The organism is endosymbiont GvMRE of Glomus versiforme (assembly GCF_003546845.1).
Window position 1 is genome coordinate 288,356 of the sequence record NZ_NWVA01000002.1, and the last position, 230,686, is coordinate 519,041.

Annotated in this window: 245 protein-coding genes and 13 tRNA genes (1 of these 258 only partly in view); 104 read left to right on the forward strand and 154 right to left on the reverse strand. The window is 31.8% G+C overall.

The window, feature by feature from the left end; all coding sequences use genetic code 4:
• Positions 1-126 precede the first annotated feature (126 nt).
• The 6 genes from GvMRE_RS05100 to rpmG all read right to left on the reverse strand — a co-directional run bounded on the left by GvMRE_RS05100 (position 127) and on the right by rpmG (position 2,373).
• Positions 127-378 carry a hypothetical protein gene (locus tag GvMRE_RS05100; RefSeq protein ID WP_147410183.1) on the reverse strand — a complete coding sequence of 84 codons (252 nt, stop codon included), beginning with the start codon at positions 376-378 and terminating at the stop codon, positions 127-129.
• 184 nt (positions 379-562) lie between these two features.
• Positions 563-1,159 carry a hypothetical protein gene (locus tag GvMRE_RS05105; protein WP_147410184.1) on the reverse strand — a complete coding sequence of 199 codons (597 nt, stop codon included), beginning with the start codon at positions 1,157-1,159 and terminating at the stop codon, positions 563-565.
• Position 1,160: 1 nt separating this feature from the next.
• Positions 1,161-1,778, reverse strand: a complete 618-nt coding sequence (locus GvMRE_RS05110; protein WP_147410185.1) for an aldo/keto reductase — start codon at positions 1,776-1,778, stop codon at positions 1,161-1,163.
• On the reverse strand, positions 1,763-1,912 hold the full coding sequence (locus GvMRE_RS13555; RefSeq protein ID WP_172575273.1) for a hypothetical protein: 150 nt from the start codon (positions 1,910-1,912) through the stop codon (positions 1,763-1,765). The genes GvMRE_RS05110 and GvMRE_RS13555 overlap by 16 nt, the downstream gene beginning before the upstream one ends.
• Positions 1,913-1,924: 12 nt before the next feature.
• Positions 1,925-2,179, reverse strand: coding sequence for a 30S ribosomal protein S16 (rpsP, locus tag GvMRE_RS05115; protein WP_147410186.1), 255 nt, complete (start codon positions 2,177-2,179; stop codon positions 1,925-1,927).
• On the reverse strand, positions 2,179-2,373 hold the full coding sequence (rpmG, locus tag GvMRE_RS05120) for a 50S ribosomal protein L33 (protein ID WP_147410187.1): 195 nt from the start codon (positions 2,371-2,373) through the stop codon (positions 2,179-2,181). Before rpmG ends, rpsP begins: the two co-directional genes overlap by 1 nt.
• 68 nt (positions 2,374-2,441) lie before the next feature.
• Between rpmG and GvMRE_RS05125 the strand changes: the two genes are divergently transcribed.
• Positions 2,442-3,065 (forward strand): DNA-3-methyladenine glycosylase, encoded by a 624-nt coding sequence (locus tag GvMRE_RS05125; protein ID WP_216361620.1) that lies wholly within the window; start codon positions 2,442-2,444, stop codon positions 3,063-3,065.
• Positions 3,066-3,114: 49 nt separating this feature from the next.
• Here GvMRE_RS05125 and maeA read toward each other — a convergent pair whose 3' ends face one another.
• Together maeA and GvMRE_RS05135 are read right to left on the reverse strand one after the other, a co-directional pair.
• Positions 3,115-4,602 carry an oxaloacetate-decarboxylating malate dehydrogenase gene (gene maeA / locus GvMRE_RS05130; RefSeq protein ID WP_172575274.1) on the reverse strand — a complete coding sequence of 496 codons (1,488 nt, stop codon included), beginning with the start codon at positions 4,600-4,602 and terminating at the stop codon, positions 3,115-3,117.
• Positions 4,603-4,838: 236 nt separating this feature from the next.
• On the reverse strand, positions 4,839-5,201 hold the full coding sequence (locus tag GvMRE_RS05135; protein WP_147410189.1) for a hypothetical protein: 363 nt from the start codon (positions 5,199-5,201) through the stop codon (positions 4,839-4,841).
• A 308-nt stretch (positions 5,202-5,509) separates the two neighbouring features.
• On the opposite strand from GvMRE_RS05135, the gene GvMRE_RS05140 reads away from it, so the two are divergent.
• From GvMRE_RS05140 to GvMRE_RS05150, 3 genes are all read left to right on the forward strand, one after another.
• Entirely contained in the window at positions 5,510-5,719 is a 210-nt protein-coding gene (locus GvMRE_RS05140; RefSeq protein ID WP_147410190.1) for a hypothetical protein, read from the forward strand.
• A gap of 196 nt (positions 5,720-5,915) precedes the next feature.
• Positions 5,916-6,623, forward strand: coding sequence for a nitroreductase family protein (locus tag GvMRE_RS05145; RefSeq protein WP_147410191.1), 708 nt, complete (start codon positions 5,916-5,918; stop codon positions 6,621-6,623).
• A 165-nt stretch (positions 6,624-6,788) separates the two neighbouring features.
• Positions 6,789-7,190, forward strand: a complete 402-nt coding sequence (locus tag GvMRE_RS05150) for a transcription antitermination factor NusB (RefSeq protein ID WP_147410192.1) — start codon at positions 6,789-6,791, stop codon at positions 7,188-7,190.
• Between the two features lie 2 nt (positions 7,191-7,192).
• On the opposite strand, the gene GvMRE_RS05155 is transcribed toward GvMRE_RS05150, so the two are convergent.
• From GvMRE_RS05155 to GvMRE_RS05170, 4 genes are all read right to left on the reverse strand, one after another.
• Entirely contained in the window at positions 7,193-7,735 is a 543-nt protein-coding gene (locus tag GvMRE_RS05155) for a hypothetical protein (RefSeq protein WP_147410193.1), read from the reverse strand.
• 11 nt (positions 7,736-7,746) lie between these two features.
• The gene (locus GvMRE_RS05160) at positions 7,747-8,370 is read right to left on the reverse strand and encodes a CPBP family intramembrane glutamic endopeptidase (protein WP_147410194.1); all 624 of its coding nucleotides are present in this window, start codon (positions 8,368-8,370) and stop codon (positions 7,747-7,749) included.
• A gap of 50 nt (positions 8,371-8,420) precedes the next feature.
• Positions 8,421-8,801, reverse strand: a complete 381-nt coding sequence (locus GvMRE_RS05165; RefSeq protein ID WP_147410195.1) for an uL11 family ribosomal protein — start codon at positions 8,799-8,801, stop codon at positions 8,421-8,423.
• Positions 8,802-8,977: 176 nt separating this feature from the next.
• The gene (locus GvMRE_RS05170; protein WP_147410196.1) at positions 8,978-9,448 is read right to left on the reverse strand and encodes a zinc ribbon domain-containing protein; all 471 of its coding nucleotides are present in this window, start codon (positions 9,446-9,448) and stop codon (positions 8,978-8,980) included.
• A gap of 37 nt (positions 9,449-9,485) precedes the next feature.
• Between GvMRE_RS05170 and rpsB the strand changes: the two genes are divergently transcribed.
• A complete protein-coding gene (gene rpsB, locus GvMRE_RS05175) occupies positions 9,486-10,316 on the forward strand; it encodes a 30S ribosomal protein S2 (RefSeq protein WP_147410197.1) in 831 nt (276 codons plus the stop codon).
• Between the two features lie 256 nt (positions 10,317-10,572).
• Here the strand turns inward: rpsB and nusG are convergent, their stop codons facing one another.
• The 13 genes from nusG to GvMRE_RS05235 form a co-directional block, all read right to left on the reverse strand.
• The gene (nusG, locus tag GvMRE_RS05180; protein ID WP_172575275.1) at positions 10,573-11,049 is read right to left on the reverse strand and encodes a transcription termination/antitermination protein NusG; all 477 of its coding nucleotides are present in this window, start codon (positions 11,047-11,049) and stop codon (positions 10,573-10,575) included.
• 365 nt (positions 11,050-11,414) lie between these two features.
• Positions 11,415-11,807: a zinc ribbon domain-containing protein gene (locus tag GvMRE_RS05185; RefSeq protein ID WP_172575276.1), complete on the reverse strand. Its 393-nt coding sequence runs from the start codon at positions 11,805-11,807 to the stop codon at positions 11,415-11,417.
• A 610-nt stretch (positions 11,808-12,417) separates the two neighbouring features.
• Positions 12,418-12,660 carry a hypothetical protein gene (locus GvMRE_RS05190; protein ID WP_147410200.1) on the reverse strand — a complete coding sequence of 81 codons (243 nt, stop codon included), beginning with the start codon at positions 12,658-12,660 and terminating at the stop codon, positions 12,418-12,420.
• A gap of 210 nt (positions 12,661-12,870) precedes the next feature.
• On the reverse strand, positions 12,871-13,212 hold the full coding sequence (locus GvMRE_RS05195; protein WP_147410201.1) for a LapA family protein: 342 nt from the start codon (positions 13,210-13,212) through the stop codon (positions 12,871-12,873).
• 12 nt (positions 13,213-13,224) lie between these two features.
• Positions 13,225-13,298, reverse strand: a tRNA-Pro gene (locus tag GvMRE_RS05200).
• On the reverse strand, positions 13,289-13,879 hold the full coding sequence (locus tag GvMRE_RS05205; RefSeq protein WP_147410202.1) for a non-canonical purine NTP pyrophosphatase: 591 nt from the start codon (positions 13,877-13,879) through the stop codon (positions 13,289-13,291). The genes GvMRE_RS05200 and GvMRE_RS05205 overlap by 10 nt, the downstream gene beginning before the upstream one ends.
• 43 nt (positions 13,880-13,922) lie before the next feature.
• Positions 13,923-14,114 carry a hypothetical protein gene (locus GvMRE_RS05210; RefSeq protein WP_147410203.1) on the reverse strand — a complete coding sequence of 64 codons (192 nt, stop codon included), beginning with the start codon at positions 14,112-14,114 and terminating at the stop codon, positions 13,923-13,925.
• Positions 14,115-14,125: 11 nt separating this feature from the next.
• A tRNA-Thr gene (locus GvMRE_RS05215) sits at positions 14,126-14,200 on the reverse strand.
• Positions 14,201-14,232: 32 nt separating this feature from the next.
• Positions 14,233-15,186: a hypothetical protein gene (locus GvMRE_RS05220; RefSeq protein ID WP_147410204.1), complete on the reverse strand. Its 954-nt coding sequence runs from the start codon at positions 15,184-15,186 to the stop codon at positions 14,233-14,235.
• A 21-nt stretch (positions 15,187-15,207) separates the two neighbouring features.
• Positions 15,208-15,792 carry a GTP-binding protein gene (locus GvMRE_RS05225; protein ID WP_147410205.1) on the reverse strand — a complete coding sequence of 195 codons (585 nt, stop codon included), beginning with the start codon at positions 15,790-15,792 and terminating at the stop codon, positions 15,208-15,210.
• Positions 15,793-15,927: 135 nt separating this feature from the next.
• Complete coding sequence (locus GvMRE_RS05230; RefSeq protein WP_147410206.1) at positions 15,928-16,347, reverse strand: HVO_A0114 family putative DNA-binding protein; 420 nt, start codon at positions 16,345-16,347, stop codon at positions 15,928-15,930.
• Positions 16,348-16,776: 429 nt separating this feature from the next.
• Positions 16,777-17,211, reverse strand: coding sequence for a CPBP family intramembrane glutamic endopeptidase (locus GvMRE_RS14515; protein ID WP_216361621.1), 435 nt, complete (start codon positions 17,209-17,211; stop codon positions 16,777-16,779).
• A gap of 720 nt (positions 17,212-17,931) precedes the next feature.
• Complete coding sequence (locus tag GvMRE_RS05235; protein ID WP_147410207.1) at positions 17,932-18,204, reverse strand: hypothetical protein; 273 nt, start codon at positions 18,202-18,204, stop codon at positions 17,932-17,934.
• A gap of 935 nt (positions 18,205-19,139) precedes the next feature.
• Here GvMRE_RS05235 and GvMRE_RS05240 point away from each other — a divergent pair.
• Together GvMRE_RS05240 and GvMRE_RS05245 are read left to right on the forward strand one after the other, a co-directional pair.
• Positions 19,140-19,436, forward strand: a complete 297-nt coding sequence (locus tag GvMRE_RS05240; RefSeq protein ID WP_147410208.1) for a hypothetical protein — start codon at positions 19,140-19,142, stop codon at positions 19,434-19,436.
• 647 nt (positions 19,437-20,083) lie between these two features.
• On the forward strand, positions 20,084-20,980 hold the full coding sequence (locus tag GvMRE_RS05245; RefSeq protein ID WP_147410209.1) for a hypothetical protein: 897 nt from the start codon (positions 20,084-20,086) through the stop codon (positions 20,978-20,980).
• 56 nt (positions 20,981-21,036) lie between these two features.
• On the opposite strand, the gene GvMRE_RS05250 is transcribed toward GvMRE_RS05245, so the two are convergent.
• From GvMRE_RS05250 to GvMRE_RS05270, 5 genes are all read right to left on the reverse strand, one after another.
• Entirely contained in the window at positions 21,037-21,480 is a 444-nt protein-coding gene (locus GvMRE_RS05250; protein WP_147410210.1) for a GatB/YqeY domain-containing protein, read from the reverse strand.
• A gap of 5 nt (positions 21,481-21,485) precedes the next feature.
• Positions 21,486-22,361 (reverse strand): AAA family ATPase, encoded by an 876-nt coding sequence (locus GvMRE_RS05255; RefSeq protein ID WP_147410211.1) that lies wholly within the window; start codon positions 22,359-22,361, stop codon positions 21,486-21,488.
• A 115-nt stretch (positions 22,362-22,476) separates the two neighbouring features.
• Positions 22,477-24,756: a S16 family serine protease gene (locus GvMRE_RS05260; protein ID WP_147410212.1), complete on the reverse strand. Its 2,280-nt coding sequence runs from the start codon at positions 24,754-24,756 to the stop codon at positions 22,477-22,479.
• A 21-nt stretch (positions 24,757-24,777) separates the two neighbouring features.
• The gene (locus GvMRE_RS05265; RefSeq protein ID WP_147410213.1) at positions 24,778-25,395 is read right to left on the reverse strand and encodes a protein-L-isoaspartate(D-aspartate) O-methyltransferase; all 618 of its coding nucleotides are present in this window, start codon (positions 25,393-25,395) and stop codon (positions 24,778-24,780) included.
• 72 nt (positions 25,396-25,467) lie between these two features.
• On the reverse strand, positions 25,468-26,127 hold the full coding sequence (locus GvMRE_RS05270) for a ribonuclease HII (protein ID WP_147410214.1): 660 nt from the start codon (positions 26,125-26,127) through the stop codon (positions 25,468-25,470).
• 107 nt (positions 26,128-26,234) lie between these two features.
• On the opposite strand from GvMRE_RS05270, the gene GvMRE_RS05275 reads away from it, so the two are divergent.
• The 8 genes from GvMRE_RS05275 to GvMRE_RS05305 all read left to right on the forward strand — a co-directional run bounded on the left by GvMRE_RS05275 (position 26,235) and on the right by GvMRE_RS05305 (position 31,436).
• Complete coding sequence (locus tag GvMRE_RS05275; RefSeq protein ID WP_147410215.1) at positions 26,235-27,242, forward strand: hypothetical protein; 1,008 nt, start codon at positions 26,235-26,237, stop codon at positions 27,240-27,242.
• A 6-nt stretch (positions 27,243-27,248) separates the two neighbouring features.
• Positions 27,249-27,692 carry a nucleoside-diphosphate kinase gene (gene ndk, locus GvMRE_RS05280; RefSeq protein WP_147410216.1) on the forward strand — a complete coding sequence of 148 codons (444 nt, stop codon included), beginning with the start codon at positions 27,249-27,251 and terminating at the stop codon, positions 27,690-27,692.
• A 214-nt stretch (positions 27,693-27,906) separates the two neighbouring features.
• Positions 27,907-27,982 (forward strand) — tRNA-Asn (locus tag GvMRE_RS05285).
• Between the two features lie 15 nt (positions 27,983-27,997).
• A complete protein-coding gene (locus GvMRE_RS13560; RefSeq protein WP_172575277.1) occupies positions 27,998-28,156 on the forward strand; it encodes a hypothetical protein in 159 nt (52 codons plus the stop codon).
• A gap of 480 nt (positions 28,157-28,636) precedes the next feature.
• The gene (gene pth, locus GvMRE_RS05290; RefSeq protein ID WP_147410217.1) at positions 28,637-29,188 is read left to right on the forward strand and encodes an aminoacyl-tRNA hydrolase; all 552 of its coding nucleotides are present in this window, start codon (positions 28,637-28,639) and stop codon (positions 29,186-29,188) included.
• Between the two features lie 264 nt (positions 29,189-29,452).
• Positions 29,453-29,947 carry a hypothetical protein gene (locus GvMRE_RS05295; RefSeq protein ID WP_147410218.1) on the forward strand — a complete coding sequence of 165 codons (495 nt, stop codon included), beginning with the start codon at positions 29,453-29,455 and terminating at the stop codon, positions 29,945-29,947.
• 12 nt (positions 29,948-29,959) lie between these two features.
• Complete coding sequence (gene rplE, locus GvMRE_RS05300; protein ID WP_147410219.1) at positions 29,960-30,574, forward strand: 50S ribosomal protein L5; 615 nt, start codon at positions 29,960-29,962, stop codon at positions 30,572-30,574.
• Entirely contained in the window at positions 30,549-31,436 is an 888-nt protein-coding gene (locus GvMRE_RS05305) for a hypothetical protein (RefSeq protein ID WP_147410220.1), read from the forward strand. Before rplE ends, GvMRE_RS05305 begins: the two co-directional genes overlap by 26 nt.
• On the opposite strand, the gene GvMRE_RS05310 is transcribed toward GvMRE_RS05305, so the two are convergent.
• The 12 genes from GvMRE_RS05310 to GvMRE_RS05365 all read right to left on the reverse strand — a co-directional run bounded on the left by GvMRE_RS05310 (position 31,429) and on the right by GvMRE_RS05365 (position 40,867).
• The gene (locus GvMRE_RS05310; RefSeq protein ID WP_147410221.1) at positions 31,429-32,442 is read right to left on the reverse strand and encodes a macro domain-containing protein; all 1,014 of its coding nucleotides are present in this window, start codon (positions 32,440-32,442) and stop codon (positions 31,429-31,431) included. The two genes, GvMRE_RS05305 and GvMRE_RS05310, sit on opposite strands and share 8 nt — an antisense overlap.
• 38 nt (positions 32,443-32,480) lie before the next feature.
• A tRNA-Ala gene (locus GvMRE_RS05315) sits at positions 32,481-32,556 on the reverse strand.
• 34 nt (positions 32,557-32,590) lie between these two features.
• Complete coding sequence (locus GvMRE_RS05320; protein WP_147410222.1) at positions 32,591-32,857, reverse strand: DUF805 domain-containing protein; 267 nt, start codon at positions 32,855-32,857, stop codon at positions 32,591-32,593.
• Between the two features lie 13 nt (positions 32,858-32,870).
• Positions 32,871-32,946, reverse strand: a tRNA-His gene (locus GvMRE_RS05325).
• Between the two features lie 2 nt (positions 32,947-32,948).
• Positions 32,949-33,023: transfer RNA gene (locus GvMRE_RS05330), tRNA-Gly, on the reverse strand.
• A 17-nt stretch (positions 33,024-33,040) separates the two neighbouring features.
• Positions 33,041-34,399 carry a prolyl oligopeptidase family serine peptidase gene (locus GvMRE_RS05335; protein WP_172575278.1) on the reverse strand — a complete coding sequence of 453 codons (1,359 nt, stop codon included), beginning with the start codon at positions 34,397-34,399 and terminating at the stop codon, positions 33,041-33,043.
• Between the two features lie 4 nt (positions 34,400-34,403).
• Positions 34,404-35,141, reverse strand: a complete 738-nt coding sequence (trmD, locus tag GvMRE_RS05340; RefSeq protein ID WP_216361622.1) for a tRNA (guanosine(37)-N1)-methyltransferase TrmD — start codon at positions 35,139-35,141, stop codon at positions 34,404-34,406.
• 397 nt (positions 35,142-35,538) lie between these two features.
• Positions 35,539-37,326 carry an excinuclease ABC subunit UvrC gene (uvrC, locus tag GvMRE_RS05345; protein ID WP_147410224.1) on the reverse strand — a complete coding sequence of 596 codons (1,788 nt, stop codon included), beginning with the start codon at positions 37,324-37,326 and terminating at the stop codon, positions 35,539-35,541.
• Between the two features lie 16 nt (positions 37,327-37,342).
• Positions 37,343-38,326, reverse strand: a complete 984-nt coding sequence (locus tag GvMRE_RS05350) for a hypothetical protein (protein ID WP_147410225.1) — start codon at positions 38,324-38,326, stop codon at positions 37,343-37,345.
• Position 38,327: 1 nt separating this feature from the next.
• Positions 38,328-39,827 (reverse strand): lysine--tRNA ligase, encoded by a 1,500-nt coding sequence (gene lysS, locus GvMRE_RS05355; RefSeq protein ID WP_147410226.1) that lies wholly within the window; start codon positions 39,825-39,827, stop codon positions 38,328-38,330.
• 148 nt (positions 39,828-39,975) lie between these two features.
• Positions 39,976-40,314, reverse strand: coding sequence for a hypothetical protein (locus GvMRE_RS05360; RefSeq protein WP_147410227.1), 339 nt, complete (start codon positions 40,312-40,314; stop codon positions 39,976-39,978).
• A gap of 52 nt (positions 40,315-40,366) precedes the next feature.
• Complete coding sequence (locus GvMRE_RS05365; protein WP_147410228.1) at positions 40,367-40,867, reverse strand: hypothetical protein; 501 nt, start codon at positions 40,865-40,867, stop codon at positions 40,367-40,369.
• A 401-nt stretch (positions 40,868-41,268) separates the two neighbouring features.
• On the opposite strand from GvMRE_RS05365, the gene GvMRE_RS05370 reads away from it, so the two are divergent.
• The 3 genes from GvMRE_RS05370 (at position 41,269) to GvMRE_RS05380 (ending at position 44,545) form a co-directional block, all read left to right on the forward strand.
• The gene (locus tag GvMRE_RS05370) at positions 41,269-41,829 is read left to right on the forward strand and encodes an L-threonylcarbamoyladenylate synthase (protein ID WP_147410229.1); all 561 of its coding nucleotides are present in this window, start codon (positions 41,269-41,271) and stop codon (positions 41,827-41,829) included.
• Between the two features lie 144 nt (positions 41,830-41,973).
• Positions 41,974-43,443 (forward strand): DUF4381 domain-containing protein, encoded by a 1,470-nt coding sequence (locus GvMRE_RS05375; RefSeq protein WP_147410230.1) that lies wholly within the window; start codon positions 41,974-41,976, stop codon positions 43,441-43,443.
• 37 nt (positions 43,444-43,480) lie between these two features.
• On the forward strand, positions 43,481-44,545 hold the full coding sequence (locus GvMRE_RS05380; protein WP_147410469.1) for a phenylalanine--tRNA ligase subunit beta-related protein: 1,065 nt from the start codon (positions 43,481-43,483) through the stop codon (positions 44,543-44,545).
• Between the two features lie 45 nt (positions 44,546-44,590).
• On the opposite strand, the gene GvMRE_RS05385 is transcribed toward GvMRE_RS05380, so the two are convergent.
• Positions 44,591-45,058 carry an iron-sulfur cluster assembly scaffold protein gene (locus GvMRE_RS05385; protein WP_147410231.1) on the reverse strand — a complete coding sequence of 156 codons (468 nt, stop codon included), beginning with the start codon at positions 45,056-45,058 and terminating at the stop codon, positions 44,591-44,593.
• A gap of 46 nt (positions 45,059-45,104) precedes the next feature.
• Here GvMRE_RS05385 and GvMRE_RS05390 point away from each other — a divergent pair, with 46 nt between their 5' ends.
• Positions 45,105-45,797: a hypothetical protein gene (locus GvMRE_RS05390; RefSeq protein WP_147410232.1), complete on the forward strand. Its 693-nt coding sequence runs from the start codon at positions 45,105-45,107 to the stop codon at positions 45,795-45,797.
• 2 nt (positions 45,798-45,799) lie between these two features.
• Here the strand turns inward: GvMRE_RS05390 and mutM are convergent, their stop codons facing one another.
• The 3 genes from mutM to GvMRE_RS14520 all read right to left on the reverse strand — a co-directional run bounded on the left by mutM (position 45,800) and on the right by GvMRE_RS14520 (position 47,253).
• A complete protein-coding gene (mutM, locus tag GvMRE_RS05395; protein ID WP_147410233.1) occupies positions 45,800-46,765 on the reverse strand; it encodes a bifunctional DNA-formamidopyrimidine glycosylase/DNA-(apurinic or apyrimidinic site) lyase in 966 nt (321 codons plus the stop codon).
• A gap of 83 nt (positions 46,766-46,848) precedes the next feature.
• Positions 46,849-46,924 (reverse strand) — tRNA-Met (locus GvMRE_RS05400).
• 77 nt (positions 46,925-47,001) lie between these two features.
• Positions 47,002-47,253, reverse strand: a complete 252-nt coding sequence (locus GvMRE_RS14520; RefSeq protein WP_216361628.1) for a zinc ribbon domain-containing protein — start codon at positions 47,251-47,253, stop codon at positions 47,002-47,004.
• Positions 47,254-47,829: 576 nt separating this feature from the next.
• On the opposite strand from GvMRE_RS14520, the gene rplC reads away from it, so the two are divergent.
• The gene (gene rplC / locus GvMRE_RS05415; RefSeq protein WP_147410235.1) at positions 47,830-48,456 is read left to right on the forward strand and encodes a 50S ribosomal protein L3; all 627 of its coding nucleotides are present in this window, start codon (positions 47,830-47,832) and stop codon (positions 48,454-48,456) included.
• Positions 48,457-48,505: 49 nt separating this feature from the next.
• Positions 48,506-48,589, forward strand: a tRNA-Leu gene (locus GvMRE_RS05420).
• Positions 48,590-48,620: 31 nt separating this feature from the next.
• On the opposite strand, the gene GvMRE_RS05425 is transcribed toward GvMRE_RS05420, so the two are convergent.
• Positions 48,621-49,118, reverse strand: a complete 498-nt coding sequence (locus GvMRE_RS05425; RefSeq protein ID WP_147410236.1) for a deoxycytidylate deaminase — start codon at positions 49,116-49,118, stop codon at positions 48,621-48,623.
• A gap of 133 nt (positions 49,119-49,251) precedes the next feature.
• On the opposite strand from GvMRE_RS05425, the gene GvMRE_RS05430 reads away from it, so the two are divergent.
• Both GvMRE_RS05430 and GvMRE_RS05435 read left to right on the forward strand, forming a co-directional pair.
• A tRNA-Ser gene (locus GvMRE_RS05430) sits at positions 49,252-49,342 on the forward strand.
• 264 nt (positions 49,343-49,606) lie between these two features.
• On the forward strand, positions 49,607-51,247 hold the full coding sequence (locus tag GvMRE_RS05435) for an MBL fold metallo-hydrolase (protein ID WP_147410237.1): 1,641 nt from the start codon (positions 49,607-49,609) through the stop codon (positions 51,245-51,247).
• Between the two features lie 135 nt (positions 51,248-51,382).
• Here GvMRE_RS05435 and GvMRE_RS05440 read toward each other — a convergent pair whose 3' ends face one another.
• Genes GvMRE_RS05440 through GvMRE_RS05460 form a run of 5 tightly spaced genes read right to left on the reverse strand, consistent with a single transcriptional unit; the run spans position 51,383 to position 56,545 of the window.
• Positions 51,383-52,663 (reverse strand): EF-Tu/IF-2/RF-3 family GTPase, encoded by a 1,281-nt coding sequence (locus GvMRE_RS05440; RefSeq protein WP_147410238.1) that lies wholly within the window; start codon positions 52,661-52,663, stop codon positions 51,383-51,385.
• A 6-nt stretch (positions 52,664-52,669) separates the two neighbouring features.
• Positions 52,670-53,737 (reverse strand): hypothetical protein, encoded by a 1,068-nt coding sequence (locus tag GvMRE_RS05445; RefSeq protein ID WP_147410239.1) that lies wholly within the window; start codon positions 53,735-53,737, stop codon positions 52,670-52,672.
• 32 nt (positions 53,738-53,769) lie between these two features.
• Positions 53,770-54,552 carry a hypothetical protein gene (locus GvMRE_RS05450; RefSeq protein ID WP_147410240.1) on the reverse strand — a complete coding sequence of 261 codons (783 nt, stop codon included), beginning with the start codon at positions 54,550-54,552 and terminating at the stop codon, positions 53,770-53,772.
• 27 nt (positions 54,553-54,579) lie between these two features.
• On the reverse strand, positions 54,580-55,506 hold the full coding sequence (locus GvMRE_RS05455) for a hypothetical protein (RefSeq protein ID WP_147410241.1): 927 nt from the start codon (positions 55,504-55,506) through the stop codon (positions 54,580-54,582).
• A 16-nt stretch (positions 55,507-55,522) separates the two neighbouring features.
• Positions 55,523-56,545 (reverse strand): hypothetical protein, encoded by a 1,023-nt coding sequence (locus GvMRE_RS05460; RefSeq protein ID WP_147410242.1) that lies wholly within the window; start codon positions 56,543-56,545, stop codon positions 55,523-55,525.
• 46 nt (positions 56,546-56,591) lie between these two features.
• Between GvMRE_RS05460 and GvMRE_RS05465 the strand changes: the two genes are divergently transcribed.
• The 7 genes from GvMRE_RS05465 to GvMRE_RS05495 all read left to right on the forward strand — a co-directional run bounded on the left by GvMRE_RS05465 (position 56,592) and on the right by GvMRE_RS05495 (position 62,588).
• Positions 56,592-56,668: transfer RNA gene (locus GvMRE_RS05465), tRNA-Met, on the forward strand.
• Between the two features lie 13 nt (positions 56,669-56,681).
• Positions 56,682-57,113: a hypothetical protein gene (locus GvMRE_RS05470; RefSeq protein ID WP_147410243.1), complete on the forward strand. Its 432-nt coding sequence runs from the start codon at positions 56,682-56,684 to the stop codon at positions 57,111-57,113.
• 84 nt (positions 57,114-57,197) lie between these two features.
• Entirely contained in the window at positions 57,198-57,815 is a 618-nt protein-coding gene (locus GvMRE_RS05475; protein ID WP_147410244.1) for a nucleotide exchange factor GrpE, read from the forward strand.
• A gap of 10 nt (positions 57,816-57,825) precedes the next feature.
• Positions 57,826-59,745 (forward strand): molecular chaperone DnaK, encoded by a 1,920-nt coding sequence (dnaK, locus tag GvMRE_RS05480; RefSeq protein WP_147410245.1) that lies wholly within the window; start codon positions 57,826-57,828, stop codon positions 59,743-59,745.
• 51 nt (positions 59,746-59,796) lie between these two features.
• Positions 59,797-61,548 (forward strand): AAA family ATPase, encoded by a 1,752-nt coding sequence (locus tag GvMRE_RS05485; RefSeq protein WP_147410246.1) that lies wholly within the window; start codon positions 59,797-59,799, stop codon positions 61,546-61,548.
• Between the two features lie 19 nt (positions 61,549-61,567).
• Positions 61,568-62,512 carry a hypothetical protein gene (locus GvMRE_RS05490; RefSeq protein ID WP_147410247.1) on the forward strand — a complete coding sequence of 315 codons (945 nt, stop codon included), beginning with the start codon at positions 61,568-61,570 and terminating at the stop codon, positions 62,510-62,512.
• Positions 62,513-62,588: transfer RNA gene (locus GvMRE_RS05495), tRNA-Tyr, on the forward strand. It begins immediately after the preceding gene.
• An 11-nt stretch (positions 62,589-62,599) separates the two neighbouring features.
• On the opposite strand, the gene GvMRE_RS05500 is transcribed toward GvMRE_RS05495, so the two are convergent.
• Entirely contained in the window at positions 62,600-62,824 is a 225-nt protein-coding gene (locus GvMRE_RS05500) for a hypothetical protein (protein ID WP_147410248.1), read from the reverse strand.
• A 103-nt stretch (positions 62,825-62,927) separates the two neighbouring features.
• On the opposite strand from GvMRE_RS05500, the gene GvMRE_RS13565 reads away from it, so the two are divergent.
• Both GvMRE_RS13565 and GvMRE_RS05505 read left to right on the forward strand, forming a co-directional pair.
• Positions 62,928-63,038 (forward strand): phage integrase SAM-like domain-containing protein, encoded by a 111-nt coding sequence (locus GvMRE_RS13565; RefSeq protein ID WP_172575279.1) that lies wholly within the window; start codon positions 62,928-62,930, stop codon positions 63,036-63,038.
• Positions 63,039-63,098: 60 nt separating this feature from the next.
• Positions 63,099-63,854: a hypothetical protein gene (locus GvMRE_RS05505; protein ID WP_147410249.1), complete on the forward strand. Its 756-nt coding sequence runs from the start codon at positions 63,099-63,101 to the stop codon at positions 63,852-63,854.
• A gap of 15 nt (positions 63,855-63,869) precedes the next feature.
• Here the strand turns inward: GvMRE_RS05505 and tsaD are convergent, their stop codons facing one another.
• Positions 63,870-64,844, reverse strand: a complete 975-nt coding sequence (gene tsaD / locus GvMRE_RS05510) for a tRNA (adenosine(37)-N6)-threonylcarbamoyltransferase complex transferase subunit TsaD (protein WP_147410250.1) — start codon at positions 64,842-64,844, stop codon at positions 63,870-63,872.
• 76 nt (positions 64,845-64,920) lie between these two features.
• Between tsaD and rpsD the strand changes: the two genes are divergently transcribed.
• The 5 genes from rpsD (at position 64,921) to GvMRE_RS05535 (ending at position 69,093) form a co-directional block, all read left to right on the forward strand.
• Positions 64,921-65,547, forward strand: a complete 627-nt coding sequence (gene rpsD / locus GvMRE_RS05515; protein WP_147410251.1) for a 30S ribosomal protein S4 — start codon at positions 64,921-64,923, stop codon at positions 65,545-65,547.
• A 67-nt stretch (positions 65,548-65,614) separates the two neighbouring features.
• Positions 65,615-66,154, forward strand: a complete 540-nt coding sequence (locus GvMRE_RS05520) for a dUTP diphosphatase (protein ID WP_147410252.1) — start codon at positions 65,615-65,617, stop codon at positions 66,152-66,154.
• Positions 66,155-66,272: 118 nt separating this feature from the next.
• Positions 66,273-66,464: a hypothetical protein gene (locus GvMRE_RS05525; RefSeq protein WP_147410253.1), complete on the forward strand. Its 192-nt coding sequence runs from the start codon at positions 66,273-66,275 to the stop codon at positions 66,462-66,464.
• 1 nt (position 66,465) lies between these two features.
• Positions 66,466-68,346 carry a J domain-containing protein gene (locus GvMRE_RS05530; RefSeq protein WP_147410254.1) on the forward strand — a complete coding sequence of 627 codons (1,881 nt, stop codon included), beginning with the start codon at positions 66,466-66,468 and terminating at the stop codon, positions 68,344-68,346.
• A 513-nt stretch (positions 68,347-68,859) separates the two neighbouring features.
• A complete protein-coding gene (locus GvMRE_RS05535) occupies positions 68,860-69,093 on the forward strand; it encodes a 50S ribosomal protein L31 (protein WP_147410255.1) in 234 nt (77 codons plus the stop codon).
• A 49-nt stretch (positions 69,094-69,142) separates the two neighbouring features.
• Here the strand turns inward: GvMRE_RS05535 and GvMRE_RS05540 are convergent, their stop codons facing one another.
• Positions 69,143-69,901: a hypothetical protein gene (locus GvMRE_RS05540; RefSeq protein ID WP_147410256.1), complete on the reverse strand. Its 759-nt coding sequence runs from the start codon at positions 69,899-69,901 to the stop codon at positions 69,143-69,145.
• Positions 69,902-69,932: 31 nt separating this feature from the next.
• Positions 69,933-70,427: a hypothetical protein gene (locus GvMRE_RS05545; RefSeq protein WP_147410257.1), complete on the reverse strand. Its 495-nt coding sequence runs from the start codon at positions 70,425-70,427 to the stop codon at positions 69,933-69,935.
• Positions 70,428-70,598: 171 nt separating this feature from the next.
• Here GvMRE_RS05545 and GvMRE_RS05550 point away from each other — a divergent pair, with 171 nt between their 5' ends.
• Complete coding sequence (locus tag GvMRE_RS05550) at positions 70,599-71,417, forward strand: alanine--tRNA ligase-related protein (protein ID WP_147410258.1); 819 nt, start codon at positions 70,599-70,601, stop codon at positions 71,415-71,417.
• Positions 71,418-71,645: 228 nt separating this feature from the next.
• On the opposite strand, the gene GvMRE_RS05555 is transcribed toward GvMRE_RS05550, so the two are convergent.
• Entirely contained in the window at positions 71,646-72,398 is a 753-nt protein-coding gene (locus GvMRE_RS05555) for a DNA-methyltransferase (protein ID WP_147410259.1), read from the reverse strand.
• 79 nt (positions 72,399-72,477) lie between these two features.
• Here GvMRE_RS05555 and GvMRE_RS05560 point away from each other — a divergent pair, with 79 nt between their 5' ends.
• Both GvMRE_RS05560 and GvMRE_RS05565 read left to right on the forward strand, forming a co-directional pair.
• Complete coding sequence (locus GvMRE_RS05560) at positions 72,478-77,433, forward strand: protein kinase domain-containing protein (RefSeq protein ID WP_172575280.1); 4,956 nt, start codon at positions 72,478-72,480, stop codon at positions 77,431-77,433.
• A 40-nt stretch (positions 77,434-77,473) separates the two neighbouring features.
• Positions 77,474-77,812, forward strand: coding sequence for a hypothetical protein (locus GvMRE_RS05565; RefSeq protein WP_147410261.1), 339 nt, complete (start codon positions 77,474-77,476; stop codon positions 77,810-77,812).
• 122 nt (positions 77,813-77,934) lie between these two features.
• On the opposite strand, the gene GvMRE_RS05570 is transcribed toward GvMRE_RS05565, so the two are convergent.
• The 40 genes from GvMRE_RS05570 to GvMRE_RS05735 form a co-directional block, all read right to left on the reverse strand.
• A complete protein-coding gene (locus GvMRE_RS05570; protein WP_147410262.1) occupies positions 77,935-83,718 on the reverse strand; it encodes a coiled-coil domain-containing protein in 5,784 nt (1,927 codons plus the stop codon).
• A gap of 207 nt (positions 83,719-83,925) precedes the next feature.
• Positions 83,926-84,504, reverse strand: a complete 579-nt coding sequence (locus GvMRE_RS05575; protein ID WP_147410263.1) for a hypothetical protein — start codon at positions 84,502-84,504, stop codon at positions 83,926-83,928.
• Between the two features lie 49 nt (positions 84,505-84,553).
• The gene (locus GvMRE_RS05580; RefSeq protein ID WP_147410264.1) at positions 84,554-84,952 is read right to left on the reverse strand and encodes a helix-turn-helix domain-containing protein; all 399 of its coding nucleotides are present in this window, start codon (positions 84,950-84,952) and stop codon (positions 84,554-84,556) included.
• Complete coding sequence (locus GvMRE_RS05585) at positions 84,939-85,295, reverse strand: hypothetical protein (RefSeq protein WP_147410265.1); 357 nt, start codon at positions 85,293-85,295, stop codon at positions 84,939-84,941. Before GvMRE_RS05585 ends, GvMRE_RS05580 begins: the two co-directional genes overlap by 14 nt.
• A gap of 33 nt (positions 85,296-85,328) precedes the next feature.
• Complete coding sequence (locus GvMRE_RS05590) at positions 85,329-85,601, reverse strand: hypothetical protein (protein WP_147410266.1); 273 nt, start codon at positions 85,599-85,601, stop codon at positions 85,329-85,331.
• Positions 85,602-85,603: 2 nt separating this feature from the next.
• Positions 85,604-87,166 (reverse strand): coiled-coil domain-containing protein, encoded by a 1,563-nt coding sequence (locus tag GvMRE_RS05595; protein WP_147410267.1) that lies wholly within the window; start codon positions 87,164-87,166, stop codon positions 85,604-85,606.
• 1 nt (position 87,167) lies between these two features.
• Positions 87,168-87,461, reverse strand: a complete 294-nt coding sequence (locus GvMRE_RS05600) for a hypothetical protein (RefSeq protein ID WP_147410268.1) — start codon at positions 87,459-87,461, stop codon at positions 87,168-87,170.
• Positions 87,422-88,108 carry a hypothetical protein gene (locus tag GvMRE_RS05605; protein WP_147410269.1) on the reverse strand — a complete coding sequence of 229 codons (687 nt, stop codon included), beginning with the start codon at positions 88,106-88,108 and terminating at the stop codon, positions 87,422-87,424. Before GvMRE_RS05605 ends, GvMRE_RS05600 begins: the two co-directional genes overlap by 40 nt.
• The gene (locus GvMRE_RS13570; RefSeq protein ID WP_172575281.1) at positions 88,098-88,259 is read right to left on the reverse strand and encodes a hypothetical protein; all 162 of its coding nucleotides are present in this window, start codon (positions 88,257-88,259) and stop codon (positions 88,098-88,100) included. The genes GvMRE_RS05605 and GvMRE_RS13570 overlap by 11 nt, the downstream gene beginning before the upstream one ends.
• Positions 88,260-88,351: 92 nt before the next feature.
• Positions 88,352-88,582, reverse strand: coding sequence for a hypothetical protein (locus GvMRE_RS05610; RefSeq protein ID WP_147410270.1), 231 nt, complete (start codon positions 88,580-88,582; stop codon positions 88,352-88,354).
• Position 88,583: 1 nt separating this feature from the next.
• Entirely contained in the window at positions 88,584-88,769 is a 186-nt protein-coding gene (locus tag GvMRE_RS05615; protein ID WP_147410271.1) for a hypothetical protein, read from the reverse strand.
• Between the two features lie 4 nt (positions 88,770-88,773).
• On the reverse strand, positions 88,774-89,088 hold the full coding sequence (locus GvMRE_RS05620; RefSeq protein WP_147410272.1) for a hypothetical protein: 315 nt from the start codon (positions 89,086-89,088) through the stop codon (positions 88,774-88,776).
• A gap of 4 nt (positions 89,089-89,092) precedes the next feature.
• Complete coding sequence (locus tag GvMRE_RS05625; RefSeq protein ID WP_147410273.1) at positions 89,093-89,566, reverse strand: hypothetical protein; 474 nt, start codon at positions 89,564-89,566, stop codon at positions 89,093-89,095.
• A 134-nt stretch (positions 89,567-89,700) separates the two neighbouring features.
• Positions 89,701-90,249: a tyrosine-type recombinase/integrase gene (locus GvMRE_RS05630; RefSeq protein ID WP_147410274.1), complete on the reverse strand. Its 549-nt coding sequence runs from the start codon at positions 90,247-90,249 to the stop codon at positions 89,701-89,703.
• 471 nt (positions 90,250-90,720) lie between these two features.
• A complete protein-coding gene (locus tag GvMRE_RS14340) occupies positions 90,721-90,846 on the reverse strand; it encodes a hypothetical protein (RefSeq protein WP_281267950.1) in 126 nt (41 codons plus the stop codon).
• A gap of 86 nt (positions 90,847-90,932) precedes the next feature.
• A complete protein-coding gene (locus GvMRE_RS13575; protein WP_172575282.1) occupies positions 90,933-91,076 on the reverse strand; it encodes a hypothetical protein in 144 nt (47 codons plus the stop codon).
• 12 nt (positions 91,077-91,088) lie between these two features.
• Positions 91,089-91,355 (reverse strand): hypothetical protein, encoded by a 267-nt coding sequence (locus tag GvMRE_RS05635; protein ID WP_147410275.1) that lies wholly within the window; start codon positions 91,353-91,355, stop codon positions 91,089-91,091.
• Between the two features lie 7 nt (positions 91,356-91,362).
• The gene (locus tag GvMRE_RS05640) at positions 91,363-91,569 is read right to left on the reverse strand and encodes a hypothetical protein (protein WP_147410276.1); all 207 of its coding nucleotides are present in this window, start codon (positions 91,567-91,569) and stop codon (positions 91,363-91,365) included.
• Between the two features lie 2 nt (positions 91,570-91,571).
• The gene (locus tag GvMRE_RS05645; RefSeq protein ID WP_147410277.1) at positions 91,572-91,889 is read right to left on the reverse strand and encodes a nucleotidyltransferase family protein; all 318 of its coding nucleotides are present in this window, start codon (positions 91,887-91,889) and stop codon (positions 91,572-91,574) included.
• Positions 91,890-91,892: 3 nt separating this feature from the next.
• On the reverse strand, positions 91,893-92,282 hold the full coding sequence (locus tag GvMRE_RS05650) for an HI0074 family nucleotidyltransferase substrate-binding subunit (protein WP_147410278.1): 390 nt from the start codon (positions 92,280-92,282) through the stop codon (positions 91,893-91,895).
• A 3-nt stretch (positions 92,283-92,285) separates the two neighbouring features.
• Positions 92,286-92,612, reverse strand: coding sequence for a hypothetical protein (locus GvMRE_RS05655; RefSeq protein WP_147410279.1), 327 nt, complete (start codon positions 92,610-92,612; stop codon positions 92,286-92,288).
• Complete coding sequence (locus GvMRE_RS05660) at positions 92,612-92,767, reverse strand: hypothetical protein (protein WP_216361623.1); 156 nt, start codon at positions 92,765-92,767, stop codon at positions 92,612-92,614. The genes GvMRE_RS05655 and GvMRE_RS05660 overlap by 1 nt, the downstream gene beginning before the upstream one ends.
• Positions 92,760-93,314, reverse strand: a complete 555-nt coding sequence (locus GvMRE_RS05665) for a hypothetical protein (RefSeq protein WP_147410281.1) — start codon at positions 93,312-93,314, stop codon at positions 92,760-92,762. Before GvMRE_RS05665 ends, GvMRE_RS05660 begins: the two co-directional genes overlap by 8 nt.
• A 47-nt stretch (positions 93,315-93,361) precedes the next feature.
• Positions 93,362-93,508 carry a hypothetical protein gene (locus tag GvMRE_RS13580; protein WP_172575237.1) on the reverse strand — a complete coding sequence of 49 codons (147 nt, stop codon included), beginning with the start codon at positions 93,506-93,508 and terminating at the stop codon, positions 93,362-93,364.
• Positions 93,509-93,514: 6 nt separating this feature from the next.
• Positions 93,515-93,691 (reverse strand): hypothetical protein, encoded by a 177-nt coding sequence (locus GvMRE_RS13585; protein ID WP_172575236.1) that lies wholly within the window; start codon positions 93,689-93,691, stop codon positions 93,515-93,517.
• Position 93,692: 1 nt separating this feature from the next.
• Positions 93,693-93,836, reverse strand: coding sequence for a hypothetical protein (locus GvMRE_RS13590; RefSeq protein ID WP_172575283.1), 144 nt, complete (start codon positions 93,834-93,836; stop codon positions 93,693-93,695).
• 1 nt (position 93,837) lies between these two features.
• Positions 93,838-94,326 (reverse strand): hypothetical protein, encoded by a 489-nt coding sequence (locus tag GvMRE_RS05670; protein ID WP_147410282.1) that lies wholly within the window; start codon positions 94,324-94,326, stop codon positions 93,838-93,840.
• Between the two features lies 1 nt (position 94,327).
• Positions 94,328-94,558, reverse strand: a complete 231-nt coding sequence (locus GvMRE_RS05675) for a hypothetical protein (RefSeq protein WP_147410283.1) — start codon at positions 94,556-94,558, stop codon at positions 94,328-94,330.
• A 2-nt stretch (positions 94,559-94,560) separates the two neighbouring features.
• Positions 94,561-94,842: a hypothetical protein gene (locus tag GvMRE_RS05680; RefSeq protein ID WP_147409897.1), complete on the reverse strand. Its 282-nt coding sequence runs from the start codon at positions 94,840-94,842 to the stop codon at positions 94,561-94,563.
• An 839-nt stretch (positions 94,843-95,681) separates the two neighbouring features.
• The gene (locus GvMRE_RS05685) at positions 95,682-95,894 is read right to left on the reverse strand and encodes a hypothetical protein (RefSeq protein WP_147409896.1); all 213 of its coding nucleotides are present in this window, start codon (positions 95,892-95,894) and stop codon (positions 95,682-95,684) included.
• Positions 95,894-96,118, reverse strand: a complete 225-nt coding sequence (locus GvMRE_RS05690; RefSeq protein ID WP_147409895.1) for a hypothetical protein — start codon at positions 96,116-96,118, stop codon at positions 95,894-95,896. The genes GvMRE_RS05685 and GvMRE_RS05690 overlap by 1 nt, the downstream gene beginning before the upstream one ends.
• On the reverse strand, positions 96,111-96,467 hold the full coding sequence (locus GvMRE_RS05695) for a hypothetical protein (protein ID WP_147409894.1): 357 nt from the start codon (positions 96,465-96,467) through the stop codon (positions 96,111-96,113). The genes GvMRE_RS05690 and GvMRE_RS05695 overlap by 8 nt, the downstream gene beginning before the upstream one ends.
• Positions 96,460-96,768, reverse strand: a complete 309-nt coding sequence (locus GvMRE_RS05700; RefSeq protein ID WP_147409893.1) for a hypothetical protein — start codon at positions 96,766-96,768, stop codon at positions 96,460-96,462. The genes GvMRE_RS05695 and GvMRE_RS05700 overlap by 8 nt, the downstream gene beginning before the upstream one ends.
• The gene (locus GvMRE_RS05705; protein WP_147409892.1) at positions 96,761-97,051 is read right to left on the reverse strand and encodes a hypothetical protein; all 291 of its coding nucleotides are present in this window, start codon (positions 97,049-97,051) and stop codon (positions 96,761-96,763) included. Before GvMRE_RS05705 ends, GvMRE_RS05700 begins: the two co-directional genes overlap by 8 nt.
• Before the next feature lie 105 nt (positions 97,052-97,156).
• Positions 97,157-97,579, reverse strand: a complete 423-nt coding sequence (locus tag GvMRE_RS05710; RefSeq protein WP_147410284.1) for a hypothetical protein — start codon at positions 97,577-97,579, stop codon at positions 97,157-97,159.
• The gene (locus tag GvMRE_RS05715) at positions 97,572-97,784 is read right to left on the reverse strand and encodes a hypothetical protein (RefSeq protein ID WP_147410285.1); all 213 of its coding nucleotides are present in this window, start codon (positions 97,782-97,784) and stop codon (positions 97,572-97,574) included. The genes GvMRE_RS05710 and GvMRE_RS05715 overlap by 8 nt, the downstream gene beginning before the upstream one ends.
• Positions 97,784-97,993 carry a hypothetical protein gene (locus GvMRE_RS05720; RefSeq protein WP_147410286.1) on the reverse strand — a complete coding sequence of 70 codons (210 nt, stop codon included), beginning with the start codon at positions 97,991-97,993 and terminating at the stop codon, positions 97,784-97,786. The genes GvMRE_RS05715 and GvMRE_RS05720 overlap by 1 nt, the downstream gene beginning before the upstream one ends.
• Complete coding sequence (locus GvMRE_RS05725) at positions 97,986-98,540, reverse strand: hypothetical protein (protein ID WP_147410287.1); 555 nt, start codon at positions 98,538-98,540, stop codon at positions 97,986-97,988. Before GvMRE_RS05725 ends, GvMRE_RS05720 begins: the two co-directional genes overlap by 8 nt.
• Positions 98,533-98,853, reverse strand: coding sequence for a hypothetical protein (locus tag GvMRE_RS05730; protein WP_172575284.1), 321 nt, complete (start codon positions 98,851-98,853; stop codon positions 98,533-98,535). Before GvMRE_RS05730 ends, GvMRE_RS05725 begins: the two co-directional genes overlap by 8 nt.
• Positions 98,854-99,097: 244 nt before the next feature.
• Positions 99,098-100,687, reverse strand: coding sequence for a rolling circle replication-associated protein (locus GvMRE_RS05735; protein ID WP_147410289.1), 1,590 nt, complete (start codon positions 100,685-100,687; stop codon positions 99,098-99,100).
• Positions 100,688-100,755: 68 nt separating this feature from the next.
• On the opposite strand from GvMRE_RS05735, the gene GvMRE_RS05740 reads away from it, so the two are divergent.
• The 5 genes from GvMRE_RS05740 to GvMRE_RS05760 all read left to right on the forward strand — a co-directional run bounded on the left by GvMRE_RS05740 (position 100,756) and on the right by GvMRE_RS05760 (position 111,800).
• Entirely contained in the window at positions 100,756-101,115 is a 360-nt protein-coding gene (locus GvMRE_RS05740) for a hypothetical protein (protein ID WP_147410290.1), read from the forward strand.
• A 189-nt stretch (positions 101,116-101,304) separates the two neighbouring features.
• Positions 101,305-107,514: a DNA gyrase subunit A gene (locus GvMRE_RS05745; RefSeq protein ID WP_147410291.1), complete on the forward strand. Its 6,210-nt coding sequence runs from the start codon at positions 101,305-101,307 to the stop codon at positions 107,512-107,514.
• Positions 107,515-107,567: 53 nt separating this feature from the next.
• Positions 107,568-109,580 (forward strand): UvrD-helicase domain-containing protein, encoded by a 2,013-nt coding sequence (locus GvMRE_RS05750; RefSeq protein ID WP_147410292.1) that lies wholly within the window; start codon positions 107,568-107,570, stop codon positions 109,578-109,580.
• A gap of 149 nt (positions 109,581-109,729) precedes the next feature.
• Complete coding sequence (locus tag GvMRE_RS05755; RefSeq protein WP_147410293.1) at positions 109,730-110,203, forward strand: HU family DNA-binding protein; 474 nt, start codon at positions 109,730-109,732, stop codon at positions 110,201-110,203.
• Positions 110,204-110,423: 220 nt separating this feature from the next.
• A complete protein-coding gene (locus tag GvMRE_RS05760; RefSeq protein WP_216361624.1) occupies positions 110,424-111,800 on the forward strand; it encodes a sigma-70 family RNA polymerase sigma factor in 1,377 nt (458 codons plus the stop codon).
• A gap of 57 nt (positions 111,801-111,857) precedes the next feature.
• On the opposite strand, the gene mnmA is transcribed toward GvMRE_RS05760, so the two are convergent.
• The 3 genes from mnmA to GvMRE_RS05775 form a co-directional block, all read right to left on the reverse strand.
• The gene (mnmA, locus tag GvMRE_RS05765) at positions 111,858-113,063 is read right to left on the reverse strand and encodes a tRNA 2-thiouridine(34) synthase MnmA (RefSeq protein ID WP_147410294.1); all 1,206 of its coding nucleotides are present in this window, start codon (positions 113,061-113,063) and stop codon (positions 111,858-111,860) included.
• Positions 113,064-113,132: 69 nt separating this feature from the next.
• Positions 113,133-114,329, reverse strand: coding sequence for an RNA-guided endonuclease InsQ/TnpB family protein (locus GvMRE_RS05770; protein WP_147410295.1), 1,197 nt, complete (start codon positions 114,327-114,329; stop codon positions 113,133-113,135).
• A gap of 95 nt (positions 114,330-114,424) precedes the next feature.
• Positions 114,425-115,474 carry a M24 family metallopeptidase gene (locus tag GvMRE_RS05775; protein WP_147410296.1) on the reverse strand — a complete coding sequence of 350 codons (1,050 nt, stop codon included), beginning with the start codon at positions 115,472-115,474 and terminating at the stop codon, positions 114,425-114,427.
• A 411-nt stretch (positions 115,475-115,885) separates the two neighbouring features.
• Here GvMRE_RS05775 and GvMRE_RS05780 point away from each other — a divergent pair, with 411 nt between their 5' ends.
• The 4 genes from GvMRE_RS05780 to GvMRE_RS05795 are packed head-to-tail and all read left to right on the forward strand — an operon-like array spanning position 115,886 to position 119,528.
• Positions 115,886-117,430 (forward strand): hypothetical protein, encoded by a 1,545-nt coding sequence (locus GvMRE_RS05780; RefSeq protein ID WP_147410297.1) that lies wholly within the window; start codon positions 115,886-115,888, stop codon positions 117,428-117,430.
• Between the two features lie 30 nt (positions 117,431-117,460).
• A complete protein-coding gene (locus GvMRE_RS05785) occupies positions 117,461-118,477 on the forward strand; it encodes an AAA family ATPase (protein ID WP_147410298.1) in 1,017 nt (338 codons plus the stop codon).
• A complete protein-coding gene (locus tag GvMRE_RS05790) occupies positions 118,470-119,066 on the forward strand; it encodes a P-loop NTPase family protein (protein WP_147410299.1) in 597 nt (198 codons plus the stop codon). Before GvMRE_RS05785 ends, GvMRE_RS05790 begins: the two co-directional genes overlap by 8 nt.
• Positions 119,067-119,099: 33 nt before the next feature.
• A complete protein-coding gene (locus GvMRE_RS05795) occupies positions 119,100-119,528 on the forward strand; it encodes a L17 family ribosomal protein (RefSeq protein WP_147410300.1) in 429 nt (142 codons plus the stop codon).
• A gap of 124 nt (positions 119,529-119,652) precedes the next feature.
• Here the strand turns inward: GvMRE_RS05795 and GvMRE_RS05800 are convergent, their stop codons facing one another.
• The gene (locus GvMRE_RS05800) at positions 119,653-122,259 is read right to left on the reverse strand and encodes a DEAD/DEAH box helicase family protein (RefSeq protein ID WP_147410301.1); all 2,607 of its coding nucleotides are present in this window, start codon (positions 122,257-122,259) and stop codon (positions 119,653-119,655) included.
• A 215-nt stretch (positions 122,260-122,474) separates the two neighbouring features.
• Here GvMRE_RS05800 and GvMRE_RS05805 point away from each other — a divergent pair, with 215 nt between their 5' ends.
• The 3 genes from GvMRE_RS05805 to GvMRE_RS05815 are packed head-to-tail and all read left to right on the forward strand — an operon-like array spanning position 122,475 to position 123,351.
• Complete coding sequence (locus GvMRE_RS05805) at positions 122,475-122,696, forward strand: hypothetical protein (protein WP_147410302.1); 222 nt, start codon at positions 122,475-122,477, stop codon at positions 122,694-122,696.
• Between the two features lie 46 nt (positions 122,697-122,742).
• Positions 122,743-123,033 carry a DUF2442 domain-containing protein gene (locus GvMRE_RS05810; RefSeq protein WP_147410303.1) on the forward strand — a complete coding sequence of 97 codons (291 nt, stop codon included), beginning with the start codon at positions 122,743-122,745 and terminating at the stop codon, positions 123,031-123,033.
• Positions 123,034-123,042: 9 nt separating this feature from the next.
• A complete protein-coding gene (locus tag GvMRE_RS05815; protein ID WP_147410304.1) occupies positions 123,043-123,351 on the forward strand; it encodes a DUF2442 domain-containing protein in 309 nt (102 codons plus the stop codon).
• Here GvMRE_RS05815 and GvMRE_RS05820 read toward each other — a convergent pair.
• Genes GvMRE_RS05820 through GvMRE_RS05830 form a run of 3 tightly spaced genes read right to left on the reverse strand, consistent with a single transcriptional unit; the run spans position 123,348 to position 125,730 of the window.
• Positions 123,348-123,833: a hypothetical protein gene (locus GvMRE_RS05820; protein WP_147410305.1), complete on the reverse strand. Its 486-nt coding sequence runs from the start codon at positions 123,831-123,833 to the stop codon at positions 123,348-123,350. The two genes, GvMRE_RS05815 and GvMRE_RS05820, sit on opposite strands and share 4 nt — an antisense overlap.
• A gap of 12 nt (positions 123,834-123,845) precedes the next feature.
• Positions 123,846-125,258 carry a site-specific DNA-methyltransferase gene (locus tag GvMRE_RS05825; RefSeq protein ID WP_216361625.1) on the reverse strand — a complete coding sequence of 471 codons (1,413 nt, stop codon included), beginning with the start codon at positions 125,256-125,258 and terminating at the stop codon, positions 123,846-123,848.
• Positions 125,215-125,730: a site-specific DNA-methyltransferase gene (locus GvMRE_RS05830; protein WP_216361626.1), complete on the reverse strand. Its 516-nt coding sequence runs from the start codon at positions 125,728-125,730 to the stop codon at positions 125,215-125,217. Before GvMRE_RS05830 ends, GvMRE_RS05825 begins: the two co-directional genes overlap by 44 nt.
• Before the next feature lie 49 nt (positions 125,731-125,779).
• Here GvMRE_RS05830 and GvMRE_RS05835 point away from each other — a divergent pair, with 49 nt between their 5' ends.
• The 6 genes from GvMRE_RS05835 to GvMRE_RS05860 are packed head-to-tail and all read left to right on the forward strand — an operon-like array spanning position 125,780 to position 132,815.
• The gene (locus GvMRE_RS05835) at positions 125,780-127,867 is read left to right on the forward strand and encodes an OLD family protein (RefSeq protein ID WP_147410306.1); all 2,088 of its coding nucleotides are present in this window, start codon (positions 125,780-125,782) and stop codon (positions 127,865-127,867) included.
• Positions 127,860-128,105 carry a hypothetical protein gene (locus GvMRE_RS05840; RefSeq protein WP_147410307.1) on the forward strand — a complete coding sequence of 82 codons (246 nt, stop codon included), beginning with the start codon at positions 127,860-127,862 and terminating at the stop codon, positions 128,103-128,105. The genes GvMRE_RS05835 and GvMRE_RS05840 overlap by 8 nt, the downstream gene beginning before the upstream one ends.
• A gap of 53 nt (positions 128,106-128,158) precedes the next feature.
• Positions 128,159-128,707 carry a hypothetical protein gene (locus GvMRE_RS05845; protein WP_147410308.1) on the forward strand — a complete coding sequence of 183 codons (549 nt, stop codon included), beginning with the start codon at positions 128,159-128,161 and terminating at the stop codon, positions 128,705-128,707.
• A 4-nt stretch (positions 128,708-128,711) separates the two neighbouring features.
• Entirely contained in the window at positions 128,712-129,317 is a 606-nt protein-coding gene (locus tag GvMRE_RS05850; protein WP_147410309.1) for a DNA methyltransferase, read from the forward strand.
• Positions 129,277-130,482, forward strand: a complete 1,206-nt coding sequence (locus GvMRE_RS05855; RefSeq protein ID WP_172575286.1) for a DNA methyltransferase — start codon at positions 129,277-129,279, stop codon at positions 130,480-130,482. Before GvMRE_RS05850 ends, GvMRE_RS05855 begins: the two co-directional genes overlap by 41 nt.
• Positions 130,470-132,815, forward strand: coding sequence for a DEAD/DEAH box helicase (locus tag GvMRE_RS05860; protein WP_147410311.1), 2,346 nt, complete (start codon positions 130,470-130,472; stop codon positions 132,813-132,815). The genes GvMRE_RS05855 and GvMRE_RS05860 overlap by 13 nt, the downstream gene beginning before the upstream one ends.
• Before the next feature lie 46 nt (positions 132,816-132,861).
• Here GvMRE_RS05860 and GvMRE_RS05865 read toward each other — a convergent pair whose 3' ends face one another.
• The 6 genes from GvMRE_RS05865 to GvMRE_RS05890 form a co-directional block, all read right to left on the reverse strand.
• The gene (locus GvMRE_RS05865; RefSeq protein ID WP_147410312.1) at positions 132,862-134,718 is read right to left on the reverse strand and encodes an ATP-dependent nuclease; all 1,857 of its coding nucleotides are present in this window, start codon (positions 134,716-134,718) and stop codon (positions 132,862-132,864) included.
• A gap of 129 nt (positions 134,719-134,847) precedes the next feature.
• Positions 134,848-136,062: a serine--tRNA ligase gene (serS, locus tag GvMRE_RS05870; protein WP_147410313.1), complete on the reverse strand. Its 1,215-nt coding sequence runs from the start codon at positions 136,060-136,062 to the stop codon at positions 134,848-134,850.
• Positions 136,062-136,367 carry a hypothetical protein gene (locus GvMRE_RS05875; RefSeq protein ID WP_147410314.1) on the reverse strand — a complete coding sequence of 102 codons (306 nt, stop codon included), beginning with the start codon at positions 136,365-136,367 and terminating at the stop codon, positions 136,062-136,064. Before GvMRE_RS05875 ends, serS begins: the two co-directional genes overlap by 1 nt.
• On the reverse strand, positions 136,340-137,668 hold the full coding sequence (locus GvMRE_RS05880) for a hypothetical protein (RefSeq protein WP_147410315.1): 1,329 nt from the start codon (positions 137,666-137,668) through the stop codon (positions 136,340-136,342). The genes GvMRE_RS05875 and GvMRE_RS05880 overlap by 28 nt, the downstream gene beginning before the upstream one ends.
• A complete protein-coding gene (gene rnpA / locus GvMRE_RS05885) occupies positions 137,661-138,065 on the reverse strand; it encodes a ribonuclease P protein component (protein ID WP_172575287.1) in 405 nt (134 codons plus the stop codon). Before rnpA ends, GvMRE_RS05880 begins: the two co-directional genes overlap by 8 nt.
• Positions 138,066-138,156: 91 nt before the next feature.
• On the reverse strand, positions 138,157-140,790 hold the full coding sequence (locus GvMRE_RS05890) for a hypothetical protein (RefSeq protein ID WP_147410317.1): 2,634 nt from the start codon (positions 140,788-140,790) through the stop codon (positions 138,157-138,159).
• A gap of 239 nt (positions 140,791-141,029) precedes the next feature.
• On the opposite strand from GvMRE_RS05890, the gene GvMRE_RS05895 reads away from it, so the two are divergent.
• The 10 genes from GvMRE_RS05895 (at position 141,030) to thyA (ending at position 153,938) form a co-directional block, all read left to right on the forward strand.
• On the forward strand, positions 141,030-141,635 hold the full coding sequence (locus tag GvMRE_RS05895) for a PPC domain-containing DNA-binding protein (RefSeq protein ID WP_172575288.1): 606 nt from the start codon (positions 141,030-141,032) through the stop codon (positions 141,633-141,635).
• Positions 141,636-141,792: 157 nt separating this feature from the next.
• Entirely contained in the window at positions 141,793-144,489 is a 2,697-nt protein-coding gene (locus GvMRE_RS05900) for a leucine-rich repeat domain-containing protein (protein ID WP_147410319.1), read from the forward strand.
• 36 nt (positions 144,490-144,525) lie between these two features.
• The gene (locus GvMRE_RS05905; protein ID WP_147410320.1) at positions 144,526-145,641 is read left to right on the forward strand and encodes a hypothetical protein; all 1,116 of its coding nucleotides are present in this window, start codon (positions 144,526-144,528) and stop codon (positions 145,639-145,641) included.
• Positions 145,642-145,647: 6 nt separating this feature from the next.
• Positions 145,648-148,911: a hypothetical protein gene (locus GvMRE_RS05910; protein WP_147410321.1), complete on the forward strand. Its 3,264-nt coding sequence runs from the start codon at positions 145,648-145,650 to the stop codon at positions 148,909-148,911.
• A gap of 27 nt (positions 148,912-148,938) precedes the next feature.
• Positions 148,939-149,328 carry a hypothetical protein gene (locus tag GvMRE_RS05915; protein ID WP_147410322.1) on the forward strand — a complete coding sequence of 130 codons (390 nt, stop codon included), beginning with the start codon at positions 148,939-148,941 and terminating at the stop codon, positions 149,326-149,328.
• Between the two features lie 585 nt (positions 149,329-149,913).
• The gene (gene rplD / locus GvMRE_RS05920; protein ID WP_147410323.1) at positions 149,914-150,555 is read left to right on the forward strand and encodes a 50S ribosomal protein L4; all 642 of its coding nucleotides are present in this window, start codon (positions 149,914-149,916) and stop codon (positions 150,553-150,555) included.
• 13 nt (positions 150,556-150,568) lie between these two features.
• Positions 150,569-151,711, forward strand: coding sequence for a tyrosine--tRNA ligase (tyrS, locus tag GvMRE_RS05925; RefSeq protein WP_147410324.1), 1,143 nt, complete (start codon positions 150,569-150,571; stop codon positions 151,709-151,711).
• A gap of 210 nt (positions 151,712-151,921) precedes the next feature.
• Positions 151,922-152,638: a YebC/PmpR family DNA-binding transcriptional regulator gene (locus GvMRE_RS05930; protein ID WP_147410325.1), complete on the forward strand. Its 717-nt coding sequence runs from the start codon at positions 151,922-151,924 to the stop codon at positions 152,636-152,638.
• Between the two features lie 2 nt (positions 152,639-152,640).
• Positions 152,641-152,715 (forward strand) — tRNA-Ile (locus GvMRE_RS05935).
• Positions 152,716-152,903: 188 nt separating this feature from the next.
• Entirely contained in the window at positions 152,904-153,938 is a 1,035-nt protein-coding gene (gene thyA, locus GvMRE_RS05945; RefSeq protein ID WP_216361627.1) for a thymidylate synthase, read from the forward strand.
• Positions 153,939-154,157: 219 nt separating this feature from the next.
• On the opposite strand, the gene GvMRE_RS05950 is transcribed toward thyA, so the two are convergent.
• The 6 genes from GvMRE_RS05950 to GvMRE_RS05975 form a co-directional block, all read right to left on the reverse strand.
• A complete protein-coding gene (locus tag GvMRE_RS05950) occupies positions 154,158-154,373 on the reverse strand; it encodes a hypothetical protein (RefSeq protein ID WP_147410326.1) in 216 nt (71 codons plus the stop codon).
• A 188-nt stretch (positions 154,374-154,561) separates the two neighbouring features.
• Positions 154,562-155,050, reverse strand: a complete 489-nt coding sequence (locus tag GvMRE_RS05955; RefSeq protein WP_147410327.1) for a hypothetical protein — start codon at positions 155,048-155,050, stop codon at positions 154,562-154,564.
• Between the two features lie 22 nt (positions 155,051-155,072).
• Entirely contained in the window at positions 155,073-155,339 is a 267-nt protein-coding gene (locus tag GvMRE_RS05960; RefSeq protein WP_147410328.1) for a hypothetical protein, read from the reverse strand.
• A gap of 99 nt (positions 155,340-155,438) precedes the next feature.
• The gene (locus tag GvMRE_RS05965) at positions 155,439-155,648 is read right to left on the reverse strand and encodes a hypothetical protein (protein ID WP_147410329.1); all 210 of its coding nucleotides are present in this window, start codon (positions 155,646-155,648) and stop codon (positions 155,439-155,441) included.
• A 474-nt stretch (positions 155,649-156,122) separates the two neighbouring features.
• Positions 156,123-157,490, reverse strand: coding sequence for a transposase (locus tag GvMRE_RS05970; RefSeq protein ID WP_147410330.1), 1,368 nt, complete (start codon positions 157,488-157,490; stop codon positions 156,123-156,125).
• Between the two features lie 46 nt (positions 157,491-157,536).
• Positions 157,537-160,437 carry an N-6 DNA methylase gene (locus tag GvMRE_RS05975; protein WP_147410331.1) on the reverse strand — a complete coding sequence of 967 codons (2,901 nt, stop codon included), beginning with the start codon at positions 160,435-160,437 and terminating at the stop codon, positions 157,537-157,539.
• An 84-nt stretch (positions 160,438-160,521) separates the two neighbouring features.
• Here GvMRE_RS05975 and GvMRE_RS05980 point away from each other — a divergent pair, with 84 nt between their 5' ends.
• On the forward strand, positions 160,522-160,836 hold the full coding sequence (locus GvMRE_RS05980) for a hypothetical protein (RefSeq protein ID WP_147410332.1): 315 nt from the start codon (positions 160,522-160,524) through the stop codon (positions 160,834-160,836).
• Positions 160,837-161,148: 312 nt separating this feature from the next.
• Here the strand turns inward: GvMRE_RS05980 and GvMRE_RS05985 are convergent, their stop codons facing one another.
• The 5 genes from GvMRE_RS05985 to GvMRE_RS06000 all read right to left on the reverse strand — a co-directional run bounded on the left by GvMRE_RS05985 (position 161,149) and on the right by GvMRE_RS06000 (position 164,183).
• Positions 161,149-162,663 carry a hypothetical protein gene (locus GvMRE_RS05985; RefSeq protein ID WP_147410333.1) on the reverse strand — a complete coding sequence of 505 codons (1,515 nt, stop codon included), beginning with the start codon at positions 162,661-162,663 and terminating at the stop codon, positions 161,149-161,151.
• Between the two features lie 193 nt (positions 162,664-162,856).
• Positions 162,857-163,129, reverse strand: coding sequence for a hypothetical protein (locus GvMRE_RS14200; protein WP_245939633.1), 273 nt, complete (start codon positions 163,127-163,129; stop codon positions 162,857-162,859).
• Between the two features lie 274 nt (positions 163,130-163,403).
• The gene (locus GvMRE_RS14345; protein ID WP_281267951.1) at positions 163,404-163,529 is read right to left on the reverse strand and encodes a hypothetical protein; all 126 of its coding nucleotides are present in this window, start codon (positions 163,527-163,529) and stop codon (positions 163,404-163,406) included.
• Between the two features lie 14 nt (positions 163,530-163,543).
• Entirely contained in the window at positions 163,544-163,954 is a 411-nt protein-coding gene (locus GvMRE_RS05995) for a type II toxin-antitoxin system PemK/MazF family toxin (RefSeq protein ID WP_147410334.1), read from the reverse strand.
• Entirely contained in the window at positions 163,935-164,183 is a 249-nt protein-coding gene (locus tag GvMRE_RS06000; RefSeq protein WP_147410335.1) for a hypothetical protein, read from the reverse strand. The genes GvMRE_RS05995 and GvMRE_RS06000 overlap by 20 nt, the downstream gene beginning before the upstream one ends.
• 219 nt (positions 164,184-164,402) lie before the next feature.
• Between GvMRE_RS06000 and GvMRE_RS06005 the strand changes: the two genes are divergently transcribed.
• Positions 164,403-165,158 carry a tyrosine-type recombinase/integrase gene (locus tag GvMRE_RS06005; RefSeq protein WP_147410336.1) on the forward strand — a complete coding sequence of 252 codons (756 nt, stop codon included), beginning with the start codon at positions 164,403-164,405 and terminating at the stop codon, positions 165,156-165,158.
• 650 nt (positions 165,159-165,808) lie between these two features.
• Here GvMRE_RS06005 and GvMRE_RS06010 read toward each other — a convergent pair.
• The 4 genes from GvMRE_RS06010 to GvMRE_RS13595 form a co-directional block, all read right to left on the reverse strand.
• Complete coding sequence (locus GvMRE_RS06010; RefSeq protein WP_147410337.1) at positions 165,809-166,585, reverse strand: hypothetical protein; 777 nt, start codon at positions 166,583-166,585, stop codon at positions 165,809-165,811.
• A 2-nt stretch (positions 166,586-166,587) separates the two neighbouring features.
• Positions 166,588-167,976 carry a lecithin retinol acyltransferase family protein gene (locus GvMRE_RS06015; RefSeq protein ID WP_147410338.1) on the reverse strand — a complete coding sequence of 463 codons (1,389 nt, stop codon included), beginning with the start codon at positions 167,974-167,976 and terminating at the stop codon, positions 166,588-166,590.
• A gap of 247 nt (positions 167,977-168,223) precedes the next feature.
• Positions 168,224-168,484 carry a hypothetical protein gene (locus tag GvMRE_RS06020; RefSeq protein ID WP_147410339.1) on the reverse strand — a complete coding sequence of 87 codons (261 nt, stop codon included), beginning with the start codon at positions 168,482-168,484 and terminating at the stop codon, positions 168,224-168,226.
• A gap of 46 nt (positions 168,485-168,530) precedes the next feature.
• Positions 168,531-168,692, reverse strand: coding sequence for a hypothetical protein (locus GvMRE_RS13595; protein WP_172575289.1), 162 nt, complete (start codon positions 168,690-168,692; stop codon positions 168,531-168,533).
• Positions 168,693-169,124: 432 nt separating this feature from the next.
• On the opposite strand from GvMRE_RS13595, the gene GvMRE_RS06025 reads away from it, so the two are divergent.
• A complete protein-coding gene (locus tag GvMRE_RS06025) occupies positions 169,125-169,892 on the forward strand; it encodes a hypothetical protein (RefSeq protein WP_147410340.1) in 768 nt (255 codons plus the stop codon).
• An 11-nt stretch (positions 169,893-169,903) separates the two neighbouring features.
• Entirely contained in the window at positions 169,904-170,674 is a 771-nt protein-coding gene (gene rlmB / locus GvMRE_RS06030) for a 23S rRNA (guanosine(2251)-2'-O)-methyltransferase RlmB (RefSeq protein WP_147410341.1), read from the forward strand.
• A gap of 80 nt (positions 170,675-170,754) precedes the next feature.
• On the opposite strand, the gene rpsT is transcribed toward rlmB, so the two are convergent.
• Positions 170,755-171,129 (reverse strand): 30S ribosomal protein S20, encoded by a 375-nt coding sequence (gene rpsT, locus GvMRE_RS06035; RefSeq protein ID WP_147410342.1) that lies wholly within the window; start codon positions 171,127-171,129, stop codon positions 170,755-170,757.
• A 183-nt stretch (positions 171,130-171,312) separates the two neighbouring features.
• Between rpsT and GvMRE_RS06040 the strand changes: the two genes are divergently transcribed.
• Entirely contained in the window at positions 171,313-172,053 is a 741-nt protein-coding gene (locus GvMRE_RS06040) for a uracil-DNA glycosylase (protein WP_147410343.1), read from the forward strand.
• 3 nt (positions 172,054-172,056) lie between these two features.
• Here GvMRE_RS06040 and GvMRE_RS06045 read toward each other — a convergent pair whose 3' ends face one another.
• The 8 genes from GvMRE_RS06045 to GvMRE_RS06080 form a co-directional block, all read right to left on the reverse strand.
• Positions 172,057-172,857: a hypothetical protein gene (locus GvMRE_RS06045; protein WP_147410344.1), complete on the reverse strand. Its 801-nt coding sequence runs from the start codon at positions 172,855-172,857 to the stop codon at positions 172,057-172,059.
• A 107-nt stretch (positions 172,858-172,964) separates the two neighbouring features.
• Positions 172,965-175,055: a hypothetical protein gene (locus GvMRE_RS06050; protein WP_147410345.1), complete on the reverse strand. Its 2,091-nt coding sequence runs from the start codon at positions 175,053-175,055 to the stop codon at positions 172,965-172,967.
• Positions 175,056-175,090: 35 nt separating this feature from the next.
• The gene (locus GvMRE_RS06055) at positions 175,091-180,643 is read right to left on the reverse strand and encodes an NADAR family protein (RefSeq protein ID WP_147410346.1); all 5,553 of its coding nucleotides are present in this window, start codon (positions 180,641-180,643) and stop codon (positions 175,091-175,093) included.
• A 33-nt stretch (positions 180,644-180,676) separates the two neighbouring features.
• On the reverse strand, positions 180,677-182,224 hold the full coding sequence (locus tag GvMRE_RS06060) for an ABC transporter ATP-binding protein/permease (RefSeq protein WP_147410347.1): 1,548 nt from the start codon (positions 182,222-182,224) through the stop codon (positions 180,677-180,679).
• A 23-nt stretch (positions 182,225-182,247) separates the two neighbouring features.
• Positions 182,248-184,047, reverse strand: coding sequence for a DUF262 domain-containing protein (locus GvMRE_RS06065; RefSeq protein WP_147410348.1), 1,800 nt, complete (start codon positions 184,045-184,047; stop codon positions 182,248-182,250).
• 9 nt (positions 184,048-184,056) lie between these two features.
• A complete protein-coding gene (locus GvMRE_RS06070) occupies positions 184,057-184,485 on the reverse strand; it encodes a hypothetical protein (protein WP_147410349.1) in 429 nt (142 codons plus the stop codon).
• A 32-nt stretch (positions 184,486-184,517) separates the two neighbouring features.
• Positions 184,518-185,543 (reverse strand): recombinase RecA, encoded by a 1,026-nt coding sequence (locus GvMRE_RS06075; RefSeq protein WP_147410350.1) that lies wholly within the window; start codon positions 185,541-185,543, stop codon positions 184,518-184,520.
• A 400-nt stretch (positions 185,544-185,943) separates the two neighbouring features.
• Positions 185,944-187,101 carry an IS630 family transposase gene (locus GvMRE_RS06080; protein WP_245939634.1) on the reverse strand — a complete coding sequence of 386 codons (1,158 nt, stop codon included), beginning with the start codon at positions 187,099-187,101 and terminating at the stop codon, positions 185,944-185,946.
• A gap of 220 nt (positions 187,102-187,321) precedes the next feature.
• Between GvMRE_RS06080 and GvMRE_RS06085 the strand changes: the two genes are divergently transcribed.
• The 7 genes from GvMRE_RS06085 to GvMRE_RS06115 all read left to right on the forward strand — a co-directional run bounded on the left by GvMRE_RS06085 (position 187,322) and on the right by GvMRE_RS06115 (position 193,771).
• The gene (locus GvMRE_RS06085) at positions 187,322-187,627 is read left to right on the forward strand and encodes a hypothetical protein (protein WP_147410352.1); all 306 of its coding nucleotides are present in this window, start codon (positions 187,322-187,324) and stop codon (positions 187,625-187,627) included.
• Complete coding sequence (locus tag GvMRE_RS06090) at positions 187,627-190,512, forward strand: N-6 DNA methylase (RefSeq protein ID WP_147410353.1); 2,886 nt, start codon at positions 187,627-187,629, stop codon at positions 190,510-190,512. Before GvMRE_RS06085 ends, GvMRE_RS06090 begins: the two co-directional genes overlap by 1 nt.
• Positions 190,513-190,532: 20 nt before the next feature.
• Positions 190,533-191,051: a restriction endonuclease subunit S gene (locus GvMRE_RS06095; RefSeq protein WP_245939635.1), complete on the forward strand. Its 519-nt coding sequence runs from the start codon at positions 190,533-190,535 to the stop codon at positions 191,049-191,051.
• Between the two features lie 21 nt (positions 191,052-191,072).
• Entirely contained in the window at positions 191,073-191,336 is a 264-nt protein-coding gene (locus GvMRE_RS06100; protein ID WP_147410355.1) for a hypothetical protein, read from the forward strand.
• 9 nt (positions 191,337-191,345) lie between these two features.
• A complete protein-coding gene (locus GvMRE_RS06105) occupies positions 191,346-191,636 on the forward strand; it encodes a hypothetical protein (RefSeq protein WP_147410356.1) in 291 nt (96 codons plus the stop codon).
• A gap of 111 nt (positions 191,637-191,747) precedes the next feature.
• A complete protein-coding gene (cysS, locus tag GvMRE_RS06110; protein ID WP_147410357.1) occupies positions 191,748-193,106 on the forward strand; it encodes a cysteine--tRNA ligase in 1,359 nt (452 codons plus the stop codon).
• 110 nt (positions 193,107-193,216) lie between these two features.
• Positions 193,217-193,771: a type I restriction enzyme HsdR N-terminal domain-containing protein gene (locus GvMRE_RS06115; protein ID WP_147410358.1), complete on the forward strand. Its 555-nt coding sequence runs from the start codon at positions 193,217-193,219 to the stop codon at positions 193,769-193,771.
• 105 nt (positions 193,772-193,876) lie between these two features.
• Here GvMRE_RS06115 and GvMRE_RS06120 read toward each other — a convergent pair.
• From GvMRE_RS06120 to asnS, 4 genes are all read right to left on the reverse strand, one after another.
• Positions 193,877-193,952 (reverse strand) — tRNA-Glu (locus GvMRE_RS06120).
• 3 nt (positions 193,953-193,955) lie between these two features.
• The gene (locus GvMRE_RS06125) at positions 193,956-194,291 is read right to left on the reverse strand and encodes a thioredoxin family protein (RefSeq protein ID WP_147410359.1); all 336 of its coding nucleotides are present in this window, start codon (positions 194,289-194,291) and stop codon (positions 193,956-193,958) included.
• An 88-nt stretch (positions 194,292-194,379) separates the two neighbouring features.
• The gene (locus tag GvMRE_RS06130; RefSeq protein ID WP_147410360.1) at positions 194,380-194,715 is read right to left on the reverse strand and encodes a hypothetical protein; all 336 of its coding nucleotides are present in this window, start codon (positions 194,713-194,715) and stop codon (positions 194,380-194,382) included.
• Between the two features lie 299 nt (positions 194,716-195,014).
• Entirely contained in the window at positions 195,015-196,439 is a 1,425-nt protein-coding gene (gene asnS / locus GvMRE_RS06135; protein WP_147410361.1) for an asparagine--tRNA ligase, read from the reverse strand.
• Between the two features lie 71 nt (positions 196,440-196,510).
• On the opposite strand from asnS, the gene GvMRE_RS06140 reads away from it, so the two are divergent.
• A complete protein-coding gene (locus GvMRE_RS06140; RefSeq protein WP_147410362.1) occupies positions 196,511-197,278 on the forward strand; it encodes a hypothetical protein in 768 nt (255 codons plus the stop codon).
• A 166-nt stretch (positions 197,279-197,444) separates the two neighbouring features.
• Here the strand turns inward: GvMRE_RS06140 and GvMRE_RS06145 are convergent, their stop codons facing one another.
• Positions 197,445-198,698, reverse strand: coding sequence for a hypothetical protein (locus tag GvMRE_RS06145; protein WP_147410363.1), 1,254 nt, complete (start codon positions 198,696-198,698; stop codon positions 197,445-197,447).
• A gap of 72 nt (positions 198,699-198,770) precedes the next feature.
• Here GvMRE_RS06145 and tilS point away from each other — a divergent pair, with 72 nt between their 5' ends.
• The 4 genes from tilS to rnc are packed head-to-tail and all read left to right on the forward strand — an operon-like array spanning position 198,771 to position 204,018.
• The gene (gene tilS / locus GvMRE_RS06150) at positions 198,771-199,712 is read left to right on the forward strand and encodes a tRNA lysidine(34) synthetase TilS (protein ID WP_147410364.1); all 942 of its coding nucleotides are present in this window, start codon (positions 198,771-198,773) and stop codon (positions 199,710-199,712) included.
• Positions 199,713-199,750: 38 nt separating this feature from the next.
• Positions 199,751-201,730: an AAA family ATPase gene (locus GvMRE_RS06155; protein WP_147410365.1), complete on the forward strand. Its 1,980-nt coding sequence runs from the start codon at positions 199,751-199,753 to the stop codon at positions 201,728-201,730.
• Positions 201,731-201,750: 20 nt separating this feature from the next.
• On the forward strand, positions 201,751-203,364 hold the full coding sequence (locus tag GvMRE_RS06160) for a YitT family protein (protein ID WP_147410366.1): 1,614 nt from the start codon (positions 201,751-201,753) through the stop codon (positions 203,362-203,364).
• 9 nt (positions 203,365-203,373) lie between these two features.
• Entirely contained in the window at positions 203,374-204,018 is a 645-nt protein-coding gene (rnc, locus tag GvMRE_RS06165; protein ID WP_147410367.1) for a ribonuclease III, read from the forward strand.
• A 75-nt stretch (positions 204,019-204,093) separates the two neighbouring features.
• Here the strand turns inward: rnc and GvMRE_RS13600 are convergent, their stop codons facing one another.
• Positions 204,094-204,339, reverse strand: a complete 246-nt coding sequence (locus GvMRE_RS13600; protein ID WP_172575290.1) for a hypothetical protein — start codon at positions 204,337-204,339, stop codon at positions 204,094-204,096.
• A 120-nt stretch (positions 204,340-204,459) separates the two neighbouring features.
• Between GvMRE_RS13600 and GvMRE_RS14350 the strand changes: the two genes are divergently transcribed.
• The 16 genes from GvMRE_RS14350 to GvMRE_RS06240 all read left to right on the forward strand — a co-directional run bounded on the left by GvMRE_RS14350 (position 204,460) and on the right by GvMRE_RS06240 (position 216,111).
• The gene (locus tag GvMRE_RS14350; RefSeq protein WP_147410368.1) at positions 204,460-207,036 is read left to right on the forward strand and encodes a class I tRNA ligase family protein; all 2,577 of its coding nucleotides are present in this window, start codon (positions 204,460-204,462) and stop codon (positions 207,034-207,036) included.
• Between the two features lie 65 nt (positions 207,037-207,101).
• Positions 207,102-208,388, forward strand: a complete 1,287-nt coding sequence (locus GvMRE_RS06175) for a coiled-coil domain-containing protein (protein ID WP_147410369.1) — start codon at positions 207,102-207,104, stop codon at positions 208,386-208,388.
• Positions 208,389-208,550: 162 nt separating this feature from the next.
• The gene (locus GvMRE_RS06180; RefSeq protein ID WP_147410370.1) at positions 208,551-208,895 is read left to right on the forward strand and encodes a hypothetical protein; all 345 of its coding nucleotides are present in this window, start codon (positions 208,551-208,553) and stop codon (positions 208,893-208,895) included.
• A complete protein-coding gene (locus GvMRE_RS06185; RefSeq protein WP_147410371.1) occupies positions 208,879-209,226 on the forward strand; it encodes a hypothetical protein in 348 nt (115 codons plus the stop codon). Before GvMRE_RS06180 ends, GvMRE_RS06185 begins: the two co-directional genes overlap by 17 nt.
• Before the next feature lie 91 nt (positions 209,227-209,317).
• Positions 209,318-209,746 (forward strand): hypothetical protein, encoded by a 429-nt coding sequence (locus GvMRE_RS06190; protein ID WP_147410372.1) that lies wholly within the window; start codon positions 209,318-209,320, stop codon positions 209,744-209,746.
• Positions 209,724-210,236 (forward strand): hypothetical protein, encoded by a 513-nt coding sequence (locus tag GvMRE_RS06195; protein ID WP_147410373.1) that lies wholly within the window; start codon positions 209,724-209,726, stop codon positions 210,234-210,236. Before GvMRE_RS06190 ends, GvMRE_RS06195 begins: the two co-directional genes overlap by 23 nt.
• A gap of 117 nt (positions 210,237-210,353) precedes the next feature.
• Complete coding sequence (locus tag GvMRE_RS06200; protein WP_147410374.1) at positions 210,354-211,121, forward strand: hypothetical protein; 768 nt, start codon at positions 210,354-210,356, stop codon at positions 211,119-211,121.
• A gap of 133 nt (positions 211,122-211,254) precedes the next feature.
• On the forward strand, positions 211,255-211,833 hold the full coding sequence (locus tag GvMRE_RS06205) for a hypothetical protein (RefSeq protein WP_147410375.1): 579 nt from the start codon (positions 211,255-211,257) through the stop codon (positions 211,831-211,833).
• Positions 211,834-212,215: 382 nt separating this feature from the next.
• Positions 212,216-212,398, forward strand: a complete 183-nt coding sequence (locus tag GvMRE_RS06210) for a hypothetical protein (protein ID WP_147410376.1) — start codon at positions 212,216-212,218, stop codon at positions 212,396-212,398.
• Between the two features lie 15 nt (positions 212,399-212,413).
• On the forward strand, positions 212,414-212,725 hold the full coding sequence (locus GvMRE_RS06215) for a hypothetical protein (protein WP_147410377.1): 312 nt from the start codon (positions 212,414-212,416) through the stop codon (positions 212,723-212,725).
• 66 nt (positions 212,726-212,791) lie between these two features.
• Positions 212,792-213,598, forward strand: coding sequence for a hypothetical protein (locus GvMRE_RS06220; RefSeq protein WP_147410378.1), 807 nt, complete (start codon positions 212,792-212,794; stop codon positions 213,596-213,598).
• Positions 213,534-214,355: a hypothetical protein gene (locus GvMRE_RS06225; RefSeq protein WP_147410379.1), complete on the forward strand. Its 822-nt coding sequence runs from the start codon at positions 213,534-213,536 to the stop codon at positions 214,353-214,355. Before GvMRE_RS06220 ends, GvMRE_RS06225 begins: the two co-directional genes overlap by 65 nt.
• A gap of 25 nt (positions 214,356-214,380) precedes the next feature.
• Entirely contained in the window at positions 214,381-214,593 is a 213-nt protein-coding gene (locus GvMRE_RS06230; protein ID WP_147410380.1) for a hypothetical protein, read from the forward strand.
• Complete coding sequence (locus GvMRE_RS06235) at positions 214,545-215,264, forward strand: hypothetical protein (RefSeq protein WP_147410381.1); 720 nt, start codon at positions 214,545-214,547, stop codon at positions 215,262-215,264. Before GvMRE_RS06230 ends, GvMRE_RS06235 begins: the two co-directional genes overlap by 49 nt.
• A gap of 128 nt (positions 215,265-215,392) precedes the next feature.
• Positions 215,393-215,557, forward strand: coding sequence for a hypothetical protein (locus GvMRE_RS13605; protein WP_172575291.1), 165 nt, complete (start codon positions 215,393-215,395; stop codon positions 215,555-215,557).
• Between the two features lie 239 nt (positions 215,558-215,796).
• Entirely contained in the window at positions 215,797-216,111 is a 315-nt protein-coding gene (locus tag GvMRE_RS06240) for a hypothetical protein (protein ID WP_147410382.1), read from the forward strand.
• A 26-nt stretch (positions 216,112-216,137) separates the two neighbouring features.
• On the opposite strand, the gene GvMRE_RS06245 is transcribed toward GvMRE_RS06240, so the two are convergent.
• Entirely contained in the window at positions 216,138-216,620 is a 483-nt protein-coding gene (locus GvMRE_RS06245; protein WP_147410383.1) for a DNA methyltransferase, read from the reverse strand.
• A gap of 19 nt (positions 216,621-216,639) precedes the next feature.
• Entirely contained in the window at positions 216,640-216,789 is a 150-nt protein-coding gene (locus GvMRE_RS13610) for a hypothetical protein (RefSeq protein ID WP_172575292.1), read from the reverse strand.
• 157 nt (positions 216,790-216,946) lie between these two features.
• Here GvMRE_RS13610 and GvMRE_RS06250 point away from each other — a divergent pair, with 157 nt between their 5' ends.
• Positions 216,947-217,900 (forward strand): hypothetical protein, encoded by a 954-nt coding sequence (locus GvMRE_RS06250; protein WP_147410384.1) that lies wholly within the window; start codon positions 216,947-216,949, stop codon positions 217,898-217,900.
• A gap of 90 nt (positions 217,901-217,990) precedes the next feature.
• Entirely contained in the window at positions 217,991-218,680 is a 690-nt protein-coding gene (locus GvMRE_RS06255; protein ID WP_147410385.1) for a hypothetical protein, read from the forward strand.
• 2 nt (positions 218,681-218,682) lie between these two features.
• Here GvMRE_RS06255 and GvMRE_RS06260 read toward each other — a convergent pair whose 3' ends face one another.
• Genes GvMRE_RS06260 through GvMRE_RS06265 form a run of 3 tightly spaced genes read right to left on the reverse strand, consistent with a single transcriptional unit; the run spans position 218,683 to position 225,229 of the window.
• Complete coding sequence (locus tag GvMRE_RS06260; RefSeq protein ID WP_147410386.1) at positions 218,683-218,868, reverse strand: hypothetical protein; 186 nt, start codon at positions 218,866-218,868, stop codon at positions 218,683-218,685.
• Positions 218,868-219,044 carry a hypothetical protein gene (locus GvMRE_RS13615; RefSeq protein ID WP_172575293.1) on the reverse strand — a complete coding sequence of 59 codons (177 nt, stop codon included), beginning with the start codon at positions 219,042-219,044 and terminating at the stop codon, positions 218,868-218,870. The genes GvMRE_RS06260 and GvMRE_RS13615 overlap by 1 nt, the downstream gene beginning before the upstream one ends.
• A 2-nt stretch (positions 219,045-219,046) precedes the next feature.
• Positions 219,047-225,229 carry an LPP leucine zipper domain-containing protein gene (locus tag GvMRE_RS06265; protein WP_147410387.1) on the reverse strand — a complete coding sequence of 2,061 codons (6,183 nt, stop codon included), beginning with the start codon at positions 225,227-225,229 and terminating at the stop codon, positions 219,047-219,049.
• A gap of 101 nt (positions 225,230-225,330) precedes the next feature.
• On the opposite strand from GvMRE_RS06265, the gene GvMRE_RS06270 reads away from it, so the two are divergent.
• Positions 225,331-225,732 carry a hypothetical protein gene (locus tag GvMRE_RS06270; protein ID WP_147410388.1) on the forward strand — a complete coding sequence of 134 codons (402 nt, stop codon included), beginning with the start codon at positions 225,331-225,333 and terminating at the stop codon, positions 225,730-225,732.
• Between the two features lie 37 nt (positions 225,733-225,769).
• On the opposite strand, the gene GvMRE_RS06275 is transcribed toward GvMRE_RS06270, so the two are convergent.
• The 9 genes in view from GvMRE_RS06275 to GvMRE_RS06315 are tightly spaced (at most 12 nt apart) and all read right to left on the reverse strand, a layout consistent with a single transcriptional unit that may run on beyond the window.
• Positions 225,770-226,180 (reverse strand): hypothetical protein, encoded by a 411-nt coding sequence (locus GvMRE_RS06275; RefSeq protein ID WP_147410389.1) that lies wholly within the window; start codon positions 226,178-226,180, stop codon positions 225,770-225,772.
• Positions 226,146-226,517, reverse strand: coding sequence for a hypothetical protein (locus GvMRE_RS06280; RefSeq protein WP_147410390.1), 372 nt, complete (start codon positions 226,515-226,517; stop codon positions 226,146-226,148). Before GvMRE_RS06280 ends, GvMRE_RS06275 begins: the two co-directional genes overlap by 35 nt.
• A gap of 12 nt (positions 226,518-226,529) precedes the next feature.
• On the reverse strand, positions 226,530-226,805 hold the full coding sequence (locus GvMRE_RS06285) for a hypothetical protein (protein ID WP_147410391.1): 276 nt from the start codon (positions 226,803-226,805) through the stop codon (positions 226,530-226,532).
• 6 nt (positions 226,806-226,811) lie between these two features.
• A complete protein-coding gene (locus GvMRE_RS06290) occupies positions 226,812-227,159 on the reverse strand; it encodes a hypothetical protein (RefSeq protein ID WP_147410392.1) in 348 nt (115 codons plus the stop codon).
• On the reverse strand, positions 227,159-227,341 hold the full coding sequence (locus tag GvMRE_RS06295; protein WP_147410393.1) for a hypothetical protein: 183 nt from the start codon (positions 227,339-227,341) through the stop codon (positions 227,159-227,161). Before GvMRE_RS06295 ends, GvMRE_RS06290 begins: the two co-directional genes overlap by 1 nt.
• 3 nt (positions 227,342-227,344) lie before the next feature.
• Positions 227,345-227,596 (reverse strand): hypothetical protein, encoded by a 252-nt coding sequence (locus GvMRE_RS06300; protein WP_147410394.1) that lies wholly within the window; start codon positions 227,594-227,596, stop codon positions 227,345-227,347.
• Positions 227,586-229,832, reverse strand: a complete 2,247-nt coding sequence (locus GvMRE_RS06305; RefSeq protein WP_147410395.1) for a hypothetical protein — start codon at positions 229,830-229,832, stop codon at positions 227,586-227,588. The genes GvMRE_RS06300 and GvMRE_RS06305 overlap by 11 nt, the downstream gene beginning before the upstream one ends.
• Positions 229,816-230,088 carry a hypothetical protein gene (locus tag GvMRE_RS06310; RefSeq protein ID WP_147410396.1) on the reverse strand — a complete coding sequence of 91 codons (273 nt, stop codon included), beginning with the start codon at positions 230,086-230,088 and terminating at the stop codon, positions 229,816-229,818. Before GvMRE_RS06310 ends, GvMRE_RS06305 begins: the two co-directional genes overlap by 17 nt.
• Positions 230,081-230,686, reverse strand: partial view of a hypothetical protein gene (locus GvMRE_RS06315; RefSeq protein ID WP_147410397.1) — the 3' portion only. The gene runs 54 nt beyond the window's last position; 606 of the gene's 660 nt are visible here — the last part of the coding sequence; its start codon lies off the right edge, out of view — the gene reads right to left on this strand; its stop codon occupies positions 230,081-230,083. Before GvMRE_RS06315 ends, GvMRE_RS06310 begins: the two co-directional genes overlap by 8 nt.

Consider the following 230,686-nt stretch of genomic DNA (forward strand, 5'->3'; position numbering starts at 1 on the left):
TCACATTTATAATAAACGATGAAATGATTAAACTTGCTTAAAAATTCTTTGTCGTTCCAAGTTTTCATTATTTCTTATGATAAACTCTTTGTAAAGAATCCGTGGTTTTTTCAGTTAACCATATTATTATTTTTTTGTTTTTTGACAATTTTGACAAATAAATCGTGGTTCTCTCCAAGGAGTTCACATATATTTCATTACTCTCTTAAATTTGTTATCTAGTTTTTTGTCGCAAACTTTACACTTGCTTTTCATTACTGTTTTATAAGCATAATTATAAGAGTAAACAATGAAAAATAATGCAACAAGAATAACAATAACTACTAAAATAAAAAAGCCTTTTTTTAGTGAAATGTTTGTCGGTATTTTGGTTGGCATGGCATGACTAATTTATTTTTAGTTATTCCTATGACAAAACATTTATCATAGGTAAAAATTTGTTGTTTTTGTTTAATTGACTTTTTAATTTGCCAGCGAAAGCAGGAAAAAGTGGAAGCAAGAATGAAGCGAGTGCAAAAAGGAAAGAAAAGTAGGATTTCAGTTTTGGAGGAAATGGGAGATATTAAAAAAGACCAAAAAAGCCAATAGTAGCAAATAAGCAAATCATTACTAAAGATAAAATTAGTGAAAATAATAATTTGGACCCGTTTACTCCCCATCATGAAATTTCTTTAATATACTCTTTTTCCTTAACTAGTTTTAACCCTTTCAAAAACACAGAAAAATTAACCTCAAAATCTTCTTCACAAACGGATAATTTTCCTGATAGTCTTTTCTTTTTTTGGTTATTTATTAAAACAACTTCTTTTATTCGATAGTTTTCTCCATTCAAAGAAAAGTTTCTATTTACAACTATTTGCAAAAATTCTTTGCTAGAAATATTTATTTTGCTTAGTTTAGCAAACAAGCATTCTAAAAAAAACACCAAACAAAAAAAAATCATTATTTTCACTAATAAAAAAAGTATTATTTTGACAATTCCTTTATTTGGGAGTAACTTATTAATTATGCCTAAAATACGGACATTTCAATTAGTATCAACAGTAGTATTTAGAGTATAAGTAAAACCTAAAACCAAGTAAACAGATAAATAAATAATTGCCCTTGGTCAAATAGTTAGTTTTTTAATAAGAAATAATTTTCAGCAAGGGAGTTTCATTTTAAAAATTATTGAATTTTACATAAGGAAGTAAATGATTTTGGCGAAAAGCGGGATGAAGTTCTATTTGGTTAACCATAGGCTTAATTTCACAATTAGCCAATAATTCGTCTAAATGTTTCGGTTCAAAGTTGCTGACCCCAATCGCTTTTAATTTGCCTTCCCGATAAGCCTCCTCCAAAGCCTTTCAAGCCTCTAATCTTTTTTGTGGCACGGGTCAGTGAATTAAGCATAAATCCAAATAATCAGTTTGAAAGTTTGCTAGCATTTGGTCGATAGTTTTTTTAGCGGTATTATATTCGCATTGGTGAGTATTCAGTTTAGAAACTAAAAATACTTCTTGGCGAGGAACACCACTATCTTTGACCGCTTGCCCTATCATTTTTTCGTTGTTATACATTTGAGCACTATCAATTAAACGATATTCTTGTTGTAAAGCATATTGAACGGCTTGCTTGTCTCGCTGATAATTAGTCAGATTTCAACTTCCTAAACCAAATAGCGGGATTATTATTCCATTGCTTAAAGCAATTTTTTTTTTGGAGAATATTCATATTTTTATCTTTTGGTGGTTCTTTATTATTATTTTTTGGATTATTAGAGTTATCGGTTGGCTCATTTGGCTTTGTTGGAGATGAGGAAGTTGGTTTTTTCTGACGATAATTTACCAAAATGATAATTACTAATATTCCTATTACCAGCAAACAAGTCAACAAAATTATTTTTTTGGTTCTTTTCACAATTACTCCTCAAAACTTTTATGTGTTATAAATATTTCTTAATTAATTCTTCTGTTGCTTCGGTAGGTTGTGCTCCTCTTTTTAATCATTTTTTAATATTTTCCTTATCTTTGTCTTTTAAATTGAACTCTATTTTTTTGGTTCTTGGATTATAATGACAACTGCCTAATTCTTCTAAATATTTTCCTGTATCTCGTGGTTTACGACTGTCTACGGCAATAATTCGATAAGAACGCTGGTGTTTTTTCCCCCTTTGAGTCAGGCGAATTTTAACAACCATTATTTAACCGCTCCCTCCTTATGAGATTGAGTTTTTTGGCAAAATTTACAATATTTTCGCAAATTTAACTTTAAGTTTTGTGTTTGTATTCCTTTAGTCTTAGTCGTGCGGTAATTTCGGTGGGTAATTTTTTTTTTAGTTAAGCACTCTTGGCAAACCAAGGAAATATCGCTCTTAGATTTTTTTTTCGCCATTTAATAATATTTTTACTAACTTTTTTCAAAACTTAATTTTGCTGGTAAAAAATACAAAAATTCGATTTTTGGATAAAAACAAAATAATCATGCGTATCACTGACCCTAACTTTTTCACCATTAACGCGGTTGAATTAGCCCAAAAATTGCTTGGAAAAATATTGGTAAGAAATATTAATGGTAAACTTATCAAAGTTAAAATTGTCGAAACTGAAGCTTATATCGGAAAAATTGACCGGGCTTGCCATGCTCACCAAGAAAATAAGTCAAAATGAAAAGCTGCTGCCTTATATAATCATGGTGGTTGTGCTTATATTTACCTTATCTACAATACTTATTATTGTTTTAATATTGCTTCTTCAGTAAAAGGAGACCCGCAAGGAGTATTAATCCGAGCAGCTGAACCACTGGACCATCACACTATTCCAGTTCACTCTCTTCATGATGAAAGAAAAAAATTCCACTATTACACCAATGGCCCTGGTAAATTATGCCGAGCATTAAATATTGATATAAGTCTTAATCATATTGACTTAACTGCTAGTGATTTAATTTATTTAGAAGACGGATCAGAACTCAGTGAAGAGGAGATTATTACCACCAAGCGGGTCAATATTGATTACGCAGGAACCGATAAAGACCGTTTATGAAGATTTTATATAAAAAATAATCCATTTGTTTCCCGAAAATAATTTTAGTAAATATTCGTAAAGAATTATTCCAGTTCCTTTTTATGATAAGTTATTTAGTTTGTTTGATTATAATAGCAATTTGTTTACTAATTATTTGAATTCTAGTTAAATTAGGATAAAGACAATTTTCTTTTTTTTCTGTCTCGTTTAAACTTTCGGCTAAACTTTTGGCAGCAACATAAATTAAGGAATCAGTGATTGTTTTTGTTTTGGATAGTAAAACACCTAATTCTAAACCAGGAAAAATGTACATATTATTTGCTTGATTATTTTTATGAACTTTGCTGCTAGAAGGAAAAATATAATCGGGAAAATCTGTCCCTGAAGCAAAAATTGCTTGACCATTAGTGTGTTTTGTGGCTTCAGCAAAGGTACATTCTGCATTAGTTTGAGGGTTAGAAAGAGCAAAAATGATGGGTTTTTGGTTATATTTTGCCATTAATTGTAAAACTTTTGGCGTAAAAATTCCTTTTCTTCCGCTTAATCCAATGAGAATAGTAGGCTTAACATAATCAATTATTTTGCTGAGTTTTTGGTATTGCTTACCCTCATTATCTTTCCGAGCAAAAAAAATTTTGTGTTTGGCCAGTTTGTCTCCGCGACCTTCAGTAATTAGTCCTTTGCTGTCTACCATTCAAATTAACTTTTTCACCTCCTTTGATGTTAAATTGTATTCGTTTTGGAAGTAAATCAATAACATTCTTGCTACCCCTATACTTGCACTGCCTGCTCCTACCAATAATACTCGATGTTGCGTGGGTAAAATTTTAGTTTTTTTTAGGGCATTAATCAGTCCTGCTAAAACCACAGCACTGGTTCCCTGAATATCATCGTTAAAGCAAAGATATTTATCTCGATAACGTTCTAGCATTCCCAAAGCATGTTTAGTCTGAAAATCTTCAAAATGAATTAATATTTGAGGGAAGCTTTTGGTTAATGCTTTTAATAAATTATCTATGGCTTGGTAAAAATTTTTTTCATTTGGTCTTTTTTGTTTTAATCCTGGATAAAAGGGGTCTTGTAAATTCTTTGGATTATCAGTTCCACAGTCAAACATAATTGGCAAAATTTTCTCTGGGGCAATTTTAGAAAAAATACTTAGTAATTGGGATTTTCCTCAACAAATAGGAAAACCACTAATTCCTAAATCCCCTAAGCCTAAGACTCGCGAACCGTCAGTTAAAATAGCAATTTGCGGTACACCGAACTTTTTTTTGTAATCAGTGAAAATTTTGTCAAGATTAGGCATATCTTCCGAGTTAACAATTAATCCTTCTTGTGGCAAAAAAGGAACCAGGGAAGAATAATTTAAGCAAATTTCCCCAATAGTAGGAGTATAAATTAAAGGCAATAATTTTTTGGGATTGTCGAGCACTAATTGTGAAAATAAATTAAAATCGTTTTTTTTTAATCAGGCTAAGAGGAGATATTTATCAACAACATTTTTTCTTTTTTCTAATTGTTCAGTAATTTGTCTTGGAAGACTGCTAACCGAATTGATAGTTTTTTTAGTTTTAACATTGCTTTTTTTTTTCATTATTTTGTGCGTATTAATCAGCGTCATTATTTTCTCCTATTTATTTTGAAATTTTACCAATCTCTCGATAATTTGTCGCTCGATTTGCACGATTTTCCGAGAACATTTTTGAATTTCATTTCAAGACCACGTAGCCAAATCCTCACGAGAACGTAAAGACGACTGAAATTCAACCAAAAGTTCTCTCAGCAGGCAATTTAAACATACCACATTTATATCTTCTTTTGCAATTTTTATTATTCTTCTCTATTAATAACTTTTTCTTCTTTGCTGGAAATATTTTCCTGAGAAGTGTCTGGTCTATTAGGTTTTTTGATTTTTAATTTCTTTTCCCTGTCTGTATTAATTAGTAAATATTGAGCAGACGATTGTTGAAGAATTTTTTCCACTTGCCGAACATTTTCAGAACCAATTGCTAGATGAAGCAATAAGTAGTTTTTTACCTCAACAGGTCAAACAAATTTCTCAGTTTCTAAACTTTTTACTTCTAATTTTTGTGGTTCCAAATTTTGAATTTTCTTTACCAAATTTGTTTTTGTTTGCTCTTCTGGACCCGAAAATAAACACAATAATTCGTAATTATGAACATTTTTTTTCATAAGTTATTTTTAACGGAATTTAGCCTGTTTTATTATTGTCCACATGAGAAAAGTATGAGCGAATGCAAAAAAGTCGGAAAGAATTCTGCTAATGATTGGCTAAGCCTCAGAATATTTAACTTGCCAACAGAACTAGCCAAAAAATTGAGGTAATCAGTGAATTGTCAAGAAATTCTCAAAAAAGAAAACATTCTTCGTTTACTTTTCCATTAAAAAAACCTAAAACTTCTCATAATCTGAAAAATTGCCGGAATTTTTTTGCTTCTGGTAAAAAATTTTTCTGGAGACAAAAAAGATTAATATAAAGTATGAAAAAAAAAATTTACCAAAAAAATATTCGCAAACATTTAAGGTGAAAAAACTTCGATTTTGACTTGTATTTTTTTCAATGTTGTTACTTAGTTTGCTTGATTTTTCTTAGTGCTTTACTTTTTAGTCTCATTTTTGCTAAACTAGAAAAAAAGTTTGATTTGCGTGACAGCCCTGCTTCTGTGTTTGAAGAAATTAGTAAGCCTTAAAGGATTAAATTAAGGAAAGCACGATACTAATCTTTTGTTTTTTTACTTTAAATGATTTGTCAAAAATTATTGTTTCATTACTAAATTTCACGTTAGTATTATTTCTAAAGAGGAAAAAAATAAGAATTTATAAAAACTTAAAAATTATACCTAGTAAGCATAATAACTACTACTCTCCTTAAATAAAAACTTCTTAATGAATAAAAACAGTGAACTTAAAAAAAACCGACTAAACCTACAAGAATCACCTGACAGTTTTCAAATTCTCACTAATATTATTTCCCAAAGAAAAGCCATTCGTGAATATAATTCCCAAAAAATCCCTGCTGAATTAGTAGAAAAAGTGATTAAAATTGCCTGCCGAGCTCCTTCTTGGTATGGCTTAGAACCCTGATTTATTTTAGTAGTTAGCAAACAAAAAATCAAGCAGGAGTTATACCCATTTTTTCACCAACAAAAACAAGTTATTGATTGCTCCCATCTTTTTCTAATTTTAAGTTATCGCGGAGAAGCATTTAATTGAGAAACTGATTTGTTTAAAAAGAAAGTGTTTTGTAAATATAATCGCTTAACTGAAGAAACTTACTCAGAATTTTGTCAAAAGTCTTTATCTCTATTTAATCCTGATAAGCCAAAAAAAATTAGTATTTGAGCGAAACAGCAATGTTTTATTTTGCTGCAAAATTTTCTCTTACTTTGAACCAGTTTAAATATCGCTACTTCTCCTATGGGAGGATTTCAGGAAAAAGAAGTAATTAATTATTTAGAAAAAAAAAATTTAATCCCTGCTGGGTATTATAACTTGGCAATGAGCTTTGCAGCTGGCTTTCCTTTGGATGTTGAGTTATGAAAAAAAGAAGTTCAAGAAAAAGATTGAAAGAAGAGATTCAAGGTTCTTGAATAATAATTTTCACGAGGATACAGGTTTAGCACCAAACTCTACCGGATTATGTCCTTATTTTTAATAAAATGAATTTTCGTCTGAACGGTCTCAAAAAAGAATCTTCGTTTTGTGATTTTTGTTAATATTTTTAGCATTTGTTTTAAAAAATGAAAATAAAGTCTTTTAATGTCTTCATATGCTTCTTTCTTTCTTGATAAACAAAAAATTGCCCTGCTTTATAAATACTACCTTCTGGGTGATTTAAGTTGATTAGAATTAGCCAAAGACCAAGCCCAAACTGAAAAACAAAAAACTAAAATTGCTTGGTTTTTATCTTGCCAAGAAAAAGAAAAATATCTAATCACACAAATAGAAAGTAAATTAAAAGCAAATTGAAGTTTTTCTCGTTTGCTTCCTCTGGAAAAGGCAGTGCTAGTTTATGCTACTTATGAAATATTTTTTACCGAAGAGATTTTTATCCCTGCTTTTATTAACCAAATTATTGATTTTAGCAAAAGATATTTAGAGGAAGACAAATACAAATATATTAATAAAGTATTAGATTTAATATACAAGTCCAAGCAATAAATTTACTTTCAGCCAAAAGGAAAATACCAACCAACACAAGTATTACAGTAAAGAAGCCAAAATCACAAGCAAAAAAAACCAGTACCAACTAATTTTATTTTAACTAAATCTTTTTCAATAATTGCCATATTAGTTTCTCCACTTTGAGACTGTAATAATTCTTTTTTACGATACTTTCCAGCCTGCCACTTACAAAGAAAATATAAAAGAAAAAGAAAATAAGTTAGCCAAGGGACACGATTGTAGGAAATAGAGTCATAAATTTTGGGAGAAATTTCTCTTAGCCAGTAGTGGTATCCTTTCGGAAATTTATCAATATTATGAAAAGGAAAATACAAAAATCCTACAGTTAAAAAAATATAACTCAATAAAGTTCACTTAATAAAGGAAAAAGCAAAATCTTTTTTAGTAGAAAAATAAAACTTTCGAAAGTAAAAAAACCGGCAAATAAAAAAAATAATCAAAGGAACTCAAAGCAAAAAATTCATGGTATATTTTGGGTAGCGAGTTTTACCTAATCATTGAGGATAGAAGTACTGAAACATATTTTAAATTTTTAAAACAAAGGGAAATTCGGACTAATCAAAACTATTCCAATAAACAAAATATTCACTAAAGAATGTAAAATAATAGGGTAGGCCAAGTTTCAATTACTTTTTTTGTAAATTCAAATAAAACCAACTGTTGCCACAGAATATTGAACAAAAAGAGAAACAAAATTTTCTCCTCGAACTTGCCAATGAGCCAAAATAAAAGTAAAATAGGAAAGTAAATAAGAAAAAGGATTATTCTTGCCTAAAATCTTAAAAATAAAAAAACGATAAAGACACTCCTCAATTATAGGAGCAATAACACAAGAAGCCAAAATTATTGGCAATAGTCCCAAAAATCCTTTCGCCTCGGTAATTAACTGGACCAGTTTTTCAATTAACTTGGCTCGTAAAGGTAAGTGAGAAAAAGATAAAAGTCATTTAATAAAAAAGTGAATCAAAGCCATTACCAAAAGAAAAATCCCGGTTTGACGAAAAATTTGCTTTTTTTCTTTTCGTAACGAAAGCCAAATCTGTTTTCCTTGACAACGAAAAGCCCAGTAAACTATTAAAATTGTTATCCACCATCATTTTCGGAGAGGGTAAAAATATCTTTCTGCCAGTTCTTTAACTTTTTCCCAGTTTTCCATGTTGTTTTTGGTAATTTACAAAATAATTTGCAAGTTCTTAACTTTTTAATTTAGTGCTCGATTTTGATACCAGCACTTCTTGCTGTTCCCGCAATGGTTTTTTGAGCTTTTTCTAAGTTGTCTGTATTTAAATAAGGCAGTTTCATTTCTGCTATTTTTTTTAGTTCCTCTTGGCTAATTGTTTTTTTCTCACCGGCTGCTCTTTTAATTAAGTCAGAAGTTACTCTGCCTTTAACATCAAATTTAAAATTTCCATCAGAAAAAACTTTAATTTTCACATTAACTATTTTTCAACTCTCTATTTCCTTGGTTTCGTTGTTGAATTCTTGACAAAAACGACCCATTATTTTTCCTAAAGAAGCTAGTTTTTGTCCTGGTCTTGCTTGCCCACAAGGTAATTGAAAACTACTTTTTCGTAATTTTTTTTGCATATTAAATATTTTTAATGCTTACTTTTTATTTCTTTTCACTATCAGAATAAAATTTTTAATCCTTTCCTTTTCACTTAATTTCCCAATGAACTACTCCCCACTTAGTCTTTACAGATTTGAAGTTGGGGGTTTCGTGGGATAACTAGCCATAAAGACTAGCCATGAGCCGCACAAGGCTATATCCGCTCAGCGGACAAAGTTCCTAGCCTTTTAGGAGCAAACTTTCCTAATCCTAATTGCTTTTGTGCTTTTCAAAGGATATTCCGAGAAGCATTTACATCTCTGTCTAAAATATTATCGCATTTGGGATTAGAGCAAATAAAAATTTCCTCTTCCTTTAATCCTTTATTTATTTCTCCACACTTATAACACCTTTTACTAATATTATAAGCACTAATTAATTCACACCACTTACCAGTTTCCTTCACTTTGTAAGTGGTAAAAAAGAATAATTGACCTCAACAAGATTTTAGAATGCCGTCTCGCGTTCATTTGTCGACCTTTTTGTTTTTCTTGCTAACCATTTTAGCAGGATTTAACTTTTCAAATGCTAATAAGTCGTTTTTATTTACTAGTTTACGAGAAAGTTTATGATTTCTATCTTTAACGTTTAAATACTCAATTGTTTTTTTCTTGTGTAGACCCAAAATGCGATATTATGTAAAAACTCTCTAAAAATATTATATGAATATTGAGAAAGAAAGTCTTTTAAAAGTTGGCATACAATTTGGTAATTTAACTCAACGCTGAAATCCAAAAATGGAACCCTATATTGCTAGGAAAAGTGGGAAACTACATCTCCTTGATGAGCAAAAAATTATTGAAAGTTTTTCCTATGTTAAAAGCCAACTCGAAAAAATGATTGAAGAAGACAATATAACAGTTCTATTTGTAGGAACTGCTCCTGATTTAGCGGAAATTACGAAGCAAGCAGCGATTAGTTGTCAGTCTCCGTATCTGGTGCATCGTTGACCAGGAGGATTTTTAACTAATTTTCACACTATTCAAAGGTCAATAGGGCATTTAAAAAGTTTACTTGCTTTCCGACAATCAGAAAGTTTCGCTACTTTGTCTAAAAGAGAACAGTCTGAATTGGAAAGAAAAATCAACAAGTTAAAAAAAGTTTATGAAGGAGTACTTGATTTGCCAAAAAATGGATGGTTTGATTATTTTCAAGGCGAAAAGCGAATCAATGTTTTACTGTTTATTGTTTGATTAAAAAAGGAGAAAACAGCTCTTAGAGAAGCCAAAAGTTTAGGTGTTCCGGTTATGGCAATTTGTAACACTAGCGATGACCCTACTTTAATTGACTACATAATTCCTGGTAATATAGCAGTTGCTAAAAATAAGGAAGAAAGCAAAAAAGCAGAGCGTGCTCAATATTTAATTAATGCTGTCGCTGAGGTTATTCAGGAAAGTAAAATCCGCAAGGATGCTAAATTATCTTCTGAGGAGAGTGAAACCATAGAAAAAACAGAAAAATTGATTTCTCCCAAGGAAACAAACAGAGTTTAATTTTTTTTTTATTAAAGCAAAAAAGATTTGTCCCCGAATTGGCAAAGTTGGGCTAAAAATAACCAAGACTACGAAGAAATATAACATAACTCTTGCCGATTGAGAAAAAATAAAAGTGATTTACAAGAATAAAAGAAGACTTAACCCAGGATGTCCTTTTAAAACTCAAAAAAAAGATTAAGAAATTGCTAAATTAGAGCAAGAAAAAGCAAATATGAAGTCTCCCAAATTCTTCGTTATAGGAAACAAAAAATAACTAACTTTTTTTTACTCTTAGACAATCAGTTACCAAAACTTTGACTGGACTCAAGCGACCAAGAAAATTAACGTTAATAGTAATTAAATCTCCTCCTTCTGGCTCAATTTCAGTAATTTCTCCCTGACAACCTTCGTAAACTCCCCGAATAACTTTTATTAACTCTCCGCGTTTAAAGTTGCCGGTTTCTTTCTGACCAATTTCTCCTTTTTCGGCTTTTTGGAGCAAAGTTAAAAACTCAGAGGCTTTTTGAGGGGATAAAGGTTCAGGCAAGATTTTCACACCAGGAATAGTATGAACCACTTGAATTAATTCTTCATCCAAAACACAATGGCAAAAAATATATCCAGGGAGCAAACTTTTTTCTTTTGTAGATTGGGGAATAAAACGTAAATCAGCAACCTTTTCTTGGATATTAGTTTTTTCTAATTCATTTTTAATTTTGACAATCACTTCTCTTTCTTTACCACTACGCACTAATAATATGTATCAAAAATAATTTAACTTCATCTAATAAACGAACAATAGACATTTTTTTGCTTTATAACCACAACAATTAATCGCCATGGCTAATTTTCTATTTTGCCTATATTTGTTTTTTAACGACTATCGGATAAGTTTACTATTATCACTCTATAAAAATTAATGTCAATTTTGATGAGAAGCAAAATAATCTTTTTTTAATATTTCAATAAGTTAATTGCATTTCTGGACGTTATGGATTTTTCGCGTAGAAAAGTTTGATAAAGATTAGCATTATATCCTGTAAAGGTGAACTACTCACCACTTATAGAAGTGGGAGTTTCATAGGTTAACTAGCATTTGCTAGCCATGAGCCTAATTTACGAGGGCAATGTTCCTAACTCCGTTTGTGCTTTTCAAAGGATATTTTTTGAAGCATTGATATCTCTATCTGCTTCATAATCAAACCATCTTTGTTTTTCTAAGTCTTGGTTAACTGTTCCACATTCGAAGCATCTTTTACTAGTATTATTTGGGTCAACTGGTTTAACTATTTTTCCTTTAATTTCCGCTTTGTAGGTTAATTTAGCAAAGAAATCACTAATCCTTAACTCTGATAATCCTTTAACTGTGTATTTGCTAAACTTCCTTTTCTGATTAGGTTTTTTCTCAGGTGCTTTGCTTAACTTCAAATCCTCATAAGCAATCAAATCAAACTTATCCACTATTTTTTTGCTTAATTTATGGTTGCGGTCATTAATCCGACGAACCACATTGCGAAACAATTTTATTAGTTTTAATCTAGCCTTTTCATAGTGTTTGCTTGATTTGGTTTTATCATCTTTATTTCGCCGATGTTTTTTCAGCGAAAGGGATTGATGAAGTTTTTTTAACTTTTCTGCTGATTTTTCAGAATACTTTGAATTAGCATACTTTCAGCCCTCGCTAGTAGCAAAGAAATTAATGGGGCACCAACATCAATTCCAACTTTTCTTTTAATTTCAGTTAGAGAAAACTGTTTAGGTTTTGGTAATTGACAAGAAAAGCTGGCACAGTATTCGCCATTTTTCCAAGCAATAGTTAAGGTTTTGATTTTTCCTTTAATTGGTCGGTGATAATTGATTTTGATTGTTAAGTTTCTTTCTGCTTTATTTGTTCCTTATTCCTTGCTTAATAAATAGTTTGTTGTTCTCAATTTTATAAATTCAAATTCCATTTACTTTTTCTTGGGGATAGACAATGTGATTAAAATATCCTTTCTTTTTTCTGTTTTTTTAGTTTTATTCGTTTAGTAAGAAAGCCATTTCAGACAAAGGTAGTAAGCGATAAGGAATATCGTGTAAGACTTGACTTTGGATTTGGTAAAGTTGAGGATTTTGCCTTTTAAGGTCAATTAATTAGTTCTTTTTGTTGCTTGTCTAGCAATTTATTTCGCTCTTTCTTTTGCTCTTTTAGAGGAAGTTTGCTAATTATTTTGTCTTCTTTACGATACTGTTTTAAGAAGTGGTTGTAGAGTTTAAGGAGTTCGTTAGAAGTTCAGTTTAAGAGTTTTTTTATCTCTTTGTTGGGATAAATACGATATTGGCAAGTTAATTCTAAAAAATTAGGATTTTGTTTTCTTTTCATTGTGGCTTGGTTCGAGTTTAATACTCAATAAACCAATCAACCCAAGACACTACACTCTAATTGATTGGTTAATTCAATGCTAAACTATATTATATGTTTTACGCAATTCATTCCCACTTAATCAGAGATTTGAAGCTGGGGGACTTCTTGCTAGTTTAGGTTAAATTATCCTTGTATAAGAATTCTTACTATTTGCCCTTTTCCCTATTATTACTTTTCTAGTTCACTTTCTAACTTTTCTACCTGTTTCTTTAACTGTTCAGCTTGTTGACTGGCTTGAAAGTAATTATAAAATCCTAATAAAGCATCAATTACTCCTCATATTCCAAATGCCAAAGCCAGATAAAAAACATACTTAAAATTAGGGTTTCGTTGATACATTTCCTCAATCTCTTTTTTTAAAAAAATCTTATCTATGGCTCAGTAGGCTAAAAAAGAACCAAGTCTAAATAAACCACTTCAAACCGAGGATAAAGCACTAGATTTGGCTCGAAGAGTGTCTTTTCAGGCTTCTCTAATTTTGATATAGTTAATTATTTCTTTGTTGTTCATAATAAAATTTTATGGTCGGAACAGCAGGAATCGAACCTGCACCGCCTGAGCCCAGGTCAGGAATCTTACCACTCGACTATGTTCCGTCTATACTTAAAATTTTATATCAATGCAAAAATTTTCTTAAACACTGAATGCGAGGACTAATTTTGTTTTTTTCACATTCTTGAGAAGTAAGTTGAGCATAAGTTTTCTTTAATTGTGGAAAATAAAAAATAGGATCAAAGCCAAAATCATTTTTACCTATAAGTTTTTGTGAAATTATGCCTTTTATTGAAGAAACAAAAATTTTTTCAACCCTTTTTTGGGGGTCAACATAAGCCAAAGCCGAAACAAAAGTACATTTGCGGTTTTTCTTCTCCTTCATAGCGTCTAAAATTAGTTGGTTAAACTGTTTGTTCGTTAAATTTCCTTTGGCTCGTTTGGTATAAATTCCTGGTCAATTATGAAAAGAAACCAAACAAAGTCCGCTGTCTTCTCCTAAACAAGGCTGCTTGGTAACTTCGGCTAATGTTCTAGCTTTAATTAAAGCATTTTCAGCAAAAGAATTACCATTTTCAACTATTTCAAACTCTTTTTTTAAGTCACGGAGAGTTTTAACCGTTTCAGCCCAAATGGTTAAGAATTTCCTTAAATTCTTGCTCTTTATCTTGATTATTAGTAGCAATTCACAGAATTTTTTGACCGAATAAATTCATAAATTGATAATTTTAACCTTTCTTATCTTTACACCATTTACATAAATTTTTCTCAGTTTCGTATCGTTGCGATATTTTTTTATGGCACTTCTTATAAGTAAAATTGCCAGTCTTTAAAATAAAATTTATAACTACTCAAAATCAGCCAACAAAAATAGCAATTCCAATTACCAGCCAAAGGATAATTTTTATTATGTCTTCCATATGTTTATTTTTGGTGCTGGCTGGCAGAATCGAACTGCCGACTAATCCTTACCATGGACTTGTTTTACCATTAAAACCAAACCAGCATTATTTAGAAAATTTTTTTTATACTGATTTTTTATCTTTTCTTACTTTTATAATAAAAAATACTAATTACTACTAAAACAACTAAAAATATTCCTGTTGCTATGCCAATTTTAGCACCAGTAGAAAGACCTTTATTTGCTTTTGCTGAATTATTACTTTCTCCTGTTTGGCTATCAGTTTCGGTCTTATTATTTTTGCTAGGTTGCTCTTCTACTTCTTGAAAACTATCTCATTCAAAATCATGGTCGCAGTAAAAAGATAAAGCACTATTATTTTGTGACAATTCTAAACTTTTAATTCGCATAGTAAAAGTTTTTCCTACTGACTCCGTTAAAATGTTGCTTTTATACAATTTAGATTTAGTTAGCGGTGTGTAAAGAGGAGTTTGAACTGGGTAAGAAAACCCAAAAATGATTTTGGTAATGGGTGGCATTCCTTCAATTCCCAAATTTAAAGGCTTGATTTCTAATTCATGTTTATAACTGCCATATTTGGAAAAACTTTCTTCATAATTAAGTCCTATTACAAATCCTAATTTACGCTGATTAATCGCTTTAAAAGTAATTTCCGGAAAAGAATAATCACTACTAGTTTGTTTTTCTAATTTGCTAGTATCTTTTACTAAAAAGCCATTAGCATAAGCGGGTTGACGTCCTTTTCCTTCATATTCATCCATAAAATTCGGTTTAAACTGTAAATTTTCCAGAGAAGTAATAAAAATATCGTCTTTTTTTCTATTTTTAATTTTATTAACTATTGCTGAATTATCGTCAGGAATAATTAAGTAAGGAATTATGGCCCCTTTGTTGCCAGCTAAGAAAAGGTGTTTTTTCGTTTTTTTTCCATAATTCACATAATTTTCATTGGTAATATCTACTTCGCTAAAAACAAAAAAAGTCAGATACTTTTTTCCGTCCTCGTTTCAAGTATCGGGTAATGCAATACCACTAGGAGAGACCAGATTAAAAGAAAAATGTTTATTCATGATAATTATTAATTTTTCTGTTTACGACTTAACTTTTCTTTCCAAAGGAGAAGGAATTTCGGCAATAATTTTTTCCAGCAATAAATCAATGTTTTTGCCAGTTTTAGCCGAAATTAAGCAAATATCTTCACGAGCACAATTTAAAAGTTCTATTAATTGATTTTGAACTTTTTCTATTTGGGCATGCGGTAAATCAATTTTGTTAATGACTGGAATGATTTTTAACTCTTGTTGGCGAGCAATTTCATAATAAGTTAAGGTTTGGGCTTGAATGCCCTTAATGGCGTCTACTAATAAAATGACTCCTTCACAAGTAGCCAAGGAACGAGAAACTTCATAATGAAAATCAAAATGTCCCGGAGTGTCAATTAAATTTAAAACATAAGGCTCAGGGCTCTCAGGAGGATAATATAACTGAACCGCATTTAGTTTAATAGTAATCCCTTTTTCTTGTTCTAGGGCTAAACTATCTAAAACTCTTTCAAGTGTTTGTTTACTATTTTTAAAGTTAGTTAATTCTAATATGCGGTCAGCAAGCGTAGATTTTCCATGGTCAATATGGGCAATAATGGAAAAGTTTCTAATTTTTTCGGTTTTAGCGAGCATAATTTATTTGTTAAGGTTTTTAAGTTTTTTCATTTACAGATTTTTAATTAGATTTCATAAAACTAACGCTTTGTGTCTTCCTTATATTCTTGAAAATCAAATAAATTCAGCGTTTTAAATATTTTTTCAAACTGCCTAGTTTGCCAAAAGAATTTCAATAATTAGTTTTTCAACAAAAATAACAGGTTTAATAGCCTTGCCTTTCTTCATTTTGCGTAATTTCACTAATCCTAACTTTTCCAAGGCACTAATATCTCGTCAAACAGCAGCATAATCACGATTTAATGCTTTGGCTAACTGTTGAATACTAGTTGGCTGATTTCTCTTGATTGTTAATATTAAGTCTAAACGAACGGGACTAATTGCTTGATAAAGAGCAGTTATTTTGTTGGTTATTAATCCTTGCGGACCAGTATGAGATGGAGTTATGGGGTGATAGCAAAAAGTAAAAACTTTATTGGGATTAGCATTATGATGTATTAAGTCATCATGAATTAATTTTATTTTTTTACTTGGCGGTGGGTAAACTTCGGTAGATAATCGTTTTTTTGGCATTTTATTATTAATTTTTAGTAAGGCATGACAAAACAAACTTTTTTCTTGACAAAATGTAAAATTTGTATAACAATAATTTCTCTTTTTGGCAAATTTATTTTACTTTTCTATTCCCACGATGGGAATACAACAAAAACTTATAGATGAAACTTAAACTTTATTTAACCATAACTGTCACGACAAAAAAAACTTAAAGAAAAATACAAAATAAACCCCTAGCGAGGCAAATATAAAAACGAAAAAGATAAAATAACGAAAGAAAAATAAAACGAAACAAAGAAAATACAAATTTAAAAATTCCTAACAAGAAAAAAAATACATGCTAGCAAAAAACGGCTAACTAATTAAGGACTAAAAAAAACTTGCTAGGAAAGATACAAAAAAGGATAGATAGAAAAAAATAGTTGAAAAGAAATTATATGCTTCATTTTAACAAAACTTCGCAATAAGCACAAAAAAGTTGCCTAGACAATGTAACAAAATAGGGAAAAATAAGTTCCAGTTAGTTTCTTTGTAAATGAAAATAAAACAAAGAGCAGCAATTCCGTGAGTGGGAAATAATTGTAAAAGGTCTAAATAATTTCCTCCGTGAAAATGCCACAAAACAAAACTCAAAAAGGAAAACAAATAAGGAGTTCAAGTGTTCTTATCAAAATATTTAAAAATTAAATAACGAAAAATAAACTCTTCAATAATAGGTCCAATTAAGCAAACTAAGGAGAATATAAGAAACAAAGGGAGTTGCAGAATTTTTTCTAGAAGCGAAATCTTAAAGATAACTACTAACTTTATTTTCAAGACAATAAATAATATAAGAAAACCCCGAATTAAGTATTTACGGGAATTATTTTTAATACTTGCCATTATAACTTAATTTTAGAGAATTACGCAGGGGTCGAATTCAATGTCTATTTTTATTTTGGGGGGTTCATCTCCGCATTTTTTCTTTGCTGGCTTGGTTTCCAAAAAAAGGACTTTAGAAAAGAAAGATTTAATGCTTGCGAACATTTTGTGACTTGAAAGAGCAAAGTTAGATGTAGGATAATAAATTAGCAAAGACTTAACTTAAAAGAGAGGAGAAACTCAACAAATTAAAATTAACACTCACTTTCGTAGATAGTTAACAAATAGAAAGAAGTTTAATACACGATTACTCCTATATGTAAATTAACACTCACAAAACTTATAAAAATCTTATTTATTGACCGCAAAGGTGAGGAAAAAACCAAAGCCAAAATTCACCTTTTTTATAAGAAAAAAATCAGCCGCAGCTCTTAAAAATTCTTTCTTAAAAGTTCTCCAAGATTCCATGAAACTTACGCCAAAATCACGCAATCCTGCGAGAAAGTTCTAATTATGCCAAACAATTTTTAAGAATAAACAATTAGCCAAAAACAGGTTTAATTAGCATGAGAAAAATCCTTAATTTACGCCTGCATGCTTTAATTTTTCCTTATCAGTTTTTACGCCAAAGACCATGAGAAAAAAACTATATACGGACAATCCTATATTTATTTTAGCAAAAATCAAGTATTTTTAATACGGAGATATCCCTATATGGAAAAATTAAGCAAAATCCTTATCTTACTCATCATCCCGTCTTCTTTTTTTTGAACTAGTTGGTTCTTCTTCCTCATCTTCTCGTGGGCGTTTTGCTGACTTTTTAGTGATTGGTTCTTCTCAGGAATAAACTTCATAAGTTATCTTTTCTTTGCGTAAATATTCTTGAATAGTCTCAGTGTTGGTTAACTTAAAAACATACGGAGCAAGTTTTTCTCCTTGTTCTTGCTTCAAAAGCGAACGTAAAGCAGCATAATCTTTTGGTTCCATGGTGGATTTAATGTAAATTAGTTTCATATATTAATTTTATATACAGATAGGCGTGTATATTTAAATTTTTATTTTTGTTAAAATTGATATAGGATTATCTGTGTATTTGATATACTTGTTTGTGTGGGTAAAAAGCACAATTACGCCAATCTGCAAAACAAACAAGCAATTCGGTTAAACTTTCTCCTTTTGGCTTAATTTACAATAATCATTTTACGCCAATTTTCTTATTATTTAGCCGAGAATCCAAATTAAGTTATGGTGCTAATCATTACGCCAGAACTATAATTAGCCTAATTACGTAATCATGCATGCCAAGATTTTACGCCTATCATCCAATTTAAGGCTTATCTGAAACGCCCAACATACTTCTTTTTCAGGTGCTTAACTGCTGACTAAAAACGCCGACGGCAAGCATAAAAATTCTTTATTTACATACACACTTAGCCATATATATATATATATATATTTAAATTACGCCAAAAATTCTTAAAATGAATTATTTTTTTAGATATAGGGGTATTCTCATATGAAAATTAAGCATGTGAATGGCGTTTTTCTGATTGTATGTATAGGAGTATCTATATATAGATTAATTATTGTTCTTATCAAAGATAAGAAAATGATGATTTATTTGTTTTGGCGTAAGTATTTTTAGCCGATAGAACTTTTTAGAAAAATTGCGTGCTTGTGGGCGTTTTTTGCGTAATCATTCTTGGAAACTTTAAGAAAGAAACCGCAGGAGAAAAATTTGTTATAAATAAGGTGGGTTTTAGCTTCGGTGTTTTCTCAACTTCTTAGTTCAAAAATAAGATTTTATAAGTTTTTTTGTTAAGTAAAAAGTAAGAAAATAATTCTTTTGCTAATTTAATTTGATATTTTCGTTGTTAATGTGCTTTGCTAACTGCGTTTTTATTTTTTTTTTTATATAGGGATATTCCCGTGTTAAATTTCTCTCTAACTTGCTAGCTATCTACGAAAGTGAGTTTTTAAAGATTAATATTCCCTTTTTTATTTATTTTCGCCCTTTGCCAAAAGATTTAACTTGCTTTTTATTATTAGCCAAAATGTCCGAAGAAGAGGAAACAAGAATAGTAGCAGTTGCTTCTTGTGCTCATAGAGTTAATGTTATAAGTCATGGAGATTTTATTGACCCAAAACCACAAGCTATTAAAAAAAGAAAATGGTCTTCCGCTGCTCCTGATTGGCGAAAAGCCTGTAATGGCTTAAATCTCGAAGGTGAATATTATCAAAACTAGGAAAACAAAATCAAATTTGTTTAAAGAATTTTTTGCTAACATGGCAATACTTTTCTAGGAACTTGTACTAATTCTTATTGTAGAGCCAACAATCAAAGTCGCATTATTTGTCAATGGGGATATAAAAATTTCGATTTTTTTGATGACGAACATAATTGTAAATGTCCTCTCTGCGATGAATATGTTCAACCTGTTACTTGCGGTTTTTGCAATACCAAGTGGAAAATAACTGGTTATAAGAAAGTTGCTGGCAGTTCTCCTCAGGCAGTTAACGGCAGCTGGAACACCGCACCTAGCGATGGATATACTACTTTCGACGAAGACCTTACTACTATCGTTCAATGGAAAGAACTCAAAATCGAAGTTAAAAATTCATGAATGATTTATTATATCCAAAACGAATCTTCTCTTCTTTATTTTTTATTTCTTAAATAGTTGAATTTATTTTTTTCTTTTCTTAACTCGGCTAGGTTTTAGGAAAAGTTTTTTTTGCTCCTTGTTTCAACTATTTTTGTCTTTTTTATTTTTATTCATGTATTTCTTTTATTTTTCTATGTTTTGTTACGACAATTTATTTAAATAAAGTTTAATTAAGTTTTCGGTTCGAGTTTTATTTCTTTGATTTACTCGTAAAAATTCTTTGAAACATGAAAAATGAAGTAATTTGTGAAGTTATAGAAGAAACCATAAACAAAACAAACTGTCCTAAATGCCAAAGTTCCTTAAAATCTCGTTGACTTACCCAAGAAGAACAAGAAAAATTAACTTTTGATATTCCCGACCCACAATTTAGAGATGGTTCGCAACTGTCCCAAGTAGAAGTTTATTTTTGTCCTAATTGTGCTTGGCAAAATCCAAGTTTATTGATATTAGCTGAATACGAAAATGTTTCTGCTAACGAAGAAAAACAAAAATACCAAAAAGAACGTGAATTGGTGGAAAAAATTGCTACTTTTTTACTAACGCAAAAAGATATCAAAATAAGATTTGTAAAAAGTATTATTTTTGAGAATGAAAAGAAAATGGGAAGAACGTTTCTATTTAAAATTCCTGAATTGAATAGAGAAATTAATTGCGTTTGTTTATTTATCGAAGAAATTGTCAATAAAGATAAAACTCAGCCAGGTTTGTTTTGCGATGTTTTGGCTCATGAATTAGCCCATGCAGAAGTATTTAAAAATCCTCAGTATAATCCAAAAGAACATTATCACGACTGTTCTTGTCGAAAACCAGATATTTTTTTTAATCCTCACAGCGGTGAAGGACACGATAAAATCTGACATGATAAATACGATGAATTTAGAGAAAGAATTAAAAATGGGAAATTAGCTGAAGGTTCTGGTTATGTTAGTTTAGGAATAGATTTTCAACATGGTGAAACAGAAAAAGACGAAAATCCTGCTGTTTCTCTCCACGAGAAAGAAAAAGTTACAACAACCCAAGATGATAAACCAAAAACAATCCTAATAATTAGCGGGATTTTTCTTAGTTTAGTATTTTTAGTATGGTTGGTTTATTTTTTAACTAAAAAAGCAAAAAAATAGATAGATTTCCCATAACGAGAACAATTAAACGTGATGATTTAATACATCATAATGCGTTAACATTGCACATTTAACTTTTTTGTTGCATTAATAAATTCACTAATTATTTCATTAATTTTTCTCATGTCTAAGTCAGGAAATTGTTTTTTTACTTGCCCGAGCAGGAAATTTTGGATTTTTTGGGGTTTCAAAGAGTACTTTTTAGCTAAATCATCATCTCATAGTTTTTCTAATTCAAGAAAAATGGGAGAAGTATCAGTTATTTCTTGCTTTTGGTATTTTTTAATTAAATAAGCGAGTGATTTTTTAGTAGTAATTAACTGTTCTACGGTATTTTTAATTTCCTCAGTTTCTAGTTTCTTTTCTTTTCATAATTGAAAAAGTTTTCAGTAAGATTTTCACCTTTTTTGAAAAAGGAAAAAGTTTTCATCAGTAAAATAAGGGTTCAAATAATTTAAAAAAAAAGTGGCTCAATCTTCATATTCTTTAATAGGAAACATAAAGATTATTTTTCTTTTTTATCATTTTTTTTCTTTCCTCAGTAATAAAAGGCTACCAAAGAAGAAATAAGAATAACACCTGTCCATACTGGTCAGTAAAAGGCTTTTTTGTATCATTGCTTTTCGTTATTATTTTGGGTTGAAGTTGACTGTTGAGGAGAAATTTTAGAATCTTTGCTTACCGGCAAGGAACGAGATTGAGAAGAAGAATTGCCAATTTCTAGACCACGGGATTTTAATTCAGCAATAATTTTATCAGCAACTATTTGCGGTGAAGAAATTTCTTGCTGGAAAACAATTAATTTTATGCCTTTTTCTTGGCATAATTTTTCTGTTTCGGCTAATAATCGTTCTTGAAAACTTATAGCACTGGCTGTATATTCTGGAGCCGAATCGCTCTCTCGCCCTCGCCTTTTTAAAAATTCCGTAAGAATTTGTTGGTCTACTTTTACAAAAATCAAGTAATCAGGGTTCGGTATTTCTTCGCGGTCAAGTTCGCAAATTTGTTTCATTATGTTAAAGTATTTATTATCCGATTGCATTAGTCATGGTTCTTTGCCAAGATAAGAATACGTTAACTTATCAAAATAACTATCAACAATGGCAGTCTTTCCTTCCTCACTTATTTTTTTGGCTTTGTAAAGAAAAGGGACGTGAATAGCCCGAAACCACGTCATCATGGAAAAATCGTCTAAATGTTCTGATTGAGCCGTAGCAAATTCCGGTCAATCTCCTTGTTCTGGTTCAAAAAAACCGGAACCATTTTCGTTAACCACTATTTCTTTTCACGAAGATATGCCTAGATTTCACTTTTTCGCTACTTCCCGAGCGGCACTAGACTTGCCACATCCCGGGACGCCTATAAAAATTATCAAATTCATATATATATATATATATATAGTTTTAACATAACTACTTTTATTTCCTTTCGTTATCATAATATATATTTTTAATTCTTTCTTTCTCATTTAACTTTTCAACTAGTTCAATTTTTTTTTAAGCATTTAGTATATTACAGCCAATATTAGTTTTTATTTCTTTTCACACATCAGCAAAGTTATCCACAGGAATAATTTTTAATTTTCTTTTAATTTCAGTAGGAATTTCTTCTAAATGTCTTTCGTTTCCACGAGGTATAAATACAGTATCAATTAATTTATCTTCATAAGCAGCGGTTAGCTTTTCCTTTAAGCCGCCAATTTCTAAAACTTTCCCTTTGGAGGTAATTTCTCCGGTCATAGCATAGTTGCTAGGGAAAACTTTTCCAGTCAAAGATGAAAGAATGGCCGTAGTTATCGCAATTCCGGCACTGGGACCATCTTTTGGGACTGCTCCTTCGGGAAAGTCAAGAAAAATATCATTTCCTTTAATAATTTCTTCGGTTAGACCAAATTTTTGGTAATTATTTAATAAATAATAATAAGTTTTTTTGACTGATTCACCCATTATTTTGCCTAAATTGCCAGTTGGTTCAATTAATTTACCTTCTTTTCCTTTGACTGGAAAACAACTTGCTTCTATCCTTAAAACACTTCCTCCTGCTTCACTAACGGCTAATCCTTTAACTATTCCTGGTTGATAGTAATCATCAGAATCTTCACTGATTACTGACGACCCGAGATATTGACGGGTTTTTTTTAAATCAATTACTTCACTTTTTAAGTTTTCTGTTTCTTGCTTGTAAACAAAAGCACAAACAATTGAATTAAAAAGCTTAATCGTTTGTCGCATACCGCCAGTAAAAACGTAAAATTTAACAATTTCTTCAATGGCTTCATCAGTGAAAGTTAACTGGTCGTTAGTTAACTTATAATTTTCTAAAATTGAGGGAATTAAGTGAGTTTTGGCTGCTTTAACTTTATCCAGAGTAGTATAAGGAGGTAGTTCAATAACATCCATGCGGTCTAGTAAAGGACCCGGAATATTTTGAATTCAGTTGGCAGTGCAAATAAAAAATACTTGGGACAAGTCATAAGGGATTTCCAGATAGTTGTCTTTAAAATTTTTATTTTGCTCGGGGTCTAAAATTTCTAAAAGGGCTGAAGCTGGATTACCATGAAAACTCATAATCGTGTTGATTTTGTCTACTTCATCAATTAAAAACACCGGATTTTTGACTCCGGCTTCTTTCATACCTTTAATAATTTCTCCGGGCATAGAGCCGATATAAGTTCGTCGGTGACCACGAATTTGCCCTTCATCACTTACTCCTCCCACCGAGATTTTTACATATTTTCTCCCCATCGCTTTGGCAATAGACTTAGCAAGAGAAGTTTTTCCCGTGCCGGCTGGACCAACCAAGCAAAGTATCTGAACTTGTTTTTCTCCGGCTCTTTTTTTGCCGGCTAAATAATTCAAAATTCGTTGTTTAACTTCTTCTAAGCCAAAATGCTCTCGGTCTAATTCTTTTTTGGCAACTGCTAAATCTTGATTTTCCGTTGTAGTTTGTCATCAAGGAAGCGAAAATATTTCTCGCAATTGTTCTTCTAAACTTATTTTTTCTTGAAAATAGGCTTTTTTATATTCGGAAATTTTTGCTTTAATATTTTTTTTGGCTTGGGGAGGAAAAGGTTCATTATTTAAACGGTGAAGGTAATGAGCAACTTTGTCTTTTCCTTCTCAATCCATTCCTCCTCCATCTTCGCCACTTGGTTCTCCCGATGGTTCCTTTTGCCCTTGTTGTTGGTGTCGTCGGGCTGCTTCTTGGATAATCTTAGGAGCAATAGTAAATAAATAGCCGAAAAAGAAAGTTAATAAGGCTAAATGAAAGCAAATTCGCACTCATGAAAGTTGTTTTTTTCCTTGAACTTGCCAAGAAATTCCTTGCAGATAACTAAATAGTTGTTGTTTATAATAGTCCAAGGAAGAATTAGCCAAAAAATTAAGTTTTAAATAATCGTCCTCCTGGGGAATAATTAAAATTCCTTGAAAATTCACTATTCGGCTATGAAAGCGAACTTGGAGATGGGCAATTTTTTCTACTTGGTATTCTTGCCCTTCTACTACTAGTTTTTTTTCTTGGAGAACTTGGAAAAATTGGTTTTGGTCTAACTGATAAGTAGTGATTTTTTTAATTAACCATTCCGTAAATAAATAATAAAAATAAGCAAGAATTAGGAAAAAAATGAGTGGTAAAAAAGAAACGTCTAATTTAGCAGTTTTATTATAATCAGCAAACTTCCAACCTAACAAAAACAAAAAGATTACTCCAAAAATTAAATTAGTTATTCGGAGAACGGTTTTGGTTCAGCGATGAAAAAGAAAACTTTTGAACATATATTTTATATTAAATTTTTATTATAGTAAGGGTACAAATCTGACAGGCAAAAGGGGAGTAGATTGTAATTTTCCTTTTCCTTGTGGCAACTTTTTTATTAAATAGAGTATTTGTTCCCCTGAGTTAATTTCTAGCGGCAAAATCATTTTCCCGGTAGTTTTTAATTGCTCCAACAGAGTTTTAGGAATTTGCTTGCTGGCAGCGGTCAAAATAATTGCTTCAAATTCTTTTTTTTCTGGTCAACCTAAGTTTCCATCTCCCTGATAGTAAAAAATATTTTGATAACCTAACTGAGTTAATAATTTTTGGGCTTTTTGGCTCAATTCAGAATAAATCTCAATGGTATATACTTCTTTCACTAACTGGGCTAAAACAGCAGTCTGAAAACCACTACCAGTACCAATTTCTAAAACTTTATCACTGGGTTTCAATTGTAATTTCTCAGTCATATAAGCAACGATAAATGGTTGACTAATAGTCTGACCGCAATCAATTGGCAAAGCCCTGTCTGTATAAGCCACCTCTCGATAATTTTTTGGAACAAATAGTTCTCTTGGTATTTGTCGAATGGCTTGCAAAACCTTTTGGTCTTTGATTCCACGGCTTTCTAACTGGATGGGAGAAATAGTAAATTTCATATTGTTTAAGTTATTTTAGAGTCTTTATCCTTGTTCGAAATGAATGTCAATTTTTTTAAAGTGGATATTAACTTAGCCTTTACAATTATATTTTTGGCAAAGAGTTTTCCGGTCAACTTTGCCACTCACTAAACTTTTAATTGGTTCATAAGTTTTTCGATGCAGAGAACAAATTCCATACTTAAAAATTGCTTGTAAATGGGTGGGGTTAGGATAACCTTTATTATTTTCCCAGTCATACCGAGGATATTTTTTATGCAAATTTTTCATAATAGTATCACGGGTAACTTTGGCAATAACCGAAGCAGCCGCAATGTTAATTGATTTACGATCACCACCAATAATGCTTTGGGTTGGAATACCAGAAATTGTTATTTCCTCTTTACCATCAACCAAGCATAAACTAGGTTTATTTTTTAATTTTAAAGTGGCTTCGACCATGGCCTCTTTGGTGGCTTGTAAAGGATTTTTGTTTTCTACTTCTCGGGGGCTTTTAATTACTACACTGTATTCCAAAGCATTTTTTCTAATAACTCCATAAGCTTTGTTTCTCTGTAAAGGTTTTAAAATTTTGGAATCTTGAATCAAAGAAGAATGAAAAAATATTGGCAAAATTACTGCAGCAACGACAATTGGACCAGCCAGTGCTCCCCGACCAGCTTCGTCCACTCCCACGATTAAATTGTATTCTTTTCAAAGATTTAATTCAAAATCAAGATTTGCTTTGGCCATTACTATAGATTATATACTTTTTTACTGATTTATAAAAGAAAAGACAAGGTTTTTTTGGTCCAAATTCAATAAAATATTTATTAATAAAGCGAGTTCTGATTAAAAAAATGGATAAAAAAGCAAATCAACCTAATAAATTAATAATTATCTTTCTAATTTCAACCAACCTTTTACTGATTTCCTTATTGGCTTTAGTTAGTTATATTGCAATTCAAAGCAAAAGGGTTCTTCAAAAGGATTTACATAATATCAACAAAAGCATTGAAAAAAATTTGGGAAACTTGTCTCATCTAGCAACTGTAAAGGAAAATTTAAATGATTTATCGCAAATTGGTGAAAAATTGGATACAGAAACCGTTAAAGAGGAAATTACTAAATTAACTGCTAGCATTAGTAAATTAGGAAAATTAGAAGACATTAAGCAAAAACTAGGAGAAGTAGGAAAAGAACTTTCTCAAGATTTAAGAAACATTGATTTATCATCATTAAATAACTTAGCGAGTAATCTTTCAGAAATCAAGAGCAAACTGAAAAATCTAGAAGAAATTAGCACACAATTAAAAAACTTGTCTAATCTGGAAGGCATTAAGAACAATTTAAACAATCTTGAAAGTATTAGAGATGATATAAGTAAAATTAAAATTCCTGGTGACTCAAAAGAAATAGAGGCGATTAAAGAAAAATTAGCAGGTTTGGAAAAAACAGGTCAAATCTTAGTCAACGAATTCGGCAGGAGGGCTGATGAAATTATTTGTTCAAAATGTCACAAACAAAAAGTTATTTGTTCTTCTGTGTTCATTTCTGAACTTGATTTAGTTGTTAAAAAAGAAGATTGAAAAGAATGAGTAAAAAACAGAGAATTAGTAATAAGATATGAAAACAAAAATCTTTTTATCCCTGGCAGACTTTATGGAGGAACTCATCATTTTTCAAATTTAGAAGTAGGAAACATACCACCAGAAGTTAGAGAAGAAATTAATAGGGGTAATTATGAAATTGTCCTTAAAGATGATAGTTATTTATGTCCTAGTTGTGGACGAAAAATAGAAAAGTTGAAAGGATTAGAAAACTACAAAGACGATTTGCCTAAACTAATTAAAGAGTTAAAAATTTAAATAAATATGAATGAAACAAGCAAGCAAAAAGAACAAACTTTTATTATGATTAAACCTGATGGAATAGAAAGAGGATTAGTTGGAGAAATTATTCAACGCTTGGAAAAAAAAGGATTTAAATTGCTGGCTCAAAAAATGCTTCAAGCAAATCGGGAAATTCTTGTAGAGCATTACGCAGAATTAAAAAAAAAATTTTTCTTTGAAGAATTAATTGATTTTATGCTTTCAGGACCAGTTATTGCGATGGTTTGACAAGGAGAAAACATTATTAATACTACTCGCCAGATGCTCGGAGCAACTAATCCGGCTGAAGCTGCACCCGGAACCATCCGGGGAGATTTTTATCTTGGTCCACAGCAAAAAATTAATGAAAATGTTTGTCATGCTTCCGACAGCCCCGAAAGTGCCAAAAAAGAAATTGCTCTTTGATTTCCTAAAAAAAATTATTAATAACTCTCTCACCGCAAGGTATTTGCTTTTTTTTGTAATTGATTACGTTTTTTATTTTGAAGTTAATATTGTTCCTTTCTGAGTCTTTCATTATGTTTATATCTGTTTACGTATAGAACAAAACGAGTCAAAAATTTACAAAATTATTATATGGATAAAAGTTAATAAACAGCAAAAAACAAAATAGTCAGTGAATTTAATTTTTCTAAAAAATGCCCGCTTGGCTCAGCGGTTAGAGTGTCCGGCTGTTAACCGGAAGGTCGGAGGTTCGAATCCTCCAGTGGGCGCCAATAAAATTTTTCATTATGAACAAAAAGCAACCAAAAAGTAACAAAGTTTTATGGTGAATTATAGGAGGAATATTATTTCTAGTCATTAGTTGCTTGATTATTTACCAAGTGATTCAGACAAGTAAAGATAAAGAAATTTCTTCTAGCCAAAAACTAACGGAAAGCAAGCAGTAAGGAATAAATGTCTTTTCAATCTTTAACTGTTGCTTCTCGTTGAACTCCTTCGCGAAGTAAAATTGAGGTCAACTAGGATTTTTCCAGGTACATTATGATAAACATTAACACAACAAGAAAATTCGCAAAATAATCATCATCTTTGGCTATTAAACCGATAAAATCATCTTCATCATAGGCTAAATTTGTTTTTTTATTATCACTTCTTCGCCGGACTTCTTGCAAAAATTTCTTATTAGTTCGCAGCAAATTATTTCCTTACTCATTTTTCTTATTTCTTTTTCTTACCACTGCATTCGCATTTCTTTTTATGGCAGGTACCACAAACTACTCTTCTTTGTCCCATAATAAGAATTTTTAGTTAAAATTAGAAAGTTCTTTTTAAATAACAATCACAGTCGATGATGGATATGATGATGAAAAACTTAAACATAATAAGATAAACAAAAATATAGAAATGAAAGGAGGAGCAAACTAACAATGAACCAAAATCCAAAATCCAATTCAAAACTCCTGGTTGGCCTTGGTAATCCAGATAGAGAATACCAAAAAACTCGGCATAATTTAGGTTTTCAAATAATTGATTATTTAGCTGAGCAATTAAATCTCTCTTGGCAAAAAGAAAAGTTTAAAGGATTATATGCCACCGGCATTTATCGCCAACAAAAAATTATTCTTTTAAAGCCTTTAACTTATATGAATAATTCTGGAGAATGTGTTAGGAATTTTGTAAATTACTGAAAAATATCATTAGAGAATATTCTCATTATTTATGACGACTTGTCTCTTTCTTTGGGAACTTTTCGTTATCGACAACAAGGTTCAAGTGGAGGACATAATGGAGTAAAAAGCATTATTGAGTGTTTGGGTACCCAGAAGTTTCCCAGATTGAAGGTTGGTATTGGTTCCAGCAAAGAAATACTTTGAAAAGATTGAGTTTTGCAAAAATTTAACGAGGCAGAAGCCAAAGAAATTAAAAAAATACTTCCTGAACTAGTTGATTGACTGTTGAAATGAGTTGGAACTGAATAATTTGTAAATGTCACGCCATGCTTGCCTTATTTTTTGAATTTTTACGGTTTCTGCCATATTTTTTCTTTCTTTCTTTGAAACTTTAAGAGGCTTTAGTTTTATCTTAGATAATTGCCTGGGCGAAAGGAGGTTTTTATTCTCAATTTAGTTTAACAATCATGAAACATTTTTTTAATAATCTATATTAGGGGTGCAAAAAAATTAGAGCACTTATTTTGGCTAAAAAAAGAAGCGAAGTAAAAGCATTAAATTAAAATTTAGAATATGTCAATAAAATGAAATTGTAACAAGTGTAATCGCGAGATATTAAGCAAGAAAAAAGATGATTTTTGTTTGGAATGTGGATGAAAACAACAAGTAGAAAAAACAGAAATTACTCCTGAAACTATTAGGAGTTTTATGGAAAAATATTGATTTGCTGGTCTAACCTTTCAAAAAGGAGAATATTTTGACCTTATTCATATCGAAGCCAAAAATAAAGAGAGTTTTTTTTCTTATCAATATTATCCGGCTGGCTTAACTACTCAATATCATCCTAGAACTAAAAGAAATATAAAAAGAAGTTTTTCGAGCGAAGGAACTTATAACGAATATACGGCTTTTTTGGAAAAATTATTTCATTTTGCTGAAAGAGAAAAAATAAAAAGGATAAGGGGCAATTGAAGAAAAGAAGTAAGCGATATGCTAGTCTCATTTAAAGTTGATGACATAATTATTGAGAAAAAAACAGTTGAGGAAATAGAAAAAGAAGAAGTATAAAATTTAAAATATATGCTTATCGTAAATAACTGGTGAGAAACCAAAAGAAAGGAAACAAAAAAAACTGTAGGAGGAAAGTTTCACCATACTTCACCCATGCAAACTACAGATATTGAAAAAATTATCCTTAATAGTGGAGTAAGCCAAGCACTTAATAATCAACAATACCTTGAAAGCACTGAAAAATTAATCCAACAAATTGGTCAAGGACAAAAACCAACCCGCACAAAAGCCAAAAAATCTATAGTTTCTTTTAAGTTACGAGAAGGAATGGAAATTGGCTGCAAGTTAACTTTACGAAAAAAAAAAGCTTGGCAATTTCTTTTTAACTTAATTAATCTTAGTCTACCCCAAATTAAAAACTTTCGGGGTCTACCAAACAAAAGTTTTGACCACCAAGGAAATTATAATTTAGGAATTAATGACTTGAATATTTTTCCTGAGACTAATTATGATTTAACTTTTAAAAACCAGGGTTGCCAAATTACCATTGTTTTTACTTCTAAGAACACCGAGGAAAATAAATATTTCTTAGAGTTATTAAATTTTCCTTTTCAAAAATCTAAAATAGTAGCAAAAGAAACTAACAAGGAGAAAAAAAATGAAAACCACACACAAAGTCAATAACCCAGACGAACTTATTGCCAAAGTTAAGGAATATGCTAATTGTGAAAATAAAAAATGATACTTAAAAAATTTTTACATAAAAAACTTTGGGGCCCAAGGAGTAATTTTAAAAAATAATGATAACGAAACAGCAGAAATCTGAACTGATAATTTTGAGAATAATGGAGAAACTGCTGAGGAAATATTTCCTAATAACATTAAAAAACTAGCAACTGTGGTTGACTTCTTTACGAAAAATTTAGAATCTAACAGAGAAATAAAAGAGCAAAAAGACAAAGAAGAGTGTTTGTTCGGTTCCTTTGAATTATCATTTCCCTCTAATTTTGAAGAATTAAAAGAAAAAGTGAAAAAATATTATCAAAAACACCAAAAAGAAATAAAACAAAATCCAGAATTTACTAATTGGATAGAAATAAGAGAAGGTCAAGAAATTACTGGGACATATGCACACGATGACGAACTTCGTAACAAATTCTACATTTATTTAGGAGAAAAGAGAAAAAAATGAGATAAAGAATTCTCTTTCGGTATTGAAATAGCAATAAAAACATGAGGAGAAATTATTCTCTATCGTGATTTAGAATTCATTTGTGGTTTAGAAAAAGAAAACCACGAAAACTTACAAAAAGAATTACAAAAATACTGAAATGATTTAGTTAATGAAAAAGTTAACAAAGCCGAACCCGAACAATCAGAAAAAAAACAAGAGCAAATCCAAAAACAACAAAATTTTAACAATGACCAAAATAAAAACGGATTTTCTGTTGCCTTGTGAATAGGAGTCGGGAGCCTTGTTTTTTTAATTGGTCTAGTAGTTTGAATCCTGCTTAAAAAAGATAAAGCAAGTAAAAAACCTAATTAAATTTATCTTTAAGTTTAAGCCGTTTATTAAATTCTGTAATGTGTTCTTTGATTTCTTTTTGGATTTTGCTTTTTCCTAAACCAGTTTTGCCAGCAATAAACCCTGAAAAACTTCCAGAACCAATAAATTCACCTTCTATATTAAGAGAATTAACAATTACTTCGCATTTATGAAGGGGGAAGTCAGTAATTCCTTTTTCATTTTTTTTACCTTTGCCGACGTAAGTAAAACCTTTGATGGTAAACGTATTTACCATTTTACCACCTCTGGGATACTCTTCACTTATTTTCCACCAAGCTTCGCTAAATGCCGTATTGCCAAAATCAACAAAAACAATTTTTTCTGAGCCTTTTCTTTGCTCGACTGCTGATTTAATAATAATTTCGGCCAATTTTATTTGTCTTTCTTTTTTAGTTCCTTGATTTGGAGGAATAATATCATCAAGCAAATTACTTCCAATTAGACAAAAAGCAATGCTTTTATAATTGCTTTTCTCGGCTAAAAGTATAGAATTTTGAACCGACCTAATTATTCCTTCAATATTAGCCCGAAAGTTTTTGTCTTTTTTCTCTATTGAACCAGGACAAGCATGAATAATTGCTCTAATGCCTTGTTTTTCTAAATCACCCGAACCAGTTAGAATGGCTGAACCACGGGGCAACATATTAGTTTCAATTACCGCTTTTTTATATTCTGTTCCTGCTGAATAAATGGGAAGTTCGGTTCCTTGATATTCAGCCTCTTTTTGAGTTGGCTTAACTGGCTGATAATTGTTTTCTTCTTGATTATTGTCGTTTGGTCTAGAACCATCTTTTTTTTTATCCTCCTTGTTAATTAAAGGTTTTTTGGTCTCATTTTTGCTTGGTAACTTATCTTTAAAATGACGAAAAAGAAAATAAATTGAAATGACTGTTAATAAAAAAATAATTAAAATTAGAAAAATTTTTCAAGCATTATTGCTCTTTTTTCTTTCCTTATCCAAGGAGGAAAAATTATCTAATGTCATAACTGATTCTTGATTGCTTATTGCTTTTATATGTTTTATGGTGGATCCAGCCGGGTTCGAACCGACGACCTCCTGAATGCAAATCAGGCACTCTACCAACTGAGCTATGGACCCATTTAGACTAGCATAATTCTTATTTAAAAAATGCCTATAACTTATTTTCTAACTTTTCTTTCATAATTTCATTTTCTAATTCCCGAATTTGGTCTCTCAAATCATTACAATCGTTTTCTAAACGAACTGTGCGATTCAACTTTTTAATTAGGATAATTATCATAAATAATCAGCCTATAACTGGAATAAAAATTCACAAAACTCATCAAAAATCTTCTCAATTTCTTAGCTGGGTTCTTTTTTTTCTCCTTAAATCTCTTTTTAAAATTTCTAATTGTAATTGTTTATTATCCATAGTCATTAATAAATTTTTATGGGGCGGATAAGGAGAATCGAACTCCTGAATCCTAGTGCCACAAACTAGTGCGTTAGCCACTTCGCTACATCCGCCATGGACCGAGCAACGGGACTCAAACCCGTGACTCCAGACTGGCAGTCTAGAATTTTATCAACTAAACTATGCTCGGTTAGTATAATTATTTTTTTATTGCTTTTTTCTCCTTTTAAGCAACCAAACTCCAAAAATGACTAAAATAACTGCTAATGTACTTATGCTGGCTGCGGCTAATGTTTTTATAGGGAAATTTTTTTTATTAGGGTTTGTCTGTTGTTTTTTTGCTAGCATTTTTTGCGCAAGACACTTTTCCAGAAAATTTGTTACATCTTCATTTTTTCAACTATGTCCTAGTCCATGATAAGTTTTAAATTCTACATTATAGCCTTTATCTTTCAAAATCTCAAAAGTTTTTTCGCCGGCTCAAAAAGGAATTCAAGGGTCCTTGGAATTATTAATAATAAGTATCGGAGTTTCTTTATTTTTATCTTGGGTTATTTTTAATAATTTGTCTCGACGAGGTAAAAGACCACAAAGAGAAATAAACCCACCAAGTTTATATTGGGAAGTCAAAGCCACTGTCAGGGTCAATAATCCGCCTTGGGAATAACCAGAAATGAATATTTTTTCTGGTGGAATGCCTCTTGTAATTTCTTTTTCTATGATTTCGTTGACATAAGAAACGGCTCGCATTAATTGGGGATAATCTAAATGGATTGATTGGTCGACTTCCTCGTAATTTATTCGAGAGGGATTATTTGAAACCACGTCATTTTCCATAATTTCCCAAGCATCACCAGTAATATTTATTCAGCCTTTACATTGTCCGCCTGGTGCCGGTCGAGAATCGTGCCACATATCATACTGTAAAGTTGGCGAATGAGGATGGATAACTTTTAAACCAGGAAATTTTTCGGCCATTTGGTCTAATGAACCAGCTCCATAAGTGCCATGGAGAAAAATAAGTGTGGCGGTGTGCTTTTCTTTTGGTTTTATCACTTTTGGGTCAGGAATTCACGAACTTTGCTTGTATATCATTGACAAACCACTAATTCCACCAGGAAGATAAAAAACTTGACCGGTTTCTTCATTAATTAAGGCTTCGGAAAAGTAATCATTACTTTTTTCTAGAAATATAAATCTTCATTTTTCTTTGGCGTTTCTTACAAATTTATCTATTGTATTGTGTACTTCTAGCCCATCATGATAAGAGAATTTTGGCTTTTCAATAATTTCAACTCTATCTTTATTTTTTTTGTTATAAATTCAATCATGTAGTTTGTTGTAATCAAAATTAACTTCCTCTAAAACTTTATCGTATCTTTCTTTGCTAATTTGTTCGGGCGTTTTTCCTTGAAAGCGAACGACGCCTTTATAAGGTTTTTTCAAATGTTTGCGAATTTTGGCTAAATTTTCTTCAATTGATATTTCACTATCTTTAATTCGCACAAAATCTCCAAAGCGAGTAATAATTCATTGGTCAGGATTATTAATTATTTTGTTTTTCATGTCATTATTTTTCATTTTTAGTAATTGGTGCTAATCTTCATTTATTCGCTTGAGGAATTATTTTTTGTTGATTAAAAGAACTTTGTCCCTGCTTTTGGGCTTTTTCTTGGCTACTCTCTTTACGCCATTCTTGGATTTTTTGATGATTACCTGACAACAAAACTTCAGGAACTTCTTGGCCCTCAAAAGTGGCTGGTCGAGTATAAGAAGCAAAATCAAAAAAATTTTCTGTCTGAAAAGTTTCGTTTTGGTAGACTTCGGTTGAGAGAACTCCTGGCAGAGCCCTAATTAAGACTTCGGTGATTAGTAAGGTTGGTATTTCTCCGCCGCTGGTAATGAAATCTCCTACCGAAATTTGCTCATCAACATAATTGAGAATTCTTTCGTCAAATCCTTCGTAATGACCACACAAAAAAACTAGGTTTTTATTTTGATTTAAACGCTTGACATCTTTTTGGGTGAACCTTTTTCCCTGGGGAGAAAGCAAAATAACATAGCAATTTTTTCCATAATTTTCATAAACGGCAGCTAAAGTCTTTACTAGGCAATCAATTTTCAAAAGCATTCCTGGACCGCCGCCATAAATGTAATCGTCTGCTTGTTTCCGGATGGCTCAATTCCTAATATTATAAACCTGATAATTTAAGCAACCTTTTTGCAGCGCTCTTTTTGCCATAGAAATTTGAAAATAAGCATGAAAAGTTTGCGGAAACAAAGTAAGGTAAATAAAATTGTGGTTCATTACTATAAAGTTAATTATGCTAAGTCAAACTTTCTAATTTTTGACTTCTCTCTTAATCAGATTTAGTTTAACTTTTTTTTATCTATACTTATTTTTAGTGGTATATCAGCAAAGTGTTTAAATCGAGGCATTAATCTTACGCAAGTGTAAACTAAATAAACTTTGTCTAAGGGAGGAAAATCAACAGAATGAAATAAATTATTTTATAGTAAAAAGTATAGGTTGATGATTTTCTTGACAAATGGCAAGAAATTTGACAGTTAGAAAATTTGCAAATCATACCAAGCAGATTTTACTCCTAGTCCCTAATAATTTTTTGAGAACTAAAAAAAGATTGAATATTGGCTCAGAATTTATTATAAAATACGAGTTTTATTTAAGCAAAACAAAGAATAGTTTAATATTTCAAAACATTTTCTCGGTGAAGTTTACGATGAAAACTAATTACATAGTGATGACACTCCTCCTGAAGATTAACAAGAAAATTTTTAAGTTCTTCATTAGCAGGCAAAGGTAGCTCTTGAAATTCACTGGTAATAATTTTTTCTGTTTGGTGTTTTTCATTTTTGACCAAGCCAACCACCGGAACTTTTAAACTTAATTCTCAGCAAACGTCTAAAACAGCTTTGACTTGGGGCTTTCCGCCGTCTACTAATAGGAGTTGTGGCAAGTATTTGCACTTTTTGTAGTGTTGTCGACAGGCTTCAGATATTCAAGACGTATCGCTCTTTTTCTTTGAAGTAGTCAGTTGGTAGATTTTTGATTTTTTTTTAGCCTTCTCTCCATTAAGGTAAACTAAAAATCCTGCTACTACATCCTGCTGAAATAAGTTAGAAACATCCAAAATTTCCAGAAAATAAGGGGTTTCAATATGCAAATATCTTCCTAATTCTTCTAAAAGGCTAATTTTGTCGCTTTTTAGCAAACTTCCGGTGTAATTTCTTTGCCAAACATGATAAGCATTTTGTTGAGCCATGGTTAAAATTTTTTTCTTTTTTCCCCTTTGGGGAATTTGACAAGTAAAGCCGAATTCTGCGGCTAACAATTCTTGATTTTCCAGTTTCTCAGACAAATACAAAATTTTGGGCGGAAGATTTTTTTGGTAAAATTGATAGAGATAAGATTGCAATAATTCTTTTTCTTCATTTAATCCTTCTTGAATGGGAAAAATTTGGGTTTCAGTAGTGCTTAACTTTCCGTAACGATAAATTAAAAAAAAACAAGTAAGCAAACCGGCTTGGGAATAGAAACCAAAAAAATCATAGCTTTCATGATAAGGAAATTCTACATTTTGCTCGCTTACAAAAAAACTAAGATTGTCTAATATTTTTTTTTCTTTTTTGGCTAATTCAAATTCTTGATTAGCAATGCTTTTCTGCAAAATTCTTTGTAATTCTTTTTTGACGACTTGTGTTTTGCCTTGAAAAAAATCAATAATTTTTTGCTTGGTTCTTTGATAATATTCTGGTTCAACTTTTTTAAAACAATGCCCCGAGCATTGCCCTAAGGAATAGTCTAAACAGGGTTTGCCTAGATTGCCTTTGCATTTGGCTAAGGGAAATACTTTTTCGAGAATTTGTAAAATTTCCCTGGCTTTGGTACCATCTGGAAAAGGACCAAAATATAAATCTTTACTGAGAGGATTAAATTTTTTTACTAGTCAGTAGCGTGGATTAGTTTCCTCAGTAATTTTGATATAAGGATAAGTGTGATTGTCCCTTAGTAAAATATTAAAACGGGGTTGGTATTTTTTAATCAAGTTCTGTTCTAAAATGAGGGCTTCCTTAGCGTTATTGGTCAGAATTATTTCTCAATTAGAAATTAAGCCTAAATACTTGCTTTGGCTTTCTTGAAAATGACGAGCAATTCTTTGGCGAAGATTTTTCGCTTTGCCAACATAAATTACTTTTTTTTGCTGGTCTTGGAGGAGATAACAACCAACTTGTGGAGGTATTTGGGCAATTTCAAGTTTGTTTGTTTGGTTCATATTGACTATTTTTTTCTTTCTTGGAACCAAACTATCCTCATAGCACTGTGCTTTATGATTTTTGGCTACTTTCTCAAAATCATCTACATAGTTAAGAATTTTTTTTAGTTCTTGGTGTTCTCAGTTATCGCGAACATCGATGATTAGGGCTTTTTGTTTGATTTTTTCGAAGTTGGGTTTTGTTGCGATAACTTCCATGAAAATAAAATCTTAATTAAACTAAAACTTTTTTTAAATAGTTTTTTACCAATTCAAAAGTCTTTAAAAATTCATTCTCTTTTTTAACTGTCTCTTTTCGCTTTAAATCGTCCGACCATCACCCGCTTTTCATATACTTTAAACTTTGTGTTATTTCATTGTCTTCAAAACTAATTGAAAGGCTTCGCTTTTGAGGTTTAATAACAAGCACTCGCTTCTTTTTTCATTTATAAACAATTGAATAATATCAATATTTTTCATCTAGGTAGGGATTTTTTAACTTTGAAATATAACGGACAGCCTCTAAAAATCATTTTTTAACTTGTTTATTAGAACTGTTTTTTTCTAAAAGTCATAGTATTATTTCTTCTTTGGTAGCAGGTAAGGGAATAGTTGGTTCATTAGTTTCCGCTTCATCCACCTTTTTTTTCTCTCTTGTTGCTCGAAACAACTCCGTATCAATTGTTTCCACATAAAAATAATCATTTCCTTCTAAATTATAAACTCCCACTTCTACAAAACTAGTGTTTTTGGCGACCAAACCTTCTCATTTATTTCTCGATTGTGAATTAACTATAACTAATTTAGGACTGCTTTCTCAACCTCTTTGATATTTGTTTATGTCAGTAACGGCTCTTAAACCATTTTTAAGATAATATTCATTAATCGCTCAATCAAACAATTTTTTCTTATCATTATTACTCAAATTTTCCTTGTAATTTATGATTTGCTTTAATTTTGTTTCGCTTTCTAATTTATATTCAAAAAAAGCAAAAGTCCTATCATTAGGATTAAAAGCAATAGTGTCTGCTATACTTTTAGAATTTACTTTTCGTTCGCTAATTAAGAAATAAAAGGAAGAAAAAAATTTGTTTAGATTATCGTTTTTCGCGAAGAAATCTCTCATTTCGCTCTCTTTATCAAAAACGTTCGGCTTTAATTTGCCCTTTTCTATTTCTTTTAAGTTTCCACTTTTTACTGCTTTTAAAAGTTTAAACATATTAACTGTTTTTACTTTTCAACTGCGGAAAAGCAATCACCTCCTTAATACTACTTTGACCAGTAAATAACATTATTAATCTATCTATACCAATTCCTAATCCCCCTGCTGGCGGCATACCATATTCCAAGGCTTCAATAAATTCCTTATCAAAACCGGCAATTTCTTCATTACCTAGTTCTTTTTGTTTAGTTTGTTCTTTGAGTCTTTTTTTTTGCTCAACAGAGTCATTTAACTCACTATATCCATTAGCAAATTCTAAACCGTTAACAAATAATTCAAATCTTTCGGCTCATAGTGGATTGTTTTTTTTACTTTTGGCCAGAGGAGAAGTTTCAATAGGATAGTCATAAACAAAAGTTGGTTGGATTAATTTCTTTTCAATAAACTTTTCAAAGAAAGTATTAATAATATGCCCAACAGTGTTCTGATAAGGTTTTAATTCTAGAGAGTATTTTTTTACTAATTCTAGTGCTTTTTCTTTATTATTTATACCAGTAAAATCAATATTTTCATATTCCTTAATTGCTTCTAACATTGACATCTTTCGAAAAGGGACTTGAAGATTAACAACATAAGAGGCTTCTTTGTCTTTCTTAAATTCAAACTTTTCCTTTTTAATAACTTCTTTAGTTAAATAGTGAAGTAACTCTTCAGTTAGACTCATCATATGTTCGGCATTTTCATAAGCCTGATAAACTTCAATGGTGGTAAATTCAGGATTGTGACGAGCATCTATGCCTTCATTACGGAATATTCGACCAATCTCATATATTTTTTCAAAACCGCTCACCAGCAACATTTTTAAAGGAATCTCAGTGGCAATGCGCAAGTAGAAATTACGTCGTAATTTGTTATGATAAGTAGTAAAAGGCTTTGCTAATGCTCCTGACGCCGAATAAACTAAGATTGGAGTCTCTATTTCAATAAACCCTTGTTGGTTTAAAAACTCGCGAATGCTATTAATGATTTGAAACCTTTGAATTAAAATTTTGCGGTTTTGGTTGTTAACAATTAAGTCTAAATAACGTTTACGAAATCTTTCTTCTTCATTGGTAAGTTCGTTTGGCAAAGGATTTAAACATTTGCTTAGAAGAGCAAAATCATTTACTTCTATGCTTAATTCACCGCTATTTGTTCTGCAAACAACTCCTTTTATTCCGACAACATCACCCTTATCTAACAATTCGGCAAAATCTTTAATTTTGTCTTGGTTTTCTTTGCTTTGACTAACTTTTAATTGAATTTTTTCACTTTGGCTAGTTAAATCAGCAAAGATTAACTTTTTGCCAAGTGGGTCCAAACGAGAAATTTTTCCAGCAACGCTTACTGAAATGTTTTTTTCTTTTAATTCGCTTTGAGAAAAAGCAGAAAATTGCTGAATAATAGTTTGCAAATTAGTATTTTGCGAAAATTTAGTTATTTGAAAAGGACTATTATATTTTTTCTCCCATTCTTGCAATTTGTTTTTTCTTGTCTCTTTTTCGCTTTCAAGGTTCATTTATAAGAATTTTTATGTTTATTTTATTTAATTAAACAATAATAAAGCGTTAGACAAGTAGTAAGCAATTTATAAAGCAATAAATCCTTTTTTATAGTTTAAAATAGTGGCAAAAAAAGAGAATTTTTGCTTTCCGTTTGGCAAATTTCTACTTTTTGATGCCTTTAAAAAAAAACTGATTTGTCTTTTGTTTAACTGCTATATTTTTCTTGAACGGTCTCACTCTCCTTGACAAAAAATAATCACTTATTAACCAGTAACCTAAACTAAATAAAATTGTTGATAAAATTAAACAAATAAAAAAAGCATTAATAGATGAATTATCTTTTGGCTTTTCAATAATTTCAATCTTAGTAGTTTTTATCTTATTAAAATCAGGATTAAAGGGTGAAGAAGCAGGACGAGTAGAATCAGCAATTTTTTTTAATATTGCTTTAACTTTTTCACCTGTAGGGGTTAATTTGTTGTTGTTTTCTTCTTCTTCCATGTTTCTTTATTTTAATTTTTACTTGTCAATACTTTTAACTCACTCTTTGTTATTAAAGAAATCTATCTCCTGCACTCGCACTTGAATAGCCATAATCAACGGCTTCACCGATTTTTTCCGCTAGTTGCTGTTGAGACTTAGCAGAAGGAGAAAAATTTCAGTCTTTACTTCAATTTCCAACTCCTCATCGAGCATCGGATGCTTCTCGATAAGCATCTTCTCTGCTATATACTGTCTTACTTCTGCTGTTATTATTTCTATCAACCAGAGTAATAGTAAGGGGACGGAAATTCCTACGTCTTTCTAATTTTTGTTGTAGTTCTCGAATTTGACTTTCTAATTGGCTAGCACTACAATTACATGAACTATTTAAACATGGTCCATAACTTTCCTGGTTTTCACTAACATAATTACTCCCACTGCGATTAATAACTTTACTCCTGGCAGAAGCCGATAAAGGTGATTTCTTTATCTGTTCTTGGTCTTTATTTTCTACATATTTTACTTCATATGTCTTCGGGGTTACCGGAATTATAAATTTATCTTTTGTCATAACATATATATTTTTATAGCAAAAAAAGAGAATTTTTATAAAATTTGGGTAGCAAATTTATAATTTTACTCTTTTAGTAAGCATGAGCGTGCGAAAGAGGGGAATTTATGAGAATTTTTTGGTGTGATTTTGATTCTAAAAAAATATCTTTATTTAGTTGTTGATTTTAAATTTGGTTAAAATTCCTATATGAATAATGACGCCCAACAACACCTTAATCAAATCACTAAAAAAACTGCATTTATTACCTAGATATCAGCAATAGAAATTTAAGCGGCAATGTTGACCTTTCCGAGTTTACTGCCCTCCAAAGTTTAAATTATTACAATAATAAATTTGAGGATTTAACTTGATTATCATCTACTTTTCCTAATTTAGAGTAAATTAACAAAAAGTTAATTATGGCTTGTTTAATTATTCTTCAAAAGAATGAAATTACTAAAATCACCTATTTATTGCAAAAAGGAGAAATTTTAGTGCTTCCTACTGATACAGTTTATGGCTTAGCACTAAGTTTAAAAAAAAGCGAAAAAGCCAACCTCATTTACCAAATCAAACAAAGGAATAAAGAAAAACCATTAGCAGTGGTAGTTTCTAACCTAAAAATGGCTAAGGACCTTGGCAAATTCGACCAAAATGCTCTTTCTCTACTTGAAAAATATCCCGCAGGGAAAATTACTTTAATTGTCCCTAAAAATTCTCATGTTTCTTATTCTTATTTTCAAAAACTGGAAAATATTGGTATTCGTATTACCGCCGATAAGTGATTAAAAAAAATTGTCAATTTGGTTGGTCCCTTATTAATGACTAGTTGAAATATCTCAGGCTGCCCTTCTTTTACTTCTCCCCAAGAAGGAAAAACTAATAACTTAATTGGAGGAGTTGTTGACGGCGGCACATTAACTGGTAAACCTTCATTGGTTTTTGATAACATTAGCAAAAAGTGAATTCGACTTAATTAAAAGCAAGAATTTTAGTATTTATCATAAAAATCATCAATATTATGATGAAAAAAAATAATACGACAAAAAACCCAGAGAGAGAGAGAGAGAGAGAGAGTTGTTTTTTTTATTTATCTAGCAAATTTCTAAAAGAGGAGGCAAGCGATGAATAAACAAGACAACTTTTATCAACAACAAAAAAACGGCAAATGAAAAGACTTAATATCTTCTTTAAAAGATAATTCTGATATTCATTCTCACATTGACAATTTAATCTCTGATGCTTATTGAAACTTTCGTCAAAAGAAAGGAATAGCAAAAGGAAAATATAACCCTGAAATTGATTTTCGAGGATTTAGTGGTTTTGAAGATTATTCCAACGAGATAACAAAGATGGGGCATTGTGCCTCCGAAGTGAATGTAAGTTGAAAAGCTATTAATGATGAAAAAGTAGCAGGTTCAGAAGTTTATAAAGAATGAATTAAAATTTCTCTTAATCAAAAACTTTTGCTAGATAGGTTGGGTATGGATAAGTGATATTCTAGCGAAAATTATTATTTGCCAGTTGGTTTTAATGAGTTAATTGCTACTATCGCTCACGAATTAGCCCATGCTTATCAAAATACTATCAACATAGAAAATGAAGAAGGGCAATCAAGAAGCGAATGCGAAAGTAGTGGAGATAAAGAAAATTATCCGCAGTTAGTGGCAGAACACGCTTCTTTAACTAGTGAAATTAAAAGTATGATTGAAAATTCTTCGGAATATCAAAGTTTTAAAGAATGATGGGATGCTGACAAAACAAACATTAATGGAGATGAAGAACAAAATTCATCGGAGGAAAATAAGGATAAAAGCACCGTAAATTTAAACAACAAAATTAATCTTATTGATGACTTAAAAGAAATCGAAAAGAACAGGATAAGATTAGTTATGTGTCGCTGTAATCGTTCTTATTTATCTGACGATGGAAAGGATTATTGCTGACAATGTGAAAAAGAGCGATGAGAAAAAGAAAGTAAGGAATGATGAGGTTTGGTTAACACTTTATCCGATGCCGAAGATTTACCAACATTAGAAAAGAATTATCAAGTTATTAAAAGCAATCCGCTTTATTCTAATAGCGAAAAGAAAGAATTTATAAAAGAAAATAGCAACAAAGAATATTTTGATAATCAATACGAATTAAACAAACATAGTTTACAAAATAAGTGAAGAACGGATTTTTATGTAGAAGAGCAAATTTGTCAAAATTGTAATGCTATTAACTACTATTCTTCTCGGGAGGTTAGAACCATCTTAAAAACGTGAACCAAAGAAAGAGAGAACCGACTTGAATTTATTTGTAAAAAGTGTAATTTGCCAAAAACAAAGTGAAAGAAAACTTTTTGCTCTTGTTGCCAGGAAATAATCGACCAAAATAATAGATTTACGCATCATTGCGAACAAATGAAAGAAAAATTGAATAACTACAAAAAAGCCCTTAATGATAAACTTTCGCAACAAGAGCCACAAAGTATAAAATCACTAAAAGGATTGCCGGGTTGAGTATGATTATTAATTTTTGCTTTTGGTTTATTAGCATTAACAGGAATTATTGCTTGACTATTTAAAAGAAAAAAAGTAAAAAAATAATAATAAAACTTCTTAACAAGTTTGAAAAAAGTAAAAAATGTATTCTTACTCAGTAATTGTTCCTAGTTATCGTTTAGATATTGAAAACCAAGAAGATTTAGTAGAAGAGATAACTCGTATTTATGGTTATGATAATCTTCCCAGTTCCTTGCCTTCTTTTCAACAAAAAAAGTTGATTATTGATAAAAACCAAGTTTATCGTGAATTAATTCGGCAGAAACTAGCCAGTCAGGGCTATCAAGAAATTATTACTTACTCCTTAATTTCCCAAGAAATTAAAAATGATTTTTCTTCCCCAAAAGAAAATAATTTTTACTGATTATCAACTCCCAAAAGTAAAAGTCATGTTTATTATCGACAAAGCCTTCTCCCTAGCCATTTAAAAACTGTTGTTTATAATTTAAATCACCAAAATGAGAACCTTTTTTTTTTCGAAATCAGTAAAATTTACTCTCCTAGTGAAGAAGAAGAGGTTTTGGCTTTAAGTGGAAACGGAAAAATAATTACTAATTCGGTTCACAAGTTAGAACAAGAATACGATTTTTTTTGGCTCAAAGGAACAATAGAAGAGATTTTTCATACTTTAAACATTATCGATATTAATTTTGTTCCTTCCCAAATAAAAGAATTGCATCCTTATCAAAGTGCTGACATTTTGCTAAAACAGGAAAAAATTGGTTTTCTGGGACAAATAAATCCTCAAATAAGCAAAAAATACCAATTAAACCAGCCAATTTTTGGAGCCCAAATTTCTTTAAGCAAGTTATTTTCTTTTCTGGCAAAAAACAAACATAAAAATTATCAAATTATTTCGCCATTTCCGAAAATTGAACAAGACTTATCACTTATTTTGGAAGAAAATATTCTGGTTGGCGAGGTCACAAAGATTATTAAAAAAAATGGTGTTCCTTGGTTAAAAAGCGTAAAAAATTTTGATGTTTATCAAAGCAAAGAAGACAAAACAAGAAGACAAAAATCTCTGACTTTTCGGTTAACTTTTCAAAGCCCAGAAGGAACTTTAAGAAAATCAGAAATCGGGGAAATGGTAAAAAAAATCGTTCTCCAATTAGAAACTTCCTTAGGTGCTAAACTAAAAACATAGTTCATAAGGCAAACTTAACTATTGTTTTGGATAAAAAACACTAATTTAATGAAATTTTAAGCATTTTTTTACTCCTCTTAAAACCAAATTAACGCATTCTATTCTTTGGGGAAATTGGGACAAATCGCCAAAAATTTCCATTTGTGGACAGTTATCTAACTGATATTTTTGCTTTTGGAGCATTTTTTCCATGTTTTCGATTTCTGTTTTTACCAATTCAATTTTTTTATTTTCCATTCAATGACAAAGAATGTTAGTTGCTGCAACTGTCAAACAGCATGCTTGTTGTTCGCTAGCAAAAAGAGCCAGTTTAACAAAATTACTTTTTTGCTGAATAAGTAAATGAATAGTATCTCCACAACTAGCATTTAAACTAGAAAAAGTGTGAAAAGAAGTATTTAAATTATTACTAGTTTCTTTTAGTTTAGCCAAAGAAACTTCATTAGTAGGATTGTTAAAATTTTCGAGGATTATTTGGCGTTTTTTTTCTTTGTCGAAAGATAAATTAGACATAAAGAATTTTTTGTTTGTTTCATTAATGTTAAAAATTATAATAAATATGTCAAGCGAAAAAAGGATTAGTGAATTAAAAAAAATCAGGGATAAAATAAATAAATCTGATATTTCCTTATCCGAATTAGCAAATTTAAGCCTTGAATACATAATGGTCTATGCTAATAATCCGGCTCAATCTATCGAAGAATTTACTAAAGAAGAATTTTTTTTAGGTGATGAAATTGATACCAAAGGTTCAAAAAAATATTTTGCTTATATTGACCAGTGAGAAAAAAACCAAGTTAGTCCTAACGAGCAAGAATTAAAAATTCTTCAACAATTTAATAAGTCCATTACTGATATGCTTAATTTTTATAAACAATCAATAGAGAGCACAAAGCAGGCTAAACAATTGAGTGAAGAAGAGAAAAAAGAGATTATTAAATCAATTCAGCAAAGACAAGAAGGTTGAAAAAAATACCAGCCCATTCTCAAACAACTTATTGAGCAAGAGAGAGAGAGAGAGAGTGAAGAGGAGGAAAAAAATTCAATTGATTCTTCACCAGAAGAGCAAACTTCCCCGTCGCCAAAGTCCACTGAAAATTCCTCTGCCAGTTCGGATAGCAGAGACAAGAAAAATGGGACGCCTTGGCATATAATTATCCCAGTAGGAATATTGGTAATTGTGCTAATTGGTGGTCTAGCGACATTTTTAATTTGGCACAAGAAAAATAATGAAAAATCAGCAAAAAAATAAATTTAGACAACTTGACATTGCGGGCAAAAAAAAGTACTTCTCTCTTTAGATTTTTTTTTATTTATTTTTTCTTCGCCAATTTCTTTTTTTTCTATTTTTAATTTTCTAATTAAATTTCCACAATTAGGACAAGATTTACCTGTTCGATTATAGACTTTCAATTTTTTTTGATAAGAGCCTTCTTTGCCTAAGGGATTAACAAAATCAAATTCTGAGGTTCCTTCTGAATTCAGTGCTTCCCTTAAAATATTTTGGGCTGAACGGACTATATTGTCTACTTCTAGTTTACTAAGTTGGTTAGTTTTTTTTAGAGGATGGATTTTAGTATCAAAAAGTATTTCTGAAGCATAAATATTACCAATTCCACTAATCATTTTTTGTTCTAACAAAGCAGTTTTGACTGGGACTTTGCGTTTTTGATAATTCTTAAATAGTAGGTCAGTGTCTACTGTCTCATCAAGTAAATCAGTTCCAATACCTTTGTAAGGTTCTAATTCCTTATAATTTTCAAAAGTTTGTAAATGAAAACCTCCAAATCGACGGGCATCACAATAAATTAATTTTGTTGATGCTTGACCGTTTTCTAAATAAAAAGTTAAGACCCTTGACTCGTCAGTGTTGTGCTTATCAAAAAAATCCTTTTGTGCTTGTTCCGAAGCAGGATTAAGTATTTTTTCCTCTATGAAATACTTTCCAGTCATTCCCAAGTGACTAACTAACACATGAGTTTTATTTTTTTCTTGGTTAGTAAGAATAAAAAATAATCATTTACCTTTTCTATCTATTTCGTGGATAGTTTTGCCTACTAGTAAATTAACAAATTTTTCCTCGCTGATTTCTTTAACCATGCTCTTTCGCTTCTTTGCTTCGTCTTCTGGCTTATAAATTTCTATTTCACGGATAGTTTTTCCAATTATTTCAGTCCTTAATATTTGGCGAACAGTTTCCACTTCGGGTAATTCAGGCATATTAAATTTTTAGTTTGTTTTTTGTCTAAGTTAATTTTAATAATACTGAAAAAATTTCTTTACTATAACTTTTTGTAAATACTTGGTGGATCCTAGAGGGCTTGAACCTCCATCTTCCCGGTTATGAGCCAGGCGCTCTACCAATTAAGCTAAAGATCCATATAAGATAATAAAATTTTAACAGTATTTCTCTTATCAGAAGCATTTTGGCAAAGTAAACTACCCCTACTTAATCCTTAAGGATTTGAAGTTGGGGGCTTCTCGGTTAAGAATTTATGGTTCTTCACAGCCTCCATTGAGACTGCTCCCCAAAGGTTAGTTCCACACCTTTCTTCACAAACTCTTTTCAAGATATTTTGTGAAGCATTTATATCTCTATTTTCTTTATAGCCACAGTGAAAACAATTGAACTTCTTTTGATTTAATTTCAGTTTGGGTTCTCTTAATTTATCACATTTGCTACATTCTTGACTTAGTATTTCGAGGATTTACTTTTACTACCTCTTTCCCAGTTTCCTGCACTTTGGAAAATAGAGTTGTCGACACTCTTCGGATATTCATTGAAATTTCTCTTTTTGTTCTTGGCTAGAATAGAGCCGATATTTGTAAGTTTTTTTGATTAACTGCTTCATATTTAAATATTCAGGTTAACCAGCCGAGAAGCAGTTAACAATTGACTGACTAATCTCAATACTTAAAACTATATTATAATTTTACTTTTTTGTTGCCATTCATTCCCTACTTATAGAAGATAGGGGTCTTCTAGCAACGAGGTGATAAAAATTTTTAGGAGTAAAAAAATTGCTGAGTTGCGAGTAAACTTATGACACAATCGTAATTCGAGGCATCATACATACATTGCCAAAAGAAAGTTATTAAAAATAAAAGCAAACTGCACTAATTAAGCAATTAGGAAGACACCAAAAATTAGGCCAATTGGCAACTTATTATCATTTTCTCGTATTAACTACTTTGTTATTCTGTCATTTTTATTTTTGCGTCAGTTACTTCTGAATCTTCAACAGATTTATTTTGTTTATCACTAAAAAATATATATTATCCTTATGAAAATTAGTTTACTTGGAAAAAAAATTGGTATGACCCAATTCCCGGAAGAAGGAAAATTCATCCCGGTCACCGCAATTTTAATTACTCCGAATGTGGTGAGCCAAGTCAAAACCTTAGAAAAAGATGGTTACAATTCTTGTCAACTGGCTTTTCAAGAATGTCGAACTAAAATTTTAAACAAGTCCCGACTTGGTCACTTAAACAAAAGTGAGATTTCTCCTTATAAACACTTGCAAGAAGCAAGAGATATGACTGGCTTTTCCGTTGGCTCTCAGTTAAACGTTTCGCTTTTTCAAGAAAAAGAAAAAATTAAAGTTACTGGCACTTCCAAGGGTAAAGGGTTCGCCGGAGTAATTAAAAGATACGGCTTTGCTCTTGGGGCTATGTCACATGGTGGTGGTCCGGTTCACCGTTCAATTGGTTCAGCCGGTGGTGGTCGGGGCACCCGACAAAAAGTTCCTAAAGGCAAAAAAATGCCGGGTCGTATGGGAGGTGAACAAGTAACTGTTAGCAATCTCCTTATTGTAAAAATTCTTCCTGAAAAGCAGGTAATTTTAGTAAAAGGAGCCGTGCCTGGTAATAAAAAAGGTCTCGTAAAATTATCTAAAATTGTAAAAGAATAAACTAAAAACCGAGGGCTAGACTAAAAACATTTTTTATAGATGGGAACATGTGGACCTGATGGAATGGTAGTCATGCTGGCCTCAAAATCCAGTGCTTTTATGCGTGAGGGTTCGAGTCCCTCGGTCCACACCATGACTAAAAAATGCAATTATTAAAACCTCAGTTATATTTCTAATCTTTGGTAATCAATTCCTACCTCATCAAACATTATTTTGGCAGCTTTTCAACTTTCTCCTCATTGTTCTGAAATTGGTCAATCTAAGTAGTAAACAGTTTTGATGCCAGCTTGAATAATCAATTTAGCGCATTCATTACAAGGAAATAAAGTAGTATAAAGGATAAATCCTTGGCAGTTTTGTCGAGCACTAATTATTGCATTAACTTCAGCATGAACACAATAAGGATATTTAGTTTCTAGTCATGGTCCTTCGTCGTTCCAAGAATACTTATCATCAGGAAAATCCCAAGGAAAACCATTGTAGCCAGTGGCAATTATTTCTTTTTGTTGATTGACTATTACTGATCCCACTTGGTAATTAGGGTCTTTGCTTCTTTGGGCAACTAGTTTAGCAATTGAAGCAAAATATTCATGTCAGGACAAACAATTCGTTCTTTTAGTAGAGTTTTTGATTTTATCGCTTTTACTTTGATTTTCGCTCATTGCTTTTTTTACTTGTAATTATTTTTTACGCTTAGAAAGAATTAAGGAACTGTTTTTTGTCACGTCACAACTTGAATAATAACAAAAGTTAACTCTTCTTCTAACTTTAAAAATATTATAAAATCATTGTTATGGAGATATGCCTGAGTGTGGTCGAAAGGTGCAGTTTCGAAAACTGTTAGGGACATTGTCCCACGGGGGTTCAAATCCCTCTATCTCCGCCATTTTTTTGCTTTTTTTCACGATAAATAATCCTCTCTCCAACATAATCCCTTTTTGAACTCCTGAGAAGTCAAAGAAATTATCCAAACAAAATGGCCTTAAATTATGCTCAATGGATTAATATGCTTCCTTTTGAGAAAAAAGAGTTTTCGCGATTATCTTTCACAAATATAACTCTATTTAATTTAAAAAAAGCAATAAACGAATCCAACTAAGTATGTAAAATTAATTTATAATAAAAACTTACAACTTAAATTTAGAAAACAATGACCATTAATTTTTTACTTTTTCAAGGTAATTGGGAAAATGAGGGTAATCTTTGTGCTTTGGAAACTGAGCAAAGTATTTTACTTTTAGCAGCCGGAGAAAATGCCCCTTTTTTGAATCACCAAGAAACAATCAACTATGACTATCTAACTAGAAATAGAGCCAAAATCAAGGCCATTATTTTACCCAATGTTCTTCCTAAAAACTGTGCTTTTTTACCTTATCTTTATCAAGAATTAGATTTACAATGTCCCATTTATGGTAGCCAACACACTTTTTTAATTTTGGATTATCTGTTTTCATCACAACCAAAAATCAAAGATAAATTTGTCTCAGTTGAACCAAACAAAAGTTTAAAAGTAGGTGAATTTACTTTACGATTTTTGCCCTTAAATAGTTATGTTTTAGGAAACTTAGCAGTGATGATTAATTACCAAGATTATACTTTTTATTACCTACAAGATTTCATTTTAAACAATTTGCTAAACAATAATTACTTATCTGATACTACTTTTTTTGCTCAATTAAAAGATTTGCTTACTCATCAGAAAAAAACCACTTATTTAATTACTTCTTGTCCTAATTTAACTTGAAATAGACAAAATTCTTTGCTTTTAACTGCCCGTAGTTGAGCCAAGGAGAAAAATTATTTTTTCTTGCTTTATGATTATGACTGATTGCATATTTTTGAACTATGTGAATTAGCCCAACAATGGCAAAAAAAAATCCAAATTTTAGACCCGGGATTTCTAGCACTTTTAAAAAAAATATTAAAAAATGATAAACTAAAAGAAGTTCTAATTGAAGAAGGAAATTATCCAACAAAAAATACTATTTATTTACTAGTGGGTTCTCCCCAAAATATTGAAGAACGATTAAAAACCACTTTGGCAAAAAAGCACTTTGGCAAGAATGAAATTATTACTTTTATGGTAGGAATTACCCCCGCTCATGGTGGTGAAAGCAAAATAGCCAGTATTGCAGATTATCTTTATCAAAAAAAGAACGAGGTTCACAATTTTAGCCGTAGTGAAGTATTTTCCTTGGGTACCAGTTTTACCGACCTAAAATTACTTTTAGAAGTAATTCAACCCCAGTTCACTATTACTCTCCAAAATAGTTACAAACAAAAAAATTATCTTTCTTACTTAAAAAGAAACCATTTTTTAACCTGTTCTAATCAAAATTATCTAACCCTTCCGGCACGAAAAGTTCACTCTTTTCCTCGGGGAGAATGAGAAACAGAAAAAATTTTACTTTCTCAAAGGCAAAGTTTATTTCAAAGTGGTTTTTTAGTTGTTTTTCTCATGCTTAAATGGGAACAAAAAGTTTTAAAAATTAAAAATTTGCGATTAGAAACTGCTGCTATTTCCTCAACAGTTAATTGGAAAAAATTAGAAGAGAAAATTAGGCATTGGTGAGAAAAGAAAATTAGTCTTGGTTTGACTAGTAAAGAAAGGCAAAATAACGATGAAAATATAAGTTTTCCTGACAAGACGATTCCTCAAGAAATGCCTAGAAATTGAAGGAAAAGAATTGAACGATATTTAGAAACTTACATTGAAAGATATCTAAATTTTGAACATGATATTGACCTAAAATCACCAACTATTTTGCTATTTTTAGAAAATCAGAAGTAGCACCTTCTCAGTAAAGATAACTAAATTAATTGTTCCCATAATCTGCCCTGCCCCCTTCTTTTGTCATATCAATAATCACATCTTTTTACGCTAACGCTTTATTGAACTACTGGTTTAAATTGTCTAATGTTTCATTTACTTTTTTTTATTTCCTAATAAACTGCGAAAAAGATTACCAGTAAACTCTACTTTGCCCAGACTTTGCATTTTCTTTTTGCCTTTCTTTTGTTTTTGCCAAAGCTTCATTTTTCTTGTTCGGTCGCCACCATACAAATTTCCAGTAACATGCTTTCGTAAAGCAGGAAGTGTTTCCCGAGCAATTACTTTTTGTCCCAAACAGGCTTGAATTGGAACAGCAAAGTTTTGCGGGTTAAGAGTTTCTTTTAAGCGCAAACAAAGTTCACGGCTTCGTTCCTCGACAAATTGTCTATGAACTAAAAAAGAAAGGTCAGGAATTAATTGCTTATTCAATAAAATATCCACTTTCGTAATTTCCGAGGGACGAAAGCCAATAAACTGATAGTCAAAGGAAGCAAACCCGCGAGACAAAGATTTCAACTGGTCCGTAAAATCAGTAATAAATTCCGCAAAAGGTAATTCATAAGTTATTTGTCATCAAATGTCAGTTTTTAATTGCGTGTTTTGGTAAATTCCTCTTTTGCTTTGGCATAATTCCATAATATTTCCTAAGTATTCCTGGGGAGTGATGATTATTAAGTTAATAAATAACTCTTGAATTTCTTTTACTTTGCTTCATTCAGGCATTTTTTGAGGATTAGCGGCTTTTATTGTTTCCCCATTTCTCAAAATTAATTGATAACTAACAGTGGGAACAGTGAGAATTAATTCTAAATTGTATTCTTTTTTAATTCTTTCTTGAATGATTTCTCGGTGAAGTAGACCCAAAAAGCCACAACAATAACCAGGACCTAAAATATTTGACTCCACATTTTCTAAAGTTAAAGAACTATCTTGTAACTGTAATTCTAAAAGGGCTTTTTTGAATTCATTAAATTCAGAGCTATCATGTGGATAAAGATTAGAATAAATATTAGGTTTTAGTCTTTGGTAGCCAGATAAAGAAATTGAATTTTCATTATTAATATCAACAATAGTGTCTCCAACTTGGGTATCTCTAATATCCCGAATGTTAGCAGTAAATCAGCCAATTTCTCCTGTAATTAAACAGTTTTTTTCTACTTCTTGGGGAGTTTTTACTCCTACTTTTTCTACTTGGTAAACTTTTTGATTACTTAACAGTTTAATTTTTTGTCTTGGTCTTAATTCTCCTTCAAAAATGCGAACATAAACGATTACTCCTCGGTATTGATTATAAAGAAGGTCAAAAATTAAGGCTTTTAATGGCTCACGGTTTTCTGGAAATGAAGAATTTATTTTTTTTCAATTATTTGTCATAATTTTTTAATCTTTTTGGTTTGTTTCGCAATAATCTCTATATTCTTGAAAGAAGTTTTTTAATTTTTGAAAATCTTCGTTGTTTTTAATTTGATTAAAGTGTCAATTACCTTCTCCTCAGTGGCCTTTTGTTTTATACTTTACCAAATATTTTTTTAATAAACTTGCTAGATTTGGTGAAATTTCCGTGGGAACTGGGAAATCCCAATAGGGGTTAATTTTTCCTTTTCAAACTACAAGCGAAAATAATATTTTTTTTTCACTTTCAGAAAAGTATTTGATATAATTATTGACATATTGTCGTCCTTTTGTTTCAATTAAAGAAAAATGTATTTTTGGTTTTCAGCCGAACATTTTTGAAACCACTTCATCAATTTCTTCTAATAATTTTTGAATCGAGGAATTACATTCTATTGCTTTTACAAGTTCGAAAATAGTTGGAGAAAATCGAGGCAAGGAAAAGTTATCATCACATTTTTTAGATTTTTCTATTGTGGAAATAAATTGTAATCAATTAGGTAAATTTTCTCCATTAATATATAGAATATTGTCATAAAATTCTATTTCCACCAATTTAATCTTTTCTTCTGTTTCTATAAATCATTCTTTATATTTACCAATGTTGGTGGTTATACAAAGAGCATAACTATTGGCTCACTGAGGTTCCTTTCATTCTTCTTCTTTTTTTTCTTTAAATCTCGCTTTTAAAATTTTTTCTATTTTTTTTCTATTCTCATAAACGACCCCTCATTGCTTATTCAATAATCATATTAAGTAAAATTTGGCCTGAGAAAATAAATCACGCGACTGTTCATTTTTATATTCAATGACAACAAAAGTATTGTTTATTTTATCATACAACAGGGTGTCGGCTCGATATTCATTTTGTTTTTTGTCTTTAATATATACTTGATTATCAAGGAAAAATAGTCCAGGAAAGATATTTTCAATATTTTGGGAAAAAAGTTCTTCAATGTATTTTTCTTTCTTTCCTTGGTCTTTCAAATTTATTTTCTCCAATCTTTTTAAAGGCTCCAACTTATATAAAAGAAATTTTGGATTTTTCTTATTCATATTTAATTTTTGCTGTAAAAAACCGTGTTTATTTATTTTTCTTCTTTAAAATAATAAAACAAACCGCCAATTAAAACTAAACTAACTATTAAAATCCCTCCAATTATTAGGATTGTTTTTGTGTTTTTTGGTTTTTCTTTTTCAGATGCTAGTTCTATGGTTTTTGTTTCTTCTTGTTGTTCTTCATTGATTTTGCTTTCTTTTAATTCCTTACTATTTTTTTGCGGTCAAAAGGAAAAGTTTTCTTTTTCGGAATCAGAAAGAGAGTTAGCAATGGTTTCAAAAGTTATTTTTCCTTGTTGGGAGTTGCCGATGAATGATTTGTTTAATTTGCCTTTTCAGTCTTCTCTGCTGCCATATGCTTCGTAAAAACTAGAATACATATTTTTCATTTCTTCTTCATATTCAGGAGAATTCGGTTCGTATTTATCTTCGCTATTTTCAACTTCTCAGAAAATTTTTCACCCTCCTTCTTTATCTTTTATTACTTCGTGAAATTTAACTAAAATAAGTTTCAATTTTTTAGGCAATTCAGCCGGTTTAATTTTGGTTTTGTCAATTCATTTGTAAAATTCGTTTTTTCTAATTTCTAGATAAGCAGGAGAACGTTTTTCCTTACCTTTTGGAGTTCCAAACTCAATAAACAAGGAAATTCCTAAACTTTCTAGTATACTTTCGTTTGTTCTCTCATGCAAAATTAAAGAAGTATCAGTTTGCTTTCGCTCTTGTCAATTGTCTAATAATTTTTGTTGCTCGATATATTTTTCTATCCAAGTTATATGCATGCGAAACAAAGTTAAGTCATTATTATTCATATTTATTACCTTAATTGAATTTTTAATTTAAGTTTTTTGTTTTTTTCCTTTTAGCAAGTAGATAACGAGTCCAATAATTATTGCTATTCCCATAATACCTAAAATTGTTATCAGGGTTCAATTAGTAGATTTTGGTTGGCTAACTGAATTAGGGTTATTTTGTTGTTGATAAGGTTCGTTAGGTTTTTGGGCTATAATTTTAATTGATTCCGTGTTTCCTTTCAATTCTTTTATTTCCCCTATATCTCCTTCTAAAGCAAATTTCAAAGTATCATAGGAAACACTTTCACCTAATTTTTTATTTGTAGAGTTGCAGAAAATTAACTTTTTCGGTTTTATTATAAATTCTTTGTTTTCAGCATTCAAAAATAATTTTTCGTATTCTTCTCTGTTTAACTCTTTGTCTTTATCTCATTTTGTCTTCAAGTGAGACGGGGTTTCAGTGAAAAAATAAAACTCGATTTTAGTTATTTTTGGCAATTTTTCTATTCCTATATCCAATGGTTTAATTTCTAATTCTAAAAGTTTATTTTCTGGTTTATACCCTTCCATTTCTTTAAACTCGCTTCGTTTAATTACTTTAAAAGTAAATTCAGGGTATAAAATCTTTGTTGACTTTTGAACTTGGTTAGCATCTTTAATCACTAAACCATTTAAGTTTGAATCATCCCAAGTTAAAAAATCAGGTTTAAATTGTAAATTTTCTAAAGAGGTAGTAAAAATATCCGTCTTTTTAGCAGTTTTAAATAAGTTAATTAAATCATCATTATCATCCGAGACCATTAAAGGAGAAAAAAGTTTTTGGTTTCAAAAGGTAAAAATTCATTCTTCTTTTAAAAAAGCCAAAAAAAGAAAGTATTTTTTTCTTTCTTCATTGTTTCTCTCTTCATAATAGTCAAATCCTAAAAAACGTGGCGGGGGAGAAATCTGAAAAGAAATATTTTTGTCATTCATAATAAGTTATTATTTTCTATTTTTCAGTAGAAAATATACCCTTTTTCTCTAAAAAATTAATTGATTTTAACAGCATTGGTTTTTCTATAATTAAATTTGCTTTGGTTGGATTTACCCCGTTTTTAGTTAATTGTTCTCATTTTATTCAAGGCAATACAGGGATTTTTTTAGCAATTTTTTGGATATCTTTTTGGTTGATTTTAATGGGGGGAATGTTGCTTTCCGGTAAATAAAAATAGTCAGTTTTTTCTCGTTGGGAAACAGTAATTTGTTTTTTTTCATCAAATCCAAAGGTTTGGCTAGACGGAGGAGTTTTTTTTTCTTTTCATAATTGTTGATGTTTATTAGTTTCGTATTTCAAAACTCTTTCAATTGAGTTAAAAGAATTAAGATTTTTTACTTCATAGCGAGGAGTTTGGTAATTATCCGCCAAATTTAAGGAAAAATTTAAGTCAACTCGTAATTGTCCCTTTTCCATTTTGGCTTCAGAAATGTCTAAATAACGCAAAAGATTTTGTAATTGTCGCAAAAAAAGTATTGTTTTTTCTGAATTATGAAAAATCGGCTCTGTAACCAATTCAATTAAAGGATTGCCCGCCCGATTAAAATCTAACTCAATTCCTTCTTCAGTATAAAAAGATTTAGCAGTATCTTCTTCTAATTGTAAATTTTTTAAAGGAATATTTTTAATTCCATTAGGAGTAATTAATGGCAAATAACCAGAATTCGCTAAGGTTTGCCAATATTGAGTAATTTGATATCCCTTTGGTAAGTCATAATAGTGATAAATTTTGCGGTCAAAAATAATCACAGGGCTAATATTTGCTCGCAAAGCCAAGGCCAATTTTAGAGCCAATTCAACGCATTCAGGATTAATAATTGGCAAAACTCCCAAATATCCTAATTCTCAAGGGCTAATTTGACTATTGGGAGCAACATTTTCGGTATAAGTATCAGTTCAATTAAAGATTTTTTTTTTGCTTTTAAGAGTAATATGAATTTCTAAACCGATTAATATTTGGTCTTTTTCTTTATTCATTCCTTATAAGTAATTTTAGTGAAATAGTTAAAAACTAAATATATATCGCGGGGTAGAGTAGCAGTTTAACTCGTCGGGCTCATAATCCGAAGATCGGAGGTGCGAATCCTTCCCCCGCTACCAAAAGTTCATCTCAATGACAATAGAAAAAATAGAGTGTAAAATAAAAGTAAAAATTAAAGACGTTGACGGTAAAGTAATAGATTTAAAAAAAGATAATGTTCCTTTTGAGGTCAATTTTGAAAAAGGACAAAGTGGTAATGCCAAATCTGAACCAAAATTAGTAGAATTTGAAAAGGACGGCAAAAAATATAAGGTCATCGTGGAACTCAAAAATGTCGGAAAGCGTTGATTTGATTATTATGTAGTTTGAGCCGAAGTTAAACCAGCTGAGGGCGAAGAGTTTATAACATGAACTTCAATACCAGATTTAAAAAGCGGCAAAAGTCCATGAAGTGTTATAAGCACAACAAAAAGAAGTTTTGGTTGAATAGTAGTTTCGGTTATTATTACCTTACTTCTCATTGGCGGAATTATCGGCTTTATTATTTGAAAAAGAAAAAAATAATTCTTTGTGTTTTTGTGTCCAAACACGAGTTTTTAAATAATCTCGCTCTCCAATTTCGAAATTTTCAGTTTAAAAATAATTTATATGGATGCGTCTGATAATAACAAAAAAGTTAAAAGCAAAACTAAAAAAGTTAAAGAAAAAGCAGAAGAAAAAACTTCTGAACTAAAAGACAAAATAAAAGAAGAAACTAGCAAACTAACTCCTGATTCTGACTCTTCTACGGAGGAGACTAATAACCTCAAAAAAGAAATTAAAAATTTAAAGGACAAAAATCTTCGCTTGTTGGCTGAGGCAGATAATCAGAAAAAAGAATATTTTAAAACAATGATGGAATTAGAACATAATGTTGGTCAGAGACTAATCAAAAAAATCTTGCCCCTTTTTGATAGTTACGAGAGAGCCGTCCAAATTAACCAAACTCATCAAGACTCTAAGGTTAAACAATTTTTGGCTGGTTTTAAAATGGCTCTTGCTAGGTTCCAAAAAGATTTTTTCCAAGCAGAAAAAATTGAAGAAATTAAAGTTGCTTCCCAAAAATCTCTCTCTGACTATAACTCAGATGAAATTGAGATAATAGCATCTGAAGAAAACAATGATTATCCTGAAGGAACAATTTTGCAAGTTTCTCAGAAAGGATATCATTACCAAGGAAAAGTTCTTCGTCCTGCCGAAGTGATAATTAGTAAGAAAAAAAGTTAAAAATTATTATATGAATGCATTAAGTGAAAAAGCCATTGGTATAGATTTAGGAACTACTAATTCATGTGTTGCCATTAGACGTGAAGATGGTACATATGATGTTATTACTAATTTTGAAACAAGAAAAAATACTACCCCTTCAGTAGTTCTCTTTGACAAAGAAGGAGATTTAGTAGATGTCGGAGAGAAAGCAAAAAAAAGTAAAGAAGCGTTTCTTAAACCCAACTTGGTGATTTATGAAGCAAAACGTCTGATAGGGAGAAAATTTAATTCTCCTGAAGTGCAAGAATTTCGGGAAATTGCTCCTTTTCAAATTGTTTCAGGAAAAAATGGTGATGCTTGAATCAAAGTAGGAGAAAAAAAAGAAAAAGAATATTCTCCTCAACAAATTTCGGCTTTTATTTTGCAAAAAATGAAGAAAATAGCTGAGTCTCACCTCGGAAAAGAAGTCAAAAAAGCAGTAATTACAGTGCCTGCTTACTTTAATGATGCTCAACGAAATGCAACCAAGGATGCTGGTAAAGTTGCTGGCTTAGAAGTAATGAGAATTATTAATGAACCAACCGCTGCTGCTTTGGCTTACGGCTTAGATAAGAAAAAAGAGCAAACCATTGCTGTTTTTGATTTAGGAGGAGGAACTTTTGATATTTCAATTATTGGAATTAGCAAAGAAGGAATTTTTGAAGTAAAAGCCACTAATGGTGATACTTATTTAGGCGGTGCTAATTTTGACCAAAAAATCGTTGAATGGCTAATTGCTGAATTTAAAAAAAAAGAAGGGATTGATTTAAGCAAGGATAAAAAAGCCTTACATAAATTAAAAGAAGCTGCTGAAGATGCTAAGCATAAACTTTCTTTTTCCCCCACTACTGAAATTTTCCTTGAGTTTATCGCAGTTGACTCTTCTGGTCTTCCCAAACACATCGATGAAGAACTTTCTCGTAGTAAATTAGAGGCACTTAACGCTGACCTTTTGGAAAAATTAACCGGACCTTGCAAGAATTGCATTAAAGACGCAGGAGTTTCCAAAACTGATATTGATGAAGTTGTTTTGGTCGGAGGGATGACCCTTATGCCAGCAATTCAAAAAAAAGCAAAAGAAATTTTTGGTAAAGAGCCCAATAGAGGAGTTAATCCTGATGAAGCAGTAGCCGTAGGAGCAGCTATTCAAGCAGCAAGTTTGAGTGGAGAATCAAAAGAAGAAATACTCTTGCTTGATGTTACTCCGCTTTCTTTAGGAATTGAAACTATGGGGGGAATTTTTACCAAGTTAATTGAACGTAATACTACTATTCCGACTAAAAAATCTGAGGTTTTTTCCACTGCCGCAGATAATCAGCCAAGTGTAGATATTCGTGTATTTCAAGGAGAAAGAACACTTGCTAAAGATAATAAACTTTTAGGTAATTTTCAATTAACTGACATCAAGCCAGCTCCAAAAGGCACTCCCCAAGTAGAAGTTACTTTTGATATTGATGCTGACGGAATAGTTACCGTTTCAGCCATAGATAAGGAAACTAATAAAGAGCAGTCAATTACTATTGCTGATAGCCAAGGTTTAAGTGAAGAAGAAATAACAAAAGCACGAGAAGAAGCAGAAAAAAAAGCCGAAGATGATCAAAAAGAACTAGAAAACAGAGTGAAAAAAAACGAAGCAGAGACTTTTCTTTACACTTTTGAAAAGCAAATTGAGGAGTTTAAGAAAAGCAAAAATTTCAAAGAAGATGACCCTCAATTTCAAGACTTCCAAAAATTATATCAAAATTTAAAAAATGCGGTTGACACTAATGATTATGAACAAATTAAAGAACAATTGAAAAACATTAAAGAATTACATGATCTTTCCAATGAATTAAAGAAGAAAATGCCTCAAGAAGAAACAAAAAAAGAAGAAGCGGCAGAAGATATTAAGGGAAATAAAGAAAAATAGTAAGACGAGTGCAGCAATGCTGTGCTTGCTTGCGAAAACAATTTGGCAAGGATGAACATAGTAATTGAAAGATTAGAAGCAAGAATAAGTGAACTAATAGAATTATTAGAATCTAATAGGGGTAATTTCGGAAGCCAGAGAAAAGAATATCTAGAAAAACAGATTAAAAATTGCGAAAGTTTAATTGAAGCCTACCAAAACACTTCAACTCCTTTAAGTCATCAAGAAGCCGAAGAAAAACTTAACCAACAAGTAGGATTTGAGAAACAAAAGAAATTTATTTTAGAATGAATAAATATCAGACCGCTTACAGAAAATCATTCTATTGAAGAGCAAAAGTTTCCAACTTTTTGTTTTGTTGGTCCACCTGGAGTAGGAAAAACTTCTTTCGCAAAAATTATAGCAGAAGCACTGGGAAAACCTTTTTTTCTTTTGGCCTTGAGCGAAGAAACCAATCCTTCAACTTTAGTAGGAAGCAAGCCTGAATCTTCTCGCTATAAAATTGGACAGTTAGCCCAATTTTTAATTGAAGGAAAAAAATCCGACCCACTTATTTTGCTGGATGAAGTTGATAAAACTTCTACTTCTCTTCACAAAGTCTTAATTCGTCTTCTTGATTCAGAACAAAATCAAAAAATTCATGATCATTGTTTAGAAACAGAATTAGATTTTTCGAAAGTTACTTTTATTGTTACTGCCAATGATAAAAATAAAATTCCTGAAGAACTTCGTGACCGAATGGAAGAAATTGTTGAGTTAACCGAACTCACTAGAGAACAAAAAAAACAAATTGCTAATAATCTCCTCCGAAAGTGAATTGAGAATAATAATTTTTACCAGGCCGACCAACCTCTTTTAACTATCACCGATAAAGCCTTTGATGTTTTGATAAGCAAAACCCATGAAAAAGGTGCAAGGCAATTAAAATCAGCCTTGGAACACCACATATTTCATTATTGTTCGCAAAAATGAGCCGAAGAAGAGTCCCAAGGACAATTTTTATTGAGCAAAATTGAAATCACTCCTGCTTTGATGAACCAAATCATTCCTCATGACTTTCCAGATACTGGTCAAGAAAATAATCAAAAAGAAGAAAAAAACACTAAAGTTGACCAAGAACAGTTATGACTTTTACGAAAAGAATTAAATTCTCTCCAATGAGAAAAGGAAAAATTAGCCAATATTGTTGCTAATAATAGCCAAAACAAATTAAAAGCAAGTAAATTTCGTGCTCTCAAAACAATTAAAAAAGCCTTAAATGATGCCAAATTTGAAAAAGATGAACCTGTTTTGGATAACCGCAATTATGAAAAAAAAATCAGTGATGCTACTTCTTCCGAAGAGGTTGAAGCAGTTCGAGAAGAAATTTTACTGTTAATTACAGAAAAGTCTAAAAATCAAGAGCAAACACCAACTAAAAGAACAAAAGCCATGAAAATTTACTCTAATAATAAACCACTAATTCAAAATAATGATAAAGTATTAGAAAAACTAGTCAAAGAAATAACCAAATTAAAAGATAACAGAGATAGCATTCAATCCTTAGAAAACAAATTAGACCAAAGTGAACAACAAACTAAAAAATTAGAGGAGCAATTGAATAATTTACGGCAAAATGCCGTTTTGGAAGCCCAAAAACTGAAAAAGGAAATCCAACACGCAAATAAACAAGAAAACAATTTTAATTGAAGTATAAATGGTTGATTTGTTTTATTCATTATTGTTGTTAATATTCTCTTTGTTGGCGGAATAATTTATTGAATACAAAAATGTATAACAGTGAAAAAAACTTGTAAAAATTAATTATATATAAATGAATATTATGGAAAGCAATAAAAGAAAATGTGGCTTTGTGGATTGTAATAACCTAATTGAAAAAAAAGAAGGCTATGCTTGACCGGTTGCTTGCGAAAATTGCTTATACTCAAAAAAAGCAACTCGTTGCGATGCTTGTTTTAAAAAAGAGGATTCAAGATTTCATACTATTTGAGAGTTTAGTGACGAAGTTACTGGCGAAAATAAAGTGGAATTTTTTGTAGAAGCCACTAATTTTGATTACGCCAAAGAAGTTATTCAAAAGTTTTTAGCCCATAATATTTCGACTGAACTTCGCCAAGAACTTAATTCTCTTTATCAAAAATGCCTTGATTTGGAAAAAGATATTTCAGAGTTTAAAGAATTAGCAAGAGAAAAAGCAACTAAGGAGCAAGGAATTAGGAAAGAGTTTATTCAGGAAAAAGGCGGTTCACAATTTAATATTTATGAATATTTTTTATGTGCTAGTTGTAGCAAAGAATTAAATGAACGCGAAAGAAAGTTAAGAGAAGATTATGACACTAAACTAAGTAAATTTACAGTTTTTGATGATGAGGAGTTATTTGATCGAGTTGCGACCGAAATTGGACATAAAGCAGTTGACAAAATAACCTGAACTACTGGGACTAAATATACTGAAGAAGAGTTTGAAGAAAATCATAAAAAAAACAAAGAAAGTTTAGAAAGAATATTAAAAGAAGCAGAAACAAATAATAGCGGTAATTTAAATCTTTCTCAGTTAGAAGAATTAAGAAAAAGAGTTGAATTTTACAATAATTGAGACAAGCCTTCCAAAGTAAGCCAGGAAATCAAAGAGAATTCTTTCCAAAAAGGGCAAAGAAGCGAAAATAATAGTTCAGTTTTACCTTGGATTTTAGGAATTGGAGGAATAATTATCCTTTTGGGGACAATTATTTATTTTGTTTACCGAAATAAAAAAAAATTAATATAAGGGAGCATGGATCGATAGGTAAGACAGCTGACTGTAAATCAGTTTTATGGGGGTTCAAATCCCTCTGCTCCCACCATTATTTACATTTTATTTCTTAATTACTCCGCCAAATTTAGTATTAAATTCAACATATCCGATATTGGCAGAAAGGGCATATAATTGGCTGACAACCATACTATGAACCTGCGGACGAAGAATTAAAATAAGTTCATCCATACCAAAACTACAAATTAACTTTCCTGCTTTGTTTCATTTTTTAGAATATTCCATTAATTTATGGGCTTGGATATCAATACTATTTCAAATTACCACAAAATTACTTATTCCTGTGGTGGCATCTACACCTAATTTATAAAAGTCTTTGGCTTCTTTGATATAATATATGAATTGATTAATGAATATAGAAATTAGAAATATGAAAAACCTAAAAGAATTTAAAAACTACCTAGAAAATAACCATTTATCACCTGACACTATTAGGAATTATCTTTGAAGTTTAAAAAAATATGGAGAGAAAGAGAGTTAAATACTTTACAAATTATTAATTTTTTAATAGACAACGTAATACTAAAAATAATATAAAGTAATGGAACCAAAAAACGAATTAGAAAAGCAAGCAATTTCTCTTGCTGAGCCAGAAAACAAAAAGATAACCTATGAAGTTAAAGATAATGGTCTTTTATGACCTTATTATCAAGGAAAAAAGGCTTGAAGTCCAAGCTCTTTAGTGGAAATTTTAAAATTAATTGAATATGGAGATAAACAAATACCAGAAATTGTACTCCAAAGAGCCGCTATGAATGGCAAGTTATTTCATCAAATCATTCAAGAATTTATCCAAAAAGGTCCTAATTCAGCGACTCCAAATGATTGAGAAGTAAGTGAAAAAGTGCGGCAAAAACTTCATGAAACTATCGATTTCATTGAGCAGAACCGTCAAATCCTTAACTCTAATTGTTTTCTAGGAAAAGAAAGATTACACCATGCTTTTTATGAAGGAGTGTTGGTTGCTACTTATACTGATTTAGAATTTGAAGATTACATAGTAGAATTAAAAACTAATAACATTAAAATGCATGAGAGTCCTTTAACTCTTTTAGCATTTCAAATTCAGTTATTAATTCAGCATTTGTGTACTAAAAAAGAAGTTTATTTGCTTTGGAGCACTGGTAGTGGAGTAATTTTTCACCGTTTTCAGGTTTCCCCAAGTTTATTTAAAATTCTTGACTCTCTAATTGATCTGGTAAAAAAGAAAGATATTTATACCTTAAAAGAAAAAAGAGCCATTGTGGAAAAAATTTTGCTTGACTATGTTCCTCAACGATTGATCGATTTTGACTAAAAAGGAAAATAAAATTTAATTTGCTTTTTTTGCTTTTGCAATCTTGTAATAAGCCAAAATCCCAATCATGGCAGCATTATCAGTACAATATTTTCTCTGAGGAAGAAATAATTTTACATTTTTAGTTTCATTTTGGAGAAATTTCTGAATGTAGTCAGTTAAATATTTATTTGCTACCACCCCTCCGCCCAAAGCAACAGTGCTGATTTTTTTCTCATTAAAAGCTTTTTTAATTTTAAAAGTCAAGATTTTTGCCAAAGTGTGTTGTAAAGAACAAGCCAAGTTGTTAATATTTAATCTTGTTAGATTATTTTCGAGTTTTTTTCGTTCAATTATTCGTCGCACAGCAGTTTTTAGACCGCTAAAACTAAAATCAAAGGTGTCATTTAATTTAGTTAAAGGCAAAGGACAAGTGTTTTCTCCCCTTAAAGCCAATTTTTCAATAACCGGTCCTCCGGGATAAGTATAACCCAAAAACAAAGACACTTTATCCAAGCATTCACCAATTGCATCATCCAAAGTTTGCCCTAACAATTCAAAATCTAAATGCTTTTTTAAATAATAAAGTTGAGTGTGCCCACCACTGATTACCGAGGCTAAAACCGGAAATTTTCACTCCTTGGTGCTTTCTAACAAACTAGCATAAATGTGTCCTTCTAGATGATTACAAGAAATAAGCGGTTTATTTAAATAAAGAGCAAGAGTTTCAGCGATTACTTTGCCAATTTGCAAACAAATAACCAATCCCGGTTTTTCAGTATAAGCAATGTAATCAATTTTTTTTTGTTCTATTTGGGACTCTGTCAAAGCTTTTTTTAAAACTTTTTGCATGTTTTTTAAATGCAACTTTGCAGCTAAGTCAGGAACTACCCCTCCATATTGTTGCTGCTCCCAAATTTGAGAGGCAGTAACATTACTTAGAACTTTTTTGTTCTCTAAAATAGCAATACTAGTTTCATCACAACTGGTTTCAATAGCGAGAATTATCATAATTAGTATAATTTTAACCGTTTTTTTATATCTATTTGGATATCGAAACTGTGAACAATTACATAAAATTATTAATATGGAAAAACGTCCAATTTGGAAAATGTCGCGGGCTTTAGAATTTTCTTTGCTCGGAAACAAAAAAGAATTTAGTCGTGGTAAAAGACGAGTTACTCCTCCTGGTCAGCATGGCCAAAAGAAAGTTAGAAGAAAAAAAATTTCTCCTTTTGGCGTCCAAAACCGAGAAAAACAAAGAATCCGTTTTTCTTATGGTCTAAAAGCAAAGCAATTAAAAAATCTTTTTCTTAAATTAAAAGAAAAAAAAGGTAATACTTCCCAACATGTATTAACCAATCTAGCGTCTCGCTTGGATAATTTAATCTTTCGCTCTGGTTTGGTCAGTACTTACCTTTGAGCTCGCAAATGGGCTGTTCAGAATCATTTTTTAGTCAACCAGAAAAAAATAAACAAACCTGGCTATCTAGCGAAACCTGGCGATGTCATAAGTTTGGAAAAATACATGTGAAATAATAAACTAATTCAACAACAGCTTCAACAAAATGTTAAAGTTCCTGATTTTTTGAAATTAGATAAAGAAAAACTGGAAATTACTTATTCTTATTATCCTTCAATGGAAGAGTTAGAAAAAGAGATTGAAGGAATTAATTTTTCTTCGGTAGTAGAATGATATAATCAAAGAACTTAATTTAAAAACAATTAATGAGTGAAAATAACAAGAAAAAATAAAGTTCAATTGATTGTAAAAAATCTTTATGATTTCACCAAAAACTTGAAAAATAATTCAAGATAAACAAAATGAGTTAGACCAACTTATTTATCAGCAAGCCCAAGTTGAGTGAAAATGACGTTCTTTCACTAATGCTAAAAGGCTAAAATTAAACATTTTAATCGAGATTGGCGAACTTGCTAATGAACTAAAAACTTTTAAACTCTGGCGCAAAAAAGGAGAAATTAACCAAACAAAAGCCCAAGTGGAATTAGTTGACTGTCTTTGTTTCTTTCTAGGACTTTGAAATATTTACCAAGTTGATTTTACTGACTATCAATTTTTTTCTCCTACTGAGAAAAAAGATTTTAATGACTTGTTGTCTCAATTCTTTTTCCAAAGTGAACAATTAATTGTTTTGAAAAAAACAAGAAAATTATCAAAAAAAGCCCAACAAACTTATTATGATTGGTTACAAATTTTTAGTGAAATAACTCTAAAACTCCAAATGAACGAAAAAAAACTGCTGGACGTCTATAAACAAAAAAATAAAACTAATCAACAAAGAGCAATTAGAGGATATTAATCTTTCAAATAAATTTCAATAAAATCTTGTCTTTCGCGCACAAGAGATTCAGATTAATTGTATAAAAGAATCAAAATGAGAGTAAAATATATGTATAAATACATGAGGTAAAAAAGTTATGAAAAGATTATACAAAATTTTAGGAATAGACAGAAATGCTAGTGAAAACGAATTTTTATTTATTATAACAAATAAGCAAAAAAGAAGTAATGAGAGAGAGAGAGAGAGAGAGAGAGAGAGTTTAGTAGCAGAAAAAACAGGGTTCAAACAGAGTATTTTATCAGCGTTTTTTAAGGAGGTGAAAAATTAACATGGTAAGATATTATACAGAATGCCTCGATTTTGAAAAGGACGAACTAGGCAGATACAAAAAAATAGGAACAAACCAAAGAGGTGCAAAAATCGAACATGATAAACATAATTGTACTAACGACTGCTACGTTCTTTGTGGTTGAAAGAGAGAAGAATCGATAGTAAGAATTTGGCAGTGTGAGCGTTGTGGTAGTAACAATATTAAATCCGAAGAGTTGGCTGACACAAGCAAAATAGAGGATATTGATTTTGGTGTTGATTATTATGAAGTTCTCGGATTGCCGGAAAATGCTTCTAAAAGAGAAATAAGAGATAAAGGAATAAAGTTAATCACTAAATTAGATAAAAAAGTCCGTATTGAAATACCGGACAGAATAAAGAAGCAGGTAGAAGAAGAATTAAAAAGAAAATTAGGAAGAACACCTACTGGTTTGGAAATTGAAAAAGAAGCTGAACCAAGAATTCGCACTGATAATGCAGATGTGTCAGATAAAGAAATAATTAAAGCAACCCGGGAGCTCCGTTTTGCAAAAGAAGCTTATGAGACACTATTCAATAACCAAAAGAGAAAAAAAATTGATGACGGTTATCTTGGAATAAAAGACAAAGTTACCTGTTATAGTCATCAGCCAGCAGTGGGAGAAGTAATTGTAGGAAAAGGTAAAACTGGGATTCAAAAAAATTTGGCAAAAAAACATAGCCATCTTTATTTTTGTAAACAAGCATGTTTAGACCAATGTTTTATAATGTGAGGAGAAAACACTGCAAGTAGCAATTCAGGAAGTTCTGGTTCATCTTTTTGTTATGTTTGTCACCAAGTAAAAAACCCAGTAAAAAAGAAGAGAGGAGAATCAAAATATTGTTGTTATGACTGCTATTTTAAATTTCCTACTTGCCATCAATGCCCGAAAAAATGTTGACAAGGTAGCCGACTTAAACTAATAGAAGCAGGAAAAGATGTGAGGTTTTGTTCCTGAGATTGCACTAATGCATGATGAGAAAAAAATAAAGAAAAATTAGCCAAGCAAGAATTAAAAAAAATCATTGACCAGGCTAGCAACGGAAGTTTAAAAACTGCTGAGGAAATTCAAAAAGCAATTGATTTATTAAAAATTTTTGGCAATTCTCCTCTTGGTAGTGCTAAAAAAAAGGCTTGGGATGAAAATTTGGCTCAATGTTTGCTTTTATATGGTTTGCTTCAAGAAAAAAAGCAAATTGTTGATTTACAAAACAAGGTAATTAGAGAAATTGAAAATTACTGAATTAGCAAAGTTGGTTCCTTAACGAATAAAATAAACAACTGAACCATAGAGCAAGTTTTAAACTCAGGTTTTATGACTTGAAAAACTAATTTGCGTGCCAAAACTACTCGTGGTGAAATTATAGTAGAGCAAAATCGTTTGATTAGATTAATTGACGACGCGGTTGCGAAACAACAACAACAACAACAACAACACACTCCTAATTCTTCTAGTCATCAATCTAATAGCGGGACAAGTAGCAGCAATTTTTCCTCTTCTAATACTTCATCTACCGGCGATTCCTCACAAGATTTCCCTTCATCATCACAAAATGATTCTCCTCAATCTTCTTCAGCAAGGGGCACAAACTCTACTCCTTCATCAAGTGGAAGCAATGATAACTCTAGTTCTAGTTCACCAGGAACTTCTCCTTCCTCAACAAGTTCTAGCATTGGAAGCGGAAGTTCATCAGGCTCTTCTTCTTTTGGCGAAGGGGGGGGGGGGATTATTATCCAAGTAGTTCCTCTTCTACCTCAACTGACTCTTCTCCTGCTTCTCCCAAATCGCCAAGCGATAAACCGATTTCTAACAACGAAAAATCCGAAAAACCTCCTTCCTCCTCAAATAACAATGATTTAGAAGACATTGTAAAAACTGGTCAGGAAATACTAGAAAATGACCAAACCAATCCTGAACAAATTCAAGAAATAGTTGAAAAATTAAAAGATTATGCTAATTCAGAAGATATAAATAAACAACAAAGTTGAAAAGATAACCAAGAGACTAACGAAAAAGTTCTCGTTCAGAATATTACTAATTTAATCAGTAAACAACCACTAGAAAAGGCGAAAGAAACTGCTAAACAAGAAATAAAGCAATTACAAAAAACCAACAAAACTTTCGCTAATTTAAACTCAGACTGAGAAAGTAAACTTGAAAGACTAAAAACCTCCCAACAAGTAGCCAACTTTTTCCAACAAGTAGTAAGCCAAACAACTACCCAAAATAAAATTAAAGAAATTAAACCAGCAACTCCAACTGACAGTAAGCCAAACACCAAACTAATTGCTCTTGTTGTTGGAATTGTTGTTTTAATTACAGGAGGCTCTTTAGCAGTGATGTTTATTTTCAAAAAGAAGAAAAAATAATAATATGAAAAAAAAACTCCATAATTCCCTTTATTTAATAAATTATCACTGTATTTCTTGCCAAACAGAATACCAAAATTGGTCTACTTCTCAGAAAAATAAAGAAATTGCCACTTGCGCCAACTGTAATCCTGCTTACAAAGGAGAAAGTTTAGCCAAAATAAGGGTAGGAAGAGCAGAAAAATTTCACCAAAGACAGCAAAAAGCCCAAGAAAAAGCAGCAGCAAAAGCCAAATAATCATTTTTATACAAATTCTTTTAATTTTTAAAAAATATTTATTGCTCCTTTATTCCTCTTCCTCTGTTTGGCTAATTTTCTTGGTTTGGCAGGATTTGCAAAAAGGAAAGTAATTTTCAGAGTGGCTGCTTCTGGTTTTTTCCCTTTCCAAACCAAGCAAAAGTTTTTGAAAGTAGTCAGAAGAATGCAGAATAGTTTTATGACACCCTAAACACTTAGTGCTGGCACAATCAAAACAGACTATTCCTTCTCTTTCTTCTTTATTGATATAGTAGGGGGTATCGAATATTTTGACATTGCATTTATCACAAATTAGGTGGTGAAATTCTTCACGACAACTGTGTGAACAAAATTGGTTGCCTTGCTCGTCAATATTTTTACTAACAAAGCTCCATCAACTAATTTTTTTGGCACAAGTTGCACACAGATTTTTGCCTTCTATTGGTAATGATTGAGAGCTAGAAACAGAATTTAATCTTTCCCAACTTAACTTTTCTGAAGGCAAGCGAAAGTCACAGATCAATTTTTGAGCATGTTTTCTTTTCCGGGGAGAAATTAATTTCAATAGCTCATTGCAAATAATTTGGATTACTTGTTTTAAGCATTTTTTGTCAAAATATTCAAGTTCTACCTCGTAACAGTCGTCTTCGGTTATTTCTAATTTTTGTCTTTTTTCCATCCACTTATGAAATTTTATTCTTTCACTGTAATTAGCTGACCCTAATTTCTTTCGTAAACTTTTGCACTCGCTAAGCAATGATTGAAAGTTATCAAAAACAAATTCTTTATTTGCTCCCATTTTTTTCATATTTAATATTTTATGGAATATAAACAGTGAACTATCTTTTTTTAGACTTGAAAATTCAAGCAATTATTGCAATTAAAAGTAATACACCAGCAATAATCACTACTGGCAAAACTCATTTTGGTCACTCTTTATCATGAGAACTTTCTTGTAGACTTTTACCAGCTTTTTCTAATCCTTCACCGGTTTTCTCGACTGCTTTGGACGAAGTTTCGCCAACTTTATCAGTTGCTTTTTTGCTAGTATCTTTAACTTTTTGCCAAGCAGTGCGGTCCGAGTTTCAGGTGCCGCCATTAATTATCAAAGTGTCTTCCTTACCTTGGGTCATGTCTGCTCCAACTTCAATTTTGATACTTTTATCCTCAACAAATTCTTCCAAATCACTTTCGTTCTGGTATTCAATTTGGATTAGGGAATAACTATGGTCGCCATAATTAAAAGGCTCGACTTCATAAAGAACATATTTTTTACCCTCTTCTTCTAATTTGTTCTTGCTTCTTTTTATTTTTGCTACAATATTATCTGTCATAATATATTATTTTTACACTCCTTTCAACTCTCTCTCTCTCTCTCTCTCTCTCTGATTTTTTATTGTTAAATTTCCCTATTTCTTGCTAAGAATTAATATTTTTAATATGTTAACTTTATTAATCTATTAGAGAATTATTTTCGTTTAACTTTTGTGGTTAAAAAATATCATATGACCAAAAAAAATTCCCGTAAAAGCGTTATCTCCACCAATGAAGTTAGAAAAAAATGACTAAGTTTTTTTCAGCAAAAAGGTTATTACTTGCTTGAACCAGTTTCTTTGGTCCCCCAAAACGACCCTTCACTTTTGTGAATTAATTCCGGAGTAGCTACTTTAAAAAAATATTTTAGTAATCCTTCTTTGGCTCCTTCTCGTAATTTAGTTAATTGTCAAAGAGTAATTCGCACCGACGATTTAACTAATATCAATCAATATTCTTATCACCAAACGCTTTTTGAAATGTTAGGAGTTTTTTCCATTGGAGGAAAGTTTAAGCAAGAAACCATTCCTTATTTTTGGGAATTTTTTACTTCCCCAGAATGGTTAGGGCTAGCACCAGAAAGATTATTTATTACTGTTTACCAACAAGATGCTGATACTTATAAATTTTGAAAAGAACAAAAAGGCATTCTCCGTGAACACATTCTTTACGGCTCAAAGAAAACTAATGTTTGAGACATGGGAGGAGATAACAGTCCTTGGGGCTATAACACCGAAATTTATTATGATTTTCAAACTAACCAGGATATACCAAAAAACGCTGCTGATTTGGATAATAAAAGGTTTTTGGAAATCTGTAATATTGTCTTTCCGGAATTTTACCATCAGGGAGATAATGATTTGCCCTTAAAAGAAAAGTGTGTAGACGTCGGCGGGGGACTAGAAAGAATAGCCATGGTAGTTCAAAGTAAAAAAAACACTTTTGAAATTGACTTATGAGAACCAGTTATTCAATTAATAAAGGAGAGACACAGTAACAAGTATAAATAGTATACAATAAATTATTATTTTAAATATAGAAATATAATGTTATCATATTCATTAGTTAATGGGAAAATCTTCTTCTTAACACAAAAAAAAATCTGGCACTAGTAACAAGATATTTACACGCGTATGAGAGCCTTTAAGTTTAACCATGGTTTTTTTACCTATAAGTATATTTTATGGTATACCAAAAAAAAACTATATATAACTCCCCAGTAAACTATATATAGAAAACTAAACAAACTCAAAACAATTTAAGCAAACTGTTTCTGAAGCCTGGAAACTAGGTCTTTTTGTTTTCCTAAAAAACTCCTCCATTTCGCTATAAGTTAAATCACAGCCTATAAATTTCCTATTAGTTTCTTGACAAGCCTCTAAAACCACAAAGGAGCCGGCACAAGGGTCAATAATTAAGTCTCCTTGTTCAGTGGTGGCTTCAATCAAAGCCTTAATTAACTCTTTAGGCTTTTGATGAGGGTGGTTTCTTTGATTAGTGGACAAACTGTTTTCAGTTCAAACATTTCCAAAAGACTTATCTTTAAACAACCTGCTATTCAAAGGATATTTCTGTAAAAGCAAAGCAAACTCTGTCTGATTCCGGAAATAACTACCAAAGCCAAAATGAGGCTTATTTCACATTAATAAGTCCACCATCTTTAAGTTAGAAACATGCTTTAATCAAGTTAAAAACTGCCCAGTAATCGGCAAAGTTTTATTAATTCACAGTAAACAGAACCCGCTGGGCTTTAATACTCTGGCTATTTCTTTTAAAAACTGGTTGATTTGCTGGGAAGTTTGATAAATTAAAGGTCAGTTTTTGATGCGAGAAACTTTATTTGCTATTTCATATTGGGGGTCAAAGAAGACTAGTTTGGTTGAATTAGTGGGCAAAGAACGCAATAATTCTAAGCCATTGCCTTGGTTAACAGAGTTGTGGGCAAAATTACTCTCTCTCTCTCTCTCTCTCTCTCTCTGGAAATGAAACATATTGATTTTATTTTTAGGAGAAAGTAGCCTCCTAGAAATAAGGAGGTTTTTAATTGGTGGTATACTAAAATATTATATTATGGAAAATAATAAAGATTGGAAAGACATGCATGTTGATTTTACTCCTGAATTACAAAAAGATTGAGAAGACAAAGGATTTAATTATGAACAAGCTAAACAATGAATAGGTGTTGGTTTTACTCCAAGTGAAAAAGAATTTGATATTGCTTGATGACTAATAAACATACAGAATAGATCTTTTGGATTAAACTTAAATGCTGAAGAATTAAGAAAAGAATTTAAAGAATACTTAGAAAAACTATATCAAGAATGAGGAAATATTCATGAAGATTTTAAATCAGGTTGAGCATTTACTTGAACGAGAAATGGTTTTGACTATCAAAAAACCAAGTTTTTGATAGATAATGGTTTTACACCAAAAGATTACAAAATGGCTGAGGAATGAAAAGACCAAAATTTTACCATCGAAGAAGTCCAACAGTGACTAAATAAAGGTTTAAATAAAAACAGCGTACATCTTGCTAAATTTTTATTAGATGAGGGTTATGACCTTGTTTCTTTTCCTAATGATAGCAGATTAAATGAATTAAAAGAAGAATATTTGAAAAATACTAATGATTGGAATTTCATTCACCCTTATTTTACTGAAGAAACCTGAAAAGGTAAAACCTACCAACAAAAGTGAGAAGAAGAAGGCTTTACTTACCAAGATGCTCAAGAATGAATTCCAGTTGGATTTGAACCAGATGATTATTGAACAGTTAAAGAATGAAAAGAAATAGGTATTAATACCCAGCAATTTCAAGAATGAAGTCGAAGTGGATTTAAACCAAACGATTATAGGAAGGTTAAGGAGTGAAAAAACTCTAATTTCACTCCCCAAGAAGTTAAATCTTGAATGGATATAGGTTTAACTAAAAATGGCTATGAATTCGCAGTTTATTTAAAAAAAAATAATTATACTCCAGCTACTGCTTTTCAAGAAAAAAGCTATGCTCAAAGATATTTAGATTGCTTTTATCCCAAAGAAAAAAGAAAAGAAATAACTGGATTAAATATTTGTAACAAAAATCTCCAAGGGCATTTAGACTTATCTGATTTTGTTAATTTAGAGGAATTAAATTGTTATGATAACCAACTAACTTCTTTAAACTTAAATAATTGTTTGAAGTTAAAAAAATTAGATATTAGTGATACTGATATAGAAGGAAGCATTAAACATTTGCCAAAAAATGTCAAAAAAATTTGATGTTCAAGTCAAGAAAGACCTGAAAGTAAAGTAAAAACAGTTGAAGAACAATTAAAATCAAGTTCTTTGTTTGACTTTAACGGCAATTTGTATGCTAGAAATTGAAAAGAGATTCATCCAGATTTTACTCCTGAATTACGAGAAAAATGAGAAAGTTGAACTTATACTTCTAATAAAAAGCCATATCTTCCTTACGAAGAAGTCAAAGAATGGATTGCTTCTGGTTTAACTCCTCATGATGCCGATTTTGCTGGCTATTTAAAAAATAACAAATATAAACCACAAGATTTAAACAAAATTAACTTAGAAGCAAAAAGATGGGGAGAAATTCACGAAGATTTCAAAGATGAACACTATCAAGATCTTTGAAAAAATCATGGTTTTGACTACCAAGTTGTCAAAGAATGAAAAGAAATTTTAGGAGAAAAATTTGAAGCTAGTGATTGAGCTTTCTGTGCTTGATTAAAAGATGAAAAACATTTAACTCTGCAAGAAGTTAAACAAAAAGGTGGTGCTAAATCTTTAAAAGAAGAATACAACAAACTTTGAACTAGTATTCATTCTGGTTTTTCTGAAGCAAATGCTTTTTTAGTCAAAACCTACCAACAACTCTGAGAAGAAACAGATATTTCCCATCAAGAAACCAAGCAGTGAATCTCGGCAGGATTTGAATTAAGCGACTACAATGAAGTTAAACAATGAAAAGACAATAATTTCACCCCTCGAGAAGCTAAATCCTGACTAAAAGCTGGTATAGTTTCTAAAAAAGCGAACCTTGCTACTCATTTAAAAGAAAAAGGTTGTACTCCTCAACAATTCGCTGATAAATTTAAGAATCAAAGAGATGCTCAAGAATGAGTAGATTATTTTTACCCTCTTGAGAAGAGGAAAGAAATAAAAAAATTAGACCTTAGTCATGAAAAATTAACCGGCACTTTAAATTTATCCGATTTTATTAATTTGGAAGAGTTGCAAATGCCCTCTAACCAGATATCAGACATTAATTTTTTACAACAACTGACCAATCCTGAGAAATTAAGGGTGCTAGGTTTGTCTTCCAACAACGTCATTTGTGACTTAAATCTTTTTTCTCATTTCACTAATTTAGAGGAATTAATTTTAGGAGAACGCTTTGGTGTAGCAACAAAAAACAAGACATTAAAATTAAACAGATTTCATGGCTCTCTCGAACCTTTGAAAAATTTAACAAAATTAAAAAAACTCGATATCTCTAATACTGATATTAACAAAGGATTAGAATATTTGCCTGATAGCCTTGAAGAATTTTATTTTTCATCAAATCTTAGGGAAAATTCTAAAGTAAAGACTATTTCTAATTATTTCGAAAGAGAACGAAAAGACAACCAAGAAGAAAAAGATTTTGTCCAAAAAAAACTTCGAAGTTGAAAAAAACATAGAGAAAATTGGGGGAAAAAAGAATTTAATGAACAAGAATTTGAAGAATGAACCAGAGAAGGTTTAAAGATTAATGAATGAAAATACGCTGATTATTTAAAACAAAGGGGTTATAATCCTTCCGATGCCAATAAAAAAAAATATAGAAAAGAGTATGAAAAACATAGAGAAAAAGAATTAAGAAAAGAAAACATGTATGAACTTAGTGCAGAAGTAATTGAGCAATTAGAAGAATTTGATCATAGCGAGTTGACTTCTGAACAAAAGAAATTAATCAAGAGACTAATACCAAATAAAGAACTAAGGAAAAGATATAAAGAAGGTGGATTGTGCCTAGAGTGTAATCAACCTAACACTTGAGCTTATAAAAAAAGCATTATTGAAGAAGATTTGCCCTATACAAAAGAAGGGGTTTGATGTAAGCCTTGTAGATCCAAGCATTTTCAAGAAGCTAAATGAACTAGTGGTAATCAGGAAATCAATAAATTTATCCGAGAATCTCAGTTAGAAGTAACCAACTCAGGAGAAATATTAGAATGAATTCCTTACGAGCAATTTGAAATTGAAAAAGATGAACGGGGAAATAACAAAATTTTAGGTAAAGGAGGTTTTGGTAAAGTATACAAGGCTAAATGAAAAGATGGACCAATTAAAGAGTGAAATATCAAAAACAGTAAGTGAGAAAGAGAAGAAAACAAAGAAATTGTCTTAAAGGTTTTAAATGATTCAAAAAATGTAACGACTAGTTTTTTACGAGAAGTTGCCAATCACAAGGTATGTAGTAGTGAATTTATTTTGTCACTTTATGGTATTTCCCAAGATACTGATGGCAACTATGTGATGGTAATGGATTACATGGATAAAGGTAATCTGAGAGAAATTTTGATAAATGTGGATAGAGACAACAGTTTAGACATCTTTGACAGAATAGGTCCAAAGGCTAGAAGATTATACTTTATCCTCGGAGGATTAGATGCCATTCATGAACAAGGATTAATTCACCGAGACTTGCATCCAGGAAATATTTTAAATTATAATGATGATACATGCTTTATTACTGATTTTGGATTGTGTAAGCCAGTTGATGAAAAGGATGATGAACAAATTTACGGAGTAATGCCTTATGTAGCACCAGAAGTTTTAAGCAGAAAAGAAGAATATACTCAAGCTAGTGATATTTATTCTTTTGGTATAATAGCTACGGAAATAATTACAGATTTGCCTCCTTACGTAACTTATGATGAAAGAACAAATAGTTATAAAGAATTACCTCATGATAGTGATTTGGCTTTAAAAATATGTAGCGGTCTGCGACCAAATATAGATAACGTTAAAGTGATGCCACAAATGCTAAAAGATCTAATTAAAGAATGTTGGGATACTAATCCATCAAAGCGACCAACTGCAAAAGAGTTGAAAGGGTTGGTTGATTCAGTTTTACTTAGAATATCAACATGAGAATTTACAGAAATTATAAAACTTATTGCCACTAAGCTTCCTAAGTTATCTTTACAGCTTTTGGAATTGTGAAGAAAAAGAGAATCGTTTGATAACATTGAAATTCCTCAATACGAAGTTCATCCTGATGCATCGAGACACAGCAAACTTATAAATACTAGGAGAATTAGCGACTTTTTGTTTGCTTCTAAGGATCTTGAGTTAGATATTAATTGCATTAGTGAAGAGTTTATTTTAGAACAATTGACTAGTTCACTTAAGAGCAAATTACAGAGCAAAAGTTTATTTTCTAAAGATAAGCAGAAAATGAGAGAAGAAAAACTAGAAACATTCTTTGAAACTATTCCAGAAACTCAAGAAGAGTTTATCAAAGAATTAGAAAGTATTAAGCCAGGGCTAAGCAAAAAAATAAATGCTGAAAAGATAAGAGAATTTTTATCAATCAAGAGTGAATTAACTAAATCAAAAAGTCTTCAATCATCATCTTGTCAAGATACTAGGCAAATTGACTTAGAAATCCCTGCTAAGATAGAGAAGTTAAATTTGGAAGAAGGTCAATCAACAACAATTGATTTATTAGCAAGACAAAACTGAACTAGCATCCACTCCAGTTTCACTCCTCAACTAATCCAATCTTGGCAAAACTATAACTTTACTTATGAACAAACCCGTGACTGAATAAATATTCATTCCCTAAATGACCAAGAGCAAGCCACCAAAGAACCTGAATTTTATGCTTATTTACGTGATGAATTACAGTTAACTCCCGAACAAGTTTTAAATGATAATAGTATTAATTTAGTGGATTTAAGGAAGCATTTTAGAGAATATCAGCAAAGTCAACAATTGCAAGCTCAAATTATCCAACCACCAAAAGGAGGAAGTAATTAATGCTCTCTCTCTCTCTCTCTCTCTGTAAAGGAGGTTTAGCATGGTAGATAAGGAAAAACAACAAAAAAGTCGAAAACGCTGAATTAGCGTTATATCGTGAACAGTTGGCTTACTTTTAGCTTACTTAATCACTTGGCTCTTATTAGGAATAAGTATTGGTGATATTTGATTATCACTAAAAAGTATCTTCGCTAGCAATGAAAAACTAATTACCTATTTTCCACAACTAGAAGCCATGAGTAATAAACTTGGAAAAGCACTAGTAGGCAAACTTATTTTTCCGTGGGCTCGTAAAAAACTCGAAGAAGAAGCAGTGAAAGATGTGCTAACTGGTAATATTAGTGGAGTAAATCAAGGAGTAAAACTTATTCATTTTTAGTTATAGGGATTTGATTTTTAATGCTTGCGGCTTTATGAGCAGGATTTTATTACTTAATTAAGTGGATTGTTTCTCGGTTTATTTGAAAAGAGGCCAATTTGTCTGAGCAAGAAAATGACAACTTAATTGAAGAATAAATTCGGATCGTTAATTTTCTCTTTAATCGCTCCTTTTAAACCAGCCTCGTTATAAAACCTATCTCCCAAAAAAGTAGCAATGGCAGTTAATTGTTTGCCATAGGGGTAAATTGACATTCGACCAGTGGCTACTGAAATTCGTCTGCTATCTCCGGTTTCGGAAGCATCAAGTCTGCTAATATTGATTCTGGCTCCCATAGCCAATAATTCTTCAATGTTGTATAAATAATCACTTGGTTTAGTTTGCCAAGAAACTCCTTGCACGCAATTAGGAAACTCCGTGCTGGAAGGACAATAACCTAGAATATACCTCATAGCTTTGTCGTGAACCTCACTTAAAGCAAATCTTTGGGCTTTTTCTTGCCTTAAATTTTGTTCTTGTTTTTGGCGAGCTATTCTTTCTTGTTCTAATTGCTTTTGAGATTCTTGGAAGTTTCTTTCAGCTAATTCTGCTTCTTCGGCTAACTTGCGGATTTCTTGCTCTTTTTCTTGTCTTTCTCTTTCCGCTTGCTGTTGTTTAACCATTAATTCACGTTCGTGTTTTCGGCGTTCTTGAAGCATTTCTTCTTCTAAATAAGCCTTTCTTTGCTCGGCTTCTTTAAGAATTTTCTGTCGTTGTTCTTCATCTTCAAGAGCGATGGCTTCCAGTTTTTTCTTAGTTTCTTCTTCGAGTAGTTTGGCTTGTTTTTTTAAGCGTTCTTGCTCGAGTTGGTTGGCTTTTTCAAGTTTTTCGATTTGTTCACGTTTCTTTTTTTCTTCTAATTCGACTTCTTTTTTCTTAACTGCTAAGGCATCCTCAGCAAGTTTTTTATTGCGTTCTAATTGTTCGGTTTTGGCTGCTAAACGTTTTTCTTCCTGTTCGGCTAATTCTTTATCACGAGCTTCGCGAAGTTGCCGTTTTTTTTCTTCTTCTTGGGCTTCTAATTCTCTTTCGCGTTGTCTTTTTTCTACTTCTTCTTTTAGTTTGCGATCCTTCTCAGAGAGATTGGCTTGTCGGCGGGAGAATTGTTGCTCATCAAGTTTTTTGCGGGTTTCTTCACGGCTTTTTTTCTTTTTTTGGTGTTCGGCTTCTTCTTGGTTTAGATTAGCAAACAGGTCATCATAGCGAGAAGTAGAAGAAGTAGGCTTGCTGGGTTGATTTTCTTGCTGTCATTCCTGATATTTTTTCCTTAATTCTTCACTATCACTTTCATTTAATACTTGCTCAGGGGTTAATTCAATTATGTCTCTTAGCCATTTAGCATAGTTGCTTTCTTCGGGTTTTAAGCCAATGTCAATTCATTCTTTAGCAGTTTCATAAGAAAAAGAGTTATTTTTCCATTCTTTAACTAATTTAGCCGTGAAATCCAAACTAATATCTTTTCATTTCTCTCAGTTTTTATCCTCTACTGGCTGATAGGTATTTAAGCGTCGGTTAATTTGTTCGTTTACTATTTCTTCTAAATTAAGGTTAGCCAGGATTTCTTTTTCTTTTGGACTGCGACTAGAAGCATATTTTTCTCAGATAATTTTGTTGATAGATATTTCCTGATTAGCCAGAGAGTTTAAGTATTCTTGGTAGTATTCTTCTAGCCAGTTATTTTCTTCTAAGGATTCCGCAAAAGTTTGCTCAGTAAATGTCTCCACGGCAAATACTAGCAATTCAAAGAAATTATACTTAGGAATTGTTTTTAAGCCACAAGTAAGTAAGATATCACGCTGTCAGCCTTTAAGTGTTCCAATTTCAACATAGTTGTCCAAAGTTAAGTTAAATTGTGTTTCATCAGTTTCTTTATATCATTTCAACAGGGAAGTTATTATCGATAATTTATCAGCCTGGATTTGTTCTTGATTGGCTTGTTTTTCTTTCTCTTCTTGTTGCTTTTTTAAGATTTTCTGTTCTCCTTGGAGGAATTTTGTTTTTAAAGGCAAATAAGGGCTTTTAGTTTCTCCAAAAGCAGTATTAGGGTCAGGAATTATTTCTTGATTAACAAAAAATGATAAACTACTGTTTTTTAGGCTTAAAGAACGCACTAATTCTAGGGCTAGTTGAGAATATTTATACTCTTTAGTTAAAGAAGCTAAACTTTGGAGAATAGTCTTTTGTTTCTCGCTAAAAGCAAAAGTTTTAAAAGCATCAGGGTGTAAAGTGGCTAGTTTTATCTCTTGTTCCTCGGTTAATTTCGCTCTTTCTAAGCCAAATTTAAGTAAATTATCTTTTTGTTCTTCACTTACTTGCCAGTTAGAAGCATTAAAGAAACTTACTCCCATTTCTTCTAGAGAGTTTCGTTGATTTTCAGTTAAATTTAGAGTGGTGATTAATAAACGAAGAATGTTTTCTTTTTCTTTAGTAGTTAAGGTGAAGTTCTGGTGTTCTTGGGCGATTTGTTGCTGAATTCTGGCTAATGTATACTTGTTTTCTAGGGTTTTTAAGCCTAATGCTTCTAATCCGGAATTGAGCAGTTTAAGTTTTTGGAAGTTGGTTAGTTGGTGGTAGTTTTCTTTTAACTCGTTGGTGTGATATTTTACTCTTTCCGCTTGACAACTAATAGCAAAAACTTGTTCTGGAGTTAGGTGTAAATTGCTTAAAATGTTGGCTTCTTCTTCGGTTAAAGGAAGATTTTCAATGACAAAAGATATTTTTTGGAGAGTGTTGGTTTCTTGATTTCTAGGGATAATTGATTTCAACCAGCCTTTGATTCTTTCTCATTCGGATTTGATGCCGGACTCCCTTGCTTCTAAGAGGTCAATATCCACAGCAGAAGTAAGGGGATTTTTTTTGATTTGTGCTAGAGATTGTTTAATTTGGTTGATTTTCTCTTGGGCTTGTTCTTTTTGGTGAGTGTTCTCGGTTTCTTGTGTTTCTTTTAGAGTTTGTTCCAATTCTGCTTCTAGTTTTCTTTGTTCTTGTTTAGGTTTTTGTTGTTGTTCTATCTTTTCAATAATTGTTTGTTGTTTTTGAGTGTATTCTTGTTCTACTTTCTTGCTTTCTGCTTCGTAGTTTTGGTTTTGTGCTTGGATTTTTTGGATGGTTTCTTCTTGAATTCTAGTTAGTTCTTTTTGAGAAGCTTGGTTAATTTGGCGTTTTTGGTACCAAGTATAAGCATAAAGGAGAGCAATAATGGCATTAAATCCAATTACACTAGGCATTTTGTATTTTTCCTGTTCTGGGGCAGAGTAAGCAAGAACATTACCCATGACATAACCAATTATGAGGAAGTAATTCTCCCATAAATGTTGATATTCAAGAATTTGGTCTTTTTTATAGTAAGCAATGGCTAAGCATATGTTCAGAATAACTAAACCAGGCAAGCCATTCCGCTTATAGACAATATATTCCATGAGAAAAATAATCAGGTAAAGCATAAATAAAGTCATTTGGTTCTGCTGTGCTGCAGAAGATTCTGAAGAAGAGTCAGCAGCGGCTTCGGCAGCTTGGGCGGCTTCTTCCATTAACTTAGCCACGGGAGGTAGTTCAGGAGCAGGGGCTTCTTCTAAAACTTCTTCTTGGATTTCCTGAATTTCTTCTCATTCTTGTTCTAAGATTTCTTGTTGGTTTTCAGTTATTTGTTGTTCAGTTTGTTGGAGTTCGTATTCTAACTCTTCTTTTGTTAATTCTGCTTCTAATTGGCTAATGTTTTCCTGAATAGTTTGGGATTGGCTGTTATTAGGTTGAGTTTGACTTAATTCTTGCTTAAATTGAGCAAGTTTTTGTTGTTTGGCTTGGATTTGTTGAGGAATTATTTTTGCGGAGGCTGATTGGCTTGGATTTCCTGCTTTTGATGGCTTAGAAGTTGTGCTTTTTTCTTCTTCTTCGGCCATTTCTTCAACAGTGGAAACATTTTGCTTAATTTGTTCTTGAATTTCGGCTAATTGTTCTAAAAGTTGACTTTTGGTGCTTTCTATTTGTTGGTAAATTTCGGCTTCTAATTCTGGTTCTGTTCTGTCCTCTTTTTGCGTTCCTGATTGGATGGTTTCTGGTTTTCTCTTTTCTGGGTCAGTTAAAGGAGCAGTTTCATTATCTCCTAATAGTCTAGTATCTCAGCCTCATTCTCTTAGTTGTTCCGGAGTAAAAGTTTTCGCTCAACGAGAATCAGGATTTAAAGGCATTCCTTCTGGGTGAGGTATTTGGATTTCTGTGCCTTCTTTAACTCCTACTTTTCATTCTCGTTCGGCTAATTCTTCGGTAAGTGTGGTTTGGGATTGCTGTAAAATGTTTAATTGGGCTAATAGTTTGGCTTCATCAGCTTTTAGTTGGAGGGTTTTTTGGAGTTTATTAAGAGCTGGTTCCTGCTCAGTAAAATCGGAAAGTTGTTGTGATTTTATCAGGTTGTCAATTCTTTCATTGGCTCAGCGGGCTTCTTGTTTAACTTTTTTCGTTTCTTGCTTGTTTTTCTCAATTTGTTGCTCTAGTTCTTGGATTCGTTCCCTTTCTTTTTGGAGTTCTTCGGTTAAGTTATCGACTTTCCTGACTGCTTTTTTGGCAGTAAACAAAGCTTCTTCGGTCTGTTCCTCAAGGTCGAATATTTCTCGGTGAAGTTTATTTATTCTTTCGTGGGTTTCTTCAGCAATTTCTTCCATGCCACGGGCAACGAATTCTAGTTTAGTGGTTTGTTCATTGATTAGTTCGGTATGGGTGTCTACTTCTTCAAGCATTTCACGGAATTCTACGTCAAGTTTCTTTTGGGATAGTTTAATATTTTGTTGTTCTTCCTCATAATCATCTAATCTGTCTTGATTATCGGCAATTTTTTCGTTAAGTATTTTAGTTTGGCGAGTGTATTCAGTTTCAAGGCTTTCTAGGTCTTGTTGGGTTTGGGCGGTTTGTTGGTTAATTTCTCCTTTATATTTGCTGAAATCATCAGATAAGTCTTGCTTTTCTTGTTCTAAATTCTCTAATTTACTGTTAGTAGTTTTAATGGCATCGGCTAGTTCTTCGTCTTTTCTTTCTCGTTCTAGTTTTTCTTCAAAGATTTTGCGGGCGTTTTCGATAGTTTTCTTTTCTACTTTGTCCATGCGTTCGTCTAATTCATTAAGGTGTTCCTGAACGGCTTCATTGACTTTCTTTTGGGCTTGTACTACTTGGCTAATAGCATTTTCTAACTGTTCTCTTTGTTGCTCCATTTCTTGGCGTAATTGCCGCTTAGTTTCTTCATTTTTTTGCTGGATTTCAGCTTTGAGTTCTATTTTCTGCTGCTTTAGTTCACCGCTAAGGTTGGCAATCTCAGAGTCGATACGGTTAATTTCTTGGGTGAATTTGGTGTCTTGTTGTTGGAGTTTTTGATTAAATTCTTGGGATTGTTGTTCAATTTGGTCTTCAAGTTCGGATTTCATTTCTCCCATAGCCTGTTTTAGTTCTCTGCCTTGGGTTTGAATGTCTGATTTTACCCCTTCTAAGTCAGAACGCACGGAATCCAAGCCTTCTTTTAAAGTTCCCATGCCTTGTTCTAGGGTTCCGGTGCGGTCACCAAGACCTTTCATTTCTCCTTCCAGGTTGTCCATGCGATTACCCATTCCTTGCATTCCTACTTCTAAGCCACCTACTCGGTCTCCCATGCCTTTTAGTCCTTTTTCCATATCACCCATTCTTTTGTCAGCACCTTTTTTGTAGTCGCCGAATTGGTTGGCAAATTCGCTGAAATTATTCTCTCCTGTATTAAGTAAATCTTTAGCCATTCCGGTGGCTCTTTGCAATCCCTTAAAGGCTTTTTTTGCTAGTTTACCTCCCGGAAGCATACCAAGTCCTGTTTCTAATATTCCAAGACCAAATTGTTTTCAGTTAAATACCATATTATTATTTCGTTTGTTTTTGTTTTGTTGTTTTAAAAGTGAAGCGAATTGAATGGATTTGCAAATAGTAAAAGGAAGTGATTAGTAAAGGGAAATAAAAGAAAGTAAGAGGACAAAGTAAATTTATTTGATATAGAAAATTAATTGATAAAACACGATGCAAGTCAAAAAAACTTCTTTAAAATATTGAAATTAAAATGGTTAATTTTAATCAATCCTTTGCTCATACAAACTAGGTTCTTTTCAAATAAAACGAGAAATAATTCATCGAGCAAGGAAATAAAAAACTCACCAAATCAATAACAAGACCAAAAATCAAATCACTATCAAAATAATCGAGTAAGTTCTGATTGCTGAAACGATAGCACCAAAGTTTCCTTTTGAAACTTCTTTGGCAGTGTCTTCTTCAACTTTTTTGGAAAGGAAGTTTAAAGGTTTAGAAGCAATACTTTTTTTGAGTTTATTATCTATTTCTTCGATTTTAGGAATATATCCTAATATTTTATCTTCGCTGGCAAAAGTAGCTTTAGTTAAGGTTCAATTGTCCTTTGGGCTAACTCTTAAAATCAACCAAGTTATCAGGAGAGCAATCAAAAAGCCTATTAAACTAGCGATAAGGGCAATATAGTTTTTACGGCGTTTTTTAGTTTTTTTTCATTGGTCGTATTTTTCGAGGGATTTAAGGTTTTCTAGTTCAGACATTTGCCGCCTCCTTTCCAGGAAAAGCAAACTCTTATTTTGTGTGTGTGTGTGTGTGTCGCTAAGGTTGGTTTCAATATTTTTCATATTTATAATTTTATTTTCAACTTCATAAAAATCTTTGATAAGTTATTTATTAATGTTTTCGAGAAGCAGTAAAAATGGGTCGAAAGGGCTTAGTTCTAGTAGTAGGAGAGTGAGAAGAATGTTTAGTTTCTGTTAATTGTAAAATTATTCCAAGGTTAGTAGCATAAGTAATCAGTCTGTCCAAAGTAAATTTATCAATTCGTCCAAAGAAGATATCTTCAGTTTCCGGAATAGTTAATTGAATACTTTTGGCAATCTTCTCTGTGGTTAGTTTATTGTCTTGTTTGTAAGTTAATATTTTTTGACAAATATCATGTTTATTCTTTTCCAAAGGGCTAGCATTAGGCATTAAGCAAATATTCTTGTAGGGAAAATTAGGGTTGGTCATTTCTTTACGAATACTTTCTACTACCTTTTTTGGAGGGCTTTTTTTTTTATTTACTTTCATACTTATTTTTTCGTTTCTTTTTTTCATAATTGCTTTCTCGATAGCAGTCGATTACCTCTAAGTAATTTTTACTGTCTTCTAGACATCATACTAAACAATAGGCTTTATTGCGATAGAATAATGGTTCACTAGCAAAATATACTCAGTGGTCATATCTTTTTCCTGATTCAGCTCTTTTTTTGTCTAATAATTTTGCTAGTTTGATAATTAATTCTTCACTAATACCCTCTTTTTTATGCTTTTGTCAATAGGGGTCAATGTATATTTCTTTAATTGAAATTCCATTAACTGTTATTGATTTTTTTAGAGGATAATAACTGTAATCAACTTCTTTTTTTAGCATTTTTTTATATGTTAATTTTAGTTTAGGCATAATTTAACTCCCACTTAAAATCCAAAGTATCAGTAGCAAAGCTACAGCAATTCAGAATAATCCGCGATAAAATGGTTCTTGTTTTTTGTAGTAATCTACTGGCTTGTAAGCAGTTTCTTGAGCTTTTTGCGAATAGGTATTGATTTGCTGGCTAACTTGATTTTCTAACTCTTCGGTTTTTTTAGCAATAGGTTGTTTAATACGTTTTTCGTATTGCTCGCTAAGTCATTCCTTCATGACTTTTTTAGGATTAACTTTGTCAAATGGATTAGTCATAATTATTCTTTTCTCCTATTCAATAGCAAAAACAAGGCAATTACTATCACTAAAATAGTTCCTAGTAATCAAGGATTAATTGGTTCAGTTTTGGCAGGCAATTTATTGGGCTTGGGCTTTACTTTAACTTTCTTTAGTTGGCTTTGTAAACTAACTATTTCTAAGCGTAGTTTGGTGAGTTCTTTTTGTTTGCGGGTTAGTTCAGTTTGATTGGCTAGTAATTGTTCATTAGTTTGGTTTTTTTGGGTAGTGAATTCAGTGGTTTGGTTGGAAAGTTCTTCTCCTTTGGCTTTGAGGGTAGTTTCTAGTTCTTTAATTTTCTGGGCAAGGGTGGCTTCGGTGTCTTTAAGTTTTTGTTCTTGTTGGGCTATTTCTTGGCTGTGAGTAAGTTTGTTTTCTTCCAGGATGCGAGTGTGTTCAGTGTTCAATTTAATTATTTGCTGCTCTAAATTAGTCTTTTCTTTTTCCCATTCTTGAAATGCTTCCTGTCTTTCTTTTAAGAGTTTTTCTTCAGCAAGTTTTTTACTTTTCTCCAATTCTTTAATTTGTTTTTCCAAAGCAGTTTTTTGCTCTTGTAATTGTTTTTCAGCTTCAGTTTTAGCTGTCAGGTCAATTTGGAGTTGATTTACTTGCTTTTGTAGGGCTTCTTTTTCTCGCTTAGAAGTATTAGTTAACTGGGTGATTTCTTGCTGTAAATTAGTAATAGTTTGTTCACTATTAGTGCGTAAATTAGTTAATTCCTGAGTGAGTTTATCCTTTTCTTGCTGGTTGGTTTTTTTTAAGTTTTCTATTTGCCTATTTAAGCCAGTAATAGTATTATTTAGGTTAGTTTCTGCATTAGTTTTGGCTTCATTTAGACGGTTGATTTCAGTTTGTTTAGCATTTATTTGGGCTTCTTTTTGCTGGATTTGTTGCTGATAACTAGTCTCCTTAGTTTCCTGTTCACTAACTTTATTTTCTAGGGTTTGGATTTTTTCTAAGAGTTCAATTTCTTTTCTTAAATGCTTAGTAGGTTGACGAGTATTATCTCGCACATTGGCTAATTCTTGTTTTTTGCGTTGGATTTTGGTGTTTAAGGGTTCACTGGGGTCACTAGTGGTTTCATTTCAAGAACCGGGCATACTAGCATTGTTTTCTTGGTTTTCATATTCTGCTAACTGGGTTTTTAGGTTTTGGATTTCTTGCTTCCAAGAATCTAAGAAAGTAAAGAGCTTCAATTTAGGACAATTTCGCACCAAGATTCAACACAATTCTGAACAATGACTAAAATCAGCAAAAGTAAGTTCAGGACAGTTATTTAAGTGAATTTGGGTTAGTTTAGTAAGTTTTTCAGATTTGATTAAGGTTACTTTTTGACCAATGGCACCTGATAAAACAAACTTTTCCAAATTAGGGAAATCATTAAGATCCATTTCTCCGGTTAAATTAACCATATTAATTTCTTCACTAGTTAAACCGGTGTCCATTGGTATCCCGCCACCATCTCTAATGGCTAAAATCTTTACGGCTTTTTTGCTTTCTGGAGTAGGAAAATTTTCTTGTAATCATTGTTGGGCATTTACCATATTAGTGGTTTCCTCCTTCTTGCTCTCTCTCTCTCTCTCTCTCTCTCTCTCTCTGGTCTACTTCTTGTTTTCATTTTAAAGTTACTTGCCAAAAAGGAATATAATCTTTATGAGTGGCAAATTTGTTGACTAAAAACTTTTCAAAGTTTTGAGGACTTAGAGCAAGAATTTTTAATACTGTTTCTCAGTTTCGGCAATTAGACATAACCTCGGTTGGTTGATTATCTAAGTTTTCTTTCCTTTCGGGTTTTTCTTCTAATCAGGTTTTAAATTCTTCGAGTTTGTATTTAGTCATAATATTTTTCCTTTCGGGTTAATCAGGCAGCTAGTAAATAAACTGCGGCGAGCAAAATAAGGGGGGGCATAATCTCACCAAGAATTAGTTTCTTTAATTTTCTTAGGATTATTTATCCTTAATTCAGCAGCTCTTTGGTAATCTTTTACTTGCTGATTTAGGTCTTGATTTTTCTGGGAGGCTTGGTTAAGTTTAGTTCTTAATTGCTTATTTTCCGTTTCTTGGCGGGTAATTTCTTGAGTAGCATCTTCAATGGTTTGTTCTAATTCTTGCTGTAGTTCAGTGATACGAACATTAGGGTCTTTTTTTAAGTTATCAATTTGTTTCTGGGCTAAGGTTAATCAATCCTGATTTACCGAATCTAACTGTTGCTCTTTTTGGTCTAATTCAGCAATGGCTTTTTGGAGATTAGTGAGATAGTTTTGTGCGGTTTGCTGACTAAAAACTAATTCTTGCTTTAGTTGCTCTATTTGCTTAGCTAAATTAGGCTGTTTCAGGGCAGGTTGCGAAGCAGTTCTTTTGAGAGGAGTAGGCGTGGGAACCAGAGGAATATCTCCTGAGCTTTTGCTGCGTTTGAGTTGGCTAGGTTTGATTCCCGGCTTCACTTTCTCTTGGAGTTCTTTTTGGTGGGCTTGTTTAGTCATCATTTTTGGCGTTTTTTAATTCATTAATTTGCTCTTGCAAGGCATCTAGGTCTTCTTTTCAAGGCTTAGTTTCAGGAGGTTTAGGAGCATTAGTGTTTCGGTAATAAAGGTAAATTACTAGCAATATCAGCAAGATTATCAGGATAATAGTCATATTATTTTCGAGTTTGTTTTAAATAGCAAGTTCAGCAAATATCAATTCAGGGACTAGGGAAGACGTATTTCTTGTGGCAAAAGAGGCAAGTTTTAGGCATTTGGATTAGCAGTTTTTTCTAGTTTTTCTATTTTGGCTTTAAGGGCATCAAGTTGTTTTTGTTCTGAACCGTTTTTCTTTTCTAAACTAGCGGTGCGAGCACTGAGTTTAAGATTATAACCGAAAAACATGGCTAATAAAAAAGTGATAACCCCAAAAGCTCCTCAGGCAATTTGCAAAGCTAATTTGCCATTCTGGGCGGCTAATTCACAGCAATCAATCATATTAAACTTCTCAAACAATTTTAAAAGTAACACCCAGAACACCACTCCCTAAAAAAGCAATTCCTTGAAATGGTCCACTATATCGGCAAATAAAACATTCCTTTTTACAGTTATGAAGAATAACATAAGCAACCAGTCCAGTTACTGCTAAGGCTGCCGCAGTTCAAACAAGTTTTTTTTTATCCATAGTTCTATTTAGATTTAATAAATTCGCTTAAACCTTTGCCTAATTGTTCATAGCCATCTTTGATTTTTCGGGCTGCTTTGGCTCGAGCTTGGGACATTTTAGCATTAAGGGCTAGGGCATTGGTTTTACATTCATGGGCTACTTGAGTGATTTTTTTAGGTTTGATTCCTTTTTGGCAGCAAGCAGACATGCATTGAAAGTAAGCGGCAGGGTTTTTGGTTGGTTTGGCTCTAACTAGGGCAGTGGAGACTTTTTTGGTGATTTTCTTTTTTACTGCCTGGCGAGCAGTTTTTGGTTTGGTTTTTTTTATTTGAGGCATAGTTTTAGTTTTCAGTTAAGTTTTCGAGGTAAGAAGGGTCATAGCAATCATAAGCTTGGAGACTTCCATTGATGCCTTTAATTACCACTAAGAGGTAATGAAAAGTCACTAGTTGAGCAGCATAATCTACCTCAGCAGCATCTCAGTTTCCAGTAGTTATTCTTTCTTGAAATTCTTCGTCATCGTTGAGATAACTAGGAATCTCATCGCGAAGAATAACCCGAAAATCAGTGTCTTTGTCGGGCAGAAAACCCACCTTTTTGCTGAGAGCGTCGATTTTTTTGATGCCACCAACATTTCAGTTATCTTTGATTAAATTGACATTGTGAAGCGGGATATTTTGGTTAAGGACTTCATAAACTCTTTGCTTGGATTGTTCTTCGACTTCATCCCAGAATTGTTCTTGGACTTCTTCAGCAGTGAGACGTTTGGGTTGGGAGCGAGAGTTTTTAAGCTTGGGTTGGTTTACTTTTGGCATTAGTCTTTTTTAATTCATTTAGTGTAAGCGTAAGCAAGAGCAAGACCGGCAATTATTCCGATAGCGAGGTAAGTTATTTTTGATTCTTTTATTTTTGTTGGGAACATAATTTTTTTCTTTTAGTGCTTTTTAGATTAGCACAAAAATCCTTTGCGTTGGAGACTGTTGAGCAGAAAACGAGTGTCTTTTTTTAAATAGCGTTCAGTGGTTTGAAACTGGGAGTGACCAAGGAGTTGTTGGATAGCAGGAGGCTCTAAGTGAAAATCATAATGGAGAATAGAAGCAAAAGAACGACGGAGAGTGTGGGGAGTAATCTTTCAGGACAGGTTTAATTTTTGGGACTGCTTTTGGAGATATTTTCAAATAGCTATGCGGGAGATTTTAGTTCACTGGTCAGGTTCTTTTTTTTGGCTTTTTAGGGCAATGTAAGGGTTATTCAGCAGGTTAAAAACTAAACGTTCTTTTTGGCCTTTGCCGTAGACTACAAAAGCAGGCTTATCTTCTACGAGTTTAGTTTTTCAGGTGAAGTTGATGGCTTCACTGACTCGGAGACCAAGATAGCCCATTAAAAGGATTACTTCTTTAACTTTATCGGTTCTTTTGGGGAGAGAGAGGTGAGAAGGAGTTTGGCAGAGAGTGGATAATTGGGAAAGGGTTAAAACTTGTTCGGTTTGTTTTTTCATAGTGAATTTGTTAACTAGGAAATGTTAACTTAGTGGGAAGGAGGAAAAAGGGCTTTTGTTAACTTAGAGACTGTTTTTGGTTAATTTCAGGCTAAAAAGTTAACAATATTGGCTATTGTGTTAATTTTTTTTTTGCTGGGGAGAGGGAGAATTAGGAAACCAGTATAATGAAAATAATTTTTTAGTAATCCCAAATTAGGCCTGGATTAAAACGTCGCATAAAGAAATGCTAAACTAATTTTTTACTCCCCAGCTTGATTGCTGGGAGAAAGCTAACTAGGAAGCTAGGGCTTGTATGCTATATATCGTTCAAAGGTCTAGTTTTTATCTCCCAGCAATTTTATCTAACAGTTTTAATATTAAATGGCAACAGGGTTAGAGAAGTATTGAGGAGAGTTTCTACTGTTTGTTGGATTAGGAACCCACAAGCTACTGCTAGTAAACTACAAAAGATTAAACTTCCGGTGGACATTATCAACCCCCTCCTAAATAATGGTTCAATTGTCTAAACTGTCCTGCTCCAGTGTGAACTCAATGGCGAAAGTAAAAGCCCGCTATCAGGCAAATAGTGAATCAGATAAAGTATTTATTTGGCATATTATTTAGATTTTCATTTATTTCAGGCGTAAGCAATGGCAAGGCCAGCGATTACTCCGATTGCAATATAGGTTATTTTGCTTTCTTTAATATTCATTTTGTTCGTTATTTTCTTCGTAAGTGTGGCGGAAAGTAATGGGGTCTTCTTTTTTGCTTTTATAAAAGGCTATAGCATAAGGGATTAGTAATCCTGCTACTATGCCTAAGGCTAAGTATTTAAGGTTTTTCATATTTCTTTTATGCTAAAATAAACAGGAGACTTTGTCTTCATAATTTATTAGGGTTCATTCTGATTCAGGTTGGTAAGTGAGATTAGGAGGCTTTTGTTGACTTAATTCTTTTTGTCAGGTTTGATTGCCATAACTGATAAGGGTTTGACTAGCTTGTTGGCTAAGTTGAGAACCAATTTCATAACGATAATCTTGGGTAAAGGTTGCATAAGCAGAAGTAGCACGGGAAGTAATTGTTAAGCCAATTATGGCATATTTAAGTATTTGATATTTATTCATGATTTAGTTATTTTGGATTGCAGGTAATGTCTTTAAGGTAGCTAAAGCCACATTTAGGATAAGGGTTAGTTTTCACTAGCGGACAGGCTTGATGTTGGATAATGAAGCTAGGGAGAATGATTAGGAAATTGGATTGAGTTAGGTCTTGTTGGGTGATAGTTTGTTGGCAGTTAATACAGAGGATAATTATAGGAATAGTGAGAGTTGGTTTCATTATTATTTAGTAAGTTGTAGAGAAGTAAGAGGAGGGAAAATTAAAGTTAAGTCTTTTTTGATTTTTCTTTGAAAGGCAGGACGCATATCATCTCATTTCACTAATTCTACTACAAAAGGTAAGTCTGATTCAGTGAATTCTTCTTCAACTCGGCAAATAATTTCAGCAGGAATATCTTCTTTGTAGCAAAGGTCTAAATCAGAAAACTTTTTAGCAGTTCCTTTTATTCGGGATCCATAAGCATAAAAGTAGCAAGGATACTGTGCCAAGATTTTTTGAATGATAAGATAATCTTGAGTATTCATTTGAAGGGTTGGCATATATTAGAGTTTTTCTAATTTTTTAATTAGAGAGTTAAGGTTTTTGAGAAATTGAGGCAAAACAGGATAAACTTTTTCCATGATTTGTTCTTGATATTCGTGGACAGTGATATTTCTTTTTTTCAGATAAACAAATCAAGTTTTCGGGTTGGAAATTCATCCTTGCTGAGCTGCTAAACGAAAAGTTTCGCGAGCACTGGAAGCTTCAACGCCATAAGCGAAAAGAACTTTTTTTAAAGTTTTTCAAGTTAACTCATAACAGACTTCAAAGGCTTGAATTGTGCCGGCAATCTCTAATTTAGTTTCAGCTTCTTGGAGAGCTTCAGCAAGAAAATCACGAGCAGAAATTAAATGCTCAATATCTAACTCACCATCAAGGATATATCTAGGCATATTTTATTTTTTAACTTCAAACAACTTTTGCTCAAATTCTTGTGGTTTCAAACTCACTACATAAGGCACTAAATAACCCACTAATCCTCCTAATACTAAGTATTTTCATTGAATACCTTTGGGATTATCTTGCCAAAAGTAGGCTAAGGCTAAAAGCAGAAAGACTGCTAAAAGTATGGCAATAATAGCTTGCTGAGTGTTGGCTCCCCGGGCAAAGTTTTCTTTTAAGAGTTCTTTATATTCAGTGCTTTTGGTTTCAATAGTGGGTTTTATTTTTTCATCATAAAAGTTGCTTAAAGCTCCTTTGAAATCAGGTAATCCTCAAGTCATTAGTTATTAGTCTCCTGTTTTCTGATATAATGGTAAACAAATATTCCCACGATTGCGGTGGCTATTAGAGCATAAGTGATTAGTTGGGCAGTTTCAGAATGTTGAGGAGCCAAGGATTTTAAACTACTGGTTAATTCATTAAGATTATTAGGCACTGTTAGTGTTGGTTGGTTCTGAATTATTAGCATAACTTTCTTTTATTTCTGGAGGCTGTTCTGGAGTTGCTTGCTGGTTCTGCAATTGTTGGGCTTTGGCTTGTCGCTCTTGAAACTTAACTGCTTTATCAGTTGCGTTAGCAAGATTAGGATTTAAAGGTTTGTTTTCTTGGGCATAAGGAGTTCAGTAAGGTTCTGGTTTATAGTTAGGCTTAGGAGTGGGCTTAGTTTCCGGGGCAGGCTTTGTTTGATTAGCAGGCTCCTTGGGACTTTCACTCTCATACATCTCCCTAAACTTTCAGTAAACTGCTCCTCTTTTATCTAAGCGTTCAGTGCCGACAAATTTTTGTTCAGCAACTTTAAGAATGTAAATGGTTTGGCCCTCTTTAGTGTCTTTTCAGAGCAGGATACGCATTTTATTAGGGTCAATTAGGTGACATTGGCAAGTGACACTAGCGAGCAGTTGAGGCTTTTCTTGGAGGAGTTGTTGTAATACTTTAGTGATTAGTTCTTCGTTGGCTTGATGGATTAGTTCAGGATTATTCATAGTAGTTTAGAGGAGTTTAAGGACAGGTGGCAAGTTTTTAAGTTTTTCTAATCTTCTTTCTTGGCAAATAATTTACCAGTTACTTTTTGGATTAAGCCGGAGTTATAGATAAAGTATCCGACGGCTAATCCAATCGCAAACATGGCTAGTTTACCAGTGGCTCAAGATTTTAATGTTGATTCTTCGTTGTTCATGGTTTTTTATTTTTTCAATTGGACAATAGCTAAATAACCAACGCTGGCTAAAACGGCAATGACCGAAACGCCGACTATGGCATAGGCAAAGGAGGTTTTAATGTCTTCCCGATAGAGGATTTCTCCCCGACGGACATTAAGGGAGGGATTTTTAAGGTTTTCTTGATTTTCTATTTGGGGCATATTATTTTTCTAATTTGGTGAGGATTTGGGACAGGAGTGAGTTATTTTGTTTTAAAAGGGCAATGATTTCTTGTTGGCTTTGCTTTTGGGAATAGGTGAATTCAGTGATTTTATTTATTAGAGGTTGAGTGTCAAGGTTGAACATATTAGTAGGTTTCTTCTTCAGTAGGCAAACGAGGGTTAGGGTTATTGTATTCAATAGCTTTGTGTTCTTTGGAATGAGTTAACCGCAGTGATTGAATATTTTGGACTTGGGAAATAAGGTTAGTAAATTGCTGGGAGGCATTATTTTCTAAGCTTTCTAATTTAGTTCAGAGTTGTTGTTGTCTATTAAGGATTTGCTGTTGTGTAAATTGCAACTGTTGAACTCCACTTAAAATGTCGGCTAATACTCCTACAGGTGGTATCTTTTGTCCGGTTAACATTTCTAAACCAACTGGGATTCAGGGAATGAGTTGGAGAAACTTTTCTGGAATTTGAAAGAGACCTTTTTGGGTTGGGGGCTGGGTTTGCTGGCTTTGTTCAGTAAATTGGCTTTGATTTTGGCTTTGATTATCAGTAAACTGACTATTTTGGTTAAAGCTATTTTGCTGGCTATTGGGCTGATTAAAAGCTTGATTATTAAGTTTTACCATGTTATTGGGCTAGTTTAATTACTGAATCAGCTGCAAAGAGTAAACCACCAATCGTTGACAAGTGAGTAATGCCTTTTTGTAGCACAGGAGAAGTTTTCAGTTTTGGAATGAAATATCATAAAACACAAAGGACTAAGGCCACTATTAGCAATACATGTCTTTTTTCTCATTTTCATTTAGCAGAGTATGGGCTGGTTTGAGAAGAAGTTGCTTTTTTTTGTTGGTTTAACATATTTAGCGATTATATTTCTTTTCTAAGGCTTGATTGAGGGCTTGTTTAAGTTTGCTACTAGGAGTGAATTTAAAGCGATAAAAGACATAAGCTTGACCACGAGGCTTTTTTAAATAACTAGTAGTTTGCCCTTCAGTCTTTTTTAGAGAACCAAAGGAACCTAGTGTTCCGATTTGAACAGTTTCATTAGTTTTGGCTTTTATTAGGCGGGTAAATAAGTCTTGGGTGACAAGGGAATAGGCTTCTTTTATTTCAGATTGAGTGTAATTCGTTTTTGTTGGCATATGGGTAAATATAGCAATTGTCGACTAATTTCTATAGTTTTCTTTTTAGAGATTGGGTGAATGCCTGAAGGGCTTTTTTTGTTGTATACAACACGGGGACAATAATGCATACAGAGATTTTAGTTGATTTTTGGTGATGAGAATTTGGAGAATTTTTTGTTTGTCATTTTTTGACGTTTGAAATCAGGATAGTTAAAGAATGTCTGTTATCTATTATTCTTTAACTAATTAGGTGGTTGACATTTAGGGGTTTTGTTATCTCATGAGAAACGTCAACGTTTGACTATAACCAACTCCAATTCTTAAATAACGCTTCGTAAGTAAACTTACTATGCTATTATACTAAGCCAAAATAATATACTAATGTATATTTAAAAGGTAAAAAGGGCTATTTCTAGGCTAAAACAAGCCCAAATTAAAACTGTTCTTTCCCTATGGGACTTAAAAATTGAATTAAAAGAAAAAGGCTGTTCTCCTTCTGAGAAACTTAATCACTAAAATAAAAAAGCAAGGACTTTGATGGGTCTCCCGTTTTCAGCTTATAATACTGTCACCTAATCACAGAGCTATGGCTGAACCAAGTTGTTTTCAGTTCCGTTCAGGATGGTTCAATTGGGACATCCTTTGCCAATTAGGTTAAAGTTGGGTTCTACGGTTAATTAAGTGGTTTCAAAGACTTTGTTATTCTGAGAATAACTGTTCTGAGGGTAATTATTCCCTCAAAGGAACCAGCAATAGATTAATAGACAATAAAAACTTCTACTCATGTTTTTATTTGTTTTGCTGGCTCCAATCAGGGAGTAATTAAAAGGAGGGTTTACATATTTCCTCGAAAGGCATTATTTACCTTCTCCTTTCACTTGTTCTCATTTCTGTGTTTGCTTGTTTCACTCTCAGAGATTAGTTATTAAAGGAGGAGTTTTTTTGCCCGCACAAAGATAACAAATAGCTCCTAGAGGATTGATTAATAAGCGTCCTTTTAGGTGGTCTTTGGTACCAATTATTTGCCAAAAATCACGACAGATTTGGCATTCAATTCTGAGATTAGACATTACTTCTCTCCTCCTTTACTTACTGCTTTTCAAATCAAGCATAAACATTCTAAACAAAGTAAAATCTTTTTTCCTAATTCTATTTTCTCTCCTTGGATAATGGCTTCAATTGGCTTGCGATAAACTAAAATTTTCTTTTTATTTCAGCATTGAGAACATTCTCCTTGATTAATTTCAAGTTCAATAAGAGGACGTTTGATTTCAAGAGTGTAGTATTTAGTCATTATTTCCTCCTTTCAAGCGGTAATAATGAGCTTCTTGTTTATGCTTTTCATCTTTACACTGCTCATTAAGCACTACTAAATATTCCCCGCAAGTTGAACAGAAACCTTTAGCAAAATCTTGTTCTTCTTCTTGTTCTAGTTGTTGGTTAAAACAGTCTCAAGAGCAATAGTAAACACTACCAGCATATTGACGACCATACTTTTGGGCATTATTAGGTGGGTTGTTTATTCCGACAAAAATTTCTTTCACTATATTGTGGGAACCTTGGTAATGTTTTTCCTCAATTCATTCATTTACTGGAGGCTTGACTTTTAGGTTTTGACAGACTAAGCATTGTTTTTTATTCATGCTTGTTCCTCCACTTTCCATTAATCTTTTCCACTTCATCTTTTGCTGTGAAAGTGAAGATTAGAGGGTATTCTCGGGGTAAATCTTTGCGGTAATAAGTAAATCAAGGGGACTCTTGGTCTTTATAGAATGCCCGTATTTTTGTTTCATAGATGGTAAAAGATATTCAACCCTGCTCTAACTTAAAGCCTTGACTTCCAAAGCTGCCTGTGAAGGTTCTGGTTTCATCTATTTCATTTCAATATTCTCCCTTTTGGTAAGCTAAGATGTTTTCGAGATAATTAAACTTGAATTTAAGCATTTTCCTCCTTTAACTCTTGCCAGTTGTGTAAAATAAAACCATTTTTCTTCTTTTCAGCTCGGAATAAATAACGCTTATCAGCATAGTGGCTATTAGTGATAGCTCTCCAAAGAGTTTGGTTCACTAAATTAGAGTAAACAAAAAAAATGTGAGTTTCTTCATTTTCCGCTAAGACTTTCAGCCGATAGTAAAGATTGCCGTAAAAAGGAATGCGTTTATCACGAACTTCTTTAGGTTGTTTAGAGATGATTTTGCCGATTAGTTCGGAGAGGTTTTTAGTCATTATAGTTGTTCCTCCTCACAATTAGAGCAGGGTTTATTTGATTTTCAAGGTTGAAAGAAGTTCTTTCAGCCTAATCATTGGTGGCATTTGGGACAGTGGTTATATTTATTCATGATTGTCTCCTTTCTTTTCAATTGGCAAAGTGGTGATAATTCCATTGGTTATGTCTTTTCCTTCAATTGACACATGAGTACTCTGGGGATACATGCTGAGTTTAATGTCTTGTCTTTTGACCCGTTTGGATAACTCTTCAATAATTTCCACATCGGAGATTTCTTGGAATTTAATGTTTAAAAAATTGCTTCTTTCATCTTTTTCTTTTACCAGTCTTCAAAGCTCTCCTTCTAACTCTTTAAAATAATTCTCTTTAGTAAGTGATAAATCTCCGACTTTGATCTTATTAGTGTAATGTATGGTTCATTCTAGTAAATAACAGTCTTGATTATCAATTCAAAAAAAGATTTCTTTGGTTCTTAGTTTTTGTTCTAATTCTTGGAGCAATTCTAGGGTAGTTTTGTCTTTAAACATCTTGCCCTCCTCAATTAATACTTGGTTTCTTGCCTTTCTTTACTTGCTTTTGTTGGCAAGAATGGCAAGTATAAATGAAATAATTGTTGCTATTGAGGTGAAACTGATTATCAACTCAGGCTCGACCACAGCCATTAGAAGTGAGTGGTTGGACTTGCTTTGGTTTGATGGCTAGAAAACTAAAAGGGCTTTGGTTGGTTTGCATTATAGTTGTTTCCTTTCAATAGCTCTATTTCGCTGGTCAGCAATGGCTCTTTTGGCAAGTTTGCCGATTAGTTTACGATAGTGCTTAGCATTAAAGGGCTTTATGGGTTTAGTTTCTTTAATGGGCGTTGATTTGGGCTGGGGAGCGGGCTGTTTTTTGGTTGGCTTGGGCTTGAATCAGGATTTGATTTTAACTCAAAAGTTACTCATCTTCTTCCTCCTCAATTTCTTTCTCTTCACGATAATCTTCTCAAAGTGATAGTTTGGCTTGTAAGCCATTGGGGTGAGTGATTACCAGTTTTACTTTGTCAATCTCTGCTTCCAAATCGTCGGTGTTGCTAGAACCTCACAGTTCATCATCCTCTTCATTCGGCAACCAACTTTCGTCCAAGGGGAGAAAACTTTTCAATAGTTCGATATCTCTTTTGATTGCGTTCCTTAATTTGGCTTTGCTGAATTCAGAAAAGTCCTCGTCATAAGGATACTTTCATTGCTGGGCTTCTTTTTCTCTTTCGGCTCTTTCTTGCATGGCTCTGAACTTTTTATCTCATTCATTTTCCTGATAGGGAGGATGCTGGGGATTCTTACATCTTAAATAGTTGGTTTCAGGAAGAGAGCCATTTCTTCTTTGACAGCATTCAAAACACCTGTCTTTGCAAATGGTATTTGCTTCTTTTTCGCATTTCTTGCCAAAACCAGGCGGGAGCCAGGCATTACATTTTTTTATTTGATTTTGGTTGGTTAGTTTTTTATTCATGCTGGACCTCCTTAGGTTTTAGAGAGTGTTTTCTCTGATAGTGTTTTTCTATAGATTGGCTGCCTTTTGCTGTAAAAGAACAACCATAAAAACAAGGGATTTGTGGTTTAGTTAAAGCACAGATTTTACATTTGCGGGGTGGTTTACCAGGAAATTTAATTCAGCCGCTGCCATCACCACATTCAGAACACTGATTTTGTGCGTATCTGTTGCCATTTATGGCACAATTACGGCAATAATCATAATTATCTTGTTGGTAGCAAGTGAAATATTCACTACAGCCTGAACAGGATTTTTTTATTCTTTTAGGCATTTTTTGCTTCCTTTCGTATTTAGCCGTTGAGGTTCGTGGTCGGCCAACACCCCGTTTTGGTTTATTTCTTGTTCTGTTTTCATACTTTTTGCTTGGCACCATTTTACAGTTGGTGCCAGAACTGTTGGTTGCCTTCATCAGAAATAAAGAGTGATTGGGCAAGCAGGCAACCAGGAGGGGCAGATTACTCTTGCTGTCAGAAACAAGTAGCTTCATCCTTAAACTCACCCAGGGTCATGTGTCTTTACATCCTAGCTCCTCCTTGTTCATTTTTTCAGGGAATATGATAATTTAGGTTTCAGTGATTTAGGTAAGCATTACGGCTTTGAATGGGATTAAAGAAGCGGTTATCTTGGAAGTTTTGTTTTTCTTCAACATCAAGAAACTTTTGAGCTTGTTGGTCCAGATTAAGCACGAATTCTTTGATTAGAGGGGCAGTTTCTTTGCTGAATTGAAAGTGGAGAACCGATTTGGTTTGGAAATGGTTGTAATCTAATTGGTCACATTTGGAGCCATTTTGAGGAACTCTAGGCTGTTCTAAGGGTAAATTAGCGAAAGCAGCTTTTTTACAGAGCAAGAGAAGGCTGGTTATTAGGTATTCTTGGAAATCAATCGGGGCTATTTTGATTGCTGGTTTGCGGCGAAAAGCTAAGTTTTCTTTTAGCTTGGTTTTTTGGGCTAGTTTTAAAAGCGGTTGCGTGCTTAGCGAGTGATAGACTAAACGATAACTTTTTTTGATGATTAAGGGCTTGGCACAGTGTCCTACTAATTGTTCATTAGTGCGATAGTAATAGGAATTGTCTTTTTTTCTAAATAAGTGTTGATTTGGAGATAGATATTGACCAGTTAAAGCGTCTAGTTTAGAGCCATTTTTAAAGATGGCTTCTTTTTCCTCATATTCATAGAGGTTTTTGAAGAAACGGTAAGTTTTATGCTTGGCTGTTAAGCCATGTTGCTGATAAAGATTGCGTAAGTGGAAACTTTTGCTTAAATATTTGGCTAAGTATTGGCTAATTGTTCTCCGACCTGTGCTGCGACTTTCTACTCGACCTCAGGGTCATAACTTGCTGATATAAGCCCGACAGTTCCAGCAAGATTTAAAGTTTTTGCTTAGAGTGCAGTTGTGGCTATAAGGCACGATTGGTGTGGAGAGGAAATGAAAGTGTCAGTGTCCATTTTTCTGTAATTCCGCAATTACTACTCATTTTCAGTGTTGAGGTTTGAAAGTGTGGCGAACTTTACGGAGGAATTGGCTTAGAATTGTGCTGGCTAGGGGTCAATTACTGGCTGTTTCTGGGGAGGTTTTGAGGATTTTTACTTTTAAGGGTTCAGCTTTTTGGTCAAAAGATTTGGCTCAGTTTCTTAGTCAAGGTAATTTTTTGGTTAATGGCTCTCAACAAGGGTCTTTTTGGCTTCAGTTAGTAGTGAAAGAATACAGGTTATCTTGGGTGGTGTTGAAAGTGAGGGTGAGGAAAAGTAAGGGGCGGGTTTCAGCTGTGCCTTCAAAGTTGGCTTCTATTTTGTCTTTGAAAAGGGTGTGTAAGCGTTTTTCTTTGCTGGAAAAGAGGGCAAAGTAGTGGCAGTTTTGGGCGTCTTTGCGGCAGTCAGTAGGGAGTTGGTTTTGAGAGTTATTTTGGATTGATTTAGTGGGTTTATTTTTGTCTTTTAAATAGAAACTTTTAGCACTATTTTTAGATATGCTTACATATGTGCGTTGGGTGCTGGGGATTTGTTTAAAAGAAAGGGTTAAAACATTGAAATCTCGGTGGTCGCTGATTAGAAATTGGCGTAAGTTTTCTTTGGATACTTGCTTGATTTTAGTTAATGCGTCCATGAGGATTTTTGGATCTTTTCAATTGGAATTTTTTAAACTTGTAGTTATGTTTGCATTAAAATATATATATGATGAAAGTTAAGTTACCAGTAAATATTTTAAAAGCCGTTTGAGGCATTGCAGCAGTTATGGAAACCGGAGCTTGGACTACTAAGCAAACTGCTTGAGTAGGAGAAAAGGTTGCCCAAGTTGCGGAGAGTGTTTCCCACTATGCTAAGAAAGGTGCAGAAGGAATAAAAAATTTAAATGGTTGGGTGGAAATCAATGCCAAAACAGTGAAAGAACAAGCTGAACAGTCTATAAGAGAAGATGAGTTTGAAAAACTAAACCAAGAAATTACTCGTGATCCTGCTAAATTAAACAGTTTAAAAGAAAACCAAGATCCTGAATTCTCTGATTGGGTGATTGTTGAACACCAAGAAGGATAAAAACAAATACTTTATAAAAATCAAAGGGATAATTTTTCTTGCACTATTTATTCTTTCATTCACACACATAATTTTTTTGTTGTCAAAATAAGTTAAAATCTCTTCACAGGCTCTTTTTATTAAATAAAAGAGCAAGCATGAATATTAACTAAATTTAGTGAATGAATTTGTAAAAATTAATATAACTCTATGAATAATAAAAAAATAAGCACAGAAGAACAAGAGATTGATTATGAATCTGAAAGTATTCAAGTTCCAAAAGGAGATATTGAATCAGTCAGAAATTATCCAGCTATGTATATTGGTTCAACCGACGAGCAAGGTTGACATCATCTTTTTCAAGAAGTAATTGATAATTCGATTGATGAGGCGGTAGCTGGCAATTGTAATCAAATCAAAGTAATTCTTTCTGCTGATCAAAAAGCCATTACTGTTGAGGATAATGGTCGTGGTATTCCAATTGAAAAGCATCTGGTTGCTAAAAAAGGTTCCTTAGAAGTTAATTTTACTATTCTTCATGCCGGTAGTAAACTGAAAAGCAAAGTTTATAAAACCTCAGGAGGATTACACGGAATAGGAGTAACTGCTGTTAACGCTTTATCGGCCTATCTGCGTGCTGAAAGTAGTCGAAAAGTAATTAAAAAATGTTCGTTCCATCAAGCCCAATGAGCAAAACATGAAGATGATAACCATCCCTGTGGTAGTGAAGAGTGTCGTCAGCAATTGGAAACATTAAGAAAACAAATTAAGGAATGTAATGATTGTCAAGCCAAAGATAAAACAGGAATTGTTGAATTTCGAGAAGGAAGTTTAATAAATTCGCAAATTATTGACAACCCCGGAAAGCCTAGCGGAACTATTGTTACTTTTACTCCTGACCCAAAAATTTTTCCTGAATTTACCTACTTCAAAATTGAAACTATTCAGAGTCGTCTAAAAGACTTGGCTTACCTTAATCCTAATTTAACTTTAATTTTTTATTCTTCTCCTGATGCTACACCAATTACTTATCATTTTAGCAGTGGTTTGGCAGGCTGAGTAAAAGAAATAAATCAAAAAAATTATTTAGAAAATACTGATATTTGTACTGAAGAATGAACGGGCTCAGTTTCGATAAGAAAAGATGAAGAAGGAAATTATCAAAAAGAATACTTTTATTTAAACTTTGCTTTTCAGTATAATCAAGAACAAAAAAAAAGCCAAATCAGGTCTTTTTGTAATAATATTAGCACTGGCGGCGGAGGAAGCCACTTAGATGGATTTGAAAATGGTCTAATTATTGCTTTCCGAGACTGAATTAAAGAAAAATACGTCAACCTAAAATTAAGCATAAAAGCAGACGATATTTTGGAGGGATTAGTAGCTATTTTAGCTATTCGGGTAAAAGATCCTCAATTCTCTGGGCAAACCAAATATCGCTTAGCGATGACCCCCGTTCGAGAAATAGTTAAAAATGCTACTTATGAATTGGTAAAAAAATTTCTCCAGGACCATGGTAACAGTGCCGAAGCAATCAGTCAGCAGATTATCACTAACGCCCAAAATCGGGTTAAATCCGAAGAGTATAAAGAATCCTTGCGAGAAGGCGGGCGAGCTTCTGCTTTACCTGGAAAGTTAGCCCCTTGTATTTCTAAAGAAGTGGCTAATAATGAATTGTTTATTGTCGAAGGAGATTCAGCCGGTGGTAGTGCCAAGGCGGCCCGTTTCCCTTTTAATCAAGCGGTTTTACCAGTTCAAGGAAAATTTATTAACACCATAAAAGCTAAATGAAGTCAAATTTCGAAAAATAAAGAAGTTATCAATATAATGAGTGCCCTCGGATTTAGCACCACGGAAGCGGCTCAAAATTATTACAATCGTTTTCAGAATGAATTAGACACTGACGTTAGTCAAAAGGAATTAGAAATACCCGAAGAATTCATTTATCAAGACGACACTGGCCAAGAACAAATAATCCCGGCTCATACTACTCTCACTCGCGAGCAAGTAAAAATCATAGTTGAAAAAACCAAAGAAAAATTATTTAAAAAACTTCGTTATGGCAAAATAATAATCATGACTGATGCTGACCCGGATGGTAAACATATTGGGTGTCTAGAACTTGCTTTTTTTATCCGTTATTTTCGTTACTTGATTGAAGGTTGTCACTTATTCTTAGCAGTTACTCCCCTCTATAGTTGAAGAACTAAAGAAGGAGTTAGATATTTTAACAACGACTATGATTGAGAAATTTATCGGCAGGAAAATAAAAAAGTTGCTGGTAGTTTACAACGGTTTAAAGGATTAGGAGAAATGAATGCTAAGCAATTGCGAGAAGTCGCGATGGTCGCTGAAAAACGTTGCGTTAATGAATTAACTTACTCTGATCCTTTGGCTATTTGGAAAACAGTTCAAGATTTAATGGGTCCGAAAAGCGAACCCCGCAAAAGGCTTTTAGAGAGCGGCGAATACAAAAATGCTCAATCAAAGGTGATTGATGGTAAAGCAGATATTAGGGAAACCTTATTAGTAGATTTTTCTGCTTATGGTTATGAAGTAGTAGAAGACCGGGCTCTAACTCAATTACAAGACGGTTTAAAACCAGTGCAACGTTATATTCTCTATGTTCTTTATTTATTAAATTGTTTGCCTAATCGACCTCACCGCAAGTCCTCCAAAGTAGTCGGGGATGTTATTGGTGGTTACCATCCTCATGGTGACCAAAGTATTTACCAAGCCATGGTGAAAATGGCCCAAGACTTCAATTATCGTTATCCCCTAATTGACGGACAAGGTAATTGAGGTTCAATCGATGGTGACTCTGCTGCTGCTTTTCGTTATACTGAAGCCCGTTTGACTCGTTTTGGTTTGTATTTCTTGAAAGATTTAGAATTCGAGACCGTAGTAAATTGAAAAGATAACCATGACGGCACCGAAATAGAGCCCGAAATGCTTCCACCTCACCTTAATTTGTTGCTCAATGGTTCCAGTGGTATTGCGGTGGGAATGAGTGCCAACATTCCTCCCCACAATTTAGGAGAGGTAGTGGATATGACAACCGAACTGGTGAATAATCCGCAACTTACTACTGAAGAATTAATAATTACTTGGGAATGTTCTAATTGTCAAAATAAAGGAAGAGGAAAAACTACTCAATGTTCTGCTTGTCAAAGCACTGAAATCAAATCAAACTATTTTGGACCTGATTTTCCCACGGGCGGGCAAGTATTAGAACGGGAAAAATTATTGGAAATTTACGAAAAAGGTGAATGTCCCAAAGGCAAAGGGACTATTTACGTTCGAGCCAAAGCCGAAATTACTTCTAGTAAACAAGAGAAAGAAAAAAAAGACTTAATTAGGATTACTGAATTACCTTTCAAGATTAATAAATCAAAACTAGTAATTAATATTAGCCAAATAATCAAAGATAAAAAGATTCCAGGCTTGAAGAGTGTCGCTGACTACTCTAATTTTGAAAAACCAGTAAATATTCACTGTTATTTTGATCCGGATTACGATGAGGAAGTTATTCTTAACCAATTATACAAAAAAACTAAACTTCAAAGTACCTTTTCTTTTCAAATGCGGTCTTTGATTGGTGACCAACCCCAAGTATTTTCTTTAAAAGAGATTATCCAAGGGTTTATTGTTAGAAAATTAGAAAATATTCGCAAAAAGGCCCAATTTATTTATTGCAAAACCCAAAAAGAATTAGTTAATTTAAAAACGCGTCATTTCATTATTAAACATTATCAAGGAATTGCTCAAATAATTCATAATAGTTCTTCCGAAGAAGAAAGCCAAAAGCAATTAATAAACCAATTCCAGAAAGAAATAAAAGAATTAAAAGGTTTGACCGTAGATTTATTTTTAATTGACCTTATTATCAAATCCCAAAAGACGTTAGGTGAATTACAAGCACAAGGCAAGAGTTACCAAAAGAATGAAGCGGCAAGGAAAGAAAAATACCGGGAATTAGTTAGTTTGCTGAGACAAATTGATGTCTACCAAGGTGAGGAAAATTACCACAATAAGGAGGATGAAATAAAAGAAATAAAGGAGAAAATAGCTAGCCTAAACATGGAAGGGAATGTTTTGCCTGAGATGCCTGACTTATTAGAAGATTATCTGAATCCAGAACAAAAAGTCATTAATCGCATTTTAGATACCCCCGCCACTTTTCGCCAATTTACTCCGGAAAAGCAAGAAAAATTACAAAGTGATATTGAAATCTTGAAAGGAAAGATTCTTCAACAACAGTTATTAATTGTCAATCAAGAACAAAGAAAACAACAACTAATTTACGAGTTAGACGAATTGAAAAAAAATTATGCTGATGACCACCGAAGAACTGTTATTACTTCTCAATCCCATTCTATTGCTGAAAGACAGTTAATCCCTCACGAAGAAAGAATTGCCTTATTTAGCCGTTCAGAAAATAAAAAAGAAAACAAAATTAATAATTACTTAACTTCTTATAATTTAACATCCTTGGATCCAACCAATATTCCCAGCCAAGGAAAAGAATTAAAAACCCGGGGAGATAATTGAGCCATTGTTAAACTTAATCGTCGAGACGATTTATGATGTTTTTCTAATTATGGCAAATTATATATTCTTAATTTCTACCTTTTTGTTGCCAACAAAATCATTAATCTAGACGAAGAGCACTTTATTCGCAAAGGAAAGTCTACTATTCAAAACCAAGAATATTTTACCTCGGTTCTACCAATAAAAGAAGAACCAACTGAAAAGTTTCTTCTGATTATTACCAAAAAAGGGAAAATCAGACACTTAGAGTGAGAAAGATTTAAAAAAGTTAGTAAATCAGGAAGAAATGTGATCAAACTAGGACGAAAAATTATTGAAGAATGTTCTCTCCATCAAAATCAATTAGCCGAGCATAAGACTGCTTCTCACATTTGTGGTATCAATTGTGTGCAACGTCGAGAGTTACAAAAACAAATTAAAGAATGTAGTGACTGTCAGAAAAAATGGGTAAGTAGTGAAGATGAAATTAGCCAAGCTGTCCTTATTAATGGAAAAGAATTTAATCCTAATGAAGAAATAGACCTTGTCCTCAAAAAGAAAATTAAAGGGAAAATAAGGAATGCGAAATCTTCGATTTACTTTCTAGCAAGAAAAAAGGTTGAAGTAATGATCGGAAATGAAAAAGCAAAAATAAATGCAGGTTGTTCTCAACATCAATCTGAATCTATAAGCCATAAAATTAATCATCAAAAAACTAATACTCAGTGCGGTATAGTTTGTCCTATTTCAAAAAAATTACAAAAACAAATTAAAGAATGCGATGATTGTAAAAATCCTGATTTCTTTATTAAAAAATTAAGAAAACAAGTTAAATGTGAACAAGTAATAGAAGTAATAGTTAGCCAAACCAAAGAAGAAAGAGAAAATTCAATCTTGCTTTTAATCAAAAAAGATAATAATTGTGAAAAAAGGCTACTAGCCACCATAAAAACTCATATTTCTACGGATAGTGCTCGACCAAAAAGAGCTAGTTATTGCAAAAAACATTGAGGAGAAAAAGAGAAATTAGAGCAAGAAAAAGAAGATAAAGAACAAATTCTAAAAGAAGAAAAACAAAAAATTGAAGAAAGAATTCTAAAATCCACCTTGCCGTTAAAAAATAAAAAAGAAGTGTTGAAAGAAGCAAAATTAGTTAAAGGATTGAGAATTTCCCAAGAACTAGAAAGAAAAATCACTAACTCTCCGGTTGACTCGACTATCGGAGAAATTGCTCTTCAAGAGCAAATCAAGGATTTAATTAAAAGCAGTGAAACCTACCAACAACTGCTTCAAGAATACCAAAAAAAGGAAAATGAATTTAATGATTTTAAAGAAAAAACTAAACAATGTAAGGACTGTCAAAAATACTGTTCCAAGCATAAAGAAAAAATTGAAAAACATGAAACTTGTAACTATTGCCATAAAAATGACAAACAAATTCAGCAAGCAAAAGAGCAAATTAAAGAAATGAAGGACAAATTAGAAGAGTTAAAAAAAACTAAACCTGAAGCCGAAAAAGAAATCAAAAAATCAATCAGTAATTTAAACAAAAAGGAAGGAGAAAAGAAAAAACTACACCATGAAGCATTTACCAACCGCGTAAAATGTCCAACACTTAATACAATTAAAGAAGAAAGAAAAAATTGCTCTGGTTGTCAAGACAAGATTAAAAAGAAACACCTAATTGAAATAGAAACTCCTCTTCAACATATTTGCCTAATAAACAAAGAGACGAGCAAATCCGAAATATATTTGCTATCCAAAAAAGATGTTTGCTGATACAACAAAAAAGACTTAACTGACTTCCTAAAAAATGACGAAAGTCGCAGCAAAAATTTATTAAGGGATAAAACTCGCGAAATTACTGATATTAAAGTTTATTCTGCCTAAAATTTTTGTTTAGTTTCTTAGTGATTTTGCTGGGTTTTAACCAAGTTTATGTAATGATGAGCAACAATAAAATTGAATTAACCAAAGAGCAAAAATCATGCGTGGAATGACCATTAAACAATAATCTCGTTATCGAAGCTAACCCCGGAACTGGCAAAACCGAAGTTTTAAAATACCGCACTCTTTTTATTCACCAGCAAAATGAAAGACAAAGAAAATTAATTTTAGTTTTAGCTTATGGGCGTAATATTGCTGCGGAAATCAGAACTAAATTAAAAGCCGAAAAATTGCGAGTTTATGACCGCTTAAAGAACATTTTACCTGCTTTGGCTCATCAACACACCTGCTCTTTAAATGAATGTCCTGTCTATTTAGAAAGTACAAAACCTTTGATTTTAGTCTGCACCATTCACTCTCTGGCTAATGGCATAAATGATTTAGTAATTAAAAAGCAATTCCAAGAAAAAAGAAGAACCAAAATACTGGTTGCTACTCAAGATGTCGAAAAAAAACACGGTCTTGTCCCATTGGAAGACAAAAATCAAAAATTTATTTGAAAATCAAGAGGTTCAATAAAATCTCGAAAAAAAAGACTTTTTAATTATCTTTTAAGCCAAATCGAAGAAAAATATTTAGACCAGACCAAAAGAAAAATTTTGTGAGGAATATTTCAACAATCAGAACCAGAAAATGTTATTTTAAACAAAGTATCCGACCCTTATTTCCATTACAATATTGATTATTCTCGCTTTTTAACCCAAATTTGGCTTTTTTTGCCCAAAGATAAAAAATTACTAACTAAACTAGAAGAAAGTTGTCGCCAGGACCAAGAAAAAAATGTTTGGTTAGATTTTGACGATATAATTGCTAATGCCAATAATTTTACTGCTCTAAAAAAGAAAAAAATCTGACCAGAGTTTGATTATATTTTAGTAGATGAATGTCAGGACTTAAAAATAGAAACCTTTAAGTTAATTACGGAAATATTTGGAAGCAACCAAACTAATTTTACTTTTGTTGGTGACCCCAAACAAAACATTATGGCCTTTGCCGGAGCACGAGAGAATGTTTTCTCCTTACTCGAACAAAAATTTCCTCAGCAAACTAATGGAATTATCGCTACCAGTTTTCGTTTGCCCCAAGAAATAGCTGATTTTGCCAACGATTTTATTGCTAGGTTTATGAGTCATCGCACTTCAATTAAAACCATTAAATCAAATAATAACCATAAACCTCAAATAATTATTGCTGGTCAAGAAAAGGATTATCAGTTAAACCAAAATGAAGAAGCAACAATTGAGGAAGAAGTAAGGAACAACCCCGAAATCAAAAAAGCAAATCTTATCCAAAGCAAAATTCGAAGAAAGAAACTCTACAAACACTTAGAAGCAATTTTACCTATTATCAATAATTTAGATGAAAACAATTCCAAGGCCATACTTTATCGCCAAAATTGAATTGGAAATCTGCTTCAAGAGTGACTAAACAAAAAATGCATTATTACCAACATAAGTGAAGCAATAATTAATGACATCATTCGCAAAGTTCGACGTAATTTAAACTATTCTTTGAACGAATTTTCTTCCTTGAAAGATTTTTTAGTTAGTTTAAAAATTGCCAAAAACAGCATTTTTCAATTGACAGAAATAGTTCAGGAAATAGATGAAAATTTTGCTACCAGTCCTTTTCTTACTAAGGACAAAATCAACAATTTTATTAGACAATTGGAAGAAATAAAAAACCACCACGGTATTATTCTTTCTACTATCCATGGTATGAAGGGATTAGAGGCCGACCATGTTTTTCTAATTTTTTGCGATAAAAAAATCTTGCCCAAAAAAGAAAAATTTACTAGTAAATGGGAAACAAGAGAAGAACAAAACTTATTTTTTACGGCTATAACTCGACCAAAAACTGGACTATATATAACTACTAGTTCTTGAAAAGAGTGTTCAGAATTTATTGAGCCTAGCAATTTGGATTTGAATTTAGTAGAATTGATTACTCCGAAAACTTTTAAGAATGGTAAAATAGATGCTAAGCCAATATTTGAAGAAACTAAATAAAAAAATTAATGAAGAACTAATAAAAGGTCAATGCAAAATTCACAAAGGAGCAACAAGATTTTCAGTTAAAAATAATACGCAAACAAAACAGAAACTAATACTTTTTTTATAAAAAAAAATTTGATAAACAACTTTAAAATAGTAATTATATGCCAATTCAAGAAAATAAGGTTGTTAATAAGGACAACTTAATAGAAAGAACAAAAAAAAAAGTTAAGGAAGACAAAATAATTAGCAAAATTATCAGGCAAATAAAGCAGGCAAGAAAGAAACCAAAAGTGCGACAAAATATTGAATGAAATCAGTTAGAGGTTCATTTAAGAGAAATAATTAAAGTCTGAGAGAAAAAACAAACTCAAAAAATAATCGATGGATTTTTGGAAGAAATAAAATTGAGTTTACAAAAAAAGGAGAGTATTCTTCTATGAGGCTATTTTGGTTTAAAAGTACACCGCTCTCCTAAAAGAAAGACAGTTAATCCAGCCATTGTTAAGATTTTAAGAACTTCTAAACTTTCTTCACAGGAAAAAGCAAAACTCGAAAAGAAAAAAATGATTGAAGTTCCCTCGAGAAATAGAATAAGTTTTCGGGCAAGTCCTAAATTAAAGAAGGAAATAAATTAGACAGAAGCCCACTTTTTTGACTTCAAGAGTGTAGTTTGTTAACATTAAAAAAAGATAAAACACTTTGAGAAAGTGAGATAAAACTTGTAAAAAGACAAGAAAAATCGTGCCTTCTCTTTTATACAAATGAGTAAAAATATAATTATGAATAAACAGGGATTGGAACAACTATTAAGTTATTTGTCAGTAACTTTGACCTTATGCAAAGACATATTAATTTATGAGTAAAAACAATGTAATTAAAGTCTTAACTCGGCAAGAAGAAATCGAACTTTTACAACGAGCCCAAAAAGGAAGAACAATGTATGACATTTTAGGCCTAAGCCACAATGCTTCTGAAAAAAAAATCAAAGAAGCTTATGAGAATAAGTTAAAAAACAAAGAGAAAAGCAAAGACAAATTCCAGGAAATTCAAGAAGCTTATGAAGTATTATCTGACAAAAAAGCAAAAGCCCTCTACGATAAAAAAAATAAGGATTTATTTTTGGAAAGAGATAAAGCAATCCGTCTTTTAATTTATTATAATCAATCGTTTGTGAAATACATGGTGAAAGGCTATCATTACCCCCAAGGTGAAATTAATGCTGACGAATTAACCGCCGAAGGGGTTATTTCTTTGCCCAAAGCCATTAATGACTTTGACCTTGCTAAATCTGAAAACCGGATGGCAAGTTTTGCTGGTCATTGAATTCGTCACCACATTCGCAGTTTTATCATAAAAAGCCGAATATTACCACAAGCAACACCAAAAAAAAAACTTGATCACTCTTCGTCACAAGGGGAAGAAACCGAGAAAAAAGTTCCTCCCAAATCTTCCCCTCCAGGAATTATCTATTATGATAAAATTTACCAAAGTAGTGAAAGAGATGATAAAGTTACTTCTTTGTTGGATACTTTAGCCGATAAAAACGAGGAAATTGAACAACAAATTCGACAAAAAGAAGTTAAAGAGAAAACTAATGAAACGCTTGCTCTTTTGGAACCCCATGAAGAACTGATTACTCGACTTTTTTTTGGCGTGTCTCCCACTGACTTATCCCAGATTAATCGCTTGGCAACTGAAGAAAAAGCCAAAGAATTAAAAAAACTCAGAGTCAAAAGCAAAAAAAAATCTCTTCTTTTTGAAAAATATTCAAGTTTTTTTGCTACTCCTTGCAAAAAAGAAGAAGTTGTGAAAGTATTAATGAATCGAGAATTTTGGGAGTACTTTCGGGAATTTCCAGAATTAGCAACTAAGGAACAAACTTCCCGTCGTAGCAGCCCAAAAACAAACACTTCCAGTCAATCAGTTAATTCTGCTGAAAAAAAAAAATGATACAGTGCAGCCCAAAACAACCTCAAAGACAACCCACTTTCCGAAAAAATGGTTCTTCGTTGAATTAGCTTAGGCTACCAACCCGAAGACATTAATGATTCTCAAAATCAAATTCTCCAAAAGATTGGTATCAGCAAAAAAGAAAAAGAACAATGACAAAAAACTAGTAGCAAAGCTAAAAACAAGGATAATTGGTTAGAACAGCGCCTAGGAAAAGTCATGGAAAACTGAAAAAAGAATATTTTAAAAAAGTTAAAAGAGTTAACAGAAAAAACTAAATAGTGAAAATTAGCAATATAAAAAAAACTTAACAAATTCCCTAAAAACTTTATTTATCACTTATTTTTTAATAATATCTTGTAATTTAATCGGTTTGCTGTGATTGTCTAGTTTTTCAGTGACCCAAATCACTCCTCCACCCAAACAAATATCCTGGCAATAAAAAACAGCATACTGCCCAGGAGTAACAGCCCTTTGTTTTTCCCTAAACTCTACTTTTAATTCATTTTTCCTGGTGGAAAGTAATTTTACTAAAGTTTCTGTCTGTCGGTAACGAAACCTGGCTGTTATTTTTTGACTGTTAAAATAATTAATCAAAGTTTTTTCTTCTACTAATCAATTAACTTCTTTCACTCAACAATAATTACTGTATAATCAAGGATTTTTTCAATTTTTTGCTACATAAACTAGATTTTTTCTCACTTCTTTACCAACCACATAATAGGGTTCTTTTTCGCCCTGTAAACCAATCCCGTGCCTTTGGCCAATAGTGAAATAATATGCTCCTTGATGTTTGCCTTTAATTTTTCCATTGTCAATATCAATTATGTTTCCTTCTTTCTGAGGTAAGTAGTTAGCAAGAAAACCAGCAAAATTCCGTTCACCGACAAAGCAAATTCCAGTAGAGTCTTTTTTTTGAGCGTTAATTAGTTTCATTTTTTCAGCTATTTGGCGAACTTCTGGTTTGGTTAAGTTAGCTAAAGGAAAAATTATTTTACTTAATAAATTACAATCAATTTGGCAAAGAAAATAAGTTTGGTCTTTGTTTTGGTCTTTTGGCTTAGTTAAATAAGAATTTGGGTGGTCACAACCAGAAGCAACACATTCACATTTTGTTTCAATAATTTTAGCATAATGACCAGTAGCAATAAAATCAACGGCAAAATTTTTTTTCACATACTCAACAAAATAATGAAATTTAATCGCACTATTGCACAAAATATCAGGATTGGGGGTCAAGCCTTGCTTTAAACCTTTTAAAAAACTCAAAAAAACTTTATTTCAGTATTCTTGTAAAAAGTTAACTTTATAAATGGGAATATTTAGTTGCTGGGCTACTTGCTGGGCATCTTGCCAGTCTTGATTTTGGGAACAAATCGTTGCTTGGCTAAAACTAGCATTTAAATAATCATCTCAATTTTGCATAAAAACAGCAGTTAACTGGTAACCCTTTTCCTTCAAGAGATAAGCCGCAACTGCGGAGTCCACTCCTCCACTTAAACCAATAACCACTTTTTTGCCTTTTTTAGCAAGAGAACGAGACATATTATATGGAAAATTTTACAAAACAGAGTGAACTACCCACCACTTATAGAAGTGGGCTTCTGAAAAGAATTATCAGATTTTATTCTGACTATCGAAGTTGGTTCCCAACTCCGTTATTTGGGCTTGGTATAAGATATTTTTAGCAGCATTGATATCTCTATCTTCCTTATGCTTACAGCAAGCACAAACAAAAACCCTATCACTTAATTCTAACTTTCGACTGGCTAATTGTTGACAATTGCTACATCTCTGACTAGTATAAGCAGGATTGACTTTTACTAATCTCCCACCAGTTTCTTCCACTCTGTGGGAGAGGGCTAGTAAAAAGAAACTCAAACTAGCATCATGGAGACTTTTGGCTGAATATCAAGGATTTTGTTCTTGGCTTCTCTCCATGATTTTTCTAGTTCTTAATTTTTCCACGGCTAGCAAATCAAAATTATCTCTTAACTTCTTAACTACTTTGAAAACAAAATCTTTTCTCTGATTGCTAACGTTCTCATGCTTTTTACTTAATTCTAATTTAGCCTTTTCTCTCCGTTGGCTTCTTTTTTCTTTACTACTGACTTTTCTTTGTAACTCTCCTAATTCTTTTTCGGCTGTTCGATAGAATTGAGGATTAGCTTGCTTTACTCCATTAGAAAGAGCAAAAAAGTTATCTTTGCCTATTCCAACATCAATGCCTATTTGTTTTTGAGGAGAAATTGAACTAACTGTTGTTTTTGGTTGAGCCTCTACTTCACAAGAAAAAACAGCATAATATTTTTGGTTTTTGATTAGTAAGGAGCAAGTTTTAACTTCTCCCATTGGCTCTCGGTGTTTTCTAATATTTATTCAACCTAGTTTAGATATTCATAGTTGGCTACCTTTTAACTGAAAGGCTGGGCTTTGAGTATAGGTAAAACTCTCATATTTCTCTAATCACTTTCTCCTTGGCAAACCAACTTTCTCTTTTTTAACTTTGGTATAGAACTTTTTTCAACTATAATCTAATCTCCGAACTACATCTTGGAGAGTTTGAGAGTGAACCAGTTTTAAGTCTGGGTTGGTTTCTTTGAGTTGGGGTAAAAGATTTTGTTGTTGAGTGTAAGTGACTTTTGTTTTGTTTTCTTTTAATCCTTCGGATAAACTTTGTTTTCAAGCCTTAATTCTCTCTTTTCCTAGGTAGTTATACAATCAAAGGCAAATTTCCCTAATTTGGTTGATTTGTTTTTGCTTGTCTTGACTAGGATAGAGACGGAGTTTGATAGCCTTTTTGATTTTCATAAGTAGCCAAAATATTTTATATAAATGTTTTTAGCAATTCATCCACCACCTAACTCTTATGAGTTTGAGGATGGGGGACTTCTTGCTAGGTTAGGTTAAACACAAATTAATTCCCGTGATGATTTAGTAAGTCACTCGTATTTACTTTCAGTGACCAAAATATCATCTTCAATTCTTACTCCTCCTAAGTTAGGAATGTAAATACCAGGCTCGATAGTGATAATCATACCAGGTTTTAATATCATATTATCTCGTGAAGAAATAGAAGGTGTCTCGTGAACTTCAATTCCTAATCCATGACCAGTGGAATGAGTGAAATATTCTCCATAACCTTTTTGCTTAATATAATCACGAACAGTTTGGTCGACTTCACTACATTTTATTCCTGGTTTGACGGCTTGAATACCCTTTCATTGAGCCTCTTGAACTATTTGATAAATTTCTTTTAATTGAGAACTAATTTCGCCAACCGCAAATGTGCGAGTAAAATCTGAGCAATAGCCCCGATATTTACAACCAAAATCAACTGTAACCAATTCACCTTCTTTGATAATTTTATCGCTAGGTTGACCGTGAGGTAAAGCACCATTTTCACCAGAAACCACAATGGTATCGAAAGCCAGTCCATCGGCTCCTAATTCCTCAAAAGAATTACGAATAAACCTAGCCAAATCCTTTTCACTCATTCCAGACCTAACCACCTCTAATAATTTTTGGTAAACCTTGTCAGTAATTTTGGCAGCTTGGCGTATTCTTTCAATTTCTTTTTCAGTTTTAATTGTTCGCAAATTATTTGTTTCAATACTAATTCATTGAAAATTAGGCATCTGCTTTTGCCAATTTTCTCACTGTGAAACAGTAACATATTCTTTTTCAAAGCCGATTTTTTTAACTTGTAATTTTTCTAAAAGTCCTTTTATGTCTTCAATAGTTTTTCAAAGATAAACCTGACAATTTTTTGCTAAATTTTGGGCCGCAGTATAATAGCGACCATCTACAAAAAGATAATTTTCCTGAGATGTAGCACATAAATAACCTAAACTTGAAGCAAAATTAGTCATTCAAAAGCGGTTTTCAGGGGAAAAGAAAAGAATAGCATCTAACTGTTGCTTTTTTAATTCTTTTTTTATTATCTCTCTATTCATCTTTACCTTTGTTAAATTGATTTGTGCAATATAAAGTAAATTTTAAAATAACTAATCTGCAAAATAGTTTTTTTGCTTAAAAATAATAGTATATGAAAATTTACGAGAAACATAATTATTCAATGATTTATTTTAAAGGTGAGGAGAATTTTCGTTTCAATTTTTTCAACTGGTTCTTTTTAAACTGGACGCTAATGCTGAAAAAAAAGACTAAGGCTGTCGCCTTGGGATGGCAAACTTTTTTATTAACATACTAAAAACTTTAAATTAGGCTAATTTAATATAAAGCCTCGGAGATTAGAACAATCTTCGTTAAGCAGGTTTCTGCTAAAAATCTTTTAGAAATTTCTTGCTGAATTAATTTATTCACACAAGAAATAATTCAAACAAAACACACAAAATTTATAATTTATGCATCCCTATTTAATATCTTTAATTGCAATGTTAGGAACAACAATTCTAACCTGATTTCCAGCTCTCGCAACTAAAAAAATTGGAATATTTGACATTATTCCTTCTATTTTTAAGACAGCCCAGGATAGAATTTTTAATCTACAAGGCAATGGTTTAAGCATTGTTGCGTTTGCTTTTCTCATTTACGCCTTTTTAAATAGCAAAATATTACAAAATTTCTTTGCCTCTGGTGACCAAGAAAAATGAAAAAAAAACAGAAAATGAGTAATCGTTGGGCTGACAATTTTTGCTTCAACCCTGAGTACTTTTTTGTGATGATATGATGAGTATATTTTATTTTTCCCCTTAGTAATTCCTTTGTTTTTGAATATAGGGCTAGATAAATTTAGCTCTTTTATTTGCCTATTTGGCGGTGCTAGTGCTGGGATTTTATCAGCAGTGAGTCCGGAAATATGAACTGGCATTTTTAATCAAATCAATGTGACAACAGGAAAAACTAATTTTACGGGAACCAGCGGGATCTCTTTTAGGCTAGCAAGTTGACTAATATTCACTATAATTTTTGTTCTTTTCAATATTTTATACTGTAATAAGATTTATTATAAATCTTCTTCGCTAAGCCAAAAAAAAATACCTGAAACACTACCAGTTAAAAAAGAAAACGAAAAAAAGCTTTCACGAGGTGTTAAGTGGCTTATCGGATTAGTCTTTGGTTTTTCCATCCTTATCACTATTTTAGGTGCCATTGGTTGATTTGCAAGCGACAAAACACCCTGAGGAAAAAGAGAAGGAATAAGCAATGATTATTTAACTAGTTCATATAAAGGTGGAATAATGGGAAAAAGAGGAGGAGGTACGGGAGAAGATTATAAAAAGATTGGCACCATGCCCAAAAATATTATCAGTGATGATCCAAAAGACAAAGGCAAACAACAACACATGGCAACAGTGGAAACTAATAAAACTGAGCGATTTTGACCGAAGTTTGGGGAGTGGGGACATTTGCAGACTTGCGTTATATTTGTGATTGGAGCAGTAATTATTTGTTTGCTTAGCCGACAAGGCATTGCGAACAACCTTATAACCGGCTTTCAAAAAACCGTTCCGATTATTTTAGGATATATTTTCATGGCAACTAGTGCTACAATTGCCCAAGAATCTGGAATGAGTAATAAGCTTAAAGATTATATTTTGTCAGAAAAAGTAACCAAACATGCCAGTATTTTTGCCCTGTTTAGCATCTTTTTTTCATTTCTTGTTATTTGCTTTTTTGTAGAATCACTGGCTAGTACTTTATTTTTTTCTATTAGTCCGGCTTTGTTTGCTATCTCTCCAAATACGCTTTTGTACGGAGCAATGATAATGATTTTAGCTAGGTTTTTAGTCGCTTCTGTTTCTCCCACAAACGCTATTTTGATGAGTGCCTTAAAAGAAGTGGGAACCAGTTATAAGGAATACGTGAAGAAAACTTGAGTTTTGTGGCTAATTGTTTTCCTCGTTGCCTTAGGGCTGGTCGGTTATTGTGCCTTTCGTTACCGATAAGAATATTATGAAAGGAAAGATTAAATAATTATGAATAAAATTGAAGAAAAAGAAAAATTAAATAATGCTTTGAAAAGAATGCAAACTGCTAGTGAACGCCAAAAAGTAACGGAAACATTCAATTCACACATTGGTTTTGAAAATGAGAAAAAGGAATTTTCCGAAGCTAGCCAACTTTATGTCCAATTTGGTGGCAATCTTCGTCCTGAACGGGAAGTAATTTGTTATTCCGGACCACCAGGAGTAGGAAAAACAACTTTTGTTCAAACTTTAAGCAATGCTATGGGCAGACCTTTGGAAACAGTTGCTTGTGCTGGTCTCGATAACCCTTCTGAATACTCTATTTTAGGTGATGAAAACAAACCTAGTTTAGTAGCCTGAGCGATTATGAAAAACGAGTGCAAAAATCCGATTATTTTGCTTGATGAATTAGAAAAAGTGACCAACGAAAAGATTCAAGCTGATTTAATAAAAATCTTCGAAGATTTTAAAGACAAAGGAACCTATTATGACCCTTATTTTCAGCAAGAAATAGGCCTAGAATACCTTGATATTTTTGCCGCGGTAAACTATGATGAAAAATTAGCCACTAAATTAAAAGATAAAGTTGATTTGAGAAAATTATTGGGCTACACTGAAAAAGAAAAAATGCAAATATTACAAAGAAAAAAAGCAGCCATACAAAAACTCTACAATCTAGAAAAAGAAGAAGTTGAAAAAGTGCTTTCAAATGATATTTTAAAATTTTTGATTAATACTTGAATTCAAGAAAAAGGAGTGCGAAAACTAGAACAAGCCTGTCATAAAATTATTAGTGAATACGTTATTGCTAAGCAGGATAATCGGCAAGCATTTCAAGGAAATAAACAACAATGAATAGAAAAGAATATTTTGTCGTTTCAGGAAAGCCATAAACTGAATTGACGCCATTATTTGCTATTTGCTTCGTTTGGATTGAGTTTAATTTTGCTAATAACTTGAGTGTTTACAAGATTTTTATTAAAAAAAAAGCCAATCAAAGAAAAACCAGGAGGACAAAATGAATAGAGTAATAGAAACCATTGAAAAAGAAAAAATAGTAAAAAAACATCGCAGAATAGCAATAGAAAAACTAGAAAAGAAGGATCCCAAAATTAAAGATTTTTCTAACGTTAATTTATTGGCTGGGGAAGAACATAATCAAGAACTGAACCAGTTAAAAAGTCAAATTAATTTAATTGATTTCAATCAGCATAAACACGAAAATTCAGAATTTATTGAAAGAAAAATTAAAGAAATTTACAATAATCCTCAGAACAAAGAACTAGTTGAAAAAGGAGAATTTCCGGTCATTTGCTTTAAGAATATTGAAAAAATTGGCAAAAATCAGGCTTTGGAAGAATCTTTATTACCAGTATTTGATTCTCAACAAAATGATAAATTATTTGATGAAGAAGTAGACTTATCAAGGTTTATTCTTATTGCTACTACTTCTACTCGCGAAACTGAAAAATTGTCCGATCCTTTGCTTTCTCGGTTAGACTGAGTTAATGCAGATACTGTTTCACTTTTAATTAATTTGGTTCTGTTGATGTTGCTTTTAGTTCCTAAATTTAAGAGAGCAAAAACAGGGTCAAACAAAAAAAATAAACTATAACTTAGAAAAACAAATTTATAAAATTATACTTATATGTCATTTATACTTAAACCAGGAAAAAACTCTGCTTGACGAAAACATGTTTCAAGCAACTTAGTGGCTGATGCTATTTGTTATAAAAAAGGAATTAAAACTAGTCTGCCAACTGCTAAAAGGTTAAAAAAGTTGCTTAACAAACTAGTTACTTATGCCAAAAAAGCTGAAAAGGAAAAAGAAAAAAAGGAAGTCCGCCAACATTTTTATCGTTTAGCTTTACGTTACTTGGTTAATAAGAAAAACGTTAAATTCAAGCAAGGGAAAGAAAAAATAGAAGTGTTGGATGAACTATTTAATAAATTAGGAAAAAAATATCAAAATCAATCCGGAGATTGTAGTCGAATTATTAAATTAGGTCGACGTCGAGGGGACGGAAGTTTAAGAGTAATTTTTAGTTTGGTAGAAAATGAAAAAAGTAAGAAGTAATCTTTTTACCTGCTATAATCAATGCCTTTTTGCATTTTTATCAATAATTGGTAGCAAATTTGCTAGTAATGGTCCGCACTCATTTTAAACATCACCAGTGACAAAAATGTTTTGGAAATCTAGTTTAGAAAACTTCTTTGTTAAATTTTTGGTCAAAATCAGTTTCCTCTGATTTATTGTAAAATGGCATACCCCAAATTTTATGCTCTCTGTCTTCTCATAATTTCTCTATTTTATGTTCTTTTTTTAATGATATCAGAAATTCCTCTTTTCAAGCATCTTTTTTCTTAAAATGACTGCCTTTGGGTTCGATAAATACTTGATAATGCAAGTTTTTAGAAGATGCCTTTTGTCGTAAAAATAGCACATAGTCAGGTTCAAGTGCTTTTCCATCCTCAAAATTATAAAGTTTAAAAAACCGTTCATTGCGAATTAAATAAATTTCATCGTATTTTTCTTGAAGTTTGTTATATATCCTATCGATATATTTTATAAAATGCTTTTCCTCAGAAGTTCCATAACAGTCATTAAAAACATATCAAGGTCTATTATCTAGATTTAAAGGATTTTTAGTTTCTTGATTATTTTTCATTGACTTTCCTAATTCCTTATCTCAACTTTCATTGAGAGCAAAATTTAATTCCTTGTCGTCAATTTTTTCTTTTAGCAAAATGTATTTAAATTCTTTACTTCCTCTAAATTCAGGACTGTTGGAAGCCAAACTAGAAGCAATTTGTCCGATAATTTTTGTTAAAATGTCAATTTCATCCTCAGGTTTTAATTCTTTGAGTTGAGATGCCAGACCGGAAACAGTTATTTTCACTCCTCCTAAATATTTTTCGTTTTTAATAAATTCCTCTAATTTTTCAAGATTAGGAAATCATTTTTTTAGATTGGAAAATGAATAAAAATCAAACTTGTAAAGGGCTTTTTTTACAGTTTGTAACTTTAAGTCCTTTATTCAAAAGTCTTCTTCTTTTTTTTCAATACTTTCTTTAAATTGGTTTTTAAAAAGGTCTTTGGAAAGATTAATATTAGTTCGGAGAGATGTTTCATAAGGATAATCGCGTATTGAAGAAGGCAATTCAATAACATCATTTCGAGAATATTTTTCTCGTTGATTAAGGAATAAAAGACCTGAATTATAAAGTTCAGTATTTTTAAAGTCATTTTTGATGACAAGTTTTCTTTTAAATGTATTATCAGGAATAATTCCGGTTTTTATTAGAGCAGAAGTTAACTCTTGAATATACCGTGGATTATAATTGCTATGATAATATAGTTCCTCGCAAATCCTCATTTCATTTTGAAGGTCATGGTCGAGTTTTCTTTTAGAAGGCTCATCAGTATCATTAATTTTAAAAGGGCAATAACGGGCTCCTCGTCCGATTAATTGGGCTTCTTTAATAGTTGTTGGTCCTGGTATATTATTTTTGGCATCCCGGGTATCATACAAACGAACAATATCAAAAAGATTAAGCACATCTCATCCCTCATTAAGTTTATCAACCGCAAAAATAGCCCGATATTCATTATTAGGGTCTTCCAAAGTATTTACGGCTAATTGATTTTTTTCACTCTCGTTTTGACTGTTAACCGAAATAGTTTTTTCCGCCGAAAAATCTTCTTTAAGTTCAATAATAAAATTATCCAAAGAGATTTTATTTTTAGCAAGATATTTAAATACTTTTAGAAATTCGTCCTTAGCATTGGCTTCAATTTCTTTAAGTTTATCACTAGTAAGAGTTGCTATGCCTTTTATAAATTCGTTTTGAAATTCTTCACTTTTGCTAATAGTTTTGGATTTAAATAAAATTACTGGTTTTATTACTTTTCCATTTTTTTCAAATATCTTACGACGATATTGGCTCAGTAATACCGCCTGTAAAGCCCGGTCAAAAGGTTCAGCGTCCGTTTGTAATACTTTTACTTCTTTGGAATAACCCTCTTGACGAAACTGTTTTAAAGGATAATCAAAAATAAGTCTAGGAGCGTATTTATTTCAAATATTAGGATTGTTTTTGTCTATGGTGGCAGTAAATTCTAAAAGGACATTTTGCGAATTAGCCGCAAAAATTTTGTTGACCGTATTTTCCCAAGAATTTAATTCTTCTCTTTCCTCTTTTGAGAGTTTTGAGCCAATTTTAGTTTCCACATTGATATGATGGGCTTCATCAGAAATAAGAGCAATTTTTTGGTCTTGAAAGTCCTCAAAGGTTAAACTATTCTCTTGGGGAGTATTTAAACGAGAATGAAGCCCCTGAATAGTTTCAAAACAAATATTAATATTATCATTGTCGGTAGTTTGAAAATTGTCTACTTCTTGAAGAAGTATTTTTTTATCATCCCGAGAAAGAGGATTATTAAAAAGATATTTAATTGAAGTGTCATTTAAAAAATTATCTCTGGTTTTATCAATAATATTTCTGCTATTAACAAAAAAGAGAAAATTACGATAGCCTTTTTCGTATAAATATAAAATTAATCCCGCCATCATTAAAGTTTTTCCGCTCCCAGTTGCCATAAGAAAAAGCAGTTGGTGTTTATCTTTGTTTCTGAATTCCTTTTCTCAATAGTTAATGAAGTATCTAAATGCTTCTTCTTGGTAGGGTCTCGATTTAAATTTAGGATTAAGGTTGTTTTTTACTATTTTTGGAATAGGAATATTTTCTCAATTTTCTTCTCCTACATATCCTTTTACTCTTTCATGCAAACATTTATTTTCATTCATGATATTTTTACTAGTTATTTTTAAAGAAGTATATAATATAAAACTATTAATTATGTTTTGTTATAAGTGTGGAGAAGTGTTAGAAAATAATGATTGCAGAAGGTGTGATAATAATTCCCTCAATCAAAATCCCTTTTACTTATCTCCTATTTGCTTTGGTTTTCTACCAATAGAACCCTACGGAAGAACAATAATGGCAATGGGACAAGTATTTAATGACCAAAGAAGGATGTTTAGAGGTTATTGGATTTATTTTTATCCTGATGAGTTTTTTTCACCTAACCCTTAAACCATTAAGCCATCTTCATATTCACTTTTTTGACGAAAACGGAGAAATAAGAGTATATTTATCCCAAGAAAAATATTTAGAAATTGACGAGAAATGAGGAATTGTTCCTAAACACAAACGAACTAAAATAATAAACAAGACATTCTAAATAAAATAGAAAATGAATTAAGAAAAATCGGAGTAAAATAAATATTATGATGAGATTACAGGAAATGCCTCAAGCATCAGAAATTAAGAGAATAAGTAAACCAAAAATAATTAATTGTCGAGTAAGCAGAAATAAACTAATATCTCAACTGGAAGATGGAAGAGAAATAAGTATGCCTGTTTCTTTGCTTACTAAATGAAGAGTATTAGGAGAAAATGTTAAACCTGAACAATTAAAAAGAAACGAGATTAAGGGAGAAGGAAATATTATTTATTTTCCTGATATTGACGAAGCATTACCAACTTGAAAAATTATTGAAGGTCTACATACTTGCTAAAAAAAACTTATGACAGGGTTAAGAGAAATCAGAAAAGAAAGACCAATCCAACCCAAAAAACATTCTCATCCTAAAATAATTTCTTGCCAAGTAAGTAGAGAAAAAATAACTGTTGAATTAGAAGACAAAAGGGAAATAAGTTTGCCATTTGATTTAATTGTTAAAGAGTGATTTTGCTTAAAAGAGGTTAAACCCGAACAATTAAAAAACTATAAAATTTGAGGAGGAGGATATACGGTGCTTTTTCCTGATGTTGATGAAAGCATACCAGTAAGAATATTTAGTGTGTATTTATCTTGCCACAAAATTAATTATTAAGTTCTTTTTGTTGAAAGTTCGATTAATAGTAAAATGAAATTTGCTGGAATGCCTGCTGTTTCAAATATTAACTTTAATTGTTTCATTATTTCCCAGAAAGAGTTATTTTTGTTTTCGGCAGGAATTTTCGCAATTAGTTTAAGACAAAGGTCAAAAAGTTTATCACGCATAATTTTAGTCTCTTTTAATTCATTATTTAAACTGTGAACTTCATTTTGTTTTTCAATTCACTCTTTATTAGTAATATTAGGTCGGACATTAAGTTCGGCAATCAATTTGTTTTTTTCAATCAACGTTCTCTTTATAATAGGTATTTGTATTAGTTGTTTTCGATACTCAAAGGGCAATTCTATTTCTCAATCTTTTCAATCAGCATAATATATATCACTCCACTTTTCTTTTATGTATTCTTTTGAAAAATTATTTTCAAGTATAGTAATAAATGGTTTTTTGTTAGGATTAGGTATTTTTATTGTGTACATATAATTATTTTTTTAAGATTTCTCGCCGTAAAATCCATAATTAAGTTTCTTAACTTCCTCCGATATTTGATAACTTTTATCCTCTATATCACAATAAGGAACATACAAAAGATTTTTATCCAAAAGAGAAATCAAAAAATTTTGCTGGTCGGTAAATGATAATTCTTCAAACTCTTTTTTTGTATTGTCAATGTCTTTTGGCTCTATTTTATAACTCAAAAAAGCCATTTTTTTCATTTTTTCCCAAACTTTTCAAAGTTCATGGGTATTTTTTGCTTCTTGGATTTGGTTAATAAATTGTTGATTAAATTCGGCTAATTCAAGATAAACAAAAGAACCTTTATTATCATTTTCACAAACTTTTCTAATTCTTTCTTTGGTTACGGTTTCAATATAATCCATTTGTTCGCAGATAATAAATTTTCGTTGCCCTCCGTCTTGCTTATTAAGTTCTAATACCGCATGAGCCGTGGTGCCACTGCCTCCAAAAAAGTCTAAAATAATAGCATTTTTATCATTACCAATTACCGCATAAAGGCAATCATAGACATTTCAGAGGGATTTGGGAAAACTGAATGCGTTTTCTGACAGATAATTTTTGAGTAATTTAGTCCCATATGAACTGGCGTCGTGTTTTTTTTCCATTCAGACTGATTTATAAGTTTCAAAATCCTTGCTAAACTCAATTTTGTATCCATTTTCGGTTTTTCTTACTCGCATAAAATCTTTTATTTCCTCTACGCTTTGCCGAGCATAGCCTCATTTTCTTTCAATGCCTTTGCTATCTATCGGTCAAACATAGATTTTGCCATTCTTTCCGACAACAGATTTTTCTGGGTGTTCGCTACTTTCCAAAACTTCCCCGAAACCAACCACCTTATCACTTTCAACAATAATAGGATAAAAACAATTTTTTGACATTTCTCTAAACGATATTTTGTCCGTTCGCATAAGGTCTTGTCATTTAATATCGCTCTTTTTTTTATTTAATTTCCGACCAGGAGGGATAACAAAAATAGCGTATTCATGGATATAAGAAAAATTAACGGCTTGGGTTCCTTTGGGATTATGAACGATAGTTATAACATGAATTTCATAACCACGAAATAATTCTTTCAATAAAACAGTCAATTCGGCTTGTTCGTTTTTGTCAATTGCCACAATTAAGCAACCATCAGAAGTTAATAATTTTTTGGCTACTTCCAACCTATTTTTCATAAAAGTTAACCAAGTAGATTCATTAAAACCATTATTGTAAACAAAAGTATTTGATTTGCTATCCGGATTATAAGGAGGGTCAATATAAATTAATTTGATTTTATTTTGATATTTTTCTTTTAAACTATACAAAGAAAGGAGATTATTGCCTTTGATAATTAAATTATCAGAGAGAGAGAGAGAGAGTAATTTCTTTTCCTTTTTCATATTTTTGAAAATTAGTAAAAACTTTGGGTGTCAACAGGCGGTCAATTTCGTCCGGTGCCAGGGTTTCATTTCAAAATATTTCCTGCCTTTTGGCATCCTCTTTGGTCTGTCCTCCTTCTAAAATACAATCTTTATAAGGTCAAACTAAAACTACTTCTTGGCTATCAGTAAAATAATTGCCGTTAGCAGTTAATCCTATTTTGTTTTTATATTTGGTAAAACTATCTGGGAGAAATTGTTTATTAGAAATAAAACTTTGAAACTTTATTTTATCAAAAACTAGCATTCCTTCTACTTCTTGGAAAAATATTTGCTTAATTTCTGGGGAGGAGAGCAAGAGTTTTAAAAGGTCTTTATCTAAATTGAGAGTTAACTCAATAATTTTGTTTTTGGCAAGAGCGCCGTCTGCTATTAGTCTTTGGTCTTTTTTTAGGAAAGTAGTTAGTTTTTCTAGGATTTTTTGCTGGGTCATTTTAGTTAAGTTTTTAAGGACAAAGAAAATTAAAACTTATTCATAAGATATGAGAGAAAATGGAGCAAGCGAAAGAGAAGTTTCTATAAATATAAAAAATTTTCGCAATTTAAAGAACTTAAGATTCAAGTTTCTTGAAGGCAAAATGAATATAATTTTAGGAAAGAATAATGTTGGAAAGAGTAATTTATTGGATTATATCAATTCCTGGTATACAAAAAATAACAAAAATAGTGCTTATGAAATCTTTTATCTGAAAGAGAATGAAAAGTTTGCAAAATATCTTTCAAGTCCAATAATTTTTGAAATAAAAAAGGTGTTATTGCGTTCTATTAAAGAGAAAGAGGGATTTTTTGAATGCAACGAACATTATTTTTTTGAAATAGAAAGCCAAATTTTTGGTATTAAGCGAAATATTGTTTTGACTAGGTGTCATCGTTCTTCGCTACTACCTTGCTCTATTAAAGACTATAGAGAACTGCAATTAAATAAGGGAGAATCGAATTATCTTGGATCTCCAATATTAATAGCAGAACTGGAAAAAATAATTAAGGAAGGAATTTTCTTTTTATTTGATGAGATTCTAAAAAATGTAAAAGTTTTGTCTTCGCAAAGATTTTATGGTTTAGGTGAATTATTGACTTATGAAAAAGGGAATAAACTCGGAAATTTTTGCTTCAAGTTTAAGTTTTCTTTTTTAGATCCGTGAGACGGCAAGAAAAAGCCACTAGGGTTAGGAACAGAAAAGATAATTTTTCTAAATCTTTTGCTTAATATTCTACAAAACAAAGAAAAACTGCTAGTTTTTTTGGATACCAAAGAGAATAGAAAATGAAGGCATAAAAACTGGGTTTTTTTCTTTTTGCCATCCTCTAGACAAAAATCGATTCTTTTGATTGACAAACCAGAAACTTTTCTACATCCCGGTTACGAAAGAGAACTTTTTCTTTCTTTAAAAAGACTAACAGAAGAACGAAACAATTGTGATGTAATAATAGCAACTAATTCCTCCGAATTCCTAGTATCCTTTTCTTCTGAAGTTTATGATGGAAATTTGAGTGTGGTGATTCTGAATCAGTTAGGTTTAGACTTGCAAGTAAAGATAGTTTATCTAAAGGAAATTATTGATAGAATAAAAATTCCTATCCTCGAGTCTTGTGCTGAGTATGGCAACCTATTTAAACAAAAACTCAAAAAACCAGATAAGTTTTACAGAAACAAATGAATAGAAATATTATCAAAAGAATATACTTCAAAATTGTTTTTTAGCAAAAAAGTGTTGTTTGTTGAAGGTTCCACGGAGATTGTGTTTTTTTCTTATTTTGTGTTCGATTTACTTCTTAAGGGACTAAAAGAAAAAAATATTAAACAGTTAGAAGAAATAGATAAAATAGTTGAAGAAATTTCATTATTAAAAGAAAAAAGTGAAGAAGAGACACTAAGGTCTGTTTGAGTTAAACAACGGAGAGACGAATTTAATTCTCATTACGTAAAATTTATTGACGAAAGAAAGTTCTGAGAAAAATTTAAGGAAGTAAGAATCGTGCCGATTTTTGGGAAACTTAATTATATCTTTTTTGCAAAACTTTCTGAAAGTTTGTGATTAGAACACAAATTTCTTCTAGATAATGACAAAAAAAGTGTAGATAAGAAAGATATTAAAATGCCTGAAGAGAAAGTAAAATGAGAAAAACTTCATGAAATCAATAAGGGAATTAAAAAGGAGCAAATTAAGTCCTGAGAAGAACACGAATATCGAACAACTCTTCAGGAGGCTCAAAAGGCTTTAAACGAGGGCTGATTGTGACCAAATCACAAATTTTTCTATGACTCAACTACTTATTGCAAAACAAACAAAAAAAATAAATGTTATTGCGAAAATATCACTTGGATTGAAGAGGAATTTGAAAAGTTTATTGGTCTAGAAAAGTCAAAAGAATTTGGCTGAAAAAATCCTGAAATAAATTTGATCGAACAAATTGATACTATCATCAAAAATTTAATTGATAGCAAAGAAGCAACATCAATAAGAGAGGAAAAATGGAGAATAATATTCAATCTCATACTTGAGGAATGAAAATGAGGAAGTTATGGTTTTTGTAAAGGAAAAGAAATACAGAAATATAGAAATGAATAAAAGCGAAGAAATAAAAAAAGTAAAAGAAATTGTTCAAGTATACTCTTTTTTTCTACAAAATAGTTATACTTTATCTTATCCACATAAGGATCAAAACTATATGTTATTTCCTAGAACCGGATTGAAAAGAGAAGTTAGAGTAAAAATATCGCAGTCTATTAAAGAGAAACTCAGAGTAAAGAGTGATTTCATTAAAATCAATGGGGAAGAGAAGTTAAAAATAAAAAAAAAACATTAAAATTAAGTAAAAAATTACATAGCCTTGAAGAAGAATTAGGAAGAAAAGTGGCTTTGTTTTTAGATAAAAAAGCCATTATTTTGTTAAAAAAAGCAATTTTTCCGGAATCTGTGGCGATAATAAATAAGCATTTGATTGATAAATTAAAATTAAAAATAGACAAATATTATAAACTCAATTTTCTTTTAGAAAATGCTATAAGCTTCCTTAAGCATGATTCTAGGTGTATTAATAAGAGTGGCTTCATTGAAGCTAGAGACTTGGTTTTTCTAATAAATCCTAAAACAAGACCGAAAAAATTACTTAATTGGATTTATGAAGAAAATGAAAAATGGTATAAGCAAGAAAATGTGCTGCGGCACATAGTAAAATCAGGAACCAGTGATGATCTGGGAAGCAGAAGTATAGCAACCTGCAGTTTAGTGCCGAAAGATGTAATGTTTATTGCTTATGAATATAATTCATTATGATTATGATTTGACGTAAAATCCATTAGTAAAGAAGAAAAAAGTATATCTGCAACAATTAACTATTGTGCAAAAGTTGCAAAAAAGTGTGTTTTCTCCCATCCCTTTATCAAAAAGCAAAAATTAAATATATAAGTCCATGACTAAATACGACCATCTTTCCAAAGAAGAATTATTAAAAATTATTGAAAAACAAGAAAAAGAATTAGAAATCAAAAAATATGGACTTATTTGAGATAGGGAAAGAGAGACAGAGCAAGTAGTTTTAGACTGTGAAAATAATTTGCCAATACTTAAGAGAATTAGGGAAAAGCAAATTAAAACTGATAATAGTAATGACAACATTTTAATCGAAGGAGATAACTACCATTCTTTAACCTGTCTCAATTATACCCACAAAGGAAAAATTGACTTAATTTATATTGACCCTCCTTACAATACTGGAAAAGAAGATGAATGAAAGTATAATGATAAATTTGTTGATAAAAACGACCAATACAAACATGCCAAATGGTTAAACATGATGGAAAAGAGACTAGAACTTTCCAAAAATCTTTTAAAAGATAACGGAGTAATTTTTATATCCATAGGAGAACAAGAACTTTCTAATCTTAATTTATTGTGCGGAAAAGTCTTCGGACATGAAAAATTTTTGACTATCATGGCTCGCATATCTAAAACGGCCAGTAATCAAGGAAAATATTTTGCTCCTTCTTGCGATTTTGGTTTGCTATGCCAAAAATAAATCCCATATAAATACAAGTGATTTTTATGATGAAGTAGATGAGGATCTTTACGCAAAAGAGGATGAAAAAGGCAGATACAGAGATGATATTGCCTTGTTTCAGTCAAGTTTGGAAACACGGTTAAATCTTAGATATTATATTCAGTGTCCGGATGGATCATTAGTTATTCCGCCTGGAAGTACTTTGCCCCAACAAAAAAAAGAAGGAGTGCCGGTTTCAAGTGCGATTAGTGGAGTTGACAAACAATGAATATGGTCATATTCAAAGTTAGTTCAGAATAAACATTTATTAGTCTTCAAAGAAACTAAAAAATCTCCTCTATTAGACCAAGACGGAAATAGGTCTAAATATAGTATCTATGTGAAAAGTTATTTGGAGACAAGAAAAGATAAAGGAGTTAAGCCAAGAAACTTTTTGATAGATAAGAAGTTTCTAAATAGAAGAGGAACAGATTATTTAAAAACATTAGGATTATATTTTCCTTACTCTAAACCCAAAGAACTTATTATTCATTTACTTGAAAAAGTTCATCTTGCTAAAGATGCGATTATTTTAGATTTTTTTGCTGGTTCAGGAACTACCGGAGAAGCAGTTTTAGAACTTAATCAAGAAGAAAAGAGTCAAAGAAAATTTATTCTTTGCACTAATAACGAAGGGCAAATTGCCGAGGAAGTATGTTATCCACGTTTAAGAAAAATTATTAAAGGGTATGTCGAAAAAAAACAAGGTAGGCTAAAAGTTACAAGAGGGCTCGATGGTAATCTCCAATATTTTCAAACTGATTTAATTTCGGTTGAAAAACTTACTAATATAAGCGATGAAAAAAGGCATGAACTAACTGAAAAAGCAGGGTGAATGATTGCGATTAAAGAAAACACTTTTGAAGAAATTGAATGCGGTGAGTATTATCAAATATTCGAGAGTAAAGATAAACAAAGAAAAACTGCTATTTACTTTCGGGAAAACATGGATAAATTTGCGGAATTGACTGAAAAATTAAGAAAAATTAAAACAACCTTATATATTTTTTCTTATGGAAGAGTAGATAAAAAATCTTTTCAACATTTAGAAAAAAACATCACTATTGAAGATATTCCCGAACCGATTATTGAAATCTATAAGGAAATTAACTTAACTTTAAAAGAAAAATTATGACAGGAGTAAAATATTTAAAAGACTTTCAACAAAAAGCTGTAAAAGAATTAAGCGAAACTTTTTTAGACTTATGAAAAACTGGTAATTATCAAATACCACTTATTCTTAAAGCACCAACCGGAGCCGGGAAGACCATAATGATGGCTGAATTTTTAAGATGCCTGGATGACAATTATCAATTTCACGAAGACAAAGCCTATTTATGAATATCTTTTGGTGGCGATGATTCTTATACTCAGTCTAAAAAGAAACTTTATCAGTATTTTAATGAGGGAACCGACATGAACCTCAAAGACCTAAATAACTTGAATGAGGGAAAACTCCACAAAAACAACATTTTCTTTATCAACTGATTAAAAATAAAAGGAACCAATAAAGAATCAAAAAAATTAAGAAAGAGTGGTGGCGTTGGATATGGCGGAGAAGCAATTTTTGACGAATTTATTAAGCAAACTAGGAAAGAAAGAGGTTTAATACTAATTGTTGATGAGGCTCATATTGAAACTGATACTCATCTTGCTAAAGAAGTTGTTGACCTTTTCGACCCAAGAATTATTATTAAAGTGACTGCAACCCCTAAAATTGAGCCAAGTTTTAGCGATGTGAAGCAAAAAAGGGTTGGATTTGTAGAAGTTTCAGAAAAGGATGTGATAGAAAGCGGGCTAATCAAAGAAAAAATTGTTATTCAAACCAAAGAAGAGATTGAAAAGTTATCCAAAAAAAAGCAACTTTCTGAGGGCGAAATAATGCTGGAACTGGCCTATAATAAGAGAATAGAACTTAAAAAAATTTATGAAAAGTTAGAACTTGATATAAACCCATTGGTTTTAATTCAACTTCCGAGTGATTTTAAGGAGAAGGAGGTGATAGAGACTAATCAAAAAGACTTTGTTTTGTTATATTTAAAAGCCAAAGGCGTAAAAGAAAAGGAGATTGCTATTTGGTTATCGAACGAAAAGACAAATTTGGATACGATTGAAGAAAACAACAACGAAGTGAACTTTATGATTTTCAAAGTGGCTCCGGCTACCGGTTGAGATTGTCCGCGAGCCGAAATATTAGTAATGTTCCGCGAGATTGATAGCCCGATTTTTCATACTCAGATAATTGGCAGAATAAAAAGAATGTCCGAAGGTTATCATTATGAAAGAGAAGAATTAAACAAGGCTTATATTTTCACTAATTACAATAAAAATCATATCAAGGATATTAGCGAACTAGAAAATAAGAACAAGATTCCTATTTATTTCACCGAACTAAAAAAAGACATTGAAAGGATTTGCTTGGAAACAACTTATCACCATCAAACTGATTTTGATATTCTTGTTCTTCCATTATGGCAAAAGGTTTTTTTGGAAGTAATGGATCAAAAATTTGGAACTAAACCATACTTAGTTGCTGAAAATAAAAAAAAAGTAGGAACAAAAATTAATTTTTCTTTGACAAAAGTAAGCAATCAAATTATTGTGGATGCCGAAATTACTAGTTTTGACAATTTTGCTAATGAAATAAAAAGGAAAGGTCAAAACTTTGATTACCATTTTTCTCAGTTAGAAGTGGAAAAATTTTATAATTTGCTTTGTTTCCAAGAACTCAAAAATCAAGGAGATAAGGAAATAAAATATAACCCAGCAAGTTCATGAGGTCAAATGAAATCGGCTCTAAATGTTTGATTTGAAACCAGATTTGGATTTAATAAAGCGAATTATTATCCAATTATTGTTAATGAAATATCAAAAGAAAATAGTGACCTAAAAATAATTATTAGCAAGACTTTAAAAGAATTTAGAAAAAAGTACGAAATCGAGATAAAGGCAAAAGAGAAAAGAGAAGTTTTTGATTTATGATTGCCTGAAAAACAAGTTAGTTTTACTTCAGATTTCGAGAAAATTGAGAGTATAAATAAAAATGTCTATGAGAAATTTTATAATAGAAAACAATATTTGGGAATAGAAAATGAAAAGAAATTCATAAGGTTCTTAGAATCACAGCCCAATATCATTTGGTGGCATAAGCAAAGTTATGGGAGAAATGCTTTTGCGATTGAATATTTTGACATGCAAGAAAAGGAAAACAGGCTCTTCTATCCTGATTTTATTGTCAGAACGAAAAGCAAGGTCTATTTATTAGATACAAAAAGTGGTATTACGGCAAAAAGTCAAGAAACCGCGGATAAAAGCAACGCTCTTCAAAATTGAATTAAAGAAAAGCAGTCAAAATACAATTTTGAGATAATTGGCGGGATAGTAATTGAAAAATATCCGAACTGAAAAATAAATATAAGTATCAAATATGCTTATGAAAGAGAGAATGATTGAAAAGACCTAAGTTTTAGCAACTAAAAATAAAAACTGAATTATCTTTTCAACTTTTTTAAAATCAAAAAAGTTAAACAATTTTTTCCACCACTCTCCTCAATTTAGAAACTCTTTCTTTTCACTTTTTATAATTTTCTGGATTCTCTCTTTTTAGTTCGTCTAGTGACCCAAGCTTATTTAACATTGATAATTCTTTGCTAATCATAAATTTATCTTTAGGTTCAACTTCTAAAAGATATTCAATACTATCTTTAAGCCAATCAATTTCTCCTTCACCATCATAGATAATCTCCTCTTCTTTTCCTTCTAATTTTCCTTTAGTATGTATGCTTCAAAAGGTTTTATGCACTTGCTCTTGAGTGCATTTTGGCTCATGTTTGCAATTCTTTAACTTTGTTCCTTTTATTTTTTCTTCGCTTTCAATTCTCTTAGCCTTCTCTATAAGATGATTGTCCTTATCTAATAAAAATCTGCACTTTATGCCCATTTTTTGAGATAGTTTGCTAAAAAATATATAGTTTAGTTTTCCAAAGATGGGTATTATTTCAATTGACTCAAGTTCGGGAATCTCTCTTCTTATAAATTCACTGACAAGAAGAACGTAATCTGTCATGCCTTCAACAAACAATACACTTTTAGAGAAAAAAATTTTCAATGTATGTTCGTTTAAGAGAATTTTCCATTTATCGTAATAGAAATTATTATTTTCTGCTTCTTCTTTAAAGCAAGAGCAGTAGCTTTTTCATACTTCACATATTTCTTTATTAACTTCCTCTATAATCTCGTTGAAACATAGAGGCTTTTTTATTTTGCCAGATTCATCTTTTTGTAATATTACCAAATTTGCTTCACCACTAAATAACTCATTAATAAAGTGAGATAGAAGAGATGGAGAATGAGTAGTAAAAATTGTTGTAACATTATTTTCTTCTGCTTTTTTAATAGTGCTTGCTAATTCAGAGATAAGCGAAGGATGAAGAAAAACTTCTGGTTCATCCATTAGCAAAATTGGTGTATGAATAAATTTCGGGTAAACAGCTTTTTTTCATTTTCATTCGTCTTCATCAAGCCATTTATCTTTTTCAACTTCGTATCGATATCGTTCTCCCTCTTGAATTTGTTGTTCATTTTTCAAATCACTTATTAGAGACTTTAATGTTTCGATTTTTAAGTAACCTGATCCCAATTTATCTAAGGGATGAGAAATGTTCTTATTTAATCCGTAATAAATAATCTTTTTTTCGTTTTGATGTTTAATGAAGTTATCTCTATTGTCAAATCGAGGCATTCATGACTTCATTTCTTCTTTTGGATCTAACCCGCTTTCTATTATGAAATATTCACGAGCTGAATTTGATTCCTCGAGCTTTCCATAATAAAATTCACAATTACGAAATTTTACTTTATCAAGCCTTAAACCTTTCTTTTCTTCTTCATTCAGAAAAGAAGTGGCAGTTGCCAGATCAAAATAATATATTCGATAAGAAAGAGTAATTTTTCCTTCTTTAGGCCTTTTTTTAAACTCTGGATGAGTCGCATGTATGAAATATGGAGGAATGGAAGTAGTAAGTCAGCAATCTAAAAGTTTAAAGAAAGAAAAAGAACGACCTAAGTCGTTTGGATAAATAAGAAAAGCTTGTCGAGGAAAAAATAATTTGAGTGAATAAGTAGAATCACGATATCTAGGTATTAAGCCTTGTGGAGATTCTTCTTTTTTGTATTCTTCTTCGTCTGCTTCAAAGTCATCTCATTTCTTATTTTCTTCGTATAAAAAATCTAGAATGTTTGTTTTACCAATGTTATTTTCCCCAACTATAATGGTAATTCCGCCTCTAACAAATTCAAAGTCGATATCTACTATATTACGAAATTCCTTTATCGTTTTTACTATTTTTCATTTATCCAGTTTTTCACTAAATCCTCGCATAATATCTTAAAATGTTAACTAATGTCTTATCAATTTTAACATTATTAAATTTTTTATTCTCCAATTCGAGGTCAAAAGCCAAATCAGCAATTTCTAAAAACTTATCTTTTCATCTTCTAATCACTGCAATTACTGTTCATTATATAAAAACTTTCTTAAACATTCAGGAAGTTGTAAACTGTTTTCACCACTATCATAATAATACTCCAAAATAGTAGTAATTAATCTATCAATAGCTAATGCTGAGCCATTTAAAGAATGAGGATAATACTTTTGTCCATTTGCTTTTTTTACTCTGATTTTAGCCCGTTCAGTTTGAAAATCTTCACAATTACTACAAGAGGAAATTTCTAACCATTCTTTACTGACCGGTAGCCAGACTTCAATGTCATATTGTTTAGCAGCACTAAAGCCTAATTCTTTCACGCCAATTTCAATCACTCGGTGAGTAATTTCTAATAAATTAAGCAGACTTCGAACATCAGTTACTAATTTTTCTAATTCTTGATAAGAATCTTCCGGTTTAACTATTTTCACTAATTCTACTTTATGGAATTGATGAAGGCGAACCAACCCTTTATTTTTTTCTCCTGAAGCCATTCTCTCTGCTCGAAAGCAAGGACTATAAGCACATAAATTTAAAGGTAAATCTTCCTCGCTTAATATTTGGTCTTGGTAAAGATTAACTAAACTAACTTCGGCCGTGGGAAGCAAGTAAAAATTGCTATCTTCTATTTTATAAAGACTGTCTTGGAATTTGTGAAATTGTCCGGTATTGTAAAGATTATGAGCGTTAACTAAATAGGGAGTATCGAATAACTGATAACCTTTGCGAGAATTTTCAGTTAATAGAAAACTAATGAGTGCGTGTAATAACTGGCTGCCTAATCCTTGATAAACTACAAATTTGCTTCCGGAAAGTTTGATGCTTTTTTCTTCATCAATTATCTTTAATTTCTTTAATATTTCATCATGAGTTAAATTATGTTGAATGTTATGATGATATTCTGTTTTTTTGTCTTTTTTTTCTTTATCACTTTTCTCATAAGCGGGAGCAGGGATGTTAGGAATTTTTTCTGTTAATTCTTGTAATTCTTTTTTTATTTTTTCTAGTTCTTGTTCTTTGATGTCTATTTTTGCATTCAAATTAATAACTAATTGGGCAGTTTCTCTTCCTTTTTTAGTTAGTTGGTTTTTTTCTTTATTTAACTGATTAATTGCTTGAATTAACTGGTTCTTTTTCTCTCACTTGTTTTTAATTATTAATAATTGCCCAATGGTAATGCCGCGCAATTGAAGACGTGATACTGATTCTTCTCAATTAAGAAATAAGCGTTTTAGCATTATAAATTTTTTTTAATCTTTTTAGGAATAGTCAGAAAATTTTTGGCAGAGACTAATGCATTGCAGCGAATAGTTTCTTGCTTAATGATGTGAATTGAATAACTACTTCTGGCCAGTTGGCGAAGATTTTCTAAAGTTAGTTTTGCTTGTTTATAACGGGGTTGTTTGTCTCTTATTTTTAATTTGTGAAAGTTTGCTAATAACTTTTCTAATTCTAAAAAACTGGCTAACAAATGTTCTGCTTCTTCACTTTTTATTTCTAATTGCACTTTTTTGGCTAGCGTTTGTAGTTGTGGTAGTTTCATACTTTTTTCCTTTCCCATTTAATCTTTTCTTTCTTTGGTGGTTTGCTCCGACGATAAGCAATCTTCACTAAACTAATGAGAATATTAATGACTTCGCTCAATAAGGCAAATAAATAATCGCCGAATCTGCCAACTTGTGTGTAAAAGACCCAAGACATACCGAAACCGACAGCAATAATGAGTCAACTTTTTCGCAAATAATTAAACATCGATATCTTTTGGTAGGTAATAGTAGCAATAAATTGTGAAAAGAAAAATATAACTAAATAAAATAGCATTCAAGGAAGAAAACTTACTTGTCGACTGCTAAAAAAATGATTGCTTCGGTCAAAGGCAAAAGGATGAAGAGAAAAAGTAGTAATTAAAAGTAAACTCATGGCAATATTAAAGAACATTTGCTTCATGGCTTCTAACTGCTTTTTTGCTATTTCCCTTTCTTCTTCTAAGGAAGCTAGGTCAGTTGGTTCGGATTTTTCCCGAGATTTAGCCAGGTCTAAATCGGCTAATCTTGGAGGATAACTAATTCAGTTTAAAAGCAAGCGCATTAGCAAGACCTTTAAAAGCAAATCTAAAAATATTCCTCCGCTTAAACTTAATATTCCACAATTTTGGGAAATTCATTGTAAAGGTTGAATTAAAAAAAATCTCACCGGGTCAAGCAGTATTGATTTTTGTCAAGAACGTTTTCTCCAAGTTCTTTCACTAGTAAACTCAATATTTAAGTCAGTGATTGCAAGGTCGGCTCTTTTTAATTCATTTTGAATATTTTTGATAACCTTTTCTTGAACATTTTTTAGCTCTTCTTGGCGATATTCATCAGCCTTGTCTTCATAGGCTCTTGCACTTCCGTAATCATCATTTATTTTTTGCTCTTCGGGTGAAAATGAATCAGTACTCTTTATCGGAAGTTTTTTGTATTTTTCTTCGGCCTTTTCACGAACTTTCTTTTTTTCTTCGTGTTCATTTTGGGCTTGGTCTAATTTTTCCTTGGCTTGGTCTAATTCTTGATTTTTATTTAAACTTTCACCTTTTTTTTGTAGTTTGGCTTTAGCCTCATCCAAAATAGCCTTTTCGATTTCATTAATTTTTGCTAAAGTCTGGGCTCCCTCTTCAATTTTTCCTTGGTCGTTACCAATATTTTTTTCACCTCTAATATATTCTTGGTAATGAACAACTTGAGCCGATCTCTTAAAAAAAGAAAAAAAGGGAAAAGAATGGATAAGGAGAACGATAAAAAAGATAGCAACAATCTTAGTAAAGATTCGATAAAAAGAAGCAAATTTTTTTTTTGGTCTAGGCATAAGTAGTTGTCTTGTTTTTAGTCAAATTAATTGAACTTAGTTTTTTTTGAGGAATGGAAGCAAGTAATTCAACTAACGATTTTTGTCTAGCAGCAAACTTTTCAGAAAGTCCCGAACGGGTGATAATTACTAAGTCACAATGATTAGATTGATAAATTTGACAATCATCCTTGCTTTCTTTTAAGAAGCAAGTAAGAATGTTTTTAATTTGTCGTTTATAATAATTTCGTTGCGTTGCTTTCTTAACTACTTTTCGGGGAATACTAATGCCAAAGCGGCAATTATTTAACTGATTAGGAAGATAAAAAATCACAAAATCTGAGTTAACTATTTTTTTTCCTTGGCTGAGAATTTTTGAAAATCCTCAAACTTTGCGTAAGCGATAAAGATTTCACATTTTTTCAGTTAAATTTTTAAAAGAACAGGAGTTAAATTGAGGAGAGTAACAAATAAATTGCTCTCCATTTATTTCATTAGAGAAAGAAAATTTACTCTTCCTCTTCTCCTTCTTGCTTATCGCTTGGCTTTCTCATGAAGAAATATCAAACTGCGGCACCAATAATAGCCACCAGTGCAAAAGCACTTACTCATAATCAAGGATTTTTCATACGGAAAAAGCCTACATAAGGTTTTCCTTCTCGCTTTTCAATGGAAGTAAATAATCTAGTTTTAAATTTGTTAAGTTCACTAACGGTACTGAATTTTTCTAAGGCTTCACTTACTGATTTAACTTTCCTTAATTCAAGTTTTTCATAGTCTTTTTCTTTGCTGATAACTTGCTTGATGGCTTCCAATAACTCTTTTTCTTTAACTTCTGCTTCTTTGAGTTTAGCATCAATCTCTTCTTTAGCCTTGGCGTGGTCAACTTTGTCTCCATTACCAGTTGGTGGTTTCTTATCATCACCGCCAGTTGGTGGTTTCTTATCATCACCGCCAGTTGGTGGTTTCTTATCATCACCGCCAGTTGGTGGTTTCTTATCATCACCGCCAGTTGGTGGTTTCTTATCATCACCAGTTAATTCTTTTCTTTTGTTTTCTAAATCTTTAATTAAATTTTGGGTTGTGCTGTCAGTTGTTCACACGCTATTAGCCTGTGGATTAAGATTATTCTTTGGGAAATCTCTAACTCTTTCAAGAGCTTTATCAATTTTTTCCACAGTATCTAATTCGTTGATTTTAATGCTTGCTATAATAGCACTTAGGTCGCTTCTTGCTTGCCTTTCGTTTGCTTCTCTTCTTCTTCGTTCAGCTTCTTCTCTATCTCTATCTTTATTTGTTGGATCTTTTTTGTCTTTATCATCATCTTTTTTATCTTTATCTTTATATAATTTTTCTAGATGAATAAGTGCACGACTTATATAATTTGCTGAATCCGCTGCTCGGAAAGCACTTCCCAAATCACTTACTGCTCCGGCATTTTTTGCAATTTGTAAATCTGTATCTAAGTTATTTGCATTAGTGTCTCACTTGGTTAGATTATAGGCTTCTTGAGCAATTCTAAGAAGTCTTTGGGCTTCTTTTATTCGCGTAGCATTCGCTTTAGGATCACCATTAGCATGTAGATTGCCTCCAACTGCTATTCGGTCGAAAACACTATTTGCTACATTAGCAGTAACAGGTAGACTTCCGCCAGCATTCCACTGTTTATCATTATCATCGTATCCCTTAGCTCGGTCAATAAGCAATTGTGTTTTATTATTATTAATAATGTTTATTGAACCTCTAATTTGAGTTTTATTTGGACTTTTAGCAGCACTAATTTCTATGTCATTATTAGAAAGGCTAATATCACTCATTTCTCAGCCACTAGCAAAAATTCGTGCTAAAACTCGTAAAGCTTGCTGAGTTGTATAAGTTTGTCCTATTCGTCAATCTTCAATCGCAGGAGGAGCAACGACCGCTCCAGTATTAGCATTTATTTGTACACCAGCTTCATTTCCTGCTGCGTTAGCTTCTCTTAACTTTTCTAAAATTTCTCAAAATTCTTTAGCTTTTGCAATATGAGCACTGTTAACATTAACACCAGCAACACCACCTGGACCAACTTCTTGAGTTCGTATAGTGCCAGCACTGACTGCGGGATTACCACCACCTCCATTTTGAAGAGTGGTATGAACCGTGTCTTGAACCACAGCATAAACATTATTAGCTGTTGGAGTTACTAAGTTAGCATTAGCAACATTCCCTACAACATCAAGAACAGCAATTTCATAAGAACCTCTTAATACACCGCCCGCACCACGAGTTGGGTCAGGATTAAAGTTTGCATTAATTTGCATAGCACGCTGATTATTACCACCACCCGGACTAAATATGACGTGCTTAGCATCTCAACCAGCATTGTGCATTCAAGCTATTCGTACTGCTCATTGATTTATGCTTATTCCATTTACTACTCCACTATTCCTTAAATCATCATTATTAGCATGAGGAACAGACGCTGGATTAGTGTGATCTATCGCACTTGCATTACTTCCTCCATTAGCAGCATTAACTACTGCTCGTCCCTTACAATCAAAAAGTAAATTCAACCAATTTTTGGCTTGTTGAGGAGTAACATTTGTTCGCACTCGGTTAGCTTGAGGAATAGCATTCAAAGCAGTTTTTAATTCTCCTTCTCAGTTAGTATAATTATTTCTAGCTTCAATATCTCGTGTGCCGTCTTTGTTACCATCAGCAACACCCGCATAATCATTTGGCACAACCCTAAGGGTACTATTATTCGCAGCAAAGTTTACGAAATGTCAACCTTTTAGAGCAAGTTTAGCACAAACTACACCTGCTTCGTCAGAATTATATCGAGCAGCAACATTACCAACAAGTTGTGCATTTCGTCAGTCATCAACACTAGCATTAGTAGTATCTACATTGCCAATTTTAACGCCCAACATAGCATTTTGGGCAGAAGGACCTGCTGCTGACAAGTTAAGAGCTGCAACACCACCAGCTTCATCTGCATTTGTTATAACATGATTGTATCACCCATCAATTATTCTATTACCGTTTATATAGGCATTGCCACCACCAAATGTGGCATTTATTTGAATTAGTTTTCTAAGTTCGCTGTCATTACTACTATTTATCGTTCTAATAAAAGCATTTCCAAATTCTGCTAGTCCCATATTATTTCACCCCTCCTTTATTTTTTTGTCTAATACTTCGTTGGTTTATTTCCATATCAATTTTTTTCATATCTCAATTCATATATATTTATTTTTATAACGTTATGTAATTTTTTTTGTTTTAAAATCGGCGGAGAATTATTATTTGTTTTTTAATATAGTTGGTTGATAAATAAGAAGATACAAAAAATATAGAAATAAAGATTTATTAATAGACTAAAATTAAAACATATATTATCGTGCAGATCAAAAAATTAAGAAATTATTATATTATTCGTATTGAACCAGGTGACTCGTTTACGGCTAGTTTGGAAAAGTTTGCCCGAGATACCCAAATTGGTTTTGGTTGAGTCTCTTCAATTGGGGGAGGGCTCAAAGATGTGGAGTATGCTTTTTCAGTTGGTTTCAATACCGGTTATGAGCCTATAAAAAAAGTTGAAGGACCATTAGAATTATTAAATGCCATCGGATGTATTGCTTGGGACCATGATGATTTAAGTAAGCCAATGGTGCATTTACATGGCACTTTTATTGACCGGGAGATGGAAAGAGCCTTTGGTGGACATTTGCTGGAAGCCAAAGTAGTAGGTTTAACTATTGAAATAAAAGTAGAAGTTTTAAGCCAAGAAAAAATTACTCGTAAATTAGATACAAGAGTTAATGTAAAATTATTAGACCTCCCTGCTTATTCAGAAAAAAATCCTGGAGTTTCTCAATCAAACAATCCCAACAATAAAGATGGTTCTTCTTGACAGGTTATTCTGCCAGTAGGATTTATTATTATAGGATTAATAGCAATGATTTCTCTTCTCTTTATGAAGGAAAAGAAAACTAAAAAGAAATAAAAAAACATTAAAGATACTATAACAAGATATTTACACGCGTATAAGAACCTTTAAACTTTTTCATGATTTCAGTCTATAACTTATATTTTATGGTATACCAAAAAAATCTATATGTAGCTTACTGATAACTTATATATAGACTTAAAAAATAAGTATAATGGAAAATAATAAAGATTGAAGTGATATCCATGAGGATTTCGCTGAAATAAACACTGATGATGATTATGAAGAAGATAGTTATGAATACAAAACTTACCAGCAAATCTGAGAAGAGTTAGGCATCACCTATCAAGAAGCCCAAGAGTGAATCCAAGCTGGATTTAAACCAAAGAATATTGAAAAAATTCAAGCATGAAAGAGTCAAAATTTTCCTCCTCAAGAAGCTAAGCGGTGAATAGAATTAGGCTTTAGCGATCATTATTACGATGTCGATAAGGCTAATTCTTGAAAAGAGCAAGGATTTGATTTTCAACAAGCTAAGGAATGAATTCAAGCTGGTTGAGATCTAGACGATAGTCAAAAAGCTAAAGAATGAAGAGATCAAGGTTTTACTGCTCAAAAATCACAAGAATGAATAAAGGTAGATTTTGATTCTTATGATAAATATCTAATAGCTAGAAAATGAAATATCTTGGGATTTACTCCTCAACAAACTCAAGAATGATTAAAAGTTGGCTTAAACAAAGAAAATGCTCAATTTGCTAAATTTTTATTAAATAAAGGATATACGCCTAATAATTCTTTTCCCAATGAAGGCAAATTAAATGAATTAAAAGAAAGGTACCTAAAAGACACTAATGATTGAAGCGTTATTCACGAGAAATTTGTTGAATATCAACAAGAATGAGAAGAAAAAAATTTTAATCTAAAAGAAGTTCAAGAATGGATTAACATTGGCTTAAATCCATACGATAGCCTAGAAGCTAAACGATGAAAAGGTAAAGGATTTAGTCCTGAACAGGCTAAACTCTGGTTTAATCTAGATATAAACAAAACAGACTTTGGATTCGCCGATTGACTAGTTAAAGAAAAACAACTTAATCCTAAGAGAATCAAAAAAAAGGCTATTGAAGAATTAAGAAATTTGTATCTTTCTCCTTGAAACGAAATTGATAAAGATTTTGAAAAATATGATTATCGTCAACAATGAGAAGAGCATAATTTTACTTCTGAAAAGACTAAAGAATGAATTCAAGTTGGAATAATGAAAGATGAACCTGACTTTGTTTTCTATTTAATACAGCAAGGTTACACTCCTGATACTGTCGATAAAAATTTACTAAGAAACAAAATTTGATTAGATTGAAAGTATCCTTCTGAGATTAAAAAAGGGATTAAGGAACTAGATATTAGCAAAGAAAAATTAACAGGCTCTTTAAACTTTAACGATTTTGTGAATTTAGAAAAATTGGATTGTTCTAGTAATGGCTTTTTTAATGGAACTTTAAACTGCTTAACTTATGATGGCATTGATACTTTGGATATTAGTAATTGTGAAAAATTGGTTGAACTTAATTGCTCTGCGAATTTTTCGTTATCAAATTTATCTTTGCCTAAAAAAGGAGAGAAGCTAGCTAAAATAACAAATAGTTGTTCTGATTGTGGAGGTACAAGTAATTTTCTTAATGATTTATCAATATTTAGTCATTTAGAAAACTTAGAAGAACTTGATTTAGGCTATAATTTGCTTTTTGCAGGTAGTTTAGAACCTTTGAAGAATTTAACTAAATTAAAGCATTTAGATATTTACAAAACTGACATAGATTCGGGCTTAGAATATTTATCTGATAGTTTAGAGTATTTTGATTGCAAAAATACTAAATTAGAAGAAATTTGGGAACTTTCTTGAGATCAGGGAGATAATAACAGCAGGATTCGAAGATGAAAAACTGAATTACCAAAAAAACAAATAGCTGCCCGCTTAATCTTTAATTTCTGAAAAGCTAAAAAAAAATACCAGCAATTAAAAGAAGATTTTCAAACTAGAAGACAAACTATCGAAATCACCACTCAAACTGAACTCACCAGCCAAAACATTACTCAAACTCAACAACAATTAACTCTTCTCCAACAGGAACAAACTCAACTCCAAGAAGCCAAACAAACTGCCATTAGCCAACTCGAAGCTCAACTTTCCCAAACTACTACCAAATATCTCCAAAGTCAAAGACAACTAACTGAACTACAAAATCAAATATTCACTTTAGAACAAGAATTAACTGCTAAACAAGCTCTTTTTCAGCAACTAGAACAAGAAAAAGCCGAAAAAGAAACTCAATTACAAACCCTCCAAACTCTTAAACCTAATGCTGAAGAACAAGCTAAAATTAGTCAGTTAGAAAAGGAACTTACTGAGCTAAGTAAAAAACTAAAACTAGAAACTAACATCAAAGGTCAATTACGAAAGGAATTAGAAGATAAACGCAATCAAATTGCTGAACTAGAAACTGAGTTGGAAGAAAAAGACGAGCGGTTAGTTTCCTTGAAAAATAAACAACAAGAACTAGTAGCTGTAGAAAAAGAATTTACTAAGCAACTTCTTCAAGGCAAAGGCAGCACCGCTAAAATCCGCAAAGAAAAAGAAACTAAAGAGCAAGCAATGAATGAAGAAATGGCTAAGCTAGAAAAAGAATTAAAAGTCTTAAAAGAGACTCTTAGCCAAACCTTAACTAGCGAAGCGAGAAGTCAACAATTGCAAACCGAGAATACCAAACTTAAAGAAGAAAATCAAAAACTCCTTAATCTTTATAATAACCTTTGAGAACAAGTTGTTAATAAACAAGAAACTAACCAAGAAGCAAAAATCATCCAAACCCAACCTTTTCTTGGTTCAAGTAAAGGAGGCAATAATTAATACTCTCTCTCTCTCTCTCTGTAAAGGAGGTTATTCATGAATAAAAATAAATGTATCAAATGTGAAAACAATGCTTCTTACCACGATAAACTAGGACAAGTTTACTGTGAAACTTGCTACTGAGAAAAAGACGAAGCAACCAAACAACTAGCTAAAAACAGGTCTTGGAAAACTTATGATTCTGCTCCTGATACCTTTATTAAATGTCCTTATTGCTTTTGTGGAGATACCTGTGGCTATGCAGGAGGAGGAAGAAAAGGAATAGATTGTATTGGTCAACACAATGACTTTTTCCACCCAGAAGGAAATTGCTCTACTTGCTCTGAAGCAGAACAAAACCGAAAAGAAAAACAGAGAGAACAAGCAAAAGAAACCGAAAGAAAACAGCTAGAAAAAAAATATGAAGAATATGGTCGGCAAATGGATGAACTAGGAGATAAACTAGATAAACAAACATTTACTTATGAAGATTATCGTCAATTTAAACAACTTCTGAAAAACTTAGAAAAGCTAACTAAAGAGTGTGAAAGAAAAGAGGAATACAGTATTCACGCTGATATCTTGAAAGATATTCTAAAAACCTGAGAAAAAGATATTCCTGAACAAGTGAAAACCAATTATCAAACAAAAAAAACTGGAGATGCTAAGTATTGTAGTCACAGAAATATCTCTTGAGATAACTCTTTTGAGCTTTTTAAAGAAAAACCCGAAAAAGAACCCTATTGTTTAGACTGTGGAGAAAATGAAGATAAAAAGTTTACTGAAACTTTCCAAAAGTGATATTGTAGAAAAGTTGAGAAATGATTAATTAGTAAAAGATTAAGCAGATATCATTTTTATGATTTTCTAGAACAAAGAAGTTATCATGGTAATTGACAAGACTTAAAAAGAGGAAAATTCTTTGATAACATAAAAGAACAATTGTCTATTTTTAAGCCAATGATGAATTATATTGAAAAATCTTGCTTAGAATTTGCTCAACAAGAAGAAAACAAAAAGGATAAGATATTTGACAACAAATACAGAGAGAGAGAGAGAGAGGTATTTTATAGAAAAAATTTTTTGTGTATAAAAATAAATGTATATATGAAAATTATGAAAAAAAATTATTCCATAAATAGTGAAAATATTTTGAAAGGAGTTATAAAATAATAATATATGAATAATGAAAGAGAAATAACTGAAGAAACAAGAAAAGAAATTGAAAGAAACGACCAAAGAATATATCAATTAAATGATTATAATAATGACATTAGTGATAAACTAGAACAAAAAAACGTTGAAGACAAGCAAAAACAAGCAAAAACTCTAGAAAAAGAAATCGAAGTATTAAATAAGGATTTAGATGATGCTGAATCGATTAATGAAAGTATTAAAACAAAACTTGATTCTTATGCATCGATGACTGGTGGAAGTGGTGCACCACAAGAAATTTATAAAGTTTTCATTCCAGGTGGTAGTGATTTAAGATTAAATTATTTTCAATTAAACAATATTGCAAAACAAATGAATGCTTATTTTTCTCGTCTTGATAATCCTTTTTTAGATTCTTACAATGCTGCCCAGAGAGAAGAATTAGTTCGTAGTATTCTTGATATTCCAACTACCACTGTTGTTCCTAGTACTCCTAGTAATGTAATAACTGTTAATAATAGTACTGATCCAAATTGAAGAAAAAAAGAACCACAACCGGGAAAAATAACCGAACCAACTTACCAAAGTTATGAATGATTTCAACGTTGATGGGAATTTCTTCGTAATTATGCCCGCAAGGAATTAGTTTGAGGTCCTTATGAAGAAATAAAAGATTGTAAAATTGTTATTACAATGCAGCAAGGCACTTATAATGGGTCAAAGGTTTCCATTAGAAATAGTATTGAATTTGCGGCAAACAAAGGAGGAGAGAGTAAAATATATGGTTCATGATTTGATGATTATCTTCCTAAAAAAAGGAATGATACTAGTGCAAAAGCTCCTTACATGTTTATCGTAGGTGGTCATGGACCTTCTGCTATGGATTTAGGAATAAAGTGTGTCGATCATATTTCTTTTAGTGCTGCGGATTGAATTTGTCTTTTTAATGAAGAATTTTTCCCTACTGACACATTAGGCAAAAATCTTTTAATTAATGAAAATCTTGCTTCCAATGGTACTAATTATAAAGTAGGTCCAGATGCTTGAAGAGATACCAATACTTATGCTGCTCTGCACACTTCCTACTATACTTTAATTAATGGGAGAAGTGATAACTTTGAAGCCAAAAATTACAAAGTTCATGGACTTCCTGATGATAATGATGCATCTAGTAATTATATAGAAGTAAAAATTGGTGATGAACCTTATAAGTTTGAAAATGTTATTGCTCCAGGTCTTAGAGGAATGATAGATTTATCTCATGATATTTTTGATAAAAATGGAATTAAAAATGAATTTTATAAAAATGAGCCAATAATATCTTTACAAAGTTGCAATATAGCAAATAGTAAAAGTGGTTTACCTACTAATGGAAAGCCTCCTTCTTTTTTCACTATGAGAAAGATTGATGTTTCTTTTAATAAAGGTGAAATACAAGCTTTTGTAGATGTTAACGAAAAAAGAGATGAAATAAAAGAAAAACAAAGAAAAATTAATGATATTAATATTGAATATTACACAAAGGAAGAAAGAGTTTTGTTAGAACAAAGAAGATTAAATGAACAAGAAATAAAAAAACTCCAAGCTCGGAATGCTGAACTAACATACGGCGATGAAAAAAGATTACGAGAACGGGTGGTAAGACTTTCCGGCAATGTTAAAACTTTCTTGTCAAGATCACCAGTAACTAAGAGAACTTGAAGTTGATACGAAAATTATGAAAAAGAAGTTGGAAGACTCCAAGAAGTATTAAGACAACGATTAAAAGAAGATAATAAATGAGAAGACAATGACAAGAAATACACTGATTTTAAGTTAACGGATCCGGCTATTGAGTCCTATTTTGTTAAAAACGCTGATAAAGATGAGACCAAAAGTGCATTGGCTGGCATCAGAGAAGCTTGGGAAAAATATGATAACACTGATAACAGTAACAAAGGATTAAAACAAAGACTTGAAGATTCACGGTCTAAATTATATGTTCTTCTCGGTCGGGAAAAAATTACTAATGAAAAAGATGTAGATAAGTGACTGGAAAACATGGATAATAATAAAAACAAAATCGTTAAGGATGCTCTTGGTTATTTAGACAAAATGAACGAGTTAATCACTCTCAGTGAAAATGAATTGGCTATTCGGGAAAAACTTAAAGGTGCGAAACTTGCTGTCATGAATTTAGAGGCTACTCTGCGAGAAATCTTAAAAGACGGAAATCGTTACAATTCAAGAATTTTAGCGGCTTGACAAGGGGCTGGTTATGGTGAAGGAAACGATTTTTACGACTTAATTACCTATAAAAATGATTTGCGAACTGATGAGAATTTTAAAACTTGAATGAAAGAAGATAAAAAAGGCGGACCTAAATATAAAAACGACAGTCTTAGTGAATGAATTGCGGAGAAAAGTCTTACTACTGACCTAAAAAGTGATCTTTTAGGCTACATTTTAAAATATCGTTTGAATCAGTACATTGAAGCAAGTACCGATGACCGAAAAGATTACAAAAATGAAGTTGTGCTAAGCTGAATCAATAAATTAAGAGAGTGTAATTTATCTATCGACGATTTTGTTGATATTAATGGTGGTGATAACCGAAAGGGTGATGCTGTCTTGAATGACTTCCTTCGCCGACTGGCTAAAAAACCTGGAGACGCCATGGGCTTAGATTCTAAAAATGATGCTGAATACCGAATCATTCAAAGATGAGTAAATCAGAATTATAAAGAGGAAACATTAAAAAGTTTAAAAGACGGAATAGATGAAGAATTCTTGAAAGCCGAAGGTAAAGACATCAAAAGCATTTGAAACGCTGAACCTAAAGAAATACATAAAAAAGTTCGTAATTACCAAATTAATAAGGAAGGAATAACTAGTGAAGAAGAAGTTAAAAAAATTACTGCCAAAGATAAGGAAAAATTAGAAAGAGTAATTGGTTGATTAGATGATTTGATTAACAATAATCTTGCTACTGAAGAGCAAAAAACTCTTAGACAACAAGCAAATTCTCATTTGGCTACTTTAACAACTGAAACTACTCCACCGGGAGGCACAAAACCACCAACTGGTGAAGAAGAAGACAAAAAACCACCAACTACTGGTGAAGGAGATAAAAAGCCAGAAGATGGCAAAGAACAAGAACCACCCAAAAAAGGATTACCTGGTTGGGCTTGGGTACTTATTATTGTAGGTATTGTAGCAATCGTCGGTGGTTTAATTTGATACTTAACAAGTGGTAAAAAAGGTGGTGAAGAAGAAGAGGGAGTAACTGAGCCTGAAGCTGAGAAATAAACAGAAAATGAAAAGAGAAAGAAAATTATGGATGCAAAAATAAGAAAATTAGAATTAGAAAAAGAAATAGCAAGAGCAGAAAGGGAAAGAGACCGCAGTTTAAAGTGGTTTTTTGTTAACCTTTTTGCATTTCTATTAGCAGTGGCTATTGCGTGAGCAATTTTATGGTTCATGCCAATATTAATTGCTAAAATGTCAAAAAAGGCTTTAGACGCTAATGGAGTTATTAAAAAGCCATTACCATACGCAGATAAAATACGCATGGATTATATTAAGTGAGGAATGTTCGTTTTTGTTTTCGCTTGAGTTACAACCTGAATATTCTGAGCTCTTTTTAGATTCCGTAAATGAACAAGTTACCAACATAGAATTGATGCTCTTCGAGAAGAATTAGCGAAACTAGAAAAAGAGAAATAACATTTAAGCAGTTATTTCTTCCTTGCGTTTGTAAAGGTCTAATGCTGATCGGTTAACCTTATTCTCAAAATGGCTAAGAGAAATAATTTATCCTCCAAATCCAGTAAAAAGGCATAAAAATATGAATGAGTTTTTAGTACTACAAATTTTTTTATAGTTTCTAATAACTTATTTTTATCATTATAAGCATCCTAATGATTTCAACAAAAACTTTTTAAATCTTTCTCATTTAAAAATTCAACAATTTTCGGGGCATAAGTTTGTTAATGTGTTCTTTTCTCGATATTGAAATGTCGAATCAACAACGTTAATCAACTTAAAAGAATAAAATGCTATAAGAAGTGCTGCTAAAAGGTTAATATAACAAAATTAGCATAGCAACTGATAGTCAAGAAACTCTTTAATGTTATTTACAAAGTGCGAAATTAGCTTCCGTTTTTAAACTTTAATGCCTTGTGTTTAAATATCCCCATTTAAAGAATAAGGAGACTTTTATAGATAAACTTTTAAATAGTTAAGTATTATTATTAATAATAGTAAAATTAACTAGCAACGCAAAACAATACAATAAATAATTAAAAAAATATGCAAATAAACATAATTAATCAAAAACAAGAAATAGTGGGCAATTTGCCTTTAAATCCAGAACTTTGACAGTCACCTTATTCGGCTCATACTGTTTCCTTAGTCATTCGTAGTTATTTGGCTAATCAAAGACAAGCAACTAGCAAAGTAAAAAACCGAGGAGAAGTAAAAGGAAGCACTAGAAAAATATATCGACAAAAAGGAACTGGTGGAGCTCGCCATGGTTCTCGTTATGCTCCTCAATTTCGTGGTGGAGGTATATCATTTGGACCTACTGGTCAAGAAAATTACCGTTGCCAAGTTAACAAAAAAGTAAAAAAAAAAGCCTTCCAATCAGTGTTAAGTAAAAAAAACGCAAAGGGAGAAATAATGATTATTGACAAAATAAATCTTTCTGAATACAAAACAAGAGAAGCCAGTAACTTGCTTGCTCAATTAAAATTAAACGACAAAAAAATCTTGATTATTTTCTCTACGCAAGAAAGTAAAAATGAAGAAGCAAAAAGGGCATTTCATAATTTGCCAAAAGTAGAAATGACTAATAGTAAACTAATTAATATTTACGCAATGATAAATCGTTCAACTCTACTTTTTACACAAGATGCTTTTAATGAAATAGAAGAAAAATTAAAGCATAATTAAAAAGAACTTTTACATGTCCGCTGAACTAGAAAATGAGTTAAAAATTTTTTTTAAAGATTTAGAATGAAGAGGAATTATTTCAAATCATGCTAATTTAGAAAATTTTTATCACTTAAAACCAGAGGAGAAAGTAATTTACTTAGGAATAGATTGCACTGGAGAAAGCCTTCATATCGGTCATCTGTTTCAACTTATTCAAACTATTCGCTTTGCCAAGGAAGGCTTTACAATTTTATTAGTTTTAGGAGGAGCAACCAGCAAAATTGGCGACCCCAGTGATAAAGAAGTAGAAAGAAAACGACTGGAAACTGAACAGTTAAATAACTACTATCATAAAATAAAAAACCAAGTTACTCGTCTTGTAATTCGTTCTCCTTTGACGAAAACTGCGACTGAAATTGCCAAAAAAACCAAACTGGCGCCACTCGAACTATTTTATGCCGATAAACCAAATTTGTTAAAAGATATTTACAAAATATTTAAAATTAGTATGGAGGATGAAAAAGAAAAAAAATGAGAAAAATATTTGAATTATATTTGGCCTCTACAAGATAACAAGTTTAAAATATTAAACAATAATGATTGACTGAGCAAAATAAGTTTTATTGACTTTATTGATAAAGTGGGACGAAAAATTAGAGTTAATAATTTGATAAAAAAAGAGTTTGTTAAAAAAAGAATAGACTCAGAAGTTGGTTTATCTTTTTTGGAGTTTAGTTATTCACTCTTGCAAGCCTACGACTTTTGGCATCTTTACCAAAACTATAATTGTCATGGCCAACTAGGAGGCAGCGACCAGTGAGGCAATTTAACTGTTGGTCTAGAATTAATTGAAAAGTTTTATCCGGGAGGGAAAACTAAGATTTTCGCTTTTAATTTTAATTTGCTAACTGACAAAGAAGGAAACAAATTATCAAAAAGCGAAAATAACGGAGTAAGTTTAAATAACTCTCGCCATGAATTCTTTGACTTTTTCCGCAATATGACTGATGAACAAGCCGAAATGTACCTTAAACAATTTACTTTTTTAAGCCAACAGCAGATTGATGAATTACTGAAGTTAAATAATCCAAAGAAATTAAGAATACCCCAAAGAATTCTGTTAGAATTAGAATGATTTCTTAATTATGGAGAAATATTAAACGAGAGAAATTAATACATAAATAATCACTGACCAATTAAATAAGCAAGTAGATTTTAATTTGGGTAAAGGTAATTTATATATGACACAAAATACTACATTCACGAGGAAAATAGCGACAACATAGTTCTCGCAGTTGTGTATAAAATTTATGTAAAAAGAGCAGATAGGGCTATTAATATCATATAAATTACCAAAGAAATATTTAAAAATAATTTATACAAAATGGCAGGACATTCCCACTCAGCAAATGTTAAATGAAGAAAAGACCGGCAAGCCCAGGTCCGCGGTCAAGAACACCAAAGGATAAGGAGAGAAATTGAACTTTTGCTTCGCCAAGAAGGGAAAATTTCTGAAAAAGCTTTAATTCTTGCTCGCGAGCATAGTTTTCCCAAAGAAAAAGTATATAAAATCTGGGAAAAGTGAAAACAAAAAAAAGACAAGGCTGACGATTATTTTGGTAAACTATATCAAGCTCCTTTTGAAATTGTTCTTTATTGTGAAGGAAAAGATGAAGAAAAAAAAACGGAGACCATTAATTCTTTAAGCAAAGAACTAAAATGAAAAGAAATAAACAAAAACAGTTTACTTTATTATTTTCGTAAAGTTAGTTTTTGGGAATTAGAAAGCAGAAACAAGACTGTTAAACTGGAAGAGTACTTGTTAACAACCTTGCCTTCTGAAATAATTAATAAAATTGAACAAATAGAAACAAGCAATGAACAAGTAAAAATTATCTTTATGGAAAAAGAAATTGGTGAAGCAATAGAAAATTGCCTTTTTGGGAAAGATTTTTGTTTTATTAAAAGCAAAAAAAAGATTTGGCAACCACTAGTTTTTCAAGAATTAGCCAGCCAAGAAGCTCAAGAGTATGCCCAAAAATTAAAACAAAGATTAAAACAAAACCAAGGTAAATTTAACTTTGCAATTAATATAAGTTAAACAGGGCTGTAGTTTAGCGGCTAAAATTCACCGTTGATACCGGTGCGAGGGTGGTTCGATTCCACCCAGCCCTACCATATTTAAAGCAATTTACGAACAATTTTTTCTGATTTTTTTTTAGCAAACAATAATCAAAAATAAGCAAGAAATAAAAGTCCCAAGAGCGATGTTATTTTTACTAAATTCTAGACGATAAACAAAACTGAGAATACAAAAAGTATAATTTTTATTTCTTAACAATAAAGAACTACAAAAAACTATATAAATGAATGAAGAATATTTGCGAACCTGTCGTTTAGTGCTTGAAAAAGGGCAAAAGAAAAAAAACCGCACCGGTATTGGCACTATTTCTTACTTTGGCACTAAAATGGAGTTTGATTTAAAGAAAGGATTTCCGCTTTTAACTACCAAAAAAATTCCTTTTCGTTTAATAGTCCATGAATTATTGTGATTTATCAAAGGAGACACTAATATTAAGTATTTGGTGGACAATAATGTAAATATTTGAAATGATTGAGCCTTTGAAAAATACAAAGCAAAAATAATTGAGAACCCAAGAATTAAAGTGGTAAAAAAGCCTTCACCACATTTTTTAAGAATAAAAAAATTACTACAAGCCGAAAAAAAACTATTTAAAAAACTGGTCAGAAAACCATCTATTAATGAAATAGCAAAAGAATTAAAAAAAAGCAAAAAATGAATTTTAGATACTGACAAATTGCATTTAAATATATATGTTGAAAAAATTAAAAAAGACCAAAAATTTGCTAAAAAATACGGTGATTTAGGTCCAATTTACGGTAAGCAGTGACGAAATTTTAATGGAGTAGACCAATTAAAGTCATTAATTGAAAATTTAAAAAATAATCCGTTTTCTCGCCGACACATTTTGACAGCCTGAAACCCTAATGAATTAGAAAAAATGGCTTTGCCACCTTGCCATTTACTTTGCCAATTTGAAGTTTCTCCTGATTATCGCTTATCTTGTTTGCTTTATCAAAGAAGTGGTGATTTATTTTTAGGAGTTCCTTTTAATATTGCTTCTTATTCTTTATTAACTATGATGTTAGCACAGGTTTGCGGCTACAAGGCAGGGAAATTTGTCCATGTTATTGGTGATGCCCATCTTTATTTGAACCATTTAAAGCAAATTAGAATTCAACTTGCCCGTCAACCAAAAATTTTGTCCCAGGTAGAATTAAATCCTCAAATTATTTCTATTTTTGATTTTACTATTCAAGATATTATTTTAAAAAATTATCACTCTTGGCCAACAATTAGGGGAGAAGTAGCTGTTTAATTGATGATGAAGTTAATTACCACGATTAGAATTTAGACTGATTACTTAAAATAGGGTATTGAATACTGAACAAATAAAAAACATCTCCACTACAATTACAATGATTTAAGATAACGTTAAAACACTGTTTTTACATTATATCTTCTTAGGCTTTCCCTAAAAAGGTGTAGTAAACAAAATTAATATTATCCTTAGGATTTATCTCTTATTTTTTTCTTTTTAAAATCTTCTTCTATTTGTTCTAGATTTTTTCTTAGGCTTAGGTTCTCTAACGGCTATATCTCTAGTATCTTTTCATTCAATGTCAGTAATGGTAACCTTAATAATCATTTGCTTATTAAAGGTAAAAGGGATTAAAAGCAAATAAGTTCATTGTCATTCTCGGTCGATTTGGCTGTATTCTTTGTCGAGAAGTTTGAACCATGTCTTGGCCATTAAATAAGTTTTAATTCCTAAGTCCTGATTGCTCCCAATTTTTTTAATGGTTCGTTCTTAAATAATTTAGTGGCATAAGTCACTAATCTATCAAAAGTAAAAAGGGTTAATGCGATAATATAAAATGTCTTCTGTTTCAGGCAAAGTTAGTCCTATTTGTTGAGTTACTTCTTTATCTTTCTCAATTACTATTCCAAGTATTTGCCTTCATTAGCTACTAATACTTTATCAGGACTATCAAAACCAATCACAAATTTTCCTTTACTTTGGATACTCCCAATTATTCTTTTTACTTTTTTTCAACTGTCAATATGATAAACAATTTCATTCGGTAATAATTCCTTTGACAAAATAGGAATGTGAAATCCTCGTTTAGTTTCAACATAGCAAACCCGAATTCTTTTTAAAAGCAAGACGATTTTCTTTCTTAATTGCCCTTTTAATCAATTTGGAAATTTCTCTTGTTCGATATCCACATCCAAAAAAGATAAAAACTTGCGACCAATCCTTTTTCCTCCTCTGATACTTCATTGCTTATAGGTTTCGAGTAATCGCTTCTTGTTTAACCACTCCTTAAAATTAGCATAAGTTCAATACTTTTTAACTGGCTGACATTTACTATTTTTGGTTAATACAGTAGCCAAGCGAACAAACCCTTTATCCAAACACTCCTCCAATATTTCCCTCCTAGTTCTCTTTCTATTTTGTTTTGGGGGAAAAAAAAACTTCTTTATTATTTTTCTTAGATGCTATATTATGCGTGCCTGTGAAAGATTTTTTGTTAACAACACTAAAAGGAGAAAAATAGTCAGCAATTAGTCTCCGCATTCTCATGTAATCCTTGCTGTATTCTTTTCTTGTGGGATTAGTTTGATAATAATCTCGTCAATAGTTTTCCCTGTGGCGGTCTTTTTTTGTTTTCCTCGAAAGGGTGATTTTATTTTGACTAGTTAAAGCGGTTTCCATAATTGCTAACTCAATAGACCAGCCAGCCGAGGAAACCGCTTTCCAAATCTGACTGGACTAGTCTGTTCAATTAACAATCACAGATTATATATTATATTTTTAAACTACTACATCAATAATTTCATCATCATCTAGTTTCTTTTTTTTGCGAGCAGGCTTTCCTACTTGTCCTATTTTATATTCTTTTTTTTCTTTTTCTATTCAAATAAAGATTTCTCCTTTTTCATTTGTTCTAGTAGGATAACCTAAGCCTTTTATTAATTGTAAAGTTAAGTCGTTTTGATTTTTTACTTGTCAAATTTTATTCATGTTTTATCTACAATTAAGTTTTAAGTTTTAAATTAATGTTTATATTTTATGCAGCACAAATTGTTTTGTTGATATTTCTCGATTTAAAATATTAGTTAACTATTTCTCGGATTTTTTCTAAAAAATAACTTTCTTTTGAAATCTGTTCAGTATAGTTATTAATTATCTTTTCCAAAAGTGGATAATTTTTTTGAATTCTTTTTCATACAGTTTCATCAGGTAGATAGTAAAAAACAGAGCATTCCTTTAAATAATACAGATGCACCAACTCAAACACGAATCCAAACGGTAACAGCAGTTCCACCTAACCATGCAAATCATTTAGCAGTTAACAAGTATTATTCAGCAGGCTTGGCTTTGTTAACAGGGTTTTTATTTGTTTAAAATTTACTTCCAATATCCCCTCTTCACATACTCATTAAACAAATACTTCTTTCTAGTAGGCATGTTTTCTAAATATTACCTTATGCGAAATTATTTTCCGCTTTTATAGTTTAGTTTTACATTTAATTTATCTCGACAGTGTCGAAAAGTTTCAGTCAAATTTTTCTGCTTCAAATCTTTTATAGCCTGTTTAATGACACTTTTCACTTTTTCTTCAGTTCGAGGTCGTTCTTTTTTAATGTAATCCTTAATATTATTGATAAAAAGTTCGGCTGGATTTATCATAGGAGCTCGAGGAGGCAAGTATTCCAGTATTATTCTTTTTTTAACTGCTAATTCTTTAATCGGAAGCCGACCAGCTTTTATACAAACTTTAGTGGCACGATGGATTGTGGCATTGTCTAAAAGAACATGACACTCTTTATTACTCGGGAACTCAATACTAGCTAAAAAGTCATGAAAGTCTACTGCTTTGGTTCCATTTTTAGTAGTTTCTTTCTTTTTACTATTCTTTTTTTTCCGTTTTTTCCTAACATTTTTAATTGGTTTATAACTAACTTTGATTTTAGACCGCCCTGCTATATTTTGAACACAAAGGATAACGCTGTAGTAATCTCCTTTCTCTCCTGGTTGAATAACTTCTACTGGACAGCCTTTGCGAGAAAGAGCAGAACGAGGAACTTCATTTGAATAAAAACCAAATTCATCTAAAGCAAAACAGTATGGATAAGAATAAAGTCAATATTTTTCTCTAATGAATTGCTTGGCTCTTTTTATGTCTAATTCAGAATATCGTTTGCTTGCTCGTTTGTAAGTTTGATTTTCTCTTGTTAAAGCTCGGGAAATAGTTGACTGATGTAATTCTAGACCTATTTTTTGATATTCTTTGACTATTTCTTGTTGAGTTTTTATACTCTTATCTTCTTTAGATTTAGTGAAATTTCTCAAAAGTTTCAAATTATAGCCTATAATTTTTCGTTTGCGACCTCTTTTTTTAAGTTTTCTACTAGGTAATTTTGCTTTTTTCTCTAAATTCCTGATAGTTCGTTCATCTACATAAAAAACTTTGGTAGCTAATAACTTTTGAGTAATGCCTAGTTTTCGCAACCTAGCTACTAGTTGAGGAGTAGGTTTTATTCGCTCCTCATCAAGGTTGTTTTTTATTTCCTCAACATTTTCTTTCAGTTCTTTTCGTAATTTAATTGAAGCCTCTAGTTCTTCTGCTTTCCGAAATTCTTCAGCAGTTTTAAAAACTTCTTGGTCGAAGTCTTGATAAAATTTTTGTTTTTGCTCATCTTCACAGAGTTCTAGCTTTCCAGGCAGACTAGGAAAATAATCTACTTTTTCTTTGTGATAAAAACTACCCTCTTCGCCTGTTTGAAGATTAAGAAAATCATACTGCCAAAATTGTTTGCTTTCAGTTTTTGTTTCTCTGATGATTTTGGCAAGATACTCCATAGATTAGTTTATATATATTATTTTACAAAGTAAAATAAGAAAAGTGTTATTTATTTTCTCAAATGCTCTCTAAAAACCTTTGTTCTTTCTTTTTCAATAAACTAATACTTCTCTTTTGATAACTAATTATTTCTTGTTCTTCTTTCCAATCTTTAACCAATTTCATTTGAACTTCCAAAGTAGGCAAAGGAATCAAATAATTTTCTATAAATCCTTGTTTTAATCTTTGTCTGCCAGTAGTTCCTGTCATGTGTTTTTTGCCCTCTTCTAAAAAATTAGAATTTCGTAAGCAATAATAAACTCATTCAATTAAAATTCCTGGTTTGGCTCGCAAAACAATAAATTCGGTAGAGCCAAAACCAATGTCATTTTTTAAATCTTTGGCAATACTCATTTTACCATTTTCAAAGCACGGAGTAATTTTAGCAATTAGTAAATCATTTTCGGCAAAGTAAGTATAACCTTTGCGAACTTCTTCTATTTGCTTTGTTTTTCGTGGGTAAACTCATAAAGAATATTCTTCACAATCTTCCATTGGCAAAAAAGATACTTCTAGGTTCTGCTTGCTTTTTACTTCTAATTTAGAAGGATTTATTAAGCAAACATTCTTAATTTTCTTGATTTCACAAGAGAGAGAGAGAGAGAGAGAGAGAGAGAGAGAGAGAGAGGAATTTAGGTCATCGATGGTTTTTTGAGCATTTTTGATATTTTCCTTAATTTTGTTTAGTTGGTTGATGGATTTTTCCTGTTCTTTTAATGATGGAATAGGCACAAGAAATTTTTTTAAAATGTCTAATCGCAAGCTTTGAATTGTAGTACCAAAAGTTTTGGCTAGCAAGAATTTTTCCATCTGTGGTGTTCGACAAACGGCTAATAAGTATTCGGGCAAGATTTTATCTTTTCATTCTTCTTTAATTCTAATAACTGCTATTCCCATGCTTCAAGCAATTCCTCTTTCGGCTGTTTCAGGAAAAAGAGCCACCTTTCCTAAATATGTGCCTGAAAAACTCATAATGATATCTCCTGCTTGTAGTTCATATTTTTTTAATTGTTGGTATTTTTCTTCTGTAATATAACGATTTCCTAGTGAAAAATCATCATTAGTAGCATGACTAGATTGGTAAACTTTGGCAAAGCCTTTGTTAATAAATTCTTCTTTTTTTGGTTCGAAACAACCTCGCCAAGCGACAGCAATTTCTGATAAAGAAACATATTCTTTTCCTTCTTGTTCGTTAGGAGAAAGAAGAACAGGAGGCTCAGCCAAAAGATTATATTTATCATCTTTGATGTCTTGGTAGTAAATTTTAGTAAATAAAGGCGAAACCGCTTCTGCTTCTTCTTTTATTACTCTTTTTTCATAAGAAGAAACTAATATATCCCAGTCATTAGCTCCCTCAATTCTTTTCCGTTGTTTATCTAAAGTAAAGCCATCGTTTTTAATTTGGTAATAATAAAAATAGTCTTTGGTCTTTTTTTTCTTTTCAATGATGATGACCGAGCTTTTGGCTCCTGTGTAAGGTTCAAAAATATGTTGAGGTAAAGAAATAATGGCTTGAATAGAATAATTGTCTACAATTTCTTTCCTAGTAGTTTGATATTTTTTATACTTTTTGTTAGTAAAAAAATTTTCGGGCATAATCATAGCTACTTTTCCACCGGATTTACATGCTCTTAAACAATGTTGAATAGCTAAACAATCACCATAATCACAAACTATTTTATATTTGTTGCCATAATCTTTTTCTTTTAACCCAAAAGGAATATTAGTGATTATCAAATCATATTTGTTATCAATAGGATACTGAAAGCTATTTATTTGTTGAATATTATTATGTCCATCTCCAAACAAAATCATATTCATTTTAGCGGTTCTAGCAATAGTAGTTATTTCATTGCCATGAAAACATTCTTTTAATTTTTCTTTTTCACTAGGATTGGTTTGTTTGCTAACATGTTTAAAACATTCAATAAGCATTCCGCCAGTGCCACAAAAAGGGTCGTAAATTTTATCCTTAAAGCGAGGTTGTAAAATACTTGCCAAATTCCTAATAACATGTCGAGGGGTAAAATATTCCCCTAAATCGTTATTTTTTTGTCCTGAATAGGCTCGGAGAAAATATTCAAAAGCATCTCCTTTAATGTCACTATCAACTTCTACTAAAGATAAAGGATTGAGTTTAGCAACAATTTCTTCAATTACTTTAACACTTTTAATTTTACTAATCGAAAATAGTTCTTCTTCTTGATACTTTTTTCTAAAGGCTCCCAAAGCACCATCAATTCGACTCTTTAAATTATCTCCTTTTTCTTTTGCCCAAGAATTTCACAAATGTATTTTTTCAACAATAGGTTTTTCTTTAATTTCCTCCATCTCACTAATTATCTTTAAAAAAAGAATGTTAGCAAATTCCGAAAAGCGTTCATCTTTTCGTAATCCATCTTCTCTTAATAAATCATTAGCTTCTCCGAAAATTTTAATTAATCCTTGGCGGTCTACAATAACTTTGTCTTCTTTAGTAATTAAACGAGGTTGTTCAATGAACTTTAAGGCGTCTTCTTCACTAAATAATTCTCTTACTTCATCGCCATCACGAGTTAAAGTTTGTTCGAGATTAACATGAAAGCATTTAGTTATTTCATCGGTTGTGGCAATTACCAAAGGTGCTTTAATATCTTTCGCATAACTAATTCCTTGTTCTAATGCTTCAGCAATGTTTTCGTTTGGTCTTTTTGTTTCAATAATGATAAGCGGATTAGTAGTTCCTGATTGGTAAAGAGTGTAATCCGCTCGTTTGCCTTTCATTTTTTTCTTTTGCTCTTTAGTAGCAGGTTGTTGTTTGTAAACATTACGACAGCCATGATGAGGGTCAAGAATTCAACCCAATTCTTTTAATTTATCATTAGTAATTGTTTCAATGTCACTTTCATTAAATGGGTTTTTTATCATCTTGCCTTTAATTAATTTTTTGACTTATGAGGATTTAGTAGATTATGAATGTTTTTTTAAAAAACAATTATAGAAAGGTTAATCATGAATAAAAAAATAAGCAACGAAAAAATGAATAAATCATGTCCTCAATGCGGAAAAGTTTTTTTAGTTTATAAAGAGGAAGAAAAAGAACTTGCTCGGAAAATAGGAAATATTCTCAATAGTCATAAGGGAGTCTATGAAAAAAAACTAGCTCTATTTAATCTTTGAAAAAATTTAGAAGTAGGAGAAGTAGAACCTAACGAAAGAAAAAGAATTGATACTTTATTGTTAGGCAAAGTTTATAATGAACTAGCTAGGCAAAATCTTCGTGAATATAAAAAATTAGCCACTATTGAGCTTAACAAACCCGAATAGTTTAAGATGTTGAAATCAGCTAAATATTTTTTGTTGAAAGCGGAAAATAATTTCGCATAAGGTAATAGTTGGCCAAGCATTCTCCACATAAAACTTTTTGTGGAATATTTATTATCCAAATCTACTTTCATTAACTCAATTTGAAGTTCCCTAGTTTCACTGACACTACCGGCTGATTCTTTAAACACTTCCTCAAAATTATTGTTTTTGTTAAATAGCACATTCGCTAATGTTGTTTTTCCATTTCCTGTGCGACCAATTAATAATATATTTCTTACCACAATTTTTTACCCTTTCGATTTTTTTACAAACTTATTTATTCCCTCTTAGCAACAAATCAACTTGCTTAATTTGGGCTTGAGTCTGCTGTTCTTGAATTTGAAGATCATCTAACTGTTGCTCTAAACTTTTATCTTTCTCGTGCGAAGAACCACTAAATAGACAATCTCAAACTTCTTTTGATTCTTGAGGCAGTTTTTTAAATCACTCTTCGGCTTCCAACTCACCTTTTAATCGTTTAATTTCATTATCGACTGCTTGGTAATTAGTTGGGATTTTTCCTTGTAAGTTATTAACATAAATATTAGTCAAATCAGTGACTATCTGGTCATCTTTGCTTAATTCCTGACTAGCCATTTGCTTAATAAATGTTGCTAAAATTTCATTTTTATAAAATATATTTTCTACAACTTCAACTAATCCTTCAACGCCCGGTTTAATATCAGTAAAACGATGCACGTATCCTTTTTCTACTGCTTCATCTTCCAAAGATAGATAATTTCATCCGTCCAAAGAGTTCGTAGTCCCCTTAATTGCCTTTGTTTCATGATCATAATAATCACGACTATTTTCTTTTCCTAGTTTAGGCTGTCAGGTAACCATATGTAGAATATCATACTTGTACTTTTCGCACATTTCTTCAGGCTTTAATCTTCGGTAAAGTAAAGAATTATAATCTAGATGGCTAAATACAGTATGAAAATATTTAATAAAATCAGCGGCATAGAAATCTTTATATGGTGAAATAAGCATTTCCTGTCCGGGAACTGTATCTAGATAACTTTGGATGAAAAGATATTTTCCTTTGGTTTCCGGATTAAAAAGATGTTTTTCAATCCAATCTCGATTTTCATACATTTTTTTATCTTTAATGGCTCTAACCGGATCTCTATATTTAGTATAAGAAGTATTATTTTCTCCCTCAATTTTTCCCTCAGTAATAGGAAATTCTTGAAGAACTGGATAGTCAACAAAGTCTTCTTCACCTGATCCATAAGCAAACTCTACTCTCGGAAACTGCTGGTGAAACTTCCATCACCGCTTAAATCATTCGTAAGAATGAGTTTTTGGCTCGGTTATTCCTTTTTCTTTATTTACTTGCGGATCATTCTCTTCCCATTTCTCATCTTTTTCTCGATTAGTAGCGTCCACACTTTCCAAAATTTCTTCTCGAGAAAGAGATTTATTACCAAGAATGCTAGTAACTAATTTAACTTTTTCGTCATCCGAAAATCCGGTGTCAGGAAAAGGACAATCAAAATGAGCAAAGATGATATTAATTTGCCTAATTAAATTATTTAGAGTACCGGTATTTACCCTCTTTTTCTGCTCTTCGCGGGGAACTGAAACTAATAGTATATCATCGCCTTTTGCTTCTTCAGTCAATTCAAAAGAACGATAATTTCCATACTTAGAAATTTCTATAAGTTTTTCCTTAATTTGCTCTTTTTTAGTTAGTTCTTGTTCGAGTTTTTTTAAATTTTCATTATTTTCTAATTCTTGATTCACTTCTTTTAAGTGAGCAATTATTTTTTCTACCTTTTTCATAACATATATATTTTTACACCAAAAATTTTTTTTTATAATAATTTGGTTCACCAAATTTATAAATTTTTCTTTTTTAGTTTTTTTTTAAATAATGAATATGCGCGCGCGAAAGAGAGGAAAATTTAAGGTGAATTTTGTGTGATTTTGGTTTTAAAAATGGAGAGATTTTTGCTAAAAGTTTTTCAGAAAAAATTTAATCTTTGTTGAAATGTTTATTTTTCCTCTTACCCAACCAGTAACCAATTCCTAAAACAGCCAAGCCAAAAAGAACTAAGCCGCCAACTAATAGATAAGTACTATTATTCGGGCTTTTGGTGTTATTTTGGCTATTATTTGGTGCTGATTTTCTGATTTCTGCTTTTTGCGGCTGACTAACTATTTCTTGTAAGTAAGCCATATGAGCTTGGGTTTGTTGATTAGCATTGCCCCTAGAAACTAATTCTTTGGCATGAACCAGTAAATCCATTAGCACAGTGCCTTTTCAGCAATTAAGTTGGATTTGTTTGTTTTTGATGCCCTCAATGATTTTGCTAAATTGCTCGCTGGTTAGGTTGTTTAAGTTTTTCGCACTAGCCGGATTTTTGCTGATATTAATACGTTTTAGGTTGGGAAAATCAGTAAATAACTTGGCAAAATCTATTTCTTGGATTTGGTTGCCAAAAAGATTAAGGCTTTGTAGTTTTTCCTTATTCGGTAAACTATTTAAGAAATCCAGGTTCTCAAACTGATTATTGGCAGCATTAAAACTTTGGAGAGTAGTAAACTCGCTTAACGTTTCCTGCTAGGTCTCTATTGCTTATGTCTAGGTAATAAATGTGTCCTTTACGGGTGATTTGGTTTATATGCTGTTGAGCGTCATTATTCATATAAATAATTTTATTTATAACTTGGCTTTTATCTTTCCAGGGAAAAAATTAATCAACATTCGCAACTTTTTCATTACCTCAATTATTTTTTCGTTAGATAACTCGCCAATTTTCTCTTTTAACCTTTCTTTGTCGATATTATGAATTTGGTCGGTCAAAATTTTCCCTTCTTGGTTAGCTACTCGCACTTTTGCTTCTCAAACATAAACATACTTGGCTTGACCTTGCTGGTTAAAAGCCCGAGTTAAAGGCAAAATAGTAATGCGGTCGCTCTCCTCATTATATCATTTGGTAGAAATAATTAGCACAGGGCGAAATCCTTTGATTTCAGTGCCAATAGTTTCCTCATAAAAAGCACACTTATAGACTTCTCCAAATTTGGGTGGTTTAACTGTCTCCTTTTGGTTAGTTTCAATCTCACTCATTATCGTCTTTTAATTTAGCGTTGTCCTGGCTTTGAATTTTATCTCAAAACTTTATTTCTTTTTGTCGTTCTTTATCTTTATTTGCTAAACGCATATCCCGACGATAAATTTCTTCTTCGGTCAAGTTAACTGTGTCTTTATAAACCACTTCATAATTAGCATTGTTTTTATCTAAGAGACTTTTTATTTTAGCACTGTTATCAGTTTTAATTATTAAGAGTTCTTTCATAATAGTTATTTTTAATTTAAACTTTTTTTGCGAAAATTCTCGCCACCCACTAAAATATTAGTATAATCTTTTAACCAAAAAACCATTATGTAAGGGCTACGCCCTGCTTACAGTTAAAGGGTTAAAAAAGAGTTAGCCAAGAGTTTAGGAAAGTTGGTTAATAAGGAAAAAATGATTAAATAACTACTGCGTAAGGAGTATATTTTTATTTTTAAATATATGCTTCCTAATTTACAAGTTTTAAAGCAAATTCGCCAAAGAATTCTAACTATCCCAAATCAACACGGAGAATTTAAACGTAAAGAGCATTGCGGATTATTTTTGTTATGCCAAAAAGCAGGCTTGCGAGTAAGTGAAGCGGTGAACTTTGATTTATCAGCTAAAACTAGAAAAGGCTTATATCGCGTTAAAACCAAAGGCAAAAAGGAGCGATTTGTCTACATTCCCAAAAAAGTCATTAGTGAACTTAAAAAATGTGAATGAAAACCCCAGCAAACTAATCGCTTCAACTTTTACCATTTCCTAAAAAGCATTAAAAAATCCCTAGAAATCCCTGCTAATACTGAACTAACTCCCCACACTTTGCGGAGAAGTTTTGCCACCTATCACGCAGAAGCAGGATTACCTTTACCATTACTCCAAAAACTTTTAGGTCACCAAAGCATTAGAACTACCGCTTTATACTGAATGAATACTTACCATGGCGACGATGATGACGACACTGCTGATATCCTAGCAGGAAAGCAATGACTAGAAAAACCCAAAAAGCCCCAACCTGAACCTGACAATCCTGTTAAAGTGAATTTAGACCAACCACCCATTCTATTTACACCAAATTTACCATCATTTAACCCTATACCAACAGAGCATTTAACCAAAATTCACCAGCTAGAAAACCAATTAAGCCAAATCCAAAAAGAAAATAACAATTTAAAGTCCGAAACACCGATTTACAAAGTGATTTATCAGAATTAAGCCAACAAAAAGCCCAAGCAACAGCCGAAAAAGAACAAATTCAGCAAGAATTAACCGAAGCACAGCAAACCGTTAGCCAACTAACCCAAGATTTAGCCAGCGAACAAGAAAAAAGAACCATCACTGAAAATAATTTAGCCCACGAAAAGCAAATCAATAACAATCTCCGTCAACAATTACAAACTGAGCAAGAAATTAACACTAATTTAACAGCCAAATTAAACCACAGCGAACAAACATCCTCTTTATTTAGTTGTTTATCAGTCCAACCTTACTTTATTTTGCTGTTCTTGTGCTTGATGGCATTTCCTCATAGTGAAGCCGAAAAGCAAGCCGAGGAGAAGTGATATCAAGCAAGGAAAAATAAATAAATTAAGGCTGAATTTGCCTTATTAATATTGAAAAAATAGCAGATTTATAAGGGAATTTAGCCACATTTTCACTTTTAAAAGCCTTAAAAAAGGAGTTTTAAAAAGGGCTGGATTTCATTATTTTCACTTAAAAATGGGCATTTTGGGGAGGAAAGGAGCCCCGGAGGGGCGACTGAAAGGAAAAATTTTTTTTTTTGTTCTTTTTTTTAAATAAAGAAAAAATCCTTTTAATGCTTTCTTTTTTTTTTTCAAAATAAGTAAGCAAAAAAAGCAAGCAAACTAATACTTGCTGTCGTTATAACCACCACGAAAGGGTAATCAAGACTTAAAACGCCCTACTTGATGCAACTTGACAACATTTTCAATTTCAATTCATTCTTCATTAGCAAACCCATTCTTTCACTGTCTTTTGCCTGATGAATGCTTTACTACTAATTGCTTTGTTGAATTTCCAATAACAGGTTTATCATAAACACGAGTTCACTCAATTTTCCATTGTTGGGGATTTTTCTTAATATCATCGATTATTGCCCTTCTAATTTTTTTATGGTCATTTTTAGTAATTCATTTCTCTTCAATTATCAACTTTCCCCTTTCTTTTCTGTGGTTAGTAAGTCAGTCTTCTCCAATTGTTTCTTTACTTTCGATAACAAATCAGCCAAACCGGTCAACTGTTAAGTTTGATAAATTTTGCAAAAGTTTTTCCTTTATTTGCCTACTTTTATTTATCACCTCTTTTATTTGAGGAATTTCATTTTCTAAAAAGATATCATTTTTTTCCAAAACCTTAACAACTTTTATTTTTTTTTCATCTTCTCCATTTTGAAAATCTGCTATTTGAATTAATTTAGCGTGCGTAACATAAGGGCTATAATCAGGAACTTCGCTGACAAGTTTTTTCACTCATCTAATATCGAACAGTAATTTACCCAATAATTTTAAATCTTCCTCGGTATCCAAAAGAGAATCATTAATTGCTGACTCTTCTTGCAAAGCAAGAGGTGGATTTCAATTTTGCCCAATTATTTCTTTTCGAAGTTTTTCAAGATTTTTCATATTTATGAGATTTTACAGTCAGAATTAGGAACAAAATAGACATTTCTGTTAAATCTGTGATTTCATGTGGGTTGGAGAACCTGAGCAATTTGTCTTTCAGCTTCCTGCTTATATCTTCTTATTTCGCTTTTTTTACTTTCTAATTCGTAAGGTTTGTTTAAACTCAAATTCTCAAAATGGTAATTGGTCTTTGATATTTCACTTGCCAAATCTCTAAGATTATTAGTAAAAAGTTCACCAACCCCACTAAGGAATCTCATTCTCGCATTACCTACCTGCTCTGAAAACTCAACACCTCTCATTAATTTATTAGCAAAGTGTTCGCAGTTTTTAAGAAACAAGTTATAAGTTCCTGTATCATATTCCTGACTACAAAGAGCTCTTGCCATATGTTCAATCACTTTGTCTTGATGTTTAAAAGGAATAGTTGCATTATATCTAGTTATTGACGTAGCATTATTTCCAATTACCACATTTCAAGGATGAATGTTAGCTTTTTGTCTTTCCTTTTTACCTAATAAACCACCGTTCGGATCTCAAATATGAAGAACTTGCCCACTACCCAAATAAATCAATACGTGTTCATATCCCCAATCTCTCCTAATTTTTACAACATCAAAAGGTTTTAAATAATCATCTGGATTGCTTATATAAGTCGGCAAATTGCTTTCTATAACCAAAGGCAAAGAAACATAAAGACACACACCTGTTGAAGGATCTAGTGAAAGAAGAGGACTATACGAATTATCAGAAGTTCATTCAAAGATTAACCTGTCATTTTTACTTATGGCATTAGCCCAAGAACTAGAAGAATTAGCTTTTACAACTTGTAAGTTCTCCATCATTTGCCTTACCCTTGGTTCATAAACTACCACTCAAACATCATTATTAGAACCAATTATCATCGCACAATTAGGACTGAACCAAGTCGAAAAAAAAGTCAAAGCCTTTATTTTTCCTTCTCCTCTCAATTCATAAGGAAAATTATAACTGTTACTTTGAGCCACTTTTTCACATTCAAGAACTTTTACCACATCGTTGCGATTTAGACTATTCCCGGGTGTTGATTCAAATGGGCGTACACCACCACCAGATATTTGTGTAGTAGAACGAGGAGAAAGCCCCATTTTATCTAATTTGTCTGCTTCATAACTACTTATTCCAAATCGGTCGTATCAGTTCCCACCATGTATATCTTGCATCCTTAAATATTTTACTCCTCCAGGGACAGAAGGTTGAATAGGTCTAGATGAAACAAAAGTATTATATTTCAGACAAGCTGAACACTTATTATCTGCTTCCGAAGTTAATCCTAATTGGTCAGCTACATGTGCATATTTTTCATATGTTGATTGCTGATAACAATTACAATTTGTACATCATTTTGGCATTATCTTTATCTTTCACCTCCTTTGTTTTTAATTTTGTTTTTTCCATTTTTGATTTCAATTATATTTCTTTTCATATTATTTACCTCATATATATATTTTACACACACAAAATTTTTTTATAATAATTTGGTGAACCAAATTTATAATAGTGAATATATGCGTGCGCGAAATGAGGAGAAAATTTAAGGTGAATTTTTTGTGTGATTTTGTTTTAAAAAAAAAAATTTTTGCTTAAAAAATAGTTCAATTATTTTCCTCTATGCTTTTCATAGCATTTAAGGGCTTTTTCTAATAATTCAATCATTAAACAATTTTCTTCCGTTGCCATTCTTTTTAATTCTTTATGGAATTCAGGCTTCGCTTTTAAAGACAGTGGTTTCGTCCTGCCTGTAATTCTTTTATCACTTGGGGCTAATTCAGGGGCTTGTAAGTTTTGACTGGGTTCTTGGGGTGCTTCTCCCAAGATTTCTAAACTTCTTAATTTCTTAACTTTTTCTCATTTATTCATAAATATATTTTACAGATACCGCTTTATTTATGCCGCTTTCTGTATTTTAGATTATTCGATTAAAAAAAGCATGTTTTATGCCCTGAATTAACTTTAAATCCAGGATTTTTCCCCGAGGTAATTGTTCTAATATTCTTGGTTTTTGATAAGTATTCAGGAGAAAATAACCTTTTCCTCCCGCAATACTTAAATATCTAATTCTCCGCATCACTTCACCTAAACGATTAATAAATCTCTCATGAGTAGATAACACTTTAATTTGAGTGGAAAACTTAAATTGTGATGATACTTTTGCTAACTTCTGACAAGTTTTTTTTCCTATTTTTGGTTTTTTCGCTTCCTGATTACCAACTAATAGGAAAAAATTTGCTAAACTTTCTTTTAATTCTGCTTGATTTTTAACTTGCCAAAAGCTTATCTTTGGGTAAGTTGTCCACTTGTTGTGCTAAAAAAAAGTTTTAACCTTCATTTATTTCCTTGGTTAGCACATTACTTAATTTATCAATAAGTTCGTCATAGGTTATTGACTTTGTGTGTGTGTGTGTGTGTGTTATATCATCATTCATAGAACTCCGTGAGAATATTAAAGTAGTAAAAAGCTCAACCGGAAAAAAAAAATAGAAAAATTCTAATATAGGATATGAAAAAATATTTATCAATTAGCCCTTACAGCAAAGAGTGTTTGGAGTTAGGAGTATGTTTTTATGACCGCGAACAAGAAAATTATCATTTTTTTACTTGGGGAGAAGTAAATGTTGAAAATATTATAAGTTTAGTTAATGAGAAAATTAAGGAATACGAGGTGGAAAAAGTTATTTTTAGTCAGCCAAAAAATAGCACCAAAATAGTCAAGGAAAGTTTTGCTTCTTTGGCTTCAATAGTTGATTTTCAAGCAGTATCAAAAGAAATAATCCAAGAAACTAGTTCTTTACTTAACAAAGGAATATATTCAATTGCTAATTTGGAGAGAAAAAGCGGCTTTTGATATGTCAAAGAACAAAGAATACTTACCAACCACATTTTAATGGCTTATCTTGCCCTGGTTCGCTATTTAGAAAAAGAAAGAGGGCAAAAGTTAATTCAAGAAAACGAAACTCTTCAACCACTCGAAAAGAAAAAGCAGCCGTCTACTGTATTTACTGGTCAAGTGGTTAAGTGCGAAGTTTATCATGCAGCAAGAGGAGTAAATAAAGGAAATACTTTTTATTCGCTACTGATAGAACATGATGATAAAAAAATCCCCCGACCGGTCAGAATAGCTGTTTTTTATACTTTATTGAGAGATAAAACGATTTGAGAAAAATTGATTAGTGGAGAGTGTTTAAATAAAAATTGCATTTTTTATTGTTGGAGCAGCGGGAAAGGGTTAAGCCTTTCTTTTTGGGAAGAGGAAAACAAAGAACATTAAAACAAAAATTTATGACTTTTCTCGCTTTTGGTAATCATACTGTTCGTAGTTTAATAAATTCTCCTTATTTTCAGTTAAAAAAATTTTTGCTTTTGGTTGACAAATACAAAAATGATAAAGTACTTCTTAAACTGCTAGAAACAAAAAAAATTGCTTATCAATTATTAGACAAAAACGATTTTTCTCGTTATAGCTTTGACAAAAAAAACCAAGGTATCGTTGCTTTTATTAGAGAATATAATTATGTTTCACTTAATTCCTTGCTAAAACAAAAATCAAATCACCGGTTTCCTTTATTGGTTATGCTAGATGGCATTGAAGACCCTCATAATTTTGGAGCAATTTTACGAACTTGTGCAGCTTTAAAAGTAGATGGAGTGATTATTGCCACCAAAAATCAAGTGCCAGTAAATAGCACGGTAATCAAAGTTTCTATGGGTGGTGTGGCTTATGTTCCTGTTTGCCAAGTTAATAATTTACTAGAAGCCATTAATGAATTAAAAAAAAATAATTACTGAATTGTTTCTACTGTTTGTCAACCAGGAAGCCAAGAATATAATCAAATAGAGTTTAATTTTCCTACTTGTATAGTTTTTGGCAATGAGCACCAAGGTATTAAACAAAAAATCATTCAAAAGAGCAATAGTGCTATTTATATTTCAATGAGCAATAATATTAGTTCTTTAAATGTTTCTGTCAGTTGTGGAATCGTTTTGGCACGATTAGTTAGTCAGTGAGAAAGAAACGAGTTAAAAAATAATCACAACAATAATAAAAGTTAATAATAACTACGAAACATTGTGTTCCGTACTTTCTTTTTGCCTTGTTGCAGTTATTTTAAAAAAAAGATAAGAAATCTTTATTATTCTTCAACCGGGACAGAATTTTCAAGACTAATTTGCTTTTTAAAATCATTGATTTTGTGGTTAATTTTGCTTTTCTTTCGTGCAGCATTTTTTTTATGAATAATTCTTTTTTGAGCAGCTTTATCAAGGATTTTTTGGGCTTGGCTAAGTAATTTTTTTAAGTTAGCAAAGCCGGCATCATTCTTTTGTAAATTACTTTGCTTGCATTCATTTTCAATTATTTTATTCTGATTTTTAATTAAAGTTTTATATTTTCTTTTTTCTGCTTGACGCTTTTTATTTTTGAGAACTCTTTTTTGATTTAATTGGTTTCTTTTGGGTTTGAGGATTTTTCTTCTTTTTTGTTTTCTATCCTTTCTTTTTATTTTCATATATTAGTAATTTTTAAAATGTTGTCACAATTACTAGTTTATTTTGCCTAATTTGTTTTTTTATTTAGTTCACTTTGAGTTTGTTGCTTTTGATTTTCTTTTTTTCTTATCATATAATTTTATACAAAAACACTTTTTACACTTCTGATATTTTGCAAATTCTGTTAAAATTATATTATATCTATGGTCCAGACGATACTTAATGAACCTTTATATCAAAAATTTAATCTTCATTTAATTGAAAAAAGTTGAATCGAATTCTTTCAAGAACAAATTAAGCAAGAATATTTTCCTAACTTACTAGCCCAAATAGACAATGAATATCAAAATCATTGGTGCTACCCGCCCCAAAAAGATGTTTTTCGTTTGTTTCAAGAAATATCTTTGCCACAAATTAAAGTAGTAATTTTAGGACAAGACCCTTATCATCAACCAAAAGTTGCTGACGGAATTGCTTTTAGCACTAAAAAACCGAATTATATCCCTGCCACCCTGCAAAATATTTTTTGAGAATTAAGTCGTGACCTTGATTGTCCTCCACCCACCAACAGCAATTTATTCCCTTGAGTAAAAGAAGGGGTATTTTTATTGAACACTGCTTTAACTGTCCAAGCAAGTAAGCCATTATCCCATATGGAACTTTGAAAAGAGTTCACTTATTCCTCAATCAAGTATTTAAACGATTATAATCCTGAATTTGTTTGAGTATTTTGGGGCAAAAAAGCTGAATTAATTAAGGATGAATGCCAAATTGCTGATAAATTAAGTATTATTTCTACTCACCCTTCACCCTTTAGTGCCAATTTTAATGTTAAACATAAATTTTTTGGCTCTAAACCTTTTTCCAAAGTTAATAATTTATTAATTGAAGTCGGAAAGGAGCCTGTTAATTGGCTATCCATAGAAAAGCCAGCAATTAATTAAAAATTAGTTACTTTGTCTTTTTTCTTCTCTCTCTCTCTCTCTCTCTCTCTTATTCTTCTTTTTTGCTTCATTTAGGAGCGTGGAAGGAAAATAACGCTTCTTTGTTTTTATTAGTAAAAGCAAAATTATCCAAAGAGCCAAAACACCACTCCAAAAAAAGCAAAAAAATTTAAATCATTCTCCTTTTTCGGCCCATTCAAAGCACGGAACCATAAATTTCTTTCATCCTTTCTCTGTTAAATAATCCTTGTCGGCAGTTGCTACTCTAAATAAATTGGTGACAAAGAAAATGAAAGGCTGAAAAGCCAACAGCAAAAAAATCTTTTTCTGGTAAACCATTTTTTCTTCCACTTTAACAAATTTACAAAAGTAAAATAAAGACAAAGGAAAAGTAACATAATGTCAAATAAAAGAATAAATTCACCAAAAGGGCCCTCGGGGAATATCTTTACTTAATTGGTCCGGTAAATAAGTAGTAAACATCACTATGCTTAATGCATTACCAACTGCCAGAACTAAACCAAAAGTTTTTCACCATTTTGGGATTTTCTTATTCTTTTCATAATCTCATTTTAATTCAATTAAATTATAAATGATTGCCAATACTGAACTCCAAACACATCAAAAAACAGTCAGCCACTCCCAAAAAAAGTTAAAAGGTGCGTGAGCAAATTTATTACTCCCTAATCTGTTATTGAATATCAAAGAGCAAGCAAGAGAAAAAATGTGTAACAGGGTGTTAATTATTAAAACTGGTCTTTTTTCAAAAATCTTGCTTAGAAAAAGTTTTCTTCTGAATTCCATATTTTCTATTTATTAATATAAATTTTTATTGTTTTTTTAACGATTTTCATAAAAAATCGAATTCTTTGTAAGAAAAATTATCTTAAGAATAAAAAATCTTATTATTTCTACCTCTTACTTTTTGGTAAAGGATGCTTATTCTTCCCTGTACCAGTAGTAATTTTAAACACAGTACCTAGCACAACAGCCGTAACTAAAACTCCGCCACCAATGGTTCAGGGAAGCCATTTTTTTTCTTGGGAAGGGTGCGTAGCTTGTTTGTTTTGCTGCTGCTTTTGCAATTGTACCAAGTGCTGAATTGATTGTTCAACTCTTTGTTGATGAGCATTTACCATTTGGTAGATTTGAGCATTCGTTTCTTTTTGTTCCACTAATCAATTATGTAATTCTTGGGAGTAAGTTTGTGTTTTTAAGGCTTGACTTGTTTTGGTCATTAATTCTTGCACTAATTTGGCTTGCTCGACAGTGGTTATTTTTGCTTCTTTTTGGTCTTTTTCTGTCTTGTCTTGTGGCTTAGCAACGTTTTCAGCAAAGATTTTTTCAATAATGGCTTTTTCTTCTGGCTCTCAATTTTCTCCTTCGTTGTTTTGGGTTTTTATTTCAGCAATTATTTCAGGATTAAGAGGGGTTTCTTGCTGAGTAGGTTTTAATGGTGAACCAGATTCTGGTTTAATAGGAGTTGGCTGAGGCTTAGGAGTTGAAGAATCATTTCTTTCAGAAGTAGGAGGGGAGAAACTTCCTTCATAGCTTCCTCCGCCGCTAAAGTATTCGCTGCTAGCACTCGAAGGAGAAGGCGAGCTATCGGGAGAACTTCCTGCACTAGTGCTACTACTTGTGTCAGAAGAAGTAGGCTGGCTACTTGATGTGCTGCCAGAAGTTGTTGGCTGATTAGTTGAAGTTTGAGCCACATTAGGGTGTGTTGTTTGAGTTTGATTTCCATCGTTACCACCAGCATTACCACCAGTCCCAAAACCAGTATTTGCCCGAGGAGTGTAGCCACCACCGCCTGGAGCACCACCTCCGCCACCAGTTCTGGCATTTCTTTGGTTTGTTATTTCATTATCAATCAATGTGGTCAATCCAGCCCTTAACACTGCACATTCTAGACCATTTTTTCCATCAAAGTTGCTTTCTCAATCTCTTCCCAAGATAGCGTTTTTATCAGTTCCTGCTGCTAGATTAGCAACGTTATTATCTCAATGATGATTTACTGCTTGAATTCCTTCGGCTTGTTGTTTAGTTCTTGTTAAAGGATCAATATTATAATTAGTTCCGTCTAAAGTTGCTTGACGATCATTAGCAGTTCCTTCATTTCCTAACTGGTTAGGGTTATGTCAACTATTATTATAAACAATCCGAACTTCAGTACCATTGAATCCTTTTCCTTGATAAGTTAATATTTGGTCGTTAGTCAAACCAACTGGGATAGTTCCTCGGAATTCGTGAATGAATTGGGCTTGGCTTTTCAAAAGGTTAAGGGTATTATAAGAATAAGGTTCTCCATCAATAACTCTGCCTTGGTTAGGCTGAATATTATAATCAGTAACATCGCTGGCACTTCAACCATTATCGATATTTATGCGAGCATCAGTTGGTGGGTAATTTTTGCTTAGCCAATCAAAGGCTATATCATTTATTTCATCTCTTCCAATCGGAGCATGAATTCTTCCTGGCCGTGTGCTTCCAGGAGCATTATTTAGGGCGGTTTCATAAGCAGCCAGTTTGTCAATTATTTCGGGATTAATAGTGTTATCATAATCAACACCATTTCAAGTAATTTCACCATGATGTCCGCTAATTAAGTTGCCAATATTTTCTGGATTTCAATATTTATCATAAATTATTCTGGCTCTTGCTGGGTCAGAATAAATTTCTATCCAATTGTTAATTTCTGCTTCGTCAACTGGTAATTCTCTTTCTGCATCATCTATTAATATACCGTTTCCTGCTTGTCTGAACGAATCCTGATATTTGGCAATTCGGGTTTGATTTTCTTCTCAATAATTATAAACTTCTCAATTTGTAATGTTGGTTTTATCGTCAGCAAAGCAAATAATTCCTCTTCCTTCGTTATTAATGCTAATTTCCTCTGGATTAGTTCATCCATTATCATAAGAGTTTCATGCGTTAATTTCAGTTAAGCGGTGAGTACGATTAGGACTTGTTTTCTTGTAAGCTAAAATTTCTTCATCTCTCATTACTGCTCCCTTAACTTGGAAATAATGAATAAAATCTAAATCATCTCTGTTTTTAACTTTGGGTCAACCCCATTTGTTGGTATGCCATAGGAAGTATAGACAAAAGTTCCAGTGAGTCGATTAAATCCGCTAACTCTGCCTCCTTTGTTATCAACATCTCCCAGTGTTCCATTGTCATTAAAATCTCTTCAACCATTAGTTCAAACTTGGTCGGCTTCGCTGTCTGCTCCGGCATGACGGGTTGGACTCAGATTACTATTTCTTCAACTTTGACGCAGAGCATTTTGCTCGTGAGTTGGTGCATCTCTGCCAAATTCGGCAACATGATCGGCAAAAAATCTGTTTCATTCTGCATATTCATTATTTATTTCATTCCTTCTTTCTGTTCTTTTTCTATTCAAAGCCGTTTTTTTTAATTCATTTGGTAGTTTTTCGTTATCGGCAGCAGAAATTGCTTCAATTTGGGTATGGATTACTCCTCTGTCATTCAAGTCATCAATACTATCAATAGTTTTTCCTCTAATATCGGTTAAAATTCGGTGAGCATTGTCTATTTGTGTTTTTCCATGTAATCGAATATCAATGTTATTTATAGTAATACCACGTGAAGAAGTATAATTAACTAAATAAATATTATCTCCGTCTCTTGCTGGTTGTAAATGAGAACCATCGTCAAATTTTATTGTACCTTCCAATGTTTTGCCTCAGCCATTTAATGTCAAAGATTTTATATTTCTAGCATGTTCTATATTTGCTTTTCTCGCACCCTCGGGCAAAGCATCATCAGCAATATCAAAGTTAGCAATTCGTTGACCGACTGTTCTTGTTATTCGATACATTAGATTGCTTGAATCAGTTTCTCGTTTAATATCATTTAAAAGGCTATGAACTGTATCTAAATCATTTTTATTACAAATTCAAAGACCTCGAAGATCAATCATTGTGGTTTGTTCGTGGCTTTCATAAATTATTTTGTTATCTTCATTGCGCCCAACTCCTTCCAAATTATCTCAGTGCTTTTCATCATAGGCTTGAATGGCTTCATGAATACTTAGACCAAGGTCAATTCATCTATTTTTGATTTCATTATCCGCAATTCCTCTATCCGCAAAAAAAAGCCTTTCATATGCTTCATCAACGGCATCTTTTAGACGAATAGTAATGGGAAAAGTCAGAGGTGTTTCTCCTGGTCTAGCAGTCATTCTTAATTCTGCTAATGGGTTAGCAAGGTCTATTGGTCGAACAATAAAATCTATAATTCAACCATTATTTTTAGCGGTTTGGCATTGTTCAAAAGTTAAGCCAGTAGCTATTCATTGATTACGAGTTCCCGGAGCAAGGAAAGTTGTATTTCATCTTTCAGCAGTTTCAGCAGTTATTTCTAATGGATTATAATCAGTGCCATCGAGGTGAGCCATACGTTCCGTAATTTGTTCTGGATGTCAACCGTTTCTTTGGGCTGTTTGAGCTTCCTCCAAGTTTAATCTGGTATTATTTCTCCACCGATTTGCTAAATTACGGTTGCCAAATGCTTCTCTTCATCTTCTTACTTCTGCGTCTCTAATTAGATATCTTTCTCTTTGTCTTAAATCTTCAAGTACTTCCTCACATTCTCTTGCTCCTATGAGATTTCATATGTTTCTTCGTGGACCATCTTCTGCAGTCGCAAAAGAGTTCAAAAAGGCAATTTGATTTCTCAATGTCTCTAAATCATCTTCGCTATTTCGCATTGTTCGGGCTCTTCTAATTTGCTCGGCAAAATGTCGTCCTAAATCAAATTCAGTTGTTAGTTCATGCTCCTCAGTTTTATTAGTTGTTATAGGGTTAACACGTGTTCCATCAAACATAATAAATAATCCAGTGTTATCAGGGTCGTTATAATTTTTATCAGAAATGTTATCAGTTCTAGCATTTCATCCTCTTTCAAAAGCAATCCGAGCATCATCAAAGTTAAATCCTTTTTTTCTTCAAGCATGGATTTCGGCTCTTAAATTTTTCTTTCCTTCTTTTTGGGCTGCTTCAAGTTCCTCATCAGTAGGGTCTCTATCTCTAAATAAGTCTTCCGTCATACCGGTGAAAAGTGGGTCAGTATCTCAACGCTTACCAGCCGGTAACTTTTTCGTTCGGTCAGCTATTTCTCGCAATTCTCCTTCAAGGCAATTTTTAAATAATCTAGCATAGAAAATTACTTTTTTTGGCATTGTTTCTATTTCGTTCCTTCATTCTTTTTTATTGTCAAACAAAATAGTGGATGAATGAGGTAAAAATACTTCTACTCCGACTTGTTGTTCACCAGTTCTAATTGTCTCGCGAACTGTTGTGTCTCCTAATCTTCTTGTTCTGTTTACAACTTCATAGTCAGGGTCTCCTGAGCGAACTTCTCTTCCATCGCTCATAATATATATATATATAGGATTAAATAGAGGTCTTATATCGTTAGGTTCTCATTTTCTTTCTCTACCAAGATAGTTAGCTTTTCCTGGAGTTAAAATTAAAGAACTTTGTCATTTATATCTTTCAGCAGCATCAGGAAAAAGTTCTCTTCATTCTCCATCTTGGGCGACAACTCTCTCTTTTTTTACTATTAAAGGGTCAAAGATATAACTTCCTTCTTCGCCGCTTAATGAAGCTTTGCCAGCAATTTCTCTATTTTCATCTAACATGTCTTTTACATCCTCAGCCTCTCAGCCATTTTTGAAATGAGCATTAATGATTAGTTGAGGAGAAAAGTGTTTTTTTAATCAAGGTTTTATTAATGCTGTTTTTTCTTCATTATTAAGAGCCAAAAGTCTTCTTTTGTCTTCCTCTGGTAATTGTTGTGAAATTCTTCCTAAGTAGAAAAGATGTTTAAAAAGTTCACGGTCGCCAACAAAAATTTTACTTTCTTTTCCTTCAATGATAGCAATTGGTATTGTGTCACCTTCTGCTTTTACTTTTAAGTCTCTGGCTTCTCAACCTGCATTATGAATTCGGCGAGAATTTTCATCATCTCAACCTTTTTCTTTATAGGCTAAAATTTCTTGGTTAGTAATTGCTTCCATGGCTTCCATGGCTTCTCGTCCGCCTTGTGCGTCTTTGAATTTATTAATAAATTCTGCTTCCTCTTCACTTAGTTTTTTAGCCAAAATATCAGCCACAATCCTTTGAGTAGTGGCTACCACATTTTCTAGTTCTGGATTTCGGATAACCGACAAAGCATCATTCCTATCTCTCCCTTCATGGTCATCTGCTCGGTAAAAGCGGTTTTCTAATTCTAAATCATCGGGGCTTAAATTTGAATCTGTTCTAAAAGTTCTTAATACGTCTCGTATATGAATTAGAATGGCTTCGTGAACTTCATTTTTTATCCTTTCTGCTTCTTCTAAATTGGGAGCATCAGTAATTTGTCTTTCTCATTCTTCAACTTCTCTAATTTCATGTCCCCTTTTGATGCCATCAATATTATTAATATCATTAACGACCTTTTTAATTTCGTCCACGATTTCTCTTTTTCGGTATCCGTCTCCTTTGGATTTTCTTATTTCTTCGGCTGTTGCTTCACTAATTTTCTCGTAAGACATGCCAATACTTAACACTTTTCCGCCAAAAATATCTTTCCCAACTTCATTTATTTTTCTTAGTTTATAAGTTCCATCTAAATTAAATACTTTGTCATCAAGGTATCCACTACTTGTCAAGTATTTTTTTATTTCTGCTACATCAAAAACTAAATAGCCTTCTTGGTCGCCAGAACTTATCATAATCATTGGTTCTCAAGCAGTAGGTTCACTTTCTCAACCTTCTTCTAAACTGTCGTTAATTATTTCTTTTAATTTAGCAGGGACTTTATAACCTTTATCGCTTCCTTCAAATCTTCCTTCGGTTCTTTCAAGTTTTTTAGTATCAAGAATTATAAATTTAGCATCAGGATTAGCATTATAAAAATCAATTGTTATAGGGTCAACAATGGTGCTTAATTCTGCGTCAGTAAAATTGACCCCATGGAAAGTAAGATATTTTTTTTCTGCTTCAGCTTCAAGTAATAATCTACCTAAATCATTATTAGAATAAACGTTCCCATCATTGTCAACTCTGAAAATACTAGTTCCATCTCCTCCGAAACGACTGATTTTAATGGTGCTAATTTCTTCGTCTTGAATAGTAATAGGAGAGGCTAATTTTATAATTAAATCATTTGCTAGTGTCACTTTTTTCATTAGATGCATTCATCCATCACGCATTGTTGTTTCAAAATAATTAGCATCCGACCCTCTACCTCGTTTACTCTTTCCATTAATTAACTTTCACCCTTCACGCTTCCGAGTCTCCACAGAATCTTCTCAAACGTAAGTAGAATTTATAGAAATCGGCACTTCTACTTCTGCAACTTCTATTGTAATATTTTCCTGGGTATTTTCATCCTCTCTTTCTATCCTTGTTGTTTTTTTCGCATTGTTAACAGTTTTAGTTATTTCTTTATCGGCTAAAAGATGCGTTAAGTATCGATCTTTTTTTCGATTGTTATCACCAGAAAAAATATTTACTAAATCAGGAAGATAACCTGATATGAATCCTTTTTTACTAATAGCAATTCATTCCCCTTCTCCTCAACTATCATTTATCTTTCATGCTACTTTACCATCAGACTGAAAATTAATTTGAAAATTTTCTAAATCGGGAACGGTTTCCCCAATTTCCTCAGCGGCAAACTTAATTATTTTTTTTAATTCTTTTGAAATAATATTTCCAGTAACATTTTTATTAACTCAATTTAAGTTCAAGGAACCGCTGGGAAAAATAAGTCAGTCAGAACTAGAATTTATTTCGGTTAATCTTTCTTGTTGAGTTTGATGAATTAATCCTCTTCTTAAAAGGTCTCGAGAAAATAATCTGGCTAATTCTTGATCTATATAAAAAGTGGTTGGTCTTTCTGAAGAACCAGATGAATCTCCGCTTTCTTCTCGTTCTGTTCATCCTTCCTTTTTTTGAAGTTCTTTCCTTATTTCCATTAAAATTTTGCCTAAATGGTTTCGTCCGACATAGCTTCTTTCATCAATATAATGAGTAACACCTCAAAAATTATCATCTTCTGTTTCATCAAGAAGAAAGTTGTTATCCACTATTAATGTTTCGTAGCCAGTATCCATTAATCGTTGTTTTAGTTCTGGATTTTGAGTGAATTTTTGTCTTATGACATATTTCATGGCATTTAATTTATAGGTGTCTCAATCTCTTCTTATTTCTCCACCTATTCTGGTCGGATCTGTTTCAGCGAAATATCTCGCATTTTCTCCTGAGTATTCTTTTAATTGAACTTTAATTCTTAATTCATTTTTTATTTGTTTTCTTGTATCCATTGCTCAATCAGGATTTTGTCAGGCAAATTTTAAGGCTTGAAAAAGATGTTCAGCACTGGCAAATTTGAATGGTTCGTCACCCTCGCGTCCTTTTCCTCCATCAATAGTAAAATAGTCCGAGTCTTCTGCTATTTTTCCGTTATTGTCAATTTTAGTTGGTAGAAGCGAATTAATTGGCTCTCCTTTATAAAAATTTGTGAGTCAGAAATTTCCATCTTCTGGTTTGTTAAATCTTATTACTTTATCATTCATATTTTTCATATATATATATATATATTATTTTTACTAGTGCTTTACATAAATTACTAATTTATTCCGGGCCAAGTTTTCTAAATTATTTTCAAATTCCTTTTTTTTTTCTTGGTCCAACGCATTATCAGCTTCATCTAATAGAAAGATATCGGCTTGGGTTTTAGTAGCAAAAAGTTGGCTTAGGTTGGCTAACTGTCTTTGACCAGTGGAGCCTTCGGTGATTAAGTTATCATGAGAACAATAAGCAGTATTAGTTTCCCGTCAATATTTTAAATTAATATCAGTATGAAGATTATAACTTTCTCCCTGAGAGTCAACAATAATTATTTGTCCTTTATGAGGTTTTACTAAACCTAGAATTAAATAAAGAATAGTGCTTTTACCGATGCCATTTTCTCCAAATAGGTGATTAATTTCTCCTTTGGTGAAAGAATGAGTATAATTTTCGAGAATCCATTCTGAACTGCTTTGGTATTTAAAACTTACTTTTTCAAAATTAATTGTCTTGATTGTCACTTTTTCGGGCAAAATTTTTCCTTGAAGATTATCATCTTTTTCAGAAAGAGAGAGAAAATAGTTAACTCTACTTAAAGAAGAAGCATATTCGCCATATTCCCAAAAACATTTAAATATTTCCTGAAAGTTCTCGAAAATCCATCACATTGATAAAAGGTTTCGTTTCGTTTTTGAGAACTTTCCGACTATAAATAATAAAAGATAAGGAAACATTTCTGCTAACCAGTAGATGGGAATGGTTTTGTTTAATGATTTAGTACGGTTAAAAGAAAGCAATAATTTTTCATTTTTTTGGGAAGCTTTTCTTTGTTTGTCTCGGTATTGAGGAGTTAAACCCATACCTTCAATCAAATTAGCCTTTTCAGTTTCTTTATTAATTACGGCTCATTCTTTGGTTAGTTCTTTTTTATGTTTTTTTTCATTTCTTAAAACTAAGCGGGTAAAAAAAAAACTAACTATGTTGATTAAAAGCAGCCAAAAGCAAGAAAAAAAAATCCCTTTGCTATCCATTTTGCTAAACTTTTCCCAGCGCATTGAAATTAGCAAAATAATAGTAAGGAGACTATGATATACATGATTAGGCAAATGTTCTCAGGTGTAGCCAATTTCGCCTGAATCAAATTCAACTAAGATGTTGATTTCTTTGTTTCTTTTTTCTTTCTCCTCAAAGGGTAATTGCCGAAATTTATCTAATAATTGATTTTTTACATAATGCCCGCCCTGCACTCTTAATTCTTCTTCTCAAAGGTTAGAAAAATAAAAAAAGATAGCATAAAAAAAGACTAAGACCACTCCTAAAAGGACAAAATTTTCTTTAGTCAAAGAGGAAAAATGCCCCTGTAGCACTTCAGGTAATAACGAAGAGTAATTATCGTTAGTTATTTTTGCATCTTCGGAAATAAAGTTATCAATAATTAGTAATAAAAAAACTGAAATTATTGTTCAAATCGTAGTAAGGAGAAAATGCCTAATTACTTTAAATTTAAACTTTTCATATAAAGTTCAAAAGTCAATTTTTTGGTTCTGTTTTTCTTTTGGCGAAGGCATTTTGTTTATTATATTCATTTTTAAGAGAAAAAAGTGGATAATTAGTCTTTTTCAAAAATTCGAAGCCTTTTAAAATCTTCTAATAAATATCTTTTTCTCTTTTCTACTAATTCTCTTATGTCTTCAATATCAGTTCAATTTTTTTCTAAATAGTTCATTAAGCAGTCTCTTTCTAAGTTTTTTATAGCAAATCGTTTCTTGCTATCTCATTTAAAAAAGCCCTTGTTTTTTATTTCAGTTCCTTTGAGTAGAGTAATATTTCCCAAGTTATTCTTAAAACTTTCCATTTCCAAAGGATTTTCTCTATGTGCTACTTCCAGATATTCAATGTCATAGTCTTTAACCATTTCCTTTCTAATTCACTCTTTTTCATTCTTTTCAATCTCGTTATTTTCAATTATTTTTTTTCAGTAATAAATAGACATGATAAATTTTCAGACTTTTTCTCTATATCTTTGTAAAGGTTGTCATCTTTTTAAATCTTCGTTGTAAAAGTTATCAAAATTTTCGACAAATTCTTTGTCAAAATTATTTCTTATAAACCATTTTTCGTGTCCAAGTAGCAAAGTGTCGCCGTTGTCTTCTTTGGCCAAATTTTTTAGTAAGGTTTCGCGAATTGCTCAAAGGGGTTTTGCTTCTACTTGTCTACCTTTAACAGTTGTCATTCGAAAAGCAAAAAGTAATAAACTTCTTAAATCTTTAATTACTTTTTCTTTTTCCTCTTCGCTTCTGTTGTTGAATTTAAAGTAAACTGCTAAAATAGGAGAAACTAACCATCGATAGTCAAGCAACATTAAATCAGAAGTTAAATAAAAAATTTCCGAAGGTCAATCTTTTTCTTTTCATCAGGAAATATCGTTTTTAACTACTATGTGGTTGTAGACTTCGGCATATTCTACCATCCAATCGAAAATTGAATTATCTTCATTGGCTTTTTTCTCGAAAAATTCGTAAAATTGAGTTTTGTCACCTCATAAACTATGATAGACATCACCAAATTTAGCTTCTCGAAAACGAATTAAAAAATTAAATATTTCTTGGCTTTTTTTGTAATTGCTGGAATTTTCAGGAGAGGCACAAACTTTCTTTACTATCTTTTCATTTCATATTTGGGAAATCCTTTGCCTTTCTTCCTTAGAAGCTTCATTAGCAATAAATAAACTTCTCACTAAATCAGCCACAGTTAAATCGAGAGCAGTCTTATTCAGAGCCATAAATAATTCGCCAGCATCAGCCTCTTTATTAACAATCATTAATGAAAAATAAAAATTGTTTATAATGGTTTGGTAGACATCGCCACAGTTTCTATAATTTATAGATTTAGTAAAGAAATTATTAGCTCTAGAAATATTGTCTCTTCCTTCTTTTATTTCATCAAAATTTCATGTTTTTAAATTAGTAGAGAAAATGGTGCGTTCAAAACTTTCTTTATCAAAAGGATTATCTATCTCATCTAATTCTATTCGCAGTTTATTTTCGCAAAGCAAAAAATTTGTTATTTGGTTTTTGATTTCCATGTTAGAAGAATATTTATAAATGACTGATAAAAGAATAAAAATTGTGATTAATCTTTGTTGCCCATCAACAATGCTATAAGCGTTGTCTTGTTCTTCCTGTAAAATAATGTTTCCAATAAACCAGATTTCTTTTTCTTCTTGATATGCTAAACGTTTGTTCTTTTCTATAAGTTTTTTAGCACTTTGTCAAAATCATTTTCAATTTTTTGTGTCCCAACTGTATCCTCTTTGATAAGAGGGAACGGAAAAGCGAGCAACTGATTTTTGTTCTAATATTCGATTAAAATCACTAAGATTACATTCTTTTATTTCAGGCTTTTTCATACTTTTTTATTATCTTCTTTCCTCATAACACTCCTTACAAACACTCTTTTGGGTCTCATAGGATACCCTCCATTGTTTTCTACAATGCTTACATCTAAAATAAGCATAGTCAGTATACTTATCTCTCCCATTGCCAAGCACATCCTTATCTTCCTCTAATATTCCTCATTCGGATCATTTCCAAATAGTTAATAAATTACAAGGGAAAATAGTTAATGCTCCAACAAAAGCTCCGTATCATCCTTTTTTATGGTAGCATCAGGCTACACTCCAAAAGTAAAGGATTAGATAACTCAGATACAAGATAAATATTCACCAACGATAACTTCATTGATTAGTAGTTAACATGGTTAATAACATGCTGGGAGGGGTAGCCCCTAAGGTCAGCAACCACCATCTTTTTTTCCATCAATTTTTTCAATATTTATTTAATTTCATCTTTATTTATAGTTTTTTATGCTTACTTTTTATTAGTTTATTGCTCTCTTAATAATAATTTCTCTGATTTCTTGATAAATTTCAGGATTTTCTAGTAAATAGTCCACTGTGTTTTCTTTGCCATTACCTAATTTTTTTTCTCCATAAGAATACCAATTGCCACTTTTTTGAATTATATCTTTTTCAACTGCTAAATCAATAATTTCTCGCTCTTTTTGAACGCCCTTTCCAAAAATAATTTCCAAGTCAGCCGCTTTTTTTTTAAGAGAACCAAAACTATTTTTGATTATACTAGCCTGAGTTTTTATTCCAATATATTCTGCATCTTTTTGGATTCTTTCTCGGGGCCTCATCATAATCCGTAAACTAACATGATGTTCCAAACTTCAACCGCCCGGAGTAATTAATTTAGGACCAAAGAAATTGCTTGAAAGGTCTTCTCTTATCTGATTAACAAATATTAAAATTACGTCCTTGTCACGCATTTTTAAATTAGTGATGGGCAATCTTTCAGAAATTAACCGGGCTTTGGAAGCAATTCCTTGTGATTCAGAACCCTCTTTTAAGTTGGCTTCAGGCACTAAGGCTGCTACTGAATCTACCACAAATAAACTTACTCCTTCCTCAATATTTTTATTAATGAATCTAAAAACTTCTTCACCACCTAAGGAATTAAACTTAATTAGTTCTTTAGCATTCACACCAATGCTCTCAGCATATTCGTTGTTTTTTCCTAATTTATTCTCTAAATCTATATAAGCAGCTATTTTTCCTTGTTTTTGACATTCACTTACCGCGTGGAGAGCCAAAGTAGATTTTCCCACGCCAGGCTGACCAAATATTTCTATAATAGTTCCATAAATATAACCACCTGCTTCTATTATTTTATCCAATAAAAGGCTTCCAGTTGACAAGATTTTTCGTCCACCTAAACCACTTTCTTCTAAGGTGCTAACTGATTTTTCCCCAAATTCTTTTTTAGTGTTTTCAATAATTTTTTGGATTTGCTGTTGTATATTAACTTCAGGGGTTTCTTCAGAAGACTTTTTTTTAAGCATATTAATATTTTTGTGTTTTTCACCTTATAAAAAAATGTTTATTTTTACTAATGCTTTACATAAATTACTAATTTATTCCGGGCCAAGTTTTTAAAATAGTATTACAATGTTAGAATTAAATGTCAGTAATCTTTAATTTATTTTGGCATTAATATACCAAATAGCACCGTATATAATTATTTTACTCAAATTTTACATCCTTACACCGACTACATTTTCCTTTATTAAAGTAATGAACCTCACAAAGACTTATTTTTTGACTTATAGCCTCCTTTTTATGTCCACGAACTAAACAAAGAGTGCATCAACTTCTTTTCTTTTTCATATATTACTGTATTTTACAAATTTACAAATTGAGACTAAAAGATTTGAGAGAACAATTAAGAAGAGAGAGAAAGAATTAATTAGTGCTATTTGGTATATTAATGCCTTTATTTTTAGCATCTTTTCTATCAAAATAAGTAGCACAATGCCAGAAGTATTTAGAAAGGTCTTTTGTGTTTAACAATTCTACAACCTTTTCAATAGCACTTTTCATCTCTTCATAATTCCTAGGCTTTTGTTTTTCTGTCTGCTGTCTCAATAAGTTAAAGCATAATTCAGTAGCATTTAGCATAGGAGCATAAGCAGTTATAAATCTAACTTCAATATTTTTCTTTGCTATTTGTTCCTCCTCAACACTAGGTAACCCTGCCTCTTTTCTCTTGTTAGAGGTAATGTGTATTTTAGCATTGTCCATTAAGAGGATATTCTTTTTATTGCCAATTAGCTTTATCTCCTCCAAGAAATCATAAAAAACTTTTCAATTTACTTTATCCTCAACTAATTTTCAGTGAATAACACCATTTTTATCTAAACTACTAATGGCAAAAAGTAAAGTGTAATGTTTACCTTGACTACTGGGTTTTCTCGCCCTTGCTCTTGTCCCTTTCAAGGAATAGCCAAATCTAGGGTCTGAATTAGGGTAAAAAGAGCATTCGTCCAAGGCAATAAAAGGGTATTTTTCTAGCAGTGGTTTAATCTCTTCATTAAACTCTTTTGCTTTAACTTCGTTCAGTTGGTTATAGCGATAAGTTAACTTTTTCCTAGTTATTCCTAATCTTTTTAAAAGAACTGTGATGCTTGGTCTACTTATCTTAATGTTTAACTTTTGGCAAATATAGTCGGTTATTTCTTGTTGAGTTTTAGTGGTATTTTCCAAAGTGTAAGAACGAACTAAATTTATGACTTCTTCTGATATTTTAGGTTTAACTCCTCTTTTTTGCAAGGGTTCAATGCTAGGTTTCAATCACCGATAAACGGTTCGTTCGCTTTTGCCATAAACAAGTGCCATTTCTTTTCAGGCGAAGCCTCGGGTATGTAGTTCGTGGAGTTTTTGGGGTGATAAGTTGATTTGCCTTTTGGGATAATAACTGTTGGCAAAGTTTCTATAATTTCATTTAACTTTACCCTCTAATTTAGTTAATATCCCTAATCTTTTAAGCTGTTTATTGTCGTTAGCGATTTCTTGCTTGAATGACAGTAAAAAATTATCTTTGGTAAGTTCTAATTTGCCCACCAAATTAGGAATATATTTAACTGGTTTATGGTGGTAAAAATAATCTTTTTGATTGGTTTGAGTATCTAAAAAGGTATATTTTCAAAGCTGGCTATTTTCTGATTTTTGCTAGATACTCCATAAGACTATATAATTTATTTTATAAAATAAAATAAAAAGTTTACAAAGTCAAGTTGTTTTTTTCCTCTATCATTCTTTAAAATTTAAAATATAAGTCATTATGGTAGAAGTAGAAGCATTAATAAATTGTCCTAACTGTGGCAAAAGTTTCATGATTTTAAATAAAAAATACGAGCATTCAGTCTTTAAAAAAATGGAAGCAGTTTTAAAAAGTCGTAAAGATGCTTATGAGAAAAAAATTGCTTTATTTGATGTTGTAAAAAATATTAACATAGATGATTTGGAGCCATTAGAGAAAGAAAGGATTGATTATCTTTTAAAAGGTAGGCTTTACAATGAATTAGCCAAACAGAGCATGAAAGAGTATAAAAAGTTGACAATTAAAGATTTTAACCAAGCGAAATAATGAATGAAAGAACCCAGTTTATCGAAAGAGACACCGAAACTTTTATTGATAAAAAACTTAAAGAATTAGGTTGAATTGAAGATATTCACAGCGATAAAAGAAATGTTTATAAACAACAACCCGCCACCGAAGAACAAAAGAAAAAATTAAAGGGCAAACGGGCTGATTATATTCTTTATCAATCAGGAACTACCAATCCTTTAATTGTGATTGAAGCCAAAAGACCCAGCGAAGACATTTATCAGGCATTAGAGCAAGGAGTTAATTATGCTAAAAGTATTGAGGTTCCTTTGGTTATTGCCACTAATGGAGAGTTTACTAAGGCTTATCATATTAACTTCCAAAAAACTTTAACTCTTAATGGAGAAGAAGTAAAAGACTTTTTTTCTGAAAAAGAGGCTTTAAGATTTGTCGAACAACCGCACTTAATTACCCAAGAAAATAAAGTTGTTTTATCGCGAAGGGAGTTAATTAAAATCTTTGCAGATGCTAATGATTTATTAAGAAAAAGAGGGCTACAAGCGGGCGATGAACGCTTTTCTGAATTTGCCAATATTCTTTTTTTGAAAATAATTAGTGAAATTGAAGAAAGCAAGGAAAAGCCCACGGTGGAAAAAAGGCACCTATGAAATTCATGAGCCACTGAAAAAGGCGATAATCTAAAAAGTCGCATTGATAAAGCACTAGAACATTTTCAGAAAAAATACCAAGAAGGTGAGTTGTTTTCAATTAGCAAAGTTGAAGATGCTAAAACTCTTGAAGAAATAGTTTCTAAACTTAATCCTTTGTCTTTGGTGGAAACTGAAAGAGATGTGAAAGGAGAAGCCTTTGAATACTTTCTTCAAAGATATAACGCAGGGGAGAAAGATTTAGGGCAATATTTTACTCCTCGCCATGTAATTAGGCATTTAGTAAATATTTTACAACCTCGCTTTAAAGATAAAATTTATGACCCTTTTTGTGGCACGGGTGGAATGCTGATTGAATGTTTTAAATATGTTAGCGAAAGAATAAAACTTGACTTGGAAAATCTAAAAATACTTCGAAACAGTTTCTATGGCAACGAAATAACCAACGTGGCTCGCATTACCAAAATGAATATGATTTTGTTTGGAGACGGACACAATAATATTCAACGAAGAGACACCTTTCAATTTCCAGTTAACGAAGAATATGATTTGGTAATTACTAATATTCCTTTCGGATTTGATGATATTGACTATGGAAACTTATATCATATCAATTGTAAATATGGCGATTGTTTGGCTATTCAGCACTGTTTAAAAGCTTGTAAAGAAAATGGTCGAGTAGCTTTAATTATGCCTGAGGGATTTTTTACTCAAAAAATAAAAAAATACCAAGATACTAAAAAATGAATAATCGAAAATTTTTCTATTCAAGCCATTATTTCTTTACCCAAAGGAATATTTTTGCCTTACACAGGGAGTAAAAGTTCAGTTATTGTCATTGAAAAGAAAAAAAGAAACAGGGACTACTTTTACTATTACCAAATTAAAAATGATGGCTTTACTTTAAATAATCATCGAGACCGAATGGAAGGAATTAATGACTGAGATATTTTGGTTTCGGCTTGGAAAGAAGTAGTTATAGAGGAAAAAACAAATTCTCCTTTATTTACCAAGATTTATTATAAAAATATTGAGGAAAATGATTATAATTTACTAACTAAACCTTATAATTTTCCAATTCCTAAAAATTGAGAAAAAGAGTATTTGCCTTTATCAGAAATCGCTAATATTTCTCGTGGTTCTTCTCTTAAAAAAACTGATTTTGTTTCTAATAGTCCTTGAAAGTTTTGACAGCAAAAAAATGTCATAAATGAGGATTTTTCTTGAAGTAATAATTTTATTACTGATGCGAAATTTAAAACAATTAAAAACAAGTTAGAAATCGATGACATTCTCATAACATTGGATGGAACCGTGGGAGAGGCGGTTATTTGCTCAGAAATTGTAAAAAAAGGAATACCTTCTTCCCATCTAGCAATTATTAGGGTCAAACAAGAATATAAAACTACAAAAATACTACCAGGATTTTTATTAGCAATTTTTAAAACTCCCCAAATGAAAGAAAAATTAATGAGCCAATCTTCAGGGACTATATTTCCTGGTTTAAGTTTAGATAATTTAAAAAAAAATTTAATTCCAGTTCCCACTTTGGAAGAACAAACCAAAATTATCAGTGGATTAAATAAAATAAAACAAAGTATTCAAAACGCTCAGAAAATAATTGATAACCTTAAACTTCCTCTTTTTGTTTCTCTAATGAAACCAATTAAAACCCAAAAGTTAGGAGAAATTGCTAGTTTTGAATATGGTTATACTGCCAAAGCCAGTGATAAAGGGAAATATAGGTTTATTCAAACCGGAGATATTGACCAATATGGAAATATTTTAGACCAAGAAAAGAAGTATGTTGATTTGTTGGAAAATATCAGTGAGGATAAATGTTTGCTAAATAGAGATGATATTATTACTGCTAGACATGGAAATTGTGGGAGAACTGCCATTTTTCAAAGTAATGAAAAAACTATTTTCACTAACGACTTGATTAGAATTAAACTTAATAAAGAAAAAATATTACCAGAATACTACTGATGCTTCACCCAAACTCCTGAATATTGAAATCAAGTAAATAATTTAATCGGAGGAACTGCCCAACCTCAATTTAACGCCAATTCTTTAAAAGAAATTAGAGTGCCAATTCCTAGTTTGGAAAATCAGAAAAAAGCCGTGGAACAATTAACTAAAATCAAAGCCAATTATCAAAATATCGGTCAAACTGTTGATAATCTCAATTCTCTATACTCTCTCTCTCTCTCTCTCTCTGCTATGAGAATAAAAAGATTAGAGATATTTGCTTAATAAATCCTTCTAAATCAGAAATTAAAGATAAAAAGGATATTGAAGTCTCCTTTTTGCCAATGGAAGATTGTGAAGAGTATTCTTTGTATGTTGAGCCAAACAGAGCTAAAAAAATTGAAGAAGTTCGTCAAGGTTATACTGGTTTTGCTGAAAATGACCTACTAATTGCTAAGATTACTCCTTGCTTTGAAAATGGTAAAATGAGCATTGCGAAAAATTTAATGAATAGTATTGGATTTGGTTCCACCGAATTTATTGTTTTGCGAGCCAAGCCAGGAGTTTTAATTGAATGAGTTTATTATTGTTTACGAAATTCAAACTTTCTAGAAGATGGAAAGTCAGTTATGAAAGGAACCACTGGCAGGCAAAGGATTAGGCAAGAATTTGTCGAAAATTATTCAATTTCTTTACCACCTTTGGAAATTCAAAAGAAATCAGTTAAAGATTTAGAAGAGGAGCAGAAAATAATTAGCTTGCAAAAGAAAAGTATAGAATTATTGAAAGGAAAAGAACAGAAACTTTTAAATAACCTCTGGTAAACTATTAAAAAAATAACTTATATGACTAACGACATAGAAAAGAGCTTAATCATTAATTTTATCAATGGCGACAAAATAGGTAAATGTAGTGGTTGTATTGCTAGATTGGGTGCTAGTTGAACCGAAGCCGACCAAGTAATTTACATGCTTATTAGTTCTCGAATGGGTAAAGAAGTTAGAGAGAATTATTGCTATTATTGTTCTACGAAACTAATTGATAAAATAAAAGATATAGTTGAAAAAAACTACTTTGAGGATTTAAAGTCATGAAAGGGTCAACAATAAAAACTTAACATGATTAACAATATTAGAAAAGATTTAGCCATAGACCTTATAACTGATGGCAAAACGGGCAGATGTGATGGTTGTATTTCTAGGCATGGTATTACTATGGCAGATGCCAATCAAGCTTTATATTTAACTGCTTCTTGGCAAGAAAAAGATTTTACTCAAATCACCATTTATAAAAATGTTAAGGAGAATTATTATTATGGGTGTGTTATGAATTTATGCGACAGTTGGAGGTATATGATACGCGATGCTTACAATAAAAAGCATTTGGAGAAAACAAATAATTATGATTAAAAACTGACATTTAATTCTAACATTGTAATATATCAATACTATGAAAATTATTCTTTATTAATTAAGGATATTTGTTTGAAAAAATTATATAAAAACTAAACTAATTTATCCGTGAAGTTGTATTTATTTAATTCCTTAACTAATCAAAATGATTATTTGGTTCTTGAACCTCAGCAAACTGTTAGCATTTATTTATGTGGTCCGACAGTTTACGACCATATTCATATTGGCAATCTCCGACCAGTAATTGTTTTTGATATTTTACATCGTTTTTTGCTCCATTGTGGTTACAGAGTAAAGTATGTTCACAATTTAACAGACATTGATGATAAAATTATCCAAAAAGCTCAAAAGGAAAAAAAATCAGAATTAATAGTTACTCAGCATTATATTAAAACTTACTTTCAGAATCTTTATAATTACAACGTTCTTAAGCCTACTTTCACGCCAAAAGTGACTGATTATGTTCCCCAAATTCAGAAATTTATTGCTGATTTAATAAAAAAAAAGCATGCTTATCAGCAAGAAAGTAATATTTTATTTCGCACGAAAAATAATCCTGAATACGGTCAACTTTCCAAACAAAAAGCGGAAAAATTACAAAGCGGAGAAACCAGGCAAAATTCCCGAGAAATTACTAAAATTGATAAAGAAACTTTTCAAGATTTCGTTTTGTGAAAAAACACAAACCAAGGAGTTAATTGGTATTCACCATGAGGAAATGGTCGACCAGGTTGACATACTGAATGTGTAGTTTTTATTCAAGAATTATTGGGAAAAACTATTGATATCCACGGCGGAGGCAATGATTTACTTTTTCCTCACCACGAAAACGAAAGAATTCAATATTTAGCTCATAATAATAAAGAATTAAGTAAAGTTTGACTTCATATTGGACATTTGTATTGGAATCAAGAAAAAATGTCTAAATCTTTGAAAAATATAATTTTGGCAAAGCATTTTTACCAAAAATACGGTTCTAATGTGCTCCGTTACCTTTTTTTAAATAGTCATTACAACCAAGTAATTAATTTTAATGAAAAATTGCTCCAACAGGCTCAAGATTACACTCAAAAAATTAAAAATCTGTTGAAAAGACTGAAATTATATTTTTATTGGCAAAAAATAACTATTAATCAACAAAAAATTAATAAAAATAATCTGTTATATAAAGAAACTATCCAGGCTCTGGCTGATAATTTGAACACTATCAAAGCATTTTATTACCTGGATAAAATAATCTATCTTTTAAATAAAGAATTAGACGAGCAAAAAAAAGCAAATTTAATGCAAGAATTAAGCATCATTTATTACTTTATTTTAGACCTTTTAGGATTTAAATTTGAGTTGGTTAACTATGAATGACAAATCTGCTATTTACTTACTAAATGACAAAAACTTCGCCAAAATAAGCAATTTTTGGAAGCAGACCAAATAAGAAAGCAATTACAAGAAAAGGATATAATTTAAAAATAAAAAATTGGCAATTATTTTGGTTATTGGTAAGTAAATGGGTTAAAACTGACAACTACCTAGGTCAGTTAATAAAACAACTTTTTTGCTAAAATATTAAATATATAATGAGTAAATTGGGCGAGATAGCAGAAAAGTTAAAGAATTTTTTTATTAATTATTGGTGGGTAATTTTAATTGCTCTGGTTGCTCTTATTTTATTGATTGCTTTAATTAGTTGACTCAGCAAAGAAGCAGAAGTTCGAAAGAAAAGATTGCCTGATAATGTTCTTGTTTGTCCAATTCGGGGAAGGTTGAAAAGAGGAAAATATGCGGCCGATGGTCGATATAGTGAAGAATATTGAACAATTAAGTTAATAAAATGATTTTTAAGTAGAGGCTATGAGAAAGGACAAATTGGTCTTGAACATGTTATTCGCATTGGACGAGATGGCCATAATTCTTTACGCGTAGACTTGACCATAAAAAAAAATGACAAATTTTTTGCGGTAGTGGAAGTAAAAAATAATTCCCGAGAAATTGAATCAGCAATCAAGCACCAGTTAATTCCTGCAATGCGAATACTTAATGCCAAACACGGTATTTATTTTGATGGAACAAAAAAAAGCCGGGTGTATACCAGAAATGAAGATGGTTCGCTTTCTTGTAAACCATTTCCTTAATTTTTTGTTGAGTATTAACAGTCATTGCAATTAGCAAAAAACCCTCTTTTCTTTTTGCACCCCGCGTAATTAAATATAGTTAACATTTTTCTTGGAAACAAAAATTGGTGACCCATATGGGAATCGAACCCATGGCTTCTCCGTGAAAGGGAGATGTGTTACCACTACAACTCAATGGGCCAAATTAAATACTAATAAACTTCTTTAATTGTGACAAATCCATTCTTCCGATTTGCGGACCTTTAATTATTTTCCCTTGAAAGAAAAGAAAAGTGGTCGGAATGCTCATAATATTTAGTTTTTGTGCTAAAGAAGAATGCTTTTCAATATCAATTTCCAAAAATAATAAGTCCTTATTTTCTTTTAGCAACTTATTAATTTCTTCTTGTAGTTGGCGACAAGGCGCACACCACTTAGCAGAAAACTTTATTATTAATGGGTATTGATTGCTTTTTTTGAACAATTGCAAGTTGTCGTTTTTTAAAAATGAACTAATTGGGTCTGCTGAATCATCTAACATGTTTTTTAACTACTCTTTTGGTAAATAAAAGTTTGGAAGAAAAAAAAAGAATCCTCTAATTCCTCTTTCAAAATATTTTGATAACTGTTTATAATGCTTCCTCTTCTTTCTTGTTTTTCTTTTTGCGGAACATAACTAAGCCAATAATAATTACTAAAAGGGCAACGCCGCCGCCTACCAGGACCCAGATTCCCCCTGCTTGACTTGATTCATCTTTACCATTTACTTTAAATTCGTGCTTTAAAAATCCTCTTTTTACACCTTCAACAGTAATTTTAGGGCCTTCTTTATTATCTTTGCCTTTTTCCGACGAAATTTCTTTTTTTTCGCCTTCTTTCACTTCTATTTTGTATTTATTACCATCTTTATCTTTTCAATTTGTTTTGATTACTTTTTCTTTTTTATCCTTGTTATCGTTACTCATATATTTATATTTTTACACTATTTTTTTAAATTCAGTTTCTAACACTCAAATATTTTAAACTTGTTTGCCACAAAATTAAGATTCTGACTGATAAATTTGATTTTGAAGTTGATTTTTCTCTGTTTGACAGTTTTGGTGGGCTTAGAGTTGTTATTTTAGATTTTTATTTTCTTTTTGAGATTGTTGGCTTTTTCTAATTTGTTGTTTGTGTAAATAATATTCATTCCATGCCTACACTGTCGCGATATAGGTTATTAATTCCATTCTCAGAAAACCCCGAGATACTTTTAATCTATTTTTTAGCATTCTAAATGCTGAGGATAACGAGGAAAAGGAACTACATCACGAATGTTCTTTGTGTCGGTTAGAAACATTAATAATCTTTCTAGACCTAAACCAAAGCCGCCACTTGGAGCATAACCATATTTTCTTAAATCAAAGTACCAGGATAAATTATTAGTGTCTAGTTTTGTTTTTTGGGCTTTTTCTCGTAAAATATTGTAATTATCCTCCCGCATGCTACCACCAATTAATTCTCCCACTTCGGGGAATAATAAATCAAAACAATCAATAGTTTTTCCATCAAGGTTATTTTTCATGTAAAAGGCTTTTAAATCCATTGGGTAGTTAGTAATAAAAACGGGTTTATCAAAATGATTGCATAAATATTTTTCGTGTTCGGATTGTAAATCCATTCCTCATTTAATATCGTTGAAGACAAAGTTTTCTTGACTTACTTTTAATATTTCAATAGCCTGGGTGTAGTTAATTCTCTTAAAATAATTAGTAGCAATATTTTTCAATTTACTAATTATCTCTTTTTTGTTTTCCTTATCGTAGTTTTCTAAAAATTTTAATTCAGCATTATTATTATCAAGAACAAAATTTATTACATATTTTACCATCTTTTCTGCTAAATCAATTATTTCTACTAAATTAGTGAAAGCCATTTCTGGCTCAACCATTCAAAATTCGGCTAAATGGCGAGCAGTATGAGATTTTTCAGCCCGAAAACAAGGACTAAAAGTATAAACTTTACCTAATCCTTGGGCTAGGGCTTCGGCTTGTAACTGTCCGCTGACCGTTAATTTGGCCGGTTTTGAAAAAAAAGGTTCTTTTTGGTCTCCGGCAGTACTTTGTATTTCATTGGTAGTAACATTAAAAGTTTCTCCGGCTCCTTCGGTATCATTACTAGTAATAATGGGAGTAGAGATATAATAAAATCTTTCTTGGTGAAAAAAATCATGGATGGCTTTGCTAATACTATGACGGAGACGAAAAAGAACTAAAAAATAATTAGTTTTAGCCCTTAAATGAGGATAATTGCGAACTACGTCCAGCGGAATTTTGTTTTTTTGGAGAGGATAACCAGATGCAACCGGGCTCACAATAATTTCTTTGGCTTGTAATTCACAAATTTGGGCTCTTTCGCTCGTTAATTCCAGTTTCCCCTTTGCTGTTAGACAACTACCAAAATTAGCACTTTTTGCTTTTTCTAATAAGGATAAAGAGCAAACAATTTGTAAATTTTGTAAGCAAGAACCGTCATTTAAGGCAATAAAAATTTTGCTTTGAAAACGAACTGACTTTACCCAGCCCCGAACCTCTATTTCGGTTTCTGCTAACTCTTTTAGTGCTTGATTTTTTTTTTCTTCTAATTGGTTTAATTTTTGAATTAATTCCCGAGCTTTTTGGTAAACTTCAGCGATGGTTAAGTGAGACATTTATTTAAATTTTTGTGTTTTTCCTTAAAGAATAAAAGAAGCTTTTTTAGAAAATGGCAAAAAATATTAGTATGAAGTTTAGCAAAATATGCAAAAATAAACTATTTTATTTGATAAGTGGCGTTGTTCTTAATATTTTGCCTTGCATTTGTTGTTTTTTTTATTATCAAACAAAACTTTTTGCTTCTCCTTCTCAATTTATCTTTGAATTTTTTACTATTAACTGGTGTGTTTGAAATTCAATAATTACTGTTATTTATAACTTGAGGGAAATAAAAGCCATAAAATCCAATCAGCAAAAAGGACGAGGAAACTTTGACTTAGTGGTTCCGGCGAGCAATTTAGCCACTATTATTATCTTTACTACCAGTTTTTTAATTATGGGAAATTTGGAAACAAAATCAAGTCTTTTTTGGTGAACTTATATTCTGATTTGGCATTATTTTGCTCCAATAGTTGCTTTAATTTACTTTTTAAAATTTATAAAAACTAAAAGAATTGACTTTAATGATAATACTAAAAAGGTCTTTTCTCCGGCTTTTTTCATTATCACTTCTATTTTAGCAGTCTTTTTCTTGACGAACCTTTTGCGAAGATTTTCTATTAATCCAGTTTATTTTGAATCTCCTTATTATTTCAGAAAGTTTTTTGTTTGGTGGTTTGCTTATTTGGAAAAAGGAGAAATTATTCAATTACTGTTTTGAATTACGATTAGCCTCTTTATTTTTTGATTATCCCTTTATTTATTGCTGAGAGTTAAAAAAAGATACTTTCCAAAAACAATTTATTCAGTGAAAAAAAAGAAACTTTTCTCCTTGGTTAATGAAGAGATTAATTAAACAAAATAATCAATTTTTTTTGCCTACCAATCAAATGTTAAAGTTTGGAGCATAGATAAACCTACCAATACTGCTTAATCTTATTTAGCATTGACCACTTTATTCTTTTTTCTTTGTTTTAAAAAAAACAGAAAATAGCGAGATTGTTTAATTTATTAACAAAAAATTAACTTGTTAAAATCAATTGTTTAGTATGTTCAATTTCCTCAGAACTTTGAAACTCATTGAAAAGACAAAAAGTAAGGAAGTTGGCTTCTCTTTGGAGATACTGGTTATTTCCAGTCGGATTTAAGTGGCTAGGTAAAAAGTTAATAAACTCAATGATTTTTTTAATTTTATTACTAAATTCTCTTAAAATATCTTCGTGTTCCTGCTTTTTTAACTCTCTTTCTAAGTATTCTTTTTTAAGAAATCGTGGGGTAATTTGAAGAAACCCGTAATCCCCCAAAATAATCAATTTTTTGACTTGAGTAGGTATATCAGGCTTGCTGCTGGTTATACTTGCTTCACTCAGTAATTTTTGGTAATAGTAAAATTGCTTAAAATCAGTAGCTTGCTTAGTAATCTTGTCAACATCCTTTCAAAAATCGCTATACTCGCTAATTCTGTTAAGAATCACGGTGCGAATAAACCAAATTAAAACTATTCAGTGAATAAAACTACTTAGTTCGGTAAGAGAATCAAAAATCACTTTGACTAAAGGCACAGAGTTAACCAAATTTTTGATTAAATTTCCTATTTTAGAAAAGCTATCCTCACTGGCTTGTTCGCTGATTTGTTGGCGAGCAGTTTCAACTCGGTCATAGACGAAGGGCAGCAAGAGAATAACCACAGTAGAACAAATTACTATTTTGCGAACCAAAGGGTCTTGTCAAAGCAAAAAGTTCTCTGTTTGTGGCTTATTAAATGTTTTTGCTGAAAACCAAGTATAAAAAGAAATAAAAAGCAAAATTAAAATTAAAGTTTGGGCACTGATAAAACAAAGAGTAAGCACTACATAACTAGCAATTCGGGCTAAACTATTGAGAAAAAATATCCCCCCATTGTGAAGATAAAATTTGTTATTTTCAATATATTTGTCTCGTAATCTTAAACCCAAGTTAATTAAAAGAACAATTATATTTAGCAAAATGATTATTCAGATAAAAACCAAAGCATAAAGTAATAAATTTTGCCGGTCAGATAAATTTTCCCCTAAAAAAAATTTGTGTAAACTTTGACCTTGGCTTCTAGTTAAGGTTTGGTAAACTTTTCCAAAAATGTCTTGGGAAATAAACTCCTTATTGCCAAAAAAACCTCCACAAAGGGCCAAACCGACCCCTAAAATAGCCCAGCCCAAAACTTTCCAGGCTAGTTGAGAAAAAAAAGAATGAATAATTATTTTGTTGCGTAAGCGAGTTTTTTTTTTTAGCCAAAGCATATTACTAATTTTTTGTTATACACTAAAAAGTCATTATTAAAAATAATTTAATTGTGCTAAAGCGACAAATAAATGTTCAATGAAAAAATTCTCAATAAAAAACTCACTTACATTTTAGGAATTTCAGGAGGACCAGATAGTATGTTTTTACTAGATAAAATGTACCTTTTAGGATTTAATTTTGTTGTTGCTCATGTTAATTATCACAAAAGGGCAGAAAGCAACCAAGATGAGGAATTAGTAAAAAAATATTGCCAAAAATGAAATTTGCCTTTTTTTGCTTACCAAGTTCAGCCCCAAGAATATTCCCAAGTAAAAAACTTTCAAGCTTGGGCCCGAAAAAAACGCTATGACTTTTTTCAGCAATTAGCACAACAAAAACAAACTAAATACATTATTGTTGCTCATCACCTTGACGACCATTTAGAAACTTATTTACTCCAAAAAGAAAAAAAAACTTTGGTCGAAAATTGGGGATTAGCACCAAAAATCCCTTGACAGAATAAAAAAAAAAGTATTTACATTTTGCGTCCACTACTTAGTCTCAGCAAAGAACAAATTTGCCAGTATTTACACCAAAATAACATTCCTTATATTATTGATAAAACTAACTACTTGCCAATTTATCAACGCAATATTACCCGCCAAAAGTTAATTGATTTTCCCCTAAAAAAAAAAGAATTATTAAAAGAAATTCAACTAAAAAACCAAGAATTACAAAAAACTAAACTACTTTTGAAAAAGCAAATTAAGGAAGTTATTTTTAATTCATCTTTAAACTTGGAAATTTGACAAACTAATTCTCCTGAACTGAAACTGAGATTGCTTTACTACTGGGTAAATAAAAATACAAATAATGCTTTTGTCAGTCGAAAAAAGCCGATTTGACCTGAAATTAACAAGCAATTAATCAGCAAAAAAAGAAAAATCAACATTATTCTCAGTAAAGATTACCAAATCAGCAAAAATTTTCCTTGGGCGGTCTTAAAAAAAGAGTTAAGTTTCAGCAAGTAATAGTTTAAAATTTATTATAGCAATCCGACTTTTTAAAAATGAACCAAGAAGAATCCCTAGAAATCAAAAAAAAACAGAAATTTTCCCTTTGAGCCTGATTTAAAAATAATCCTTTTTACCTCACGGTCATTTTCTTTATTTTACTCTTTTTTTTATTGAGTTGATTATGACAAGACAAGCGAAAATTTTTCCGTTTGGTGAAAAAAGAGGACAAAATACTAATCACCGGCTTAGAAAAAAAAGATTATGAAAACCTTGACCTTGACCAACCAATTATATATACTCATAAAAATCTGGGCGGCTATGAATATTCTTTAAAAGCCAAAAATACCAACTTGTGAGACAAAATTCGGGGAACTAGTTATTATGCTTTGAGTGAAATCAAACCCGAAGAAATTGACCAAGCTTGGGAAGCAGACCCAAAAAAAATTGCAATTGACTGAGAAGGAAAAGTATTGTCAACTAGATTAGTTATTCCCGAGAATAACAATTGACTCCATCCGGATAAAAAATTTCTCCCTGACCTGCTGGGTAAAGTAGCAATGACTCTTTTAGTTATTTTAATTGTTGACTTTATTTTAGGCGGACAATTAATCAGTAAATTTGCTTCTTTCTCGGGTTCTCGCCGTCGAAGAACGGACGTAACTGACGATTCAGGAGTTAGATTTAAGGACATTGGCGGTTTGGACGAAGCCAAAGAAGAATTACAAGAAATTATTACTTATTTTCGTAATCCTCAGGTTTTTTGAAAACGAGGAGCCCAAGTCCCTAAGGGTGTCCTTTTAGTGGGACCACCAGGAAACGGAAAGACGCTTTTAGCCAAAGCTTTAGCAGGAGAGTGTAAATTACCTTTTATTTATCGTTCCGCTCCGGAGTTCGAAAAAGGAATCATCGGTTGGGGAGCAGCTGATGTTCGCAATACCTTTGCTTTAGCCCGAAAATACGCCCAAGAAAGAGGTGGTTGCTTTATCTTTGTAGACGAAATTGACGCCATTGCTGGTAAACGCCACCAATCAGTTCACTCTCATCACGAAACCTTGAACCAATTGCTTAATGAATTAGACGGTTTTTCTCCACGGGAAAATGTAATTTTTTTGGCGGCCACTAACTCTTTAAATGTTCTTGACCCAGCCCTTTTACGACCTGGTCGCCTTGATCGGCACATTTATATTCCTTTTCCTAACTTTAAAGCTCGTCAAGAAATTATTAGTTTATACGCCAGAAAAAAACAATTTACTGCTGATGTGGATTGAAAAGAAATAACTTCGATGACCAAGGGTATGAGCAGCGCCCAAATTATGAATATGTTTAATGAAGCCACGATTTTAACGGTTCGTTATCACCAAAAAGCCATTAGTCAGGTCATTCTTTTAGAAGCTTTTGACCGCGTTTTAATGGGACCAGCCTTAAAAAGTCAAGTTCTGACCCCCGAAACCAAAAAATTAGTCGCTTATCATGAAGCCGGGCACGCAGTGGTGGGTCTAACTCTTCCCGAGTTGGTTGTTCGCAAAATTACTATTATTCCTCGCTGAACCGCTGGCGGTTATACTTGGATTGATTTACGAAATAAAGAAGATGACACTTTAGTCAACAAACAGGAAATTTTAGCTCAGATTATGTCCCTTTTAGGTGGTCGAATTAGTGAAGAATTAGTTTTCGGCACTAGTTATGTTACTACCGGAAATTATTCTGATTATAAAAGAGTTTCCGAGTTGACCCGGGACTTGATTTTGCGTTATAGCATGTCTGATTTAGGAATAATTGCTACCCAAGATTCTCCTCTTTTTGGGGAGGAAAGTTTAAACGAATTGTCGGAAGCGGCAAGGCAAAAATTTGAAAATGAACGGTGAAAAATTCTGAGTGAGTGTCAGCAAAAAGTTCGCCAGATTTTACAAGAAAAAAGAAAGTCCCTTGATTTACTAGCTCAAGCCTTAATTACTAAAAATACTCTTCATCGGGAAGAAATTTATTATATTTTCATTAATGAAAGATTGCCCGAACAAGTATTGCTAGAATAAATTAAACAAATTGGAGAAAAATGAAAAAAAAGAAAAAAATAGAAGTTCCCGCTGAAGATTTACCCAGAAAAGATTACCAAGTTTGAAAAAGATACGGAGACATTATTCGTTCTTTACACCGTGACAGCAAAAGAAAAAAAGTTAGGCAACGAGAAAAAACTCTTAGTTTTTTGGTGAAACTGGGAATAGTTTTTTTTGCCGCATTTTTCACTACCTTGGCTTTTACCCTCTTATTAAGCCCAAATGGTATTTATAATAGTGGTTTGAATGGTCTTTTGCAAGCAATTTTTAATCTTTTGTCAGGATATAACGAAGGAGTTCGTGCCAATAACACTCTTTTTCTTTTTGGTACCGCTTTTTTAATTAATTTATTGATTATCGTTATTTTACGACGTTTCTTTCAGGGAAAATTAGAAATGTTATCCACGGCTCTTGTTTATTCTTTGGCCCAATTAATTTGGAGCAAAGTATTTGACAAACTTAATTTAAGCACTTTTATGTTCAACAATTTTTCACCCGAAAGTTGAGGCTTTGGTCGAGAACAATTAGGGTTTACCTTGCCTTTTTATGTTACTATTGCTCTTTTAGCTTCTTTAATTCATACCTATGGTTATAGTTTAATCTTTAAGGCTCGGGCCACTCCTGGTGGTCTAGAAATTATTACTGCTCACCTTTCCAGTAAAAAAAAAGCCAAAGTTTCGCTCGGTGTTCTTTTTAAATTCTTTGGTTTTTTGGTTGTCTTTTTGATTACCGTCATTAGTTTTCTTGGCATAGATGATAATCCAAAAGTCAAAAAAGCTGAATTAAAAACTTATCTTTGAGGAAAAAACAACGCCTCTGAGAAAGAATTTCTTAATGCGGAAGAAGATTTAGACCAGGTTCTCAAAAAATGAAAAAAAAAATACCAAATTAAGAATGATTTAGAGAAAGAAAACTCTGAACTAGAAAAGGAAATTAACCAAGAAAAAGACCCTGAAATCAAACAAAAAAATGAAAAAAAAATTCACCAAAACCAACAAAAAATTCTCGCTCTCCAAAAAGAAAATGCTCCGCTTACGACCTACTTAAAACTCAAAATAGGAAGCGAATATATAGAAGACTATCCCGAGGAAGAAGTTAAAATGCACCTAATGAACAGAGAGGAACTAAGAAATGCCCTAAAAAAAGAAATTGCCAAAAGGGAAAAAGAAACATCCTCACCAGAAAATAAAAAAACAAGAAAGTACTTAATCTATCTCAAAAAACGTCAAGAGAAAAACGAAAAAGAAATTTATGAGAAAACTCCAACAGGCTACTTTAAGGGATATGTAAAATACGTGACCAATAATGAAAAACTTTGAGCTACGTTGGTTTACATTTTTCTCTCAGCCTTTTTGATTAGCCAAATGTTTCCCAAAGATATTAAGGTGATTTTAAATGTGCAAACTAATTCTCGAGACAAATTAGACAAAATCCTCGCTTTATTAAAAGAATTCAAACCAGTTTATTATGTTAGTCACCTTTACGAACAAAAAACGAGTGAAGAAAAAATTGTTTACATCGTTAGTTGTTCTTTGACTAAATGAGGATATTATTTGCTCCAACAAGATTTACAAGACCTTAAAGTAATCTTTTTCATTAGTGAAATTAACTAAAAACCAAGTATGGAAAAAAAAGATTGAGAAAATTTTAAACCTCTTTTTCAGCAAGCTTTTACTCACAGTTCTTTTGTTAACGAAAACAAAGAAAAAAAAATCTCTGATTATGAAACTTTGGAATTTCTAGGAGATAGCATTTTAGGTATGTATGTTTGCCTTTATATTTACCAAAATTATCCTCATTATTCCGAAGGAGAAATGAGCAAATTGAAACAGTTTATGGTTCAAGAAAGCACACTAGCTCAGTTAAGCGAGGGAATTGGTTTGGGCAAATATCTTAAACTAGGAAAGGGAACTAAACAAAATAGTAGTATCTTAGCAGATGTATTTGAGTCTTTTATCGCAGCACTTTACTTGGAAAAAGGAGCCAAAACTGTTGAATTATTTTTAACTTCAACTCTTTTCACTTGAATTAAAGGTAAAGAAGACCAAGTATGAGACTATAAAACCCAATTGCAAGAAATTTGCCAAGCCAAAAAAGACCATTTAGAATATACAGTAGTTAAATGAAGGGACAAAAAAGAAAATCTATTTACTGTGGAAGCACGTTTAGGAAAACTTTGTGTTCAAGGAAAAGGAAAAAGCATAAAAGATGCTGAACAGGAAGCCGCCCGCTGTGCTTTAGAAAAAATAGAAAAAAAAGATTCATAATTAACAAAGAACTGTTTGTAGAAAACTCGAATTCTCTTCAATCCTTACTAATTTTTTCTCTTTCGTTTTCTATTGTTAATTTTTACTTTCTTGTTTTTTTTCACTTTTATCATTTTTTTGTTCTTCGGTGTTTTCTTCATCCCTTTCAGGCTCATATTCAGAACAGGATATTAACAATCATCAAACTCTGCTTGATAACTTTGAGTAATCTTCTATCAAACTGATATCTAAAATAAACTTTCGTAAGTTTTCAAGATATTTAATTGATTGGCAAATTTTATTTGTGATTTTAAATCTTTTTCGTTTACCATCACCTTTCAACTTTTTTTTTATTTATTAACAATTACTCTTCCTAACTAATTTACATCTATGCTCAGTTTTACGATAATTACCACCAACTAGTTTCTCAATATTAAGTAAAATAAATAAATAGATTCATTAATGAGTAAATTACCAACCAAATATCATTTTAATTTCACAGAAAAAGCAGAAAATTATAGTTATTGAAAAGAAATAACTGCTAAAAACAACAATTTCTCTGCTTCGCTTTTAATGCCTCCACCAAACATTACTGGTAATTTACATTTAGGCCATTGTTTAGACTTAATTCCCCAAGATTTTTTAGTGCGTTATTTTTACTTAAAAGGCCAACCAATTTATTGAATTTCTGGCATAGACCATGCCGGAATTGCTACTCAAAAAAAAATTGAATCTTTAAACATTTCTAACCTTCAAACTATCGAACAAAAAAAAAATTATACTTTAAATACTTGGTATCCTCAAACTAAAAAAGTCTTTTTTCAACAGTGAGAGAAACTAGGATTATTCGTTAATTATGAAAATACTAAATTTACTTTGGATTCAAATATTCAAGAGCAAGTAAAACAAGCTTTTATTCAATTATACAATGATGATTTAATTTATCGTGACAAGAAACTAGTTAATTGAGACCCCCAATTAAAAAGTGTTATTTCGGATATTGAAGTAGAACACAAACCTAGTGAAAGCAAGTTGTATTATTTAAAATATACTCTGCTAAATAGCAATGATAATCCGCAGACAAAACAAGAAAAAAATACTAATCATGAATTCGTTTTTGTTCGAACAATTATCCAAAACAAAGAAGGAAAAATATTGCTAGTAAAAGACAAAAAGTGAGGCTGAACTGCCCCTGGCGGTAAAGTAGAAAAAGGCGAAAGTTTGGAAGAAGCCGCTAAAAGAGAAGTGTTCGAAGAAACTAATTTAGTAGTTGAAAAACTAAAAAAAGTTAAAGAACGAATTTTTCTTTTTAATAATAAATGAATAAAAAATCAACAGTGAAAAGGCTATTTTTATTGAACTAATGAATATTCTAGCGAAATACAAAATAAAGAATCAGGAAAAATACTGGATATTAAGTTTATAGACAAAACTTCCAAAGAAGCACATGAATACGCACAGTATTTTTCTTATTCTACTTCTTCTCATAAATCAGATTACTTGAAAATGTTAGATGGTGAAGTAGAAAAGCAATCATCAAATAGTTATTTGTTGGTTGCTACTAGCCGTCCGGAAACTATTTTTGCCGACGTTGCTTTATTTGTTAATCCCCAAGACCAAAGATATCAAAAATATATTGGTCAGGAAGTTCAGCACCCAGTAACGAAAAAAATTATTCCTATTTTGGCCGATGAAAAAATAATTATTGACTTTGGCACTGGTGTTTTAAAATGCACCCCGGGTCATGATTTTTTTGATTATGAATTAGGCAAAAAATATAATTTACCTCTAATTAATTGTTATGATAAGAACGGAAATTTAAATGACTTAGCGGGAAAATGACAAGGACAAGAACCTCAATCAATTCGCCAAGAATTAGTAAAAGAACTACAAGAAAAGAACATTTGCTCAAAAATTGAAACTTATCAAACTAATTTAGCAGTTTCTCAAAGAACCGGTGTTTCCGTTGAACCTTTACTTTCTACGCAATGGTTTTGTGATTTACCACAATTAATTAAAAGGATAGAAACTAAAAATCCTGATTTTTTAAGTAAAATTAATTTTTACCCTTCTCGTTTTCAACAAATTATTAAAGAGTGAAAAGAAAAAACTCATGAATGATGTATTTCTCGCCAGTTATGATGAGGACACCAAATTCCGGCTTGATATCACAAGAAAACCGGTGAAATTTATGTTGGCAAAAACTCGCCGTTACCCATTGAGGAATGAGAACCCGAAAAAGATGTCTTAGATACTTGATTTTCCAGCGGTTTATGACCGATAACTACTATTAACCAGGGACAAAAGTTTCCCCAACCAAATCCACAACATTTTCCTATTACTCATTTAATTACTGGTTATGATATTTTATTTTTTTGAGTATTAAAAATGATACTTTTAAGTTACTATTTCACTAATCAGCCAAGTTTTCAAAATATTTATCTCCATGGTCTAATTCGCGATAGTCAAGGACGTAAAATGTCAAAATCTTTGGGTAATGGCGTTGAGCCCGAAGAAATTATTGAAAAATATGGTGCTGATAGTTTGCGTTTATTTCTTTTAGAAAATAATATTCTTGGCTCTGACTTAATTTTTGAAGAAAGCAAAATTAAAGGTGCTTATAATTTCATTCAAAAACTTTGAAGCATTGGTAATTTTCTACTTTTGAAATTAGAGGAAAAAGAATTAAAAAAAATTGAAATCATGGAATTAGAAACTGAACTAAACAAGGAAAATAATAAAGAATTAAAAATAATTAACACTTGAATTTTAACTGAATTAGAAAAATTAAAAAAAGATTGCTTTAAACATAGTGAAAAATTAGAAACCAGCCTTTTAGCCAAAAAACTAATTGATTTTACTTGACAAAAATTAAGTAATGATTATTTAGAATTAATAAAAATAACTGCTTGGAGTCCAGCAACAAAAAAAACTTTACTTTATGTTTATCAACAAATATTAGCATACTTTTATCCTTTTATTCCTTTTGTTACCGAATATCTTTATCAAAGAGTTAGCAGGCAAAAGTTATTAGTTTAAGTTTATAAAAAAGTCAATAAATAGTAGTAGTAGTAGTAGTAGTAGTAGTAAAAAATAATAATAACATGGTAGATGACCGAGAAAAAGAACGAAAACTAGAATTAGCAAATAAAAAACTTGAATTAGAATTAGGCGACATAAATCTTCGACTTTTAAGAAATGTAGGCAAAATAATTTCTTTAAAGTGAAACAGAGACTTATGAAATGAAGCCAAAACAAAATTTAAAAGCATTGAAGAAGAGGATATTTCTAATGAATGTAAAGAACAAGCAGCAAAAATCTTTGATACTTTTATTATAATTAACAAAGTTTATATCAATGAAATAGGGGAAGGCAAATTTGCTTGCACTAATGAAGATTTAAATTCATTGGAAGAGAACTGTAAAGAGGTTTTAGAAAATATTGATGCGGTAAATAAATATTACCCGCAGATTATTAGTGATAGTAAATGCTCCGAAACCAAAGAAGGTATAAAAATTGCTTGGGAATTAATCCCCGTAGCCAGAAAATTTGCTAACATCAAAGACAAATTAGAACAATTTAACGACAAAACCACTACTTGGCAAGATGTTGAAAGTTTATATAATGAAGCAGACTCTATTTCGGGGTCTACTCAATTGCAAAGCAAATTCGCTGAAAATCAAAAAATGTGGTTTTTTGGTGACATTACTTTGTCAGTTTTGAGTTTTGTTAAAGAAGTGAACGAAGGAAAAGACCTTCCATCCCATCTTTTTCCTTCCACTATCCAAGAATTAAACTTTTTACAAAAAATCGCCGACGAGTTTCCCAATCTTCTTAATTGAGCCGAAAAAGTATATAGTTCCGACGAGATAGAAAATAAAAGTGCCAAAATTAAAGAAATGAAAGAAGCCAACGAACAATTAAAATCTTTCGTCCAAGAACAAAGAAAAAAACTCGGTGGTACTTCTAACAGGCCAGCAAACAACCCTCAAAACTCCCAAGATAAAAAGAAAATCCAAGATTTACAAAGTGAAATCAACTCTCTTAACCAAAAACTTGCTGAATTACAAAGTCAAATTGAAAGTTTATCAGAAAAACAAAATACAAATTCAGCCAACAGCACTGATGAACAACAAATTCAACAGCAAATAACCGGTTTACAAAAGAAAAAAGAGGATACTCAAATTGAATTAGACCAAAAAAAAAATCACCAAAAGCAATTAAAAAATAAAACTAATTCTTCTAATTCGCAAAGCAATAGTCAAACAACTAATAATCAAAACAATAAATTTAATTGGCTATATGTAGTAATTCCTGGTGGAATATTGTTGGTAATTTGTGGAATAGTTATTGCTTATTTGATGGGTAAGAAGAATAAAGAAAGACATTAAATTCTTTTTTAAAGTTGGCAAAATGAGAGGATAAGAGGTAAAATAAAGATTTTATTTCATGGTTATAATATTAACTTTTATTGGTTTTGTTAAAAACTTAAATATAACTATTGTTAACAACATGTTCTTATGTTGTTTAAGGTAAGTTTAAAAGTTTTATATATGAACCAAAAAGAAAAATCATTTAAAGAATACTTAAAAGAAATTGAAGACCCCAAGAATAATCGAGAAGTCAATTACGCTCTGCCCGAAAACCCCACGGTTTTACAAGTTGCCAAGTTTGAAATTTGTCAAGAAATATTGGGCTATAAATCAAAGAATAATTTAACTCGCGAGCAAGTAGCCGAAAAGATGGGAATAAGTAAAGCCGAAACCGAGGATATTCTTTTTTGCCACATTGAGGAATTTACTCTGGATAGACTGGTAGAATATGCGAGCAAATTGTTAGACCCAGTTCAAGTAAAAGTAATTTTAGAACCTAAATTAGTTCATGCCAAAGCCATTTAGATTAGTTGATAAGCATTTTAGCCCAAAAGATAATGAATGACAACGAACTTATGGATTAAGACTTACTTTTAACAAAAGTGAAATAATTGCGATTACTATTACCGACCACTACCAACAAAAATCCGATCGAGAATGGATTACGAATGAATTAGTTTTAGAAATATTAGAGAAATTGAACGGATGAGGATTGGAGTCTACCAAGTACCGTGGCAAAAGAAAAGTTTATAAATGAGAGATAACTTATCACAACCAAAGATATCGTCTTTGATTCTGGTTCAAAGATGGAACTAATAACCATTTATGAATTAGAAATATTCACCCTATCGATTAAGTATGACATAGCATTCTCAGCCAAAAAGGAAAAGTAGGAAAATCCGTCAAATTAGTGGACAAAAATTATTAACTTTAAAATAATTATTTATATGGCGATAGACAGAGATTGAAAAAATTTTAAGTGTGAAGACTGTGGTTGTGATATTAAGGACACTAAATATAAATACATTTTTCTAGGTTACCACATTAATGATAGTAAGCATAAAAAAGTCTGCTTTAATTGTTTTTTAAAGAACCCGGAATACGGTAATTTATATCATCAAGTAGTCATTGTGGAGTTTGATTCTAATCCTCCTCATCAGGTTATCAGAGAAGAAAATATTAAGCAGTATAGTGGTGGCAATCAAAAAGTGCCAGAAGAAAAACCAAAACCTGTTAATAATAACAATGGCATAAGTAAGGGTGAGTGAATTTTAATTATAGGAGAGATTTTAATTATCAGTTTAATTTTAATTGGCTTATTTTATTATTGTAAAGAAAAGAAAACAAAAATAAATGCCGGCACCACTAGAAAATAAAAAAATTGATTTAAGAGATTTTGAAAAAACTTGAATGGTCGATTTTTTGCTTTTATTAATAAAAAATATTCGTTCCTTTCGGCAAAAACAAGATATTAAAAATCAAGTTGAAGTTTATGGTGAATTAACCCAAGAATGAAAAGAGAAAATGGATGATTCATTTGATTTTAATCAATTTTTAATTCCCTTAGCAAAAAGTAAAATTAACTTTAACTTGCCTGAAACCAAAGAAAAAGAATTATTTTATATTATTGACCTTAAACCCTTTGGGATTTTAAAAATTCGCAGACAAAAAACTGATTTAAAAAAAGAACTTCAAGAAAAATTAAGTTATTTTCAAGCCGAATATGAACGAGCCCAAAGTTTATTAAATAATGAAAAATTTGTTAAAAAGGCTCCTGCTGATTTAGTAGAAAAAGAAAAAAAGAAATTAGTTTATTTTGCCGAGCAAAAGAAAAAAGTTTTAGAACAATTGGAGCAAAAAAAGTAAAATTTGTTTGTAGTAAACTAATAAATTCATGCCAAAAAAGAATAAAAAAAGTTAAAAATCACAAAAGTGATAAGAAAATTATTTTATAAAAACTTGCTGTAAAATTAAATTTATATCATGATTAATGCTCAAAAATGGTTAGACAAAGTTATTCCTAATAATCAGCAAATTAATGTTAAAAAATTACATATTATAACCAAAAACAATCAAAATATTTTAAAAGGCAAGTTAGATTTGTCAACTTTTCCTAATTTAAAAAAACTAACTATTGAAAACCAATCTATTACTCGTTTGGATTTAACTCATTGTTTAGATTTGGAAGAAGTTCATGCCGATAATAATTTATTAGAAAAAGTGGTTTGACCTATTCGGGCTCCAAAATTAGAGAGAATTTATTTAACTAATAATAACTTTAAAGCTCGTGATTTAAGACAATTCATTCGTTTTCGTCACTTAAAGGTTTTATTTTTGGGGACTGATGATTCAGAAAGAATAAATCGAGGTATCTATAATCGTTGAAATGGTTCTTTGTGTCCTTTACGATTTCTTACTAAATTAGAGGAATTAGATATCAATGCTACTGATATTAACAGTGGTTTAGAATATTTACCCACCAAGAAATTATTTGCCTTTAGTTTTGGTAATTTTGGACGAGTAGGATCAGGAGTAGACAAATTAAAAGAGACCTTGGCAAAGTTTGTAAGTCTCGATGAGGGAAAGACAATGGAAGATTGGGCTGCCGAGGAAACTTATGTTGTTGACTTTAATGATTATCTCGACAAAATTGAAACTATTCGCAGTTGAAAAAGATTACAAAGGAGAGAAAAACAACAACTTCAAGCTCAAATTCAAGTTAATAATCCTTGATCATCAAAGAGAAATTAATAGTTAGAAACTAATATCGTCACGAATGAGAACAACAAAAAAAACAAAGTTAATTGCTTATTTAGCCAAGGGTATTTTTGTCGTGTTGAAACAATTAACTTAATTTTTCTCTTAATAGAGTTAAAAAATAAATATGACTGATTGAACTGACATTCATCAAGATTTTACGAAAGAACTAAAAAAGAAGTGAAAAGAACTCCGCTTTAATCGCTATCAAGTCCAAGAATGAATTGAAAATGCTTGTTTAGAACCTGCCGATGCTGAATTTGCTTTTTGATTAAAAAATAACAAGGATTATACTCCTGATGAAATAGACTCTGATGAGATAGAAGAATTAAGAGATAGTTATAATAATGGCAAATTAGGAAGCGAGATTAATAGCGTTTTGCTTCAAGCAAAAACTAAACAAAAAGAAAAAGATTGAAAAAACATTAACTCTAACTTTACGCCTGAACTAATTCAGAAATGAAAGGATAATGGTTTTACTTATGAGGAGTGTACTGACTGAATAAATATTCATGCTCCTAATGACCAAAATCAAGCCATCCAAGAACCTGAGTTTTATGCTTACTTGCGAGATGAAATAAAGTTAAAGCCAGAAGAAGTATTAAGTGATAATAGTGCTGATTTAGTTGATTTAAGAGAACATTTTAGAGAATATGAGCAAAGAGAGTTAGAAGCAAAAATTGAACTTTTTCCTAAGCAAGGATAAAAAAATTAGTGATTTGTATGAAAATTATCATCAACTTATAAGTCCAACTTGCTGAAAATTCAAAAAAAGTAGAAGTTCGTACGGAGAATTTTGTTCAGCAAGTTTTATTATACATTATTATAATGTATAAAATCAAAGAGCAAGGACAACTTTAAGTATTACTGAAAGAATGCGGGAGTTGTTATTGTCAAATGTTCCACAATAGTGGTTATGATTTCTGCCTCGACTGTTTAAATTGTGATAGTTTGGGTTGCGGTAATTATAATCCTAATTCTGGTAATTGCTGTGCTTGCTATGGAAAAAAGAACAAGACTAAATTAGAGAGAGAGAGAGAGAGAGAGAGAATATCACTTACTCAAAAAAGCGACTACATTGAGAACAAATGAAACAACGAGTTGAAGACATGATCGATAAAATTAAAGACCACGAAGATACTGATGATATGCGAACTGCTAAACAAATTGAGGATGCTCGTCGATGAACTAAACAAGAGAAAGACAGAATAGTAAGAGATTTAACCGAAAAAGAATTAAAAGATTTATTGATAATTAAAAAAAACACATAAAATCAAATCAAAGTAATGAATAGAAATCGAGAAAACCAAAAGTGTCCAAAAACTAACTGCTGAGGTAAAATAGTCGAGAAAGAAGTTTATCATGATGTATCTCCTTTTGATGCTTATAACGAAACCACTTATTCTATTTCTGTCTGCAATAATAGTGATTGTGGAAGTCGTAGTGATAAATGTTTTTGAGTCACTGTGAGAGATATTCAAGAGGATGGGGTTTTAGTAGGAACACCTAAACATGTTTGAAAAGAGTCAATTAGCCCTGAAACATTAGCAAAGAATTTAGTAGATTTCGTGATTTGATTACTAAAAGTTTGAAATTAATGGCAACTGAAATCAAAAAAACTAGACAAAAATAAACGAATAATCAATGACAGAAAAAATAAATTTATGAATGAGCAACTAACCGAAAAGAAAAAAATAATTAATTGTCTTTATTCTCACTTTAAAGATAATACCCAGAAATTAAAAATCGTTTGTGACTGAGATGAAGTAATTCAACCCCACGAGCCTTATGCTTTATGGTTAACTCCTTTAAATGAAAAACAAAAAAAAGAAGGTTATGTTGATGAGAAAATTGACTTTTCTAAATATTTTGAAGTCTTTTGAGCCAGAAAAGAAGAACCTTGAATTAATTATTCTCCTTATGGTTCTCGCTTAATATTAGATGAAGACACCGAAAAATTAAATCAGCAACAAGAAATCAAAAACTCTCCTGACTTCTACCAACAAGCCCCTTTCTTAACCATTGCCAAAGAGCTATTAAAACTGATAAAAGAAAACAAAGTGAAAAAACTTGTCTTTTTATCTGCTTATGATAGAAAGAAGTTTCCCAACGGAGACCCGCGAAAACACCAAATATTTAAAGAAACTTTTGGTAGGTTCACCAATTGCTCTCTTGAATTGATTGGTTTTGATAGTGAAGGAAAAGGAGCCAATAAAGCCGACTGAATAAAAGAAAATGCTGCTGATTTTGATATTGTAATTGATGATAACCCGAATATTTGTAAAAGTATAGTTGAAAGTAGCAATGCTTCCCAAAGTATTCCAAATATTATTGTTTGTGCCCCTCATTATCTGGCCGTAGAAAACCAACATCACAAGAAAGTATTGTTAATTAAAACTAGCATTAGTGATTTGAAGAAAGAGGATTTTGTTGCTAATAAAGGGAGAGAAAAAACTTGCCGAAAAAGATAGTTTTTTATCAGATTGTTGCCAAGCAATAATAAAGGAATATCATGTTTTGAGCAATAAAGATATAATTCAAGCCAATTTTTTTTGTGAAAAATGTGGAAAATATATCAAAATTTATCCTAACCGAGAAAAAGCGAAAGAAATGGATGAGCGACAAAAAGAAAAAGCGTTGGTTGATTTTTGAAGAAGTGAACTAAAAAAAAGGGGTTATCATGTTATTGAGGATAAAGAATATAGTCATCACAACGAAGTTCTTTTAAGGGAACTCCAAAGCGAATTAGCCGATGGATATATTGAAATCCTTGGAGAAGTAAAAGATGATAAAGCAATTATTTATTTTCAATCCATTGGTTGTTGTGAAGATGTTGATAAAGAAGAATGAAAACCAATTAAACTTCCTTTAATTCAATTGCCCGCTGATAAAAAAGATATTAAATATTTTGATTACTTTCCGTTCAGTTGAAAATACCTAACTTGAGGTCAAGACAAAGAAGCAGAAAAGGGAACGCTTAAAAGCATTTGGGAAGACAGAAACAAGCCTTCACTTTTAGGAACTGATTTTCCCAAAGCCAAAACTGAACTAATGGAAGAATTGAAAAACAAAGGATTTCAATGAGAAGGTGGAGAAAAAAAAGACAACTATATAAAAGCAATTTGTCCTCGCTGTGGCTGAACTTATAATTGTGAATTAACTGAAAAGTATCTAAAAGTTGAAGAACAAAAAGAAATGGCAAAAGCAGTAAAAAAACACGAGTGTTAAAAAGGATTTTTATTAAAATAATAATATGAAATGCAGCGGAGACACTAGCATAATAAAGGACGAACAAATTGCTTATATCAGCATGGAAAAAGCCAGCAAAATCAGGATATTTCACCTAAAAAATGGCGATGAAGTGATTGACAGTAATCTTAATGATTTTTGAAAAGATAAAAGCAGCAAAAGAGAAAAATGAACTGAAACCAATCAAGAAGAGTGAGCCAAGAGAGCAAGAAAATAAGGCAAAAGCAAAGAAAAATAGTTAAAAAGGCTAAAAGAAACCAATATAATCAGCAAAATGATTTAATTGAGAATAAATTTATCCAATCTAACCAAAAAATTATAGAATTAGAAACTGAAATTAATAATTTAAAAAAAATTTTAGGATTAGTAAGCGAAGTGGTTAAAGAACAAGTAGGAAAAATAAATGATTTGACACAAAAAACTGAATTGCTAAGTGAAAAGTTATTAACTTGAAAAGAAAAAGAGAATTCTAAGCAAATATTAAACTTGGATAATAAAGAAAAATTTACTACTCTTAACCAAAAGTTTGAAGAAATTATTAAGAAAGGTGGAGAAAAAAGTGTTCTAAATCTAAAAAGAGTATTAGAAAAAGAAAAACAAAGAAGCAGAGAAGAAGAAAATACCTTGGAAAGAATTAGCGAACCAAAGGATTATTCAAATGAAGGACAAGAATTAAATAAACCTCGGAATGATAATAGAGAAAAGACAAAAGCTATTCAATGCTTTAAATGTAAATTTTTTAGACCGAAATTATCTGATATAGACTATCCCATGCTAAGTGAAATTAGGCAACAAAGTGATAGTTATTGGTGAAATAATCAGTGAACCGAAAACCAAGACTACTGCGAGCCTTGCTATTATGGCAAAATCAAAGAACTAAAAACTTAATAATGAGCGAAGAGTGATATCTCACAGCCGAGCGTGCGTGAGGGAGTGTAAATAGTTAATGTAAACAAAAAACCAAAAGCATTATTAAACAAGACTAGTCATTTAAAAAAAATAAGTAAAATACTTATATGTTAAAGTTAGATATTAAATATGATAATGGGGAAACCCGACACATTACAAACGATTTGAATATGGAGCAGTTAAAATCACTAGTAGGGTATATTGAAAATGGAACTGGGGCTTTGGCTCATTTCACAGAAATTAAAATAACTAATAATAAAATAAAGAGTTAACAAGATATTTGCGCGTATACGAGAGCCTTTAAACTTTTTCATGATTTCAGTCTATACTTATATTTTATGGTATACCAAAAAAATCTATATATAACTTTCCCATAAACTATATATAGAAAAGAAAGTAATTGCTTTGGCTTGAATATAGCAAATAACTAATATGGAAAAGATAGAAAAATGTGATAAATGTCGCAAGAACTTTGCTCGTAAGTTTGTTGTTTGCTAAAAACAATTATATTATGCCTAAACTTAAACCTAGTGAAAAGAAAGGAATTTATTCCGATCTTTCTCAAAATGGATTTCCTAAACCTAAAAAAGCCCACTGTTTTCAATGCCAGAAAGAGATTTGAATTAAGTTTGTTTTACCTCGGCAAGAATACAGTCAAAAAAATGATTGAGTTTATTGAACTGGAGAACGCGGAAAGAAAAAGATTTGCGATCCTTGCCTCCTAGAATTTTATCACAATAAGCCACTTTACTGAAACACAGTAAAGAACCTCAAAAAGCGACAACAAATTCGCACTTACATCTACCACGGAATTATTGCAGCTTAGAGTTTTTTTAAAAAATGTAGTTGTAATTAAGTGATAAACTCAAAGCAATTCAAGCAAACTTTATCCACAATGCGTGTTTTTCTCTTAAACTCCTCTATCTCCTTAAAAGTTAAATCACAGCCTAGAAACTCCCTGTTAGTTTCCTGACAAACCTCTAAAACAATGAAACTACCAGCACAAGGGTCAAGAATTAAGTCTCCTTGGTTGGTGGTGGCAACAATTAAGGCTTTAATTAGTTCTCTTGGTTTTTGATGAGGATGCTTTCTCTGACTAGTGGGCAAACTGTTTTCACTTCACACATTTCCAAAGCTTCTATTTCTAAACAATTTGCTATTAGTAGGCTGCTTTTGGAGTAAAAAAGCAAACTCTGCTTGGCTTCTTAATCAGGAACCCATGCCTAAGGTGTTTTGCTTATATCACACTAGCAAATCAACTATTTTTAACTGAGATGCTTGGAGTAATCAACTTAAAACTCTATCAGTTCCTAAGATGGTTTTGTTTACTCACAACAGACAAAAGCCACTGGTTTTAATACTCGGCTGATTCTGAAAGCAATTGAGTTATTTGGTAGTCAGATTGGAAATGTAAAGGGTAATCTAACTTTAAAACAGTGCTAACTTTCTCGTATTGAGGGTCTAAAAACACTAACTTAGTGCTACTTTCCGGCAAAGAAGTCAATAACTCTAAGGCTTCTCCTGGCTGTTTGGTGTTAAATTGATAATTACTCTCTCTCTCTCTCTCTCTCTCTCTGGAAATGAAACATATTGATTTTATTTTTAGGAGAAAGTAGTCTGAAAATAAAGGATTTTTTGGTGGTATACTAAAATACTATATTATGGAAAGTAATAGAGACTGAAGAGAAATACATCCTGATTTTAATGAATATTACCAAAATCTTTGAAAAGAACATGGTTTTGATTACCAAACCTCCCAAAAATGAAAAGAAGTTTTAAAAGAAAAATTTGAAGTTAAAGATTTTGCTTTTTATGCTTGACTTAGAGATGAAGAACACTTGATTAGTCAAAAAACTGAACAACAAAATAACGACAGAAGTCTAGAAAGTATTATTGATGATAATATTGCCATTTTTAAAGAAAATGCTTTAAAAGAACATAAACCAAAGATAATCAAAATAAGAAACAGTGATTTCAATGTTGAAGGAAAAAAGGTAATAGGAATTGATTGCAATAGTGATTGTCATTTTGATATCCAAGGAAGTAATATAAAAGTTAAAGCCGATGAAGAAGCAATAGGAATTAGGGTAAGTGGGGGTGTTGTTACAATTAGAAACAACAAAGTAAGCGTTAAAGCAGGACAATCTAATAATGAAAAAAACCAACTAGAGTCAAAAGAAGTTAATCAAACAACCTTTTATAATGATTTATGAATAAATTTATTAAATGACAAGAAATTACTAGAAGAAAATAAACTGGTTCTTGAGCAAATAGCACAAAACAATCAAGTTAATTGAATTAATACTCATCTTTCCTTTACTCCTCAGTTAATCAAAACTTGGCAAAGTTATGGTTTCACTTTTGAGCAGACCAGAGATTGAATTAATATTCATGCTCCTAGTGACCAAGAACAAGCTATTCAGGAACCAGAATTTTATGCTTATTTAAGAGATGAGTGACAATTATCTCCTGAACAAGTATTAAATGATAATAATATTAGATTAGAGGATTTAAGAAAACAATTTAGGGAATACCAACAGAGTCAGCAATTACAGGCTCAAATCATCCAACCCACTTACGGAACCCCTGGCTCTAGCAAAGGAGGAAATAATTAATCATGAACATAAGCACTGAAATAACCCTAATTTGAAACACACACACACACACACACACACTAGTAGCATATCTCTCGAAAGGAGGCAACCATGAATAAAAAAGCCTGCGTTAACTGCCAAAAACAATCCTCAATTTGGCACTATATCTACGACCCTGATACTAAAAAAATTGAACTCTCCTTAGCCGACACTGAACCCCAAGGAAACCAACTAGTCTTTTGCAGTAAAGATTGCTATGAAGAAAAATTCTTTCCGGAAAAGAAAAAAGAGCAACATAAACTTTCCCATTGTGCCGTTTGTGATAAGAAATCAGCAGTTTACCACTACATTTGAGACAAACGCACCAAAGTCTTAGAAGAAAGCATGAGTAATGCCACTAATCCTGATCATCAATGAGTATTCTGTACCGAAAAACATTTTAAACAGTGAGAAAGCCAAAGGAAACAAGAAGCCGAAAAAGAATTAAACTTAACTTGAAATAAACTAAACTCAGAAAAAGGAAATTTAGAAGTTCCTAACTTTCCTACTTTAGAAGAATTGCGACAAAAGCAAGAAAAAGAAGAACTAGAGAGTTATATTAAGCAAATCTTACAAGAAATTCAGCAAGTTAAACAGAAAGCCAATGTTTCCTCTAAAACAAGCAATATTGATAACAAAAACGATAAATCTTTCTTTGAAAAGAATAAAGTGCTTGTTATCATAGGAGGAATAGGGATTTTGGCTTTAATTGGAGGCTTAGTTTTTTGGATAGTAAAGTTGAAAAAGGGCAAAGAGAACTAAATTTAAGGCAAAGGTTTCATGACTTGGTTAATTTTCTCTAACAACCCATCTAATCTCTGACCAAATAAACGAGTTTTTCGGGTTAAAAGCTCAAGATAAAGTTCCACATTCCTTAACTGCAACTGTATTCTTTCTTCAGTATTAGCTAATTTTCTTTCTATCAAATCACATCTTTCACATCTAGTCATTATAAGTTTTCTCCTAATTTTTGAAATTCTTTTAATAGTTTCTCTAAAACTTTTTCATTTTCCGTGTTTTCTTTGCTTATTTCTTTCGTTCTCTCAACCAATCTCTTTACCTTTTCTTTAATCCTTTGAAACTCTTCTCTCCTCTGTCTTAATTCTTTCCTTAATTGCTCTATCATAATTAATTAAAAAAATTGGGATCACTAATACTCTTAATCTTGGCTTCCAAAGCTGCTTTGCTATAAGAGCCACTACCTAAGCACTTATTAATTAGAGTAGTCAACTCTTTCGCATTTCAGTAATAAAACTTGGTTCCGGTAGTCATGCTTACTTTCTCGCCACTTTCTCCACCGCTCATTACTTTGGAATTAAAGATATTTAGCCTCATTTCTGGGTGTTGGTTAAATAAACTTCGCACACTTGGTAAAGCCGAACCACTAGGGGTGGTATGTCTGATATTAGTACAACTTGCAATCTCATCATCATCCAAATAATACTCATAAACAGCAGCAAAAGCCTTCTTGTGAACTTCTCCTGCTGCCATCTTCTGCTCTCGGGCTTTGCTGGTAGTTTCACCCAATTTTGCCGAAGCTTCTTTTTCTTCGGCAATTTTGCTTTGCATTTCTTGGTAAGCAGTCTCATCTAAATTAGCTTCTTTTCGTAAGTGTTCGATTTGAGTATCTTTTTCTTGTTTTTCTTTCTCTAATTCTTGCTCTTTAAGCATTAAGTCTCTTTCATTTTTGCGTTTTAATTCCAAGATTTCTCTTTCTAATTGGGCTTTTCTTTCTTGGCATTCTTTTTCAATTCTTTGGCGAGATTCTTGGTCTTCTAAGGCAATTTGGGCTAATTGTTTTTGCATTTCTTCTTCAATTAATCGGGCTCGAGTTGCTAATCTTTCTTGCTCTTGCTGATTTTCTTTTTCTAAGCGGTCAATTTCCGCTCGTTTTCTTTGCTCGGCTAATTCAGCCTCTTTTTGCTTGATAGCCAGGGCTTCTTCAGCCATTTTTTTCTTAGTTTCAATTTGTTCGGCTTGGGAAGTTAAGCGTTTTTCTTCTTGTTCTTTTAATTCTTTTTGACGGGCTTCAAAGGCTTGTTGACGAGCTTTTAGTTCTTGTTCTTCTAACTCTCTTTCCCTTTGGCGACGTTCTTCTTCAGATTTTAATTTTTGTTGTTTAGTGTCTAGGTTTTGCTCACGACGGTTGAATTCAAGGTTATCAAGTTTTTTGCGGGCTTCTTCGCGGGATTGTTTTTTCTTTTGCCTTTCGGTTTCTTCTTGGCTTAGGTTAGAAAATAAGTCATCATAACGAGAACCAGTGGCAGAAGATTGCGATTGCTGAGAAGTTTGTTCTTGCTCAGCATCAGTTTCTTTTCAAGTAGTTTGCGAGGAGCTATAAGACGGTAAGTGAGAAATGCTGGCTTGAATTTTGTCCTCTACATACTTGGCTAAACTAGGTACTAATTCTTCTAAATTTACTTGTTTTTCTTCTATTTCTTGACCTATTTCGCCACGCTTGGCTAACTCTTCACGGTTTTTAGTTCATTGGGCTTGAAGCTTTTCCGCTTGGAAAGTTAGATAATTTTCTCAGATTTCCTGTAATCAGGAGTGTTCCGATAAGAATTGTTTTCAGTCTAGTTGCTCGGCATTAGGAGGATTGTTTTGTTGATACTCCTCAAATTGCTCTTTTAAGTCTTCAAGGATAATGGTTTCATCGTTTAAAACTTGTTCTGGGGCTAACTCAATGTTATCTCTTAAATAAGCATAAAAAGCTGGCTCTTGAATAGCTTGATTTTGGTCAGTAGGAGAATGAATATTTATTCAGTCTTGGCATTGTTCATAAGTGAAGTCATAGCTAATCCATTCTTTTACTAACTTTTGGGTGAAATTGAGGCTGATATTCTTTCATTTTTCTCAGTTAGTATTAATTTCAGGATTAATATTTCCCCACGCAAAGGTTAAAAGGTCAAAAAAATCATACTTTTTGAATGATTTAAAACCATGGGCAGATAAAAGATTGCTGTGGTCTTGGTCGATTGCTCCTAATGATACTCAATTTTTTTCTTGGCTTTCAATTCCTCGGGTAATTTTTCCTTCATCTTGGTAAATAATTCTTTCCCGGTAAATAGGTAGTTCAAGTTCAACTATTTCTTTGGGGTTATTTTGGGCAAATTCTAAAAGGGAAGGTAGTAAACTTTTGCGAACTTCTTGCATTCTTTTCCTAGTCTCTTCTTTTTCGGCTTCTTGTTGTTCTTTAAATAATTTCTTTTGTTCTTTTTCTAAAATTTGCTGTTTTAAGGCTTGATAAGGGTTTTTGATGGTTCCAAATTGGGTGTTTAAATCAGGAAGAATTTGTTGCTGATTAAAGAAACTAAGACTTTCATATTTAAGCTTAAGTGCTTGGATATTTCTAAGTAAGTTGGTTGAATGCTTATACTCTTTGCGTAAAGGAGCTAGAGTTTTCAGGATATTCTCGTTTTGAGCAGAGAGTTTAACTTTTGACTTAGCAAGATTTTGCTTTTCTTCTTCACTAAGTTTAATCTTCTCTAAGCCTATTCTTAGTAAGGTTTGTCGGTGTTCTTCAGTAGTCTTTCAGTTAGAAGCATTAAAGAGAGTTATTCCTAAATTTTCTAGTTTGCTTTGCTGCTCAGTGCTTAGGGAAAGAGCAGTGACAAAGAATCTTAAAGTGTTTTCTTTTTCTTCATGAGTTAAATCAAAGTTTTGTTGTTCAGTAAGGAATTGCTGACGAGTATTAGCCAAAACTTGCTTATCTTCCAGGGATTTTAAGCCCAAGGCTTCTAAGCCGGCATTAAGCAGTTTAAGTTTTTGTTTAGTGGTTAGTTTAGGGAAAGTTTGACGTAATTCTAGTTCATGATTTTTAATTTTTTTATTTTGGAGAGTAATGGCAAGAATTTGCTCTTCGTTTAAATATAGTTTGCTTAAGATTTTACTTTCTTCGTTGGTGAGTTTAATCTCCTCAATAACTTTAAGCAAATTATCCTTTTGGGTGCTAGGAAGAATTGATTTAAACCAAGTTTTTATTCGTTCAAATTCAGTTTGGAAACCAGGAAAGTGTTCTTCTAAACCTTCGGTGTTGATAGCTGCTGAACTAATTGAAGCTTGGTGAATTCCTTCTAAAGTTTGCTGGACTTGGGCTTGTTGCTCGGCTAATTCTTGTGCTACTTGCTCTTGTTCTTGGGCGATTTGTTCTTGTTGTTGGACGTATTCGGCTTGTTGTTTTTCTTCTTTGATGGTTTGGACGGCTTGGAACAGCTCTTGACGAAGTTGAGTGGTTTGTTCTAAGGGTTTATCTTGAATTTTCTCTTCTCAGTTATAAAGTTTAGCGGGAAGTTCTTTTTCCGCAATTTGGTTTTTGGTTAGTTCTTTTTTTATTTCTAGTTGGGCGACTTTCTTTTGAGCAGTTTCTTGCTTTTGATTGATTTGGTGTTTTTTTCACTGAGTATAGCCTCAAATAGCCAGAATTATGGCATTGTATCCAACCATAGCGGGTCATTTATGTTCGGGTTTTTCTACGCAGTTATAAGTTAAGACATTACCCATGATATAGCCTATTATGAGGACATATTTATCTCATAAATCAACATATTGCATTAAAGTGTCTTTGTGATAGTAAGCGATTGCTAAGCAGATGTTTAGGATAACTAAACCAGGCAAGCCATTTCTTTTGTAGACAATGTATTCGAGCAAGAAGATAATTAAATAGAGCATAAACAAAGTCATTTGGTTTTGCGTAGCCGCAGCGGCTTCTTCTAATTCTTTTACTTCTTGCTCAGCTTCGGCTTGTTCTTGAGCTTCTTCCGCTTGTTCGTCCGGAGGTGATTCTTCACTTTCTTTTTGTTCTTCAAGCACTTGCTCTTGGGCTTGACTGATTTGTTGTCATTGTTGTTCTAAGATTTCTTGCTGTAGTTGAGCAGCTTCGGCTTGTTGTTGCTCAATTTCTTCTTGGAGTTCTTGTTTAGATTGAGAGGAAGCAGAAGCTGAGCTTTGTTGCTGGACTTCTTGGATTTCTTTTTGTAGTTCCTCGATTTGTTTTTCTTTTTGAGCAGTTTGTTGCTGTTGCTGATTAAGTTGCTCTTGTTTTTGCTCTAATTGCTTTTGAAGTTTATCTACTTTCTCTTGACTTTCTGCTTGGGCTTGCTTGGTGGCTTTTCTTTGTTTAGCCGTAAAAGCTTCAGCGGCTGCTTCTTTGGCTTTTTCTAGTTTTTTATTTTCTCTGGTCAGGGCTGATTTGAGTTGAGTGACTTCTTTTTGAGAGGTTGCTTGTTGTTTTTGCTGGCGAGTAAGTTGAGCTTTAGTTTTGGCTCGGGCAGTGCGGAGTTCTTTTTCTTTTTGTTCGTTTAGTTGCGTAGGGTCTTGATCCTCGTTTTCAGTATCAGAGGCTTCTGATTGCTCTTGTTCTAGAGGAGTAAGATTTTCGTTTACTTGGGCTTGGATTTCTTTGATTTGGGAGAGAATTTGGCTTTTAGCACTTTCTACTTGCTCTTTAAGAACTTGGTTGGTTTGGTCAGTTTCTGGGGCAGTTTGTTCTTGATTAGTTTGCGAAGGAATGGCAGTTTCTTCTTTTCGGCGGTCGGGGGTAGTTAAAGGAGCTGATTCATGTTCGTTTTTAATGCGAATATCTCAGCCTCATTCTCGTAATTCTTCTTCGGTGTATTCCTGGGCTCAACGAGAGTTAGGATTTAAGGGCATTCCTTCCGGTCGAGGCATTTCTTTAACTTTTCCTTCTTTAACGCCAACTTTTCACTCTCTTTCAGCTGGTTTTTCGGGGATTAGTTTTTTAGTTTCTTGAAGGATGTTTAATTGGGCTAATAGTTTGGTTTCTTCGGCTTTGAGTTGGAGAGATTTTTGGATTTTAGCGAAGGCTAGTTTTTCTTTACTGAAATCAGTTAGTTGTTGGGCTTTTATTAAGTTGTCTAAGCGTTCATTAGCTCGCTGAGCTTCTTGCTTAGCTTCTTTGGTTTCTTGCTTGTTTTTTTGCGTTTGTTCTTCTAAGTTTTTAATTCGCTTGCGTTCTTTTTGGAGGTTTTCGGTAAGTTGATTGACATCACGAGTGGCTTTGCGAGCCATAGATAAAGCTTCTTCGGCTTGTTCTTCAATGTCAAAAATAGTGTTTTCTAGGTTATCCATGCGGCGGTTAGTTTCTTCAGCAATTTCACCCATTTGCTCGGCTACTAAGTCTAGTTTGCGAGTTTGTTGGTGGATAAGTTCAAATTGTTCTTCGACATCGTCAGTTAATTCTTGGAATTCAACGTTTAAGCGTTTTTGGTCGTGGCGAATGTTTTCTACTTCTTCTTCGTATTCTTCTAAGATTTCTTGGGTTTGGTTAATTTTAGTGTTGATTAGATTATTGGCTCGCTCGAATTCGTCGCGAGTTTCTTCTATTTCCATTTGAATTTTAGTTTCTTGGATTTTTAATTGATGAGTGAATTCTTCTTGAGTATTCTCTATTTCTTGGTGGACTTCTTCTAGTTTGCGGTCGGTTTTAGTTTGGTAGCGTTGGAAATCTTCTTTAAGTTCTTCTTGTTCTTCTTTTAAGTTATTTAGTTGAATTTTATTGACTTTGATTTTATCGCGAAGTTCATTATCTATGGCTTCTCTTTCTAATTTTTCTTCTAGGATATCACGGGCATTTTTGGTGATTTTTACTTCAGCGGAATCTACTCTTTCATTAACTTCTTCGAATTGTTGGTTTACTTCGGCTTTGAATTCGGAGTGAGCTTGGGAGAGGTTGTTGAGAGAAGATTCTAAGCGTTGTCCTTGGGATTTAAGGTTGCCGATTTCTTCGCCTTGGGAAGAAAGTTTGCCTTCTAATTCGGATTTGGTGGATTGGAGTTTACCTTCAAGTTTATTGAAGCCATCATCCATGGCTTTGCCTTGGGCATCTACTTTTTCGTTGACATCGGCTATTCCTTTTTGTGCTTTTCCTGCTTTTAAATGCAAACTAGAAATAGCCAAATCATTGCAAGTATCTTTAACTCTATCAATTACACTAGAAGAAATTGAAAAAAGAGCATCAACACCTGTTAAAATTCCTTTAACTATTGAGCCAACAACAGGAAAATTATTCAAAAACTTTGTAAATCTTTTAGTTTTCTTAATGAATTTAGCAGTTTTGCCCGCTCATTTTGTTATTTCTTCAGCTATACCAAGGATTTCATTTGGAGTTATTCTTCCTGCTTTAATTCCATCTATAAAATAATCAACATCTACTCCTTTAAAGCCAATTGCTCCTACAGCACTATTAAATCCTTCAATAGCACCACGAGCAATTTTTTCTGTTAAGCCTTGCTTTTTTTCAAGTTGTTCTAATTCTACTTCTGTTATAGGTTTTTCGTTGTTATTTGTCATATTGTTTTAGTTTATTTATTTGATTTTGTTTATGTTATTTAGTGTAGCAAGTGGGCTAGTTAGTGCTAATTTGAGGACTTATTTAGTTAAAATTATTTATTATGGTTAGTGAAGATATAAGTAATTTGAAGCAAGAGAGAGAGAGAGAGAGAGTAGGAAAAAAGATGATTGAGTTAATGAAACTCAGAGAAAAAAGGAAAACTAAAGAAAAAGAAAGTAAAGAAACAGGCAAAATGAGATGAAGCTCATTTGGAACATCTATAAGTTGTGTATTTTTTTGATGGTTGTGTAAATTCATGCTTGAAGAGTTTTCCAAGAATCAAGAATGAGCCTGATTAGAAAAACTTATAAAGTTTTGTTATTATACTTTCATTATAGTCGGAATATTAGCAATAATTATTAGTATTTACCTCATATTCTTTGGTTATCCAAAAATCTGCGAAGAAGTAAAACAACTCAAAGCCAAAGAAAAACAACTCGAACAGGAAATAGCAAAGCAATAAAGGAAAGGGCTAAATAAGGGCAGGAATATAGATTATTTTAACCATCTCTATCAAACTTCTCTACTCGAAAACAATCCATAATGCCAAGAATGTGAGGGCTATTGTCATCTAAACATCAGATTAGTTTATAGGCTTTATTGCCATTGTATAGAGGCACATAGTAATAATAAGTATACTGATAATTTCTTTCGCCATCTTCGTCTACTTCTTCACCATCTAACTGAGGAACCAATACTTTTCTGATTAAGTCGTCGGTGATTAACTTTTTGGCTAATTGCTTGGGAGTTAGTTTGATGCCTTTTCTTTTTAAAGCAACCAAGTATTCTCGGTTATGTTTCTCATAATAAGGGCTAATTTCTAGTTTAGTTAGGTGTTGTTCATTAAGAACTAAATCACACTCATATTTTCTTAAATTAGTGGGCTTCTTGGGCGGTTTCTTGATTTTCATAAGAATTTCTTAATTCAAAAGGAGCATGTAAACTTTCAGCATAAGTTATTAGTTCATCCAAAGTAAGTTTATCAATATGACTATATAGGATATATTCAGCTCGGTAGATGCTTAATCCTAATTGTTTGGCAATATCTTTGGTAGTTAAGTCATTTTGTCGTTTATAACGTAAAATGCTTTTACAAAGCTTATATTTAGCTTTATCTAGTTCAGTAGCCCAAGGAGTTAAACCAATATTAGTCCTCCTATCACTTCTTTGGGCTCTTTTTACTACTCGCTCAAATTCTTCCTTGGGAGGAAAAACAAATCTTTTAGAGCTATTTTTATTTATTGGCATAATACATTAATTTTAAGGCGGAGGGATTATAATTGGGTTAAGTTTATCTAATAAATTGTTTAATTTGTGCCTGACAAAGTAATTTAGTTTATTCTTTAATTTCACAAGAGCAGCTTGGAATGCTTCCAAAATCTGTTTTTCTTGTTGAATCTTACTGGCTAAATTAGCATTAGTGATAACATTTTCACAACTACACTTGAAAAGAATGCTTCGAAGTGATTGGTTTTCTTGTTCAAATTTGTCGGCTTTTTCTTTAAGTTCATTGATTTTTTGTTTAACTCTATCCATATTTCTTTAATCTACCTCCTCAATAATAGGACAATCTCCTTCATCGTCATCATCCTCTCGAGAAAAATTAGTATCCCTTTTAACCAAAGTAAAACTAGGAATATTATCAAGCGGAGCATCTCTTAATATTTGTTGTGCTTTTTCCCAATTTACAACTCTATACTTAACTTCATTAGTTTCCCTTACATCTTTCAATACTTCTTCAAAACTAACTTCATGTGGGATGACAATATTTCCTCTATAAGAAACACCAGCCTCATAAATTCTAGCTAATTGGGACTGATGGTTTTCTTTAATTGTTTGGACTTTATTTTTGCAGGAACTTCACTCATTTCAAGCTTGTTCTCTAAGCATTATAAATTTCCTCCTAGTTCTCTAAATTCTTTCAATAGTTTCTCTAAAACTTTTTCATTCTCACTATTTTCCTTACTGACTTCTTTTGTCTGCTCGCCCAACTGTTTCACTTTCTCCTTAATTCTCTGAAACTCTTCTTTTCTTAGGTTTAATTCTTGTTTTAATTTCTGTAATTCAATCATAATCTAACTCCCACTAATAATCCATAAAATAAGCAATAGGGCCAGGGCAATTCAAAACAAACCCCGATAAAATGGTTCTTGTTCTCGGTAATAGTTAAATGGTTTAGTGGCTTGTTCTTGAGCTTTACCGCTATATTCATTTCACTTTTGAGAGGCTTGGTTTTCATACTCTTCAGTTTTTTTAGCAATAGGGGCTTTTACATAGTAATTTCATTGCTCAGAAGCTCATTCTTTTACAGTATCTTTAATTCCCATGATTTTTCCTCCTATTCATTAGCCAAATTCCTCCTCCCAATACTAAAAGAATTGTTCCTAGTAGTCAAGGGTTAATTGGTTCTTTATTAGTAGTGGTTGCTTTTCCTGGTTCTGGTTCACTTTTCGGTTTAACTTTATTATCTTTTAGGGCTTTTTGGTGTTCATTTTTCCAGAACTCTACTTTTTTATTAGTTTTGGTTAATTCTTCAGTATGGTTTTGCTGAGTTTGTTGGTAAGAGGTGATTTCTTTTTTAGCAGTGGTTAATTCTGTTTCTAACTTCTTTTTTAGACTAGTAAGATTTCAAGATTTATTAGTATCTATTCCTTGCTCTTGGGCTCATTGGGCGACTTGGTTTCATTGATTAGTTAGGAGAGAAATTTGCTTATCACTTAAATTAGTTTGGGTTTGGGTAGATTTAAGAGTAGGTTTAGACCGGGCTTGCTCTAATTTAACTTCTAATTCTTTAATCTGATTCTGGGCTTTCTGAGTTAATTCAGTGTTCTTTTGTTGGGCTAGGGCTAAGTTTTCATTAGTTTTTGTTAAATCTTTACGAATTTGGTCTAATTCTTGCTTAACTTTCACATAAGCATCAGTAGTTTTGTTTAAAGTTTGACTTTGTTTTTGGTTAGTTTCTTCTAACTTCACTAATTCTTGTTGCTTTTCTTCAAATTTAGCAGTTAAATCAGCTAAGAGCTTTTTAGCTTCTTTTTGTTTACTGAGTTTTTGTTTGGCTAGGTTGAATAAAGCAGTTTGTTCTTGTTCTAACTTTTCTTTTCGGGAATTAGCTAAAAGAGTGAGGGCTTTAACTTGCTTTTTGAGTTCTTTATTAGTCTTCTCTTGGGTAGCAATTGCTTGAGTTTTTTCTTTTTGTTCTCGGGTTAATTGCTCATTAAGATTAGTTATTTCTTGCTGAGATTGTTTTAAATTCTCGACTACTTCTTGCTTTTCTTGGCTTAATTTTTTGCTCTCTTTAATAAGTTGTTGGATTTCGGCAGTTTTTAGTTGATTATCTTGGATTCGCTCTTCAATTTGTTGGTCTTTATTCTTAATTTCCTGTTGATATTCTTTTTCTTTAGCTTGTCAGTTAGTTTCGGCTTTCTCTCGGGCTTGTTGCTGCTCTTTCAAAAGATTGTTAGCTTTCTCTAAGTTTTGTTTTAAATTAGCCAATTCTTGTTTTTGGTTCTGGATTTCCTTAGTTAATTCAGTTTTTTCTCCTTGGAGATTATTAGTTAAGGCTTGTTGATAATCTAGTTGTTGTTCTAGTTCTTTAACTTTTTGTTGGGTTTGTTGACACTGTAAAGAAAGTTGCTTTAAGTTTTGTTGGCTTTGAGTTTGGTTTTCTTCTAACTGGGAATTTAACTGACTAATTTTCTGACTAAGAGTTTGACAAATAGATTGTTGTTGGGTTAATTCTTCTTTTAACTGGTTTTTAGTTTCTTCACTGTTTTGTAATTTGGTCTGCAATTGAGCAATTAGTTGCGTGTTGGTTTGATTAGTTTCTTGGCTTTCTTTTAAAAGGGTTTCTAGGCGAGACAACTCAGTTTGAAACTCTGATTTAACTTTTTCTAATTCTTCATTTTTAGTAGTTAATTGTTGGTTAAACTGGGCTAATTGGGAAGCTTTTTCTTCACCAAGAGTAGTTTTTTCGTTTTTTAGTTGGCTGATTTGAGCTTGGAGAGCGGTCTTTTCTTGCCGTAAAGTGGCTAGTTTTTTTTGGAGAGCTTGGACTTTGTTTGTTTCGGTAGTTAGTTTGTTTTGAGATTGAAGAAGTTCGGTTTGGGTTTGCGTCAATTGCCCTTGGAGAGCAGCAATTTGTTGATTTTCATTCTTTAAACGTGTGATTTCTTCTTTTGATTGGGTGATTTCTTGGCGTAAAGTAGCTGTGGAAGTGCTAGTTTGGTCTCTTTGTTTTTGTAAATCTTGTTCTTTTTGGCGAATTTGGGCTTGAAAAGTTTTAATAGTTTGCTGGTTTTGAGCGTTTTGCGTTTGTGCCTCTTGCTGCAATTGGTTAATTCTGGTTCCTAAAGTTTGGGTTTTGTTTTTTTCTTGGTTTAATTTTTCGGTTAATTCTTGAATTTTGTTTTGAGAAGTTTGAGCGGTTTGCTGCTGAGTTTGAAGATTTTGTTGAAAAGGCTCTAAAAGGGCTTCAGTGGCGACTAATTTTTCCCCATAGGTGTCAATTTCTTGATTTAATTCGTTGATTTGGTTTAATAATTCGTTATAATTTACTGGCATAGTGGTGTTTTGATTTGATTGTTGTGCTCTCTCTCTCTCTCTCTCTCTCTCTCTCTCTCTCTGCTTGGTCTACTTCTTGCATTCATTTGAGAACATGTTTTTCATACTCATCAGGGTTAATTTTACTAACAACACTCTCTATTTCTTTGTGAAAACCAACAACTTCATGAGCACACTCGGCTTTATATGAGTAGTATGCATCAAGGTTATTTTTTTCAACTCATTCCTTAAATTCCTCCAAGTTATATTTAGTCATAATATTTTTCCTTTCTAGTTAATCAGGTGGCTAGTAAATAAACTGCGGCGAGCAAAATAAGGGGGGCATAATCTCACCAAAGATTGGTTACTGAGGTTTTTTTAGGTTCATTTATCCTTAATTCGGCAGCTCTTTGGTAATCATTTACTTGCTGATTTAAGTCGTTCATTTGCTGTTGGGTTTGGTTTAATTTATTCCTTAACTGTTTATTTTCAGTTTCTTGGCGGGTAATTTCTTGAGTGGCATCTTTGACAGTTTCTTCTAATTCTTGCTGTAGTTCAGTGATACGAACATTAGGGTCTTTTTTTAAGTTATCAATTTGTTTCTGGGCTAAGTTTAATCAATCCTGATTTACTGAATCTAATTGTTGTTCTTTTTGGTCTAATTCAGCAATGGCTTTTTGGAGATTAGTGAGATAATTCTGGGCAGTTTGCTGACTAAAAACTAACTCTTGCTTTAATTGGGTGATTTGCTGGGTTAAATTAGGCTGTTTCAGGGCAGGTTGGGAAAGAGTTCTTTTTAAGGGCTGGGGTGACAAAGGGGTTGAGGAAATATCTCCTGCTGATTTAGAGCGTTTTAGCTGACTAGGTTTAAAGTT